This is a genomic window from Paenibacillus sp. MT124, assembly GCF_058792755.1.
Window position 1 is genome coordinate 2532919 of the sequence record NZ_CM179500.1, and the last position, 230686, is coordinate 2763604.

197 protein-coding genes (2 of these 197 running past the window's edge) are annotated in these 230686 nt (G+C 47.5%); 148 read left to right on the forward strand and 49 right to left on the reverse strand.

The genetic code is table 11. The features are described from left to right. The 14 genes from AC3RCI_RS11810 to AC3RCI_RS11875 form a co-directional block, all read left to right on the forward strand. Positions 1-302, forward strand: partial view of a phosphate/phosphite/phosphonate ABC transporter substrate-binding protein gene (locus tag AC3RCI_RS11810; RefSeq protein WP_246058076.1) — the 3' portion only. Its footprint begins 619 nt before the window's first position; only the last 302 of its 921 coding nucleotides appear in the window; the start codon falls outside the window, past its left edge; its stop codon occupies positions 300-302. Positions 303-334: 32 nt separating this feature from the next. Further along, positions 335-1102, forward strand: coding sequence for a phosphonate ABC transporter ATP-binding protein (phnC, locus tag AC3RCI_RS11815; RefSeq protein ID WP_127536172.1), 768 nt, complete (start codon positions 335-337; stop codon positions 1100-1102). A gap of 1 nt (position 1103) precedes the next feature. Then, complete coding sequence (gene phnE / locus AC3RCI_RS11820) at positions 1104-1895, forward strand: phosphonate ABC transporter, permease protein PhnE (protein ID WP_492529069.1); 792 nt, start codon at positions 1104-1106, stop codon at positions 1893-1895. After that, the gene (phnE, locus tag AC3RCI_RS11825) at positions 1892-2731 is read left to right on the forward strand and encodes a phosphonate ABC transporter, permease protein PhnE (protein WP_492529071.1); all 840 of its coding nucleotides are present in this window, start codon (positions 1892-1894) and stop codon (positions 2729-2731) included. Before phnE (AC3RCI_RS11820) ends, phnE (AC3RCI_RS11825) begins: the two co-directional genes overlap by 4 nt. Before the next feature lie 46 nt (positions 2732-2777). Further along, positions 2778-3782: a tyrosine-protein phosphatase gene (locus AC3RCI_RS11830; RefSeq protein WP_492529073.1), complete on the forward strand. Its 1005-nt coding sequence runs from the start codon at positions 2778-2780 to the stop codon at positions 3780-3782. Between the two features lie 156 nt (positions 3783-3938). After that, a complete protein-coding gene (locus AC3RCI_RS11835; RefSeq protein WP_492529075.1) occupies positions 3939-4592 on the forward strand; it encodes a GntR family transcriptional regulator in 654 nt (217 codons plus the stop codon). A 424-nt stretch (positions 4593-5016) separates the two neighbouring features. Then, positions 5017-5340 carry a hypothetical protein gene (locus tag AC3RCI_RS11840; RefSeq protein ID WP_492529077.1) on the forward strand — a complete coding sequence of 108 codons (324 nt, stop codon included), beginning with the start codon at positions 5017-5019 and terminating at the stop codon, positions 5338-5340. A 109-nt stretch (positions 5341-5449) separates the two neighbouring features. Continuing rightward, positions 5450-5998, forward strand: a complete 549-nt coding sequence (locus tag AC3RCI_RS11845; RefSeq protein ID WP_127536166.1) for a glutathione peroxidase — start codon at positions 5450-5452, stop codon at positions 5996-5998. A gap of 101 nt (positions 5999-6099) precedes the next feature. Beyond that, entirely contained in the window at positions 6100-6957 is an 858-nt protein-coding gene (locus AC3RCI_RS11850) for a helix-turn-helix transcriptional regulator (RefSeq protein WP_127536165.1), read from the forward strand. Between the two features lie 70 nt (positions 6958-7027). Then, positions 7028-7783: an acyl-[acyl-carrier-protein] thioesterase gene (locus AC3RCI_RS11855; protein WP_492529079.1), complete on the forward strand. Its 756-nt coding sequence runs from the start codon at positions 7028-7030 to the stop codon at positions 7781-7783. 110 nt (positions 7784-7893) lie between these two features. Further along, complete coding sequence (locus AC3RCI_RS11860; RefSeq protein WP_492529081.1) at positions 7894-8142, forward strand: YczO family protein; 249 nt, start codon at positions 7894-7896, stop codon at positions 8140-8142. Positions 8143-8266: 124 nt separating this feature from the next. After that, positions 8267-8869, forward strand: coding sequence for a nitroreductase family protein (locus tag AC3RCI_RS11865; protein WP_153978099.1), 603 nt, complete (start codon positions 8267-8269; stop codon positions 8867-8869). A gap of 104 nt (positions 8870-8973) precedes the next feature. Then, positions 8974-10605: an S-layer homology domain-containing protein gene (locus AC3RCI_RS11870; protein WP_492529083.1), complete on the forward strand. Its 1632-nt coding sequence runs from the start codon at positions 8974-8976 to the stop codon at positions 10603-10605. A 187-nt stretch (positions 10606-10792) separates the two neighbouring features. Then, positions 10793-11722 carry an NAD(P)/FAD-dependent oxidoreductase gene (locus tag AC3RCI_RS11875; RefSeq protein ID WP_492529085.1) on the forward strand — a complete coding sequence of 310 codons (930 nt, stop codon included), beginning with the start codon at positions 10793-10795 and terminating at the stop codon, positions 11720-11722. A 107-nt stretch (positions 11723-11829) separates the two neighbouring features. Here the strand turns inward: AC3RCI_RS11875 and AC3RCI_RS11880 are convergent, their stop codons facing one another. Further along, on the reverse strand, positions 11830-12021 hold the full coding sequence (locus tag AC3RCI_RS11880; protein ID WP_492529087.1) for a hypothetical protein: 192 nt from the start codon (positions 12019-12021) through the stop codon (positions 11830-11832). Between the two features lie 126 nt (positions 12022-12147). On the opposite strand from AC3RCI_RS11880, the gene AC3RCI_RS11885 reads away from it, so the two are divergent. The 7 genes from AC3RCI_RS11885 to AC3RCI_RS11915 all read left to right on the forward strand — a co-directional run bounded on the left by AC3RCI_RS11885 (position 12148) and on the right by AC3RCI_RS11915 (position 17210). After that, positions 12148-13590, forward strand: a complete 1443-nt coding sequence (locus tag AC3RCI_RS11885) for an FAD-binding oxidoreductase (protein WP_492529089.1) — start codon at positions 12148-12150, stop codon at positions 13588-13590. Beyond that, positions 13591-14133: an MFS transporter gene (locus AC3RCI_RS11890; RefSeq protein ID WP_492529091.1), complete on the forward strand. Its 543-nt coding sequence runs from the start codon at positions 13591-13593 to the stop codon at positions 14131-14133. Positions 14134-14227: 94 nt separating this feature from the next. Beyond that, on the forward strand, positions 14228-14572 hold the full coding sequence (locus AC3RCI_RS11895; protein WP_095287616.1) for a DUF3243 domain-containing protein: 345 nt from the start codon (positions 14228-14230) through the stop codon (positions 14570-14572). A gap of 198 nt (positions 14573-14770) precedes the next feature. Beyond that, positions 14771-15337 carry a hypothetical protein gene (locus AC3RCI_RS11900; RefSeq protein WP_492529093.1) on the forward strand — a complete coding sequence of 189 codons (567 nt, stop codon included), beginning with the start codon at positions 14771-14773 and terminating at the stop codon, positions 15335-15337. Between the two features lie 148 nt (positions 15338-15485). Beyond that, on the forward strand, positions 15486-16343 hold the full coding sequence (gene cyoE, locus AC3RCI_RS11905; protein ID WP_492474086.1) for a heme o synthase: 858 nt from the start codon (positions 15486-15488) through the stop codon (positions 16341-16343). Positions 16344-16481: 138 nt separating this feature from the next. Beyond that, complete coding sequence (locus AC3RCI_RS11910; protein ID WP_492529095.1) at positions 16482-16964, forward strand: tetratricopeptide repeat protein; 483 nt, start codon at positions 16482-16484, stop codon at positions 16962-16964. A gap of 42 nt (positions 16965-17006) precedes the next feature. Further along, a complete protein-coding gene (locus AC3RCI_RS11915; protein WP_492529096.1) occupies positions 17007-17210 on the forward strand; it encodes a hypothetical protein in 204 nt (67 codons plus the stop codon). A gap of 31 nt (positions 17211-17241) precedes the next feature. Here the strand turns inward: AC3RCI_RS11915 and AC3RCI_RS11920 are convergent, their stop codons facing one another. Further along, positions 17242-18117 carry a LysR family transcriptional regulator gene (locus tag AC3RCI_RS11920; RefSeq protein ID WP_492529097.1) on the reverse strand — a complete coding sequence of 292 codons (876 nt, stop codon included), beginning with the start codon at positions 18115-18117 and terminating at the stop codon, positions 17242-17244. Positions 18118-18281: 164 nt separating this feature from the next. Between AC3RCI_RS11920 and AC3RCI_RS11925 the strand changes: the two genes are divergently transcribed. The 3 genes from AC3RCI_RS11925 to AC3RCI_RS11935 all read left to right on the forward strand — a co-directional run bounded on the left by AC3RCI_RS11925 (position 18282) and on the right by AC3RCI_RS11935 (position 23201). Further along, positions 18282-19229 carry a DMT family transporter gene (locus AC3RCI_RS11925; protein WP_492529099.1) on the forward strand — a complete coding sequence of 316 codons (948 nt, stop codon included), beginning with the start codon at positions 18282-18284 and terminating at the stop codon, positions 19227-19229. 181 nt (positions 19230-19410) lie between these two features. Next, positions 19411-20451 (forward strand): substrate-binding domain-containing protein, encoded by a 1041-nt coding sequence (locus AC3RCI_RS11930; protein ID WP_492529882.1) that lies wholly within the window; start codon positions 19411-19413, stop codon positions 20449-20451. Positions 20452-20654: 203 nt separating this feature from the next. After that, positions 20655-23201, forward strand: a complete 2547-nt coding sequence (locus AC3RCI_RS11935; protein ID WP_492529101.1) for a beta-mannosidase — start codon at positions 20655-20657, stop codon at positions 23199-23201. Positions 23202-23316: 115 nt separating this feature from the next. Here the strand turns inward: AC3RCI_RS11935 and AC3RCI_RS11940 are convergent, their stop codons facing one another. Continuing rightward, positions 23317-25314: a beta-galactosidase gene (locus AC3RCI_RS11940; protein ID WP_492529103.1), complete on the reverse strand. Its 1998-nt coding sequence runs from the start codon at positions 25312-25314 to the stop codon at positions 23317-23319. Between the two features lie 309 nt (positions 25315-25623). On the opposite strand from AC3RCI_RS11940, the gene AC3RCI_RS11945 reads away from it, so the two are divergent. From AC3RCI_RS11945 to AC3RCI_RS11965, 5 genes are all read left to right on the forward strand, one after another. Next, complete coding sequence (locus AC3RCI_RS11945; protein WP_127536152.1) at positions 25624-26301, forward strand: SOS response-associated peptidase; 678 nt, start codon at positions 25624-25626, stop codon at positions 26299-26301. Between the two features lie 237 nt (positions 26302-26538). After that, a complete protein-coding gene (locus AC3RCI_RS11950; RefSeq protein ID WP_336779716.1) occupies positions 26539-27669 on the forward strand; it encodes an NADH-dependent flavin oxidoreductase in 1131 nt (376 codons plus the stop codon). A 145-nt stretch (positions 27670-27814) separates the two neighbouring features. After that, positions 27815-28582: a DeoR/GlpR family DNA-binding transcription regulator gene (locus AC3RCI_RS11955; protein WP_492529105.1), complete on the forward strand. Its 768-nt coding sequence runs from the start codon at positions 27815-27817 to the stop codon at positions 28580-28582. A gap of 203 nt (positions 28583-28785) precedes the next feature. Continuing rightward, on the forward strand, positions 28786-29244 hold the full coding sequence (locus AC3RCI_RS11960; RefSeq protein ID WP_336779718.1) for an OsmC family protein: 459 nt from the start codon (positions 28786-28788) through the stop codon (positions 29242-29244). A gap of 56 nt (positions 29245-29300) precedes the next feature. After that, positions 29301-29891, forward strand: a complete 591-nt coding sequence (locus tag AC3RCI_RS11965; protein ID WP_336779719.1) for a DUF2062 domain-containing protein — start codon at positions 29301-29303, stop codon at positions 29889-29891. Here AC3RCI_RS11965 and AC3RCI_RS11970 read toward each other — a convergent pair. After that, positions 29866-30798, reverse strand: coding sequence for an AEC family transporter (locus AC3RCI_RS11970; protein WP_492529107.1), 933 nt, complete (start codon positions 30796-30798; stop codon positions 29866-29868). The two genes, AC3RCI_RS11965 and AC3RCI_RS11970, sit on opposite strands and share 26 nt — an antisense overlap. Positions 30799-31022: 224 nt before the next feature. On the opposite strand from AC3RCI_RS11970, the gene AC3RCI_RS11975 reads away from it, so the two are divergent. From AC3RCI_RS11975 to AC3RCI_RS12035, 13 genes are all read left to right on the forward strand, one after another. After that, positions 31023-32105 carry a lactonase family protein gene (locus tag AC3RCI_RS11975; protein WP_492529109.1) on the forward strand — a complete coding sequence of 361 codons (1083 nt, stop codon included), beginning with the start codon at positions 31023-31025 and terminating at the stop codon, positions 32103-32105. Positions 32106-32459: 354 nt separating this feature from the next. Beyond that, a complete protein-coding gene (gene hxlA, locus AC3RCI_RS11980) occupies positions 32460-33092 on the forward strand; it encodes a 3-hexulose-6-phosphate synthase (protein ID WP_153978119.1) in 633 nt (210 codons plus the stop codon). Positions 33093-33097: 5 nt separating this feature from the next. Continuing rightward, positions 33098-33661: a 6-phospho-3-hexuloisomerase gene (gene hxlB / locus AC3RCI_RS11985; RefSeq protein ID WP_492529111.1), complete on the forward strand. Its 564-nt coding sequence runs from the start codon at positions 33098-33100 to the stop codon at positions 33659-33661. Positions 33662-33866: 205 nt separating this feature from the next. Next, entirely contained in the window at positions 33867-34226 is a 360-nt protein-coding gene (locus AC3RCI_RS11990) for a winged helix-turn-helix transcriptional regulator (RefSeq protein WP_095287596.1), read from the forward strand. Positions 34227-34406: 180 nt separating this feature from the next. Further along, a complete protein-coding gene (gene pepF / locus AC3RCI_RS11995) occupies positions 34407-36209 on the forward strand; it encodes an oligoendopeptidase F (protein WP_492529113.1) in 1803 nt (600 codons plus the stop codon). A gap of 108 nt (positions 36210-36317) precedes the next feature. Further along, entirely contained in the window at positions 36318-36833 is a 516-nt protein-coding gene (locus tag AC3RCI_RS12000; RefSeq protein ID WP_492529115.1) for a DUF2500 domain-containing protein, read from the forward strand. A 204-nt stretch (positions 36834-37037) separates the two neighbouring features. Continuing rightward, complete coding sequence (locus AC3RCI_RS12005) at positions 37038-38531, forward strand: rhamnulokinase (protein ID WP_492529117.1); 1494 nt, start codon at positions 37038-37040, stop codon at positions 38529-38531. A 2-nt stretch (positions 38532-38533) separates the two neighbouring features. Then, positions 38534-39295, forward strand: coding sequence for a DeoR/GlpR family DNA-binding transcription regulator (locus AC3RCI_RS12010; protein WP_492529119.1), 762 nt, complete (start codon positions 38534-38536; stop codon positions 39293-39295). A 92-nt stretch (positions 39296-39387) separates the two neighbouring features. After that, positions 39388-40116: a (Fe-S)-binding protein gene (locus tag AC3RCI_RS12015; protein ID WP_492529121.1), complete on the forward strand. Its 729-nt coding sequence runs from the start codon at positions 39388-39390 to the stop codon at positions 40114-40116. Then, complete coding sequence (locus AC3RCI_RS12020) at positions 40113-41630, forward strand: LutB/LldF family L-lactate oxidation iron-sulfur protein (RefSeq protein ID WP_154893494.1); 1518 nt, start codon at positions 40113-40115, stop codon at positions 41628-41630. The genes AC3RCI_RS12015 and AC3RCI_RS12020 overlap by 4 nt, the downstream gene beginning before the upstream one ends. Continuing rightward, positions 41620-42345 carry a LutC/YkgG family protein gene (locus AC3RCI_RS12025; RefSeq protein ID WP_492529123.1) on the forward strand — a complete coding sequence of 242 codons (726 nt, stop codon included), beginning with the start codon at positions 41620-41622 and terminating at the stop codon, positions 42343-42345. Before AC3RCI_RS12020 ends, AC3RCI_RS12025 begins: the two co-directional genes overlap by 11 nt. Before the next feature lie 237 nt (positions 42346-42582). Next, positions 42583-43152 carry a glutathione peroxidase gene (locus AC3RCI_RS12030; RefSeq protein WP_492529125.1) on the forward strand — a complete coding sequence of 190 codons (570 nt, stop codon included), beginning with the start codon at positions 42583-42585 and terminating at the stop codon, positions 43150-43152. A 352-nt stretch (positions 43153-43504) separates the two neighbouring features. Further along, positions 43505-46678: a bifunctional cytochrome P450/NADPH--P450 reductase gene (locus tag AC3RCI_RS12035; RefSeq protein ID WP_492529127.1), complete on the forward strand. Its 3174-nt coding sequence runs from the start codon at positions 43505-43507 to the stop codon at positions 46676-46678. Between the two features lie 186 nt (positions 46679-46864). Here AC3RCI_RS12035 and AC3RCI_RS12040 read toward each other — a convergent pair whose 3' ends face one another. Further along, positions 46865-47272, reverse strand: a complete 408-nt coding sequence (locus tag AC3RCI_RS12040) for a hypothetical protein (RefSeq protein WP_095358485.1) — start codon at positions 47270-47272, stop codon at positions 46865-46867. A 121-nt stretch (positions 47273-47393) separates the two neighbouring features. Between AC3RCI_RS12040 and AC3RCI_RS12045 the strand changes: the two genes are divergently transcribed. After that, complete coding sequence (locus AC3RCI_RS12045) at positions 47394-47738, forward strand: hypothetical protein (protein ID WP_492529130.1); 345 nt, start codon at positions 47394-47396, stop codon at positions 47736-47738. A gap of 125 nt (positions 47739-47863) precedes the next feature. On the opposite strand, the gene AC3RCI_RS12050 is transcribed toward AC3RCI_RS12045, so the two are convergent. From AC3RCI_RS12050 to AC3RCI_RS12080, 7 genes are all read right to left on the reverse strand, one after another. Continuing rightward, positions 47864-49510, reverse strand: a complete 1647-nt coding sequence (locus AC3RCI_RS12050) for an MGH1-like glycoside hydrolase domain-containing protein (protein WP_492529132.1) — start codon at positions 49508-49510, stop codon at positions 47864-47866. A gap of 32 nt (positions 49511-49542) precedes the next feature. After that, positions 49543-50859: an ABC transporter substrate-binding protein gene (locus AC3RCI_RS12055; RefSeq protein WP_492529134.1), complete on the reverse strand. Its 1317-nt coding sequence runs from the start codon at positions 50857-50859 to the stop codon at positions 49543-49545. A 42-nt stretch (positions 50860-50901) separates the two neighbouring features. Further along, positions 50902-51747, reverse strand: coding sequence for a carbohydrate ABC transporter permease (locus tag AC3RCI_RS12060; RefSeq protein WP_492529136.1), 846 nt, complete (start codon positions 51745-51747; stop codon positions 50902-50904). Next, the gene (locus tag AC3RCI_RS12065) at positions 51747-52661 is read right to left on the reverse strand and encodes a carbohydrate ABC transporter permease (protein WP_127536134.1); all 915 of its coding nucleotides are present in this window, start codon (positions 52659-52661) and stop codon (positions 51747-51749) included. The genes AC3RCI_RS12060 and AC3RCI_RS12065 overlap by 1 nt, the downstream gene beginning before the upstream one ends. Positions 52662-52787: 126 nt before the next feature. Then, positions 52788-54389 (reverse strand): response regulator, encoded by a 1602-nt coding sequence (locus AC3RCI_RS12070; RefSeq protein ID WP_492529138.1) that lies wholly within the window; start codon positions 54387-54389, stop codon positions 52788-52790. Then, positions 54367-56184, reverse strand: a complete 1818-nt coding sequence (locus tag AC3RCI_RS12075) for a cache domain-containing sensor histidine kinase (protein ID WP_492529140.1) — start codon at positions 56182-56184, stop codon at positions 54367-54369. Before AC3RCI_RS12075 ends, AC3RCI_RS12070 begins: the two co-directional genes overlap by 23 nt. 133 nt (positions 56185-56317) lie before the next feature. After that, a complete protein-coding gene (locus AC3RCI_RS12080) occupies positions 56318-57607 on the reverse strand; it encodes a Gfo/Idh/MocA family oxidoreductase (RefSeq protein WP_492474068.1) in 1290 nt (429 codons plus the stop codon). A 125-nt stretch (positions 57608-57732) separates the two neighbouring features. On the opposite strand from AC3RCI_RS12080, the gene AC3RCI_RS12085 reads away from it, so the two are divergent. Then, entirely contained in the window at positions 57733-58605 is an 873-nt protein-coding gene (locus tag AC3RCI_RS12085; protein WP_492529143.1) for an AraC family transcriptional regulator, read from the forward strand. A 135-nt stretch (positions 58606-58740) separates the two neighbouring features. On the opposite strand, the gene AC3RCI_RS12090 is transcribed toward AC3RCI_RS12085, so the two are convergent. Beyond that, positions 58741-59685, reverse strand: coding sequence for a glycosyl hydrolase (locus tag AC3RCI_RS12090; protein ID WP_492529145.1), 945 nt, complete (start codon positions 59683-59685; stop codon positions 58741-58743). Positions 59686-60060: 375 nt separating this feature from the next. Between AC3RCI_RS12090 and AC3RCI_RS12095 the strand changes: the two genes are divergently transcribed. The 10 genes from AC3RCI_RS12095 to AC3RCI_RS12140 all read left to right on the forward strand — a co-directional run bounded on the left by AC3RCI_RS12095 (position 60061) and on the right by AC3RCI_RS12140 (position 69292). Beyond that, positions 60061-60507, forward strand: coding sequence for a RidA family protein (locus tag AC3RCI_RS12095; RefSeq protein ID WP_492529147.1), 447 nt, complete (start codon positions 60061-60063; stop codon positions 60505-60507). Between the two features lie 6 nt (positions 60508-60513). Next, positions 60514-61104: a GNAT family N-acetyltransferase gene (locus AC3RCI_RS12100; RefSeq protein WP_492529149.1), complete on the forward strand. Its 591-nt coding sequence runs from the start codon at positions 60514-60516 to the stop codon at positions 61102-61104. A 17-nt stretch (positions 61105-61121) separates the two neighbouring features. Next, the gene (locus AC3RCI_RS12105) at positions 61122-61937 is read left to right on the forward strand and encodes an aminoglycoside phosphotransferase family protein (protein WP_492529151.1); all 816 of its coding nucleotides are present in this window, start codon (positions 61122-61124) and stop codon (positions 61935-61937) included. A 30-nt stretch (positions 61938-61967) separates the two neighbouring features. Next, the gene (locus AC3RCI_RS12110; RefSeq protein ID WP_492529153.1) at positions 61968-64148 is read left to right on the forward strand and encodes a class I SAM-dependent methyltransferase; all 2181 of its coding nucleotides are present in this window, start codon (positions 61968-61970) and stop codon (positions 64146-64148) included. Beyond that, complete coding sequence (locus tag AC3RCI_RS12115; RefSeq protein ID WP_492529155.1) at positions 64145-64738, forward strand: histidine phosphatase family protein; 594 nt, start codon at positions 64145-64147, stop codon at positions 64736-64738. The genes AC3RCI_RS12110 and AC3RCI_RS12115 overlap by 4 nt, the downstream gene beginning before the upstream one ends. Then, the gene (locus tag AC3RCI_RS12120; protein WP_492529157.1) at positions 64735-64917 is read left to right on the forward strand and encodes a hypothetical protein; all 183 of its coding nucleotides are present in this window, start codon (positions 64735-64737) and stop codon (positions 64915-64917) included. The genes AC3RCI_RS12115 and AC3RCI_RS12120 overlap by 4 nt, the downstream gene beginning before the upstream one ends. A 105-nt stretch (positions 64918-65022) precedes the next feature. Beyond that, positions 65023-65400, forward strand: a complete 378-nt coding sequence (locus tag AC3RCI_RS12125; protein WP_492529159.1) for an immunity protein PIM1 family protein — start codon at positions 65023-65025, stop codon at positions 65398-65400. A gap of 174 nt (positions 65401-65574) precedes the next feature. Beyond that, positions 65575-66582, forward strand: a complete 1008-nt coding sequence (locus tag AC3RCI_RS12130) for an ABC transporter substrate-binding protein (protein ID WP_492529161.1) — start codon at positions 65575-65577, stop codon at positions 66580-66582. Positions 66583-66697: 115 nt separating this feature from the next. Next, the gene (locus AC3RCI_RS12135) at positions 66698-68356 is read left to right on the forward strand and encodes an AraC family transcriptional regulator (RefSeq protein ID WP_492529163.1); all 1659 of its coding nucleotides are present in this window, start codon (positions 66698-66700) and stop codon (positions 68354-68356) included. A 24-nt stretch (positions 68357-68380) separates the two neighbouring features. Further along, positions 68381-69292 carry a GNAT family N-acetyltransferase gene (locus AC3RCI_RS12140; RefSeq protein ID WP_492529165.1) on the forward strand — a complete coding sequence of 304 codons (912 nt, stop codon included), beginning with the start codon at positions 68381-68383 and terminating at the stop codon, positions 69290-69292. A 104-nt stretch (positions 69293-69396) separates the two neighbouring features. On the opposite strand, the gene AC3RCI_RS12145 is transcribed toward AC3RCI_RS12140, so the two are convergent. After that, a complete protein-coding gene (locus AC3RCI_RS12145) occupies positions 69397-69774 on the reverse strand; it encodes a VOC family protein (protein WP_336779746.1) in 378 nt (125 codons plus the stop codon). Between the two features lie 251 nt (positions 69775-70025). Between AC3RCI_RS12145 and AC3RCI_RS12150 the strand changes: the two genes are divergently transcribed. The 7 genes from AC3RCI_RS12150 to infC all read left to right on the forward strand — a co-directional run bounded on the left by AC3RCI_RS12150 (position 70026) and on the right by infC (position 78512). Next, the gene (locus AC3RCI_RS12150; protein WP_492529167.1) at positions 70026-72140 is read left to right on the forward strand and encodes a putative PEP-binding protein; all 2115 of its coding nucleotides are present in this window, start codon (positions 70026-70028) and stop codon (positions 72138-72140) included. Positions 72141-72359: 219 nt separating this feature from the next. Further along, a complete protein-coding gene (locus AC3RCI_RS12155) occupies positions 72360-74297 on the forward strand; it encodes an LTA synthase family protein (protein ID WP_492529169.1) in 1938 nt (645 codons plus the stop codon). Between the two features lie 243 nt (positions 74298-74540). Further along, a complete protein-coding gene (locus AC3RCI_RS12160; RefSeq protein ID WP_336779749.1) occupies positions 74541-75548 on the forward strand; it encodes an LLM class flavin-dependent oxidoreductase in 1008 nt (335 codons plus the stop codon). A gap of 68 nt (positions 75549-75616) precedes the next feature. Further along, positions 75617-76390 (forward strand): metallophosphoesterase family protein, encoded by a 774-nt coding sequence (locus tag AC3RCI_RS12165; protein ID WP_492529172.1) that lies wholly within the window; start codon positions 75617-75619, stop codon positions 76388-76390. 107 nt (positions 76391-76497) lie between these two features. Beyond that, a complete protein-coding gene (locus AC3RCI_RS12170) occupies positions 76498-76821 on the forward strand; it encodes a (2Fe-2S) ferredoxin domain-containing protein (protein WP_095287567.1) in 324 nt (107 codons plus the stop codon). Positions 76822-76990: 169 nt separating this feature from the next. Continuing rightward, entirely contained in the window at positions 76991-77923 is a 933-nt protein-coding gene (locus AC3RCI_RS12175) for a manganese-dependent inorganic pyrophosphatase (protein WP_127536116.1), read from the forward strand. 97 nt (positions 77924-78020) lie between these two features. Beyond that, positions 78021-78512 carry a translation initiation factor IF-3 gene (gene infC, locus AC3RCI_RS12180; RefSeq protein ID WP_492529174.1) on the forward strand — a complete coding sequence of 164 codons (492 nt, stop codon included), beginning with the start codon at positions 78021-78023 and terminating at the stop codon, positions 78510-78512. 178 nt (positions 78513-78690) lie between these two features. On the opposite strand, the gene AC3RCI_RS12185 is transcribed toward infC, so the two are convergent. Continuing rightward, positions 78691-79515: a protein-glutamine gamma-glutamyltransferase gene (locus AC3RCI_RS12185; RefSeq protein WP_492529176.1), complete on the reverse strand. Its 825-nt coding sequence runs from the start codon at positions 79513-79515 to the stop codon at positions 78691-78693. 282 nt (positions 79516-79797) lie between these two features. On the opposite strand from AC3RCI_RS12185, the gene AC3RCI_RS12190 reads away from it, so the two are divergent. Continuing rightward, positions 79798-82536, forward strand: a complete 2739-nt coding sequence (locus tag AC3RCI_RS12190; RefSeq protein WP_492529178.1) for a PAS domain-containing hybrid sensor histidine kinase/response regulator — start codon at positions 79798-79800, stop codon at positions 82534-82536. Between the two features lie 103 nt (positions 82537-82639). On the opposite strand, the gene AC3RCI_RS12195 is transcribed toward AC3RCI_RS12190, so the two are convergent. Together AC3RCI_RS12195 and AC3RCI_RS12200 are read right to left on the reverse strand one after the other, a co-directional pair. Further along, on the reverse strand, positions 82640-82852 hold the full coding sequence (locus AC3RCI_RS12195) for a cation:proton antiporter regulatory subunit (RefSeq protein ID WP_492529180.1): 213 nt from the start codon (positions 82850-82852) through the stop codon (positions 82640-82642). A 133-nt stretch (positions 82853-82985) separates the two neighbouring features. Next, positions 82986-83726 (reverse strand): hypothetical protein, encoded by a 741-nt coding sequence (locus AC3RCI_RS12200; protein ID WP_492529182.1) that lies wholly within the window; start codon positions 83724-83726, stop codon positions 82986-82988. Between the two features lie 697 nt (positions 83727-84423). Here AC3RCI_RS12200 and AC3RCI_RS12205 point away from each other — a divergent pair. The 15 genes from AC3RCI_RS12205 to AC3RCI_RS12275 all read left to right on the forward strand — a co-directional run bounded on the left by AC3RCI_RS12205 (position 84424) and on the right by AC3RCI_RS12275 (position 104783). Then, positions 84424-86118 (forward strand): M3 family oligoendopeptidase, encoded by a 1695-nt coding sequence (locus AC3RCI_RS12205; RefSeq protein WP_492473334.1) that lies wholly within the window; start codon positions 84424-84426, stop codon positions 86116-86118. Positions 86119-86408: 290 nt separating this feature from the next. Further along, complete coding sequence (locus tag AC3RCI_RS12210) at positions 86409-87560, forward strand: iron-containing alcohol dehydrogenase (protein WP_492529184.1); 1152 nt, start codon at positions 86409-86411, stop codon at positions 87558-87560. A 551-nt stretch (positions 87561-88111) separates the two neighbouring features. Then, positions 88112-89281 (forward strand): glucose-1-phosphate adenylyltransferase, encoded by a 1170-nt coding sequence (locus AC3RCI_RS12215; RefSeq protein WP_492473332.1) that lies wholly within the window; start codon positions 88112-88114, stop codon positions 89279-89281. Positions 89282-89307: 26 nt separating this feature from the next. Continuing rightward, positions 89308-90411 (forward strand): glucose-1-phosphate adenylyltransferase subunit GlgD, encoded by a 1104-nt coding sequence (glgD, locus tag AC3RCI_RS12220; RefSeq protein WP_127536107.1) that lies wholly within the window; start codon positions 89308-89310, stop codon positions 90409-90411. A gap of 299 nt (positions 90412-90710) precedes the next feature. After that, positions 90711-93143 carry a glycogen/starch/alpha-glucan phosphorylase gene (locus AC3RCI_RS12225; protein ID WP_492529186.1) on the forward strand — a complete coding sequence of 811 codons (2433 nt, stop codon included), beginning with the start codon at positions 90711-90713 and terminating at the stop codon, positions 93141-93143. Positions 93144-93322: 179 nt separating this feature from the next. Beyond that, complete coding sequence (locus AC3RCI_RS12230) at positions 93323-94189, forward strand: AraC family transcriptional regulator (RefSeq protein ID WP_492529188.1); 867 nt, start codon at positions 93323-93325, stop codon at positions 94187-94189. Between the two features lie 42 nt (positions 94190-94231). Continuing rightward, on the forward strand, positions 94232-94681 hold the full coding sequence (locus AC3RCI_RS12235) for a VanZ family protein (protein WP_336779758.1): 450 nt from the start codon (positions 94232-94234) through the stop codon (positions 94679-94681). 165 nt (positions 94682-94846) lie between these two features. Beyond that, positions 94847-96574 carry a glycoside hydrolase family 13 protein gene (locus AC3RCI_RS12240; RefSeq protein WP_336779759.1) on the forward strand — a complete coding sequence of 576 codons (1728 nt, stop codon included), beginning with the start codon at positions 94847-94849 and terminating at the stop codon, positions 96572-96574. A gap of 129 nt (positions 96575-96703) precedes the next feature. After that, the gene (locus tag AC3RCI_RS12245; RefSeq protein WP_492529190.1) at positions 96704-97396 is read left to right on the forward strand and encodes a metal-dependent hydrolase; all 693 of its coding nucleotides are present in this window, start codon (positions 96704-96706) and stop codon (positions 97394-97396) included. Between the two features lie 289 nt (positions 97397-97685). Continuing rightward, positions 97686-99038 (forward strand): C4-dicarboxylate transporter DctA, encoded by a 1353-nt coding sequence (gene dctA / locus AC3RCI_RS12250; RefSeq protein WP_336779761.1) that lies wholly within the window; start codon positions 97686-97688, stop codon positions 99036-99038. 313 nt (positions 99039-99351) lie between these two features. Next, the gene (gene treC / locus AC3RCI_RS12255) at positions 99352-101073 is read left to right on the forward strand and encodes an alpha,alpha-phosphotrehalase (protein ID WP_492529192.1); all 1722 of its coding nucleotides are present in this window, start codon (positions 99352-99354) and stop codon (positions 101071-101073) included. Positions 101074-101102: 29 nt separating this feature from the next. Continuing rightward, on the forward strand, positions 101103-103118 hold the full coding sequence (gene treP / locus AC3RCI_RS12260; protein WP_492529194.1) for a PTS system trehalose-specific EIIBC component: 2016 nt from the start codon (positions 101103-101105) through the stop codon (positions 103116-103118). Between the two features lie 228 nt (positions 103119-103346). Further along, positions 103347-104198 carry a chemotaxis protein gene (locus tag AC3RCI_RS12265; protein ID WP_492529196.1) on the forward strand — a complete coding sequence of 284 codons (852 nt, stop codon included), beginning with the start codon at positions 103347-103349 and terminating at the stop codon, positions 104196-104198. A gap of 44 nt (positions 104199-104242) precedes the next feature. Beyond that, on the forward strand, positions 104243-104503 hold the full coding sequence (locus AC3RCI_RS12270; RefSeq protein WP_492529198.1) for a YkgJ family cysteine cluster protein: 261 nt from the start codon (positions 104243-104245) through the stop codon (positions 104501-104503). A gap of 76 nt (positions 104504-104579) precedes the next feature. After that, positions 104580-104783, forward strand: a complete 204-nt coding sequence (locus AC3RCI_RS12275) for a hypothetical protein (protein WP_336779765.1) — start codon at positions 104580-104582, stop codon at positions 104781-104783. A 111-nt stretch (positions 104784-104894) separates the two neighbouring features. Here the strand turns inward: AC3RCI_RS12275 and AC3RCI_RS12280 are convergent, their stop codons facing one another. From AC3RCI_RS12280 to AC3RCI_RS12290, 3 genes are all read right to left on the reverse strand, one after another. Then, positions 104895-106016 carry an AbrB family transcriptional regulator gene (locus tag AC3RCI_RS12280; protein ID WP_492473326.1) on the reverse strand — a complete coding sequence of 374 codons (1122 nt, stop codon included), beginning with the start codon at positions 106014-106016 and terminating at the stop codon, positions 104895-104897. A 163-nt stretch (positions 106017-106179) separates the two neighbouring features. Further along, positions 106180-107484, reverse strand: a complete 1305-nt coding sequence (locus AC3RCI_RS12285) for an MFS transporter (RefSeq protein ID WP_492529200.1) — start codon at positions 107482-107484, stop codon at positions 106180-106182. A gap of 99 nt (positions 107485-107583) precedes the next feature. Further along, complete coding sequence (locus AC3RCI_RS12290; protein WP_492473324.1) at positions 107584-108273, reverse strand: O-methyltransferase; 690 nt, start codon at positions 108271-108273, stop codon at positions 107584-107586. A 137-nt stretch (positions 108274-108410) separates the two neighbouring features. Between AC3RCI_RS12290 and AC3RCI_RS12295 the strand changes: the two genes are divergently transcribed. Further along, on the forward strand, positions 108411-109322 hold the full coding sequence (locus tag AC3RCI_RS12295; RefSeq protein WP_492529202.1) for a LysR family transcriptional regulator: 912 nt from the start codon (positions 108411-108413) through the stop codon (positions 109320-109322). Between the two features lie 91 nt (positions 109323-109413). Here the strand turns inward: AC3RCI_RS12295 and AC3RCI_RS12300 are convergent, their stop codons facing one another. Both AC3RCI_RS12300 and AC3RCI_RS12305 read right to left on the reverse strand, forming a co-directional pair. Beyond that, on the reverse strand, positions 109414-110130 hold the full coding sequence (locus AC3RCI_RS12300) for a YoaK family protein (RefSeq protein WP_492529204.1): 717 nt from the start codon (positions 110128-110130) through the stop codon (positions 109414-109416). Between the two features lie 92 nt (positions 110131-110222). Beyond that, a complete protein-coding gene (locus AC3RCI_RS12305) occupies positions 110223-111095 on the reverse strand; it encodes an alpha/beta hydrolase family protein (protein WP_492529206.1) in 873 nt (290 codons plus the stop codon). Between the two features lie 243 nt (positions 111096-111338). Here AC3RCI_RS12305 and AC3RCI_RS12310 point away from each other — a divergent pair, with 243 nt between their 5' ends. Together AC3RCI_RS12310 and AC3RCI_RS12315 are read left to right on the forward strand one after the other, a co-directional pair. Then, complete coding sequence (locus AC3RCI_RS12310) at positions 111339-112085, forward strand: GTP pyrophosphokinase (protein ID WP_095287774.1); 747 nt, start codon at positions 111339-111341, stop codon at positions 112083-112085. A gap of 43 nt (positions 112086-112128) precedes the next feature. After that, the gene (locus AC3RCI_RS12315; RefSeq protein ID WP_492529208.1) at positions 112129-113355 is read left to right on the forward strand and encodes a multidrug effflux MFS transporter; all 1227 of its coding nucleotides are present in this window, start codon (positions 112129-112131) and stop codon (positions 113353-113355) included. A gap of 63 nt (positions 113356-113418) precedes the next feature. On the opposite strand, the gene AC3RCI_RS12320 is transcribed toward AC3RCI_RS12315, so the two are convergent. Continuing rightward, the gene (locus AC3RCI_RS12320) at positions 113419-114015 is read right to left on the reverse strand and encodes a hypothetical protein (RefSeq protein WP_492529210.1); all 597 of its coding nucleotides are present in this window, start codon (positions 114013-114015) and stop codon (positions 113419-113421) included. Between the two features lie 250 nt (positions 114016-114265). Between AC3RCI_RS12320 and AC3RCI_RS12325 the strand changes: the two genes are divergently transcribed. From AC3RCI_RS12325 to AC3RCI_RS12340, 4 genes are all read left to right on the forward strand, one after another. After that, on the forward strand, positions 114266-115267 hold the full coding sequence (locus AC3RCI_RS12325; RefSeq protein ID WP_492529212.1) for an iron-hydroxamate ABC transporter substrate-binding protein: 1002 nt from the start codon (positions 114266-114268) through the stop codon (positions 115265-115267). Positions 115268-115432: 165 nt separating this feature from the next. After that, complete coding sequence (locus AC3RCI_RS12330; protein WP_492529884.1) at positions 115433-116053, forward strand: flavin reductase family protein; 621 nt, start codon at positions 115433-115435, stop codon at positions 116051-116053. Positions 116054-116311: 258 nt separating this feature from the next. Further along, positions 116312-118513: an MMPL family transporter gene (locus AC3RCI_RS12335; RefSeq protein WP_492529214.1), complete on the forward strand. Its 2202-nt coding sequence runs from the start codon at positions 116312-116314 to the stop codon at positions 118511-118513. Positions 118514-118798: 285 nt separating this feature from the next. Continuing rightward, entirely contained in the window at positions 118799-119818 is a 1020-nt protein-coding gene (locus AC3RCI_RS12340; RefSeq protein WP_492529216.1) for an alpha/beta hydrolase family protein, read from the forward strand. Between the two features lie 107 nt (positions 119819-119925). On the opposite strand, the gene mnhG is transcribed toward AC3RCI_RS12340, so the two are convergent. From mnhG to AC3RCI_RS12370, 6 genes are read right to left on the reverse strand one after another with little or no spacing between them, the layout of a single operon-like run. Next, positions 119926-120318, reverse strand: coding sequence for a monovalent cation/H(+) antiporter subunit G (mnhG, locus tag AC3RCI_RS12345; RefSeq protein ID WP_110822468.1), 393 nt, complete (start codon positions 120316-120318; stop codon positions 119926-119928). Beyond that, the gene (locus tag AC3RCI_RS12350) at positions 120302-120586 is read right to left on the reverse strand and encodes a Na(+)/H(+) antiporter subunit F1 (RefSeq protein ID WP_095287537.1); all 285 of its coding nucleotides are present in this window, start codon (positions 120584-120586) and stop codon (positions 120302-120304) included. Before AC3RCI_RS12350 ends, mnhG begins: the two co-directional genes overlap by 17 nt. Next, the gene (locus AC3RCI_RS12355) at positions 120586-121062 is read right to left on the reverse strand and encodes a Na+/H+ antiporter subunit E (RefSeq protein ID WP_239298569.1); all 477 of its coding nucleotides are present in this window, start codon (positions 121060-121062) and stop codon (positions 120586-120588) included. Before AC3RCI_RS12355 ends, AC3RCI_RS12350 begins: the two co-directional genes overlap by 1 nt. A gap of 6 nt (positions 121063-121068) precedes the next feature. Next, on the reverse strand, positions 121069-122547 hold the full coding sequence (locus AC3RCI_RS12360; RefSeq protein WP_336779776.1) for a Na+/H+ antiporter subunit D: 1479 nt from the start codon (positions 122545-122547) through the stop codon (positions 121069-121071). After that, on the reverse strand, positions 122540-122878 hold the full coding sequence (locus AC3RCI_RS12365; protein ID WP_095287534.1) for a Na(+)/H(+) antiporter subunit C: 339 nt from the start codon (positions 122876-122878) through the stop codon (positions 122540-122542). The genes AC3RCI_RS12360 and AC3RCI_RS12365 overlap by 8 nt, the downstream gene beginning before the upstream one ends. A gap of 1 nt (position 122879) precedes the next feature. After that, a complete protein-coding gene (locus tag AC3RCI_RS12370; RefSeq protein WP_492529218.1) occupies positions 122880-125831 on the reverse strand; it encodes a Na+/H+ antiporter subunit A in 2952 nt (983 codons plus the stop codon). Between the two features lie 308 nt (positions 125832-126139). Between AC3RCI_RS12370 and AC3RCI_RS12375 the strand changes: the two genes are divergently transcribed. Together AC3RCI_RS12375 and AC3RCI_RS12380 are read left to right on the forward strand one after the other, a co-directional pair. Then, positions 126140-127804: a sensor domain-containing diguanylate cyclase gene (locus AC3RCI_RS12375; protein WP_336779778.1), complete on the forward strand. Its 1665-nt coding sequence runs from the start codon at positions 126140-126142 to the stop codon at positions 127802-127804. Between the two features lie 27 nt (positions 127805-127831). Continuing rightward, positions 127832-128362, forward strand: coding sequence for a hypothetical protein (locus AC3RCI_RS12380; protein WP_336779779.1), 531 nt, complete (start codon positions 127832-127834; stop codon positions 128360-128362). Positions 128363-128439: 77 nt separating this feature from the next. On the opposite strand, the gene AC3RCI_RS12385 is transcribed toward AC3RCI_RS12380, so the two are convergent. Further along, complete coding sequence (locus AC3RCI_RS12385; RefSeq protein WP_336779780.1) at positions 128440-129564, reverse strand: GGDEF domain-containing protein; 1125 nt, start codon at positions 129562-129564, stop codon at positions 128440-128442. A 222-nt stretch (positions 129565-129786) separates the two neighbouring features. On the opposite strand from AC3RCI_RS12385, the gene AC3RCI_RS12390 reads away from it, so the two are divergent. The 7 genes from AC3RCI_RS12390 to AC3RCI_RS12420 all read left to right on the forward strand — a co-directional run bounded on the left by AC3RCI_RS12390 (position 129787) and on the right by AC3RCI_RS12420 (position 141630). Next, on the forward strand, positions 129787-136506 hold the full coding sequence (locus tag AC3RCI_RS12390) for a DUF7507 domain-containing protein (protein ID WP_336780230.1): 6720 nt from the start codon (positions 129787-129789) through the stop codon (positions 136504-136506). After that, positions 136503-138194: a hypothetical protein gene (locus tag AC3RCI_RS12395; RefSeq protein ID WP_492529220.1), complete on the forward strand. Its 1692-nt coding sequence runs from the start codon at positions 136503-136505 to the stop codon at positions 138192-138194. The genes AC3RCI_RS12390 and AC3RCI_RS12395 overlap by 4 nt, the downstream gene beginning before the upstream one ends. Before the next feature lie 156 nt (positions 138195-138350). Further along, on the forward strand, positions 138351-138608 hold the full coding sequence (locus AC3RCI_RS12400; protein WP_095287528.1) for a YolD-like family protein: 258 nt from the start codon (positions 138351-138353) through the stop codon (positions 138606-138608). A gap of 93 nt (positions 138609-138701) precedes the next feature. Then, positions 138702-138821, forward strand: a complete 120-nt coding sequence (locus AC3RCI_RS12405) for a hypothetical protein (protein ID WP_017688846.1) — start codon at positions 138702-138704, stop codon at positions 138819-138821. Between the two features lie 191 nt (positions 138822-139012). Continuing rightward, positions 139013-139516 (forward strand): ferritin-like domain-containing protein, encoded by a 504-nt coding sequence (locus AC3RCI_RS12410; protein ID WP_154893447.1) that lies wholly within the window; start codon positions 139013-139015, stop codon positions 139514-139516. Between the two features lie 395 nt (positions 139517-139911). Further along, on the forward strand, positions 139912-140652 hold the full coding sequence (locus tag AC3RCI_RS12415) for a polysaccharide deacetylase family protein (RefSeq protein ID WP_336779782.1): 741 nt from the start codon (positions 139912-139914) through the stop codon (positions 140650-140652). A 69-nt stretch (positions 140653-140721) separates the two neighbouring features. After that, on the forward strand, positions 140722-141630 hold the full coding sequence (locus AC3RCI_RS12420) for a hypothetical protein (RefSeq protein WP_336779783.1): 909 nt from the start codon (positions 140722-140724) through the stop codon (positions 141628-141630). An 85-nt stretch (positions 141631-141715) separates the two neighbouring features. On the opposite strand, the gene AC3RCI_RS12425 is transcribed toward AC3RCI_RS12420, so the two are convergent. The 3 genes from AC3RCI_RS12425 to desA all read right to left on the reverse strand — a co-directional run bounded on the left by AC3RCI_RS12425 (position 141716) and on the right by desA (position 144615). Further along, positions 141716-142315: a response regulator gene (locus tag AC3RCI_RS12425; protein WP_154893444.1), complete on the reverse strand. Its 600-nt coding sequence runs from the start codon at positions 142313-142315 to the stop codon at positions 141716-141718. Positions 142316-142317: 2 nt separating this feature from the next. Then, positions 142318-143460, reverse strand: coding sequence for a histidine kinase (locus AC3RCI_RS12430; protein WP_154893443.1), 1143 nt, complete (start codon positions 143458-143460; stop codon positions 142318-142320). 96 nt (positions 143461-143556) lie between these two features. Next, positions 143557-144615 carry a Delta(5) desaturase DesA gene (desA, locus tag AC3RCI_RS12435; RefSeq protein ID WP_127536077.1) on the reverse strand — a complete coding sequence of 353 codons (1059 nt, stop codon included), beginning with the start codon at positions 144613-144615 and terminating at the stop codon, positions 143557-143559. Between the two features lie 373 nt (positions 144616-144988). Here desA and AC3RCI_RS12440 point away from each other — a divergent pair, with 373 nt between their 5' ends. Then, on the forward strand, positions 144989-145828 hold the full coding sequence (locus AC3RCI_RS12440) for a YitT family protein (RefSeq protein WP_095287770.1): 840 nt from the start codon (positions 144989-144991) through the stop codon (positions 145826-145828). Positions 145829-146192: 364 nt separating this feature from the next. Here AC3RCI_RS12440 and AC3RCI_RS12445 read toward each other — a convergent pair whose 3' ends face one another. After that, positions 146193-146780 carry an AAA family ATPase gene (locus tag AC3RCI_RS12445; protein ID WP_154893441.1) on the reverse strand — a complete coding sequence of 196 codons (588 nt, stop codon included), beginning with the start codon at positions 146778-146780 and terminating at the stop codon, positions 146193-146195. Between the two features lie 154 nt (positions 146781-146934). Between AC3RCI_RS12445 and AC3RCI_RS12450 the strand changes: the two genes are divergently transcribed. Both AC3RCI_RS12450 and AC3RCI_RS12455 read left to right on the forward strand, forming a co-directional pair. After that, a complete protein-coding gene (locus AC3RCI_RS12450) occupies positions 146935-147270 on the forward strand; it encodes a PadR family transcriptional regulator (protein ID WP_127536073.1) in 336 nt (111 codons plus the stop codon). Then, positions 147267-148604 carry an FtsW/RodA/SpoVE family cell cycle protein gene (locus AC3RCI_RS12455; RefSeq protein WP_492529222.1) on the forward strand — a complete coding sequence of 446 codons (1338 nt, stop codon included), beginning with the start codon at positions 147267-147269 and terminating at the stop codon, positions 148602-148604. Before AC3RCI_RS12450 ends, AC3RCI_RS12455 begins: the two co-directional genes overlap by 4 nt. A gap of 46 nt (positions 148605-148650) precedes the next feature. Here the strand turns inward: AC3RCI_RS12455 and AC3RCI_RS12460 are convergent, their stop codons facing one another. Beyond that, positions 148651-150372, reverse strand: a complete 1722-nt coding sequence (locus tag AC3RCI_RS12460) for an ABC transporter substrate-binding protein (RefSeq protein WP_492529224.1) — start codon at positions 150370-150372, stop codon at positions 148651-148653. 136 nt (positions 150373-150508) lie between these two features. Between AC3RCI_RS12460 and AC3RCI_RS12465 the strand changes: the two genes are divergently transcribed. Both AC3RCI_RS12465 and yidC read left to right on the forward strand, forming a co-directional pair. Further along, the gene (locus tag AC3RCI_RS12465) at positions 150509-152134 is read left to right on the forward strand and encodes a DUF4153 domain-containing protein (protein WP_492529226.1); all 1626 of its coding nucleotides are present in this window, start codon (positions 150509-150511) and stop codon (positions 152132-152134) included. Between the two features lie 379 nt (positions 152135-152513). Next, entirely contained in the window at positions 152514-153383 is an 870-nt protein-coding gene (gene yidC / locus AC3RCI_RS12470) for a membrane protein insertase YidC (RefSeq protein ID WP_336779788.1), read from the forward strand. 122 nt (positions 153384-153505) lie between these two features. Here the strand turns inward: yidC and AC3RCI_RS12475 are convergent, their stop codons facing one another. Continuing rightward, positions 153506-154612, reverse strand: a complete 1107-nt coding sequence (locus AC3RCI_RS12475; protein ID WP_492529229.1) for a helix-turn-helix transcriptional regulator — start codon at positions 154610-154612, stop codon at positions 153506-153508. Positions 154613-154740: 128 nt separating this feature from the next. Here AC3RCI_RS12475 and AC3RCI_RS12480 point away from each other — a divergent pair, with 128 nt between their 5' ends. The 8 genes from AC3RCI_RS12480 to AC3RCI_RS12515 all read left to right on the forward strand — a co-directional run bounded on the left by AC3RCI_RS12480 (position 154741) and on the right by AC3RCI_RS12515 (position 162731). After that, positions 154741-155451, forward strand: a complete 711-nt coding sequence (locus tag AC3RCI_RS12480) for a class I SAM-dependent methyltransferase (RefSeq protein WP_492529230.1) — start codon at positions 154741-154743, stop codon at positions 155449-155451. Further along, positions 155435-156532 carry a saccharopine dehydrogenase family protein gene (locus AC3RCI_RS12485; protein ID WP_492529232.1) on the forward strand — a complete coding sequence of 366 codons (1098 nt, stop codon included), beginning with the start codon at positions 155435-155437 and terminating at the stop codon, positions 156530-156532. The genes AC3RCI_RS12480 and AC3RCI_RS12485 overlap by 17 nt, the downstream gene beginning before the upstream one ends. Positions 156533-156739: 207 nt before the next feature. Next, positions 156740-157033 carry a hypothetical protein gene (locus AC3RCI_RS12490; protein ID WP_127536068.1) on the forward strand — a complete coding sequence of 98 codons (294 nt, stop codon included), beginning with the start codon at positions 156740-156742 and terminating at the stop codon, positions 157031-157033. A 77-nt stretch (positions 157034-157110) separates the two neighbouring features. Further along, a complete protein-coding gene (locus AC3RCI_RS12495; RefSeq protein ID WP_492529234.1) occupies positions 157111-158403 on the forward strand; it encodes an amidohydrolase in 1293 nt (430 codons plus the stop codon). Positions 158404-158706: 303 nt separating this feature from the next. After that, positions 158707-160542, forward strand: coding sequence for a UbiD family decarboxylase (locus tag AC3RCI_RS12500; RefSeq protein WP_336779793.1), 1836 nt, complete (start codon positions 158707-158709; stop codon positions 160540-160542). A gap of 277 nt (positions 160543-160819) precedes the next feature. Beyond that, positions 160820-161923: an HD-GYP domain-containing protein gene (locus tag AC3RCI_RS12505; protein ID WP_492529236.1), complete on the forward strand. Its 1104-nt coding sequence runs from the start codon at positions 160820-160822 to the stop codon at positions 161921-161923. Between the two features lie 145 nt (positions 161924-162068). Next, a complete protein-coding gene (locus AC3RCI_RS12510; RefSeq protein ID WP_492529238.1) occupies positions 162069-162539 on the forward strand; it encodes an SRPBCC family protein in 471 nt (156 codons plus the stop codon). Positions 162540-162569: 30 nt separating this feature from the next. Then, entirely contained in the window at positions 162570-162731 is a 162-nt protein-coding gene (locus AC3RCI_RS12515) for a hypothetical protein (RefSeq protein ID WP_336779796.1), read from the forward strand. A 1-nt stretch (position 162732) separates the two neighbouring features. Here AC3RCI_RS12515 and AC3RCI_RS12520 read toward each other — a convergent pair whose 3' ends face one another. Beyond that, on the reverse strand, positions 162733-163983 hold the full coding sequence (locus AC3RCI_RS12520) for an MFS transporter (RefSeq protein ID WP_492529240.1): 1251 nt from the start codon (positions 163981-163983) through the stop codon (positions 162733-162735). Positions 163984-164210: 227 nt separating this feature from the next. Between AC3RCI_RS12520 and AC3RCI_RS12525 the strand changes: the two genes are divergently transcribed. The 4 genes from AC3RCI_RS12525 to AC3RCI_RS12540 all read left to right on the forward strand — a co-directional run bounded on the left by AC3RCI_RS12525 (position 164211) and on the right by AC3RCI_RS12540 (position 167359). Continuing rightward, a complete protein-coding gene (locus AC3RCI_RS12525) occupies positions 164211-164804 on the forward strand; it encodes a TetR/AcrR family transcriptional regulator (RefSeq protein WP_492529242.1) in 594 nt (197 codons plus the stop codon). Continuing rightward, positions 164801-165889 carry a hypothetical protein gene (locus AC3RCI_RS12530; protein ID WP_492529244.1) on the forward strand — a complete coding sequence of 363 codons (1089 nt, stop codon included), beginning with the start codon at positions 164801-164803 and terminating at the stop codon, positions 165887-165889. Before AC3RCI_RS12525 ends, AC3RCI_RS12530 begins: the two co-directional genes overlap by 4 nt. Before the next feature lie 116 nt (positions 165890-166005). Next, positions 166006-166263 carry a hypothetical protein gene (locus AC3RCI_RS12535; protein ID WP_492529246.1) on the forward strand — a complete coding sequence of 86 codons (258 nt, stop codon included), beginning with the start codon at positions 166006-166008 and terminating at the stop codon, positions 166261-166263. Between the two features lie 124 nt (positions 166264-166387). After that, positions 166388-167359: a D-2-hydroxyacid dehydrogenase family protein gene (locus AC3RCI_RS12540; protein WP_492529248.1), complete on the forward strand. Its 972-nt coding sequence runs from the start codon at positions 166388-166390 to the stop codon at positions 167357-167359. Positions 167360-167500: 141 nt separating this feature from the next. On the opposite strand, the gene AC3RCI_RS12545 is transcribed toward AC3RCI_RS12540, so the two are convergent. Then, positions 167501-168532: a LacI family DNA-binding transcriptional regulator gene (locus AC3RCI_RS12545; RefSeq protein WP_492529250.1), complete on the reverse strand. Its 1032-nt coding sequence runs from the start codon at positions 168530-168532 to the stop codon at positions 167501-167503. A gap of 351 nt (positions 168533-168883) precedes the next feature. On the opposite strand from AC3RCI_RS12545, the gene AC3RCI_RS12550 reads away from it, so the two are divergent. From AC3RCI_RS12550 to AC3RCI_RS12610, 13 genes are all read left to right on the forward strand, one after another. Beyond that, positions 168884-169933: a 2,3-butanediol dehydrogenase gene (locus AC3RCI_RS12550; RefSeq protein ID WP_127536058.1), complete on the forward strand. Its 1050-nt coding sequence runs from the start codon at positions 168884-168886 to the stop codon at positions 169931-169933. A gap of 216 nt (positions 169934-170149) precedes the next feature. Then, positions 170150-171463 (forward strand): hypothetical protein, encoded by a 1314-nt coding sequence (locus tag AC3RCI_RS12555; RefSeq protein WP_492473297.1) that lies wholly within the window; start codon positions 170150-170152, stop codon positions 171461-171463. A 258-nt stretch (positions 171464-171721) separates the two neighbouring features. Continuing rightward, positions 171722-172825, forward strand: coding sequence for an NADH:flavin oxidoreductase (locus tag AC3RCI_RS12560; protein WP_492529252.1), 1104 nt, complete (start codon positions 171722-171724; stop codon positions 172823-172825). Positions 172826-173216: 391 nt separating this feature from the next. After that, positions 173217-174563 carry a beta-N-acetylhexosaminidase gene (gene nagZ / locus AC3RCI_RS12565; RefSeq protein ID WP_492529254.1) on the forward strand — a complete coding sequence of 449 codons (1347 nt, stop codon included), beginning with the start codon at positions 173217-173219 and terminating at the stop codon, positions 174561-174563. A 78-nt stretch (positions 174564-174641) separates the two neighbouring features. After that, entirely contained in the window at positions 174642-175346 is a 705-nt protein-coding gene (locus AC3RCI_RS12570) for a response regulator transcription factor (RefSeq protein WP_127536055.1), read from the forward strand. Continuing rightward, on the forward strand, positions 175343-176326 hold the full coding sequence (locus AC3RCI_RS12575) for an ATP-binding protein (RefSeq protein WP_154893424.1): 984 nt from the start codon (positions 175343-175345) through the stop codon (positions 176324-176326). The genes AC3RCI_RS12570 and AC3RCI_RS12575 overlap by 4 nt, the downstream gene beginning before the upstream one ends. Positions 176327-176603: 277 nt before the next feature. Next, positions 176604-177374: an ABC transporter ATP-binding protein gene (locus AC3RCI_RS12580; protein WP_095358397.1), complete on the forward strand. Its 771-nt coding sequence runs from the start codon at positions 176604-176606 to the stop codon at positions 177372-177374. Further along, a complete protein-coding gene (locus AC3RCI_RS12585) occupies positions 177349-179310 on the forward strand; it encodes an ABC transporter permease (protein ID WP_492529256.1) in 1962 nt (653 codons plus the stop codon). The genes AC3RCI_RS12580 and AC3RCI_RS12585 overlap by 26 nt, the downstream gene beginning before the upstream one ends. A gap of 189 nt (positions 179311-179499) precedes the next feature. After that, positions 179500-180939, forward strand: a complete 1440-nt coding sequence (locus AC3RCI_RS12590; protein WP_492529258.1) for a 4-hydroxyphenylacetate 3-hydroxylase family protein — start codon at positions 179500-179502, stop codon at positions 180937-180939. A 187-nt stretch (positions 180940-181126) separates the two neighbouring features. Beyond that, positions 181127-181834 carry a response regulator transcription factor gene (locus AC3RCI_RS12595; RefSeq protein ID WP_127536051.1) on the forward strand — a complete coding sequence of 236 codons (708 nt, stop codon included), beginning with the start codon at positions 181127-181129 and terminating at the stop codon, positions 181832-181834. Further along, positions 181812-183251, forward strand: coding sequence for a sensor histidine kinase (locus tag AC3RCI_RS12600; RefSeq protein ID WP_492529260.1), 1440 nt, complete (start codon positions 181812-181814; stop codon positions 183249-183251). Before AC3RCI_RS12595 ends, AC3RCI_RS12600 begins: the two co-directional genes overlap by 23 nt. 93 nt (positions 183252-183344) lie before the next feature. Further along, positions 183345-184424, forward strand: a complete 1080-nt coding sequence (locus tag AC3RCI_RS12605; RefSeq protein ID WP_492529886.1) for an AI-2E family transporter — start codon at positions 183345-183347, stop codon at positions 184422-184424. A gap of 234 nt (positions 184425-184658) precedes the next feature. Beyond that, complete coding sequence (locus tag AC3RCI_RS12610; protein WP_095358391.1) at positions 184659-185057, forward strand: Asp23/Gls24 family envelope stress response protein; 399 nt, start codon at positions 184659-184661, stop codon at positions 185055-185057. Positions 185058-185151: 94 nt separating this feature from the next. Here the strand turns inward: AC3RCI_RS12610 and AC3RCI_RS12615 are convergent, their stop codons facing one another. After that, positions 185152-185994 (reverse strand): AraC family transcriptional regulator, encoded by an 843-nt coding sequence (locus AC3RCI_RS12615; protein ID WP_492529262.1) that lies wholly within the window; start codon positions 185992-185994, stop codon positions 185152-185154. A 198-nt stretch (positions 185995-186192) separates the two neighbouring features. Between AC3RCI_RS12615 and AC3RCI_RS12620 the strand changes: the two genes are divergently transcribed. The 3 genes from AC3RCI_RS12620 (at position 186193) to AC3RCI_RS12630 (ending at position 190275) form a co-directional block, all read left to right on the forward strand. Next, positions 186193-187197, forward strand: coding sequence for an aldo/keto reductase (locus AC3RCI_RS12620; protein ID WP_492529264.1), 1005 nt, complete (start codon positions 186193-186195; stop codon positions 187195-187197). A 250-nt stretch (positions 187198-187447) separates the two neighbouring features. After that, the gene (locus tag AC3RCI_RS12625; protein ID WP_492529888.1) at positions 187448-188989 is read left to right on the forward strand and encodes an acetate--CoA ligase; all 1542 of its coding nucleotides are present in this window, start codon (positions 187448-187450) and stop codon (positions 188987-188989) included. A gap of 41 nt (positions 188990-189030) precedes the next feature. Further along, complete coding sequence (locus tag AC3RCI_RS12630) at positions 189031-190275, forward strand: aminopeptidase (protein ID WP_095358388.1); 1245 nt, start codon at positions 189031-189033, stop codon at positions 190273-190275. A 77-nt stretch (positions 190276-190352) separates the two neighbouring features. Here the strand turns inward: AC3RCI_RS12630 and AC3RCI_RS12635 are convergent, their stop codons facing one another. The 3 genes from AC3RCI_RS12635 to AC3RCI_RS12645 form a co-directional block, all read right to left on the reverse strand. Beyond that, complete coding sequence (locus tag AC3RCI_RS12635) at positions 190353-190817, reverse strand: AraC family transcriptional regulator (RefSeq protein WP_492529266.1); 465 nt, start codon at positions 190815-190817, stop codon at positions 190353-190355. Positions 190818-190992: 175 nt separating this feature from the next. Then, positions 190993-192155, reverse strand: a protein-coding gene (locus AC3RCI_RS12640) for an IS3 family transposase (protein ID WP_492525466.1) whose coding sequence is annotated in 2 segments (ribosomal slippage) — positions 190993-191891 and positions 191891-192155 — 1164 coding nt in all. Because the reading frame shifts where the segments join, the coding sequence is not laid out codon by codon here. Between the two features lie 120 nt (positions 192156-192275). Beyond that, positions 192276-192908: a nitroreductase family protein gene (locus AC3RCI_RS12645; protein WP_127536044.1), complete on the reverse strand. Its 633-nt coding sequence runs from the start codon at positions 192906-192908 to the stop codon at positions 192276-192278. 131 nt (positions 192909-193039) lie between these two features. On the opposite strand from AC3RCI_RS12645, the gene AC3RCI_RS12650 reads away from it, so the two are divergent. Beyond that, positions 193040-193279, forward strand: a complete 240-nt coding sequence (locus AC3RCI_RS12650; RefSeq protein WP_127536043.1) for a hypothetical protein — start codon at positions 193040-193042, stop codon at positions 193277-193279. Between the two features lie 146 nt (positions 193280-193425). Here AC3RCI_RS12650 and AC3RCI_RS12655 read toward each other — a convergent pair whose 3' ends face one another. Together AC3RCI_RS12655 and AC3RCI_RS12660 are read right to left on the reverse strand one after the other, a co-directional pair. Continuing rightward, positions 193426-194202 (reverse strand): M15 family metallopeptidase, encoded by a 777-nt coding sequence (locus tag AC3RCI_RS12655; RefSeq protein WP_154893413.1) that lies wholly within the window; start codon positions 194200-194202, stop codon positions 193426-193428. Positions 194203-194467: 265 nt separating this feature from the next. Next, a complete protein-coding gene (locus AC3RCI_RS12660) occupies positions 194468-194830 on the reverse strand; it encodes an iron-sulfur cluster biosynthesis family protein (protein ID WP_492529268.1) in 363 nt (120 codons plus the stop codon). A gap of 220 nt (positions 194831-195050) precedes the next feature. Between AC3RCI_RS12660 and AC3RCI_RS12665 the strand changes: the two genes are divergently transcribed. From AC3RCI_RS12665 to AC3RCI_RS12680, 4 genes are read left to right on the forward strand one after another with little or no spacing between them, the layout of a single operon-like run. Further along, the gene (locus AC3RCI_RS12665; RefSeq protein WP_336779816.1) at positions 195051-196055 is read left to right on the forward strand and encodes an ABC transporter ATP-binding protein; all 1005 of its coding nucleotides are present in this window, start codon (positions 195051-195053) and stop codon (positions 196053-196055) included. After that, entirely contained in the window at positions 196048-197562 is a 1515-nt protein-coding gene (gene opuFB, locus AC3RCI_RS12670) for an osmoprotectant update ABC transporter permease/substrate-binding subunit OpuFB (protein ID WP_492529270.1), read from the forward strand. The genes AC3RCI_RS12665 and opuFB overlap by 8 nt, the downstream gene beginning before the upstream one ends. Positions 197563-197597: 35 nt before the next feature. Next, on the forward strand, positions 197598-198941 hold the full coding sequence (locus AC3RCI_RS12675; protein ID WP_492529272.1) for a dihydrolipoyl dehydrogenase family protein: 1344 nt from the start codon (positions 197598-197600) through the stop codon (positions 198939-198941). A 29-nt stretch (positions 198942-198970) separates the two neighbouring features. After that, complete coding sequence (locus AC3RCI_RS12680; protein WP_336779819.1) at positions 198971-199582, forward strand: DUF1349 domain-containing protein; 612 nt, start codon at positions 198971-198973, stop codon at positions 199580-199582. A gap of 176 nt (positions 199583-199758) precedes the next feature. Here AC3RCI_RS12680 and AC3RCI_RS12685 read toward each other — a convergent pair whose 3' ends face one another. Continuing rightward, positions 199759-200181: an SET domain-containing protein gene (locus tag AC3RCI_RS12685; protein ID WP_492529274.1), complete on the reverse strand. Its 423-nt coding sequence runs from the start codon at positions 200179-200181 to the stop codon at positions 199759-199761. Between the two features lie 160 nt (positions 200182-200341). Here AC3RCI_RS12685 and AC3RCI_RS12690 point away from each other — a divergent pair, with 160 nt between their 5' ends. The 5 genes from AC3RCI_RS12690 (at position 200342) to AC3RCI_RS12710 (ending at position 212409) form a co-directional block, all read left to right on the forward strand. Next, complete coding sequence (locus tag AC3RCI_RS12690; RefSeq protein ID WP_095287476.1) at positions 200342-201898, forward strand: ABC-F family ATP-binding cassette domain-containing protein; 1557 nt, start codon at positions 200342-200344, stop codon at positions 201896-201898. Between the two features lie 492 nt (positions 201899-202390). Beyond that, positions 202391-207589: an S-layer homology domain-containing protein gene (locus AC3RCI_RS12695; protein ID WP_492529276.1), complete on the forward strand. Its 5199-nt coding sequence runs from the start codon at positions 202391-202393 to the stop codon at positions 207587-207589. Positions 207590-207841: 252 nt separating this feature from the next. Continuing rightward, positions 207842-209677, forward strand: a complete 1836-nt coding sequence (locus AC3RCI_RS12700) for an assimilatory sulfite reductase (NADPH) flavoprotein subunit (protein ID WP_492473284.1) — start codon at positions 207842-207844, stop codon at positions 209675-209677. A gap of 50 nt (positions 209678-209727) precedes the next feature. Beyond that, on the forward strand, positions 209728-211449 hold the full coding sequence (gene cysI / locus AC3RCI_RS12705) for an assimilatory sulfite reductase (NADPH) hemoprotein subunit (RefSeq protein WP_127536033.1): 1722 nt from the start codon (positions 209728-209730) through the stop codon (positions 211447-211449). Positions 211450-211692: 243 nt separating this feature from the next. Then, positions 211693-212409, forward strand: coding sequence for a YebC/PmpR family DNA-binding transcriptional regulator (locus AC3RCI_RS12710; RefSeq protein WP_127536594.1), 717 nt, complete (start codon positions 211693-211695; stop codon positions 212407-212409). Between the two features lie 87 nt (positions 212410-212496). Here the strand turns inward: AC3RCI_RS12710 and AC3RCI_RS12715 are convergent, their stop codons facing one another. From AC3RCI_RS12715 to AC3RCI_RS12730, 4 genes are all read right to left on the reverse strand, one after another. After that, positions 212497-212982 carry a DMT family transporter gene (locus AC3RCI_RS12715; RefSeq protein ID WP_336780233.1) on the reverse strand — a complete coding sequence of 162 codons (486 nt, stop codon included), beginning with the start codon at positions 212980-212982 and terminating at the stop codon, positions 212497-212499. Positions 212983-212999: 17 nt separating this feature from the next. Next, the gene (locus AC3RCI_RS12720; RefSeq protein WP_336779833.1) at positions 213000-213698 is read right to left on the reverse strand and encodes a Crp/Fnr family transcriptional regulator; all 699 of its coding nucleotides are present in this window, start codon (positions 213696-213698) and stop codon (positions 213000-213002) included. A gap of 45 nt (positions 213699-213743) precedes the next feature. Next, on the reverse strand, positions 213744-214169 hold the full coding sequence (locus tag AC3RCI_RS12725) for a DMT family transporter (protein ID WP_336779834.1): 426 nt from the start codon (positions 214167-214169) through the stop codon (positions 213744-213746). 254 nt (positions 214170-214423) lie between these two features. After that, complete coding sequence (locus tag AC3RCI_RS12730; protein WP_336779835.1) at positions 214424-215221, reverse strand: Nif3-like dinuclear metal center hexameric protein; 798 nt, start codon at positions 215219-215221, stop codon at positions 214424-214426. Positions 215222-215640: 419 nt separating this feature from the next. On the opposite strand from AC3RCI_RS12730, the gene AC3RCI_RS12735 reads away from it, so the two are divergent. From AC3RCI_RS12735 to AC3RCI_RS12790, 12 genes are all read left to right on the forward strand, one after another. Continuing rightward, the gene (locus AC3RCI_RS12735) at positions 215641-216234 is read left to right on the forward strand and encodes a biliverdin-producing heme oxygenase (protein ID WP_492529278.1); all 594 of its coding nucleotides are present in this window, start codon (positions 215641-215643) and stop codon (positions 216232-216234) included. 93 nt (positions 216235-216327) lie between these two features. Then, positions 216328-218871, forward strand: a complete 2544-nt coding sequence (locus AC3RCI_RS12740) for a diguanylate cyclase domain-containing protein (protein ID WP_492529280.1) — start codon at positions 216328-216330, stop codon at positions 218869-218871. Positions 218872-219078: 207 nt separating this feature from the next. Further along, the gene (locus AC3RCI_RS12745; RefSeq protein ID WP_492529281.1) at positions 219079-220665 is read left to right on the forward strand and encodes a TerB N-terminal domain-containing protein; all 1587 of its coding nucleotides are present in this window, start codon (positions 219079-219081) and stop codon (positions 220663-220665) included. A gap of 7 nt (positions 220666-220672) precedes the next feature. Beyond that, positions 220673-222016, forward strand: coding sequence for an ATP-binding protein (locus tag AC3RCI_RS12750; RefSeq protein WP_492529283.1), 1344 nt, complete (start codon positions 220673-220675; stop codon positions 222014-222016). Further along, a complete protein-coding gene (locus AC3RCI_RS12755) occupies positions 222013-224220 on the forward strand; it encodes a DEAD/DEAH box helicase (protein WP_492529285.1) in 2208 nt (735 codons plus the stop codon). The genes AC3RCI_RS12750 and AC3RCI_RS12755 overlap by 4 nt, the downstream gene beginning before the upstream one ends. Before the next feature lie 339 nt (positions 224221-224559). Then, a complete protein-coding gene (locus AC3RCI_RS12760; protein ID WP_492529287.1) occupies positions 224560-225507 on the forward strand; it encodes an EamA family transporter in 948 nt (315 codons plus the stop codon). Between the two features lie 228 nt (positions 225508-225735). Further along, a complete protein-coding gene (locus AC3RCI_RS12765) occupies positions 225736-226161 on the forward strand; it encodes a cupredoxin domain-containing protein (protein ID WP_336779842.1) in 426 nt (141 codons plus the stop codon). Positions 226162-226258: 97 nt separating this feature from the next. Continuing rightward, the gene (locus tag AC3RCI_RS12770) at positions 226259-227275 is read left to right on the forward strand and encodes an SDR family oxidoreductase (protein WP_492529289.1); all 1017 of its coding nucleotides are present in this window, start codon (positions 226259-226261) and stop codon (positions 227273-227275) included. A 16-nt stretch (positions 227276-227291) separates the two neighbouring features. Beyond that, positions 227292-227945: a carboxylesterase family protein gene (locus AC3RCI_RS12775; RefSeq protein ID WP_492529291.1), complete on the forward strand. Its 654-nt coding sequence runs from the start codon at positions 227292-227294 to the stop codon at positions 227943-227945. 113 nt (positions 227946-228058) lie between these two features. Beyond that, on the forward strand, positions 228059-228769 hold the full coding sequence (gene treR, locus AC3RCI_RS12780) for a trehalose operon repressor (RefSeq protein WP_336780234.1): 711 nt from the start codon (positions 228059-228061) through the stop codon (positions 228767-228769). Between the two features lie 272 nt (positions 228770-229041). Continuing rightward, positions 229042-230022 (forward strand): glycoside hydrolase family 5 protein, encoded by a 981-nt coding sequence (locus AC3RCI_RS12785; RefSeq protein WP_127536021.1) that lies wholly within the window; start codon positions 229042-229044, stop codon positions 230020-230022. Positions 230023-230277: 255 nt separating this feature from the next. Then, on the forward strand, positions 230278-230686 hold the 5' end (the start) of the coding sequence (locus AC3RCI_RS12790) for a bifunctional aldolase/short-chain dehydrogenase (RefSeq protein WP_492529293.1). 1661 nt of this gene lie beyond the right edge of the window; only the first 409 of its 2070 coding nucleotides appear in the window; it begins with the start codon at positions 230278-230280; its stop codon lies off the right edge, out of view.

The following is a 230686-nucleotide window of genomic DNA, read 5'->3' on the forward strand; positions in this document are numbered from 1 at the left end:
CGTCAAGTCTCATGGTGCCGATGATGGCAGAATCAGGACTTATTAAAGAAGAAGATTTCCGCGTAATTGCCGAGTCGGATCCGATCGTCGGCGGTGCTCCACTGCTTTATCGTCAAGACTTGCCAGAAGAATTGGTTACACAGCTGCGTGAGCTCATGCTGGACTATGATACGAAAAATCCTAAATTCCTCGAAAGTGTAGGAGCAGCCCGTTTTGTAGAAGGCAGTGACAGTGATTTTGATCCAATCCGGGAAGTCGCCAAAGCACTGGATATGTCCCCAGAGGAACTGTTGAAGAAATAGAATTCAAACGTGAAAGATAAGGAGGAAATAACATGACACTTTTACAGGTGGAAGGGTTGTCCAAGGTATATCCCGACGGAACAAAAGCACTTGATAACTTGAACCTGACGATTAATGCCGGAGAATTCGTTGTCGTCATTGGACCGAGCGGCGCCGGGAAGAGCACCTTGCTGCGAAGCCTGAACCGAATGATCGAGCCGACAAACGGAAAGATCCAGTTTAAAGGCAGTGAAACTATGGGCATCAAGGGTAAGAAGCTTCGGGAACTCCGCCGTCATATGGGCATGATCTTTCAGGGGTATAATCTGGTCACACGGGTATCCGTTCTTAATAACGTGCTGCATGGACGATTAGGCTACATGAATCCGCTCAAAGGGGCACTGGGTCTCTACTCCAAAGCAGATACAGAAGCAGCCAAGGTCATGCTTCACCGTGTTGGTTTACATGAACAGATGTACAAGAGAGCAGATGAGCTCAGTGGAGGTCAGCAGCAGAGAGTAGGCATTGCACGTGCCCTTTCGCAGAAGCCGGATTTGATACTGGCGGATGAACCGATAGCCAGTCTCGACCCTGCTTCCTCGGAGACGATCATGCATTATCTGTATACGATCTGCAAAGAGGAAGGCATTGCCTGCCTGTGCAATCTGCATCAGGTGGATATCGCGAAGAAATATGCAACACGTATCATCGGCATTCATAAAGGGTCCAAGGTCTTTGACGGAACACCTGAAGAACTGACGGAAGATATGATCCGGCTCATTTACAACCAGACCAATCCCCAAGTGAAGGAGACAGCCTGACATGAATGCGGCTCAGTTGCAATCTGCCCGAAAAATGAAACGCATGCAGACGATATTGTTCTTTATCGTGCTGTTGGCTCTTATCATCTGGTCTTCCATCGGCGCAGAGTTTTCATTAGGAGCTTTATTCGCAGGGATAGGAGAGAGCTTCCGATTTATCTTTTTTGATTTTCTTCCACCTGATCTTTCTTCGCTTTCCCAGCTCATAGAACCTGCACTGCAGACCCTTTATATGAGTGTGGTAGCGATGGTCATCGGGTCGGTTGTAGCAGGAATGTTATCCTTTTTAGCCGCAGCCACGACAAGCCCGCACCCTTACCTTCAGGTATTTGTTCGTGCAGCTACATCGCTGTTTCGTAACATTCCGGTCATTATCTGGACGATACTGCTTGTTGCAGCGTTTGGACTTGGTGCTGTAGTTGGTACAATGTCGCTAATTTTGATCTCGATTGGGATGCTGACGCGTTCCTTTGCCGAGGTGCTTGAAGAGATTGATATGGGGCAGGTAGAGGCGGTTCGTGCTGCTGGTGGAAGTTATTTTCAAGTGTTGTCCCAAGCCGTATTTCCACAATTCCTTCCCGGGTTTATCGGCTGGAGCTTGTACAACTTCGAAATCAACGTACGCGCATCCACGATTGTAGGCATGGTTGGAGGCGGTGGCCTCGGCTTTATCCTGCAATCCAAACTGAAGTTGTTTCAGTATCAGGAAGCCAGCATGGCCGTGCTGCTTGTACTCGTTATCGTTCTTGTTGTGGAAACGATCACCAATCGCGTAAGGGAGCGAATCATATGAGTATGCAAATGAACGAAGTGAAGCCATCTTTTACGCTGTATACTTCCATGCCAGAGCCACCCAAGCCGAAGAGGAACAAGCTGTTAGTGATCGGTCTGCCGCTTATTGCTGTGCTTTTTGTGTTCAGTCTCGTTCAGCTGCAGTTCGACTATTCCAAGATTGCCCAAGGCTTTACGAAACTCGGTGGTTACATGGGAACCATGTTTCCACCTGATTTCTCAGCCTGGCGCCATGTCCTGCTCGCTGCTGTAGAGTCATTGCAAGTGGCCATTCTTGGATCGGTGCTGGGGATTGTCGTAGCGTTCTTTCTCTCCTTTTTGGCTGCAAGCAATTTGACGCCTCATCCGTTCGTTGCTTGGATCATTCGAAGTGCTGCTTCCTTGCTTCGTGCGATTCCTACCATCGTGTGGGCTCTCATCTTTATCGTGTCTGTTGGTCTCGGACCACTCCCCGGAGTGCTTGCGATTGCTGTATCTGCGGCAGGTATGCTTGTCAAAGTATTTGCCCAGTCCCTGGAGGAAATCGACAAGGGCGTACTCGAAGCGATGCAATCTACGGGTGCCAGCTGGCTGCAAATTGTCATGCAGGGTATTTTGCCTACGGTGAAGACAGCCTTTATTGCATGGTGCGTGCTGCAGCTGGAAGGCGGCATTGCCGAATCCACAATTCTCGGCGCGGTTGGAGCGGGAGGTATTGGCTACGAGATGACTCATGCCATGAAATCCTATAACTTTGCAGCAGCTTTATTTGTCGGGTTGGTCGTGTTCGCCATGGTATTCAGCGTGGAGTTTGTGGCAAACCGATACAAAATGAAGCTAAAAACACGTCAGAACTAATCCATTACATTCATAATGATGAATATTACTTTGAGGAGGAAGAACAATGTCAACATCTAATTCACTTTTAAAACAAGGCCCTACGGTTCAGGCTAAGTATAGCGAAAATAACGGGATAGCGTTAGCCTGGAATATGGCAGAGAGCATGGAGGTGGAGGCAGTTTACCATTCTGTTAGTCCGGAATTTATTGAATCCAGCAGCACGCTGCTAGATATACAGATTGATCCGGCAGGAGCGGTATTTACGAGAACGGTGTCTCCTGGCCGCAACTATTATCATGTGAAGTATACGAATGGGTCGGTGTCAACCATTAACGACCGCATGATCTACACGGATGGCGTAATTAATTTCCGGGATATGGGCGGTTACCTTACAGAAGATGGTCGTACGACCCGTTGGGGCATGCTGCTGCGATCTGCCGATCTGCATGAGCTTAGTGAGCAGGACCTGCAAACGGCATCCGCGCTAGGCATTGACTGGATTTGTGATCTGCGCAGCGATTTTGAAGTAGCCAGCCGTCCAAGCCCAGCCATTGGTCATGCGATCAACACGAATATTCCCTTTATGGCGGAAGCAAGTCCGGAGGAAATGCAGAAGATCGGACATGATCTGCATGCCGGCTACAAAGCCATGATATTAAATACGGAGAAATGTGCACTTATCCTAAATGAACTATTAAAAGAAGAGCGGGATACTTCCTTATTCCACTGTGCCGCGGGTAAAGACCGGACCGGAGTTGTATGTGCCTTGATTCTTCTCACCTTGGGTGTGCCGCGAGAAGTAGTTATTGAAGACTACGAGCTGACGAATCTCGCGGTGGACGGACTCATGCAGCGCTTCTTATCCGGAAACAACAAGGATTATCAGAAATATATGGATCAAATGCCTGAACTACAGGGAGTGATTCCGGAGATGATGAAAGCGGCCTTCATACAAGCTGCACTCGAAGCAATCGACGAGAACTACGGGACTTTCGAGCATTATCTTACAGATGGACTAGGCATTACTGCAGAGCAGAGGACAGCTCTTCAAAACAAATATCTGATTTAAAAAAATGGAGTCCAGACACTGGAATACAGTGCTGGACTCCTTCTTGCCTCCGTCTGGTTGCGCAACTTCTTCTAAGACTGGTAATATAGGGTGAAATGTGTAGATCACGTAAAAATTCAAATGAAGTCCTCATCAATGGGAGAAAGGGATTATGATATGAACAAAATATCGCTTGTCGATACAGCATACATGATGCTGCGTGAGCGAATGGTCTGCGGAGAATTAATGCCCGAAACCCTGCTATCCGAGAACGAATTGGCGGAGGAGTTCCAGATGAGCCGTACACCGATTCGTCATGCCATTGCTCGTCTTGAATCAGAAGGTTATGTAACTGCTCTCAAAAATCGCGGTGTCTTGGTTAAGGATGTCGGAGGGAAAGAATTTCTTGATCTAATCGAACAGATACAATCCATGCTTTTTTATTCTTTTGAAATGATGAAAAACCCGAACCGAGAGATCTATTTAAATCTGGAATCGCTCGCAGCTCATGTGGAGGTTCAGCGAACCGCCGAGAAAAGGAATGATTATCCTTTATATACCGAACATCATTTTCTTTTCATGCGGGAGATCGTTGAATCCTTGAATAATGGCGTCATGCTGAACACGTTTGATTCCTTTCGGGATAAACTCTACATGTATTCCATCGTCCGCTTCAAGCGAACTCCACATATCAAACACTACAGTGCAATCGGGATTAATCGGGATACGCTGCAAGCCTTATCCAGCAATGATTATAACGCAGCTCAAGAGGTTGTGTTATCTCTTATTCCTATTACCAGAGAGCGTATGCTTGCTACAGGTCAGTTTTAACTTTTTTTCTATGAAAATGGTATGGGTTATTTTCATATAGCAAATGCTTCAAAACTGAAAAAAAACGCTGCCTCAACGGGCAGCTTATTTTGATAGAGGAAGGTGAGGAAAATGACTGTTGCAGGTATACTCGGAACCATTCATAATCCGGAATTGAGAGAAAAATATAATTGTTCACTCGCCCTATACGAATCTCTTATAACTGAATTTGAGCCGGATATCATATGCGGAGAAGTACATCCGTTAAGCTGGCAGAAATACATCAAGGACCGCAATAATAAGGGATCATTGGGGAGAGCCGGCAAGCGAATATTGGGAGCTCATATTTCCATTATGTGAGGCAAACCAGATTGAATTTGTACCCATTGACTGGTTTGAACTAGATGTGTGGAATAATTTCGATCCATTTGGCGGTTACTCTGAAGTGGAACGTAAAGAGTTGGAGAAAAAAGACGATGAATGGTTTCTCAAACAAATGAGTACACATGCAGCTGGAGACATCCCCTTCAATTCGGTGGAGTTTGATGAGATGACCCGCCTGAAATATGAATGGTTAAAACAGATCAATCCAACAGCTCACAACATTCGCTGGGTCGTGCGTAATCAAATCATGATTCAGCGGGTGAAAAACATAATGGATTCGAATCCGAATAAGAGAATTCTGTGTATAGTAGGCGCCGATCATAATTATCTGTTCCAAGAGACACTTATCAAAGAACCGATCCAACTGCTCTATCCATTAAGGTAGTACTGAAATGATGATGTCCATACTTTTTTAATACAGCAGAGATCATTTCGTATATAATAGAGGACACGTATCATTCTACATACTACATAACAACGAGGTGCACCAATCTATGGCAACCATCTATGATTTTACAGTTACCAAAACTAGCGGAGAACGATTCCCGCTCTATCAATATGAAGGAAAGCCCGTGCTGATTGTGAATACGGCAAGCAAATGCAAATATACACATCAGTTTGATGATATCCAGAAGCTGTACGATAAGTATAAGGATCAAGGCCTTCAGGTTATCGGTTTTCCATGCAATCAATTTGCTGAACAGGAGCCCGGAAGCAGTGAAGAAGCGGCTTCGTTCTGCCAGATTAATTATGGTGTGAAATTCCCCATGTTCTCCAAAATGGACGTAAATGGCGACACGGCACATCCCCTATATGACTTTCTGAAAAAATCGGGACCTTTCGCCGGGTTTGACGAGTCTGATGTGCAAGCCAAACTGCTGAAGTTAATGGTCGCGGATAAGGCACCTGAATGGCTGCACGGTGATGCAATCAAGTGGAACTTCACGAAGTTTCTGATTAATGCCGAAGGGCAAGTAGTCAAACGCTTCGAGCCTGTGGATTCCATGGATGAAGTTCAGGCTAGCATTGAGCAGCTGTTGTAATTATAGAGATTTTGAAGAGGCCATGAGTTGAACCGTGAACAGCGGTACGTTCATGGCTTCTATGCTAGATAAGAAAACCTCTCCCATAGGGGGCGCTCAAAATGACACGTATGCATCAGTTTAATGCACCGCTGGAATACAGTTATCGTTCCACGCGCATTTTTTCCAGCGGGGCGTCAGACGGATTTCATTCTCATCCGCACTATGAGGTCTATTATTTTCATGCCGGAGAGTGCACCTATATTATAGGTGACCGTGTGTACAGCCTGGAACCTGGCGATCTGATTCTAATGCATGGGATGACGCTTCATCGGGCACATCCGGTACCTGGCGGCTTATATGAACGCACAACACTGCACTTTGATCCATCACTTATTCGCAGCAGCCTTCATCCAGATCGAATCAGCGAGGTACTTATGCCTTTTGATGAGCTCCGAAACTGCCGAATCAATCTGACGGGTGACATCCGTGCGGAATTTGAATCCCTGCTGCTGAACCTGGATCAGCTATCGGTCCATTCAGGCGAGTTCAGACAGGAACGAATGACAGTACGTTTGTGCGACCTGTTATATTTTGTGGCTGGCATTTGCCATGGGATCGTGGTGGATCATCGCCCTTCATCGGATAAGGAGCGTCATGTCCAGCACATCATGGGTTATGTGGATACGCATTATATGCAGGATATTGGTTTGGATGATCTGGCGAACGAGCTTCATTTATCCAAGCCTTACCTGGCGGGGTTGTTCAAAGAAATGACAGGCAGCACCATATTCAAATATTTGTATGACCGCCGTATTAATCAGGCCAAACTGTTATTTCAATTTCAACCGGATATTTCGGTTACTGAGGCAAGTAGGTTGTCGGGGTTTAAGCGTTTGTCACATTTCAGCCGCATATTCAAACAAAACGTGGGCTGTGCACCTGATCTATATCGTACTCGCTTACACAGGACCCAGTGATGGAATACGGCATGATATTTACCATTATCAATACACACAATTGGTTCGAACCGAAGGAGGTTTTAATGGAATGACAACGGAACTACCTTATGCATTTCAGTACAGAATTGGATCATCCGAATCGGACTATAAGTCATTATACAAGCCTTCCGCATTGCTGGAACATATGCAGCTTGCAGCAGACCGCGATCTGGCCCGGATGGGTATTACCGTATCGGAAATGCTGGATCAGGGGCTGGGCTGGATGTTAATCACAACGGATTTGACTATAATCCGCCAAGCTCGATTGGAGGAAGAAGTCAGTCTCCAGACCTGGCATAAAGGCAACAAAGGAGTCATGTGGCTGAGGGATTATGTTCTTACCGACACAGAGGGGAATCATATCGCGGAGGCACGGACTTCCTGGGCGCTTGTCGATTTGGAGAAACGAAAGCTCCTCAGACCAGCAGCACTGCCGTTTGAAGTAAAGTCACATCCCGAATTATCGCTGGGTGAACCCCCGGAGAAAGTGATGCTTCCATCAGGACTGGAGCCACAGGAAGATTATCGCCTGAACGTTCGATACAGCAGCACGGACAGCAACGGTCATATGAATAATGCGAGATATGCCGATGTGTGCTGTGACGCACTTACTGCTGAAGAACTTACTGCTCGTCTGACAGGCATGCAGATATCGTATCACCGGGAAATTCGAATGCAGGAAGAACTGGTTGTGGAACGAACAGAAGCGATAGATGGCGTTATATGGATTCGCGGACGATCAGGAGCAGATGCGCAGAATATTATTTTTGAAGCAAGATTAAGTTTTGAAGAGGTCGTTGCTTAATTATTGAGATTGAAGGCTGCCCAAATCCTCGGGGTGGTCTTTTTGCTGTGTTTAGAAGACATGCAGAAAAGGTAAAGAAAGGGTAATGAAACCAGAGGAGGCGTTTAAGAATGAAAAATCAAGTTCAGGGTCAGAATAAAGAACCGAATAAGGCACATGCGCACGATAATCCCGAACAATACCCGACGGAGAAGGAAAGTTTGCTTGACCAGTATGAAGAAGAGCAGACCGTGGACCCCATCCCCTTGGAGGACCTGAATATGGAACAGCAAGAAGAGAAAAATAAGGATCAGACCAAGAGCAATTCTTCGACTGAAGAGAAGTACCGTACGGATTATCGGGAGACCGATAAAGATTGATTTAGCATATTTGCATATTTAGTGAAAATAAAATAGTTTGTTGACTAATGTATGTTACTATATTATAGTTACTAATGTTAGTTTAAAAAATCTTGATATTAAACCAATGTGGAGGCGAATCGTTATGTCTAAATCTTTCTTTGACGCTTTGAAAAACAGAAGATCCTATTACGGAATCAGCAAAGAATCCACGATCTCGGATGCCAAAATTCAAGAAATCGTTGAGGAAGCCGTAAAGTATACGCCAACTTCTTTTAACTCACAAACTTCCCGTGCAGTGGTTTTGCTTGGTGAACAACATGACAAACTGTGGAACCACACTGAAGAAATTTTGCGTGAAGTGGTGGGGGATGCAGAAGCCTTCAAATCCACAGCTGAGAAAATGGCCGGATTCCGCAGCGGATACGGTACAATTTTGTTCTTCGAAGACAACAATGTGATTGCACAACTTCAACAGAACTTTGCAGCCTATGCGGATAATTTCCCGATCTGGGCTAATCAATCCAACGGCATGCTGCAGCTCGTGATCTGGACAGCATTGGAACAGGAAGGTCTTGGCGCTTCCCTGCAGCACTACAACCCACTGATTGATGAGAAAGTGAAACAAGAATGGAATATTCCAGAACACTGGAGACTGATCGCTCAAATGCCATTTGGTAAGCCAACAGCAACACCAGGCGAGAAAGAATTCCAACCGATTGAAGAGCGTGTTAAAGTACACAAATAAGAATTAAGCTTTAGGCAGATTTCCAACATTTAAACACATACGGCCTCGCTTCAATTTGATACGATGATGTAAGATCGTACTCCAATGAAGCGAGGCTTTTTGATGTGAACAATAGAATAAAGAAACATGCGGGTCGAAGAGTGGCAACAGTCTTGTTCGTTGCTCTATGTATACTTGGACTAGTACCAGTCTTCCCCATCTCGGTGGAAGCAGCAACGGCCAAACAGCAGTTCCAGGATATTAGCACCAGTTATGCGAAAGATGCGATAACTCATTTGGTGAACGAGGGTATTGCTGCCGGAACGTCAGAAACCAGGTTCGAACCCAAAAAGGCCGTGACACGAGCTGAATTTGCGACTTTTGCAGTTCGATTGCTCGGTTTGAAACCTGTTAAAAATAATATTAGTCCATACAATGATACCCGTACCACGGCATGGTATTATGGCAATGTCTCTGCAATGACCAATCTATCCATTCTGGAGGGGAAAGGGCAGGGAACGTTTCAACCGAACGCATCCATAACGAGAGAAGAGGCGGCTGCCCTGCTCGTGAGAATGCTGAAACAGACGTCCGGTTCTACAGGACTTTTGTCTACAACTTATGTTGATGCATCTGATATATCGGTATGGGCGAAGCCTTATGTACAGAAGGTATATCAGCTCGGACTGATGCGTGGAAGTGATGGTTTATTCCGACCGCAGGATCAGGTGACTCGCGAAGAAGCTGCCGTGATGCTGGATGCCATTTTACAAAAGAAAGAATGGTCGCAGCAGCTTAAGAATGCTGATTCCTTGGGAATACAACTGGGCTGGCAGTATAACTCCACTACAGCGGAATTCAAGAAGCAGGTTGAACAATCCAAGGTGAATACACTGGTTCCCAGGTGGTTCTTTCTAAACAGCAGCATGCAGATTACAGACCATACAGACTCTGCGCTGCTCACATGGGCATCGTCAACCAATCGGGAAGTTTGGCCTCTGCTTGGCAATCGTTCCGATGCTGCGATGACCCACCAGATGTTATCCAGTTCAGCCAACAGGACGTCGGTCATCACTCAAGTTACTGCTTATGTGAAGAAATACCAATTGGATGGTATTAATGTGGATTTTGAGAACGTATTGCCAGCGGATCGGGCAGGCATGACTGCTTTTGTGACGTCGCTTGCTGCTTCGCTGCATACGATTGGTGCTGTCGTTTCAGTGGATGTGTCTCCTGATCTGGGTACGGACTGGACCGAGGCATTTGATTATGCCAAGCTTGGCGCCGTGTCCGATTACATGGTCCTTATGGGATATGAGGAACATTGGAATGGAGATCCTATAGCCGGTTCGGTTGCCTCACTTCCTTGGGTAGAAAGAGCACTGGATACCATGCTTACAGACGTTGTACGTGCCAAAGTTATTTTGGCGCTTCCGCTCTACACCAGAGACTGGTCATCGGCTAGCCCGGCAACAGGTTCATGGGATATTACCCTTGCGGAGCAGGGAACTCGGGCACGTGCTGTGGGCTCTGTGAGACAGTGGAATGCAAGTTTGGAGCAATATGTTATTGGTTATTCGAATAACGGCTTGGCAAGATACATCTGGGCAGAGGAGAGCCGCTCCATAACTGCCAAAGTTAGAATGAGTACAGACCGGAAGATAGCGGGGCTGGCTTATTGGTATATGGGCGGGGAAACAGCAGATGTCTGGGATGCCATCTCCAACGCTTCTCGTTTTGAATCATATCAATTTTAATGTTAATCTTATGTAAGGAATAAGGGACCCAAATCGGACCGTGAACCATGCGGACGGTTTGGGTTATTTATTTTTTGTACAAGCTAGAGCTAGGACGTTTGAGTCTGATTGAGCGGTTTAATGTATAGAAGGATCGGAAGCGATCTACAGAGACCAAGACAAAAGGATGGACTGGAGGAGATGAAGGTTGCGAGAGTATGATTGCATCATTGTAGGTGGCGGACTCGCAGGACTTCAGGCTGCCATTCAGCTGGGACGTTACAGTTCGCATCAGGTGCTGGTGGTGGATGCTGGAGAAGGCAGGTCAACCTTGTGCCGAACCTATCATAATATTTTGGGATTTCCAGAGGGTATATCAGGTGAAGAATTAAGATCCAAAGGCAGAATGCAAGCTCAGAAGACCGGAGTTGCATTTGAAAAGGATCGTATTGTTAAAGCAGAACGAGTAGGAGAACAGATTCAATTAACGGGTTCCTCAGGCACCTTATATTCAGCAAGGACTGTGCTGCTGGCAACCGGGCTTAGTGACCGTTTCCCCGCGATTCCGGGACTCAGGCCAACACTGGGCAGATCAGTCTTCGTGTGTCCGGACTGTGATGGTTATGAAATTCAGGATCGTCGCACCATATTGCTGGGATCAGGAGAAGCTGGTGCCAATATGGCCATGATTCTGATCGAGCGTACCAATGATCTTCTGTATATCAACCATGAACAGAAACCAATCTCTGCTGAGCTTCACCGAAGCATGAAGGAGGCAGGTGTACGTTATCTTGAGGCTGCGGTCCAGGAAGTACAACAAACAGAGGACGGATATATTACAGGGGTACTGACCGAAGATGGGCAGATCTATGAATCAGAACGCGGATTTATTGCTTTTGGTGGCAACCGGGTACATTTCGAGCTGGCAGAGCAGCTCGGAGCCGTTATCGCTGATAATAAACATGTTGAAGCCGATCATCGCAGTTTGCAGGCTGCCCCGAATGTTTGGATTGCAGGGGATTTGGGACTTCATGCGGAGCAAGCTACGGTAGCGATGGGCGAAGGCTCTATAGCAGCTATCTGGATTCACAAGGAGTTACAGAAGATCAAAAACGAAAACAAGGTGAAGCAGTTGTAGGCACAAGCACGGTGCGACAAGCTTTACCTTTCATAGACATACGAAAAGTCCTCCAGCCTGTTTAGGTTGAAGGACTTTTTTGATTGAGCTGCAAATAGGTTTAGACTCTATTCGTTTGATTTATTTCGGTTGGTTGCTGCCGACTTGTCTTTGGGATGTCCAGAAATATTGTCCACGATATCTCCAATCGCATCCTCAATCATGTCTGTCGGGCCAGGATTGTCGGGATCAGGATGTAGGACAGTATTGACACCTGGCTCAAGATTTTTGTTTTTCTTTTCTTTTTTAGGTTCACTCATACGTATATCCTCCTTATTCAATCAGGTCTAGGGTGTTCCTTAACATCTCCAAACGTTGTAATGTATATGTAAACGATTAACCGCTGGAATGGGTTTGAAACGTTTTGGGTTGAAGGAGGTCGTTATGTGTTCAAAAAAATGGGTGTACTCCTGCTGCTCCTCGTTTTATGTATTTGGACGTATTGGAGAACGGGAGGAGAAGATCAGAATCCATATCTCATTACAGACTACAGTCGCCTACACCCGGTAAAAGTGGAACGAGTCGTGCAGGGTCATCAGGAACAGCAGCTTGTAGAGCTGCTGAAGGATGCAAGGGAGAATCATCTGACAGTCTCCATTGCAGGACAACGTCATAGTCAGGGCGGACATACCTATTACCGGGACGGCATCATTATTGATATGACTTCTTATAACCGTATACTGGACATTCAACCGGAAGCCAAAATGATAACCGTTCAGGCCGGAGCGACATGGGCGGATGTGCAGCGTGCAATCAATCCTTATGGCCTTTCGCTCAAAAATATGCAGTCTCAAAATATCTTTACGGTCGGAGGTTCGATTAGTGTGAATGCCCACGGGAGGGAGCTTCGCAACGGATCACTGATTCAGAGCGTGGAGTCCTTTCGTCTCCTGACTGCAGATGGGCAGATCCAGGAAGTGAGTCGTTCGTCCAATTCGGAATTATTTCCGTTGGTATTAGGCGGATATGGACTCTTTGGCCTGATTTTGGATGTGACGCTGACGTTGACGGACGATGAATTATATCAACTTAACGTAGACCGAATTCAGGCCGCAGCGTACCCAACGTATTTCCGTAACAATGTACTTGGCAATCCGGACATGCGGATGCATCTGGCCCGCATCTCACTTCAGCCGGGTGAAGGGTACTTTAGCGATATGTATGCTCTTAATTATGCTATGGATACGGGAGCCTCGCTTCAGGATTATAATAAAATGTCTGTACGTGAACCTGGCGTGCTGCCTGCCAAGATTCTATACAACCTTAATCGCGGAACGGTTTGGGGCAGAGAGTTGTTTTGGGAACTGCAGCAGCGATATTTCGATTCACAGGACGGAACGAGGATCAGTAGAAATAATGCGATGGCTTCTCCATCTGCGTTTATGGAATATCATCAGCCCGGCACTAACGACTTGCTGCAGGAGTATTTTATCCCTATGGATGCTTTTCCTGCTTTCGTTAAGGAGATGGGGGAGATTATTTCCCAAGAGAAACTCGATCTGCTGAACATAACCGTTCGTTATGTGCCACAAGACGATGAAGCAGTTCTATCCTATGCGACAGAGGACATGTTCGGTCTGGTATGCCTATTCCATGCCTCACTGTCGGACGAAGAACAGAGTAAGTTCAAGGCTAGTTTGCAGAAGATCATAGATTCAGTGATCCGCTTCAAAGGGACCTACTATCTGCCTTATGAGGCATATGCCACAGCAGATCAATTCAATCAGGCCTATGCTCACAAGGACGTTTTTTTTGCAGCGAAGGAACAGTACGATCCAGAGCATGTATTTATGAACTATTTTATGGAGCAACACGGAGGGGAACGGTAAATGAATATGAAGTGGTTGGTCCGTTCACAGAGCATGGTTACCCTTGCTTCGGGTATGATTTATCCTTATTATTTGTTGTTTCTTAAAAATCTCGGGAACAGCTTCTCCAAATATGGACTTGCCTTTGCTGTTTTTACAATCAGTTCAGCGGCTGCATCACAGTGGCTGGCCCCTCGACTGGACATGTATGCCAAGCGATGGCTCATGATGAGTTCGTTGGGCATGGCTGGAGCAATGATTGCTTTTCCGTGGATTACAAGCTACATATGGGTATTGCTGCTGCAGATAATCATGGGGCTCTGCAATGCCATGCAGCGAATGAGTGAACGGGTGCTGCTTGCAGACTATACGAAGCCAGGTAAAAGGGGCAAGCCGGTTGGCAATTATCATTTTTGGACGTCGGCAGCATCGGGATTTGCGGTAATTATCGGCGGACTGCTGATCGATTGGCTTACGATTGATGTTTTGTTTTATCTGAGTGCCCTGTTGTATGTTTGGGGAAGTATATCCATATGGCGATCAATTGATGCAGCAACCCGTTAATAGATGAAGTGTTAAAATAGCCTGATTAAACTCCAGCGAGACGTTTATATTATAGATGACAAGCCAAATCATTACGCTCAAGGAGGAATTTAAAATGAATGAGAGTAATCATGTAATTCATAAAGATGGTCAAGTGGCAACGGAGAAGGTTGAGAATGCAATTGACAAAATTGCACCAGAGGAAAGAGAGCAGATTCTGCAAAACTTCGATGCATTCAAAGAGTATTTGGGTAAACGGATTGCTATGGGAGAATCCATTGGCCTAGGTGAAGAGCAGATGGCGAAAATTGCCGAGAAGGTAGCAGATTATCTGGCAGCCAAAGAAGAGCCGCGTAATCGTGAAGAGAAGCTGCTGCAGGAGCTATGGAATGTTGGTAAGGAAGAGGAGCGACATATGCTGGCTCATATGCTGGTCCGTCTTGCACAGCACACTCATTAATAGCAAGAGAACCTTGGATGCGAGGCATTCAAGGTTCTTTTTATTGTAACTATTTTTCATCTCGCTGATACTTTTAAATGATTGTAAACAGGTATGATGATTTTAGTAAAAGTTGAAACGAATTTTCACATGACCGTTTGAAGCCAACGCCTTCCGGTTAAGGAATGAATAACGTTCATATAAGGAGAGATGCTGCCTATGAAGAACGCGACAAAACAATGGAAATTAAAAATACTTGGTACTGCTGCACTGTTGCTTGGTATCATTGTGCTTACTACATATTTGCTTACACCGGCAAATGCCGAGGAAAGTGTCGGTTCCTCACAGGCTTCTGCAAAAGAAGCTCAGGCAGCCAATTCCGAGATGTATACAGCCTATGTGGATGAGCTTCAGCAGGAGAATGGCAAACTCTATTTAATCGTGGATAGAATCGGATGGTATCAAGGAGAAGAAGCGGATAAAGTGTTCGATCAGCGTAACCCTGATTCGGGTATAGATGGAGCTCCGGATGGATACTATATTATCAACGACAGCAAGGAGCAGGACAAGATTGAAGTAAGCAGTAATGCCGAAGTGCTGATGCAGCTGTATGATCGCGACGGAACGGTACAGGGAACAAACATTCAATGGAATGAGCCAATATCGCTCAGCAAGTTCGAATCATTGTACGGGAACAAAAGCATTTTGGATTTATCCGCTTTTCCATATCATCTGACTGTTCAAGATGGTAAAGTTACGAAAATCGTTCAGCAATATATACCATAAAATGATGAGTATAGGCATTCCTCCTGTTCGACAGAACGGTGAGGGATGCTTTTTTGATTATGACAAAATGTTAAAGAAGATTGTAATTCATTGTAGGTACATGTATCATTATTGGAATGGTGTTTTTACATAGTTCAGGAGGCTTCTCATGCTTAAAGACATGATTGCATTAACGAAGCCCAGACTTCTGCGGCTCAATGTATTTGCGGTTGCGGTAGGATTCTGGGTTGCTTCAAAATGGGATATCTCGTGGTTATCCCTGCTGTTTGTCATTATTGGATCTACTCTGGTTATCGCATCGGCATGTGTCATCAACAATTACTGGGATCGAGAACTCGATCAGAAGATGGAGCGGACCAAAAAACGCATCGAGTATATCAACCATCTTCGTCCCGCCTTTGTGCTATGGTACGGTATTATTCTGGGTGTTGCCGGTTTCGCCGTGTTATACGTCTGGGTCAATCCGCTGTCAGGCTGGCTTTCCCTTCTTGGGTGGTTTGCTTATATCGTGATCTATACGATGTGGCTGAAGCGCAGCTCTACCTGGAGCACTTCTCTTGGCGGCATAGCCGGGGCGATGCCACCGGTCATTGGTTACTGTGCGGTGACCAATCAGATTGATATGGGAGCATGGTTGCTGTTTGCACTGTTATTTCTATGGCAGCCGCCACACTTCTGGTCGCTCGGTATTCGGCGGGTTGAGGAATATCGTGCAGCTGGGTTCCCGCTTTTGCCTGTTGTGAAGGGGATTAAACGGACCAAGTTTCAAATGGTCCCTTACGTGTTCCTACTGCTCCCTGCTGTATTTTTATTGTACTACTATGATTACGTTGGACTGGTTTTTCTGATCGTGTCGCTGCTAAGCAGTGTAGTCTGGTTCATCCATACCCTTAGCGGGTTGAAGACGCAGGATAACGAGAAATGGGCCAAAATCAACTTTTTGATTTCGGTTAACTATCTAATGCTAATCTTTATCTTGATGGTTGTGAACACGACCTGGAGGTAACTCATCAAAACGAACGCCTTATGGAACAATGTGTGGACAAGCTGATTGTCTTCATTAAGGACCAGAGGTGTTTTTTTGTTATAATTAACAGATGTTTCATATTGAAATGCCTAATTATTGGGAAAAGGATGTAGAGATATGGGTCAACTAGAGCAGGCAATACGGTTAAGACAGGAAGGCAAGACACAGGAAGCAATCGAGTTATTACATACCATGGCGGAGAAAGAACCGGGTAATGCGGACGTATGGTATCAATTGGCCTGGGCACATGATTCACTTGGATTGGAACGCCAAGCCGTACCGTATTATGAAACAGCGCTAAGCCAGGGATTAAAGGGGGAAGACAGAGCAGGAGCCATTCTGGGTCTCGGCAGTACATATCGGACTCTGGGTCAGTATGAGCAGGCTAAGAAGTGGTTGGAAACGGGAATGGAAGAATTTCCGGAACAGCGGGAATTCGAAGTCTTCTATGCCATGGTACTCTACAATACCGGGGAACATGCGGAAGCCATGAAAAGGCTGCTGGTACAGCTGGCGGATACATCGACAGATCCAGGAATACATGATTATCATAAGGCCATCCGCTTTTATTCGGATCAACTTGATCGCATCTGGGAGTAAAACATTTTTTAACTCAGCATTAATAAGAGGGGATGATATATCATGAGCACCAATAAAGAACTGGAACAAGTCAAGGAAAGAATGGACCGGCTTGAGGGGAAGCTGGATCATTTGGCAGTTCATCTTCAGGGGAATCGGCGTTCACCCGCTATTCGATTTCTGATTGGCTTTGCTGTGGTATTGGCAGTTCTTTTGGTACTCATGGTTTGTATTGGCATTGTACAATTTGTGAGTAATGCGAGTTAAGGGGAAGGGGAGGCACACTCCCCTATCCTGATTAAGGGGTATGAGCCAGCCATTCTTGTACAGCTTCAATAAAACGGCGGGTCGCTGGAGACAGATTGGCAAGAGAAGGGCAGGCTAACCCAATGGTACGGTAAGGGTCGCCGCTGAGTGGTACAAGTGCCAGTTCATTCGTATGCCCTTGTAATACCATCTCAGGCAGGAGACTGATCCCGAGTCCGTTTCGAACCATGGCCATGATGGCCTGATCTTCAGCAACTTCATAGACTACATTCAGCTTGGCGGCGTGCTGCCGAATAAAACGTTCAATCTCATTGTCACCACCCCAGCGGGGCAGGATAAAAGGCTGTTCCAGCAGCAATTCAAACGATACAGAAGTTTCATCTGCAAGTGGATGACCTAGGGGCAGGATGCACATCATCCTGTCTTTTTGCAATGGGATGGTCTCATAAGACATCGATTCGCCAAGGGATAAAAAGCCGAGATCAATAGCCCCGCCCGCCAGCCAGGCTTCGATTTCAGCATAGTCACCCTCCCACAGTTTGATCTCTATACCCGGATGCCGCAAGCGGAATTGCTTCAGTATTCCAGGCAGCCATTGAGTCGAGACGCTGGCAAATGTTCCAATGCGTACTGTACCGACCTCAGCTCCGCGAATCAGTGATATTTCCTGGTTCATGAGCTCGTTCCAACGCAAAATTTCACGCGTATAACCAAGAATCCGTTCCCCTTCAGCGGTAACCTTTACACCTGTTCGGCCTCGATTCAACAATGTAAATCCACAATCCGACTCCAGACTGGCAATGGCATGACTGATGGCAGACTGAGTAATATTCAGGGCCTCCGCAGCCTTTGTAAGGCTTCCGTAATCTACGACGGCATTCAGAATTTCATACTTGACCAATGACATAATTCAATCCGTTCCTTCCGGTGAGTAATGCATGAATTTATTTCATAAATACTATTATAAATATTCATTTTTATAATGGAAAGAGATCGTTTATACTTGCCAAGGCGAGTTGAATTTGTACGGACTCAACATAGAACAATACATAGAATGAAGGTTGAAGCAGAGTGGGTAGAATCATTGGAAAACAAGTTAATGTTTCAAGAAGGGCAGATCTGCAGATGCTGCTCGCAACCGTTATTTGGGGTTCCTCCTATTTATTCATGAAGTCAGGTCTGGAGTCCATGCAAGAACTCAATTTGGTCGCATTTCGCTTCAGTATCGCTTTTATTGCCGCAGCGGTTATTTTCCACCGGCGACTGTTCCGAATGGATCTGAAAACACTTGGGGCGGGTACCATTATGGGTACTGCATTATTTGCAGCTTTTGTACTGATTACTTATGGCGTACAGCGGACAACGACTTCGCAGGCAGGATTTCTAATTAGTTTGGCCGTAATCTTTGTGCCGATCCTAAGTACCATCTTACATAGACGCATGCCGGATACAAGGCTGATGATTAGCATTATTGTGGCTGTTGCCGGACTGGGTCTGCTCACACTCCAGCATGAGCTTAGCCTGCATACCGGTGATATCCTGTGTATTTTGGCTGCTTTAACGTATGCTATTTATATCATGATTGCTGGAAGGTATATTCCGAAACATGATCCATTAACGCTTGGCACCATTCAGCTGGGGGTTGCAGCGCTCTGGGGAATCGGGTCCACATTCCTGTTTGAGAGTCCGCGGTTGCCGGATAGCCCGGAATCGTGGGTGGCTATTCTCGGGCTCGGGGTACTGTGCAGTGGTATTGGATATATCCTCCAGACACTGGCTCAGCGTCATGCATCGCCTACCCGGACCAGTCTCATTTTCTCTCTTGAACCGCTGTTTGCGGCAGCCTTTGCTTTTAGCTTCCAGGGAGAGACATTAACGCTGCAAGGATATACGGGAGCCGCATTGATGCTGCTGGGTGTATTAATCACAGAAATTAAAACATTGGACGTCAGGTTTTGGCGCAGGAAGCGGGGCACTATACCTGCAGACCTTGGGGAGCAGGGAGCGTCCGGAATATAAAATGGGCATAAGACAAAAGAGTTCGAACATCTCTTACCAGAAGAGTGGACGAGCTCTTTTTTGGTATAAATTGCAATCCGTGTTGGCTAACAAAACAAACAAAATTATAACTTGTTTTGTTGGATTATGTTTTTTATGCTACACTAAATGTAAATTAAGGGAGAACGGGTGAGTGAGTAATATGGGCAAAAAAGTGACCATGCAGCAAATAGCCGATGCTGCGGGGGTGTCAAAATTCGCAGTCTCGCGTGCTTTGACGGGAAAACCAGGGGTGAGTGAACAAACCAGGGAAATGATTGTGAGAACGGCAGGTCAACTGGGGTATTTCAAAACGGAAACCAAGCGATATCCTGTTGAGCCACAGCCTGTACGCAGCAGCAAGCCAGGGCAGTCTGGCACGATTCTCATTTTGTTTCCCAATATTCGTTCCCAAAATCGCTCCTCACTGTACTGGGGACCTGTATTTGACGGTATTTCTGCCCGCCTTAACGAACAAGGGATGGATATATTAACATTAACCGAGCCATCTTCGGACCGGATGTTCTCGGTACTTAATCCTGAAGCAATTAGCGGCATTATAACCGTGGGTTCCATCTCCACCCCTATACTGCTTGAGATTTATAGGCTTCAAATTCCGCTCGTGATGGTGGATCATGAGGACCCGGCCATTCACGGAGATACCGTATTTACGGATAATATCAAATGTATGAAAGAACTGGTGCTGATGCTCGTAAGCAAGGGGTACAGACGATTCCAGTTTGCCGGCCAGCTTCCTGATGCAGCAAGCTTCAGAGAGCGATGGTTAGGATACCGAACGGTGCTTGAAGAAATGCAGCTACCAACATTGCAGCAGGCCGACTTGCTGGGACCGGATCTTAAGCTTATTCAGAAGGCAATAACCGAAATGCCGTTAGAACATATTCCAGAAGTCATCGTCTGCACCAATGATCATACGGCAGTAATCGTACTGCGTGCCTTGCAGAGTCGAGGCATAGCGGTGCCTGAGCGCTGTGCGGTGACCGGGTTTGATAATACGAGTGTAGATGAGCCTATTCTGGCCACGGTTCATATCAATAAGGAAAACCTTGGCATTAGAGCAGTGGATCAATTATTATGGCGTATGGAGCATCCTCATGAGCCGTATGAACGCAAGTTGATCTATTCCGATTTGGTTGTCCGGGATGAGTACAACGCCATTCGTGAGCAAGATCAAGGTGAATAGATGCTTATCGGATATGGGAGCAGACATGAGCAATGAACAGCTCATGTCTTTTTTTTGTTTTCCTATTTTGTTATTTAAGAAAAACGGATTGACGTTAAGTAGGTTATCATGTTAATTTTGTTTTGTAAGTTATTCGATAATTTAATAACAAAACCTAACAAATTGTTTCGCTTAAGACACTTCATCGATAAACGGAGGCTGTTATGAGTAAAATACAATCACAGATTTTTCAAAATTGGACGTTCAAGGCTTGTGAGGATCAAGAATGGTTGCCGGCTCAGGTGCCCGGCTGTGTGCATACGGATTTGCTGAAACTGGATAAGATTCCGGACCCGTTTTATGGAACGAACGAGAAAGAGATTCAGTGGATTGACAAGAAGGATTGGGAATACCGGACAGAGTTTGATATAAACGAGGATTTGTTGTCACAGGAACATTTGGAGATTGTGTTTGACGGTCTCGATACATATGCGGATGTATATGTGAATGACCAGCACGTATTATCCGCTGACAACATGTTCCGCGTGTGGAATGTGGATGTGAAGTCCATTGTGAAGGCCAGTGGCAACGTACTCCGAATTCGTTTTCGGTCACCGATCCAGGAAGATCTGCCCAAGCTTGAGAAGTTGGGTTATGCATTGCCTGCTTCCAATGATCAGTCCGATGTCGGTGGACTTGGTGATAAACGGGTTAGTATCTTTGCCCGGAAAGCACCATATCACTACGGTTGGGATTGGGGTCCCCGCTTCGTAACCAGTGGCATCTGGCGTGAAGCGCGTCTGGAAGGCTGGTCCGAAGTGAGAATCAATGATGTATTCATCTGGCAAAATGAAGTAACCGCTTCCGCTGCTTCGCTGACGGCCATCGTGGAGGTTGAAACGTTCAACCCGATTGAAACAATCATTCGTATTGGTACGGATGGTCAGACATGGGAACAGGCTGCTTCACTGCAGGCAGGCGTGCAAACGATCGAAATTCCGGTTTCGATTAACGAACCGAAGCTGTGGTGGAGCCGGGGATTGGGTGATCCGCATATGTACTCCTTTGTTACAGAAGTACTCAAGGGAGAACAGGTTTTGGCTGATTCGACGGTTAAGACAGGACTTCGATCTATACGCCTGGTGCGGGACAAGGATGAAGCTGGAGCTTCTTTCTACTTTGAGTTGAACGGTGTTGCCGTCTTTGCAAAAGGCGCTAATCACATTCCCAATGACAGCTTTATTACGGAGATTACGGCAGAGCGTTATCGGCATGAGATTGTCTCAGCAGCCGAGTCCAACATGAACATGCTGCGGGTCTGGGGCGGCGGTATTTATGAAGAAGATGTGTTCTATGAATTATGTGATGAGTACGGCTTACTGGTTTGGCAGGACTTTATGTTTGCATGCAGCATGTACCCGGGGGACGAAGCGTTCCTGAACAGCGTGAGACATGAAGCCATCGATAATGTTAAACGTTTGCGCAATCATCCAAGCATCGCACTGTGGTGCGGAAATAACGAAATCGACTCGGCTTGGGCTCATTACATTGAAGACGGTGGCTGGGGCTGGAAAAAGGATTATAATGCCGAACAGCGCGAGAAGATCTGGGCAGATTATGAAGCCATTTTCCATGAGCTACTTCCGGAAGTGGTTGAAGACTATGCGCCAGGTGTGGACTATTGGCCTTCTTCGCCACTCGTATCACTGACGGGTGATGAGAAGCAGCATGCTAATCCATCGACGTCGGAAGGGGATATTCACTACTGGGGCGTGTGGCACAGCGTTGAACCATTTGAAAACTACAACGTTTACGTTGGGCGTTTTATGAGCGAATATGGCTTCCAGTCGTTCCCGGAATACAAATCCGTTCGCAAATATGCGGAGGAAGAAGATCTGGCATTGGAATCCGAAGTGATGCTGGCACACCAGAAGAACGGTGCAGGTAACCGTCTGATCAAACAGTACATGGACATGTATATGCATGAACCGAAGGATTTCCCATCCTTCCTGTACATGAGTCAGGTGCTTCAGGCTGAAGCAATGAAAACAGCCATTGAAGCACATCGCCGCCGTAAACCGTACTGTATGGGAACACTCTACTGGCAGATGAATGATTGCTGGCCAGTCGCTTCCTGGGCAGGCATGGACTACTTCGGGAACTGGAAGGCCTTGCAGTATTATGCCAAACGCAGTTTCAGTGATGTACTGGTCTCCGTGGATGGTACGAAGGAAGATAGAACGGATGTTTACCTGATTTCGGATCAGCTGCAGCCGGTTGAGGGTCAATTGCAAGTGCAGCTCATAGGGTTCGATGGTACGGTATACCGGGAGGAAGAGCACACAGTGAGTCTGGAGTCGAATTCCGGCAAACAGGTCCTGACCCTAAACAACGCCGACTGGCTCCAAGGCCACGATGCGGCAGCAACCCTGTTGCGATTGGAACTGAAGCAGAAGGGTCACGCAGACATTGTACAGGAACACTATTTTGCACCGTCGAAGGATCTTGGCTTGAAGCAAGCAGCGATCCAGGTGACTGAAGTGCAGGAGTCCGATGGTTCATATTTGGTTCTGGAAAGTGACACACTGGCTAAACAGGTATGGATCTCTACAGAAGCTGAAGGCGTGTTCTCCGATAACTTCTTTGATCTAATTCCTGGCATTCCGGTGAAGGTCAAGTTCACGTCCAGAGAAGGATTACAGCATGCTGGTGCTGCCTCGAAAGCTGGTGCAATTGAGGTTCGTTCGATGGCTGATTTTATTAAACTGTAATTGTACGCATTATTTAATCGTTGAATAAACAAATGTGAAAGGCCCGGGTGCACATGTCGTGTACCCGAGCCTTTTTTTAGTTTCTCTATCTCACAATACGATTAAAGGATGTTTCTTATTTTTCAATTTCGAGGATTTCAAGATCATACCGGTCCAGTAGCAGCTGATCTGCCTTGACTGTGCCGTCCAGCGCACTCGTATAGGTAGCATCCAACTGGATGGAAACAGGCTCAGGACTTAAGTTCAGTATAAAACGAAATGATCCATTCGGACCCGTCCGGGTGGTGATCTGGACTCCGTCAGATAGAGCTTCAATTCCCGCAAGCTGGCGCTTGTCGCCAATCGTTCGCAGTAACTTGCGCAAATAGGCTTCTTCCGGTTGGGTGGCTATGTAATAGACCTCACCCTCACCCCACTGGTTACGTGTAACGGCTGCACTTTCGGCATAGAATTGATCGGCATATACAGCAACGGGGTGTGCTGTATCGAGTTCAAGCACATCTGCCCACTGGGATGCGGCATATTCATTGCCCTGATCATCCCGAATCATGATGGTGTCGCCGCCTACCGGATCATATTCGGTCACTCTCACACCGGAACAAGCGGACAACAAGCCCGGCAGCGGGGCCATCACACATACATTATGGTCATCCTTAACGCCGGAACGATGTGTAAGGATCAGGGTTCCTCCTGCAGTTGCAAATGCCTGAAGTCGCTCTGCGGTTGCCTCGTCCAGGAGGTACAGATGAGGAGCAATAATGATTTTATATCCATCCAGTGATGCGGAAGAGTGGATGACATCTGTACTGATTCCCAATTTGGTCAAGGCACGATGCCATACTTTTATATTTTCGTAGTAATTCAATCCCTCAGCCTGAGGTTGAATATGAAGAGCGTATAATTGCTCATGCGAATGCAGGATGGCAACTTCATTATCCAGAGTTGAACCTTGGAGACGCTCGCCGAGTCTGTTCACCTCCGAGCACAGCTGCTGGAATTCTTTAAACCGCCGGCCGGTCACATTACTGTGGTCGATTAGGCCATGCCAGAACTGCTCTGCTCCTACCGTAGCACTCCGCCAACGGAAATGCACAACCGCATCTGCTCCGCGGGCTATGGTCTGCCACGAGTAAGCACGCAGAAAACCCGGACGGGGTGCACGCCACATCGGAAACCAGCATCCTGGCGGTCCGCTTAGCTGTTCCATAATCCAGAAATTGCGGCGTTTGATGCCACGTGTCAGATCCAGAGACAGCGCCCCACTGTATGGTGCCGTTTCGGTTTTGTTTGGTGATGGATTCGGATAATAATCAAAAGAAGCGAAATCGAGCTCTGCTGCAATCTTATATTGATCCGCTTTCTGCGGATAACTATGGAAATTATGCGTAATCGCATGGTCTGGACAATTACGGCGAATGATGTCTACCTGAATCTGCTGAAAGGCGACGATGGAATCCGACTGAAAACGGGAATAGTCCAGCAAGAAAGAAGGATTCTGAAACGTAGATCCCCCATAGGGCGGTGTGATCTGTTCCCAATCACTGTATTCACCGCTCCACACCACAGTACCCCAGTGTTGATTGACTTGTTCCAGCGTCGAGTAACGTGCTTGAACCCATTCGCGAAAAGCATCCGCACAAGCGGGACACTGGCAATCCGTGAAGCTGAATTCATTGTCTGTTTGCCAGCCTACTACTCCAGGGTGCTTGGCATAACGTTCAGACAGTTTCTGCACGATGCGTGCACTGTATGTCCTCATGCTCGGACTATTATAGCAGCGGTGGCCACGAACCCCTTCGTGGTATCGTTGACCATTGGGAAGGATAGGCAGAATATCCGGACATTTCTCAGTGAGCCAGCGTGGAGGTGTCATGGTGGGGGTTCCAATGATGATCTCTAATCCGTGACTGTGCAGGATATCCAGGGCCTGATCAAGCCATTTCCAATCGAACTGCCCATCTGCAGGCTCCATACGGCTCCACGCAAATTCACCTACACGCACAAGGTGTACACCGCTTTCGGCCATCAAACGGGCATCCTGTTCCCATAACGCAGAGTCCCAATGCTCTGGATAATAATCGACGCCCATTTGAACGGGACGGTTGAATTCCATATGAATTAGCTCCTTTTACAATAAAAATGATTAACTGCACATGAAACTGCTGTGCCTGTATCAGACAATAGTAAGCAGCATCATCTTGCATACGTAATGTACTTCTAACTTATTGTATAATGGATGTTTTCAGCGGAGTATAACATCATGTTGTGATGATTAGTATGATCTTGTCATTTTCAAAAGTGTCTCGAATGTAACGTCTTGTACGCTTGGGTTGCGCATCCATAATTTGAATATTGCCATGCATAATTTCCCTTTAATAACAAACAATACATTCAAATTCACACAGGGAAGGAAGCGTTGAGCATGTGCAATCGTTTTTCATTAGCAGCTGATCTGGATGAAGTGAGGGACCATTTCAAGATTGAACGCGTGATGTATTACTACAAGAACCGGTATAACATTAGTCCGACGCAGCACACGCCGATCATTTTGCATCAGGACGGTGAACGGGTTTTGGACGAGTTTCGCTGGGGCTTTATTCCGTTCTGGGGGCGTGATGCCGTCAATGCCAACCTGATGACCGTGCATGAGAACCCATCCTACTACAAATTGGTGGAAACGAAACGATGCGTTATCCCATGTAACGGACTGTATTACTGGCGCAAGGAAGGCAAAAAAAGCTATGCGGTACGAGTGGTAATGCCGGATCGGGGATTGTTTGGTATCGCAGGGTTATATGAAATTTGGAAAGATACCCGCAAGCAGCCGCTTCGCACCTGCACGATGCTAATGACTGGTGCTAACATGGTAACCCGGGAATTCGGCAGTAAAATGCCTGCGATTCTCTCGGAAGATGAAATCAATACTTGGCTTGACCCGTCCAATACACGGGTGACGCAGCTGCTGCCTCTTCTCAAATCGTACAATACGACAGATATGAATCTGTACCCGGTGACACCGATGGTAGCTAACGATGAACATGATTGTTATGAATGTGTGGAAGAGATGGATCTGAAGCTCGCATATGTACGTAATTTCTAGATGCATTTCTGTGGATGGTGATCCATGGGGCGGAGTGTTGGATTTCACTTCGCCCTTTTTGCTGTGAGCTTGATGCGGCGTGATTGTGTTTAATAAATGAAGGAATCGAATCGTCCAAAAAGATTTGAAAATGAAAAGTTGAAATCTGGAGTAATAGTAACTATAATGGTTACAGTAATCGAAATACGTATTCATATATCTATTTAAAGAGATATTATAATCAGGAGGGAACCACGAATGAATCCAAAGTATAGCCAAATGTTTGAACAAGTTTCACTACCAAACGGCATTAGTCTCAAAAACCGGATCGTACTCGCTCCTATGACTCATATGTCCTCGAATCCCGACGGTACCGTCTCGGATGCTGAACTGGCTTATTATGCTCGTCGCACTGGCGGTGCAGGCATGTCCGTGACTGCCGTAACGTATGTTACACCGAACGGTATCGGATTTCCGGCGCAGTTTGCAGCCTATGACGATAGCTTCGTTCCGGGCCTGAAACGCCTCGCCGACACGATCAAGCAGCAAGGTTCCAAAGCAGTACTTCAGATCTTCCATGCCGGACGTCTCACTCCAGAACAAGCTGTACCCGCTGGTCAAGTGGTAGCACCAAGTGCAGTTGCCAGTGAACGTCCAGGATCTCCTCTACCGAGAGAACTCTCTGACGAAGAGATTACGTCCATCATCAACGATTTCGGTGAAGCGACACGTCGCGCCATTGAAGCCGGCTTCGACGGTGTAGAAATCCACGGTGCGAATGGTTACTTGATCCAGCAGTTCTTTTCTCCGCATTCCAACCGCCGGGAAGACCGCTGGGGTGGCAGCATTGAGAAACGCCTGACATTCCCGCTGGCTGTAGTGGATGAAGTGAATAAGGTTGTAGCGAAACATACCAAGCTTCCGTTTATTGTTGGATACCGTTTCTCTCCTGAAGAACCGGAAACACCAGGGTTGACTATGGAAGAGACTTACGCACTTATTGACGCACTGAAAGAAAAAAATCTGGATTACTTGCATGTATCTCTGAACGAGTTCTGGTCCAAACCACGCCGGGGCGAAGCAGATACCCGTTCCAGAATGGAATTTATCCTTGACCGTGTAGGCGGCAAATTGCCGGTTATTGGTGTAGGTGCAATCCATACGGCAGACGAGGCAGCGGAAGCTCTTCAAACTGGCGTGCCACTGCTTGCCATCGGACGTGAGTTGATTATTGAACCGGACTGGGTAGAAAAAATCGAGAGCGGACGAGAAGAGGATATCGAGACCGTTTTGACCAAAGCGGATCAGGAGCGTCTGGTTATCCCTGACGGATTGTGGAATGCCATCATTAACACGCCGGGCTGGTTCCCATTGGCAGACGATAAATAATACATCTCAGCAATTACGGAGGGAGCATAGGCTCCCTCTTTTTGCACGTTCTTCATCCCGATAAAATTCTCCTTCAGGTAGCACTGTGGTATGATGGGATGTACAGGATTCATCTTGGATATCAACGGTTTGGAGTGAAGAAATAATGCTCGTGGCTGAACGTTATGAGAAAATTGTGGAATGGGTGGATGCGCAGGGAAGCATGCGTGTAACCGAGCTTAGTGAGCGCTGCGGGGTGACAGAGGAGACGATTCGCCGCGATCTGGACAAGCTGGAGCAGGCTGGCAGGCTTAGAAGATCCCACGGCGGTGCGGTTAGCGTAAAATACAAAGAAGAAGGACAAGCGGAGATCCCTTATCCTGAACGGGCAATTACGCATGCTGAAGAAAAGCGCAGAATAGCTGAAGAAGCCATCAAAATGGTACAGCCAGGCGACCGGATTGCACTGGATGCAAGTACAACGGCATGGTATATGGCTGCAGGGCTGCCGAATATTCAGCTAACTGTATTGACCAACTCCATCAAGGTGGCCGCTGAACTGAGCAGCAAGGAACAGATCAGGGTTATTGCTACGGGAGGGCAGCTTGCTTCCAAGTCGTTATCTTTTGTAGGCCCGCTCGCTGAACGTTCACTGGATGCCTATCATGTGGACAAGGTGTTTCTGTCCTGCAAAGGGGTGCATTTGACCAAAGGCATCAGTGAATCGAACGAATTGCAGGCTTTGGTGAAACAGAAGATGATCAGTATTGCGGATGAAGTTACTTTGCTCGCCGATTCGAGCAAGTTCGATATACAGGCTTTTACGCGAGTAGCAGAACTCAGCAGTGTGACACAGGTTATTACCGATGTGGGGTTGAACGAAGAACTTGTTAGCGCACTGAACGAACAATCCATACCATGTAAACGAGTGTAATTATAGAAAAGTATAATCGAATATCTACACTTGAACGGAGAGGGCAGAAGAACTGGAAAAGCGGAGCGGTCGCATTTATCACCGGATTTCCCCTATAACAAGGGATTAAAAAATCTGGGGATAACAGCGATTGAAAGTTTTCTGACTTTGGAGTTCTCTTGTGTAGATTCAATTTTTTACTTTTCAAGAAAGGAATGAGTGAAATGAAACATCCTTTTCATCTGAAAGCCGTATGGAACGGCGGACGTAACAGTGAGGGCACAATTGATGCAGGAGGATTAAAATCGGTCATATCCATCCCACAGGAGATGGGGGGGCCAGGTACAGGAACCAATCCGGATGAAATGCTGCTGGGTGCAGCCTCTACCTGTTATCTGATTACCCTGGCAGCCATGCTGGAACGCTCGGATATTACACCGCATGAGCTGACACTGGAGTCGGAAGCAACGGTGGATGTCACCAATAATATTTTTACGTATGAACGAATCGTGCATCGACCACGCATAGTGCTTCAGTCTGATGCAACAGAGGCTGAGCTGACCAAAGCGGATCGACTTGCACATAAGGCCGAAGAGTCTTGTATGATAACAAGAGCGGTCGCAGGGAATGTAACCATCGAAACGCAGCCTGTCATTGTCACAGCTGATGTTAAAACAGTCTAAAAGAAATGAAGAGACGGCGCGAGCCGTCATTTGTGTAAAATAAGGGGAAGTTCGGTATGAATTCACAGAAAAGCAAAGCGAACCGATTCGCGCGTTTAACGCGTGCGTTGAAGCTGAATTTTCTTAAATTGTTACGTGCTCCCGGAGGAGCACATAAGGTTTCCACCGGATTCGCGATCGGTTTTGGTCTCGAATTGATCGTTATCTCCACGGCATCACTGATCTATCTCGTGTTTTACCCCATTGTGCGATTGTCTGGCGGTTCACTTCCGGCTGCCATTGTGGGCAATGTGATTGGAAAACTGACATTTCTGCCGATTTTGCTCATGCCGCTAGCCAAGCAGATTGGGTCATGGATATTGCCAGCGCACAGCATGGGACAGGGCCCCGTGCACGAGAGTGCCTTTATGGAGCTGTTTCGCGGCAACTGGTCTGCGCTCAGCGAATTATTGCTGGGTGGGCTTGATATCCTCGCAGGCATGTCTGTATTTGGCGTGATCCTGGGGTTCATTTCGTATTTTGTGGTCAAATTCTTCTATGTCAGAGCTCTCCGTCGTCGCCATGAACGAAGAATGGAGAAGCGCCGCCTAGCGGCGATGTCTCCTGGACCAGCACCAGTGCTTATCCGGAAGACATCACAATCATAACCGGCAGAATGACCATGGATGCTGCGGTTGTCCATAGAATGCAGCGGGATACAAATTGCGGTGAGGCATTGAATTGCTCAGCCAAAATAACGGCGTTTACTGCCGTTGGCATGGATGCCAGAATCAGCAGCACGCTAAATAAGGTGCCCTCAACCTGAAGTGCGGTCAGAATCAGGTAAGATAGTACCGGTGCAGCAGCGAGACGCACGACAAGTCCAGTCCAGAAAGCACGCCGTACGTTAGGCTGCCATGGCTCAGCGGAACCGCGTGGTCGTAACATCTGTGCACCCAATATGGCAAGCACGACCGGGGAATACCCCGCTGCAAGCATTGCGATGCCACCATCCAGAGCTTCAGGAAGACTGATGCTGGTGGACCGCAGAACGATTGCAATGAATGCGGCATAAATGGAAGGCATACGGAACACGGACAAAATGGCCTGTTTGACCGTGAATTCGGACCTGGCTGCAAAAAAGATCCCGACCGTATTCACAATAATCATCTGTCCGATCACATAGACCGAGGCCTTGTCCAATCCCAGTTGTCCAAAGGCAAGCAAAACGAGCGGGAGCCCGTAATTCACACAGTTTGTAAACGTGGAGACAAGGGTGAGTCCTGCTTTTTCGCTTGCACCCAGGTGGAAGATCCGGCTTAGTACTTCGGCCAGTGCCCATAACGCGATCAGATTAATAATGGAAAACCAGAACGTGCCTGTGACGTCCGTCCAGGTAATTTCGGCATGAAGCAGCGTATCAAAGATCAGCGCAGGGCTCAGAATATAGAGGGAGAAGGTTGACAGTGACCGGGTATCCCAATTTTTGAACCGTTTCAACAGAAGGCCTCCGATAACTGGCAGGGATATGGGCAAAAAAACATGATACAACGTAAGCAGAAATGATTGCAGCAACCGAATTCAGTCCTTTCAAGTCCTTTCATGATGAAAAACCTATCTAATCATAGCAGAAGTTGTCCTGGATCGTGAATGAATACCCACATGATATTTCTCCAATAACTTGCATGAGCCCCTGTATGTTGAGCGTGGGAAGGGCTGACGGATTGCTATTTTGATATGGCAGATTTATTATAGAAGAGATGCAGCTAGACTACATACACATAGAGGAGGAAACTGTAATGAGTGAATCAAAACGCTTGCTCGTATTGGTCGGCTCTTATGCCGAAGCGGAAAATGAGGGCATTTACGCATATGAATTGAATGAGGATACAGGCAGCTTAAGCAAGCTGGACGGCATCTCGGGTGTGAAAAATCCAACGTTTGTAAACGTTAATGCCGAAAACAACAAAGTGTATGCCATTGGGGAAGCTGTATCTCCAGAGGGAAGCAAAATGTCCGAAGCGGTTGCTCTGAACATTGATCCTTCCACAGGGAAACTATCCTTGCTTAATCGTAATGATTCCATCTCGGCTCCACCATGTCATATCCAGCGTGATCCTTCTGGACGTTACCTGATCCTTTCCAGCTATCACGGTGGACTGGTAGGTCTGCAATCGTTGACGGATAACGGTGAAGTCGGAGCGCTTTTGGACGAGAAAAAACATGAGGGTAAAGGCGCACATCCAGAGCGTCAGGACAAGCCTCATGTACACTCTGCTTTCTTCAGCCCGGATGGCAAATATATGATGGTACAGGATTTGGGTGCTGACAAGATTGCCATCTACACGATTGATGCTGACAACAATGAGCTTGTGCTGCATAGCGAAACAAAAACCCATGCAGGAGCAGGTCCGCGTCACTTGGCGTTCCATCCGAATGGCCAGTTCGCTTATGTGATTAACGAAGTGGATTCTTCCATTACGTCTTATCGTTATGATGCAGCAGCAGGTACGTTGACTGAAGTAATCACTGTGTCGACTTTGCCGGATGGCTATGAGGGCGCTGAAAATACAACGGCTGAAATTACCGTATCGAATGATGGTCGTTTTGTATACGGATCGAACCGTGGACATGACAGTATCGTTGTATTTGCAGCAGACGCTGAAACAGGACATTTGAAGCTGGTTGAGCACGTTTCTGCAGAAGGTGAACATCCACGTCACTTTGCATTGACACCGAACGGTAAATTGCTCATTGCAGCCAACCGTGATACCAACAACATCGTTACGTTCACTGTAGATCAAGAAAGCGGACGTCTGAAATACACAGGACATAGTACAGGTGCATCCAAGCCGGTATGTGTAAAACCCGTTTATTTCTAAACCGTATTGATCCAGTTGTACATGCATAGATACATGAAATACTGCCCTGCCTTATGGCAGGGTATTTTTATTGATGTAAGGAAGAGTTTTGTATTCGCTACTTCTCCTATAGAGTGTTCCTTAATTAATTCTGATTACTACACTTCGCATAACAACTAAATTTAATCAATAGTATCGTGTAGGTAACTACCTGACTTCAAAGTGCGTACTTCCTGAATGGAAAGTCAGGCCCTACAATGAATGAGTAGCCAAGATAAACATTGCATGCATCTGAAGAGGCTGATTGGTGCAGGCTAATTATTTAGAATCCTATACAGCAATAATCATACTTGAACAACAAAGGAGAAATGAATCATGAAATTGCAACTCGCACTCGATCTGGTAAATATCCCTGAAGGTATCGCTCTGGTTAAAGAAGTGGAACAATATATCGATATCGTTGAGATTGGTACACCAATCGTTATTAATGAAGGTTTGCACGCGGTAAAAGCGATGAAAGAAGCATTCCCTAATTTGCAAGTTCTTGCAGACCTCAAAATTATGGACGCTGGTGGATATGAAATCATGAAGGCAGCTGAAGCTGGTGCGGATCTGATCACTGTGCTTGGGGCAACCAATGACAGTACGATCAAAGGTGCAGTAGCAGAGGCGAAGAAACAAAACAAACAAGTTCTTGTGGACATGATCAACGTGCCTAACCTTGAACAACGTGCTCGTGAAGTTGATTCGCTTGGCGTAGATTACATCTGTGTACACACAGGGTATGACCTGCAAGCTGAGGGACAAAGCCCGTTCGAAGATCTGCAAACGATCAAAGCTGCTGTGAAAAACGCAAAAACGGCTGTAGCTGGCGGCATCAAGCTGGAAACATTGCCTGAAGTGATCAAAGCACAACCGGATCTGGTTATTGTGGGCGGCGGAATCACAGGACAAGAAGACAAAGCCAAGGTTGCGGCTGAAATGCAACGTCTCGTTCAACAAGGGTAAACGGAATGAGCAGCACACAATACGCAGCTGACATTCTGAAGGAGCTGGAACGTACACTAAGCCAGATCGACGATTCGGAGATGCAGGCAATGGCTGAGCATATTCTGAATGCAGAACAGATTTTTTTGGCAGGTGCCGGACGCTCCGGTTTGATGGGAAAGGCTTTTGCCATGAGATTGATGCAGATGGGGCTCCGGGTATTCGTTGTCGGGGAGACTGTCACACCGGGCATCAGTCCGAAGGATTTCCTTCTGTTATGCTCAGGTTCGGGAGAAACAGGCAGTCTGGCGGCGATGGCTCAAAAGGCCAGTAAAGCAGGCGCTCCTGTCGGTCTGATCACGATCAAGCCGGAGTCCACCATTGGTCAATTGGCCAGCACCGTCGTTCGTCTGCCTGCATCTGCAAAAGAGGACACTGCAACGTCAGGCGCAGCCGTTACAATCCAGCCGATGGGTTCGCTTTTTGAACAAGGATTGCTGCTTGCTATGGATGCTCTGGTACTCACGTTGATGGAAAAGAAAGAGATGACTGGGGCGGACATGTTTGGCCGTCACGCGAATCTGGAATAGAAGATCGCACATAGATCTTGAAGAAAACATAGGCAGGACCGGGCCCCTCATATAGAAGAGGGGAGCCGGTCCTTTCTGTCATGCTTTATACCGTGCTAGGTCACGTCTCCTATGCATTCGGGCCATGCTGTAGTAGAATTAAGAGAAGCTATATCGAATAATGTACCTATTGATATAAGAATGTAAGCTAAGGGGGCTCGGAGCCATGGCAGCCGAAGTCAAGGAACGGATAAATCTGAAAGAAATCAACTGTGAGAAAGAATTGACCCTTGCTGTTATTGGCGGCAAATGGAAACTTATTATATTGTGGCATCTGGGCCTGGAAGGAACCAAGCGATTCAGTGAATTGAAACGGTTGATCCCTCATATCACCCAAAAAATGCTGACGAACCAGCTTCGGGAGCTGGAGGAAGATCGGCTGATTGAGCGCAAGGTTTATGCAGAAGTCCCTCCTCGGGTAGAATACAGCTTGACGGACCATGGACATAGTCTGATGCCAGTCCTGCGAGCCATGTACGATTGGGGCAAAAATTACGGGGAAAATGTAATCTGGAAATCAGAATAAGTCAGAGTCAAATAACCTTAAGTCAACTAAACCGCCGAGGTATGGAATATTTCCACACCTTAGCGGTTTATTTTGATTCGGCTTGAACCAAAAGTCTCAATTTGGGAGATGTCAGGTATAAACGGTCGTAATATGATACGATGAGAGATATTGGAAATGCAAGGAGGAGGACATATACAGATGGAAAAAATACGTACACGCGACGAGGTAAGCCAGGAGTCGACATGGAATCTGACCGATTTGTTTGGGACTGATGCGGAGTGGGAGCAGGAACTCAGATCACTTCCTGAAGCAGCTGTCGATATTGAAACGTTCAAAGGACGTCTGGGCGAAGGTGCCGAACAGCTGCTGGCTTGTCTGGACGCTCGTGAAGCACTTCAGGAACGGATTGTGAAGACCGCATCCTACGCACGACTGAAACAATCAGAGGATAGTACCAATCCGGTAAACATTGAGAACTCGGCCAAAGCGGGAGATATCCTATCTTCTTTGTCGTCTTCCTTGTCTTTTGTCAATTCGGAAATTGCGGATCTTCCCGAGGGTACAGTGGAACGTTATATTGAAGAACTTCCCGGACTGGAGCCCTATGCTCGCAGTCTGAATCTTCTGCTTCAGGAAAAAGCACATCGTCTCTCGCCGGAGACGGAAAAGGTGCTGGCTTCCCTCGGTGAAGTATTGGATTCGCCATACCGGATCTACCTCCGCGGTAAACTGGCAGACATGACTTTCGACGATGCGCTGGATGGAGAAGACAATAACCGTCCACTGTCCTGGTCGTTCTATGAAAATAACTACGAAATGTCTTCCGATACCAAGCTGCGCCGTTCTGCTTATGCAGCCTTTAGCTCCAAGCTTAACGATTACAAAAATACTTTTGCCGAAGGTTATGCAACCGAAGTAAAGAAACAGGTTGTTTTATCCAGGCTTCGCGGTTACGACGACGTAACCGATATGCTGCTTAGCCCGCAGCAAGTTAGCAAAGAGATGTACAACAATATCCTGGATATCATTCAGCAGGAACTTGCACCGCATATGCGCAAACTTGCGGCTCTCAAGAAACGCGAGCTGGGGCTGGACAAGCTTATGTTCTGCGATCTCAAGGCTCCACTGGATCCTGAATTCAGTCCGGCCATTACATATGAGGAGGCCTGCACGCTCATCCGTGAAGCTCTTGCTGTGCTTGGACCCGAATACGGCGAGATTGTCGAGCGGGCATTCAGCGAACGTTGGGTGGATTACGCAGATAATGCCGGTAAGTCAACGGGGGCTTTCTGTTCATCCATTTACGGGGCACATTCGTATATCCTTATCTCATGGGCTAACAATATGCGCGGTGCGTTTACGCTCGCTCATGAAGTCGGACATGCTGGACATTTCATGCTTGCCGGACGCTATCAGCGGATCACCAATACAAGGCCTTCTCTATATTTCATTGAGGCACCATCTACCATGAATGAAATGCTGCTGGCTGATCATCTGTTAAAACGCTCTGACAATCCGAGAATGCGTCGGTGGGTAATCTTGCAATTACTTAACACGTATTACCATAACTTCGTAACCCATCTGCTTGAAGGTGAATTACAGCGCCAAGTATATGCACTTGCGACCAAGGATGAACCGATTACAGCCAAGCTGCTCAGTGAGCTGAAAGGAAACATTCTTTCCGCGTTCTGGGGTCCTGACCTGGTTGTAGATGAAGGGGCGAAGCTAACCTGGATGAGACAGCCTCATTACTATATGGGTCTGTACCCTTACACCTATGCAGCCGGTTTGACGGCATCGACTGCAGCTGCCGGACTGATACGCGAGGAAGGACAGCCTGCCGTGGATCGCTGGCTCGAAGCATTAAAAGCAGGAGGTAGTCTCGCACCTCAAGAGCTAATGAAACTTGCGGGTGTGGACATGTCCGGACCTGAGCCGATTCGTGCAGCCGTGGCGTATGTTGGCAGTCTGGTTGATGAACTTGAACGTCTGTATTCCTAATTAAGCTCATATAGTATACGGACAAGGCAAGTAAGGTTGTCCATGTGCACCGTCTCCTTGGCAAGGGGCGGTGCATCTTATTTTGGAGCCGGAAAGGAATGATGATGAATGACGACGATCAACATATCCTCATCGATGGGCAGATTAACCACAGACGGCTTCGGTGTATTTGACGACATGAATAGTGTGCCGGGATTTGAGGGCAATCAGGGAGGTTTTTTTTCGGGATTTAATGAGTTTGGGGCTATGAGTGCATTCGGATCGATATTTATTGGTGCTATATTTCTCATCATTGCATGTGTGATTGTGTACGCCATTATTTCAGGAGTTCGAACATGGTCTTCTAATAATGCAGCAACACTACTCACGCTGCACTGCACCATGGTGGCGAAGAGAACCCAAGTTACCGGAGGGAGCGGGGACAGCAGTGCTTCGACCTGGTACTATGCAACATTTCAACTGGATAATGGAGAGCGTGTGGAACTGAACGTCGGCGGAAGCAACTATGGCATGCTGGTGGAAAATGACCAAGGCATGCTGACATACCAGGGCACAAGGTTCAAGCATTTCGAGAGAGACGTGCAGCCTCAGTCCGGCGTAAGTAATGGCCGCTTTTATACGTAATCCAAACGGAATGCCAAACATAAGAACGACTTATCCATGGGATCAGGTCGTTTTTTTGTTGGGAAAGAACAAAACACAGGGTATTCAAACGCTTACAACAGTGATATACTCGTAAAATAAAGCAAAACAGTATAAAACAAAAACAAACAAACAATTAATCGCAGGTAAAAAGCAACATTTGTATAGAAAGGTTGGTGTAGAGCAGTGAGCGTGTTGGCATATGATTTGGGAGCTGGCAGCGGGAGGGCGCTGCTGGGTCATCTGGATGACCGGGGAATAACGGCCACCGAAGTTCATCGATTCAAGAATGAGCCGGTCAAAGCAGGCGAGCGAATGTACTGGGATATTCTGCGTTTGCATCATGAAGTGCTGCAAGGTCTGCACCTGGTCAAGCAGCAGGGAGAGCAGCCTGACAGTTTGGGGATCGACTCCTGGGGAGTTGACTTTGGACTTCTGGGCCACAATGGAGAATTGCTTGGTAACCCCTATCATTATCGTGATGGGCAGTTCAACGGCATGATGGAACAGGTTCGCAATGAGTTAACCTCCCAGCGGATCTTCGAGCGAACAGGCATTCAATTTCTAAGTTTTAATACCCTGTACCAGCTCGCAACCCTGCAGCGGAACGGTTCACCACTGCTGGGTGCAGCAGATCGTTTTCTTATGATTCCGGACCTGCTTCGGTACTTTTTGACTGGAGAAGCGGTGAATGAGTTTACCAATGCAACGACAACACAGCTCTACAACCCGGTGAGCGGGCAGTGGGACGGAGAATTACTTGCTCACATCGGGGTCTCGGATCAGCTGTTTGGTGAAGCGGTGATGCCGGGTACACGAGTAGGTCAACTCCGCAGCAGTATATCTGGTGAATTGGGGATATCATCAATTCCTGTTATTGCAGTAGCCGAACATGATACGGGTTCAGCAGTGGTCGCTATCCCGGCAACGGATCGTTCGTTTGCTTACTTGAGCTGTGGGACCTGGTCCTTGATGGGAACGGAGATCGATCATCCTGCCATTACTCCGGAAAGTTTGGCCCTGAATTTTACGAACGAAGGCGGAGCTGGCGGAACATTCCGTCTGCTGAAGAACATTATGGGACTCTGGATTTTGCAGGAGAGCATGCGTGAATGGGAGCGTCAGGGGAAGGGGATCAGTTACGCTGAATTATTAAAACAAGCTGAAGCGGCTCCTCCATTTGCAAGTTTGTTTGACCCTGATGACGATCTGTTTATGCCAGCAGGTGACATGACCATTCGGATTCGCCAGTATTGCCGAGATACGGGACAGCAGGAACCACAGGATCAAGGAGCTATTGCCAGATCCATCCTGGAGAGTCTTGCGCTGAAATACAGAAGAGTACTGGAATGGACGGAACAATTATCGGGTCAGTCTTTTAATGGATTGCACATGGTCGGCGGAGGCATCCAGAATCAATTGCTGTGCCAGTGGACGGCAAGCTCTATTGGCAGACCGGTATGGGCAGGGCCGGCAGAAGGCAGTGCAATTGGTAACATGGCTGTCCAATGGATTGCGAGCGGAGCGTTCAAGGACATTTGGGAGGCTCGAAGGGTCATTCGTGATTCGTTCCCGGTAACCGAGTATGAACCGAAAGACAGATCGATTTGGGAAGAGGCATACGGCAGATTTCTTAGGATAACGGACTCATCGAAATCACAGGCCGGAAGTGAGGTGTAACCATGCTGGCTGCCGAGCGGTATGATCGGATTGTCGAGATGGTTAATGAAAGCGGAAGCATGCGTGTGTCCGAGCTAAGTGATCGCTGTAGGGTAACCGAAGAGACCATTCGCCGCGATCTGGATCGGCTGGAGCAAGCCGGGCGATTAAAGCGCTCCCATGGGGGTGCTGTGAGCATCAAGGATGATCAGCCGGAGATCCCCTATCGCGTGAGGGAAACGACTCATGCGGAAGAGAAGAAGCGAATTGCTCAGGCAGCCATTGCCATGATTCGCCCCGGGGATCGAATACTCCTGGATGCCAGCACCACTGCAGGTTATATGGCTGCGAACATGCCGGATATTCCGCTGACGGTGTTAACGAACTCGATTCAGGTAGCGACCGAACTTAGCAGCAAGGACAAGATAGAGGTGATCTCTACCGGGGGACAATTGGCACAGCGTTCGCTATCGTTTGTCGGGCCGCTCGCCGAACGTTCACTGGAAACGTATCACGTTGATAAACTGTTCTTGTCCTGCAAGGGGGTCCATCTGGATGGTGGCGGAATTAGCGAATCCAATGAACTGCAAGCCAGGTTGAAACAAAAAATGGTCGGCATCTCCGACCAGGTTATTTTGCTCGCAGATGCCAGCAAGTTTGGTGTGCGAGCGTTCGCCAGGGTAACCGGACTGAATGCGGTTCATGCGGTCATACTCAATGAGCAACTGGACGGTGATCTCATGAAACGATTGAAGGACTATGACATCCAAATTACGACTGTATAAGCAAATGGGCATATAGTCTGCTCGTTCTGACTTTGATACTTAGCGTTAACTTCAATAGACCCACTACTAATTGATTATGGGAGCGTGTATTTATGAAGGTCTCCTTGTTCATTACCTGCCTCAGCGATGCCATCTACCCGCGTGTCGGAGAAGCGATGGTCAGACTGCTTGCCGCTCACGGCGTTCGGTTGGAATTTCCGCCTGTCCAAACCTGCTGCGGTCAGCCTTCTTATAATAGCGGGTATTGGGATGAGACGAGAGTGGCAGCCAAAACGATTCTGGAAGCGTTTGACGACAGCGATTTTGTAGTCTGTCCTTCGGGGTCTTGCACGTATATGATTCATCATTATCCCGAGCTGTTTGCGGATGATCCGGTATGGCTCGAAAAGGCGAAACGGCTGGAAGCGAAAGCCTATGAATTTACGCAATTTCTGGTGCAGGTGCTCGGGATAACGGATCTGGGAGCACATTTTCCTCACAAGGTTACGTACCATCCATCGTGCCATGGCAGCAGGCTGCTCGGAGTCAAAGACGAACCGATGGCGCTGTTGTCTGCAGTGAAAGGGCTGGAATTTGTACCGCTTCCTTATGGAGAGGATTGCTGCGGGTTCGGGGGAACGTTTGCTGTAAAAATGTCCGATATATCCGGCGCCATGGTTACCGAGAAAGTTGATCATATCAAAGAGACCGATGCCGAGGTGCTTGTTGGACTGGATATGGCGTGTCTCATGAATATCGCAGGCAATCTGCGTTACCGGAATGAACCGGTTCGTGTCATGCATTTGGCGGAATTACTGTATGAGGGGGTGCAATCAGGATGAGTCAGCCTGGTGTAATGGATGTGTCTGTCAAAAAGCGTGCGGAACTCGCGCTCAATGATGATTTTCTGCGCAAAGCCGTCAAGTTCACAACAGAACGTCTGCGGAACGGAAAGAAATCGGCTTCGGAGGAACACGGAAACTGGGATGAATGGCGGGAACGGGGACGCCAGATTCGACTGCACACGATCGCACATCTGGATTATTATCTAAATGAATTCGTCAACAACGCCCGTGCTAACGGTGTCCATATCCATTTTGCTGATACATCGGCCGAGGCAGCCGCAATTGCGCTCGATATAGCGGCCCACAATGAAGCTGCGTCCGTGGTCAAATCCAAATCGATGGTGTCGGAAGAAGTACATCTGAACCATGCGCTTGAATCTGCCGGCATTGAAGCTATTGAGACCGATTTGGGTGAATATATCATCCAGTTGGCAGGGGAAGCACCCTCACATATCGTTATTCCGGCGATTCACAAAAATCGTTATCAGATTGCGGAGTTATTATCAAAAGAAGCAGGGGAAACTCTCGAACCGGATACAACCGTGCTCGCCGGGTTTGTGCGTAAAAAGCTGCGTGAAAAATTTCTTGAGGCTGACATTGGCATGACGGGCTGTAACTTTGCCATTGCAGAGACAGGCTCCATGGTGTTGTTCGAGAATGAAGGCAACGCCCGTATGGTATCCACTGTACCGAAGACACAGATTACCTTGATGGGAATGGAGCGTATCATTCCATCCTGGACCGATCTTGAAGTGATGGCCACACTGCTGCCGCGTTCCGCTACAGGACAAAAATTGACCATGTATATGTCAGGCATCACCGGGCCGCGCCGAACAGCAGACGGGGATGGTCCCGATGAGATGCATATTATTATCGTGGATAATGGAAGATCCCTGCAGCTGGGTGATCCTGAATTTCAGGAACTGCTGAATTGCATACGCTGCGGAGCCTGTCTGAATGCTTGTCCGGTATACCGTCATATAGGCGGTCATGCCTATGGTGGAACCTACAGTGGGCCGATTGGAGCGGTGTTGACCCCAGCACTGAATGGGAATATAGACGAGTGGAACGACATTGCCAGTGCTTCGAGTTTATGCGGGGCCTGTTATGAGGCCTGTCCTGTCAAAATACCTTTACATGATATGCTCGTGTATTTACGCAGACGTAAGGTTGAAGAAGGCCACGGAAACAAGCTGGAGGGAGCAGGCATGAAGGGATTTGCCGCTGTGGTGTCCAGCTCCAAACGTTTCAGTGCGGCTATTCGTCTGGGCCAGCTTGGCCAGAAGGCTGTTGTGCGTAATGAAGGAATTTCGCTCAAGCTTGGTCCGCTCAAGGGCTGGAACACATACCGAGTTGCACCGAGCCTGGCCAAACGTTCATTCCGCCAGCAGTGGAGCAAGCTGGATCAGGAGCTGGATCAAGATCGAAAAGAAATGGATAGCAATGTCCGCAACCGGATGGAGCACATTTTGCGAGAACGGGAGCAAGGAGGCGGCAGGCATGAGCACTGAGCATCAGCAGTGGCTGAACCAATTGGAGAAGCGGTCGCGCGAGAAGCAGGAGAAGTTCATGAATGGTATTGCTTCCAAGTTAAGAAGGCCCCGTCAAAATCATGCGCCAACGCAGCCTTTTCGAGGTGCGCCGTCATTCTGGAATGAACTGGAATGGGATGAAGAGAAACGTATACAGGCATTTACCGATAACTTTGTGAGTGTTGGTGCCCACATTGTTCGGGTGAAGAATTTGGATGAAGCTTCCACTTTTATTACAACGAAAGCGAATGAACTGGGAGCAAAGTATGTGATTCGTCAGAACGAACAGGAACTAGATGAATTGCAGCTTGAAGCAGAGCTGCCGGACGTACAGATTTCCGTATGGAACAGCAGGCCGGATGAAAACTGGAAAGCTCGGGCTGCAGAGGCCGATATTGGCGTGGTCATGGCGGATTATGCGACTGCTTACACAGGTTCAGTTACGGTGCTGTCTTCACCAGAGAAGGGACGCGCTGTGAGTCTTCTGCCAACCGTATTAATCATTATCATTCCGGTAGAACGCCTGCATACCCGATTGGGCGAGACGCTGAATCGCTTTGATGAAGCAGGAAGAGAGAAACTTCCCGCTGGTATCCATTTTATTTCCGGCCCAAGTCGGTCTTCCGATATTGAAAATGACCTGACGATTGGTGTACACGGTCCGGGTGTAGTATACGGCCTGATTATGGGATAAGCGAACGTCTGAATCTTACAAATTTATCAATTATCTAATAACCCAGCACAGCAACTGTCCAATGGAGTAGATCCGTTCTCTTCTCAGGACAGTTGTTTTTTTGGCATACTTTCACAATGCATAATAGATAATAGCTATTAAATTAATATGTTTTATATATTTCAACTATAAGATGAACGCAGATATAATTTATGTAAAGAGCCTATTTTAGTCTACTTCTTATGGGAGGCGCTATATATGAATCCTATTTATTCTTATAAAGTTTCTTCAAAGGATGGACATATTGATGATTTATCAAGGTTTGAGGGAAAGGTACTGCTCATTGTCAACACTGCCAGCAAGTGCAGCTATTCCAGACAATTTTCGGAGCTGCAGCACCTCTATGACAAGTATGGCGAACAAGGCCTGGAAATTTTGGCTTTTCCCTGCAATCAGTACAATCATAAAGAACCAGGTAATAATGCAGAGATCACCCAATATTGCAAAAGCAATTTTCATGTGACCTTTCCGATGTTTGATAAGATCGAGGTTACCGGAACATCCATTCATCCTCTGTTTCGTCATCTGGTCGAAAAGGCTGCATTCCAGGGATATGATCTCGAAACGGAAGAAGGTCGGTGGATGGATCATTTTGTAAGGGAAAACCATCCTGCATTGTATTACGGGGACGGGATCAAGTGGAATTTCACCAAGTTTTTGATCCGAGCGGATGGCGAGGTTAGTGATCGCTATGAAACGACAGTTGAACCTTTGATGATGGAAACGAAAATCAGGGAACTGCTGAAGAAACGCCAGATTACATGGTGACGCTCCCGTGTAAAAATCAAGGGTGGAGAAGGCCTGAAACCGTTTCAGGCCAAGGGACCACCTAGTTCAAAGAGCAGGGGCGACCAGATGGTCCTATGACTTTGAGACTGTTGAAGATTGGAACTGGAAATGTTAGGGTAAAAGTAAGATAACGAAGCGCCTCATTTTTTTTACTCAAAATTGACCGATATACCAAATCGGTCAGTTGGTTCTATTGTGTTTTATCATGATCTTGAATCAAATGTGAGTACTTGTAGAAAATGATGGTATACCTATTTAGTCGAATGCTGAAGTTAACAGTGCCATTATTCATGATCAGTCAACCATATGAGTTGGAATAGGAGTGAAGAAGATGTCGTCAATGTCAGTACCCCAGCCCAAAACCTTTGGACCACTGGGTAACTTGCCACAATTAAACTTGGATGAACCGGTACAATCCCTGGTTAAGCTTGCTGAGGAATACGGACCGATCTTTCGAATGGAATACCCGGGACGGAGCGAGCTGTACATTTCGGGTCATAAGCTGGTTGCCGAGGTGACGGATGAATCCAAATTCGATAAGCGTGTATGGGCACCGCTTGCGAAAGTTCGTGCGTTTGCTGGAGATGGCTTATTTACAAGTTGGACGGATGAGCCCAATTGGAAAAAAGCACATAATGTGCTTCTGCCCAGCTTCAGTCAGCGTGCCATGCAGGGATATCATAATAAAATGATCGATCTGGCCGTGCAGCTTGTTCAGAAATGGTCTAGGCTGAATCCGGATGAAACGGTAAATGTACCCGATGATATGACACGTCTAACGCTGGATACGATCGGGTTATGCGGATTCAATTATCGGTTTAACAGCTTTTATCGGGAAGAACCTCACCCCTTTATTACAAGCATGGTTCGCGCTCTGGATGAATCCATGAGTTCGCTGCAGCGTCTCCGTCTTCAGGACAAATTGATGATTAGCAAAAAGAAACAATTTGAGCAGGATATCCGCTCCATGTTCGCGCTGGTCGATCATATTATCGCCGAGCGCAAAGAACAGCCTCAGGAGGGCGCAGACGATCTGTTATCCCATATGCTGAGCGGTAAGGACCCGGAGACGGGAGAAACACTGGATGACGAAAATATCCGCTACCAGATTATTACGTTTCTGATTGCAGGACATGAAACAACGAGCGGACTATTATCCTTTGCCATTTATTATTTGATGAAAAATCCGGATAAACTGGCTAAGGCGCAAGCCGAGGCTGACCAGATTTTGAAGGATCCGGTTCCAACGTATAATCAGGTTCGGAGTCTGAAATATATCCGTATGGCACTAAACGAAGCACTTCGTCTGTGGCCAACAGCCCCGGCGTTCTCCCTATATGCCAAAGAAGATACCGTGCTCGCCGGAGAGTATCCGTTGAAAAAAGGGGACAGCGTTAGTGTGCTCATTCCCAAGCTGCATCGTGACCGCGATGCCTGGGGTGACGATGTGGAAGAGTTCCGTCCGGAGCGATTTGAGGATCCAAGCAAGGTGCCGCACGATGCATATAAGCCTTTTGGTAACGGTCAGCGGGCATGTATTGGGCAGCAATTTGCACTTCAAGAGGCAACACTGGTGCTGGGCATGGTTTTGAAACATTTTGACTTCATTGATCATACGGATTATCAGTTGAAGGTGAAAGAAACCTTGACGCTCAAGCCGGACCATTTCACCATCCGTGTTCGTGCCCGTGGTGGGCAGCCTGTCATGGCTGTACCGGGTGTTGCGTTGGAAGAGCCAGCTCCTGCTGTCAAACGAAAAGAGCTGGATACGGCAAATGCCCATCATACCCCGATGCTGGTTCTGTACGGTTCCAACCTGGGTACTGCGGAAGGCATTGCACGTGAGATTGCAGATACTGCGCGATATCAGGGTTTTCGTAGCGAAGTAGAGGCACTGGACAATCGGGTAGGCAACCTGCCGAAGGAAGGTGTCGTCATTATTGTTAGTGCATCCTACAATGGTCAGCCGCCAAGCAACGCCAAGAATTTTGTGGAGTGGATTCAGCATGCAGATACCAATGCTTTTGAAGGCGTGCGCTTTGCTGTTCTTGGCTGTGGGGATCATAACTGGGCCAGCACGTATCAGCGTATTCCGCGTTTGATTGATGAACAGCTCTCTTCCAAGGGGGCAAGCCGGTTATCCCCACTTGGCGAAAGTGATGCCAGCGGAGATTTCGAGAAACAGGTTGAGGACTGGAGCGAACAATTGTGGCCGGATCTGGCACAAGCAATGGGATTGAAGCTGAACAGCAGCTCAGGCAGTGAGCGCAGCTCGTTGTCTGTGCAATTTGTCAGTGGGCATGCGGTGACGCCGCTTGCAGATACGTACGATGCCCATTCGGCTCACGTATTGGAGAATCGGGAGCTTCATGATGCTGGCAGCCTCCGCAGCACGCGTCATCTGGAGATTCAGCTGCCTGAAGGCATGACTTACAAGGAAGGCGATCATCTGGGGGTTCTCCCGCAAAATCCACCGGAACTCGTTGAGCGTGTACTCAAACGTTATGGTTTTACGGGTACGGAACACCTGGTTTTGGATGCATCTGGTCGAAGCGCTGCGCACCTGCCACTGCATCAGCCGGTTAATCTGGTTGACTTGCTCAGCCACAGCGTGGAATTGCAGGAGGCTGCAACACGTGCCCAGCTGAGAGAGCTGGCAGCCTACACCGTATGCCCGCCGCATAAGAAGGAGCTTGAAGCACTTCTGGACGAATCGGTATATATGGAAGAAGTGCGGGGTAAGCGGGTATCGATGCTGGATTATCTCGTCAAGTATGAGGCGTGCGAAATGCCGTTCGAACGCTTCCTCGAACTGCTGCCCTCACTCAAAGCGAGATATTACTCCATCTCAAGTTCGCCTCGGGTACAGCCAGAGCAGGCCAGTATTACGGTCAGTGTGGTTCGAGCGCCGGCTTGGAGCGGTCAAGGGGAGTACAAAGGTATAGCGTCCAATTATCTGGCAAACCTGAAACCGGGTGAAGAGGTGATCATGTTTATCCGAACGCCTGAATCCGGGTTTGAACTGCCATCTGATCCAGAAGTGCCGGTTATTATGGTGGGTCCAGGAACGGGAGTGGCCCCATTCCGTGGATTCCTGCAAGCAAGACGGGTTCTGAAGGAACAAGGACAGAGCGTGGGCGAAGCCCATTTGTACTTTGGATGCCGCAATCCGGAGCATGATTATTTGTATAAAAATGAGCTTGAAGCGGCACAGCAAGAAGGACTTGTCCAGCTTCACACTGCCTTTTCCAGAGTCGATGGACAGGATAAATGTTATGTTCAGCATCTGATGAGGGATGACGCCGAAAAACTGATTCCTCTGCTTGAGCAGGGCGGGCATCTGTATATTTGCGGAGACGGCAGCAAGATGGCTCCTGATGTGGAGGCAACACTCAAGCAGGCATACACCGACATTAGTGACAAGCCTATAGATGAGGCAGATGCATGGCTTGAACGCTTACAGCAGGAAGGTCGTTACGCCAAGGATGTATGGACAGGGCTATAATGAGATAACCCAAGTAGAGTCGAATACAGTGTTCATTACATGGATACGCTTCAATTGGTGAACTACGCGGTGAGACACAGAGAAATTCTGTGCTCACCGTTTTTGGCGTGAAGCGCTAAGCAGGCAAATCGATACAGGTTGCGTTATAATGAAATGGGCCGTATGGATTAGAGGGGACAGCGCCGATTAACGTGTCTGCTTTTTCTTTTTGATTGTTGGACGATGGATGGATTCGATCTGACTCAGGGGAAACAGGATGCGGGAAGGGAATTTGCCGGTTCCCTGCAGCTCCAGATAATCAAGTCCCACGCCAACCAGCCGGATATTTCGAAAGGCATTTTTGGACGGGAACACGGTGCGAATGCCTACTCGTACACCTCGGCGTGTCTGATGTGTATCAAACACACGGATGGACAACAGGCTGAGCGGAATAAACAATTGTCTATTTACTTTGATAAAATGGCGAGAATACACCCGTTTGATCCGGCCTGGTTCAAGTCCTGACCGCGGTGTATTGAGCTCGGCCAGATGTCCCTGCAGCTCCGCCAGACGCTGCTGCAGCGTTTTGCCTGTATGGAGATGATGCCACTTCATAAGTCATCCTCCGTTCTCCGTTTATACCTACTATATGAACGGATCAGGTCAGGTGGTGAGCAATTGCCTGCCCATGTTTTATCCTATTGGCCCATTATTTAAGATATAGGGAGTGATTCCAATGAACGTTGAACTGAATAAAGATTTGGTCAAGGATGCCCGCGGAAATTACTATATTGCGGTGCACAAGGAAGGGAAAGAGTTAACACTCGTCAATGCGTTTGTTGAGTCATCCTTTACCCCGGAATTAATATACAATGAAGAGTTTCGTAATCGACACAAGGAGAACGAGGGCGGGTTTGTAGGCAAAATTGCAATGGACCTGCTGCGGCATGACGTGGTCATGGGATTAAAAGAAATTGACCGCAAACTGCTGGATTTGTCGGAAGTAGAGCAGGAATACAATGTAAGTTTCATTGATACGATTGAGTTTTATCGCCATCCGTCGTGGCAGCGAAAAGCTTGAGTGAGTCTGTTTCTCTGTAGCATTATAAACCGGGAGAAATGGACACCCTCTCCTCGGTAATGGACATGCTTTGGATAAGCAAAGGCGCAGGTGCATGGAGACTTCTCTGCACTTGCGCCTTTTTACTATTGATAACTTGGATAGATCATGCCAATATCCCGGACGGTTTGCAAACCATCCCCAGTGAAGCACTGCATCTCATTTCCTTTAATTCGAATCGGAAGGGACTTCCCCTGATAAGTAAGCTCGCCCTCAATCGTTCGCACGCTCATTCCAATGATACTTTCCAGCCTTCCATCACGATCGGTGATCACCCGGATTCCAGCCGGAGCTTGAATATGAATGCTGCCTTTTCGATAGATCACCATTTGATCTGGGGTGTTCACCAGTTCAAACGGTTGCCCGTCAACCGTTCGGCTGTAGGCTGTACTCCCGGCAACTTCTTCGCCATGATCCATGGCTGGGGGAAGAAGTCCGGTAGACCACAGCTGGTCTGAACCGACAGGCATAATGCCGGATAACCTTTCCACAAAATCAAGTAGACACAGGATGGCTGGGGAGTAGGTATCCGTGAAGCCTTCTTCACCGGTCCATGGACTAAGGGTTTGAGCAAAACGCTTCGCTCTGGATAACGCAGCCAGAATCGGATTCAGCACCCATGTCAATTCCACATAGCGATGGTGATGTTCGAAGGCATGGGGAGCCCGAATGAGGCTCAGAAAATTAGACGGCCCACCCCAGCTGTTATAGGTGGATGAAGGGTCGAACCGGGGATCATCCATGGCTAGGGACGTAAAGGGATATCGGGCAAAAAACTTGCTTGTATTGAGCAGATATCTTTGCAGCAGCTGGTCGAACAAATGTTGATCACCCACCTCACAGGCCAGCACGCGCAGCAGCACATCCGATTGAACTCGAACAAACTTGTCATTGCGATCACGATCATAAAAGAACTGATCCTCTTCGTCATAACAGTAGCGAAAGAGGCTATCCAGACTGAATTCAGCTTTTGCTTTCCATTCCTGACCCGATTCGCCAAGTTCCTCTGCCATACGGGACAAATACATACGCTGGCAATAGATATTGGCGGTTAAATCCGGTGCCAGGAACGGCAATATCGGAGAATCCGGATGGTATGCACCGGGATCATTCTGGTAAGGCGTATCCGGCACATGCCAGAACCTGGGTGATAGATCATGTCCGGTGTCAAATGTACTGAAAGCCTCTACGCATCCGGTTCCCCGGGTATCCCGGTGCTGAGCAATCCATTCGTCATAACGTGTCATGGCAGTATACATCGTACTCAGGAAACTCCGGTCCTTACCGTGAAGCTGATAGTGATTCCATACACTTCGTGCAAGCGGAGTAACCAATTGAATCTGACGGAAGGAGGGGCCAGTCTCTGTCAGTTTGTAAGGCAGTAATCCATCCTCCCGCTGATGAGCTGAGAAGCTTAGATAGGTTGCTCGGGAAACGGAAGGAAGCAGGCGGGAAAGCAGTTCTGCGTTAATCGTGCCCGTGCTCTCCAGCCAGCAGCCGAGATAGATGCCTCCTTCCTGGAGAACAGGATCTCCGCTGCTCATGGGAACGATGCAGGCAAGGAGCTTCTCTACTGCTGCATAATAAGCCTGTTCCAGGCCTCCGCCCGAAGCGGCAAAACGGACTCCCGATTCCTGCCACTCTTGCAAGATAACTGCGTCTTTCGGCTTACTGGGCTGAACAAGGTTTGGAATGGACATCTGGCGCAGCCGGTTCAATAGTGCTTCTGCCATGTTCGCCTCCTAATGGGTTGTGGTGGTTATTGCTATTGGTTGGATTCGAAAATTCGGAGAGTACCGCTGTAGAAGCTGGATACCGCCTCCTCGACACTTTTTCGACCAAATCCAATTTCCTGGGTTGTCGTCTGAGCCAGCTTGGAGAATTCCGCAAAACCAGGAGGGTTATAACTTACGTCAAAAGGCTCCGTTTTGGTGGCTTCAGATACAAAATTGGTATAGTCATAAACGAGTTCTTCAACGGCTCCGGCTTCTTCCTGAAGAAGATTCCGATTGGTTTCCGTAACCGGGACGCCGCGGTCATTGCCAAGAATTCGGGCCGCATCCGGATCATTGATCCAGAAGTCCATCAGCATGGCAACCTCTTTGGGATGTTTGGTATTCGCATAGCCAGACAGTCCCTGACTGGATTCAAATACCACGCCAGTACCTTTGGGTCCGCGCGGAACCGGATGCAGGATGAGCGGATCCTCCGTCAGGCTCTGGAATGCAGCGAGCTGGTTGGACGGAAGCAGGGTCATGGCCGCTTTGCCTGTAATCAGCAGCGATTTGCTCGTGTCATCATGCGGATTGGAGACCTGCAATTCAGGTGTGACTGCACCACCGTCGGCCGATGCCTTTTCCCAGTATTGAAACCATTCGAGAATGTCCTCCTGTGCAAAACCCAACGTACCGTTGGTCATGTCATACAGCTGTTTGCCACGCTGCTTCAGGTAGATATCCATCCCGTCCACCGTAAAGTTATACGTTCCAAATATGCCATCGCCGAGCTTGTCAGAGAGCTCCTTGCTGATTGCGGCATAATCTTCCCAGGTCCAGTCCGCCTCAGGCAGAGGGATGCCAGCTTTATCGAACAACGCCTTGTTAATTACAATTCCACGTGCATTGGCACCGGCTGAAATATGCTGAAGCTTCCCGTCAAGACGACCGTATTCCACCATGGTGGTATCCATGCCGTCCAGGTTCAGTTCATTTCCGACATATGGATCGAGGTTGAGCAATACATCCTTTTTGGCATAATCGACCACATTGCCACCCAGGAAGAATACATCGGGTGCCGTTCCTGATGCCAGCTGTGTATTCAATTTGTCAAAATATCCGGAGGAAGGGGCGAATTCACCTACAATTTTGATGTCCGGATGTTTTTCCTGAAAGACTTGAAGAGCTTCGTTTGTAATGTCTGCCCGTTTCTGATCACCCCACCACATCATGCGCAGTTCGACCTGGCCGTTTGATTCGTTACCTTGATCCGTATTACCGCCAGCACCCGTATGATCCGTACCCGAGCAGGCTGTTGCAAATAGCAGGAGTGAGGCGGCCATTCCCATCATGAGTCGCTTAAACATCGTACATCCTCCTAACGAATATGGTGATTGCGAAAATAGAACTTACTTCAGACCGGTAGTAGCAATGCCTTCAAGAAAATAGCGTTGAAATACCAAAAAGATGATCGTTACAGGGAGCAGGGATAACGTGGACATGGCAAGCAATGCTCCCCAATCGGATTGTCCTGATGGATCAAACAGGGAACGTATGCCCAGCTGTACGGTGAACAGATCGATCTTGCTTAGGTAAATCATCTGGCTGAAAAAATCATCCCAGCTCCAGATAAAGGTGAAGATCGCCGTTGTGATCAATGCAGGTACAAGGAGAGGCACCACGATTCGGAAAAAAATCTGCGACTGTCCGCACCCGTCAATCGTTGCGCTCTCGTCGAGCTCCCGCGGAATACCGCGGATAAATTGCACCATAAGCAGAATGAAGAATGAGTCCTGTGCCAGCCATTTAGGCAAAATAAGCGGGAAATACGTATTGATCCACTGCAGCTCGTTATACAGAATATATTGAGGTACAAGCGTTACATGGTAAGGCAGCATAATCGTGACCAGCATGATGCTGAACCACAGCGTTTTTAACTTGAAGCGGAGTCTGGAAAAAGCATAGGCAGCGAGCGAACAGGAGATCACATTTCCCAGAACGCTCATGACCGAGATGAGTGCCGAATTGCCGAAGAATCGGCCGAAGGAAACGCCCTGTAATCCTTTCCAGCCATTCACGTAATGATCCAGTGTGAAGCTGGTTGGCATCAGACTGCTGTTCGTAAAGATTAGATGGTTAGGTTTGAACGAACTGAAGATCAGCCATAACACGGGGTACAGCATCAGCAGACCGAGGAGAATAATGACCGTGTGTCTCCCGGTTTGAATGAGCTTTCGTTTGAACGGCAAATGCATTACCTCCCCTCCTGATTGTCGCCATAGAATACCCAGAACCTGGATGTGAGAAAGACGATAGCTGTGAATATACCGATAATGACCAACATGATCCAGGCGAGTGCCGAGGCGTAACCCATATCAAAGAACGAGAAGCCTTTCAGATACAAATACAGGGTGTAGAACATGGTGGCATCAAGTGGGCCTCCGCGACCATCACCGATGACATATGCCGGAGTGAAGGCCTGGAAGGAATTGATCATGCTCATGATCAGGTTGAAAAAAATGACCGGTGACAGCATGGGCAGCGTGATACGGAAAAATTGACGCAGCTTGCTCGCACCGTCCACATCCGACGCTTCGTAAAGGTCGGCTGGAATCTGCTTCAGGCCAGCGAGGAAGATCACCATCGCCGAACCGAATTGCCACACGGATAAGGTCACGATGGTATAAATGACATAGTCGGGATGTGCAATCCAGGAAGGTCCCGCTATGCCGAACCAGTTCAGGAATTGATTGACGAGTCCGTTACCGTCAAAAATTTGGCGCCATACGATGGCGATGGCAACACTTCCTCCCAAAAGGGAAGGGATGTAATACACGGTTCGATAAATACCGAGGCCGCGAATGCCTTTGTTTAGCGCCATCGCTATCAGCAGCGCAAAGGCGAGGCGGAGCGGGACGGACAAGAATACATAAAAGAAGGTCAGTCCAAGCGATCTGCGAAATGTATCGTCTTCACTGAAGATTTGCACATAGTTGCTGAGCCCCGTCCACGTCGGCGGTGATAACAGATTGAATTTGGTCATGGATAAGTACAGCGATGCAGCCATTGGCCCTAGCGTTAGACAGAACAGTCCGATCAGCCAAGGCAAAAGGAACAAGTAGGCTGTCTTATTTTGCTGGCCATATAAGGGCGTGGACATTTTTTTCATGATTTGCCTCCCTTCAGGCTAAGAGTGGTTGAACATTCACAATTCCAATAACTGAATCCGCTTACATGATAAGCGGTGAACGTCCTGATAACCTCATCTTACCTGGGAGCCGACGCGGCCGGAATCTCATTTCTTCGGATTCTCATTAGTGATTTTTTCGGATTGAAGCACCCGGTACTCGGAAGGACTCATGTGGTGCACCTTTTTGAAGCGGGCGCTGAAATAGCTCGGGGAAGAGAAGCCTGTAAGCTCAGTGATATCCCATACACTCAATTGAGTTTTCTTCAGTAAGCGTGTTGCGTGTTTCATCCGGGTTTCCGTCAAATATTGAATAAATGAGATGCCTGCACCTTCCTTGAACATTTCAGAGAAATAGGAAGGGTGATAGTTAAATTGCTCTGCGATGGAGGTGAGCGTAATTTCCTGCATGTAGTTTTCATCGATATAACATTTCGCTGATTCGATCATGGTTGCTTCTGTGGTCTCGGATGGCTGCTGCCCGTCTACAAAATCCTCTGCCCATTGCATCAGCAGCCGTTCTGCTTGTTCGGGAGTCTCCAGCCACAGTACCCATTCAGGAGAGATCCAGCGAGATGGTGTGCCATAAGCATGTCGCATGAAGTCCATGGCGGCAGACTCCATCAGCAGTGAAATTTGCAATAGACAGCGGATTAGACGGGAAGTGGATCTGTGAAAGGCATCGTCCAGCTCTTTTCGAATCATGCTGCGAAAGGAATCCAGGTCCCCTCGGAGAAGACATCGTTGCAAGGCGCGGTTGATCTCCTCGGGAATCAGGGGACTGTGATCAGTTACCTCTGCTGTCTGAGCGTACCCAGACTGCCGTCCAGCCAGGTTCCATGCCAGCAGGGAGTGGACGTAGCCTTCCTTCCAGCGATCGAGTCCAGCCACCGTCAGCCCAATTCCAATCTGCACTTCCATTGTCAGATAGGACATGATCTGTTCGCGGAGTCTTTCCGCGAATTCATGCTGCATTCCGTCCAAGATCATGAAATGTATGATTCCAGGATGAGCTGTGTCCTGAAATACAAGTACAGTTCCCGTATAAGATTCAGCAATCTCGTGACAGATCATTTGGAATGGGAGATGCATGTCCTCCGGAATCCGGATTTCGGAAGCAGGAGCATGGTTTGTTTCCCGCAAACCTGCAGTCAGGAAGCAGACCTCGGAATGCTGCCATTCTTCCAGATGAAATAATCGGATTCGTTCAGGCAGTGAAGAAGGAGGGAGCTTGTTACCCTTGACGAGATCCATAATAAAGTGTGTTTTCATCTGTTGATAGTATTGGGACAGGCGCCATTGGATCCTTTCGGATTCATCCCGAGCCTTGCGTTTCTTATCCAGCTCCTCCTTGATTTTGATCAAAGCCGCTTTCAATTCTCCCCGGGTTACCGGCTTTAATAAGTAGTCCATGGCATGATTACGAACACCGGCTCTGGCATATTGGAAGTCCTCATATCCCGTGATGATCATGATTTCGATGGATGGATTGTGGGTTCTACAGATGTCGAGCAGCTGCACTCCATCCATAACCGGCATATTCATATCAGTCAGGAGCAGGTCATAGTGTCCTGAATGGAGCAACCGAGCGGCTTCCACTCCGTTTGCGGCCTCACCTGAGATGGCAAAGCCCATTCCACTCCAGTCGGCTTTCAGCTTCAGGCCTTCGCGGACCTCAATCTCATCATCAGCGATCAATACGTTGTACATGATTTTCCTCCTGTACGGGCAGAACCAGTTCAATACAAGTGCCCTGGGTATCCCCGTTCGTTATATGAATGGCAAAGAGGGAACCGTAATGCAGCCGGCACCGGGCAACTACGTTGCCAAGTCCAATATGCCAGCTTGAATGGCGAAGCATCGGTTCGAGTTGTGCTGTACCGGTCTCAGGATCCTGCACTCTGGAGATGATGTCCAGAGGCATCCCCGGACCATTGTCCTTAATCTGGAGGTGCAGGCGTTCCTTGTTCCTGCAGATTCGAATACGTACCCTAGCAGTCGTTTGATGTTGAAAACTGTATTTGACTGCATTCTCGATCAGCGGCTGCAGAATAAACTTGACCAAGACAAGGTGATCCAGTCTGCCCGATTCTTGGGTGGAAATATCGAGCTTGGGTCCGAAGCGGGTTTGAAGAATGGAGATGTAATGGCGGACGTAAGTAAGTTCCTCGGTCAGTGGCACACGATCATCATTCGTATGCATGGAGTACCTCATCATTTTCCCGAGATCCTCAATGACCTGCACAGTGTCGTCCGTTCGCCGCTGCATCGCAAGACTGCTGACCAGTTCCAGCGTGTTGAACATAAAATGCGGATTGATCTGCATGAGGAGAGCCTTATACTCCGCCTGCTGTCGAAGCAGCTTCAGCTCGAATTCATTCTGGATATGCTGCCTGAGGCGGATGATCATGTAGCGAAATGTAGATATCACATAACTAATCTCGCTCTTCACATTCTGGTCTGGGGGAAGCAGGGATTCGGCCTGATCAAACGAACCCCGCTGTACCTGTCTCATCGCCAGAACCAGGCGGGTTAAGGGCTTGGTTACGCCGTAGGACAGCCAGGCCGCAGCACACAGGGACACCAGGATTACGGCGATTGTCACCACAAATGTTGTCGTCTGGAGTTTGTGCAGAGAGGAATACATCTCTTTTTCCGGTGCCAGACCTACCAGCATCCAGCCTGTGCGCCCGAGTTTTTTGTATACCATCATGTCTCGCCCGCCCACATCATTGGTCAGATATTCAACGCCTGATTTTGGTGTGCGGTTTCGAATATGTTCGATGTCGGATAGAGTTCCGGTCCCAAGCTCATGTGCTTGTTGGGAGAGGAGGGGCCGGCCTTGTTCGTTTAGCAGAAAAATGGTGCTGTTCTTAGCCAGATGAATCCGGCTGAGGGGTTCGAGAAAATAGGACTCGCTTACATTGACCTTCATGACATTCCGTGCAGTAGCATGATGGAAGGTACCCAGAGGCATAAGCAGGCTGACCACCGGGTTGCCATGGTCCCTGACCCTTTCATGAACGTCGGTATGTGCAGCGAGCCACCTGTCACCGGATGTGAAGAAGTTCATATACCATGGTTCTTGCAAAAACGAAGGATCGCCCACGACCTGATTTTCGCCGCCAATCCGAAGCCCGTTCAGCCGATAGATGGACACATCGGAAATGCTGGTATAGCTGTTCGTTGCCTGCGTCAGAAAGCGGCTCATGGCGAGGTTAGCCAGCATTTTCTCTCCCTCGGACAGTTGTGGATCACTCATGGCATTATCCCAGTTTTTCGCCATATCGCTATTGAATACGAGAGAGGCTACATCATAAATTTGCATTTGTACCATATCGATGTAAGAGCCGTATTCCTCCATTTTCTCGAGAGCAGAGGACTCGATATAGGAACGGATTACAGCCCGGGATTCCGCAAACAACAGGAAGGAGAGCGTGCCGAACGAGAGGACGAACAGGACAAGAATTAAGGCAATTAATCGGCTTTTTAATGAAAAGAACATCCATTTCCCCCTTTAACTTCGTGATCATTCAATGTTTGCTTTTGGTTCTTCAAAAGAGATTGCAAATGGAAAAAAGACCGCGTAAATACGCAGCCTTGAATCATGACCGTTGTAGGATCAACTTTCCATCAAATTAAAACTGAACCAGGTTCTTAATGTGGACCGGCATCCCGGTTGAAATTGCACGATTGGCTGCAATACCTGTCAGGATCGATCTTGCTCCATCAATATGGTTGGCAGCACGGGCATACGGATCTTCTGCAGGCTCGCCGAACAGATCATTAAGCAGAACGGGGTCTCCACCGCCATGGCCGCCTTTTTTCTCTTCGACTTGCACTTCATATGGAGTATCGAACATGGGCAGCACACGAAGGGTTTTACCGATCAGGGCACCTTCCAGACTTTTGTCCCCGAGTGAATTGACATAGGACTGTTCAACGATGGACATCTCGATCCGGCCTTTGGTGCCGTTAATGGCTATACGGTATCCTTCCCACGGCTGATAGGCGACAAGCGAATACGTCAAAATGGCTTTGTTCTGATACTGGACGAGCACACCCATCGTATCCTCAATGTTAATGCCATCCCCGAATACGCTCTGATCGCGCTGGTAGCCGTCCTCGGGCTCCGCATCCAGATACATCGCTTTGAGGTGCGCATCCGAATCCAGATGGAGGGCAAACGGATCTTCCTGAGCGAGCGGATTGCCCGTTGCGCGGTTATAAAATTGGGTAACGCCTCGTTCTTCCGCATTCTCACGCCCATAATACATGAGATCGCCGAAGGCAAAGACCGTTTCGGGCTGGGAGCCAATCCAGAAATTGACGAGATCAAAATGATGGGTGGATTTATGAACGAGTAAGCCGCCGCTGTTACGTTTGTCGCGGTGCCAGCGACGGAAGTAGTCTGCACCGTGCCGGGTATTAAGCAGCCATTCAAAATGAACGGAGGTTACTTTACCGATGGTATCGTTCATGATTAGCTCACGAATCTTGGTATGATGGGGAGCATATCGGTAGTTGAAGGTAACGCGGATATTTCGCCCGGTTCGTTTGGCAGCATCGAGGATATCCTGGCATTTGTGCTCATCGATGGTCATGGGTTTCTCGGTCACGACGTCACATCCAAGCTCCATCGCCCGAATAATGTACTTGTGATGCGTACGGTCAACGCTGGTCACAATGACGGCATCGGGTTTCTCGTTCTCAATCATCTGGTCAAACTGGTCTGCTGTATAGGTAGGAACCTCATTGTATTGATATCGTTCTCTCAGCAGTTGATTCGCATAATTCATCCGCGTTTGATTAATATCACAAAAAGCTGCAAGCTCGGATTGTTCACGGAAATTTTTCGCTAGTGCTCCATAAAAAAATTCTGCACGGCCACCGGTGCCGACCAGTACATAGCGTTTTTTGCTACCCATATCTATCGCCTCCTTGAATATAGCTCTAGCCTATAACAAGGGAATACTTCTTTCGCCGCATTTTTTGCGTAATCGCTTTCAAACCCCGCTTATTTTGCTATAATCCTTGAAAAGGGGGCTGCTTCATGTCACAGCCGTTTCGAGCGGATTACCACGATTCTACCGGATTTTTGGATATTGAATATGATCGCAGAGTAGGTTATTATTCCATGACCGCGGATCATCTCCACGATCATTATGAGCTTTATTATCTTCTGAAGGGGGAACGCATCTATTTTATTAAAGACCGTTCCTACCATGTCAAAGCAGGGGATTTTGTATTCGTTGACCGAAATGCAGTACATAAGACGCTGGAAAGCGGAAGGCCTGATCATGAACGAATTGTGTTGTACCTCAAGCAGGAGCTTTTTGAAGAGATGCGTATTGCCCCTGCGTTGATGGAGGGATTAAAGGAGCCCTTTGAATGGGAAGTCCCGATGTTAAGGCTTTCATCACCTATTAGCGAAACGATAGAACGGATCATTCATGAAATGATTGATGAGATGATTCAGCCTAAGGCTGGAAGCAGCCTGCTGCTGCGCCACCGCTCCATTGAATTGCTATTAATTGCGTATCGTAATCAGGAACAGGGGAGGGTATATCCAGTCGAGAGCGAGCCAGTCCTTCATCCCAAGACGCAAGCCGTTGTTCGCTACCTGAATGATAATTATCGGAACCCTCTTACCCTGCCAGAAGTTGCGGCAGAATTTCGAATCAGTCCGCATTACCTCAGTCGATTGTTTAAACAAACCACGGGTTTTACCTTCATTGATTATTTGAATTTGCTTCGCGTGAAGGAAGCGCAGCGACTGCTGCGCGAGAGCGAGGATTCCATTACGGAGATCGCCTGGCGGGCAGGCTTCAGCAACTTTTCTCATTTTGGCAAAGTGTTCAAGCGAACCGTACAGATGTCTCCACGAACATACAGGCAGGGGGATGGGAAGTCGCGTCCATCATAATCGATGCAGCGATTACAGGATCATGCACTGATCATACAAAAGGACCTGATTAAGCCTGCAGCAGCAGGAACTTGTTCAGGTCTTTTCCGTATTTCTTCCCAATATAAAGGGTGCTTATCATCTACCTCATGTGGTTCAAACAGAAATATGACTCTCATCTGTCTCCGGACGAAGCTGGATTTGCAGGTCTTCATCCCGATTACAGACCATAACCCCATTCACAACATCCAGGCGTGCAGCTTGAATGGAGGAACGACGAGCAGGCTCACTGGCATGATCTACTCCTTCAATGCGATCAGGATGGGTGAAGTAGAAAATATAAGCTGCATCGTCCTGGACCACTACATCTGCATGCAAACCGATAACGCCATCGTCTTCACGTGTCCCCGGCTGATCGAGAATCATGCTGTTCCATACCCAATTCTCCAGATCATCCGATTGGTATACAGCCTGTCCTCTCCATTCATCCACAATCATCCAGTAGGTGTTATAAAAGCGGAAAACGTTGGGTCCTTCGTGGGCACGACCTGTAATGACAGGACCGATAACATCCCAGTGGTGAAGATCCGTGCTGTCTGCGGCATAGGTATGAGATCCATTTGCCTCATCTTTGTACCACATCCGAAAACGACCATCCGGCAGCGGGTAAATACAGGCATCAATGACGCGGTCCGAGCTGAGCTCCAGTTTGCCATGATATGTCCAGGTCAGCAGATCGGGGCTTGTGTAATGCAATATGTGGCGGTCATGATCCGGCCAGTCATGGGGCACGCCTTGAATATAACTGACATACATGTGATACGTGTTATCATGCCAGAAAATTTCCGGCGCCCAGAACGTATTATGTCCCCATTCATGTTCCAAACCGGTTAACGTACCACGATAGGTCCACGTCTGTCCTCCATCGGACGATGAGGCAACGCCGAGATCCGTCCCATGAACCCAGGCAAACTTCGGTCCTCCTGCGGTAGCTCTGCGGTTGGTGTAGATCATCCACCAGGTCTGTTCAGCGCGGTTCCATACAACGACCGGATCAGCGGCTCCATCGAAGATGGGATCACGAAATAAGGGTGCATTCAAGATAACGTCCTCCTTTGAGTAAACAGATCATTTCTGTACTTGTTTGTAACTATCGTAATAGAGATTGACAGGAATTACAATATAACGTTTTCAAAATATTTGAATTAATATTATAACTAATCCTGGGATAAAGGATTGCAACTTAGAAGCGTTTTTGGATGATCCAATGATCTGATAAACTACTATAAGTAGCGGGATTAGAGCATAACGTTACTTCATCAAAGTGACATTCATAGAAAACGAAAGGTTAGAGTTCATCATGTTCAAAGCGAATCATTGCTTAAGCGTAAGATCGAGCGTATATTAATGTTTATCCAAAATAGTAATATATTGATAGATTTGCGTTTGGATATCTGTCTCTTGGGAGGGGAAGCGATGATAGCAGCGAGATTGAATGAACTGGGGATTATTTTGCCTGAGGCAAGCGCTCCAGCTGCGAAGTATGCCAATGCAGTTATTGTGAATGGGTTAATGTATGTATCAGGGAAAGGTCCGGGTACGGTGGAGCGTGGCAAATTGGGAGAGAACTTCACGACCGAACAGGGATACGAATTTGCCCGCAATGCCGGGATTGAGGTGCTCGCTGTAGTCCAGGATGTGCTGGGTTCACTGGACCTGGTGAAACGTGTGGTCAAAGTCCAGGGTTTTGTTAATGCGTCGGCTTCCTATCAGGAACACCACAAGGTGTTGAACGGGTTTTCAGATCTAATGATGGATGTATTTGAGGAAAAGGGCGTGCATGCACGTTCGGTTTTTGGAGCCGTTTCTGTCCGGGATAACCTCCCCCTTATTGTGGACTCGATATTCCAGGTAGAGGAGTAGGACGATATGTCTAACATGGAACCAATAAATCCAATTATGATATCTTTTCCCGAGCGCTTCGACACAGCGCGTCTCACGATCCGAGCTCCGCAGTGGGAAGATGGCGCAGATGTCAACGAGGCTATTCGGGAGAGTGTTGAGCAGCTGCGGCCATGGCTGCCATTTGCCGAAAAGGTACCTTCGCTTGAGGAATCTGAAGCACATGTCCGCAAAGCCAGATTACAGTTTTTGGAGCGGACAGATCTCGTTCTTCATTTGCGAGATAAGCATACTGATGATTTTGTAGGCAGCAGCGGCCTGCATCGTATCGATTGGAATGCACGCTGCTTCGAGATCGGCTACTGGATCAGATCGTCGCGTGCAGGTGAAGGATTAATGACAGAAGCTGTACGGGGAATTGAACAATTTGCAATAACATATCTGAACGCTAACCGTCTGGAGATTCGCTGTGATTCTCGGAATGAACGCAGTGCCAAGGTTGCTGAGCGTGCAGGTTACACCCTGGAAGGCATACTGCGAAGTATGCGCCGGGACAGTACCGGTACCCTGGTTGATGTCATGGTATTTAGTAAAATCAGGGGCAAGGAATTGGAATAAACGCTGGAGGCTAAAGTATGAAGCTTATTGGTCAAGGTCGAACTGCGGACATCTACGCCTACGCTTCCGATCAAATTTTGAAGCTGTATCATCGTAACTTACCGCTTGAAGCCATCCAGAATGAATTCAGAATTACACAGCTGTTAAATGATAAGAAATTACCCGTGCCTCAGGCACGAAAAATTACGGTTGAAGGAGATCGTACAGGTATTGTATTTGAACGGATCGAAGGTAAGACGATATTCTCCATGATGTTCCACCAGTCTTCAAGCCTTCAAGAACTGGTACATCAGCTGGCTGCCTGTCATCAGGAGCTGCATGCCCAAAGTGATGATGAGAGAGTCCTGCCTTCACAGAAGCAGGTTTTGTCAGGGGCGATTCAGAGAACACAGCTACTGTCTGCAGAGGAAAAAGCCCGCATACTTGATTATCTGACCATTCTCCCTGAGCGAATACAGATCTGTCACGGTGATTATCATCCCGATAATGTCATGATGAACGAGAAGAAGAACGCCTACAATGTTATCGATTGGATGACAGGCATGTCGGGCGATCCTGCAGGAGATGTGGCACGCAGTTGGCTCATCTTAACGAGCGCATCGCTGCCGGAGGATGCTGATCCTGCGATACGATTGGGGTTTGAAAGGTCTCGTGATACGATAGTGGACGGATACATCAACCATTACTTGCATCTATCAGGCGTAACCTGGCAGGAGATCGAACGATGGATTCTGCCCGTTGCAGCTGCTCGCCTGGAAGAGAGTTTGCCGGGGAATGAAGCAGAAAGTGTGCTGAAACTTGTGGTGGATCGATTGAACCGTCTAGACAGATGAATTGAACTAAATAACGAGGTGAATGTCAACATGCTGCACTCATTAGAAGCCATACATTCGTATAGAACAGGCAACATCCCAGAGGATAAGCAGCAATTATGGCTGCAGCTGCTGGCGGCGGCCGAGCAGCCCCATATTAATCTTGAACGCATTTATTCCATGGCTGACCTTGAGGGAACCAATCCCGTTTTGGACTACGTCGAGCGGACCTTGCACGTCCTGGATCAACTGAACGTTTCCTTTTGGGTGCGAGAGGTCGTGGAGGAAGTACTGGTCTGGTCGGAGACAGCCAAGGCAGGTTCATTGCAGCAAAGGAAGGCATGGCAGCGCGCAGGGGTGAATCTGTTTGTACACAATAGGGGTTCTGCACAGTTATACAGGGAGTATGTTATTAATCGCAGTACAGGAAACATCGGTAGTGACGATCAAGCTGTGGTTGAGGTCAATGAGGAGAATCCAATTCAGAAGAATGAAGCTACACCAAGACAGGAAATGATCTATGCTCTCATTGGAACGCATGGACTGATTGGACAATACATACGCGGGGAGATACCTTTTGCCGAGAATGCTCCGCTGCATGCTTTTATCACTCATGGCTGGCTGACAGCTGAAGAATTGCACACGGTTCTGATGGCGCTCAACCAGTGCATCATTGCTGGTGTTGATCCGAAGCTATGGCGGCAGGTTAAAGCGGAAGTAGAGCGAATGGTTGGGTGGATTATCAGCGGACCGAATCATGCAGACTGGCCTTTGAAGGAACGTTTATCCCGGCTCCGAAGCTCGTCCATTCGCGAAGGCGAGGCCCTGGATGAGGCGTACGCTAAACTGCAATCAGAGCTTGATGTAGACAAAATGCTGGCTCCTCTGTCTCGTCGTACATTGTGGTATGTGGAATCCGCGCTGCAGGATTTTTCCCTGCAGGAAATGGTGAAAGTGTTCCTTCTTACCCTGCATAGTGAAGGCATGGTTCAAAGGGAATCGAATTCAGATGCTGTACGTCATATCAGTTTCGAACCGTTAATGAATACGATGTATTACGACTATAAAGGTGTCAAAAAGCTGAACATCTACAAAAAACGAATGATTGAAAAGTACCTTGAGCAATGGTCATGGAAGCAGATTGAAGAGGGAAAGACGGTCGTTTATCCGCATCTGACCCATCGCGTAGTACGTCAACCGGATCTGCCGGATACGGTTTTTGTGACCTTTGAGTTCTCGCCAGCGGCGGAGAAGCTGATTGCATTCTGTATTGAAGCCGAGAAATCGCCGCTATATGAGAAGGCTGTATTACTGCTCTTCGATTTGTTCGGACTGCGGCGTGATGCGTATGACCGGTTCCATAATGAAGAGACGTATTTGGCAGACATGAACAGCTCAGGGGATTATAAAAAACTGCTGCTGGACTACATCGTTGGCAAGCGTGTACTCGATATCGGTCCAGGTGGCGGAGTTCTGCTGGATCTTATTGAGCAGGAGAAGCCGGAAGTGGAGCCGATAGGAATTGATATTTCTGCCAATGTCATCGAAGCGCTGGAGCGCAAGAAACAGCGAGAAGGTCACCGCTGGCAGGTCATGAAGGGGGACGCCTTAAGGCTGGATCAATACGTACAGCCAGGCACGGTGGATACGGTAATCTTTTCGTCTATTCTGCATGAATTGTACTCCTATATAGAGCGGGATGGACGGAGATTTAACACGGATACGGTTGTCGCAGCACTTCAAAGTTCGTTTCATGTTCTGTCGCCGGGTGGAAGAATATTAATCCGTGATGGCATTATGACAGAACCTCAAGAGCAGAATAGACGGATTCGGTTTTTGGAGCCGGATGGTATGCAGTGGCTGGAACGATATGCTCAGGACTTCCAGGGCCGGAAGATTACGTTTGAACGTGTTGCTGAGAATGAGGCGGTTCTTAACATTAATGATGCCATGGAATTCCTGTATACGTATACGTGGGGCGAAGAAGCTTACGTTCATGAGATTCAGGAACAGTTCGGCATCTTTACGCCATCGGCTTACGAGAACTGTATTCGTGAAGCGCTTGGTGAGCAGGCAGAGATTATTAAGCTGGAGCATTTTCTTCAGGAAGGATATACCGAGGCACTTGAGGGACGTATTGTGTTCATGAAGGAAGACGGACAGCCTGCATCCTTGCCAGACAGTACTTGCCTCCTTGTGATTGAGAAGAAGAAGGGGCTGGCTGACGGATGAGTAAAGAGTCCAGAACCATCTTGTATTTTGTGCGGCATGCAGAATCCGCCTATGTGGAAGGACAGGAACGAGAACGAGGACTCACAGAGCGTGGGTGCCGAGATGCAGCGATTGTTGCAGAAGTTCTCAGTCAGGAGAAGATTCAATGGTATTACTCTAGTCCATATCGGAGAGCGGTTGATACCATTCAGGAACTGGCTGACAGATCGAGCGCCCCTGTGGTGATGGAGGAAGATTTGCGCGAACGTCAATTATCCGATGAACGTGTTAAGCATGACAATTTTCTTGAATCCAAACGGCGATTATACCTTGCGCCTTCCTTTGCATACCCTAGCGGAGAGTCGGGGGAGCAGGCAGGTGCACGAGCGGTAGCCGTAATTGAGCGAATTCTGGACACACACGCTGGACAAAAAGTAGTGATTGGCACACATGGAGATGTGATGACTCTTATATTCCAACACTATGATACGTCCTACGGTTATGAGTTCTGGAAGAGCACGACGATGCCGGATATCTATAAGCTGGAATTTAACATGGAGCATGAATTGGTACAGGTCACCCGTCTGTGGCAAAGGGGAGAGAACATATGAAAATCACGTTTAATCTGGATACTTACGTGGTGGACGAGCTGCATATCCCTAAGCTTCATGAGCATCTGTACTGCATATTTGATCTGGAGGGAACAGGAATTCACCCTGACCAAGAAAGCATAACCCAGTTCGGCGCAATGGAATACAAACGTGGAAAGGATCGCCACTCAACAGTATGAGAAGAGCGGGCTGGATCATTTTACAGCCGATCCGACCCGCAGCATACGAAGATTCAAAATACCTGAAATGTACAGCAGCATCACAGAAGATGGAGGGAATACCTAATGAATAGAAGAGAGGCGGAGAAGCTTCTTAAAGAACTTAATGAAGGCAGGCTCATTGCTAATGAGATGTTTCAAGGGCTGGATATCGATAGCTATCTGGACAAGCGCGATGATTCGGTTTTTGCAGATGAATGGATGACGGCATACCAGAGGTGGGTACAAGATGCTGATTCTATTGCTGAAGATGAACTGCTTCGTGCATCGAGGGAACAGGCATTCAAACAGACGCTGCACCATACAGGGCATCCCGAATTGGCTGGTTATGTGAGTGATGATATTGGCCTTATTGGGGCTGCAATGCTGCAGGGTGAGAGTGAGCATTCCTTCGTAGGTCAATTGCTTGAGAGTTACCATAACGGAAAACTGCCTCTGCTCTAGCAGGGGCAGGGGTGGCCTGTAGCTTTCGTTTGTATAAAAAAATGGATTCAAATGTGTATTGTGAGTGTGGTAAGGCATAAGGTACAATTCACCTTAGACATTAATTGAGAATGATAATCATTGTAGATGAGCATTCTCTTTAATACAGCTGATTACATAGGGGTGGAGAGTAGTATGGCAAGTTTTAGTAAAGGGATTAAAGGTTGGGGAATTACAGTTCTGGTCCTGGCAGTATTCATAGCGGGATGCAGTTCGAATTCGGGAGCAGCGGAGGAACAGGCTCAGTCGCCAGTAACGGAGAATACAACTGCTGGCAGCGGCAATTCTTCCGAGTCGAGCCAAGAAACAGAAACACGTGTGGTACAGGATGAATTCGGAGATGTAACGATTCCGGTGCATCCGAAGCGAATAGCCGGGATCTATGTGGAAGATTACCTGAAGGCTCTGGAAATCACACCTGTCGTACAATGGTATCACCCATCATGGGGAATACAGGATTATCTGAACCTGGATGTCCCACAATTTGATATATCCGGGAATATCGAAGCTCTTCTGCAATATGACCCGGATCTGATCATTGTGGATGGTGCCGCGGATGCAGAGAAATATGAAATGTATTCCAAAGTGGCACCGACATATCGTTTACCTGAGAGCACCTTGCAGGATTCCAAGCAGATGCTTGCCAAGATTGCCGATGTAGTAGGGGAACAGGAAAAAGGTGCGGAAGTGGCTGCGGCTTACGATGAGAAAATCAGTGATACCAAAGCCAAGCTTGCTGAAAGCGTTGGAGACGAGACAGTGGCGGTTGTCCGCCTTAATGTGGATGATAACAGCCTGGCGCTGTTCGGAGTGAAAAACCGCTATACCGGATTTATATATTCCGAACTTGGCTTGACACCCCATGCCCTGGCTGAAAGCATGGAAGCCTTTCAAGAGGTTCTGTCCGAGGAAGCGGTCCCGCAAATCGATGCAGATAGAATCATCATATTCCCTTCGGATGGAGATTGGTCTTCTCCGGAGAATCAGGAAGCTATCAAGGTATTGGATAGCAAGCTGTGGAATTCTCTGCCTGCCGTGAAAAACAATAAAGTGTACAAGATGGAGAGATCTCACTGGCAATCTGGGGCAATCACAGCAAACTCAATGAAAATGGATGATCTTCTGGAGAAAATGACGCCATAACGAACATCGATAGGGTAATGTATACAAGAAAGTTCTTCAACTAGGGTTGAAGAGCTTTCTTTTTTCGTTTAGACTAAATTAAATGATAACAATTCTCAATTAAGGACGATGACGAATGTCTCATACCATAGAACAGATTCTTCCCATGCCCTGGCTGTGTTCACTTCAGCAAATTCAATACGTTCAAAACTCCGTTTTGGAACCTTACAATGGTTTAGAATACACATCGTCGAAGGGCCATTCAATCGTTGTAGTAACCCAAGGACAGGGAGAACTGGTTTCGCAAGATGTCGTCTTCAAGTTAAAAAAAGGGACGATTCTTTTTTTCGCTTCCGGTATACCCGTCTTACCTCTGCAAACTCGAGATGGTTCAGAATCCAAGCTGCATTATTATAAGCTTGATCTGACCGCTGGTGAGACAAGCAAGATTGGATCCACCACTCCACTCGAAGAGACAAGTCCTGCTTTTCCGCAGTCTCAAGTCATCACGGAATCATCATCGCCTATTGAGCTGGCCTACACCCCCTGGAGCTCTTGTCTGGATATATTGGATCAACTGTTACAGCAGCAGGCGACAGAGGATTGGCTGAAACAATGGGACTGGCAGCTTCGTTTCCAGGAATGGTTTCGGATGCTGCTTCTGCAAAATGATTCGAGCAATGCTTCCATGGATTATCGAACTCGCTTACAACAATCCATTCGCTATATCCGTGATCATTATAACCAGCCCATTACGGTGGATGATCTGGCGGCAGGTACCCGGCTCACCAGGTCCAGTTATACCCGACAATTCAAGGAGATGACCGGCAAGCTTCCTCTGGATTATGTGAATTCGATTCGCTTGGAACGTTCCAAACAACTGCTGCAGCAGACAGATGATCGGCTGCACGATATTGCCCAAAGTGTCGGATTCAGTAACGAGTACTATTTTAGTCGTCGGTTTAAGCAATATGCAGGCATCTCACCGGGAGTATACAGACGTCATTATCGTCAGGACGTGCGAGTATTTGCACCGTACCTCGAAGATTTTGTATTAGCGCTAGGCGTGGAGCCCGTGCTTCAATACGCTCACCATTTGTGGGGCAAACAGCACTACTTGGGGATGGATAATGTTCCTGAATTCGATGTGACCCATCAGGATGCAATGTTTCAAGAGAACCATAAGCCGGACTTTATTATGCTGAGTGATGGCTATGAGCGGTGGAATCTGGCCCGTTTCGAACAGGTGGCGCCTACGTTTTATGTGAATCATAAGGGAGAGGACTGGCGCTCCATATTAAGATCAACAGCGGATGTATTGGGAAAAGGAGATCGGGTTAGGGACGTCGTAGGTTCGTATGAAGAAAAAGCACGTGAGGCCAACGCTCGACTAACACGATCTGCGCAAGGAAAGACGGTAGCTTTCTTGCGGATCTCTGCCACTGAAATTGTGTTGTACGGCGTACAGCAGGGTTATGTGGGACCTGTGATGTATCAGGATTTGGGGTTAACGCCACATCCTCTGGTGCAGCAATGGGCACTGAAAGAACGTAGAATTAGCATAAGCGTTGATCAATTGAAGCTATTGCAGGCGGATCATTTATTTATTACATTTGACTGTCTGGATTCTGCAGTGATTGGAGATGAACGGAAGCTGCTGAACAGCAGGGAATGGAGACAGCTTTCAGCAGTAAGAAACGGATGTGTATACGAAGTGGACTTTCTAACTTGGATGAATTACGGGGTTATCTCCCACGGGAAGAAAATCGATGATATCCTGCGTGTATTGGCTTAGACTACCTTTGGAAGGAGAGCAGTCATGGAACGTAATATTACTCAGAATATGGATAGGTCAGCGATCGCTAAAATTATTGCGGAGTTGAATCAGCACCATGAGCATCATATTGGGTATTGCGGCAAGGATGCGCTTGAAATTGAGCAGGCAATGATGGATGCTTTTGGTGATCAACCGGACCTATGGATTAGTACCCTGAATGAGAATGGGCATCTGACAGGAGTGCTTGGGATGGATATAGATACGGATACGGGGACTGCTGAATTGTGGGGGCCATTTATTGAGTGTGCTCCAGAGCAGTGGCAAGAATTAGCATCTTGTTTGTGGAAGCAGGGAATGAACAAATTAGCAGAAAACCGGATTCATATCCAGAAAGTTTACGGATTTTATAATGAACATCATGCGAATGCCATCACGTTCATGAAGGACAAGGGAGCTAAGCTCAAGAGCAGGCAGGTTATTTTGCATAATCGCTCATTGAATGAAGTAAGCCTGGACCAGGGTGAAAATAACAGGATTCAGACCATTACTCCAGATCAGTATCCATCTTTTATCCAGTTACATAATTCCACCTTTACCGGTACGTATTACGATGGTGAAACACTCATTCAGCGCTCAGACAAGCAGCATCATCATTTATACGTTCTGTCTGGCACGGAAGGGGAGATTCACGGATATGTCTACGCCGAGGCTGATCCGGAATTTGGTGAGGGTAGTATTGAATATATTGCGGTGAATCCGGATTACTTCAGGCAGGGACTGGGTTCGCTTTTACTGAACAAGGTGTTATATGAGCTCAATCAGAAGAGCCAAGTGAGTGAAATCCGCTTATGTGTAGATGAAATGAATTCTGGTGCACTATCGTTATACCGTAAAGCCGGCTTCGAAACGGAGCATGTGCTGGAGCTGTATCAATTAGATCATATGTATGAATAGCAGTTAAAAAGGCGGCTGACTCTTTGTCAGACGCCTTTATTGTGTAAATATGAAGAGTGGCAATCATAGCGCCCGCCTAAGTAGGGAGCACAGGGAGCACGAATCTACTCTCTTTCCATCACAGCGAAGTAGTTGTTTTCATCATCTGCAAAGTTAAAGACTCTTCCGCCCGGAATCGTAACCAGTTCACCTAACGTAACCTGCTTGCTGGCCAAATCCGCATAGAGCCCATCAAGATCTTTGGTGAAAAACATGAGCGAAGGTGTGCCCAGATTCAACTCGGGGGACATTTTGGCTACGAATTCCTTGTCGTGAAGGATAATGGTTGTCTCGGCACCTTCTTCAGGAGCAATTTCAACCCAGCGCATACCCTCGCCGTTGACTTCGGAGACCACGTGAAAGCCTGCTTTTTCTGTCCAAAATTGAAGGGCCTTGTCCTGATCGTTGACATACAACATGATTTGACCAACTTTGCTAAACAATGATACTCACTCCCCAGTTATCGTATTGTTCCAACCTTGAAATGATAGGATTCACCATTCTTAAGTTCATTCGTATGAGCCATTTTTATAATACCATAAAACTCTTTTGATCAACGTTTACATTCCGAGTACAAAATGCATACACAGATGTCCTTGACTGCGCGTTTGCATCATACCATTAACTAGAGGGTGATTCGCAACAACTGAATACCTCTAAGCATAGCCATGGAATGGCGGATGGGAGCGCTGTAATGACGACACGGGTAGTTCTGTTGGAAGAAGGCACGGCAGAGATGAAAGGACTATTGGGCAGTAAAGGAGCCGCGCTTGCGGAGTTATGCCAGGCGGGGTGGCCTGTTCCGGCAGGATTCACCATTACAACGGAACACTGTCACGAGTTCCTTAGCTGCTCAGAAACAACTTTTGCCGAAGGTTCCGAAGATCTGGCCAGGGCAGTCCGTCAGCTGGAACAGCATACGGGCACAGCCTTTGGTGATCAGGATGCTCCGCTTTTGCTTGCTGTGCAATCCAGTGACGTGCTTCCCCGGGATGCGAACTCCTTGGTGCTGCTAAGCGTAGGACTTAATGACATTACAGTAGAGGGACTTGCCCGGCGCATTAACAACCGCCCGTATGCACTCAACTGCTACCGGGTGCTGCTGCAGAATTATGGCTGGTTGGTTCATGGCATCCCGCTTGAGGTTTTTGATGAACGATTGGGAGATATCACGAGTTTGGATGAAACGAGACTGGAGTACGCTATTGCGCAGTATAAAGACGTCATTGAAGAACAGGGACATTCCGCTTTCCCTCAGGATGTGCAGCTTCAACTGCACAGGATCATCCAGGCATTCTCCCTTTCTGATCCAGGATTGCATAACCAAACCTTGAGCTCCACTTCGTTCGCCTATGGTATGCCCGTTTTGATTCAAGTGATGGTGAATGGAGAGTGCGGAGACCGCTGCGGAAGCGGTACAATCTACTCACGTCATCCGTTGACTGGGGCCCAAGGGATCTATGGCGAATACATGTCGTTTGCAGGCTCAGGGTATGACCTGGAGGAGCTGGAACAGATCAGGGATGCGGAACCAGAGCTGGTTGGCCAGCTGTCGCAAGCAAGTCGTGAGCTGGAGAGAGTGAACACCGCTGTTCAGGAAATTAAATTTGTCATTGAGTTGGGGAAGCTGTACCTTTTACAAGCACGGGATGCCCGTTTAAGTCCTGAAGCTGTGATCAGGACCATAGTGGATTTTGCAAATGAAGGACTGATAACCAGGGAAGAGGCACTGCTGCGTGTCGAGTCTTCTAACGTAATTCCCACATCTGAACTTCAGCAGTTGCTTGAATGGGCTGATGATGTGAAAAATATAACGGTACTCGCAAATGCAAGTCATCCTCGTGATGCGGCCATGGCCCGTACGTTTGGAGCCGACGGAATTGGCATCTGCCGAACCGATCATATGTTACTGTCTAGCTCGCGGATGCCTTATGTGCAAAAGATGGTGCTGGCTGAAACCAACGTTGAGCGCAAACGTGGTCTGGAACGGCTGCTGCCCATGCTGCAGTCTGATCTAGAGCAGATTTTCGAGGAAATGAACGGATTTCCGGTAACGATAAGACTATTCGATCCTCCATTATATGAACTTCTCCCGGGTTTGGATGAGTTGGTGGAACGTCAAGAAGGATTACAGGCAGGGCATGCAAGAGGACTTGATGTAAATCAGGAGGAGCTTAGTCGCATGGCCCGGCTTGTAGAGCGGCTGCACGAGCAGCATCCGATCAGCAGGCAGCTTGGGTGTCATCTTGGAACCGTTTTCCCGGAAATTTATGAAATGCAGGCAGAGGCCGTCTTTCGTGCAGCGCTCAAATGCATTCGCCAGGGATTGTGGGTTCGCCCCGAGATTCTCGTAACGTCGAGAGGACCAGGCAGTGAGCTGCAAGTAATCAGAGAACTGATTGATCAAGTGGCTGAACAGATCTTGGGGGAGGAGAGACGTCACTGCCATTACAGGGTAGGCTCGCTGATTGAAGGGGCTCAAATGGCACTGACCGTGGCACATACAGCCAGACAGGCTGATTTCCTGTCATTTGGAGCAGAGATTCTGCATCTGGATGGGGGAGAACAACTACTGGAACGCGCTGTCGTTCAGGCTCGGCTTCGTAAACCTCATTTGAGAGTAGGTCTCTGCGTGGAGGAACATGTTGACCTGAGTACATTTACCTACAGCCAGCGTATGGGAATGGATTACGTAAGCTGCCCACCTGAACAGGTGGCTTTCGCCAGAATTGCCGCTGCACAGGCCGTACTCATTGCACGGATGCAGAATAGTAACGTACAGGATGATGATATATCGACGACAGCTTGACCTATGGCAATTGGCATGAGTCAATGAATGTCTTCCAAATAGGTGAATTATAAATTATATTAGACGTTCTTGTCTTAATCACAACGGGGACCGGATGCTGCAAGATGCTGGTTACAGGAATTTGAGTCCGTTCATGGAATACAAATAGCAAAACTGTTATACTGAAATATGCGTTTTGTAAAACGAACGTAAAATTTCAGATAAGGGTTGAAAGCGACCATGTTAAATTCCAAAAACGAACGGACCTCCTCACGGACTTTATTTGCCGTCTTGTTTATCCTTATGCTGCTGAAGCTGTCGCTTTTGCGGTATTTCTTTTTCCAAGGGCTGTCCGGGATCGGTCTTGTGACGGATGCATTAGGAGCTCTGACTGTCGTCTGCATCCTGGATCTCATTGTGCCGAAACGCTGGAAGCGGATGGTGTACGGCGGGTTTAACCTGCTCTTTTCCCTCGTCCTGTTTGCGGCAACCCTGTATAACGTGCACTTCAGCTCCGTACCCACATATACGGCGCTCAGCGAGATCGGGCAGGTTGCACAGGTGCGAGGGAGTATTGGACCACTGATACGGCCTTCCCATTTTTTGTTCTTTGTTGACATCGTGCTTGCACTGCCGGTTTGGCTCGTTATGCGTCGTCGGCGGTCGGGTGTCAGAAACGGAAGTTACCGGGACAGCGGGTTACATTTCGGTAAAATGCGCAGAAGATACTGGGGCAAGCTGGGGGTAGCTCTTACGGCTGCATTCTGTATTGTGCTGTCAGGCAGTTTTATTGTCAAAGGCGAAACAATTGATAACGAACTGGTGCGAGCTGAGAATCTCGGATTTCTGAATTATCAAGTGTCGTCCGCGATATTGACCAGCAAAGAAAACGAAGCTATAGCGAATGGCAATATTAATGAAACGATTGACAAGATTAATCAACTGGTGAGCGAATATCCATATCAGGACAAAACTAACCAGGGATCAGCAATCAAAGCCAAATATTTTGGTGAGGCCAAAGGCAGCAATTTAATTGTACTGCAATTGGAATCCTTTCAGAATTTCCCGATTAACGCTTCCCTGGATGGTCAGGTATTGACACCGGTACTGAACGATTTAGCCAAAGAAAGCTATTATTTCTCTCATTTTTTCCAACAGATCGGTCAGGGAAATACCTCGGATGCCGAGTTTATGTCCAATACGTCAATCTATCCAACCGGGGTTGTTCCAATGTCAGCCGGATATAGCGACCGCGAGCTGCCAAGTCTACCGAAGCTGCTTCGCAATGAAGGCTACCAGTCAGAGACTTTCCACGTCAATGACGTGACGTTCTGGAATCGGAACAAGATGTATCCGGCCCTCGGTTTTGATCGATATTTCGATAAGCCGAGCTTCGAGAATGACCGCTTTAACGATTTTGGTCCTTCGGATGAGGAGTTATATCGTGTAGGTGTGGAAAAAATGGCTGCGCATCAAGCGGCAAATCAGCCGTTCTATGCCCAGTTCATTACCGCATCGAGCCACTCGCCGTTCACGGTTCCAGCGGATCGGGCGCGCATTACCATTCCTGCAACGATCACGAACACATTGCTTCACGATTATTTGCAGGCCATTAATTACACCGATTATGCAGTCGGTCAGCTCATTGATGAGTTGAAAGCAAACGGGCTATGGGAGAATACAACACTCGTTATCTATGGCGATCACTTCGGCTTGCCCGCAAATGACGAGATTACCGAACAGATTCAAGCGAGTCTGAATGTCCCATATGATGGCAAGGTGAGCCGGTTTAATATCCCACTATTGATTCACACGCCAAACCAGGTTAAAGGTCAATTGATTGAACAGCCTGGTGGTCAGCTCGATATTCTGCCTACAGTCATGAACCTAATGGGTGTTTCGTTAAAAGAAGAACAGTTCACTGCATTTGGGCATGACCTGCTGAATATGGACCACAATGCATTCGGTATACGGTATTACTTGCCGACAGGCTCGTTCGTCAACAATGACATTATGTTTATACCAGGTGCAGGTTTTGATGACGGGACAGCATATTCACTTAAAACCTATGAACCGGTTACCGATCTGGAGCCGTATCGCTCCGATTACGAGCATGTGCTCAGCCTCATGAGGCTATCTGACGAGTATGTGAAGCTGCTGCCCAAACGAGCACCATAATAGAACAAAAAGCTTTCATTCAAATAGGAAGTGCCACCAGCGGTTGCTGGTGGCACTTTTTGATTCAGTGTATAAGGAACCTGTATATTAAGGAAGAAAGAGGAACGTGTTTTAATTGCAATTCCACAGATAAGAATAAAGAGATTTTGAAACTGTAATCAATAATGTTACAATGAAGCGAGTGTGAATTTTGCACTAGAAAAATATGGCCAGCAACCCATTCGACGAGAGGAATGAATATAGATGAAACTTAGTGTACTCGAACATGGACATATCAATGAAGGACGCAGTGTGCAGGACACACTTCAGGAGACTGTGACGTTAGCGAAGCATGTCGATGAACTGGGGTACTCCAGGTTCTGGATGTCCGAGCATCATGGCGGCGGAGCATTGTCCTTCTCCAGTCCGGAGGTTATGATCGCTCATGTCGCAGCTCATACCGATCGGATTCGGGTTGGTTCCGGTGGTGTAATGCTGCCTCATTACAGCGCCTACAAAGTCGCGGAGAACTTCCGTCTGCTGGAGGCACTGCACCCTGGACGGATTGACCTCGGCATTGGCAGAGCGCCAGGCGGCATGCCGATTGCGAGCCGCGCTCTGAATGAGGGCAAGGCTTCCAATGTACAATTTTTCCCGCAGCAAATTGCTGACCTGGGCGGTTATTTCCACGAGCAGCTGCCAGAGGATCACCGTTTTGCATCCCTCGTAGCTGGACCATCTGTACCAACGGTACCTGAAGTATGGCTGCTGGGTTCCAGTTCGGAAGGTGCCCGGATTGCTGCAGCACAGGGGACATCCTATGCATTTGCACAGTTTTTCGGAACACCTGGCGGGGAAGAAGCGATGAAATATTATCGCAGACATTTCAAACCATCGATTCTGAATGACAAACCTCATTCCATGATTGCCGTAGCGGCCTTCTGTGCAGAGACGGAGGATGAAGCAGCGGAACTGGCCCGTAGTAATGAGCTGTTCTTTTTGCGCCTGGGCAGAGGATTAGAGCAGAGTTCATTTCCTTCGCTGGAAACTGTCCATAATTATCCTTATACAGCGATGGAAATGGAACAGATTCGCCAGCGCCGCTCCTTCTCCATTATTGGTACACCAGATCAGGTGAAGGACAAAATTACAGCTATGGCAGAACGTCATGAAGCAGACGAGGTCATAATTGCATCAGCTATTCATTCGTTTGATGCACGCCTGCGCTCTTTTGGCCTGATTGCTGAAGCTTTTGGTCTCAAGAAGGATTAGAGCCGGTTGAACGGGAATTTATATTCTAAAAGGTTGGAGTCCCGCCATGCGGGGCTTTAATTGTATTCTTGAGTAAGCAGAGAGGAGGAATTCACATTCGCAGATGTATCATAAGTGATATTCATGGCTGTTATGATGAATTCAATGCGCTGCTTCGTCAAGTGCATGTTGACCTCAATCAGGATGAACTGATTCTCCTTGGAGATTATGTGGACCGGGGACCGAAAAGTCGGCAGGTGGTTGAGCAGATTATGGAACTTAGGGAGAAGCATGGTGTAGTGGTGATCAAGGGTAATCATGATGCGATGATGGTCAAAGCTCTGATGAATGACGTGGAAGAGTATGATCTGCACTGGATTCGCAATGGCGGATTGCAGACACTGGGCAGTTATGTGGAGATTAATTTTGATGAGCAACAGATCGATTGGATTGCCTACACGGAAGCCAAGCAATGGATTCGCAGCCGATACGAGCATCACCTCCGTTTTCTGAGTGAACTCCCCCTTGTTCATGAAGTCCCCGGTTATATCTTTGTGCATGCCGGAATTAATCCGGATGTAAAGGACTGGCGCAGTCAGCCTGAACGGGACTTTATCTGGATTCGGGAGGCCTTTTACTCCAGGCCCACATCCATTCCGGATACGGTGGTATTCGGACACACACCAGTGAAAAACCTGCATGATTACGCAGATATCTGGTTTGATCCTAATGGTGACAAGATCGGCATAGATGGCGGATGTGCTTACGGTGAGCAATTGAACCTGCTTGAGATCGGTGAGGATGGCAGTTTACAGACGTTTCATGTGAAAAGGGGAGAGACTAGAGAAGGCTCGGCAGAATAATATTTGCATTGCTTATCCAGGTTCCGTATGCTACTTTATATTTTTATGAAAGATACTTCATTATCAATCAATACATATCATAGAAGTCGAGGGGAATGAACCGAGTTTTGGCTATTTATAATCTGGATCAACTTCAGCACCACATCCTGCTCTGCAACGGTGGAACTTGCATGCGGAACGAAGGAGAGGAAGTCACTCAGGCTGTACGGGATGAAATTCTGAAGCAGCAGGCCGGTGGATTTATTCATACAACACGAACACGCTGTAACGGGCGGTGTGACGATGCTTGCGTGACGATCGTGTATCCGCAGGGAGACTGGTATGGCAAAATGACCCCGGAATCTGGCCGGGCATTGGTACAGGCTCTCTGTGATGGAGAGAAGCTGGAGAGTCACTTGATTGCGAACGTGGCTCAAACGGCCTCCAAATAATACTGCAGGGTTCCTCCCATGTCCACTAAAGAGGCAGACCCTGAGAACGAATTTCAACCCATTCGCTGTTAAGGGTTTGGAATTAAGTCTTATTGACGCTATAATCAGTAAGGTATGATTTGAATTATGATATGATTATTCTAATCACAATTGACGGAGGGCTATAAATATGGAAAAAGCATTAATCTTTGGTCACAAAAATCCCGACACGGATACGATCTGTTCTGCAATTGCGTATGCGGATCTCAAAACTAAACTGGGACAGGACGTTGAAGCTGTGCGTCTTGGTGAAGTGAACGGTGAAACCCAGTTTGCACTGGATCATTTCAAGGTGGAAGCTCCACGCCTGATCAAAACGGCTGCGAACGAAGTAAACAAGGTTATTCTGGTCGATCACAATGAGCGTCAGCAAAGTGTAAGTGATATTGAGGAAGTGACTGTAGCTGAAGTTATTGACCATCACCGTATCGCTAACTTTGAAACAAGCCAGCCTCTGTATTTCCGTGCAGAACCAGTAGGTTGCACAGCAACCATTTTGAATAAAATGTACAAAGAAAACGGCGTTGAAATTAGCGCACCGATTGCAGGACTGATGTTGTCCGCGATCATTTCGGATTCCCTGTTGTTCAAATCCCCAACTTGCACAGAGCAGGATGTAGCAGCAGCACGTGAGCTGGCTGCCATTGCGGGTGTAGATGCTGACAGCTACGGTTTGGACATGCTGAAAGCCGGCGCGGATCTGAGCCAGAAAACAATTGCAGAACTGATCTCCCTGGATGCCAAAGAGTTTGCCATGGGACAAGCCAAAGTGGAAATTGCACAAGTAAACGCCGTTGACGTTAACGATGTGCTTGTGAAACAACCTGAACTTGAAGCAGCTATCGAAGCGATTATTTCAAGTAAGGGTCTGGATCTGTTCCTATTCGTAGTAACGGACATTCTGAATAATGATTCCGTTGCACTGGCTTACGGTCAATCTACCAAAGCGGTTGAACAAGCATACAATGTGACACTTTCCGATAGTAAGGCATTGCTGAAAGGCGTCGTATCTCGCAAATCGCAAATCGTCCCTGTTCTGACCGAAGCATTCAATAACCTGTAATTGAACCATCGGGCACGAACATAGCATTAGTCTGATCCAAGCCTGCTCTGATCTGTCATAGGTCAGGACGGGCTTTTGCCGTAAAGGAGGACAAACCATGATTAAGAACGAAAAGATCAAAGCATCCGAGGTTGAGCTGACTGGACTGAACGGCGAAGATCTCGGTATTATGTCCACAAAAGAAGCTTTGGCACTTGCCAAGCAGCATAAAGTGGATCTGGTATGCCTGTCCCTGATGACAAGCCCGCCACCCTGCAAACTCATCCGTGCCGGAGCAGCCATACAGGAAGCTCAGCAGGAGAAGAAAAAATCCGGCAAATCGCCGGACAAACGCAAGGTTAAGGAGATTCGTCTCAACTTGCAGATGGAAGACCATGACCGGGATACGAAACAAGCTCAGGCGGAACGTATCTTGAAAAAAGGTGACTCGGTTAAGCTGGTCATACAGGTTCACGGAAGCAAAGAAGGCGCTGCAGGTAAGGAGTGGGCTGAGCAGCTAAGCAAGTCGCTGGCTGAATATGGCACGAAAACAACAGGTATTCAGGTAAGTGGCAAGCAGGTTGTTGTCCAGTTGGACCCAAACACATAATAACAGGTTGATTTATGTGCCTGGCATGCGGAAGAATGTAAAGCCGTTAAGGTCTCCCAATAAGTTTATGCGAAGAAGCCCAATGAAAAGGCAGTGTATCTGTTTTCATTTGGGTTTTATTTATGTTGTGGTCAAAGTTTTTCTGTTCTTTGAATTCTCGTTAACCAAACGTTCAGCTTCATGTTCGGAGATACCGACTGCCGCCAATCCGTACATATAATTGTCCGGGTAACACAGGCGTACTTCCTGCAGGTGCGTTCAGATCACTATTTTCGGCAAATCGGGATAGATAATAAAAATCAGGATAAATCACATTATCCATCAAGTAGGCCGAAACTTGGCTTCCTGGAGTGCGGAATTGATTCAAAGTACGAATAATCTGTCCACCAGAGGCAATACCGATGCCATGACCATAATACAGATCTTCACGAAGCATGATCGTATTTTCCCCTTGCCACTCTGGCGTTTCGGAAGAGACATCCGGGTTTTTGAAATAAAGTACATCGCCGGGAAGTGCGTTATGGCTGCCGTTCTTCTCGGTTAAGCGCAGATCGCTGTCATAGTGCCAATCGAAGAGCAGTAAGTCCCGAAAGAGTGAATTGAAGGCCTCTTCACGAATACTTTCGAGCACCCCTCCGTACAGCACAATGACTGTTGCTGTTGCGCATTCAAATGCATATAGGGAACCATTCCTCCAAATGTCCCGAATGCCTTCGGCCGGAGTTACATTCGGTTTGAGTTCAAATCCTCCCTCATTGTTGAGATCCCAGTAAGCGGGATTACATCTTGATTTCTCAAATGAAGCAAAGCTCACCCCGCTGGCATTCAATCCCTCAGCTGCATGAACCAGAGAGGCGCGAAGCTTCCATTCGAATTGCAGATGATCCATGGTCTGATAGGAATATAGGGTCGGTCTGTTCTGAAGCTGCTGCAACCAATGCCATTCAAAAGCAGACCACTGAGAAGGTACCAAATCTAGCGGTTGATTCGCAACGATGATCATACATGACAACCTCCGTTTCGTTAGATGTTTGGGCTTGTGTGAACGGAACCTCACGCGTATCTTTTCATTTATATGTCGATTGGCACCCGGATTGTACTCTGTTTGAACAATCCCCGTGTAAAAGCGCACACAAAATGTCGATTCATGCAAAAGATTCAGTGGATATCGTTTAATCATTATCCTATTTGGGGTACTACTCTATAGATGAAGTTATGTACAGCACAGGCAGTTAATTACGAATAATATGGAATAGAAAATAATTTGAAAAAAGGAGGATAAGCGGTGTCGAATCCAATTACAGAGAGCCGCTCTCTGTTTGAGCAATTATACAAATATGCACCAATCGGCATTGCTGTTGCTTCGCATGTGAACGGACGTTGGCTCCAGCTGAATCCTGCGTTTTGTGAAATGCTGGGATTCAGTGAAGATGAGCTAATCGACTCACCGATTGTACATATGATCCATGATGGAGATCAGGAGATGGAGAGATTCAGGTCCAACTTCTGGGATATGACGAATGGGGTAAGCCAGATGTATGAGACGGAAGTCCGATTAAAGCATAAGAACGGTTCTCTTCTGTGGTCGAACATACGGGCCTGCATTGTTAGGGATGAGGAGAACAACAATCCTCTTTATTTGCTTGTACAGGCAGCGGATATCACGAAACAAAAGGAAGCGGAGCAGCACTTGATTGAACAGCGCAAACAATTGGAGGAGAGCACCCGAATCTCTCGCATACTCACAGAGTCTTCTCTCGATCTTATTGCCATACATTGCGCCGATCAGGAACGGACCTTCAAGTATGTTTCACCCGCCAGTCTTGGGATGCTGGGCTACAAGCCAGAAGAAATCGTGGGTCAATCAGGACTGTTCTGTATTCATCCGAGCGATATTCCAATCGTAGAGGCATATGTTTCAGGACAGATCCAAGGTCTGGCACCAGACCGTATTAACTACCGTCTGCTGCATAAGGATGGTTCTGTCGTGTGGGCAGATACGATAACTCACTATATCTATGACCAGGAAGGGAACCTGCAGGAGATGATTGCAGTGACCCGGGACATTACGGAGAGCAAAAAACAGGAGCAGAGTCTGCAGGAGTATCAGTCACTCTTTGACTGTAACCCGCTAGGCGTTGCATCCCTTGATCTGGAAGGAAATTTGCTGAAAGCGAATGCCGGCCAGGAACATTTGACGGGACATTCCAAGGAACAACTGCTCAGCCAATCCTTTGATCATTTGATTGATCCGGTGGATCTGGCCAAAACCCGCTATCATTTTGAAGAGTCTGTCAAAGGAAAGGCCCAGAGTTATGAGATTGGGCTGATTCATCAGGACGGACGCCGAATTGAAACCAGAGTCATCAATGTTCCCATTATCCTCGAGGATCGAGTCGTTGGCGTGTATGGAATTACAAGTGATATCACCGAGTCCAAAAAATATGTGGAGGAGATCGAGAATCTGAGCTACGAACGTGCCCTGATTCTGAATGCGATGTCTGAAGGCGTCATTGGACTGGACCAGAACGGGAAATTGATATTTGCCAACCCCGCTGCAGCCGAGATGATGGGATTCTGTCCAACAGAAATGAATGGTGTGCACTTCGAGCATATCATTCTGCAGATGCAAAACGAGGCCATACCTTATCCTTCCAATGAAACACCGATTGTAAAGGCTGTTCGTGAAGGCCGCAGCCTGCCTCGTTCGGAATCTGTTTTCTGGAGACAGGACGGCTCCAGTTTTCTTGCAGAATTCCAGCTGAAACCGATTATGGATCAAGGAAATACCCGCGGGGGTGTGCTGGTGTTCCGAGATATGACTTCGGTAAATGACATCATTCGTGCCAAGGAAGCAGCGGAACAGGCAGACCGTGCAAAATCCGAATTTCTTGCGATTATGAGTCATGAGCTGCGCACACCGCTGAATGGAATCATGGGTATGGCTAATCTGTTAAAGGAAACAGAGCTTGATGGAGAGCAATCCGGATTCGCCGAGATCATCATCGATAGTGGGGAATCGCTGCTCCATATTCTCAATGAAATACTCGATTTCAGCAAAATTGAGGCAGGTAAAATGGATCTGTCACGTGACGCAGTGGATATCCAGGAGATGCTGGCGGGTGTTGTGGAATTGTTTGCCCTGAAAGCGGCCGAAAAAAATATAGAGCTGTTTTGTGAAATGTCTGACCGGATTCCTGACCGTGTCAGAGGAGATGTGACCCGGATTCGTCAGATCCTGATCAATCTGGTGGGCAATGCAGTCAAATTTACGGAGAAGGGCAGCATTCAGATTCGTGTGGATGCTAATGTGGCGGACGATGGCGATCCGGACAAACTTCTGCTTTCTTTTGTCGTGAAAGATACGGGCATCGGCATCCCCGTGGACAAACAACATCAATTGTTCCAGTCCTTCTCCCAGCTTGATCCAGCCATTAATCGTAAATATGGTGGAACCGGTCTTGGACTTGCGATCAGCAAAAAGCTGGTTGAACTCATGAATGGTGCCATTGGGGTGAATAGTGAAATAGGCAAGGGAGCAGAGTTCCATTTTACACTTCAGCTTGAGAAGTGGCAGGACGAGTCCGGTGACGGAATGGAAGCTGCAGATGATACTTGGGAAGGTGATCAATCCCTACTGGCAGCCAATATTCGCATTTTAATAGCTGAGGATCAACCGGTGAACAGCCATCTGATGGAGGAGCTGCTCCGTAAGCTTGGCGGGGTCTGTGACATCGTTGAGAATGGAGAGGAAGCAGTGCGCGCACTGCAAAGGGAATCCTACGATATCGTATTCATGGATATTAAAATGCCTATCATGGACGGAATTGAAGCAACCTGCAAAATAAGACAAAGCCATCCCGAGATTCCGGTTATCGCAGCTATAACTGCATTTGCAGGGGCAAGTGATCGTGAAGCATGCCTGGAATGCGGAATGCAGGATTTTATCAGTAAACCGTTCAGTTCGTCCGAAATTACCCGTGTACTGCGCACTTGGGTACCTTATATCCGGGCTCATCGGTAAAATGCTGGATACCTGAAAGAGTGAGATGAAACCAAAAAACCTGCTCCCAGTTAAAGGGGCAGGTTTTTTTAGGTCTATAACCATAGTCCATGACCAAAAAGGATCAGAACCATCCTCCGATCAACCCGGAGAGGGTTACGCATTCATCATCTTCCAGTTCCGCAATCAATGTAAGTTCTTCCTGATCACTAGGATCAACAGAGAACAATTCGCGGCGTCCATCTTCGTGTTTAATAAGAACCAGTTGGTTGCCGCTTTTTGTATCAAACTGGTACTTAACTCCGATACCAGGCAGTGGGCATTCCCGGATATTCATGAAACCTGTCACCTCTTTAGCTATTCCATAATGTTAACCGTTCACACAGTACGGATGTATTCTACTATCCATAACACGGTTTGGCAAGTCAAACATCCAATTCTGCTCCAGTTTTCACATTAACCGGCTGAAGTTATCCTTTGCGGCGGCGTCTTGTCCGTTTGCGGCGGATGAAAAACCAGATGAGCAGGGAAGCCACGACAATTAAAGCGATGACTGCGGTAATGATAATGTTACGAATGTTGGGAACCTGTACCGTCAAATCCAGTGTATTCGAATTGAGGGGAGAAACGTGCCAGGTTAATGTCTTCCCCTGATCTTCAACCAGGTCCGCGTTGGAATCTTCAGCTTTGATGGGCAGACTCAATTTGAAATCGAAGTTCACATCTTTCAGCAGCAGATTTTTAAGGAAACTGGGCACCTTGTTGATCTGATCCTTAATCTCCCCATCAGGCATGGATTCCATCAGGTCAGCGGTAGCAGTAACATAGAATCTGGAAGTGAAGAAGCCTGGCTCCGTGGACTGATCGACCTGGATGCCTTTTGGAAGCTTGGACAGATCGAAGCTGGCGGCGGTATTGCTTTTCTCATAGTGGGTTGTTGCTGAGAGCTGCTTCCGTTCTCCGTCGTCCACGACCTCGGCTTGAAAGTTGTTTTTCTTCAGGGCTTCTTCGAGCATGGGCATCAGATTGTCCTGTCCAATCTTTCCGAGGGCGGATTCGGTTACGCCGAGGTTCAGTTCCAGATCGGTTGAACCATCCATGTTGACGGTCAGATGAGCTTCTCCATCGGCACATGCGGATAGAATAATCAGCATGAGGCTAAGCATAAATGTAAGAAATAGATGACGTAAGGGAATACGATTCGACGACATTGATTTCAACCTTTCTACGTAAGCGATTTGCATAAGTCCGTGCTCCAAGCTGCATTCAAGCCATTACTTATTAATCATAGATTTATAGTATACACCGGAAATATGACGGATGAAACTTCTGGCAGCTCATGCCGCCTGCAGGAGGTTCACTTTGAACTTTGGATGCCAATCCGAAGGTTGTGCAATAATAGTTTATGTTAAAATTAAAGATGTCGTATTTTTGTCAATGTTAGGACAATTCAAAAGGCGTTTCACCGTGTAAACTGTAAATAGTATGTTGATCAATCGGTTGCAGGGAGGGGTACATTCATGACATACATCATTATTCTAATTGCAGTAATGGTTGTGGGAATGATCGGAATGGGCTGGTTCTTTCAGATTCTTGACAAAGACAATAGCTAAACCATAAATGACATGGACATGAGACAAGCCATAAGCTTGCTTCGCGCGTTTGCGAGGCAGGTTTATTTGTTTTGGCAAGATGTTATCCTGTTGTTCTTTGCAATACGTTACTTACATATAAGCTTGTACCTTACATAAGCGCGTAATATATATAACGAAAGGTGTCGCACAATTTGACCGATGGACAAATATTTTTCGTAAAGATGGGATTTTTAGGCTGCTCTTTTGTATAATAGGGATTAGTCCAACTCGGGATATTTCCCGAAATATGCCTAACAGGAAAGGGTGTACATAAATGAAATTTAGTGAATATACGTATACACGTCCCGATCTGGAAAAAATCAAAACATCTTTCCGTGAGCTGTTGAAAGGTTTCGAAGCTGCGGCTACGGTGGATGAGCAAAGCGGATTTATGGATCAGATTAACGCATTGCGAAGTGATTTTGAGACTATGGCGCAACTGGTCTATATCCGTCACTCGATTGACACGAATGATACGTTCTACAAAGCTGAAAACGAATTTCTGGATGAAAGCTCCCCGATTATTCAAGAGTACATCACCGATTATTACCGGGCACTGGTGAATTCGAAATTCCGTGCAGAACTGGAGCAAAAATGGGGAACTCAGCTGTTTCAGCTGGCAGAACAGTCCTTGAAGACCTTCAGCCCGGACATTATCGAGGATCTTCAAAAAGAGAACAAGCTGTCCACGGAATACAATCAATTGATTGCTTCAGCAAAAATTCCGTTTGAAGGCGAAGAACGTACCTTGCCACAGCTGCATCCGTTTGAACTGTCTACAGATCGTTCCATGCGGGAACGCGCTTCGGAAGCAAGATATACGTTCATGGCTGAGCACGAAGCGGAATTTGACCGCATTTACGATGAGCTTGTAAAAGTACGTACGCAGATTGCCAAAAAATTAGGCTATCCATCCTATGTGGAACTTGGTTATGATCGCATGAATCGTACCGATTATAACGCGGAGATGGTTGCCAATTTCAGAGCGCAGGTTCGTGATTATATTGTGCCTGTAGCTACGAAGCTCAGAGAGCGTCAGCGCAGCCGGATCGATGTAGATACGCTCTATTTTTATGACCAGGGCTTCAGCTTCAAGACAGGCAACCCGACTCCTAAAGGGGATCCGGACTGGATTATTGAGAATGGTAAAAAAATGTACGCTGAGCTGTCCCCTGAGACGGATACGTTCTTCCAGATGATGACGGAGAACGAACTGATGGATTTGGTTAGTAAAAAGGGCAAGCAGGGCGGTGGATATTGCACCTTCCTGAATGATTATAAAGTACCGTTTATTTTCTCGAACTTTAACGGTACATCCGGGGATATCGATGTCCTGACACACGAAGCCGGTCACGCGTTCCAAGTGTATGAAAGCCGTCACTTTGAGGTGCCGGAATACAACTGGCCGACTTATGAATCGGCAGAGATTCATTCCATGAGCATGGAATTTTTCACATGGCCGTGGATGGAATTGTTCTTCAAGGAAGATACGGACAAATACAAGTTTGATCACCTGTCCTCCGGTTTGCTCTTTATTCCTTATGGCGTTGCCGTGGATGAATTCCAGCATTTCGTCTATGCCAACCCGGATGCAACACCGACTGAGCGTAAACAGGCATGGCGCAATATTGAGAAAACGTACCTGCCACACATCAACTACAAGGATAATGCCTATCTGGAGCAAGGTGGATTCTGGCATAAGCAGGGGCACATTTTCTCCTCGCCGTTCTATTACATCGATTACACGCTGGCTCAGATCTGTGCCTTCCAGTTCTGGAAACGCAGTAACGAGGATATGAAGTCTGCATGGGCCGACTATCTGACCCTGTGTAAAGCGGGAGGAAGCCTCTCCTTCACAGGATTGGTTGAACTGGCTGGTCTGAATTCCCCGTTTGAGGATGGCTGTGTCTCTTCTGTAATCGGTGATATTGAAGCATGGCTGGATGGGGTAGACGATAAAGCGCTGTAAGAAAGTTTTCTGCAAACAGATACCAATCGTTCCATACCATGTTGATGGTAAATGATAGGATGACAACATTCGTAAAAAGCGGCTTTGAAACCTCTGGGTTCAGGCCGTTTTTTTGCGTGCAGTTATAACTTGTGAAAGTAAAAAGGAAGGAGCGGGCGAAGGCCAAGGAAAGCACAAGGTGTATGAAAATGTAACATTTTTGCACTGAATGTGATTTATTTCACTATACCTGAAAACGGATTCAGTTACAATAAAGCCAGTAAATCAGGGGTTACAGGAGGCTGGTTCAGATGGCAACACATGCTTATTATGTTCCGCCCGTGAACTTGATGGGCAGGGGATGTTTACAGGAAGCAAGCAAGATGATTCAGGACATGGATATTCGCAAAGCACTGGTTGTCAGCGATCGGCAGCTGATTTCTTCCGGTGTAGCTGAGCAAGTACTGTCTATATTAAGAAAATCAGGGCTAGACTACGTGGTATATGATGAAGTACAACCAAATCCTACGTGTCAAAATGTGCATGATGGTCTCAAAGTGTATCAGGAACATGACTGTGATGCCATTATATCGATCGGCGGAGGTTCACCTCAGGACGCTGCGAAAGCCATCGGCATTGTCGCTACCAATGGTGGACATATTCGGGACTACGAAGGATTGCATCAATCGCATCATAAGTCTGTACCGCTTGTTGCGATCAATACGACTGCCGGTACATCGAGTGAGGTGACCATTAATTACGTGATTACGGATGAGGAACGCAAGGTGAAAATGGTAATGGTGGATCGAAACAGTCTGGTCTCTCTGTCAGTGAACGATCCGGAATTGATGCTCAGCAAGCCAGCCAGTCTGACAGCTGCAACAGGCATGGATGCTCTGACCCATGCGGTGGAAGCGATGGTGACGCCTGGCGGATTCACAGTGACCAGTGCGACAGCTGCAGCAGCGGTTGAACTGATTTTTGAGTATTTGCCACGAGCGGTCAGAGACGGGAGCGACCTTGAAGCCAGGGAGCACATGACCTATGCCTGCTTCTTGGGAGGAATGGCTTTTAATAATGCGGGTCTCGGCTATGTGCATGCCATGGCACATCAGCTTGGAGGTGTGTACGATCTGCCGCACGGCGTATGTAACGCCATGCTGCTCCCTTATGTGGAGGAGATGAACGCAAAGCATGTGCCCGGCAAATTCCGACATATCGCCAAAGCCATTGGCATGAATGTGAAGGATAAGAGTGATGAAGAGTGCTCCAGGTATGTCATTGACGCTATTCGCCAGCTCTCCAGGGAAGTGGGCATTCCCGAGAAATTGTCCGAGCTGGGCGTGTCGGATCCTGATCTCGAGCTGCTTACAGATAATGCGATAAAAGACGCCTGTGCCCCCGGTAATCCGTATCAGCCTTCGAGAGAAGAAGTGATGGAGCTTTTTCGCAAAATTATATAGATACGAGTACAACACGATGAACAGTATTTTTTCACAAACGATAAATGAGCTGGCGATGAGCCGGGCACAGTCCTGGCTTTTTGTCATGCCCCAAGGTGAGAATTACTTATTTTTCCATTTTAATCAATCGTACAAAAGCAAAAGGATTTTGAATCCCTACAGCGAATACAATAATCTAATCACAGCAGCATCAAAAAGGAGTGATGTCAGCCTGAACTTTTGTCTTACGTTATCAAGCAAGATTCCCCAGCCCGTTTCGTGTTTAATGTTAATTAGGGATAGTGGATTGCATTTCTCACGGGGTACATCTTAATTTCAATTCCACCAATCACCTCTGCACGGCAAGTCAAGGCTACTCTGTAATGATCATCCTACTCAGACATAACAATGAATTACGTTTCGCTACAGTCTCGGGCGAGATTGCGATATCAATGGATATGGTTTGTCTGTACAGCGTGCTCCTAATCATGACAACAGCGTCCAAACAACAGAATATGGATTATGGGCTCTGAAATGTACCAGAAAGAATGCGCGTGGAGGAGGCTGTAATGATGGCAAAAAAAGAAGTTGTAGCGATGCTGCTCGCAGGAGGGCAAGGCAAAAGGTTAAAAGGGTTGACCAAATCACTGGCGAAGCCGGCTGTATATTTTGGCGGGACATACCGGATTATTGATTTTCCTCTAAGCAACTGCTCCAATTCAGGCATTGATACGGTTGGTGTACTGACACAATACGAACCTCTGGTACTGCACTCCTACATCGGCATCGGCAGCGATTGGGATTTGGACCGCAAAAACGGCGGGGTATACGTTCTTCCTCCGCATGAGCGTGAAGACGGGAGTAACTGGTACCGAGGCACGGCAGATGCGATTTACCGCAACCTGAATTTTATTGAACAATTCGATCCAGAGCATGTACTTATCCTTTCAGGGGACCACATTTACAAAATGGATTATGAAAAAATGCTCAGGTATCACAAGGAAAAGGACGCGGATTGCACCATATCGGTTATTGATGTGCCGCTCGAAGAAGCCAGCCGGTTTGGGCTGCTTAACACCCACGATGATTACCGCATCTACGAATTCGAAGAAAAGCCTCCTGAACCCAAAAGCACACTTGCTTCCATGGGTATCTATCTCTTCAAGTGGGATGTACTGAAACGTTTCCTGATCCAGGACGAACAACAGGCATCCACCTCATACGACTTTGGCAAAGATATCATTCCCTTACTGCTTGAAAATGAAAAATCCTTATACGCTTATCCTTTTGAAGGCTATTGGAAAGACGTAGGTACCATCCGCAGTTTGTGGGAGTCCAACATGGATCTGCTGGATGAGGAAACACCACTCAACCTGAATGATCCCAATTGGCGCATTTACACCCGCAATCCGAATCAGCCGGCACAGTATATCTCACCTGCAGCCAAGGTACGGAATTGCATTATAAGTGAAGGCAGTATCGTACATGGAGAGGTTAACCACTCCATACTGTTCTACGGGGTGGAGGTTGGAGAGCACAGTTCCGTCATTGATTCTGTCGTCATGCCACGGGTGAAGATCGGGAAGAATGTGCACATTCACAGAGTGATCATTGCGGAAGGGCTGGTCATTCCGGATGGAGCCTACTTATCCCCTGCGCCTGAGGATGAAAGTGACGTATTGCTTGTGGACCATGAAGAATTGGAACGTCAGCTTCAACAGGGAATGGCAACTAAAGTCTAATCTGAGCCCAAAGGACGGTGCATGCGATGAAACCATTAATCGGTGTTATTAACCTTGATCATGAACTTGAGGAATTGAAGGAATTGACGTACTTTCGCTGCGGAGCCGCGGTCCCTTACGCTGGGCGTTACCGTCTAATTGATTTTGTATTATCCAATATGATGAATGCGGGCATAGAGAGTATTGGGGTGTTTGTTCGCCGCAAATACCGTTCGTTAATGGATCACTTGAGTGACGGCAAACCCTGGGATCTGGATCGCAAACATGGAGGCATGTTCATCTTGCCGCCGGACTGGAATGATCCAACGGATACGTCACAAGGGGATTTGCAGCATTTTCACAACAATCTCGATTTCTTTCACCGCGGTTCGGGTGAATATGTGGTTCATGCCGGCAGTCGGCATGTGACCAAGGTAGATCTGCAGGATGCCTATCAATATCATGTGAATAAGGGAGCAGACGTGACGCTGATTTGCAAAAGAGTGGACCAACTGCTGCCTGAGCACGATGCCTGTGTCAAAGTTGAACATGACGGGAACGGTAATGTGGTGGACATTCACCAAAGCGCCGATCACCCGAATATATATACAGAAATTTTCATCATGAAAAAGGAGTTGTTCCTGCGTCAGGTTCAGCGCTGCATTGATCATGGCGAGAGCCATTTCTTCCGTGATGTTATTCAGAAAAATCCGGATGGTTTAAATATTGCCGCATATGCTTATGAAGGCTACCATGCCGTGATTAATTCCATTGACAGTTATTATCGCAACAGTATGGAGCTGCTGAATACGGGGCTGTATGATCAACTTTTCAGAGAAGAACCCGTGCAGACCAAGATTAAATACGAGGCACCTGCGAAATACCTCGACACGGCCGAGGTCAAACATTCCCTGCTTGCCAATGGATGTATTGTGGGCGGAGAAGTGGAGAACAGCATTTTGTTCAGGGGTGTGCAGGTAGCGAAGGGAGCCAGAATTAAAGGCTCAATTATCATGCAGAAATGTTACATCGGTGAAGATGCGGTACTGGAGAATGTCATTCTGGACAAAGACGTGAAACTGACTGGTGGACAGACGCTCATAGGGGACCCGTCGAACCCGTATATCTTGGCGAAAAGTACTATTATCTAATACCTGCTGTTAACCGATATCATCTATAAATAAAATAAAAATTCTGAAGGATGGTTATACGCGAAATTGCCATGCTCAAGCAGGAAGAGCAGAAGTAGTGAAGGGGACGAAGTCGATTCTGGAGAAGCAAAGCGTTCGCATTTATCCCCAGATTTTCACCTTATTAAAAAGTTGAAAAAATCCAGGGATAACGGCGATCGGAAGAACGATTCGTAACCGGAACGGGCACTTGCTGGATTTGAGCAGTGAAGCGTATGAAATAAACCATCCTACAGAATTTCACCGGGAGGAACCTGCTTTTGTTTGACAACAAGGAAACATTCAAGAGTATATTTGGGCGGAATCTGGTCAGCAAATTGGGCAAACCACTTGAAGAAGCCACGAACGAAGACGTCTATCACGTTCTGGGCAGCATGATTCGCGAGTATGCGGGCCAGGACTGGGCAGCGTCGAATCAGGGATTCAAGCAGCGCCAGGATAAACAGGTATATTACTTCTCGCTGGAATTCCTGATTGGACGTCTGCTGGGCAACAATTTGTTGAACGTGAATGAACTGGAACTGGTTCGCGACAGTCTCGCCGAGCTGGGCTTCTCATTGGAGGACATTGAGGAACAGGAATCGGATGCCGGCCTGGGAAATGGCGGATTGGGCCGTTTGGCTGCGTGCTTTCTGGACTCGCTCGCATCCCTCGGGTACGCTGGCCATGGCTGTGGTATCCGGTACAAATACGGATTGTTTGAGCAAAAAATCATCGGTGGCAATCAGGTAGAGCTTCCGGACAACTGGCTCGATAAGGGCAATGAATGGGAAGTAAGACGCCCGGACAAAAAGGTCGAGGTTCAGTTCTGGGGCCGGGTAGAGGCCTACGAGCAGGACGGACATTATCATTTTGTGACCAAGGATGCGGAATCCGTCGTTGCGGTACCCTACGATATTCCGGTTCTTGGATACGGTCAGCCGCACGTGAATACGCTTCGCCTGTGGAGTGCTGAGCCGAAGAGGGAAACCTCGATGGATACCCCTTCGAACTATTATGGTTACCTGGATTACAGCCGGTCGGTGGAGTCGATTTCCGAGTTTCTATACCCGGACGATTCCCAGTATGAGGGCAAGCTGCTTCGCTTGAAACAGCAATACTTCATGTGCTCTGCTGGCGTGCAGAGTGCATTGCGTACGTTTAACAAGCTGGAACTCTCATATGACCGGTTACCAGACAAGGTGGCATTCCACATCAATGATACCCATCCGACGCTGGTCATTCCGGAATTGATGCGCATACTCATAGATGTGAAGGGTTATGGTTGGGATGAAGCATGGGATATTACAACGCGTACCGTCTCTTATACCAATCATACGACGCTGAGTGAGGCACTGGAGAAATGGCCGGTGTCCATGATCAGCAAGCTGCTGCCACGCATTTATATGATCATTGAAGAGATAAACAAGCGATTCTGCGGCATGCTTCTGGATCGTTATCCGGGAGAACAGGAGCGTATTCAGCATTTGGCTATCATTGCGAACGATCAGGTTCGTATGGCACATCTGGCGATTGTCGGCAGTCACAGCATTAATGGTGTCGCTGCATTGCATACCGAAATCTTGAAGGAGCGGGAGATGGCGCCGTTCTATGCCTTGTATCCAGAGCGTTTTAACAACAAAACGAACGGGATAACACATCGTCGCTGGTTAATGCATGCGAATCCCAAACTGTCCAATCTGATTACCGATACGATCGGTAGTGAATGGATGACAGAGCCAGGCAGATTGAATGAACTCGCCGAATTTGCAGACGACGCATCATTCCAGCAGCAGTTAAGGTCCATTAAACACGAAAATAAGGAACGGCTCGCGGCATACATTTTGGATCATACCGGAACGCCGGTTAATCCGGATTCCATTTTTGATGTACAGGTGAAAAGGCTGCATGGCTACAAGCGCCAGCTTCTGAACATTTTACATGTCATGCACCTGCATAACCGTCTTAAGAATGACTCGTCATTCGATATCGTTCCACGTACATTCATCTTTGGAGCGAAGGCTGCACCAAGTTATTATTTTGCGAAGAAAATCATCAAGCTGATCAATACGGTCGCGGATACCGTGAACAAGGATAAGGCGGTAAATGACCGGCTGAAGGTATTTTTCCTCGAAAACTATTCCGTCTCTCTGGCCGAAAAAATTATTCCGGCCGCGGACGTCAGTGAACAGATCTCCACTGCAGGGAAGGAAGCTTCAGGTACGGGCAATATGAAGTTTATGATGAACGGTGCGTTAACCATTGGTACGATGGATGGGGCTAATGTGGAAATGGCTGAGCAGGTTGGAGAAGAGAATATGTTTATCTTCGGTCTGCGAGCGGATGAAGTGCTGGATTATTGTCGTTCAGGCAGCTATCGTCCTAACGAAATTGTACAGCAGGATGAACGCATTCGCGAAGTGGTAGAACAGCTCGTTCATCCAGGACCGTTCTGTTGTCGGGAAGGCGAATTCTGGGATATCTATGATTCCTTGCTGGCACATGGAGATGAGTATTTTGTACTGCGTGACTTTGCTGCTTATGCCGATGCCCACGCGGCCATTGATAAGGCTTATCGGGATGTGCCCGGCTGGTCACATAAAACGATTCTGAATACGGCTCAATCCGGTATCTTCTCCAGTGACCGTACCATTAGCGAATATGCTACTGATATCTGGGGAATTCATCCGGTTTCGGGACACTGGAAAGGCTGAGGTAAATAAGTCAGAAGATGAAGTCCCCTTGATGCAAGGGGACTTTGTTGTGTTATTTTTATTGGAGAAGAGTTTAATACCGCACGCAATATCAAAAAAATAAACCTCCGTTAAGTGATAATAAAATCAAGGAGACAGCATTCATCTCCATTTCTATGAAGAAAGGGAAATTACTCGTTATGGATCATTACTCACAAATACAACGGGCTATTGGATATCTTGAAGAGCATTTGCAAGATGAATTCAACATGAGGGAGGCAGCGGCAGCCGCGGGTTTTTCCGCGTTTCATTTTCAGCGTTTATTCCAGGCGATCACCGGGTTTACCGTACTTGAATATGTGCGCAAGCGCAGACTGACAGAAGCAGCTCGGCAATTGCTAAGCTCGGCAGATGGCATCCTCCATGTGGCCTTGAAGTGGGGATATCATTCGCAGGAAGCTTTCACCAGAGCATTCACTGCCCATTGGGGGACGACACCGGCCCGCTTTCGCAAGCTGAATGAGCTGCCCGCTTCTGCAAAGATTCAGCAGAGTATTGACTTTAACGACTATCGTACCCGGCTGGGAGGAGAGTTTATTATGAACAAACCACGCCTTGTGACCATGGAGGCCATCCAAATCATAGGTTACGCTTACCACACGAATTTGAATAACGACCAGCACTATAACGAAATTCCGGGATTCTATCATGATTTTGGTTCAGAACAGAAATTTATGAATATCCCTGAACGAGCACGTCCTGATTTGGCCTATGGTGTCGCCTGTCAATTTGAGGATGATGGTGCATTCACATTTCTTGTTGGTGAGGAAACTTCATCTGACAAGGCACTACTTCAACCAGGTTATACAGCATTTGAGATCCCGGGGGGATTGTACGCCGAATTCACAGTGGATGGTTCCGGACAGGATATCCGCAAGATGATTTATGGCAGCTGGCTGCCCCAATCCAACTATGAACGCAGGGAAGGTCCTGATTTTGAGATAACCGATGTGTGGAAATCCACCCCTGAGCAGTTGGACATGAAGATCTATATTCCGGTAAAATAAGGGAGCCGCGCTGCGGTAATCATTCCCGGAGGATACTGGTACATGCAAATAGGTAGGGGAATATACAAGCCCTGGGTCGTGGTCTTGGTTGCCGTTTTTGCAATAGCATACATATGGATCATGGGGAATTTGTTATTTATCCATGGAAGGGTCTCAGGGGAGCGTTATCAGTACAATCTGGTTCCGCTTGAGACGATCGGACCCTTGTTAGTAGAGAGGGAAAGATACGGTACGGAGGCCTGGGTAAAAAACCTGTTCGGTAATATCGTATTGTTTATTCCACTGGGCATATGGATTCCCTGGTTGTTCCGTTCAAGCCGAACGGGGTTGAAATTTACACGGACCGTTATTTTGCTGCTGCTTGCCGTTGAATTGGCGCAACTGGTTTTACGTGTGGGTTCGTTTGACGTGGATGATATCATCCTCAATACCCTAGGTGCCTGGATCGGTTATACTGCATTCCGTCTGTTTGTACAGTTCATAAAGACATGAAGATCAGAATAGAAGTCTGCCACTCAGGCGGAATTCATTTTGGTCTTTTTTGTATGCTTCGGGATACGTTTGTGTTTATACAGACGGCATTTCGGATAAAACATATTAACGGGTTGTTCTGTACTTAAATGACCTATGCTCATGACAGATATCGGAATAATGCGAATGTGCGGACAAAAATTAGTGAAGAGCGGAAACGGGGTGATCCACATCGTGTGGTGGAAAGAGAGTGTTGTATATCAGATCTATCCCATCAGTTTCAAGGATTCGGATGGTGATGGTCACGGTGACTTGCAGGGCATTTATGAAAAGCTTGATTATTTGACGGATCTGGGGATCGACGTCATCTGGATCTGTCCCATTTATGAATCTCCCGGACATGATAACGGTTATGATATCAGCGATTACTATGCCATTATGCGCAAATTCGGCACGATGGAGGATTTTGACAGGTTACTCGCAGCGGCTCACAGCAGAGGGCTCAAAATCATGATGGATCTGGTGCTGAATCACACATCGGATGAGCATGCCTGGTTTGCCGAATCCCGCTCCTCCAAGGTCAATCCCAAACGGGATTATTACATATGGCGATCAGGTAAAAACGGTCAGGTTCCGAATAACTGGGAATCCTATTTCGGCGGGTCCGTGTGGAAGCATGATCCCGAAACGAACGAATACTATCTGCATTTATACTCCGAGCATCAGCCTGACCTGAATTGGAACAATCCACAAATGGCCGAGGAGATGTACGAAATGGTGCATTGGTGGCTGCAAAAAGGGGTGGACGGATTCCGTTTTGATGCGGTAGCCCATATTGCCAAGGCTGAAGGACTGCCCAGTGCACATAATCCTGACAATCTGCCGGTTGTCCCAGCATATCAGCTGTTCTCCAACCTGGAACAAGTACATTCCATATTGAACAAGTTAAACAACATGATTCTGAAGCCATATGGTCCCATGACCGTCGGAGAGACGTCAGGGCTGGGCCCGGAGCAGGCTCTTGCTTACGTGGGAACAGATCGCAACGAGCTGAATATGGTGTTTCAGTTTGAGCATATGTTTGTGGACGCCAAATCTTCGGGGATAGGGAAGTGGAATTACAGGGAGTGGAAGTTGACTGAACTGAAGGAAATCATGAGCCGCTGGCAGACTGTCCTGCACGGTAGAGGCTGGAATGCCAACTATATGGGCAATCATGATCAGCCGCGCCCGGTTTCCCGTTTCGGAGACGATGGCCGTTACAGGGTTCGGTCTGCCCAGATGCTGGCTACCTGGATGCTCACCCTTGAAGGAACGCCTTACATCTATCAGGGTGAGGAGATTGGTATGACGAACGTAGCATTTCCGAATATCGAGCAGTATCGAGACATTGAAACAATGAATTATTACAGGCATTATATCGCCCAAGGGCGGGACAAAAATGACATTATGAAGGCGATCTGGCTGAAAAGCCGGGATAACGCACGTACACCCATGCAATGGGATGACACGGAGCATGCAGGGTTTACGGAAGGCGAGCCATGGATTCAGGTCAACGATAACTACACAGAGATCAATGTGGCTTCTGCCGAAAATGATCCCGGATCCGTATTGCATTATTATCGCAAGCTAATTGCCCTTCGGAAGAAGAGCAAAGTGCTGATCTACGGTGAGTATGAACTGCTCTTGCCAGATGATCCGGACATCTATGCCTACACACGTACGCTGGATGACGAGAAGATGCTCATCATCCTTAATTTTCGAGGGCATGAACCGGAGATGCATTGGCCAGAAGGCTGGACAGAGGAACGTGCGAAGCTGGTCATCAGCAATGTGAAAAGACGGTATTCAACGGATGAAGGTACCATTCTGCTGCAACCCTATGAAGCCAGAGTCTACCGTTTGCAATCCTGAAGGCGACATTTTGCTTCCCGCAAACGGTTTGATTTATAATAAAGCAGGTAAATGCTATTAAGATGGATGTGAACGCAGCGGAACTTGAGAAATGAGGTTGCTCACATCCAATTGTCAGGAGGACTTAAAATGTTGAAAATGACGTACCATGGACACTCTAGCGTTCAATTGGGTATTGGGGAGAAGTCTTTAATTATCGATCCGTTCCTGCGCGGCAATGAACTGGCCGTGACCAAGCCGGAAGACATCAAAACCGATGCCGTTTTGCTGACGCATGCACATATGGATCATATTCTCGACGCCGAACCAATTGCCAAGGCAAATAATGCCAAAGTCGTCGCCATCGTGGAGCTGGCTACATACATGTCCTGGAAAGGTCTGGAAACCATTGGCATGAATATGGGCGGAACAGTAGATCTGGATTTTGCTCAGGCCAAAATGATTCAGGCGTTTCATACTTCGGGGATTGTGCTTGAAGAGGAACAGCGGATCATGTACGCAGGACTGCCTGCGGGATTTATCATTAACATAGGCGGTAAAACCATTCTGCATGCCGGAGATACAAGCTTGTTCGGCGATATGAAAATGATTGGTGACCGCCATCAGATTGACGTTGCTTTTCTGCCGATTGGCGGGCATTACACTATGGACCCTGAAGACGCACTGCAAGCTGCAGCATGGTTTAACGCAAAACTGACCATTCCTGTGCATTATGATACATTCCCGGTAATCCGTCAGGATTCTGAGAAGTTTGTACAGCAACTTGCTGCCAAAGGACTGAAAGGCCAAGTCCTTGCACCAGGCGAATCCATCACGCTTTAATTGAATTGAATGATTATTATGGTTAGCATGTAATGTCCCATTCCATAATCGTTTTTTTGTACATGAACACTATTTTATAAAATTTAAATATACGGCCAAAGGCGAATATCACGTTATGATAACTGACGTGATATTCGCTTTTTTTCGGTTTTAGGTTCAAAAAGTGGGCTTGAAGTTGGTACATATAACAAAAATATTCAATTTTCATTGTTGCAGGCTGGTTGGGGATGTTATAAAAAACTACACGTAAACAACGTTCCGAATGGAACGGAAAACAGGGGGAACGTTCATGTCATTTATGAAATCATTGTTTTTCCAAATTATTGTGGCGGTGATCATTGGGATAGGTGTAGGTATCTTGTGGCCTGATTTGGGCAGCTTACTGCAACCGCTTGGAACAGGCTTCATCAAATTGATTAAAATGATTATTGCACCTCTTATTTTTATGGTGATCGTTACAGGTATTGCCAAAATCGGTGATTTGAAGTCGGTCGGACGAATCGGACTCAAAGCGATTATATGGTTTGAAATTGCAACGACGATTGCTCTCGTCCTTGGTCTCGGTACAGCCAACCTGCTCCGTCCCGGTGCAAGCATGAATGTTGATCCTTCAACACTTGATGCAAGCGGCATTGAAGCCAAAACGAACGGATCCGAGCTGCCGCATGTGGTCGATTTTATCATGAACATCATTCCGACCAGTGTTGTGGACGCTTTCGCACAAAATGCATTATTGCAAGTACTACTTGTAGCTTGTCTGTTTGGAGTGGCGCTGGCGGCAACCGAGAACAAAGCAAAGGAAAATGTGCTCACATTGATTGAGAATATACTGGGAATTCTGTTCCGGATTATTGGGTACATCATGAAACTTGCTCCAATCGGTGCGTTTGGTGCTATGGCCTACACGGTTGGAGCGTATGGAGCCTCCACGCTATCCTCATTCGGGATGCTTATTATTGCCTGCTATGGAGCGGCGTTGTTGTTCTTGGTGATGCTTGCACTTGCGGCTTGGTGGATCACCGGTCTTAACTTTTTACAATTTGTAAAATATACCCGTTCTGAAGTCATGCTGGCGATTGGAACAGGTTCATCCGAAGTAGTTATGCCCCGTATGATGGATAAGCTAACGAAAGCGGGATGTGACCGAGCCGTCGTTGGTCTCGTTGTTCCGACAGGGTACTCGTTCAATCTGGATGGTGCTTCAATCTACCTTTCCCTTGCAACCGTATTTCTGGCTCAGGCGGTAGGCATCGACCTGACGCTCGGACAAGAGATCACGATTCTTCTTGTGCTGATGCTAAGCTCTAAGGGGATGGCTGGTGTTCCCGGTTCTGCCTTTCTTGCATTATCGGCCACTGCCGCTGCGCTCAATGCATTCCCGGTTGCTGCGGTTGCGCTGCTGCTTGGAGCAGATCGTTTCATGGACACGATGCGTGTCTTCACGAATCTGATGGGCAATTGCGTGGCCGCATTCGTCGTAGCCAAGTGGGAAGGCCTGCTGGATCAGAAGCGCATGCGCGCCGTTCTTTCCGGTGAGATCAGCGCTGCAGAACTGGAACGTGAAGAACAGGCCTCGCTATCATCAATGTCAGTAAGTAGGTCTGAACAAGGGAAAAGAGCCGTATCGCCCGAAATGCTTTAGAAAGGCTGGAGTCTTGATTCACGAGTATCCCCCCTTACAAGGAGAACCAACCATAAAGGCGTCTGTTTTTGCAGTGTGATCACTGCGAAAGCAGACGTTTATTTGCGTTCACCAATACATGTATCAGGGAGTTGCCAAACGCAAACCTGCAAATTTATGTTACAGAGCGATTATTAATGGGGAATGTGTAGAAGAGGAATATTCTAGGTATATTATAGTTTCAACTTGTATATACATGTTTACTTATGTAATATAGAAATGTAGTTAACTGAGATCTTGATCATGTGCAATACAACTTATTGGAGGCGTTAACATGAGTTCAAACGATACAACTTCCTCATCGTGGTGGAGAACCTCCACGGTGTATCAGGTATATCCCAAGAGCTTCAACGACACCACGGGTTCAGGTACCGGGGATATTCGGGGGCTGACCGAGAAGCTTGATTATTTGCAGCACCTCGGAATTGATATTGTGTGGCTGCAGCCGGTATATGTATCTCCGCAGAATGATAATGGTTACGACGTAGCGGACTATTACGAGATTAATCCGGACTTTGGTACGATGGAAGATTTTGATGAATTATTGAAGGGTCTGAAGGCTCGTGATATGAAACTGATGATCGATATTGTGGTGAACCACTCGTCAACCGAACATGAATGGTTCAAGCAAGCGCGTTCATCCAAGGATAATCCGTACCGGGATTATTACATTTGGAAAGATCCGGCGCCGGACGGCGGCGTACCAAACAACTGGCAGTCCAAATTCGGTGGACCTGCTTGGCAGTACGACGAGCAGACAGGGCAGTACTTCCTGACTTTGTTTGACAAAACCCAGGCCGATCTGAACTGGGAAAACGAACAGGTTCGCAAGGCGGTAAGGGACATGATCAAGTTTTGGGCAGAAAAGGGTGTAGATGGTTTCCGGATGGACGTTATTAACCTAATCTCCAAGGATCAGCGTTTTCCGAATGATGACGGCAGCGAAGGACCAGGCGATGGACGCAAATTCTATACGGACGGACCACGTGTTCATGAATATATCACCGAGATGTATGAGGAAGTATTCGGTCCCTACAACATGGTAACGGTTGGAGAGATGTCTTCCACAACACTGGAACATTGCATCCGCTACTCGAATCCGGCTTCCCGTGAATTTTCAATGACGTTCAATTTCCATCACCTGAAGGTGGATTATCCGAATGGGCAGAAGTGGGAATTGATGCCTTATGATTTTGAAGCGATGAAACGCTTGTTCAGTGAATGGCAGACAGGAATGCAGGCAGGTGGAGGCTGGAACGCACTCTTCCTTAACAATCATGATCAGCCGAGAGCGCTGTCCCGTTTCGCAGATGATGGGGACTACCGTGCCGAGAGTGCCAAAATGCTGGCAACAACCATTCACGGCATGCAGGGTACGCCTTATGTCTATCAAGGTGAAGAGATCGGAATGCCGAATCCCGTCTGGAATGACGTAAGCGAATTCCGTGACATTGAATCCACGAATATGTATCGTTTGCTTCAGGAAGAACGCGGAAAGTCAGCGGAAGAAGCCTTTGCCATCGTGAAAGAGCGCTCCCGAGACAACTCCCGTACGCCGATGCAATGGGATGGCAGCAAGAACGCCGGATTCACAACAGGTACACCTTGGATCAAAGTAGATGAACGTTATCCTTCGACAAACGTAGCTGAACAATTGGCTGATCCGAATTCGATCTATTATCACTATCGTAAGCTCATTGCACTGCGCAAACACGTCCCCGTATTGACAGACGGTCTGTATGAGCGTCTGGATGATGCACATCCCGAAGTATTCGCTTATGCCCGGACAAATGGCAATGAAACATTGATCGTTGTGTCCAACTTCAGCAAGAGAGAGGTATCCTTCTCACTCCCAGCAGCGGTCTGGAACGATCACGTATCCGGTAAAACGGCTAAACTGCTTATTGGCAACACAGAGGTGGAACCTGCTCTGGATCAGGTCATCACACTTAGTCCGTACGCTTCTTATATGTGGCTTGTACCACAACAGGACTAAATTACATTATCTAAATAGGAAGTGACAACATGGCAATCGATAGAAAACAGGTTGAGGAGATCGTACGGGCTGTCGGTGGAAAAGAAAACATCGAAGCTGCGACGCACTGTGTCACACGACTCCGGTTCGCCTTGTATGATGAGAGTAAAGTGGATACGGAAGGTCTGGACCAGAATGATCTGGTCAAAGGGCAATTTTCATCGCAAGGTCAATTCCAGGTTGTTATCGGACCTGGACTTGTCGATAAGGTATACGATGAGATGATCCAGATAACAGGCGGTGACCGTGCGTCCAAGGACGATGTGAAGGCAGCTGCCGGCAAAAAGCAAAATCCGATCCAACGCGCAATCAAAACGCTGTCAGACATTTTTATTCCGATCCTGCCTGCCATTATTACGGCAGGTCTCCTGCTCGGAATCAACAATATTTTGACAGGACCGGGCATATTTTTTGATGAACAATCGCTGGTTGATGTCTACCCGGCATGGAAGGACCTGGCGTCCATCATTAATACCATTGCAAGCACAGCCTTTACCTTCCTTCCTGCCTTAATTGGATGGGCAGCAGTAAAAAGATTCGGCGGAAGCCCGCTGCTGGGGATTGTGCTTGGGCTGATCCTGGTGCACCCTGATTTGCTGAGTGCCTACAGCTATGCGAATGCAGTAAATGAAGGCACCGTGCCGACCTGGAATCTCTTTGGCTGGCACATTGAGAAGATTGGTTATCAAGGCCAGGTTCTGCCGGTATTGGTTTCAGCTTACCTGCTGGCCAAAATTGAGATTTTCCTGAACAAAAGAGTGCATGACTCCGTCAAGCTGCTTGTCGTTGCCCCTATAACGTTACTTGTTACCGGATTCCTTGCATTTACCATCATTGGTCCCGTTACGTTCGCCATTGCGAATGCGATTACATCTGGCCTGATTTATATTTATGAATCCTATGCGGCCCTTGGTGGTCTAATCTATGGTGGTCTGTATGCATTGCTGGTTATTACCGGTATGCACCATACGTTCCTGGCGGTCGATGTACAATTGATTGGTAGTCAGGGAGGTACCTTCTTGTGGCCGATGCTGGCGCTGTCCAATATCGCCCAAGGCTCTGCAGCACTTGCGATGATGCTGGTTCTACGCGAACAGAAAATGCGCGGACTTGCGGCTACTTCATCCGTGTCAGCTTTCCTTGGTGTTACGGAGCCTGCCATCTTCGGGGTAAACATCCGTTATCGTTACCCGTTTATCTTCGGTATGGTAGGTTCAGCCATTGGTGGCGTTCTGTTGACCATGAATAATGTTCAGGCGACCTCCATCGGTGTAGGTGGGGTTCCGGGATTCCTGTCCATCTTCCCGAACAAATGGGGAGTGTTCTTCATCGGTATGGCGATTGTGCTCATCGTTCCATTCGTTCTGACGGTGATTTTTGGCAGAGCGAAGTTGAGAAAGCAAGATCGCAGCACTAACGCTGAAGCAGTAACCGGAAGCAAACCAACCGCAGTCTCTGCGAGCAATACAGCGGTTTCGGGTGAGGAAGCAGCCGCAGCCGAACGGACACGCACAAACGCACAAGTGGGAGACGAACCGGTGAACACGCTGGAAGTCATGGCCCCATTAACAGGAACAGCGGTTCCGCTGGAGCAGGTACCGGATCCGGCTTTTGCCGAGAAACAGATGGGTGAAGGGGTTGCCATCGAACCTTCTGGCAATCGGGTGGTTGCTCCGTTTGATGCCCAGGTTGCACATGTTATCAAAAGCAAACATGCGGTCATTCTGGAACATGCAAGCGGCTTGCAAATTTTGATCCATGTTGGGATCAACACGGTATCGCTGAAAGGCGAGGGCTTCAACATGCACGTCGAAGCTGGTGAACATGTAAGAGCGGGACAGACGCTGCTCGAATTTGATCGTAATGTCATTGAAGCTGCTGGACATCCGCTCATTACACCAATCATTATTCCGGATGGTCAGGATATGGTTGATCGGGTTGAAGTTACTACAGGTGACGTTTCATCCAATCGCAATGGTATACTAACCGTTCATCTGAAGGGATAATTACTCACCTTAGCTTATGACATTATTCACTTTCTTCTATTCAAGACGAACCAGTACAGGTCTGCGAGCCTGGAACTGGTTCGTTTTTCTTTGGGGTCATGATACACTATATATAACTAAAATTTGAAATAGACTATCGTTGATCTCCGCGTGTATGCATGTTACGGATGAATTATTCATATGGTTCTGAGGAGAGTTCCTAGTGCTAAGGACGATAGGAGGAGAGCCATGACTCGTGTAGCAGTGATGGTTATACATGGACTGGGTATGCAAAAGGATGATTATGCGGATAAACTGATTTCACATTTGCATAAGGAATTTGATCAAGTGATGGTCAAGCGTGGTGCAGCGGAGAAATATTTGGACATTGAGCCAGTCTTTTGGGCGGACGTCTTTGAAGAGAGGGAAGAAGCGCTGTTCCAACAGCTGGTAAGCTCTCATAGGTTGAATTATCAGGCGCTGCGCAGATTTGTCATTCACTATTTGGCGGATGCCGTCGCCTATCAGCCTGTTGAGCATCAAGGTCATAATTACGACGCTGTACACAGCACCCTCAACCGTGCCATGCATGCACTCGCACAGCGCAACGGTCCCGAAACTCCGCTCTGCGTGATTGCTCACAGTCTGGGTGCTGTCATTGCCAGCAATTTTTTCTATGATCTCCAGTTTCCATCGAGCCGCGTCCCATCGATCGTGGATGTGACCTCTGCATTGGAGCGGGGAGATACGTTAACCAATTTCTATTCGTTCGGAACGACGCTGCCACTTTGGAGTCTACGTTATCATGACTTTAGCAGTCCGATTCAGGTGCCATCCTCCATGGCTGCACAGCAGTACTTTCCCGGGCTTGAGGGGGAATGGGTTAATTTTTATGATCGGGACGATATTCTTGGATATCCCTTAAGGCCGATCGATCCGGCTTATGAAGCCGCGGTCAAGGAAGATATAGAGATTAACTCAGGTGGTTTGATTGGCAGTTGGAATCCGCTCAGTCATGGGGGATACTTCGCCAATAGTGCCATGAACCGCAGGATTGCTCAAGGACTGGCACGGACCTGGACTTGGGTGAATCGTGAATGACATCTATGTATATAGGATACGACAGTTGGAAGGGGGGAATTACTTTGGAATGCAGGACAGGCTGTGCGGCATGTTGTATCGCCATATCCATCTCTTCACCGATACCAGGCATGGAAGATGGTAAACCTGCAGGTGTACGGTGCGTACAACTGACAGCCGATAATCGATGCAGCATCTTTGGTCATCCGGATCGTCCGGCTGTTTGTAGTGGATTACAGGCTTCGGTTGATATGTGTGGAAATTCGGATCAGGAGGCTTTTAATATTCTGAACTGGTTGGAGGAAGAAACAAAACCCGGATTTTAACGCGAAGTTGTTTTATTGAAAAAGGGTAATTATACTTATTATGGAAGTTATATGAGTTGAGAGGAGCATGGGATTAATGCATCTGGTCAAACGATTTCTGGTCGTGACAGCGAATATGATCGCTGAACTGTGGATGGGATTCTATCGACGAAACTCGGACTTCTATGATAAGCAAACTTCTGGATCGAAAAGTAAAACGGGCTATTATGTTTTTGTAATTACTGCTGCAGTGGTTGCAGTAGGTGTGGTCAGCTGGATGTATAATCGTATGTACTCATAAGTGGCTAAGAAGAATGTACCCTGCACGAATCAAGCTCAACGTGTAAAATCAAACCAAAGAGTATCCATGGATAACAACCAAGGGATACTCTTTTTTTGGTGTGCTTGTCCCTCAGGATCTGGAGGAACGAACACGCTCTTCTTTTTTCTTCAGCATGTGTGTGAGAAGCAGCTTTAACACGGAGGATACAATGAAGAAAATAAAAAGGATCCGGAACAGCTGATACCCTGACACCACGGACAAGTTGGCATTGACTTCATGAGCCATGATACTCATCTGATCCATTCCACCTGGCGCCATGCTGAGCAGTGAGGTAGCGGCTGAAAGAGAGAACAGCTGCATGAGTACATAACTTAACCCAAGCGAGCTGGCAATAAGGAGAACACTGCTGAGCACAGCGAGGGTAATGGTCTGTGTTTTGCGCTGCAGATGCTGAGGCCTTAGCATGAGACCCACATGACTGCCAATCATCAGCTGCGAAATATTCAGCAAGGAGGAAGGCAAGGGTGATGTTTGCATGGTTGTAGTCAGATGTATGACACACATAACAATCATTGGCCCAAGCATAAACGCTGTAGGAAAACGAAGCTTACGAGCAACCCAGGCACCAGCTACACAGAGCGGACCATAGAGCAGGATCTCCGGAAAGAGATTCATCCATGACGCTGCCTGGGCCGCTTGCGGATCAGCTGCAGCGCCCGCCGCACCGCCAATCCATGGACTGAACACCAGGAAAGGCACACAGAACACAATCAAGATCAACCGAGTCACTTGCAGGAAGGTCACCAGCGTCAGATTAATGGACTTTATTTCTTCCGCAAGCGAAACCATTTGGGACAACCCGCCAGGAATACTTCCGACCAGGAGAGAAGGGAAGTCAAAATCAGTCAGCTTGGATGCGATGTATGCGGTTAACGTACATAATCCAATCAACAGCAGGGTCATGAGCAGCATCACGGGAAGCTGGTGGAGAATGCCCTGCAGTGCATCTGCTGTCAGTGACAACCCGATAGAATAACCGACGATCAGAATCCCATAATCCCGGATGGAGGTTGGCCATAGGAGCGGCAGTTTAACGACCTGAGACCCAAGCAGCATAAATACCATGGGGCCGAGCAGCCAGGGAATCGGGGTGTGGATGGCTGTGAACAGAAGTCCGCCGAGTACCGAGACGCACAGACTAAGAATGAACCGGAAAAAGGCGGAGGGACTGTGCTTATGCATCAGTTCCATCCGCTTGGTCTTTCTGCTGGATCAGGTTGTATCAGTAGTAAGTATGAGTCTGAATTAAGAGTATGAACCATGTGTGATCACTCCTGATGATAAAATACGTCCCTTCACAGTTTGCTATTTATGAACGAACTACGACATGTTAAGCGAACTTGCTACAGCTTGATTAGTTTAAGCGAACACGTGCTGAAGGTTTGGGTTCTTTAAACATCATATAGTACATCAGCGAGGAAATCACGTATAAACCGCCCGTTATACTAAACGTAATGGCGTATCCCCAGTACGTGCCGTATGTGGTTACGAGGTAGGATTGAACAGGTCCCATCGTTGCCCACCCAATCATAAATGCAGTTTGCATCAGCGAATTGGCGATTCCGCGACGCTTGTCGGAAACTCTGTCTACCAGAATGGCAGATTGAATCGGATTCGCTGCATTCATCAAAGCTTGTCTGAATAAAAAGCTGACCGAAGCAATGAAAAGTACGTTAGTGAAGCCGGTCAACAACAAAAATGGAAGGGAAAACACCTGAAATATGACTACAGCTCGGACACTTCCGACTTTGGCGGCAAGCGTTGGCCCGATCAGCATGGAGACGATTGTCATAATTTGTCCAAGCGAAATAAGTAAGCTCATCGCACTTAGCGAAACGGAAAACCGGTTGGTAAAATACAAATTCAGGTAAGGGACGACCAGCCCGGAACCGAACCCAATCAGTAATTGAGTAATAACAAACTGACCAATCAGTCGGGAGTCATTCTTTTTGTCCTGTAAATTCCCAGGCTGTTCGGTAGCAGACAGATTTTTATCCTCAGAGGCAACCACCGCAGGAACAGCACTAGTAGTGACAGTCTGTGCGGGAGTCTTATCATCGGATACAAACAGCATCGGAATAAATGCGGCCAAAGTTGCTGCCCCCCCAATGAACAACACGGTTTGCAGTCCAGTAACCTTGGCGATTCCCAGTGTGTGCAGAAGGTCGGCAAACACTCCGCCGCCTAGACTTCCAAGCACCTGTGAGGCGAGCACAAGGGAGGAGTAGTAGCTGAACATCTTCAACCGCTGACTCTTCTTCACATTTTCGGCCAGAAAAGGAATGGCCAGGACCTGAAAGACGCCTGCGAATAGCCCTGAAAATACAGCAAACCAGATCAGGCCGCTCGCCGAATAATCAAATGACCGGCCGATCAGGAAGATTCCGCTGAATAAAGCGCCTGCGATTAGCAGTCTCTTTCGGCTGAAACGATCACCACCAAGCCCGATAGGTACAAACATGATCGCTGTGGCTAACGATTGTATACTTACAATCTGGCCGTTCATTGTATCATTGTAGCCTAGACCCTGAATGTACAGATTGTACAAAACCGAGAACATGCCATTTCCGATCTGATACAGGATGCTTGCCAGAAAAAAGAGTTGAATATTTCGGGACCAACCCCGAATCTCAGCGTGAATCTGTCGTAAAACTCTCAAGTGTAATCCCCCAGTCGTACCAGTGCAGTGATTCCAGTGTAACAGGAAAGGGGGATTTGCGGAAGAATTGACCACTGTTTATTTTGTCATAAGGCTGAATTACGCAATGACACGAGCGATGACCAATCCATCATGCCCTTTGCTGCCTACCGTTTGCAGTGCAGTTGCTTCAAGACGAGGGTGATCGGCGATCAGCTTGAGGAATTGACGTACGCCCTGAACTCTCGGGTCCGTACTCTCTGCATGGATCACTTCGCCATCTCTGACGATGTTATCTCCGATAATCAGACTTCCCGGCCGGGACAGACGGAGCGCCCATCGGAGGTAATCGGGATTACTCGGTTTGTCTGCATCAATGAAGATCAGATCAAAAGGCTCCCTGTAGTCTTCTTGAACGTCAGGAAGGGTTGTTAATGCAGGTCCAATCCTCAGATCAACCTTGTCGATTAGCCCAGCCTGCACCAGATTGTTGCGTGCGATTTCCGCATGATGTGGATCAGCTTCAAGCGTTACGATTTTTCCGTGCTCAGGCAGTGCTCTTGCCATCCAGATCGTGCTGTAAGCACCCAGCGTACCTATTTCAAGCACACGTGCTGATCCGTGAATTTGAAGCAGGAGCTGAAGGAATTTCCCTTGGTTAGGAGCAACATCATGGGCTGGTAATCCGGCTTCCGTGTTCCTACGAAGCGTTTGTTCCAGCAGAGGATCCGAGGGAATAAGCAACTGATTCAAATAGTCGTCGACCTGACTCCAAGTGTGCTCAAGAGAAGAATAATCATTGTTTTTCATAAAGGTTTCTTCCTTTCCAAAACGATAGTTTGAATTTCATAATTCAAATATAATGATTACAAATGTATAAATAAAATATATATTATATATAAAATCATAAATTGAAGTTATATATTGTGGACATAGGAGTGACGTAAATGAATTTGCACGGACTACGATTGTTCCATGCCATTGTAAGATACGGTGGCGTTACCCGCGCCGCAGAAGAACTGAATATTAGCCAGCCTGCGGTCTCGTCACAGGTGAAGAAATTTGAACATGAACTGGGCATTCGTTTATTTGTTACAGAGGGTAGACGACTGGTTCTTACCGATGTGGGTGTGCAGTTAAAAGAATACGCAGAACGTCTGTTTTTGCTTGAACAGGATGTGGAGAACTTTGTGCAGGATATGCGGGAAGGGAAAAAAGGCATCATTCGATTAACGGCAACGTACTTGCCTTCTAATTTTTTGCTGCCTGGATGGATTGCGAAGTTCAAACAAACACACGAAGATGTGGAACTTGTGGTCAGTACCACCAATACCCGGATGGCCTTTGATCAACTGCTGCGATATGAGGCTGAGATTGCCGTATACGGTGGGAGCGGGGTTACACATCAAGGCGTACATTGGGATGAATTGTTTGAGGATGACATGTGGTTTGTCGTGCATCCAGCGCATCCGTATGCTGATCGGGAAGTGGACTTGGCCCAGATGGTAGCAGAACCCTTCATCATGCGTGAAGAAGGTAGTGCTACGCGTGAGCGGCTAATCTCACTATGCAGTATGAACAACGTGGCTGCCCCTCGCATTGCACTGCAGTTCAACGGGTTGAATGAAACGATTAGTGCGGTAAAGGCAGGTTACGGAGCCAATTTTATATCCTCATTGGTCGTGAAGGAAGATGTTCGTGAGGGCCGTCTTTCACGTGTTTATGTCCGAGGGATTCATCTGAAAAATAAGATTGCCGTGTGTACCCGAGCTGGTGAGGTGTTATCACCTGCAGCGCAGCATCTGGTACAGCTAATTCGGCAGGAGGCATCCCGGATAATCGGAGATGATATCCGATAAACGAATGGAGGATATCTGAAATGGAAACGAACACGACATGCCTCCCAGAATGATTTGTATGAAGATTGACATGGCATATCAAACCCGAATGTTAACGTTCTGCTGTAACACCTTGCTGATCATTAAACCGGTATAGGGCAAGCAAAGTCACGCCTCCAACCACGACAACAGGTATCCAGACAGCAATCATAGGAATGTTATGAAACATAAGTGCCGCGACAATGACACCAATCAGATAAATGATTACGGCAAACACCCGCAAGTATGAGTCAGTGGATAAAGCCTTCATCAATGAACCTATACTCGTGTGCCGGAGACGCTGCAGAATGCTTACGGCATCTTCAATGACTGCGGCAAGATTATTTGTCAGTACTGTGGTGGAGATCCCGGCGATGCCGATCCGCCGTGCAGCTGTAGTTTGCATTCCCATAGCAGCAGCCAGTATGGCGATTAACAGATAGGCAAGCTGTTCTGAATAAGGGCTGACCATGATGATCGCGAATATCAGGAGCAGGATGCTTTCGACAACAAAAACACGGGTTACACGGGATGACCATCCGTTTTTGGTCTGTTGGGAACCGATCATGCGTGCGGCAATGGCATTGCCGGCAATGAAGCCCGCCAGAGCAATAAGGGAACGCAGCACGATAAACTCCTGCGCACGGGCTATCGCAATTCCCAGCAGTACGATATTACCGGTCATATTCGCGGTAAGTACATGCCCCAGTCCCAGATATCCAATGACATCGACCATTCCGGCCGCTAGACATAGAAGCAGAAGTGAATACTTTTGCAGAGGTTGCTGCATGGTGAATCCGTCCTTTCAATAAATGCTCAACCCCTCAAGTATACAGCATCATCTCATAAAATAAAGACGGTACGTTCGCTTATGGTGTGGAACTAAGGTGAAGCAAGCCAATCAAACATGTTATTTACCGCGGCAGCATGGATATTGTCATGGAACCAGTGATTCTGTCCCCCATAGGCATGAAAGGTCACTTCGATTTCTCTTCGCTTCAACCAATGATACATACGGGTTCCATGACTATAGTTGACTTGAGTATCTTCTGTACCGTGCATGATCAACACTGGGCAGCGGAGCTTGGAGACGGCAGCCAGCGGAGAACGGGCAAGATAGGCTTCGGGAACAGCACGGGGCGATCCGCCCAGAATACGTTTCAATGTGCGTCTCAGGTCGGTTCGCTCTTGATATGTCCGTTCGACATCGGCAACACCGCTCCAAAGCACAAGTTTATGTACATGGTAGGGGCCTTCGTTGAAAAAGGTAGCTGTATGCACAGCATTGATGGCCCCGCGGGAGAATCCCATAAGCGAAATACGCGAAGAATCGGCATATGGAAGTGCTTGTACTAGCCGGTATGCGGCTCGCACGTCTTCAATATCATGTCCACCATACTCGTCCCGGCCTTCGCTACCCTCATTGCCGCGATAGGAGGGAGCGAACACGATGTAGCCTTTGTGTGCAAACTGCTCCACCCAGGCCGTTTTTACGCCGCCATAGCTGCCAAGGCCTCCGCGACAATAGATAAGAACAGGCCAACTTTCTTGCTTATGGTTATCGATTTGCGTTGGAGGATAACGACTTGCCAGCAGCCGGAATTTCACATCATGTAATAAGTCCGTGCTGCATGTTCCAATATGTTCCTTCGTCTCTTGCTTGTGGCAAGGAGAAGAGATTATACAGCCTTCGGGCAGATACATATACGCTTTAACCCGGAATTCATTAGAGGAATAGGTCACTTGATACAGCAAGAAAAATCAACCTCTTTCATGGTCAATAGGTGTGGATATGACAAGTTGTAGAACATGGAATACCATGTAGCATGTGTCAAAAATCTGATCCCATACCTCTCGTTCATGCTAACTGCTCACGTGACACAAATTCGTTTATTGGCTCCATATGTTTTATAATGAATCAGAGACAGGTGCGGGCCGCCTGAATTCTTATACCTGTAAATTACTCAAGTGCGCATAAAAGAAAGGAAGAAAACCATGATGAACGCTCCACATCCGATTGACCAATTCAAGAAATTCAAATACGAAATTACCAGATTCATGATGATTTATAAATTTGCTCTCGATCAGATGGAAACCAAAATTGAAGTTTTAAAGGAAGAGTTTCAGTCCTTGCATGATTACAGCCCAATTGAGCATACGAAATCCAGATTAAAGTCTCCTGAAAGCATCATGAATAAGATGTTTCGCAAAAATCATGAACTGACCTTCGAAAGTATCAAGAAAAATATCAAGGACATTGCCGGCGTTCGTATCACATGCTCCTTTATCTCGGACATCTATCGGATCAAGGATATGCTGTGCAATCAGAGTGATCTGCGTGTGCTAGAAGTGAAGGATTATATCCAGAATCCGAAGCCCAATGGATATCAAAGCTTGCACCTTTTGGTGGATGTACCTGTTTATATGTCCAATGGTGAAGAGCGTGCCTGTGTTGAGATTCAGATCCGTACCATTGCCATGGATTTCTGGGCGAGCCTTGAACATAAAATCTTTTATAAATACAATAAGGACGTTCCTGAACGTCTGACCAAGGAATTAAAAAGCGCAGCAGATTCCGCCAATGCCCTTGATCAACAGATGGAGAGGCTTCATCGGGAGATTCAAGAGATCAAGGATGCAGAGAATGAACGGGATGAGGAGGAGCTGCGCCGCATTATCATTAACAATCAGCAGTTTACACTGCCATCCAACCTGCTTCGTCTGCTTGGAGACGGAGAACACTAAGTAAACAGGAAACATCGTAAGGAAAGGAACAAGTTTAATCCCTATGAATAGTTCATCAGCATCCTTAAATCATCAATCATCCTCACGTGTGCGTATGGCCTTGATATTGGGGACACTGTCTGCCTTCGGTCCGTTGTCTCTGGATATGTATCTGCCCGCACTGCCTACACTGGCTGAGGATTTTAATTCCTCTCCTTCGTATGCACAGCTCAGTTTAACAGCCTGTATGGTCGGGCTTGCTGCAGGGCAGTTGTTGGCAGGTCCCCTTAGTGATGTACGAGGACGTCGTACGCCGCTTATTGCAGGACTTGTGCTATATACGATTGCTTCCATTCTATGTCTGGTGAGTCCGACAATGGGTTCTTTTGTTGTGCTGCGTTTTATTCAGGGGGCTGCGGGTGCAGCCGGAATTGTTATATCCCGGGCAGTGGTAAGAGATGTGTATTCGGGTCCGGAGTTAACCCGGTTCTTCTCCCTGCTGATGCTTATTAACGGGGTAGCGCCTATCGCAGCACCGATTATCGGTGGGCAGCTGCTCGCTTATACTTCATGGCGTGGTGTCTTTATCTTATTGAGTCTTATTGGGGTGCTTACGTTACTGGCCGTTATTTTTGGACTTGGAGAGACCCTGCCGTCCGAACGAAGATCCAGCGGAGGGTTGAAGCAGACTCTGGTCACATTCCGGCAGATCGCAGCGGACCGTCTGTTCATGGGATATGCATTGACTCAAGGATTTGTGGCAGCGGGAATGTTCGCGTACATATCGGGTTCACCATTTGTACTGCAAAAGATTTACGGCGTCTCTCCGCAGATGTTCAGTATCTGCTTCGCCGTTAATGGTCTCGGAATCATTCTGGCAAGCCAGATTGCCGGGAGATTGGCGGGTAAAGTGTCCGAAACGCGTTTGCTCTTGGCCGGCCTCGTTGCGGCTGCAGTAGGAGGCACATCTCTGCTCGTTGCCATCCTATTGGGAGGCAATCTGATCTCCATCCTGGTTCCGTTATTTCTTGTCGTTTCCAGTGTGGGTCTCGTCAACACGGCTTCCTTCGCGCTGGCCATGGCCAACCAGGAGAAGTCAGCTGGCAGTGCCTCTGCACTAATCGGGGTCATGACATTCCTGTTTGGCGGGATCGTAGCTCCGCTCGTCGGTTTGGGAGGAGAGGGAACCGCGGTACCAATGGGGATCGTTATCGCATGTGCCGACCTTGGGGCTTTACTGCTCTATCTGGTTATGGTCGGTAAGCGTGGGCACCGTCAGCAGACCCGTTAATCCTATATAAAATAGCTAAGCGCCCCATTCGAAGCTCTAAACTTCGGGTGGGGCGCTTGTGTGTTAGCAAAGAGCGAACAAGATTTGCGTATTGAGCAAAATGCCAGGGGTCAGGAACGGATAGAAGTAACCGACGACAAAACCAAAGATATTAGTGGCAGGCCACATGAGAAAGACGTCATTGTAGGTGAATACAAGGGACCAACGGTTGTAACAAAAGTTCTGCAGTACACGCTGATTCTGATCCCTTGGGGCGGTTACGCCTGTTTGGGCGAATTGCACAGCTTGGGTCAAATTCTGTGGTTGCTGCTGGATAAACAACGGCAGAAGCCCGGGGCTGCTTTTGATCAGATTGTAGAGAAATATCATCTCCGCTGGTGGCTGCCCAACCGGACGTGGATAGGCGCCTAACAGGGTAGGCAGATTGCCTTGCGACAACTGTGCGGGAACGCCTGGAACCGTACCTTGACCGCCTCCTGGAAAGAACGGTGGCTGTCCGCCAATGCTTCCACCTGGAAAGTATGGGGGAAAAGATCCCTGTCCTCCGGGAATTCCTTGGATGGGCTGCCCTCCCTGGCTGCCACCCGGGAATAATGGAGGAAACTGTACAGAGCGCTCTTCACCACCGTAACCTGCATAGGTATGATTGATGTAATCCATCTACGAACATCCTTCCTGTCGTCGTATTCTGAGAACATCATATGGCGGCATTCGCCCAAAGGTGAATGGATCACGAGCTATCGAACGTGGTAAAGGAAAAACCGGATTGACAACTCAGTTGATAACAATTATCATTGTCAATGGAAATGGACAAGTACATACAGGGATCATATACCGGAGAGTATAGGCCCTTTTTAAATTTTCCATACCAGCTCATATTGAGGTGTTCATCATGAAAGGGGATAATCACGTGTTGAAGAGGAATAAAAAAGGACTCATGCTGCTAATCGCGATTATGGTCATGTCATTGTGGCTGGCTGCATGCGGAACGAAGTCGGCAGATAATGGAACTGCAGCAGGAGAGACGAATACAACATCGGAGACGGAGACACAGACAGAAGCTCCAACAGAACGCACGGTAAAAGATGCACAGGGTCATGATGTGACGATTCCAGCCAATCCGCAGCGCATTATCGCTTCCTATCTAGAAGATCATCTGGTAACACTTGGCGTTAAGCCAGCTGCTCAGTGGTCAGCACGTGATGGCAGCAGTGTGCAGGATTATCTTCAAGGAACTCTGAATGGAGTCCCTACTATTGCAAGTGAACTTCCTTTTGAGGCTGTTGCCAGCTTCTCGCCGGACCTGATCATTATGGGTTCTGAAAGTACTGTAGAAGGGGAGAAGTACGAACAATACAATAAAATTGCCCCGACCTATGTACTTGGTGATGATGTGAACAAGGATTGGCGTCAGGCTCTTTTGAAAATAGGTGAGCTGTTGAATAAATCGGATGTAGCTCAAAAAGCGCTTGACGATTACGATGCAAAAGCAAAAGAAATTAAGGAAAAAGTGACTGCCGCAACAGGTGGTACGAAAACTGCAGCAGCACTCTGGCTCTTCAATAACAAGTTTTATGTGGTTAGTAACAATGTCTCCAGTGGTGAAGTTATGTACAATGAACTCGGACTGCAACAGCCTGAAGTTGTGAAGGAAATATCGGCAAAAGCAACTGGTAACTGGTCCGAGGTTTCCCTGGAAAGAATCGCAGATATGAATGCTGACTATCTCTTCCTGGTTAACAGTGATAAGGGAACAGGGGCAGAAGCGTTGAAAGACGCAGTGTGGCAAAGTATCCCTGCTGTGAAAAACGGAGAAGTATACGAGTTTGAGAGCACGAGCAGCTGGTTGTATAGTGGAGTACAAGCGAACACGCAAATTCTGGAAGATATTCAGAAAAGCATTGTTAAATAAATGAATGGCACATGATATGTGCTGCAAGTCATCGTACAACTCTCTGGTGTCCATAGGCATCAGGGAGTTTTTTGTTTTTTTAGTATAACCCGATATATACTTACGAAGTAACAGTGTCCGTATGGGAACCATCCGTTCCCGATTAAGAAAGGGGATAGGTCTATGATGTATACATTGAATCCAAATGATCTGACGAGCAGGGATAATTATAAATTGATGAGTGGTTCGGTAGTGCCGCGACCGATAGCTTTTGTCACAACCATTTCAGAGGACGGCAGCGTCGTGAATGCAGCTCCGTTTAGTTTCTTTAATGTCGTTAGCTCCGATCCGCCGTTGCTGTCCATTTCCATTAACCGTAAGGATGGAGTGATGAAAGATACCGCCCGCAATGCGATTGCAGGGCAAGAGCTAGTCGTACATATCTGTGACGAATCAATCGTTAACGAAATGAATGAGACAGCAGCACTGCTTGAACCACATGAGAGCGAGCTGGAGCGAACTAGCCTGACGACGGTACCAAGTTCAGTTGTGACGGTGCCCGGAATACAGGAAGCACTGATCCGCATGGAATGTCGTCTGTATCAGCATATTCCGGTGTCTAATGATGAAGGAAAACCTGTAACGGATCTGCTTCTCGTTCGCATCGTACAGTATCACTTTAATGAAAAAGTGTATGACCCCGCTCATCACTACATTTTGATGGATCACCTTAAACCCGTAAGCCGGCTTGCAGGCAATGATTACGCTAAACTTGGTGAGCGATTCACGGTAGTTCGGCCTGTATAAGGTCATTCACTTGGTCATTTACTTTTCATCTTTCCATATAGGATCCAAATGGCTGATTATCTAAATCGATTAATCAAGACGGATAACCTGTGCAAACGTACAGGTCTTGTCCGTCTTTCCTTGTTTGCTGAACATAAACTCATTCTGGCGCGAATAGACTTGTACTATTCTGGTGTGTTACTTGATTGTATTGTAGGCCCCTGCTAGCCATCATAGATGAAGAATGAAATGACAATCTGATAGAAGAGGAGCTTGGATATGGGTTATCGCAGCCTTGCTTACCTCATAGGCCGATATCCACGGTTCATCATGATCAGCTGGGTTTTTATTATCGGGGTATCCGCCGTATGGGCATGGAATCTGCCCGGTGTTGTTCAGGATCATGGGTTGAAACAGATTCATGGAGATGCACATCATATTGAGCGTATGCTCAAGGAAGACTTCGGAATCCCGGATGATCCGATTATTGTCGTTTATGAAAAGCAAACTGGCACCTCTCCAGCAGAATTTCGGAATTGGGTCAACAGACATTTACAGGAGGTAGCCAAGCTGCCCCATATTTCAACCATAATCTCTCCACTTGAGGCTGGAAGAAGCACAATGATGCGGGATGGCATGGCATATGCACTCCTGGATTTTAATGTACCGGCACACCGGATGAATGCTCCCACCGAGCAGCTTCGTTCCCTGAATACAGCAGATGATCAAGGAATTATTCGTTTAACCGGCAAGCCAGTAGTTCAGCAGGATGTGAATCAGTTGAGCTTTCGAGATCTGGAGCGTGCGGAAGTCGTTGGCTTACCGATTGCCTTGTTTATTCTGTGTTTTGCCTTTCGAGGTCTATATGCGGCCCTTGTTGCCGTAATTATGGGCGTCGTCGGTGTGATCACAGCCATGGGTATGACCTCACTCATGGGGCATTACGTGGAACTGTCGAATTTCGTTATTAATGTCATACCGATGGTGGGAATGGCGCTTAGCATCGATTTTGCGCTGATCATTCTAAGTAGATACAGGGATGAGATGCAGTTGTCTCCGCATGATCATGGGCAGAGTTCGTATGAGATTATCCAGAGGACACTGCGTACAGCCGGAAGGGCTGTTTTGTTTTCTGCTGCTTGTGTGCTGCTTGGCCTGTTGTCGCTGGTTTGGATCAGACTTCCCATGTTTCTGAGTGTCTCGCTTGGTGCCATGACGGTGCTGATGATATCCGTGTTAATCAATGTGACCTTGCTGCCAGCCATTCTTACCCTCTATGCTCAGCGGATTTTTAAACGAAAAAAACATTTTCCAATCAGTAAGCCGCCGCGTAAATCCTCCATATGGCTTCGATGGTTTGGCACAGTGATGAAACGACCGATACGGATGACCTTGTTGGGTACAGGTATTCTGCTGTTCTGCGTGCTTCCGGTTCAGCAGTTGGAGATGGCGATTCCGGACGCAACCTCATTGCCCGCAACCATAGAATCCAGACAAGCTGCAGAGAGGATGCAGCAGGTTTTCGCTCAAAAGGACATCGCTTCCGTTGACATCCTCATCGGAGGAACGGGAGAGAGGCTAACCCCATTACACTGGAATACGGCACTTCGAAAGGTAAGGGAGTTGCAAAAGGATGAGGATGTTCTTCAGATAGAATCCGTCTGGGGAATGGATCAGAAGTACAGGCCAGGACAGAACAGAACAACCTCGCAGATTGGAGGTGCGAGCAGCGAGCTGATCTTGCACGATTCGCTTCTCTCCTCGTACGTATCTGAGGATGCTATTCGTCTGGTGGCGATCATCAAGGGAGCTCCAGGATCAGAACAAGCTGCAAACTGGCTGAACATGATGAATGAACGGGACGCGCAACAAGGCGCTCAGGGGATACCTATTCGTTATGGCGGAGAAGCTGCTTCCCAAGTGGAGATTATGCAGGAAATTTTGGGACAGCTGCCCAAGGTGCTGGTTTTCGTAATCGTATCTAATTACATTGTATTGCTTATGGCATTTCGTTCGCTGCTGATTCCAATCAAAGCAATACTGATGAATATACTCAGCCTGACAGCTTCGTTTGGAGTCTTGGTGCTGGTCTTCAATCAGGGGCATCTGGGGATGGAGCCCTCGGCGATTGCCATCATGATTCCGGTGTTTATCGCTGGACTTGTCTTCGGTATTTCAATGGACTATGGCGTATTTATGCTCAGCCGGATACAGGAGATGTATCGTCTGACAGGAGATAGTGACCAGGCAGTCATGCAGGGACTCGCATCAACGGGTCGACTGATTACATCGGCTGCTGCCATTCTGCTTGCTGTGACTATACCTTTTGCCTTTGGAGATGTGGAAGGAGTGAAGCAGCTTGGCGTTGGCATTACTGCTGCGGTGCTCATTGATGTCACAGTCATTCGTTTGCTGCTCGTGCCAGCACTAATGAAGCTGATGGGGAAATGGAATTGGTGGCTCCCAGGACAAAAAACATAACGCTTTATGAACATGGTCTGATTACCAAGTGTGCAAAATGTTCCTACAATGTAGCCACCATATGATAAAGGGAGATTCCTGAAGTCTGCTTTGCAGGCTAAGGGATATCTCCTTTTTCATAAGAATAGCAGGGTTTTGGATTAATGCGGCATGAATATTAAATTCATAGGCCATGGGCTTGCACTATAATGTACTGGAAAATAGTCCGGATTCGATCCGTTTAGTTCATCAATTATGTTTTATTTCATATGGATTGATGCAGCGAATGAACAAGGAGGTACTTTAATGACTGTGATTGAATCATATCTGCAACAACAAACGACTGAGCGCGGACGTTATGCATATCAGGTAGGACAGCCTCTGGAACAGTGGAGTGAACAGCTGCGTTCGGGAATACGTGAACGAATTGGTGGTTTCCCGGTTGAGGATCCAGAGCTGCAAGCTGTCGTGCTGGAGCGTATTGCCTGCGATGGTTACGTAAGAGAACGCGTGGAAATAACGACCTTTGAAGGCTTGCGAATGCCAGTATACATATTGATTCCTAATGAGTTAAGTAACACAAATACACCTGTTCCTGCCATGATTGCCTGTCATGGCCATGGTTATGGGAGCCGGGAGATAAGCGGCATGGAGCCTGACGGCTCACCTCGAACCGCCGCACCGGGACTGCATAAGGATTTTGCCGTATCCCTGGTGCAGCGAGGGTTCATGGTTGCCGCTCCAGAATTGCTCGGATTCGGTGATCGAAGACTGGATGAGGATAAGGATGAACCGCCAGGAATTAGCTCCTGCACGAAGATTGCAGCCCATCTGCTCATGGCCGGACAGACACTGGCCGGACATCGTGTCTACGAGACGATGAGGGTGCTCGATTATTTGTCTACCCGCCCTGAAGTTGATGCAGAGAGGATTGGAATCATGGGCATCTCGGGTGGAGGGCTCGTTGCTGCCTTTACTGCTGCGCTGGATACAAGATTCCGGGCCACGGTCATCAGCGGATATGCCAGTACCTTTCAAGCAAGTATTCTGGACCGGAACCACTGTCTTGATAATTACATTCCAGGCATCTTGCGGGAAGCGGAGCTGCCGGATATTATCGGACTGATCGTGCCAAGACCATTATTCATTGAGGCAGGAAGTGAAGATCGGGTGTTTCCACAGGCTGCGGCAAGGGAAGCGTTCACAAGGTTACAGGAGATCTATACACAAGAGGGTGCACAAGATGTTCTGGGTGCAGACTTCTTCACAGGCGGGCACGAAATCAGTGGCGCCAAGGCGTATGATTGGCTGGATAGGTTTTTATAAAAAAACGCCTCACTGAACATGAAAAATAACCCCGTAGCTACACGCCTCTGGTGTGTAAGCTGCGGGGTTGCCTTTGATTTTTCTAATAGGAATTGAAGTGGTATTCATCATTCCATCATATCCTTGGCCTCATGGTTGACTTTTTTACCTTTGAGCAGCGGTTCAAGTTCATCCTGTACGCTCTGTTCCCAGAGTGGAACGTCTGTCCGGTATGCTGCGCGTGCATTCAAATGCCCGGCAACCGGAGCGGTAATAAAGACAAACACAATGCCAAGAAGTACGCGTGCACTGATGTAGTTATCGAAGTACCAGAAGAAGAAAAATGTTCCGATGAGTACGCAAAACACACCGAGTGTTGTACTTTTAGTCGCTGCATGCGCACGGAGGTAAACATCTGGCAATCGTATGAGTCCAAAGGCGCTAAGTGCACTCAGTAAAGCTCCGCACAGAACGATCAGACCGATAGCAATTTCAGCGGTTCCATTAACGATCTCCTTCATTTTTGAACACCGCCCCCCGTTCAATATAACGTGCGAATGCAACTGTACTTAGAAAAGCAAGAATACCAATCAGCAGAATGATATCCAGATAGGCCTGCGTATGAAGCATCATGGACAGCACTGCTACAATGGCGATGACGTTAATACCTATGGTATCCAGGGCCGTAATCCGGTCAGCCATGGAAGGACCGCGCAGCACACGGTACAAGCAACCCAGGATGGCCAAGGACAGTACAAGCAGGGATATAAATAACATTGAGGATAGCATTATCGCGTCACCTCCATAATGGCTTTTTCAAACGTATTTTTGATATCATCCCTCATTTTTTGTTCATCCTTGATATCCAGCGCATGAATGAACAGCTTCCGTTGATTCCCAGATATCTCAAGTGGTAACGATCCCGGTGTCAGCGAGATGAGCAGGCATAAAAAGGTAACCTCCCAGTCGGAGGATAATTGAGTCTGATAAGTGAATATGCCGGGACTAATTTCAAGCCTGGGCTTGATGATCTGACGAATGACCTCAATACTGGCTCGTATTAATTCCTTGAACAGCAGGTAGAGAAGCTTCATGATGGCCCAGACTCGAACGATATAGAAGCGCTGGGGGAAGAACCGCCGCATACTTCCGATTAACAGTAGACCGAGCAGGTAACCAATAAGAAAACCAACGCCATTCCAGGCATTGTTCAGAAACATCCATACAAAGGCAATGATCAGATTCAGTATGATCTGAAAGGCCATAAGCATCTACTCCTTCAATACTGCATCAATATAAAGATTGGGATGCAGTAGAATGTCGCCTGCTCGGGAGGTGAGCTGAAACATTCCTTCAGCCCCCAAGCCCATGACGATAATAAATATGAACAGGATGCCGGCAGGAATTAAGAGGCCGTTTACCGCGTAAGGCCGTCTAACGATACCTGCTGGCGGTTCGCCCCAGAAGGCCTGAATGAAAATGCGCAGGACCGAATAGAGCATCAGCAGGCTGGAAAGCACCGCAATTCCCGTAAGACCATACAGCCCTGCTTGCAAGCCGCCTTCGAAGAGCAGCAGCTTACCTGGGAAACCACTGAATGGAGGAATACCTGCCAGTGCAAGTGCGCTGATAAAGAACATCCATCCAAGCAGCGGATAACGATGGAGCAATCCACCCATGTTTTCCAGTTTGGATGTACCCGCAACGGCGATCAGGGCACCTCCCAGCAAAAAGAGCAGCGTTTTGATCAACATGTCATGCAGCATGTAGAAGAGCAGCCCTTCCAGAGCCTGACGACTTGCAGCGGCCATGCCGAAGGCCACAAATCCGACACCTGCAACCACGTTATAGACCAAAATTTTGTTCACGTCACGATAGGAGATCGCGCCAATAACCCCGAGAATCATGGTTGCGCCAGCCATCCAGCCGATGAGAGCATTGAAGAAATCCGGATCATGATAAAAAATGAGCGTGAATGTACGCACAATCGCATACAGCCCTACTTTGGTCAGCAATCCGGCGAACAAAGCCGTCACCACGGCAGGGGGAGCTGCATAGGAGCCGGACAGCCAGAAGAAAAGGAACAGGCCCGCCTTGATACTGAATACGATGAGAAAGAGGACAGCAATCAGCGTAATCACACCACTCTGTCCCACCTCGGCAATCCGATTGGACAAGTCCGCCATATTCAGCGTGCCTGTTATCGAATAGAGGAAGCCAATAGAGGCAACAAACAATGCGGATGATACGATGTTAATCAAGACATATTTGATCGTCTCTCGGAGTTGTCTTTCCGTTCCTCCCAGTACGATAAGTGCATAGGAAGAAATCAGCATCAGTTCAAAGCAGACAAAGAGGTTGAACAGGTCACCTGTCAGAAAAGAACCGTTCACGCCTGCAATCAGAAAATGAAAGAAGACGTAAAAATGATGTTCTTCCCGCTCTTGGTTTATGCTTCGAAAAGCATACAGCAGACATGCCAGAGCAATGATGGAAGCAGCCACAACGAGCAGGGCAGATACCATATCAGCTACAAGAACGATACCGTATGGCGGGGCCCAACCGCCCATATTAAGGGTCTGTACGCCTGAGCTCGCCACCTGTGTAATTAATACGGTTGATGCAGCAGCGGTCAATAGTGTCCCCATGACACTGACTATACGCTGCATACGGACTTTGCGGAAAAACAGAATGGTTATTACACCTGTAATTAGCGGCAGCAGCAAAGGCAAAACCACAAGATTATTCATATGGACGTCCCCTTACTTCTTCCATGTCGTCCGTTCTCAATTTTAGATAAGAGCGATAGGACAGAACAAAGAAGAAAGCAGTTAGCCCGAAATTGATGACAATGGAGGTCAAAATCAGCGCCTGGGGCAGCGGATCGACATAGCTTTCTGCCTTTTCTCCCAGCAAGGGAGGAGCACCTGTCTTAAGACGTGACATCGTGATCAGCAGCAGATGCACCCCATGCGTGAGGATGGACATGCCTAACACAATCCGGAGCAGGCTCCGTGACAAGATTAAAAAGACGGCGACGGCAAACAGTATGCCAACGGCAACGCACATCAATATTTCCATATCAGCGATCCTCCCCGATCTGTAGAATGATGGTCATGGTGACGCCAAGGACAGCGATATACACGCCGAGGTCGAACAGCATCGCAGTAGCAAGCTCGGTCTCTCCCAGCAAAGGAAGTTCGAAATAACCGAAGGTCTGGCTGAGGAAGGGAACCCCGAATAAGAAGGAACCGGCGCCCGTCAAAAGGGCAATGGCCAATCCGACAGCCGTCAACGTACGAAAATCGATCGGCAGCGCTTTGCGTACCGTATCCGTACTGAATGCAAGAGCAATCAAGACCAGTGCAGCAGCCGTGACCAATCCTCCGATGAAACCGCCGCCCGGATTATGATGTCCTGCGAAGAACAAATGCAGCGCAAACGTCAGAATGATAAAGACGACTACTTTGGTTGTCGTTTGCAGCAGCACATCGTTACTCTGTAAGGGAACAGTATCCCAAGTGGAGGAGCTGCGTTCCTGGTTTCCATATTTTTTCGTATTATCCGCTTCGTCATCCAGATTATCGTCATCTTTGCTTTCTTCTTTTTTGCGGAACTTCAATCGCGCTCCGAGATCCTTGGCTTCCAGGTTCAGATTGATCATGGAATAGATGGATAATGAAGCTACCCCCAGCACCATAATTTCCAGAATCGTATCAAAGCCGCGGAAGTCAACGAGCAGCACATTGACCACGTTTTTGCCGCCTGCAAGGTTATAGCTCTCCTGAATGAAGAAAGTGGAGATGCTCTCCAGGGAAGCTGTTCCGCTTGCGGCAAGGGCTACGAAGGTCATGACGATACCCACCGCAATAGCGACAATCATGTTCACGCTCAGATACCTGCGGCTGGAACGTCCGCGTTGAAGTTCAGGCAGATGGTAGAAGCACAGCAGGAACAGCGCAACCGACACGGTCTCCACAATCATCTGGGTCAAAGCGAGATCGGGTGCACGGAACAATACAAATAACAGCGTAACCAGATACCCGACAGCTCCAGTCATAATGACCGCAGAGAGTCTGTTTTTCGCAAAAGGAATGGAGACTGCAGCAGCAATCAGGGCGACAAGCAGCACCGCTTCATAGAATGAGAAGGGAGCATGCCCTTTGAAATTCCAGGTAATATTCTCGCCGGAGCGGAAAAAGGCATATCCAAGCAGTGCAACGGTGAACGAGAAGATGTATACCAGATAATTGCGGACAGATCCGTTCATGTAAGCTTCTGTCCATTTGCGAGCATAATGCTGCACATTATCCAGAATGACATGATACATATTGTTAATGGTCAGGCCCTGCGGGTAATGTTCATACACATTTCTCCAGCGAGGTAACAGTTTATACAACGTGATACCAAGAAGAATGACACCGATGGTCATGATTAATTCCGGTGTTATTCCGTGCCATAAGGAGAAGTGAACATCAAAATGCTCGTTTCCGTCCAGTAGCGCTGGAAGCACGGAGGCCATCGCCGGCTCAATAAGCGATCCAGCCAGCAGATCCGGGAAAAGTCCGAATGTAATGACAAGTACACCGAGGATTACCGGAGGAATCAGCATACCAACCGGAGCTTCATGCAGCTTCTCCGCCGGAAGCTCCGTGCGGCGGTTACCGAGGAACGTTTTGAACACGATGATCAGCGCATAGATTAAAGTAAATACACTGGCGAGCCAAGCGAGTACAGGCAATAGGATGCTCCACGAACCAAGTCCGAAGATACGCAGATGTGTCACTTCAACCATGGCTTGGAAGAACAGTTCTTTACTCAAGAAACCGTTGAAAGGCGGAATACCCGCCATGGCAAGTGCGCCCACTAGCGCTACAGTGAACGTGACAGGCATAAAGGAAGCCAGTCCTCCGAGCTTGCGAATATCGCGTGTCCCTGTTTCATGATCGACAATACCGACGACCATAAATAGTGCTGCCTTGAAGGTTGCGTGATTGAAAAGATGAAGCAGGGCAGCTGTAATTGCAACTGTATAGACGGCAGAAGACTCGCCATAACCGAAGTAGAGTGCTGCGGAGCCGATGCCAAGCAGGGACATGATTAATCCAAGCTGTGAGATCGTGGAATATGCAAGAATGGCCTTCAGGTCGTTCTTTTTCACAGCAAGGAATGATCCATAACATAAGGTCAGGAGACCTACGCCAGTGACCAGCCAAAACCAGGTTCCCTCTCCCCCAAAGATGGGCGTGAAGCGGGCTATAACGTACAAGCCAGCCTTAACCATTGTGGCCGAATGCAGGTATGCACTGACGGGTGTTGGAGCTTCCATCGCATCCGGCAGCCAGATGTGGAAGGGAAACTGCGCGGATTTGGTAAATGCCCCGATCAGGATCAGCACCAGTGCAGGCAAAAATAATGCACTATCCTGAATCTGTCCCCATTCCGTAATGGTTGCACGGATACTAAACGTTCCAGTCATCAAGTACATCATCATGAATCCCGCTAACATGGCGAACCCGCCAAACACGGTAATCAAAAACGACTTTTGTGCACCTGAAGTGGAAGCTTTGCGTTTGTAATGAAACGCGATCAGCAAGAAAGACGTGATACTTGTCAGTTCCCAGAATCCGTACAATACAATCATGTTATCGGACAGTACAACGCCCAGCATGGCCCCCATAAACATGAGCAAATATAGGTAGAAACGGCTCAAATCCTCTTTTTTGTCCATGTAGTAAATGGAGTAAAACACCACCAGGACCCCGATCCCGGTAATAAGTAGTGTTAACAGCAGACTTAAGCCATCCAGATATAGATTAAATCCAATGTCCAGAGACGGAATCCAGGGCACATAACCGGAGACCATATTCCGCTGAGACACGGCAGGAATGAGGCTTGCAAAATAACCGAACAACACCGCCGGAACAATAAGAACCGGCCACCCCATATGTATTCTACGGAAGAAGCGGTTCAGCATCGTAAGTAAAATCCCCATGGCGAAAGGGAAAATAACAGCAAGATGAAGCAGGCTCAATATTACACCCCCAATTTCTAGTTGAAGTTCTCTCTGTTCGACAAACATGCTGAATCATCATTTCATCATAGGATGATATGCTTGCTCTCTATATTCATAACCCAAGTATGTATATACAGAATCGTGACTATTCTTTGAATGGAAGAAACACGGCATTCCTGACGACTTAACTTAGCATCCACATGTATAATAAAAAAAGACATTGCTTCCGATATAAATGAAAACGAATAGGTGACATCCCGTGTGCCCTTTCCAGCATGTCTCGTGTTGAAAAAGCAAGATGGTTTCACCGATTATTGGAGGCCAACATGTCTTACAAACTCAGAACGATACTTACCATGACCTTCGCCGTGTTATCCTTGCTGGTAACGTTAACGATCGGTTATATTTTTAGTCAAAAATCAGCGGTCGCTGTAGAAACGGAAATTGGGCATTCTCTGACTAGCACCGCTTCCCAAACAGCAGACAAGCTGGATCGCTTCATGTGGGCGCGGTCCGGAGAACTGGATCTTCTTGGCCAGATGGCCGGGTTGGAAGACCGTTATGAACCTGCTGATATCCAGATGCTGCTGAATCAGCTACAGAATAGCTTTCCCTCATTCTCCTGGGTTGGATTCATGGATCCGAAGGGAAAAGTATTGGCTTCAACGGATGGCATATTGCGTGGTGAAAATTTGTCTGAACGACCTGTGTATCAGGAAGGCATCAAGGGTAAATTTATTGGAGACGTACATAACGCAGTACTTCTCGCCAAACTGCTTCCGAATCCTTCAGGTGAGCCGCTGCAATTTGTCGATATCAGCTTTCCCCTGAAGTATAAAAATGGTGAAGTTTCAGGCGTGCTTGCAGCACATCTAAGCTGGGCGTGGGCAAAAGAGGTGGAAAAGGGTGTCCTGGAGCCTCTGAAATATCAGGAAAAGGACATTGAAATGTTTATCGTGAGCAAAAGAGAGCACACGGTGCTGCTTGGTCCGGAGGAGTGGGTTGGTAAACCACTGGAGTTGTCCGAAATGAAGGCAGCGGAGATTAACAAGACAAGTTGGTCCATCGAGAAATGGGCTGACGGAAAGGAATATGTTACCGGACTCGCTTACAGCCAGGGACATCTGGATTATCCGGGTCTCGGATGGACTATTGTCGTTCGTCAGCTCAAATCAACGGCTTTTGCTTCCGTAACCGACATGTTATGGTTTAATGTCTGGTCGGGGCTTGCAGTTACCGTATTGTTTGCACTTATTGGCTGGTTGATTTCCCGGCGAATCTCCTTTCCAATTACACGCTTAACTCAAGTGGCAGACCGGCTGCGTGCAGGCGAGCAATTACAAATTCCCGAGAACAAAGGCATCAAGGAAATTGAAGTGCTATCCCGCTCGCTGAGCGACATGTTGACTTCGCTAACGAATAAAGATTCGGAACTGGTCGTCATGCAGAATTTGGCCCATTACGACCAACTGACAGGTTTGCCGAACCGGACAGCACTCGAAGTTTATCTGGAGGAATCACTTGAAACGGAGAGTACGGATCATACTTTGACTTTCCTCTATCTGGATTTGGATGGATTCAAAAGTGTGAACGATACCCTTGGGCACCAAACCGGAGACGTCCTGCTTCAAAAAGTGGCCCAGCGTTTGATGGCCCTAAGCCACGACAAGGGAATTACGGTTCGTTTGGGCGGCGATGAATTTCTCATTGTACTCCGTTCCATTGGGGCTAATCCAAAAGAAGAGGCGCGAGCATATGCGGATGAGATTATTCTGAGCTTGAATAAACCATTTATTATTGAATATGAGCGGATCCACATTGGATGCAGTATCGGTGGTGCCGAGTATCCGACAAACAGCGGCAATCCGAGTGAAATTATCCGTATGGCTGATGAAGCCTTGTATGAATCGAAGCGTTCGGGCAAGAATAAAATGACATTCTATGTGGATTTGAACAAGGATCAGGATGAGCAGGATACCCAAAACAAATAAGCATTTATAACGGACTGGAGGAATATCATGTCTGGAAATTATACATCGGTTCCGTACGGTTATGAACCGCCTGCAGCAAGCCGGAAAGGTACACTGATTTTCTACGATTCATTCGAGCATGTGACCGATGAACAACTTCAACATGCAGCAGTCACTTCAGATACGCGTGCATTTACACAGTTGGTACTTTATCCGCTGCATGAGAACACGGTTAAGCGCATGAGCAAGGATGGGGTACAGCCGTATTATAAGAGAGAGGACCGCTTGCATGAGTGGAAGCGAGATCATACGGAGTTCCGCATTAAGGTGGAGGGACTGGAAGGCAAGAGGAAGAAGTACACACCGATGGATTCGGCTCTGCGTCATCTGACTTCTGAATACCCGGCGCCTCATTTTCTGTACCTCACCTCTGAAATGGCGAATCTGTTTGCATCGTTCGACTCGTTCAAGGACTGGATTACGAAACTTCGTCTGCTTATTGATGGCCAGCCAGGTACGCTTCATCCCAAGTTGGAGCAATATGCCCATCGCTGGGAATGGGCCGAGCAAGGCGAATAGATTAGATATAAAAAAAGTTGTACTGCACAACCGAATTCGGTTTGCGGTACAACTTTTTTTGATGACTCTACTACTTACTAAACCTCAACAAGGTCAAGGGAAGTCACGGTTTTGTTTTTACCCGTCCGTTTGGCAGCGTATAGACAGGCATCCACCTCTTCAAACAGCTTTTCTTTGGTTAGCCGGGCATTGAAACTTTTGAGTCCCACACTGACGGTGATGGAATTCCCCTCCAGTTCCAAATGGCCCATCAGGGCTATTTTCTGACGAATCTGTTCCACGAGAGCGTAAGCCTGATCGAAGGACTGTTCGAACATAAGCAATGCGAATTCTTCACCGCCATAACGGGCTGCAATATCGCTTGAAGTGATGTTCTCCTGAATGACATGGGAAACTTTCTCCAGAATGATATCGCCCACCCGATGTCCATAGGTGTCATTGATTGATTTGAAATCATCAATATCAATGAGAGCCAAATGAAGGCTCATACCGCTCTTGGCATACTCATATGCTTTATCGTAATAGTCTTTGAATGAGCTCTGGTTATACAGATTGGTAAGCCCATCGGTTTTGGACTGCTTGGTCATAATGGCATTTCGTACAATCAGTTCCTGCTTGGCCAGCATGCTGTCCTTGAGATCATCCAATACCTCAACACCACTTGTGACAATGACCTGAGCTACATATGTACCGACAATGAGAAAGGCTGGGATGGAGACCATGTCAAAGGAAGTCAAATAGGAACGATAGCCTGAATCAAACAGAACCAAAACATAACCTGTTGTTTGCATCATACATGCCGTCCAGACCCGTTTTCTGCTAAAAAACAAAACCGACGTAAAGATGGGCAGCAGGCTGATCGCTTGAATAATTCGAATGTCATAATTGACATGAATGATCGTCCAGGCAACGACAGTACTGGCGGCCGACATGGCATAAAAGGAATAACTGCTGAAGCGGCGGTCGACCCAGCTGGCAATCATAATGGAAGCAATACTTGAGGCTGTGGGCCAAAATAAAACATAAATGATGAAATCCTCAGGCGTACGATCATAGTCCAGAAAGAGGAAACAGGCGATCTGAACGACGAAATGTGTGATTACGACAACCCAGTACGCATGGAGCATTTTTTTAATCCATTTGGAATGCTTGAATTCATATTCTGTTGGGATATGACTGTTATGTGTTGACAAACTCTTCATATATCACCGCTGACTGCATCATAATGGTACGACAGAATGACTCTCGTATTAGTTGATTATAAAACAGATTGTGCAAAACGCAAATGTTAATTAAATGGGTGAAAACAAAGTGACATAAACGTAGAACCTAAGCAGAAACTTTTCACAGGGACAAACAAATTCCGGATTGAACCTCATAGACTGATACAAGGCTCCGTTCTCATACGATGATTACAATCCTTGATGAAGGAGGTGATCTCCATTCCTCTTGTCGTTCGTTCAACCGTCAACGCTACGGGAGCAATTACGTTTACAGGCAATACCCTCGGTTTGAGTCGTTCCGATGCGGCAGGGGTGCCAGGAACACAGGACAGTATTGGGGCATTCACAACGACCAATACGGCCGCAAGTTTTGGGACATATCCACAGGGTACAACCAATTTATATCAGAACAACAGCTCAGCTGCCATACTTGTTCTTCCTCCGGGGAGTACAGTTTTTTACGCCGAGTTGATTTGGGGCGGAAGTTATATTAATGGCAACGTTAACTTAAGCTCTGCCATCAATAATCCGGTCACATTTATCACACCTGCAGGGACATCGAGTGTTACACCTGACCCGGCGACATACAATCAATTTGATCTGGGCAACGGCGCTGCCGGGTATGTGCGTTCGGCCAATGTTACGACACTTGTGCAAAATGGGGGAGCGGGTACATATATCACCGGAGCGGTTGTCGGAACGATCGTCATCAACAATGATGCCACGGCCAACCATGCAGGCTGGACGCTAGGAGTCATTTATCAAAATCCGAACCTGCCTTTCCGAAACATGTCACTGCGGGCCGGCGGAGTACTTGTCCAATCGACTTCCGCACCGGTAGTTACCACACTGACAGGATTTGCGACTCCGATCTCTGGTACGCTCGGGGGAAGAGCGCTGTTCAGTGCGCAGGAGGGTGATGCAAACCGGACCGGAGACCAGGCGTTATTTGGACCAACGTCGGCGACTTCGGTTGCCTTGTCGGGACCAAACAACCTGGCTGCCAACTTTTTCGCTTCCCAAATCAACGGAGACACCGGAGCACTTAACACGACAGGAACCTTCGGAACCCGGAACCAGATCAACGGTGCACCAGGCTCCAACATTTCTGGCGGACGACAGGGCTGGGACATAACCAATGTGGATGTGTCAGCCAGACTGATTAACAATCAATCTTCAGCCGTGTTGACATTAACAACATCGGGAGATGCATACATCGTCAACGGCAATGCCATTCAAGTCGATATTAACGCACCAAGAATTACCGTATCTAAGGGATCAACGGCCACTGGTGCGGTAGCAGGGGATAGCATTCTCTATACGGTTACCGTTGCCAACGCAGGTACGGCCAGCGCCGCCAGCGTGGTGCTATCGGACTCATTGCCTGCAGGACTTACTTTTATTCCAGGAAGCGTCACCGTTGCAGGTGTATCTCGTCCAACACTGGATATAACCGCAGGCGTTCCGCTGGGTTCATTAAACCTGTCCAGCAGTATTGTTGTAACCTACCGGGCGCTTATCGGACAGGATGCAAGCATTCTGCAGCTTGTGAATTCGGCCAATGCGGCTTTTACGTTTCAGAGTGTGGCAGGAGGTCCGACCATAACAGGTGTAATTCCCTCCAACAGCTCGACACTTCCTGTATATTCACCGAACCTGTCCATTGTGAAGTCTGGGAGTACCACCAATGCTACGGTCGGTGACACGGTAACATACACGCTTCAGGTGAACAACGGAGGGAATGTTGCGGCAAATGTCACATTGACAGATAACATCCCAAGTGGCAGTTCGTATGTAGCAGGCAGCTTCCGCCTGAACGGAAATGTTATTGCAGGTGCCAATCCGGCGACTGGTGTGAATTTGGGCAGCCTTGCTGCAGGCAGCGCGAATACCGTCACCTTTCAAGTGCTTGTCACAAGCTTGCCTACACCGCCAACCCTTGTGGATCAGGCTAACGCTTCATATTCGTTCAACTCTCCTGACGGACGAACCATATCGGGTACAGTAGCATCAAATACTCTAACGATTCCGGTGACTTTACCCAATGTAACCGCAGTTAAATCGGCTTCGGTCAGCGATGTAGCCGTAGGGGAGACATTCACCTATACCGTGGTGACCACGAACGGCGGTATTCAGCCGATTAACAATGTGATTCTTACGGATTCTCTTCCTGCAGGAACCATATTTGTTCCGGGGAGTGTGACCGTAAGGGGAACTGTCGTAGCATCGGCTAACCCGAACAGTGGTATCTCTATTGGAACACTGACTGCAGGGAGTTCTGCGACGGTGACGTTTCAGCTTACGGTTCAAGCCTTGCCTGCATCAGGCTCGCTGCTTAATCGGGCTTCTGTGTCCTATAGTTCAGGTGCATTTACAGGCATTTCCAACTCCAATTCGATTACAACCCCTGTGTACCAGCCGATCATCGCCATCAACAAGTCGGCGAGTCAAACGAATGCAACATTGGGAGATCAGCTAGCATATACACTGGTGGTGACAAACAGCGGAAACATAGCAGCCCAAGTTACGGTAACCGATACCATCCCGGCAGGACTGACGTTTGTTCCGAATTCGGTTACGGTGAATGGTACTGCACGTCCGGGAACCAGCCCCATAACCGGAATAACGCTGGGCAGTCTTTCGCCAGGAGCCACGGCAACGGTGGTGTTTCGCGCTACTCTCAATACACTGCCATCTCCGCCCACACTGGATAATCAGGGTACCGCAACTTATACGTACCAGCTTCCGAGTGGACGGAATCTCTCAGGGTCAAGTCAATCTAATATCGTTCGCATACCTGCGTCGGCCCCTAATATCTCGATTAGCAAAACGGTAAACACACCTGATGCGACAGTAGGCGACATCCTCACCTATACGGTCATTGCAACCAATGCAGGCATAAGTGCAGTCCAAAATCTCGTGATTTCAGATATACCTTCCGGCTCAGAATTTGTACCAGGCAGTGTCACCATTAATGGAACAGCTGCGGGGAGTGCAAGCCCCGTTTCAGGCATTGCTGTTGGAACCTTGAACAGCTCAAGCAGCGTAACTGTTACCTACCAGGCTAGAGTGGCTTCTGTTCCATCTACAGGTTCGGTTACCAACCGTGCAGGTGCAGCTTTTACGTCGGGCAGTTTTAATGGGGTTTCTACATCGATCTCAGTTAGTACACCTGTATTTCAGCCCGTCATCCAAGTGGTAAAATCGGCAAGCACAACGAATCTGACGGTAGGCGATACGTTTAATTACAGCATCCAAATCAACAATACAGGTAATATTGCAGCCACGGTTACCTTGACCGATCCCATTCCAGCCGGAGCTGTATTTAGTACGAATAGTGTCATTATCAACGGGGTGCCCACACCGGGTGTAAGTCCTGCAACAGGAATTAATCTGGGGTCGATCGCAGCTGGCTCAAGCGCAACGGTTACTTTTGTAGCAACGGTCACAAGTTTACCTGAATCAAGACAGCTGACTAACCAGGCGGTCGCATCATTCAATTACACTCTTCCAAGTGGAAGAACAATTGCCGGATTCTCGTCATCCAACACCATCACGATTCCCGTCTCTCTTCCCAATGTAACGATTGTTAACAGTGACAATGTAGAGTACGGCGTAGTCGGGGATGTCATCAGGTACACATCTGTTATTCGCAACAATGGAACAGTAGCCGTTAACAATGTGGTATATGTCAACCCTCTTCCTCCGAATACCCCATTTGTACCCGGAAGCGTCATTGTGAACGGGACTTCATTCCCGCTCTCCAATCCGACCGCCGGCATTCCAATCGGTACTTTGGCTCCAGGAGCTGAGGTTACCGTAACTTTTGAGGTGACGATTACTATGCCGATTCCTTCGCAGATTAACAATCAGTCGACGGTCAGCTTCACATCCGGTTCATTCTCAGGGTCATCATCGTCCAATACGACAGAGACTCCGGTCATTCAACCGCAGATTGCACTTGTCAAAACGGCCAATACCGTTAATGCGACTGTAGGTGATACGGTCGTATACACGGTGACTGTCAGCAACACAGGCAATTTGCAGGCAAATGTTACCGTCACAGATACCATTCCTGCTGCAACTTCTTTTGTAGCTAACAGTGTTGTGGTATCTGGTGTGCCGCAGCCTGGAGCGACGCCTGGAACAGGCATCCCGGTAGGCGTTGTAGCGGCGGGAGCGACAGCGGTTGTCACCTTCGCGGTTGTCGTGGATACCCTTCCGTCACCGCAGCAGCTCAGCAACTTTGCGACATCTTCCTTTACCTTTACACCGCCTGACGGACGAACCTTAACAGGAACAGCCACCTCGAATACGCTGACGTTCCCGGTTTCATCTCCAAACGTAGCTGTCGTTAAAAGCACAACTTCGACTGCGGCTGCTGTAGGCGACACCGTTACTTACTCCATTCTCGTAACGAACAGCGGTATAGCCCCCGTAAACAATATCCAATTGTCGGATCCGATTCCTGCAGGCGCATCCTTTGTCACAGGCAGTGTCACGGTGAACGGGGTGGCGCAACCCGCAGCCAATCCAGCAGGGGGGATATCGCTGGGTACACTTGCTCCGGGAGCCTCCGCAACGATTACTTTCAGTATCCGTGTCGACACGATTCCCCCAAGCGGCCAGTTGAGCAATCGGTCCACTGTGAGTTTTACTTCAGGGGCATTCTCAAGCACGACGTTTTCCAATACAGTGGTTACGTCGGTATTTCAGCCAATTCTCTCGGCACAAAAGACAGCAAGTACACAAAACGCTACGGTCGGAGATACGGTTAGCTATACGGTCACCGTTTCTAATACGGGCAACTATGGTGCCCAAATCAACTTGACGGACAATATCCCTGCGGGAACCATTCTCGTTCCGAACAGTGTCATTGTGAATGGTCAGCCGCTGCCTGCCGCGAATCCAGCCACAGGCATTTCGGCAGGGACTGTCGCTGCTGGTGCAACAACAACCATTACTTTTTCTGTGGTCGTTGATACCTTGCCATCTCCACAGCAGCTGGTGAATCAGGCTTCGGTGGCTCTTTCCTTCACCTTGCCTGACGGACGGACCATTACAGGTTCGGTGCTGTCCAACGTACTAACCATTTCGGTCTCAGCTCCGGACGTCGATGTGGTGAAATCGACGACGTCAACGGCGGTATCTGTCGGTGATATTGTGACGTACAGCGTCGCTGTAACGAATAACGGAATTGCGACGGTGAACAACGTAGTCTTCACGGATGCAGTACCGGCAAGCACTGTCCTCGCGCCAACCGGCGTATTTGTAGATGGTGTGCTCCGCCCGGGTGCCAATCCTTCCACCGGAATAACCATCGGTTCTATCGCACCTGGTGCTACCGTGACCGTTGTATTTAGTGTGCAGGTTACTTCGCTCCCGGCAAGTGCAGTTTTGAACAATCAGTCCACAGTCAGCTTTACTTCAGGCGTGTTCTCAGCCACAACATTTTCCAATACGGTTACAACGCCGGTGTACCAGCCGATCCTGACGGCGGTCAAGACGGGGGATCAGGCGATAGCCACGGTAGGAGATACCGTGGTGTACAGCATCGCCATCTCGAATGCTGGGAACTATGGGGCAGCCGTTACGTTGACCGATACGATCCCGGCCGGGACTGAGCTTGTACCGAATAGCGTTATAATCAATGGGGCATCAGCACCGGGGGCCGACCCCGCCTCAGGTATTCCGCTGGGCGTCGTTTCCACAACGACCATGGTCATGTTCTCGGTCGTCATTGTTACCCTTCCTTTGAGCCAGTCCATAACGAATCAGGCTTCCGCAACTTTTACGTATACACTGCCAGATGGAAGAACGCTGGGGGGCAGTCTAACATCCAATTCACTTAACATCCAGGTGTCTGCTCCGGATGTAAGTGTAACGAAGACCACAGCTGCGGTAGATGCGGTGGTCGGTGATACGATCGTATACGAAATGGTTGTAACCAACAACGGAATTGATCCCATTAACAATGTGGTACTGAGCGATCCGATCGATCCTGCCACAACATTTGTCACCGGAAGTGTTCTGGTGGATGGCGTACCGCGCGCCTCGGCTAATCCAGCTCTGGGAATCGCACTCGGCACAATTGCACCCGGCGCCTCAGTAGCAGTATCCTATGCCGTCCGTGTCAATTCACTTCCTGCTCCACCCGTTGTGAGCAGTCAATCATCCGTAAGCTTCACATCGGGTGTCTTCTCGGGTGCTTCTTACTCAAATACGGTAATCACACCGATCTATCAACCAATCATTGCCGTGACCAAGACAGCAAACACATCCAATGCGACAATCGGCGACACCATCGTGTACTCTTTCTCGATCAATAACAGCGGAAATTTGGCTGCCAATCTGACATTGACAGATGACATTCCGGATGGGGCTGTGCTTCTTCCGAACAGTGTCTTGATTGATGGTGTTCCACAGCCAGGTGCCAATCCGGAAGCCGGAATCGTGGTAGGTACCATACCACCAGGTGGATCTGTTAATGTGACCGTCACCCTGGAAGTTACCGTGGACACTTTACCGCAGAATCAGCAGCTAATCAATCAGGCCGTGGCCAATTATACGTTCAGTCCGCCGGATGGCCGTCAGTTAACGGGAACCGTATCCTCCAACGTTCTGGTTATTCCTGTTTCTTCACCGGATGTAGTCGTTGTCAAAAGTACAGACGCCATTGATGCTGTTGTCGGTGATGTCATTACCTATACGGTTGTTGTAACGAACGCGGGTATCCAGGTGGTCAACAATGTGGTGATGGTAGACCCTGTACCTGTAGGAACGGTGTTTGTGCCTGGAAGTGTTACGGTGGATGGAGTGCCACGGCCAACTGGTAACCCAAATACGGGAATAACGATCGGATCAATCGCTGCTGGTGCTTCGGTAACCGTTACATTCAGAGTAGAGGTCGTGGTGATATGAGCCAATCCTCCGGTCCGTTGTCCCACTGGCTACAGAATCAGTCACTGGTTCGATTCAGCTCGGGTACGACTGAACTGGAACAGGTGGCTTATTCCAACACCGTTGTTACACCATGGGTTGGACCCAAACTTGAAGTAAGAAAGGGCTGCAATGTGACTGTTGCTGCACTGGGGCAGTCACTAACTTATCAGATTGAGGTCAGGAATACGGGGAATCGAACAGCCACCGTTTCTGTGGTCGACCCGCTTTCGGAAGATACGTCACTCCTTCCGAACAGTGTACTTCGCGATGGTATTCCGTTACCAGGGGCATCACCCGAACTCGGGCTGCCTCCTGCGGAGGTGGCACCAGGAGCTATCCTGCGCTACCACTTTCAAGTTGCCATCGTGCGATTACCTCCGACATTAAAGGTGTTGAATCAGGCGCAGGTAAACTATGAATTTCTAACACCAGAAGGCAGGACGGTTACAGGCCGAGAATTTTCCAATACGGTTGAGGTCACTCTGGCCTCATCTTGTCTGGAGATAGCCCTTCAGTCGGACCATATCCCGACCTTCTCAGGGGATATTGTTTTGTACAGTGTTGTTGTGAGCAATCCGGGATTTCTGACAGCTGCAGGTGCCAAGGTGACCATCGCTTTGGCTCCTGGCCTTGTGTTTATTCCCGCAAGTGTTGTAATCAATGGAATGTTTGCCCCTCAGATGACCCCAGATTCAGGAATGGAAATCGGTGACATTGAGCCCGGAAGTACGGTTACCATTCAATATCGGGTACAGGTTGTTTCGGTAAGAGATGCTGAAAGCATTCCAACTCAGGCGGTGCTGGAGTATACTTCTGCAGGCAAGCAGGAGATTGTTTATTCGAACGAAGTTATACTTGAAGTCATCCAGCCTTTGATCTCGATTCAAAAGAGGGTACATCCAGTAGTTGCCTCAGTCAATGACACCATACGATATGACATTACCATAGCGAATGAAAGCAATTATGCGGTGGATGCCAAGGTGTCAGATTCATTGCCAGCCGGCATGACTTTTCTGGAAGGGAGTCTTAGCTGGAATGGAGTCAAGCGGCCCGGGGCCAATCCGGTCAAAGGCGTTAGCCTGGGAACATTGACAGCACGGTCTGTCATTAACATTCAATTTGAAGCCAAAATTATTGAACACGGGACTGTGGTGCCTGAATCATTCGAGCTGGTGAACCAGGCGCGTCTCTTGTATACGTATCGATTGCCTGATTCACGTACGGTGCAGCGCATGGCCGCTTCCAACGAAGCAACAGTCTACCTGAAGAGTCCTATGATTAAGGTCCACGTTGAAGTGAACCCCAATTTAGTCGAGCAGGGAGGATCTGTTATTTTTCAGGTCCGAGTCGAGAATACAGGCTCTCTGTCTGCTCGTGTACAGTTGACAGGCGTTCTTCCACCGGGAGCCAAATGGCGCGCTCAAGCGGAAGGTCAAGTTCAATGGAACATACCCGAATACTCTTCGCCAAGATATCTGCATCTGGGAGAACTGGCTCCGGGTGCGGAGAAAAACATCTCTTATGTAGCGCAGCTATCGCCAGAGGAGACGGGAACGCTGAATGGTTTCCTGACTGCCCTGTATACCTATGAACTCAATGGACAGAGAAGAAGCGGTGAAGCTCGGTCAAACGAGTACACGATTGTGATCGAATACCGCGATGAATAACGTCAATCAAATAACAGTGATGAATTGGGAAATTTGCTCCAAATGACTTCCATGACATTACACGAACGCAAATGAATGGTATACTAATTGAATATGCCCTCGGCAAACAACCCGTGGAATCGGGACGTCGGATTAGCTGTAGAGGAGGCCTCCACATTGGCAAAAGCAAAAGTTGCAAAAAGACCTACACGGGATGAATTTGAGCTGGAAGAGCTGGGGAATCAATTGGTTGAAGCGTATCATGAGCGTTCGGAAGTGCTGTTGACGGTATGGGGGAAAGAAGAGCAGGTGCAAGGGGTTATTGTTAAGCTGGATTCCCGTACTCGGCTGGTACATGTTGAACACACTGAAGAGGAGTTCATGGCAAAAGTACCTTTTCTCGATATCATGCGGGTGGAATCTCCCCGTTATTAAGAAGTGCAATTTTAAATAATAGGGCATTCGCCCGGTCAAACCCGCTCTTCCTGCATAAGATATCCCATACCTGTTGCAGAGGAGGTACGGTCAATGAGCGAAGTATTAGGTGGAGAAACAAGAGGCTACGGATACGGAGGTTTCACTTCTGTAGGTGCCATTCTGGTTCTGTTCATCCTGTTGGTTATCATCTCCAAAGCGTTCTTGGTATAATTCATTTCTCCAAATGAATGAAGAGAGCTCTGCCATTCCGGCAGAGCTTTCTTTTATTCTGATTCGCTGCATATCTCATATGAAGAACATAAATTCGTTCATTGGCCGATTAGGTAGATAATCCATGTCAGTCGAACGTTCATTATGATAGAATAGGACCATTCCTAGAGAAAGCATGAGGTGTGTCAAACATGAGTAAAGAGCTAACACAAGCATTGAACCAACAGATGAACTTTGAATTTTATTCTGCCCATGTATACCTCGCGATGGCAGCATACTGTTCCAGTGAAAGTCTGGACGGCTTCGCGAATTTCTTCATTGTACAGGCTGAAGAAGAACGATTCCATGGCATGAAAATATACAAGTTCCTGAATGATCGCGGACAACGCGCGACGCTGGAGGCTTTGCCGGAACCGAAAAATGAGTATACTTCCATGCTGGATGTGTTCGAGCACGGATATGCACATGAACAGCAAAACACGAAGAAATTCTACAACCTGGCCGACATTGCCCTGAATGAGCGCGAGCACGCCACGATGTATTTCCTGAAATGGTTCATTGATGAGCAGGTAGAAGAAGAAGCGTTGTTTGACAGCATCATTCAGAAGCTGCGCCGTATTGAAAAAGACAGCAATGCCTTCTACATGCTTGACGCTGAGTTCGGTAAACGTTCATTCACCGCTCCTGCAGAGTGATAGGAGTGCAAATTAGTCACACGTATTCCATGTTCATGGAGTATACCGTTCTACATATGAAAAGTCTGCCTTTGTGCAGGCTTTTTTTACTGTGTTTTTTAGTTCTAATGGATCTAAAAGGAACAACTTTTAACTTGAATCTATCAGATCATTCAAAATAGGTTAATGAAACATATGTCAAAAAAGATCTATCCTCACGGGCATGATTTTCACTGGAAATCTATCAATTTCGTTTTATTTCATTGGCTAATCTGACAAAAGTGTAACTCGAACGTAGCATTTGAAGCGAGAATGAGGCATGTCCTTTTTGTTAGTATTTAGATTATCGCCAAGGGATGCAATGAGAGATTCGAAGACACCCGGGGAAATACGAGACACAAGGGAGATTTATATTTATGTTACATATTCGCAAGTCATTTATTGCTGCACTCGCCATCTTACTTATGATTCCACTCCTGCTGCCTCAGTCAGCATCCGCGAAGCCAAGTGCTTCAAGCTCTGCTGGAGCAAAAGCGAATGCGAAGATCATATATCTTACGTTTGATGATGGGCCTACAGCCCATACAGGACAACTGCTGGATATCTTGGATCAGTATCATGCCAAAGCGACATTCTTTATGCTCGGACCGGAAATGAAGCAATTTCAAAAAGCAACGAAACGGATTGTTGCGGATGGGCATGGCTTGGGACTTCATGGTGTCACACACGTTCCTAGCAAGTTTTATCAATCGGCATATAGCGGCTTGAAGGAAATGCAGCAGGCGAATATGACGCTAAACAAAGTTGCTGGAGTGAAAACAAGTCTTGTTCGTACACCTTATGGCAGTAAGCCATATCTCAAATCATCTTACCGTAAAGTATTGCTTGCTCAGGGTGGATTCCACCTCTGGGATTGGAATGTGGACTCCGAAGATTGGAAATACAAGAAAGATCACCAAAAGGTCTACAACAGTGTAATGAAGCAGATCCACACGGTTCAAAAGAGCGGTACAACACCGGTTGTACTCATGCATGATCAGGAAGCGACATTAAAAGTACTTCCGCAATTGTTGAAAACATTGAAAGCAGAAGGATACCAATTCAAAGTATTGACCAAAAAAGTACAGCCGGTTAATTTCTGGAACGATAAACGTTAATCTAGTTAAACTCGAAGTAATAATGAAACATAATTCACTGGAAATAAAGACATCGAGGAGGCTAGCATCATGAAAAAGCAAAAACGTTGGGTCATCATTCCTGTTACCACTGCTGTGTTACTTGCGCTTGCAGGTTGTGGAGGGCAGGATGACAATACGTCACAGGCAAGCAATACGCCTACTTCGACTTCAGGAGAGCAAACTCAATCCGGGAGCGGTGGGGCGGATCTTGCGAACACTTCAGAAGGAAGCAATACGGCAGCAGGCTCGGCCAATAATGAAGATAGCTCAGAGGATACCAGCACATCCGCAGGTGAAACAACCGGAACACAAGGGCAATCCAGCATGAATGATGTCATTCAGGAAATTCGCAGCCAGTTGAAGATGAAGAATGCCGTGCTGCCGACTTCATTCGCCCTGGATAAAGGTAAACATCTGGCAGCAGCCATTCCTGTCAATTCGTCAGATGCTTTCAAAGTGAATTTCTATTCCGTAGATCAGTCCATTCCGGTCAATGATGCTTCTTTGACGTCTTCCACTAACGCACCTAATGTGCTCGCATCCTATGAAGTGAAGACTTATAAGGACCCGGATAGTTCAGGGATTTTCCCGGATACGGATCTGGACAACATTCCTGATGAAATGACCGTTGATCTTGGACATGGAATCAAAGGAATGGTCGAAGGTGCCGCAGGGAGTCAGTATCTAACCTGGAAGGAAGGCAGATGGACGCTGCAAATCCGATCGGTTTCCGAAGATAAGATGAACAATCCGGGAATTGCCAAGAAAATGGTCGAGTACCTGGAATCACATACACTGCCTGCTCCGAAGGACAAAGGCTTCGTAAACGTGGAGTATCCGAGTGGCGGGAAAACGGTGAATGTTACGATCTCATGGCAGGAAGGCAAGCAAATCCATCAGCTGCAAACGAACCAGGTGCCGAATAACGCATTAGGTATGGTTGCATCGGTCCAATAAATAGATGTAAATAAAATAGCTTGGCTGGGAGTGAAAGCTCCTGACCAAGCTATTATTTGTGTCGTAATGGGTTGAAGCGGTACTTTCATTTGAACCAGCCCTTTTCCTTGGAACGGGTGATGGCTTCAATCCGATTGCTTGCATTTAATTTGTTCAAAATGATGGATATATAGTTGCGGACCGTACCGGTTGTAATAAAGAGGTGTTTGGCAATTTCCTTCGTGTTCTTGCCATCAGCCATGAGGCCGAGAACGGCATTCTCTCGCTCCGTAAGCGGATTTTCCTCTACATAGGCCTCGTCCACCAGATCAGGGGCGAAGATCCGACGTCCGTTCATAACCTGGCGTATGGCTTCAGCCAATTCCTCGATTGGACTGTCCTTTAACAGGTAACCTCTAACTCCGCCTTTTAGTGCACGTTCGAAATACCCTGTTCGAGCAAAGGTCGTTAAGATAATGACTTTGCAGTTCGTTCCTTTCAGTTCCTCTGCAGCTTCCAGCCCACTTTTGATAGGCATTTCAATGTCCATTAGGCATATATCCGGTGTATGCTGCTGGACGAGTTCAAGCGCCTCCTGCCCGTTGCTTGCCCGGCCAACCACTTCCATGTCTTCTTCCAGATTAAGCAGGGAGGAGAGGGCACCCAGCATCATGCGTTGGTCTTCGGCGATGACGATTTTGATCATGTTTATTCCTCCTTGATTGGTTTGCGCACCAGCTTTGGTACCTGAATAATAAGCTGCGTCCCGTCTATGTTTGGTCCCGAGCGAATATCCAGACAACCATTAACAAATTCCAGTCGTTCCTTCATGCCAAGAATTCCTGTACCGCGGCGTTCTTTGTTATTACTGTGTTCCATTCCAATACCGTTGTCATGAACAGTCAATATGTTATCGGAAGGTGTCTCTTTCAGGCTGATAGTACATATTGTTGCCTGGCTATGCTTGACCACATTCGTAACGGCCTCTTTCAGACACATCCCCATCACATTTTCATTAAGCTGAGAGGTGTCCTGCAGCTTAGGGTTGCCATCCAGCTTGAACTCGATCGCAGCAGCCTTCAGGATCTGCTCGGCACGGTACAATTCATCAACCAGCTGTGTTCCGCGCATCGTAGTAACCATTTCCCTAACTTCCTTGAGTGCTGTGCTTGCCGTTTGACGCAAGTCGTTTAGCTCCGCCTCAGCCTGCTCGGGATTGACACGAAGCAGGCGTTTCGCCAGATCGGTCTTGAGTCCAATCAAGGAGAGTTTTTGTCCAAGTGTATCGTGCAGATCCCTGGCGATCCGCTGGCGTTCTTCCATTTTGACCAAATCATCCAGTCGTTTGTTAGCATTTTCCAGCTGACCCTCCAATTGCTCCCGTTTGTTTTTGTTATACGTGCTTACCGGGAGAAGAATGGATGCCATCAGACTGATGAATACAAATGGAAATTGACTAAGCAGCCTGGAGCTCTGAATGATAAATCCGTAATTTATGGTCAGAAAGCTGGCCGCCAAATTGACCGTATAGAGAGTAATGAAGCCGGCTTTGTTTTTAATATTCCCAATGAAAAAAGCTAGAAACAGGGAGAAATATGCATAATCATACGCGATCGTCATCGTTATGGAAATGGCAATCAACAGACCGATCCACATATATACCTGCCAGCCCTTGGTGATGAACGCAAGCAAATAACAAACGAAAAAGAGAAGAATGATCACGATTCCTGTCACCAAGGTCCACAGTTTTGAATACTGCGAAATATAATAGAAAGGAAGGATGAAAAAGACAAGCCATACGTACGGATTTAAACCTGTATTTTTATAAAAGAGCTGTGACCACTTTTGAATGGAATTCTCCTCCTTGAGCGTGATTCTTGTACTCCAACTTTAGCCTGACTGTAGCACGACTTCAGCCTGAATACAAGAAAACGAATCCGACAGAGTTTAAGGCTTCTCTGTCAGACCCGCTTGATTGGTTACGCGTATAGGTGGCTTGGCATAAGGCTTGCGGTATATCGATTTGATTTCCCTGAAGCTGATAAATCGTTTGGACTCCTCATCCCACAGGCGGAAGCGAAGGGCTGCCAAACTGGAACGAAGGGTAATTGTCGTTGCCTTTTGCAGCGGTGGTGTCGCATTATGTGCCTCTTCAAGGTAATAGTTCGGTACACGCGGACTCAGGTGATGAACATGGTGAAATCCAATATTACCGCTGATCCATTGCAGCAGCTTTGGCAGCTTGTAATACGAACTGCCTTCTACAGCAGCCTTAACGTAACTCCATTCATCCTCATGCTCGAAGTAGGTGTCTTCAAACTGATGCTGAACATAGAACAGCCAGATTCCGAAGAAGCCGGAGAAGAAGAAGACGGGTGCCTGCACCATAACAAAGGCCTGCCATCCGACCAACCAGGACATGAATGCATAAAGTGCGACGATCAATACCGTAGTCAGATGTGTGTTGATGCGTTCTTTGCGACGGGCAGCCTTGCGATTAAAACGATAAGCAATCAGGAATACATAGATTGGACCGAGTCCAAACATGACAAACGGATTACGATAGATACGATACCACAGCCGTCCCCAAGGAGATGCAGCCTTGTATTCTTCAACCGTCATGACCCAGATATCGCCTACTCCACGTTTGTCGAGATTGCTGCTGGTGGCATGGTGGATGGAATGCTCCGCTTTCCATTGTTGGTACGGAGTAAGGGTCAAGACGCCCGTAATGGTACCCAGAATGTCATTGGCGCGTTTGTTTTTGAAAAAGGAACCGTGACAGCAGTCATGAAAAATAATGAAGGTCCGAAGTACAAATCCGGATGCCACCAAGGCAATCGGGAAGGTTAGCCAATACGAAACGGATAAGCTGTAATAAGCGGCGGCCCACAACAAGAAGAGTGGAAGGATCGTATTTATGATTTGTCGGATACTTAATCGTAGATCATTTTTCTCGTAAGGGGTAACTTCTTTTTTCAGTGCCATTTCTTTTGCTCTGCTCATGAATGGTAGTCCTCCTTCAGTCGTTATAACCAAGCACGGCTATAACCCGCGTTTCCCTGATGTGTCTTGGAGGGAAGCGTTTTTACCATTGTAAAAGAATCGATGTCATACGGTAAGTCATAAACGTCAGCCATCTGTAATGATGAATATCAAGGATGGCACATGACGTTTGTCATGGTTGGTGTCCAATTCGCACTCAGGATTGAGCAGATCAGAAGGTGATTTCTGATTCCTTTGCACATTTCGTGCAACAATTTGTATTATGTATACAAATTTTGCTGGTGACATGGTAGAATCTATCATTGTGAGTGCACATGACAACTTATGAGCCTGATGGATAGGTTGATTTCTGAAGGATTGGAAGGAATACATGATGAAGAAACGATTAACGGATATTTTATTTATTATGGCGGGGGCTTTTTTATTTGCCCTCGCGGTGAATTTGTTCGTCATTCCAAATGATCTTGCTGAGGGTGGCGTTACGGGGATCACCATTATTTTGTATTATCTGTTCGAATGGTCGCCCGGTTTAATGAACTTGATTTTGAATGGGATTTTGTTAATTGTGGGTTACCGGTTTCTGGACAAGACCACGACGGTATATACCATTATTGCGGTGGTATTCAATTCCTTGTTCCTGCATCTGACGGAGAGTTGGACGATTGATTCGCATGAGCTGTGGATCAATACGATTTTTGGGGGATTATTTGCCGGTCTTGGGATTGGTTTAATTGTAAGAGTTGGCGGTACAACCGCGGGAACCGTCATCTTGGCGAGACTCGCCAATAAGTATCTGGATTGGAACATCAGCTATGGACTTCTATTTTTTGATCTGATCGTGGCGTTCTCCTCTTTCTTCATTATCGGGGCACAGGGACTTATGTGTACGATTGTCATGCTGTTTGTTGGAACCAAAACGATGGAATTTATCATAGAAGGGCTGAATCCGAAAAAGGCGGTTACCATCATCTCGACGAAGCAGGATGCGATTGCGAAGCAGGTCATCGAGAAAATGGATCGCGGTGTAACGGTTCTATCGGGCCATGGTTACTATACGAAAACACCGAAAGAAATTCTCTATATTGTCATTAGCAAACAGGAAGTTCCCATGTTGAAGAAGATTGTACGGGCTGAGGATGAGATCGCGTTTATCACGATTCACGATGTTCGTGACGTATTCGGTGAAGGGTTTATCGAACTGTCCAAAACATAATGTATATATGGAAGAAAACCGTGGTGAATGATGACCGCGGTTTTTTTTGTATCCCAAAAGCCCTTCTCCATCGAGAAGGGCTTAAGGCTTTCATTAATGATGAGTTCCTTTTCTGATTACACCATATTTAACAGTGACATGACAGTGCTTTTTAACCTTGGTGGGAACATATTTGATTTTAGTTACACAAGTTTTGGTAATCTTTTTGTAATAGCATTTCGTTACGGGTGGATGACATCTATGCTTCTTTCTGTTCATTGTGACCCCTCCTGACTAGTGATAGTTCATTCTATGTAAGGGTCATCATTTCGGAAACATATAAACGTCTAAAAGAGTATAAAAAGTTTACGAGAAATGTATGGCTCTAATTACCGTACATGTGTCTCTCAACTTCGGATAGAGCCACATTCACATCTTCCTCTGAATTATCAATATAAACGACGGAAGAAGCAGGCAGCGGCCAAGCTACTTGTTTACGGGCAAGGGAAGCGGTGAAGGTATCCCAGTTAGCCAGTTTATATTCATCAAGTGGAGATTGTCTTGCCACAATCCGCTTGTGATACAACTGTTCGTTCGCCAGATAAATGTAGGCTACGCGAACATCCGTATCCTCCAATGAACGACCGATTCGGCTGAGCTCTTGCTCAATCCAACCCGTTGTTTCGGTTTCTTTGGTAAACGGTCCGACGACCACGGTATCAATTCCTAATTGAACGTTATCCAGTGCCGCATCCATCGTTATGCGATATCCCAGATCTCGACATAGGCGTTTGTATTCAGGTGAATCCCGGTCAGATGGATCCAGTCCCTGAAGCGTCATGATTGCCTCGGCAGCGGGGCGGAGCAGGATATCCATATCGAAGAAGGCGGCCTTATATTTGCGGGAAAGGGCTTTGGCCAGGGTCGTTTTGCCGCTGCCGGCACCGCCGAGAAAGAAAATCAGTTTACTCATGAGAGTCACCCTCCTTAATAGAGCTATTTTATCACAAAGAAGATCGAAACGATGGATAGACAGAAAAGGAAGAATAAGGTAGTATAATACCTAGATTAACTATGCATAGGTTTCCGATGTAATAAATTGAATGACAGAAAGGAGGAGAATTCATATGAATGTAAACAAACAAATGATTAAAGGAAGTACAGAAACTCTAATTTTGACCTTATTGCACAATCAGCCACTTTACGGTTATGAATTGATTAAGGAACTTCACCGTCAATCGGAAGGTGTATTTAATTTGAAAGAAGGCACATTATATCCCATCCTCCATGCCATGGAGATTGAAGGTTGGGTGGAATCCTATTGGATGGAGGTAGATGGCCGAAAACGTAAATACTATTCCATTCGAGACAAGGGCGTGGAGGCTTTGCAGCACAAAAAAACCGAGTGGCTTTTATTCCGACGTGCTGTGGATCGTGTACTTGGGGAGGGAGGCTTAACATGACGGATCAACATGATAAGATTAAACGTTATCTGGACGAGATGTGCAGTCAAGTCAAAGCTCGTGAAGTACATACCGATCTGCGTGATGAATTGGGAAACCACATAAGAGAAATGATGTTGGATAAGGAACAGGAGGGCTTAACTCAGGAAGAAGCAGCCGAGTATGCCATAGAGCAAATGGGTGATCCCGCAGCAGTAGGCAAAAGCATGCATAGGCTGCATCGTCATCGGGTGCATTGGGGACTGATAATCGGATTGATCAGTTTAGCTATCGTTAGCCTGTTTTTGATGTGGATTTTTACAACCAATGTCACGGATGATAGGTTTCAGAACTTTTATAACATTCAAGTTGTTTACACTATCATAGGAATGTTATTTATGTCCTTCTTTATGTTCTTCGATTATCGCAAATGGAGAAAAGCCGCTTGGTGGATATATATCTTGCTTAATATCATGTTAATGATCAATCCGATGTTTTCTATAAGTATCAATGGTATATACAGATATTTTGGCGCACATGGATTCTATTTGGATCTGACTACTACTGCAATGTGGGTACTACCACTTGCCGTAGGTGCAATTATGATGGATAAGCTTCGTTCCCATTTTGGTGTGCAAACCATATTATCCTATATAGCGATGGTGGCGTTACCGGCAGCGCTGTTGTTTCAAATATCGGATTTGGTTCGCCTTGTGATGTTCGGGATCATTTCACTAGTATTATTTGGTTGGATCACGCGTAAATGGCTCTATACAGTCCTAGCCACAATGATAGGTGCAGGCATCGGGTTATTGTTACTGCTCACAACAGATTCATTCCATCGTTTGGAAAGATTCTCATTTGTGTTCAATCTTGATGATGACCCAATGGGAAATGGTTACTTCAACCACTCCATCATGGGCATCCTTCAATCAGCCGGATGGTGGGGTAATGGGCTCGACACACCATTTGACAGGTTTAAAACCAGTTACTTTGATTACCCAGGTGTGCTGCTCATTGATGTATTTGGCTGGGCAGCGGGAATAGGGTTATTGGGGGCTATCATTTGGTTTGTTGCAAGTATGGTGAAGACGCTTCCTCGCGTTCGGGATGACTTTGGTCGGATGATTATCGTCATTGTTACATCCATGTTTGCCCTGCAAATGGTTTATTCGCTGGCGATGACCACGGGGAGAGTTCCCATTCTCAGTGTGGTTTTTCCCTTCATAGGACACGGCAATCATCTCATCTTTGATCATGCCATGATGGGATTGCTACTTGGAGTGTATCGCCGCAAAGACACCGTTTCACTGAAGAACAATAAAAGCCGACCAACGACGACACCAATACAATGAGCAGATCTATTATCATGCAGACATTAATTGAATGGTAACTTGCCTTTCAATCTTCTAACACTGTACTTCCAGATGGAAACCAGATATGTCGCAAGTTGACCCAGCCTTGACTATTAAACGAAAGCCCGCGCACGGAAGGCAGATAGGCGGTTTCCACAGGTTTCTCAGATAAATGAAACATCAGATGGTGGTCCAGCAAAAACTGTTCAATCCGGTCAAGGCCTGTAATTCGATCTGTCATTAATGGTGACTCGATAACGGTTTGCAGCATCATCTGCACACGACATTGTGTGGGTTCATCCAGATGTTCCGACAGGGTTAGATAGAGGTCTGTTCTGCGTAATTCTTCATCCCGGTCCCGGATCAGGGAGAATAAAATGAGATCGGACTCCATCCGCAATGGACCTTTGAATTGTTCCATCGTTGCAATATGAATCTTGCAAGCATATCCGCATTGTTCCAGTTTGGCTGCTATCATAGCAGCATCCTTCCGATATTGTGGAATGGTAGCCAGCTGTAAGGGAATCGATTGATCCTTGACCAAGGGATTTTCAGAGGATTGGAACACGCCAGAAATACAATCATATAGATGAGTTCGAATAGCCGGATCGCTGAGCGGTCCGGTTTTTTGCGTGTTACAAGTGAGCAGCTTGTTCACCATGACGCCAGCACTGATTTGTATCCAGTCAGCACCCTTAGCGGCAGCCGGATTCGGAACAAGGTGGAAGAAAGGCGTTTCCGCTTCGCCATGTTCTCCCCACTCGGTCTCGGCGCTCCAAGGAATCTGCAGAATATCCACCCGGTCCAGATGGGCTCTTCCTTGAAAATAGGCCGGGAATGCTTCCAGTCTGCACAGGTGTTCATCCCATAACGTCACCTTGAAGGGGCCAGTTCCAACAGGCTTTGACATGGACTCTGGTTCAACTGACTTGTCATCGCCAGGCTTCATGGTACTGTCCGAAGGGACTATGACTGCGCGGCTTGTGCCTAGAAAGGACAGAAATAATTCATGCGGTGCTTTGAGTCGGAAAACTACGGTGAGCGAATTCAGGGCTTCGACAGACAGAATCTGTCTGCTCACATCGCGATACAATGTCCGTCGCTCGGTAGCCTGCAGCCTGGCAAACGTATGCACCACATCTCCTGCAGTCAATCGTCCTCCATTGTGAAACAAGACACCTTTGCGCAAATGAAAAAGCCAGGTTTTCCGATCTGGGCTAACATCCCAGGTGTGGGCAAGACATGGAACGATGTCTCCTTGCTCATTACGCTGAACCAGTCCATCAAACACATGACTGGTGACAAAGGACTCGGCAAGCAGATTAATATACAGCGGATCAAGAGCATGAAGCTGCTGCTGAAGTGGCAGCCTCAACGTATCAATTCGCTCGTTATGCTCTCCTGCTTCCGTATGATGGCCCGAGTAACCGAGCAGCCAGTGGTTTAAATGCTCCCGCATCATGGTTGAGGTGGAGAAGGCACGTACCTGTTCAGCGGCTTGATGCAATTCCCGGCGATTGAGGGCTTGCATCATATATTCTGCTGCGATCTGTTCGGCTGGTACGAGCAGCGTGAGTGTTGACCTGCGACCTCGGCCACGCTGAGAGATCCAGCGAATCCAATCGCAGGCCGCCATTTTTTTGACAATGGTAAGCGTATTTCGATGTGTGCAATCGAGCAGTTCTGCGAGCTCGGATAGAGTTGCTTCATGCTCGGTCATATCACCAAAGCGGGTATGAAGCAGCAAATACTGTTGATGCAGTTTCACGATTTCAAGCCTCCTCGGAAAAAGAGCTGGTGGTGCAACCGAACTAAAATAAGAAACTTTATCTCCTATAATTTCTCTTTATCTTCTTATTTTATCATCTAGAATAAAGTCTAGAAAGATAATGGAGGTTTTTCCCATGATTGACAAAATACTGGCTTCACCGAATCGCGCCTTGATTACGCTGTTGTCTGCCTTGATGCTGGCGGTCATTCATCAGTATTTGTTTTATGAAAGAGAGGTGGGCGTATCGTATCTGCTTTTTGTGCTTCTCTTTTATGCATTTACGTATGTGTTTGCGAGGGATCGAATCCGTACATTAACCCTGATTGACGCATGGATGGCTGCGGTCGTATTCATACTCGCGCTAACCTTTTTACTTTTTGACAATGAACTGCTGCGTGTTCTCAATTTTCTGTTCGTCCCCGGTTTGATTATTTTACATATGACTTATTTGGCTGGACGTAAGCGGAAGCAGTGGTGGGATCTCCGAATCATCGGTACCTCTCTGGATCATTTGCTGCCACAATCAATTCGCCACTGGGGGACCATCGCAGGCATTGTGGTAAAAGCAGGAGGACGTGGAATGGAGAAGTCCCAGAAAGCAGTTCTGGTCAAAGTTCTCATTGGACTGGCCGCATCCTTCCCGATCCTGATTGTGGTTGTTGCATTGCTGACTTCCGCAGATGGCGTATTCAATCAATATTTGTCCGGTTTTCCGGAATGGTTGAACCATCTGACTCTAACACCTGGATTTCCGAGAATCCTCTGGATTATCATAGGAGGCATTTTGCTGTTTAGTTATGTATGGGGATTCGTTCAACCTATGGATTACGAAGCCGAGAAGAGGGAGAACGCTCATTGGAAAAATGCAGCCTTGTTGTCACCTGCAGTAGTGCGGGTCTCCGATCATGGCTATGCAGGCCAGCAGAATACAGAAACCGAATCGAGCAAGACAGGTGAAGCCAAAGACCATGTACAAGCCATCCGTACCGGCAGGGAAACAGTGAAGCTGGATCCCATCATCGTGGGCACCATGCTGTTCGTTATGAACTGTGTGTATGTACTGTTTGTACTTGTACAGTTTTCCTACCTGTTTGGTGCAGGGAGTGGGCATCTTCCCTCTGACCTGTCTTACGCAGAATATGCCCGCAGTGGCTTTGCCGAACTTGTGCTGGTCACCAGTATTAACTTTCTCATTTTGATTGTTGCACTCCAATGTACAAGACCGAGTGGGAGAACAGCTTCGATTATTCATCAGGTGCTTCTGCTTATTCTTGTGGGCTGCACAGCCATCATGCTGTATTCTGCGTTTATGCGTCTCCATCTGTACGAACAGGCATACGGGTACACGTATATTCGATTCTTGGTACATGCCTTTATGATTTTTCTGGCATTGCTGCTTCTCATCGCCGGTTTACGCATCCGATATACCTCCATTCCACTGCTTCGCTGGTACATTGTACTGTCACTTACAGCTTATGCAGCCGTCAATTATGTGGGTATGGATAACCGGATCGCCGAGCTGAACGTGGAACGTTACCATAAGACCGGTAACATTGATGCAGCTTATCTGGCGAATTTGTCAGCGGATGCAATTCCGCAGTTAAGAAAGTTTGCGCAAGAGGAATTTCCGGCACTGAAGGATCATCTATTGGAGCGTGAAGCTTACATGAATGAGAGAGAAAACAGCAGTTCCTGGCCTTCTTATAACGTGGCAAGACATAGGGCTGCGAAGGAATTGTCCAAATTGAGAACAGAATAGCGATTCGTTATGACATTTGAGCTGTGAATTTATGCAAAACGGATATGTAAGTGTTATAATATAAAAATGAACCTATAAAGGGGGTGAATCCCTTGTTTGAACTTCAGGAGTTATTACCTTATTTATTCTCAATAGGGCTTATTTTCACCGTGAGCTATGCCTACATTGCCCATCTGCACTGTGGATTGACAGAGTACTGGATGGAAGGCGGAGGCGGAGACGGCGTTGAACCCGGACTCCCTACACTGACGCTCGATGGAAAGCATAGACCTGAAGATTTAACCAGGATGATCAGACGTAGAGAAGCACCGGATGAAGATGAGCCAGATTGTACATCCTCGTTGGACACATTGAAACCCAACCAACGAGGAGGATATATATGGAACATAAGACAAGCAAGGGATTCACTTTTACATCTGGCAAGGGACGGATCTATGGGCTGATAGCGATTTTATTTGCAGTCATGCTTTTGGCCGGATGCAGCAACAATGTTTCGGAGATTAACGCTTCAACACCTGGATTTTTCAATCACTATATTGTATTTCCACTGTCGTATCTGATTCAGCACATTGCAACCATCTTTGGTGGCAGTTACGGCGTCTCCATTATCGTGATTACTTTGGTCATTCGGCTTGCGCTGCTGCCTTTGATGATGCGGCAGGCCAAATCACAGCAGGGAACCCGAGTGATCATGAATGCCATGAAGCCCGAGATGGATGCACTTAAGAAAAAATACGAGGGCAAGAATGACGCAGCAGATCGTCAGAAGCTTTCCCAAGAGACGATGGAGCTGTACAAAAAGCATAATTTTAATCCACTGAATATCGGCTGCTTGCCGCTGCTGATTCAGCTGCCAATCCTTTCGGGAATATACACAGCGATTCGGCTAACGCCAGAGCTGTCTTCACATTCTTTTTTGTGGTTCAAACTCGGGGCACCCGATTATGTGCTTGCTGTTGTGGTTGCGGTTATCTACTTGATTCAGGCAAAAGTTTCACAGGCCAATATGGCACCTGAGCAGCGAAAACAGTTTGCAATCATGGGGTACATTTCACCGCTGATGATGGCCTTTTTCTCTCTGACAGCACCTGCAGCCATGCCGCTCTATTGGACGGTTGGCGGTTCATTCCTTGTCCTTCAGACGTTATTGTTCCGTAAACTGTATCCGGTGGAACATTCTCAGGAAACAGTAATCCTGCAGGAGAAGAAGATCAAACCAGCCAAAGGAACCAAACCCGCAAAATCATAGTTGTGACTTATCAACAAAAAACGCTATGAGAAGCGCAAGCTGGTTAGGTGTACTCAAGCGAATAGAACAAAAGAAGCGTAATCCTTAGATGGATTACGCTTCTTTTTTGTTCTCCGGCCTTCTTAAACGGCACGATCATCTTTAAGTTGGAAACGGGATACAAAATACCAAATGAGCTCCCGGCGTGAGTATACGCTTGTCTTGGCGAAAATGGATTTTAAATGATCCTGGACTGTATACGCGGATATATTCATCGCTGCAGCGATTTCTTTGGAAGAGTAGCTCCGGAGCACATAGCCCAGCAATTCCCGTTCACGCACAGATAAACCGTGACTCTCCGCAAGCAGGGGTAGCAAATCCTGCGGCATAGCCTGTTCAAGTCTGACGGCGATCTGATCCGGACCAGTCATCTGCTGCATGCTACTTGCATGCAGCACAAGATATCGACCATCCAGTAGCTGTATGCAGACTTTGGAAGGTGACTTTGCGGACAGCTCCGAAGATACAGCCGATGACAGCGTCTGGCTCAACAAATGAGAACTAACTGCGCGTACCGGACGAGGCAGAATGTCCGGGCCTACTGACTCAAGCCGCTGCAATTGGGTTAGCCAATATTGTGCTGAGTCATTGGATGACAATAACTGAAAGGTATCGGTTATCATTATAAGCCCCGGATCGGCTGGACTTCCTTGTTTGATCTCATCCATAAGTGACAGACTGATCCTTTTCAACATCCTGGCTATGGAAATGGTCCATTCTTCAATCCATTGCCCTTCCTCTTCCGAGAAGAAAGGCTGATCTGCCTTTCGATAGAGGGTGAGGTAACCCCAACACGTCTCGTCACAGATCAGGACTGCTCGAAGCTCATCCCTGAAACCAGCAGGCTGCAAGATCGAACGATATCGCAAACTTCGTTCGGGCATAGCATGGATGGATGCCTGTAGAAGGGCGATAGGCTTGTTGCTGCGAATCAAGTCTGCATATTTATGTACATCGTCTTCCGTATATTCGTTAATGAACAGCCGATCATGTATCGCTTCAATGCCGTCTTCTGTCACAGCACCGGTTGATAACAGGGTCTGTGGGTCCACTGTCGTAAAACAGTATGCATCATAGTGAACAACGGCTTGGATTGCTTTCAGTACGGCTTCCCTATAGGTGCGGGAGGTCCAGGATCCTTTTTCGAGAGACGTTATGGATGTTCTGCCTTGCTCTAATGCTGACTTCATGTAAGGTTTCTCCTCTCCCGCGGGGATATCCCATTGTTCTGGGATTGTAGGCTCATCGTACTCTTTTATAATGAAATTAGATGAATCAGGAGTCAAGTCTAACATCAATACAGAAGGAGTGTGGCACCATGAACGCGGATCACTCATCTTTGATGAGCTGGAAGACAGCAGATGAAAATCGTTATGAACAATCCATTTCCCTGAAGATCCCGGGATATTCTCATATGCATGATCTGATGGAGAGGCTGCTGGCTGCATCATTAACAGATAACAACGAATCTAAGATACTCATTGCCGGTGCCGGAGGAGGAAAAGAGATTACCTTGCTCGCTGATAGACACCCAGGGTGGACGTTCACCGGTGTGGATCCTTCCGGGCCCATGCTTCAGTTAGCGAAGCGAAGGGTTGCTGAAGCAGGAGCAGGTCCAAGAGTGAAACTGCAAGATATAACGGTGGAAGAATTGCCACTGGATGAGTTATACGACGGGGCGACAAGTATGCTGATGCTGCATTTTCTTCAGGGTATGGAGGCGAAGAGGAAATTTATGACCAGCCTCGCTGCGAGGCTTAGATCCCGAGCACCACTGGTTCTTGCCGCTGTTAACGCTGACCTGAATTCACCTGCCTATAAGGTCATGATGAATGCATGGAGGGACCACATGTTATGTGCGGGAGTAACACGGGAAGAATGGGATCGGTTTGCGGCATCCCTGGGAAGGGAGTCTAATCCGATCTCGTCCGAGCAGACCGTGGCGCTGCTCTCTGAATGTGGTTTTACTCATATTACACGCTATTTTGGAGCATTTTGGGTGGAGGGTTATTATGCAATTCGAATCTAATGTTAAGGCAAATAAAGAGCAGATCTGGGTCGTAGGCGGTTATGGCCAAGTAGGACGAATGATATGCACTCAGCTCGGGAAATTGTTCCCGGGTAAGGTGTGGGCGGCAGGAACTCGTATGAATCGAGCCGAGGAATTCAGTCGCTCTACAGGGGGAACTGTGAAGCCGCTGCAGCTGGATGTGAGGCAAGCTATCGATCCGGCCATGCTGGAATCAGTCAAGCTGGTTATCATGTGTGTGGACCAATCGGATACGCGGTTTGTGGAGGCATGCGCACAATCGGGAACGGATTATATGGATATATCGGCCAAGGTGGATTTTCTTGCTCAAGTGGAAACATTATATAAGAAAATGCAGCGCCATAAGGCTACAGCCATGCTTAGTGTGGGCCTGTCACCTGGCGTAACGAATCTGCTTGTACGTGAAGCTGCTGCTCAATTAAATCAGGTGGATGAAGTAGATATTACCGTCATGCTGGGACTGGGTGAGAAGCACGGAAAGGCAGCGGTGGAGTGGACGGTTGATCAGATGAACGCAACTTATACTGTGATGAAGGGTGGTAAGCCAACCGAGGTCCGGAGTTTCCAGGATGGTAAATGGATTGATTTTGGACCAGCGCTGGGACGCAGAAAGGCTTATCGGTTTAACTTCTCGGATCAACACGCGGTTGCCCGTACGCTCCATATTCCAACCGTGTCTACTCGCCTATGCCTGGATTCCCGCTTGATTACAAGATCCATGGCGATTTCAAAGAGAGCAGGGGTGTTCAGCTTACTGCGTTTCCCTTCCATCCGAAGCGGCACCGTCAAGGCATTTGGTCTCATTCCCGGCGGAGAGGAGATGTTTGCAGTCAAGGTGGATGCAGCCGGATGGAAGCAAGGCAAACCGGTTCGAGTAGAGCAGCTGCTAGTGGGTGAGCGCGAAGCTGATTCGACGGCAGCGGTGGCTGCAGCGGTTGCGGAACGAATGTACCGGACTGAACTGCCCCACGGCGTCTTCCATATTGAACAATGTCTCACTCTGCAAGATGTTCAGCATACGCTTCCATCACCGCTGAACGTCGTGACCGTTATCAAGTGAGCATTTGGCCTAGACCCATAAGCGACATCTAATCTTCAATATAGACAATGCTCTAATCACCTATATTATGTATCCACGTTGGAAGTGGAATCGAATGATGCAAACTACAGAACTCTCATCTTGGTCATCATTTAAGTTAATTATTTTGGCTGACCTCTCCAATCTGCTATGATGGAACCAGAATTATGACAAGAGCGGAGGGGAATCATGACCTGTATTGCAGTGCTGCCATACTATAAAGTCCAGAGGGAAGTGACCGGTCTCGCGCAAGAGATCAAGTCGAACGAACGATCCATGATCCTGTACTCGGACAGAATTGTAACGAAATATCGCGAGTTTCATATCAAGGATGTATTTGACATGTCCTTTCGAAGAATGGGCAATGAGGGGGGATTTTTCTACCTCCATACAAGCACCGGGGTGTATCCCTATATGGTGAAAATGGACCCCAAACCTTTCATCCAAAGTTATCGAAAGATCACGATGCAGAAATATTCATGATTTGACCTTTCCGTTACGTGAAGGCTTATCCTTTGGATCTGAGCTATTTACTTGAATCCAGAGGAGCTGTGAAACGAATGGGCATATTGATTCAGCAAGCGATGATTCTATCCATGAAAGACGGAGAGGCCCCCTTCCTGGGGGATATTCGTATTGAAGGAGACCGGATTGCCGAAATCTCGTATCACCTTGCCGCCAATCCGGGTGATGACATCATGAACGGAAAAAACATGCTTGCCATGCCGGGTCTGATTAATGCACATCAGCATTCCCCGATGAGTCTGCTTCGGGGGTTCTCGGATGATCTGAGGTTAATGGACTGGCTGGAACGCAAAATGCTGCCTGCTGAAGCACAAATGACGCCGGAAGACATCTATTGGGGAGCTCAGTTGTCCATGGCCGAGATGATTCGATCAGGTACCACCGCCTATGCAGATATGTATATCCACATGAATGAGATCGCTGAAGCTGTAACCAAAACGGGCATGCGTGCATCTCTCACGCGCGGAATGGTATTCATGGAGAATGACGGCGGCCGTAGGATGCAGGAAGCCATTGATCTCGTTCACCGCTGGTCAGGCAAGGCGGATGGAAGAATTACAACGATGTACGGGCCGCACTCGCCATACACCTGTCCCATGGAACCGTTAATGGAAGTCATTGCCCTGGCTGAAAAGCAAGATATCCCTCTTCATATCCATCTGGCCGAAACGAAGGAAGAAGTCGCGAAGATTCGTGAGCGTTACGGTATGACCCCAACGCAGTACCTTGAGGAAGCTGGCATGTTCGAGAATGCACATGTGCTGCTTGCCCATGGAGTGCACCTCAATCGAGGAGATATCGACAGGCTAAAAGGCATGCGTGGAGGCATAGCCCACAATCCGGTCAGCAATCTGAAGCTGGGTTGCGGTATTGCTCCCATCACGGACATGATTGCACAGGAGATCCAAGTCGGACTCGGAACAGATGGGGCCGGTAGTGCGACAACTGTCGACATGTTTGAAGAGATCAAAGCCGCAACATGGCTGCAAAAACTCGATTACGGAGATCCGACTCGCTTGCCGGCAAGGCAAGTGCTGCAGATGGCTACTCGGGGCAGCGCAGGTCTGCTTAAGCTTCAGGAGGATGTAGGTACGCTGGAGGCAGGGCGCAAGGCAGATCTGATTCTGATCAATCTGAAGAAGCCACATCTTCAGCCTATACACGAGCTGGAGTCTCTACTTGCATACAGCGTAAATGGTGCGGACGTAGACACGACGATTGTAAACGGACAGGTTCTGATGAGAGGAAGGAAGCTCTTAACGATCGATGAGGATGAACTTTATCGTGAGGTGAAAGTTAGGGCGAAGCGGATTGTTGAGGGAATTTAATATTCTCTTACGTATGAGGGATAAGGAGGCCAGCCTGGAACCGAGGTTCTTAGCTGGCCTTCTTGCTATACACAGAAGTGTAATTTCTGGATTCCCATCTTTAACCTTAGTCAGTGAGGATAATATATATTTTTTGTTTACTAGCAGATCATTTGATAAAATAGAAGAGACGTGAAGAGTGAGTCTTATAGAATGAAGTAGATTAGGACGTGGATTCAGGCGGTTGGTTCAAATTCTTGTTTGCGCGTCCATGTGAATATATGAACATAAATATATATTATATTAAAAGAATGGAGCCATCCCATGAAATATCGCAATATGGAAGATTGCATCAACGATCTGGAGCAGCATGGACATCTGATCCGGATTAAGGAAGAAGTAGACCCGAATCTGGAAATGGCCGCAATACATATGAAAGTGCACGAGGCGAAAGGCCCGGCGCTGTTGTTTGAAAATGTAAAAGGCTCGAAGTTCCAGGCGGTATCCAATCTGTTTGGCACACTCGAACGCTGCAAATTCATGTTCCGTAATACGCTCGAAGGCGTACAACGGGTCATGGCAGTACGGGACGATCCGATGAAGGCGCTCAAGACGCCTTTGCAGCACATCAGCACAGGTCTTGCTGCGTGGCAGGCGCTGCCCAAACAGAAGTCGATCAGTCTGCCCGTGTCGGCTCAGGAAATTCAAATCTCCGATCTGCCGCTGATTAAGCATTGGCCCATGGATGGGGGTGCCTTTGTAACGTTGCCGCAGGTTTATTCGGAGGACCCGGATAAACCGGGGATCATGAACTCCAATTTGGGTATGTACCGTGTCCAGCTGAGCGGCAATGATTATGCGATGAACAAGGAAATCGGGCTGCACTATCAGATTCATCGCGGGATCGGTATACATCAGGCGAAGGCTGTCAAAAAGGGAGAGCCGCTTAAAGTCAGTATCTTTATCGGTGGTCCTCCAGCTCATACCCTGTCTGCGGTGATGCCTTTGCCTGAAGGTCTGAGTGAACTGACCTTCGCCGGTCTGCTCGCTGGGCGTCGTTTCCGTTATAGCTACAAGGATGGATACTGTATTAGCAATGATGCTGATTTTGTCATTACTGGAGATATTTATCCAGGTGAAACAAAACCGGAAGGACCGTTTGGTGATCATCTGGGCTATTACAGTTTGACGCATGAGTTCCCGCTGATGAAAGTGCACAAAGTGTATGCGAAGCCTAATGCAATCTGGCCATTCACGGTAGTTGGTCGTCCTCCGCAGGAGGATACGGCATTTGGTGATCTAATCCATGAAATTACGGGCGATGCGATCAAACAGGAGATTCCGGGTGTCAAAGAAGTACATGCCGTAGACGCTGCTGGGGTGCACCCTCTGTTGTTTGCAATCGGAAGTGAGCGTTACACGCCATATCAGACGGTGAAGCAGCCAACGGAATTGTTGACCATTGCGAACCGTATTCTGGGTACGGGGCAGCTGAGTCTGGCCAAGTATCTGTTTATTACAGCTGAGGATCAGCAGCCGCTGGATACCCACCGTGAAGTGGAATTCCTGACCTATATTCTGGAGCGCATGAATTTGCAGCGGGATATCCATTTCCATACCAATACCACCATCGATACCCTGGATTACTCAGGAACCGGGTTAAATACCGGCAGTAAGGTTGTTTTTGCAGCCTACGGTGAGAAGCTTCGGGAGCTGTGCACAGAAGTGCCGGATACCTTGAAGAATATTCGTGGTTATACGAATGCGCAGCTGATTATGCCGGGGATCGTATCGATTCAGACGTCTGCTTTTACGAGTTATGAAGAGACGGCGCGGGAAATGCAGCAATTTACGGATATGCTGAAGGAGCAAGGGGGACTTGATTCCTGTCCATTGATCATTCTGTGCGATGACAGCTCTTTCCTGAGTGCGAGCCTCAGCAACTTCTTATGGGCTACATTTACGCGCAGCAATCCTTCTCACGACATGTATGGGGTAAACAGCAGCTATTCGCATAAGCACTGGGGCTGCGATCAGATGATTATTGATGCCCGGGTGAAGCCGCATCAGGCACCACCGCTTATACCTGATCCTGCGGTTGAGAAAAGCATCGAACGTTTATTCGTCAGTGGAGCCAGTCTGGCATCGGTCAAAATTTAGCTCTATAGGAAAGGGCCCAAACAGAAGTTTGGGCTCTTTATGATTTCTCCAATCCAAAGAAACGTAACATTTCATGTTCCGTATTCGGCAAAACCGGGATTATTTAAGAAATATGAATGAGAAGAAAGTCTTACACGTTCGTATTTCCTTTTGCGATTAAGGTCGTTTGAACTATGCAGAAAATCAAGAAAATGATCGATATAAAGAAGTATAGGTATTTTTGGGACCCAATCCATTGGGTACTGTTACTATAATGAATGTTCAGGGGGAATACCGATTGAGAATCCATATTATGAACCTGCAAGACGGAGACCGTCTGACTGCGGATACATTTAGCGATGCGGGGTTGCACATTCTCGGGAAAGGGACTGTAATCAAAAGTGAGGATATTTCCTTGCTCATGCAGCACCGTGTGGACTATGTAGATATTGAATCACGTGAAGAAGAAATAACAGAAGCTGAGTTTTTTGCCGCTGCAGCCAAATTTGCAGCCGGTTCGAGTATTGCAGCTGGTTCCGGCATTAAGGAAGAACCGCCTGAAGAGGAAATGAAATCCCAATTTACACAGACTGTACATAACTACCAAAATGCATTTCTTGAAGCACTTACTGTGGGTAAATTCAATGCTACCATGGTGGACGATGCACTGCAGCCAATGGTGGATGGACTGGACGAGCAAAAGGATGTCGTACATCTCCTGATGATGCTGGAACGTGATGATGTTAACAACTATACACACTCCATTCAGGTTGGATTGCTGTCCTTCTATATTGCCAGCTGGATGGGGTATTCCCAGAAGGAAAGCTATCAGATCAGCCGCGGCGGCTATCTGCATGATATAGGCAAGTGCAGAGTGTCCCATCGGATTCGTAACAAAGTGGAACCATTAACGGCGGATGAACAGCTTGAATTGCAGCGTCATACTATTTATGGCCATGATATCATCAAAAGTTCCATGACCGATGAGGCTACTGCGCTTGTAGCGCTTCAGCACCATGAACGTGAGGATGGCTCGGGGTATCCAATGCAAATGGATAAAAGTGAAATCCATCCTTATACGCAGATCGTGTCTGTGGCTGACGTATACATTGGTATGAGATCCGGCATTCACGGGGGCAGCAATCCGAACCTAATCAATAATCTGCGTGACATCTATGCGATGGGGTTTGGCAAGTTGAATGAAAAGCCGGTTCAGGCTCTGATGCAGCACCTTCTCCCGAACTTTATCGGCAAGCAAGTGCTTCTGAGCAATGGTGAAAAAGGGGTAATCATCATGAATAATACCTCGGACATCTTCAATCCGCTGGTCAAGGTCGAGTCCGAGCAGTATCGTGACTTGTCCAAAGAACGCAGCATTACCATTAAAGAACTGATTATTTAAGGTTATAAAAGTTTAGAGTACAAACAGGTCTCCTGCATAATGACAGGGGACCTGTTTTTGTGTGTCGGCTTTTGGTGCATTGTTCTCTAAGGAGAGCAAGCGTATACTGGGTACAAAATCCATTTTACCTGAGGAGCGATAAACCTTGATTGAAGTTGTAACCGAAATTACAATACGTGCTCCAATTGAAAAATGTTTTGATTATGCCCGGGATATTGATGTTCATACAAAGACGGTATGGAAACATACACGGGAACGAGCTGTTTCGGGCGTGACCTCCGGCAGAATAGGTGCCGGCGACACGGTGACGTTTCAAGCAACTCATTTTGGCATCAGGCAGAAACTCACTTCCTGTATCGTGCAATATGAACGTCCGCATGTGTTTGTCGATCAGATGGTAAAAGGGGCATTCCAGAGCATGCGCCACGAACATCATTTCAGCAGGATCGATGACCAAACCACTTGCATGAGGGACATGTTGAAATTTGAAGCACCACTTGGTTTGTTGGGAAGACTGGCTGAGCGGCTCGTCTTGAAGCATTATATGCATGCTTTTATCCAAAGCCGCAATACGAAGCTGAAAGCTATACTGGAACAGACGAACCAACAGGTCTGACGGCAAATTACTTGATAAGGAGTGATCGTGATGGGAAACGAATATTTTGTTGGTTGGGGCACCCTTGCGTTAATTAATGCCGGACTTGCTCAAGGGAAAAACAGAAGTGGGCTTAACTGGTTTCTGATCTCCCTCTTGTGTGGTCCGCTTGCAACGCTATTCATTGTTGTATGTTCTAAGTTAGAACAATAATTCAGTTTCCTTTATGTGCCGGAACACAAAAGGATTGGATCATATTCCGTTGTAAGTAACGGTCAATAGCCCAGAACAGGAATGCTGCTGCACTCACCGCTGCTCCCAGCCAGCATACGCCCGTCCATCCTGCCCAGGCAAACATCATAGTCGAAGCAATAGATCCGGTTGCACTGCCCGCCGAGTAAAATATCATGTATGCAGCAGTAAGACGGCTCTGTGCTTCAGGACGAACCTGATAGATCAGGCTCTGGTTGGTGACGTGGACTGCCTGTACAGCGAGGTCGAGAACGATGACACCAATGATCAGAAACCATAACGATTGATGAACGAAGCCGATCGGCAGCCAGGACAGGAGGAGAAGCAGAAGAGAGAATCCAGTTGTGTGCTGTCCAAGACCCCGATCAGCGAGTTTGCCAGCGCGGGCAGCAGCCAGTGCACCCGCGGCACCTGCCAAACCGAAAGCACCGATGGCTGTATGGGACAACGAGAATGGAGGTGCGCTAAGTGGAAGGACCATGGCAGTCCATAAAATGCTGAATGCAGTGAATATCAGCATGCCCAGCACGCCACGAATTCGAAGTATAGGCAGCTCCCGGTAGAGTTGTATTACCGAAATAAGCAATTGAGCATAATTTAATTTTGTTCGCTGAGGCTCATGCTTCGGCAGGAGAAGGAGCAGGGCGACTACGCCGAGCAAGGTTAGCGATGCGGAGAACAGGTAAACCGATCTCCAGCCGATCCAATCATTTAGGGTGCCCGCAACCGTTCGAGCGAGCAATATGCCAATCACGATTCCGCTAGTCACGAGGCCTACAATCCGTCCGCGTTCCGAAGGGGCAGCGAGTACTGCGGCAAAGGCAACGAGCGCTTGAGTATTAACAGCCAGTAATCCGACGAGTGCCATTGCTGTGAAAAAGATGGAACTAGAGGATGTGGTACCAACGACAAGCAGAGCCGCGACGGAGAAGAGCATCTGCACAATGATCAGTTTTCGCCTGTTAATCAGATCGCCGAGAGGAACAAGAAAAAACAGTCCGAGGGCGTAACAGACTTGGGTCACCGTAATGATTACGCCGATATGTGAGTGGGAGATCCGGAAATCCCTGGCCATGGCATCCAAAAGGGGTTGAGCATAATAAATGCTGGCTACGGAAAGTCCGCTGCACAGAGCGAAGAGGAGCGCAACGAGTCGGGACATGCCAGCATGAGCTTTTGAAGATGGATGTATCCGTTGAATCGGAGTATTCATGAGAGTCACCTTTCAAGAGTGGATTTTTGAATTTAATTTTTATACTGATCAGTACATAATAATTCTGAATTAACATACTGTATATATCATGCAAATGTCAATTGTGCATATTTTAAAGTAGATTTTTGTTATTGATTCAATGATTTAATGGAGGTATACAATTGACATCATGATGGATGATAGCTACGATATAATATATCGATTGGTACATAAAAAGGAGAAAGAATATGGTGAGACAACGGGAGTTTGATACTGATAAAGTGCTTGATGCAGCCATGCGCATATTTTGGGATAAAGGATTTGAAGCTACGTCATTGACTGACCTGACATCCGCAATGGGCATTCAGCGTCCCAGCTTGTATGCTGCCTTCGGGGACAAAAAAGAGTTATTTGAGACGGCGCTGCGCAGATATACCACTCTGCATGCCGCGCAAATTAGATCGAGGCTTCAGCAGGAAGGGTCTGTAAAACAGGCATTTCGTGCGCTGTTTGAGCACATTGGGGCTGAGGGGGATGTATCCAAGCCGAGCCACGGTTGTTTTTGTATTAATACGATGGTTGAACTGGCTCCGCACGATTCGAAATTCGCCGTTTTAACCCGGGAGCATCAGATGTATCTGGCAGTGATTTTTCGGGAGACGATCGAACGGGGGCAGCGGTCCGGAGAATTGTCCGGTGATCTGAATGCGAGTGCAGCTGCAAAATCTTTGGTTATTTCAATGATTGGACTTACTGTATTAATGAAATCGGGGCCAGACCGCTCGTTTGTAAAGCAAAGTATTGAGGCGGCGTTATGGATTATTGGAGGGGAATCGATATGATTCAGCCCACCGAAACATTGCTGGAATGGTTTCATTCGGGTCGTCCCCTGAATATGGGTGTGATTCAATCTTATTGCCGAGTTATTGCGAGGTATGGGGACCGGGAGGACGCAGCGGTTTTGCTCCAGTTATATTTGGAGCATTCGGAGGATTACCGATATGTACTGCTGCTGGAAGTCGTCATGCGTTGCGGTGATATGGAGCTTGCCCGGCAGCTTCATCAATGTAGTTTTGTGAATGGAAAGCTAAAAGAGGGGGTTCCCGGGGACGTTTTGCATGTCCTGGCTTACATGGGATATCCACTCAGCACCGAATATCTGGTGGATTGTGTAATGACAGATGATTGGTATTTGTCCAAAGATGCTTGTTTGGCCTTGCTGCACATGCCTTGTGAGGATCAACATCAGCGATTGAGAGATAAATTCGAACAAGTATACGGAAATGCTATTTTCCCGGAGATCCTCCCTGCATTATGTGCAAAATGGGCTCCTGCTGATAAGATGGTGCCGAGGCTTCTAGCATGGGGAGAACAGGCGTCAGTGGACTGCAATGGCGGGCTGGTGTGGGGTATTGCGATGTATGGAACATCCCAGAAGGAACAACTTCGAAATGTGTTATGGAACCCGAATTGGGAACTGTATGGTAATGGTACAGGCAGTCATTGGTGGGCCTACATGGCCATGCCCATGGTTGGATTAACATTCTCGGATTTGATCAGGGATCTGAAGGACGAAGCTGGTTTAGTTACATTTATAGATAAAGCGAGTAGTGTGCAGACTTCCCAAGCAGGCGTAACGAGAAGCCTGGCTGCGGAGCATCGGTTTCACGTATTCCACGACTTGCTGCAGATGAAACTCGAATCCGTCTCACACCCGCTTAGATATGTTAAACAGAGCCAAGAATCAATGTTGAACCTGTATCAGCAGCTGTTTAGCTGGAGTACACCACATGTAGATGATTCCATTTTAAGTGTGATCGCACAAGAACTCGGAATAGATCATGTGTTGGTCGAACGGTATAATCAATTGAGATCCAGGATGGAGCTAAATGTCAGCCATGAAATTGAACTGGATGCGTTGCGTTAAGAGTGGGGTGCACGTTAAACCCAGTATCGTAAATCGATAGGAAAATATTGATTATATGAGACGATATGTAAAGTGAAACGTAAATATAGTAACATCCAATTCCGAGGAGGAATTTCATGGTACTTACTACATATTGGCGATTGTATCTTACTATTTTTTATTTCATAGGTGTATCGATAACGACTCTTGGTGGAGTAGGCATCATAACATTCAGTCTCATCATGTTTGGAGTATTGGCTCTTGCCGCGATAGAAGCATCTCTTTTTACCAATGATCAGGGAAAATTAGATCGGTTTGTATACAAAGTCCGTGGATTATCAAAGGTCACGGTTGCGATTGTAATCACGGCGCTAATTTTTAAAATGTTAATATGAATTGAAGAGGCGGAACTGACTTCCGGCTCTTTTTTTATGTCTAAGGACATTGGGCAGATCGGTGTCGAATTGGTACAATACGGGTAGGTGTAGGATACAACGCATTCTGAAGGAGGGGTACATCTTGCAAACGAAATTACGTTGCGCCATATTGGACGATTACCAGAACGTCGCCCTGTCATTGGCTGATTGGAGTTCAGTCCAGGATCGGGTTGAGGTGCAGACCTTTAATCATTACATGGGCTCGGAAGAAAAGGTCATCCAGGAGCTGCAGGATGTGGATATCGTTATTCTGATGCGTGAGCGTACGCCGTTTCCTGAATCGGTCATATCCAGGCTTCCCAAGCTGAAGCTGCTGATTACAACAGGGATGCGAAATGCCTCGATTGATCTTAAGGCTGCGGAACGCCATGGAGTCAAGGTGTGTGGGACAGAGGGCAGCTCCAATCCACCGACGGAACTAACCTGGGCGCTTATCTTGGGACTGTCCAGGCAGCTGGTTACAGAAAATAATGCGCTGAAATCCAATCGCAATTGGCAGAGTACGGTCGGCATGGATTTGTACGGAAAGACGCTCGGGCTGCTCGGATTGGGCAAGATCGGTTCCCGGATGGCCGCGATTGCGAAGGCTTTTGGCATGAACGTCATGGCCTGGAGTCAGAATTTGACACCTGGACAAGCCGGAGAACAAGGCGTAATCTGGTGCGAAACAAAGGAAGAGCTGCTGGAGCAAAGTGATATCGTGTCGATTCATCTGGTGCTAAGTGAACGTACTCGTCATCTGATTGGACAGGCTGAATTCCAGCGGATGAAAAAGACAGCATTGCTGATCAATACATCCCGTGCGGGAATTGTGGATCAGGGGGCTATGGTAGAGGCATTGCAAAACGGTCTGATCGCCGGGGCAGGACTTGATGTCTTTGAACAGGAACCTTTGCCTGTTAATCATATCATGCGAACCTTGCCCAATGTGCTGGCAACACCGCATTTGGGTTATGTGACCCAAGGTAATTATGAAATCTATTATAATCATGCGGTAGAGAATATCGAGATGTTTCTAAAAGGAAGCCCGATTAGACAATTGATCGTGAAGTAATAACAAACCATGCCACAGTTCTCGTCACTTTTCATTAAATCGATACAGACAACAAAAAGGTGACCCTCAGGCCGTGATTAATGGCTGCGGGGACACCTTTTTTGCTTGTGATTCATCATTTCATCCATCCAGGATGAGCCATTAGGAACGTGGTGACGAGGGACGAATCATCGCTACGCTTGATTCGCGTACGATAAGTCTGGGTTCAAACTGGATATGCTCATACTCAGAAGTACTCATCTCGCGGATTCGTTTGAGCAGCAATTCTGTCGCCAGCCTGGCAACCTCTTCGCCCATAATGGAAACCGAGCTGATCTGCGGTGACGAGACGGTAGTCCATTGATTATTATCGACCCCAACCACGGCGACATCTTCGGGTACACGTACACCCAATTCTTTGAACCGGTTAACCAATCCGATGGCTACCATGTCATTGATCGCGTAGACTGCATCTGGCATATGGGTCAGTCCATGGAAGTAATCCGCAGCATTGGCACCGGTGTTCAGGGAGAAATCTTCACCGAAATAGACAAGTGAAATATCGACATGGGGCAGAGCTTGTTCATACGCACGGTAACGCTCTTCAATGATGTCCTTGGGGGCACCCGCATAGGCAATCCGCGTTCGTCCAATTTTAATCAGATGTTCCATCACAAGCTTTCCCTCAGGCTGAGATAGAGAGACGATATCTGCCTTCATGCCGGGTTCGAGCCTCTTGCCGTAGTTAATCATGGAGATGGGAAGGGGAGCCTTGTCGATCAAGCCTGGAAGCGTTTTGGGATAAGCGAGCGGCATGAATATGAGGCCGTCCACATGCAGCTTTTTAATGTTTCGAATGGTTTCCAGTTCTGTACGGGCATTTCCTGCCGTATTAATCTGTACCACGTGATAGCCGTGCTGTTTAGCTGTTTGTTCCACAGACCAGGAGATTTCTGGAATGATCGCATTTCGTATATCCGGAACAACCAGGGCAATTTGGTGGGTCTGGCGTATTTTAAGACTCTGAGCGGATGTGTTGGGAACAAAACCGAGCTCTTCAATGGCCTGCATGACCTTATCTCTGGTTTTGCTGCTGATACCTTCAGAGTTATTAATGGCTCTTGAGACGGTAGCAATGCCTACTCCCGCTAACTCCGCCACATCCTTGATGGTAACTTTTTGTTCTTTGCTCACGTTTGGGTAACCTCACTTCACCGGAAACGATTCCGACTCTATAGTAATTTCATGTTGAATTTATGTGTATACTCTGATTATAACACTTTTTGTAAGTCAATAGACTTTCCATGATCTATAACTGTAAGCAGGTTGTTAACTTATTCCATACGTTCTTAAGCATATAATCTGCACACCATTGGATACAGGCAATCACAGCAGGTTTTATCATGCTGCATGTAAAGGCAAAAAATTCATGAATTCGACTTATTTATGGGAAAATGTGTTTGACAGACTATCTAAACTATGACATATTTAACTACGGAAACGTTTCCGGTTATATTCAAACCTATGATCTGGGAGATGAAATTGATGAAAGCATTACGTTGGCATGGTGTTAAAGATTTACGTCTGGAAAATATCGATGAACCTAGCCCGGCACAAGGGAAAGTTAAAATAAAAGTGGAATGGTGCGGAATTTGCGGCAGTGACCTGCATGAATACACTGCAGGACCAATTTTCATTCCAGCTCAAGCACCGCATCCGCTAACAGGCGAACAAGCTCCTGTAGTGATGGGACACGAGTTCTCGGGACAAGTCGTTGAAGTGGGTGAAGGTGTTACCCGTTTTCAAGCAGGAGACCGTGTTGTCGTTGAACCTATCTATGCATGCGGACATTGTGAAGCCTGCAAACAGGGAAGATACAATCTGTGCGACCAGATGGGATTCCTCGGTCTCGCCGGAGGAGGCGGGGGTTTCTCTGAATACGTAACAGCTGAAGAGTATATGGTACACGCCATCCCTGACTCCATTTCCTACGAACAGGGAGCGCTCGTAGAACCTTCTGCGGTAGCGCTGCATGCCGTGCGTCAAAGCAAGCTGAAAGTAGGCGATACTGCAGCTGTATTTGGTGCGGGTCCAATCGGTTTGCTCGTTATTGAAGCATTGAAAGCTTCCGGCGCCTCCGACATCTATGTAGTAGAGCTATCTGAAGAACGCAAAGCGAAAGCCGAAGAGCTTGGCGCAATTGTGATTGATCCAACCCAGTACAATGTTGTGGAAGAGATTCATAGACGTACGCAAGGCGGCGTGAACGTTGCTTATGAAGTGACAGGTGTACCACCTGTGCTGCAGCAGGCGATCGACTCGACACGTATTGGTGGAGAGCTGATGATCGTCAGCATTTTTGAGCAAGCGGCTCCGATTCTGCCTAACTCTATCGTCATGAAAGAACGTACAGTGAACGGCATTATTGGTTATCGGGATGTATTCCCGGCTGTGATTAGTCTGATGGATAAAGGCTTCTTCCCGGCAGACAAGCTGGTGACCAAACGTATTTCGCTGGATGAAGTAGTCGATCAAGGGTTTGAAGCTCTTTTGAAAGAGAAAAATCAGGTGAAAATCCTGGTCAAAGCCGAGTAGCAGCAACTCAGAAATCTTTTCTTTTTAATAAAACGATGTCATTTTGGCAAAAAGAATACCTGCCAAGACAGCTCATCTTCGGATGAAGCTGTCTATTTTTGTTGAAAAGGGCGGAATGTATTGCATGCTTGTTCTGTTTTACATAATATAAAAAGATACAATTTGTATCGTTTATATGAAAAGGCATTCAATTTCAGAACGAAGGAGGAAGCGGGCATGCATAACAACACGAAATGGGCAGCTCTCATTTTGACCATCGTTGCAAGCGTGGGCTGGATGCTTACAGGGAGTGCCAAGCCCAAAAGCAGTGACAAGGCCGAGCGCAAGCCGACGGTTGAACGGGCCATGGCAAAGGTATCCAATGTACCCATCAATTCTGCGGATGTGACAAGCAAGATTGAGCTGCTTGGACGACCTTTTGCCAAAACGCCTTACGCCAATAATGTGTGGGATATGCAGTTATACAGAGACAAGATCTATTTGGGTCATGGCAACAGCAGCAATATGGGGGTAGCGCCGAACTCGGGTCCCATCCCGGTCATTTATTTCGATACAGCAACCTCATCGTTTAATAGGCAGGCAGTCAGCAACAGCAATCCTGGAATTGTCCCATCAACCAAAATGGTTGTGGATGAGGAGCAGATTGATATCTACAAGGTCCTGGACGACAAGCTCTATATTCCGGGAAATGATTCTGACGGAGAGCAATGGAGTTTCGGGAACTTTTATCGGCTGGATGGGGACGTATGGACAAAATACCGCAACCTTCCGCTTGGGGTACACGTTTATGACCTTGCTCTGTTTCAAGGCAAAATGTTTGCCGCTCTCGGAACAGAAGATAAACCAACGATTCTGATTTCACATGATATGGGCGTAAGCTGGCAGAAGTTTGCAAACATTAATACGTTCGGGCTAAGGGCATACACGCTGTTTGAGCTGGGGGGCAAGCTGTATGCATCCGGAATGATGTATCCTGCCAATAAAATCTGGAATGACAAAACCAATTTCCTGGAGATTAATGCGAATCTGGAGAAGAAAGACGTCGTAATCTACGGTAACAAAATCCTGCCGGGACTGACCTATCAGCAGGGCACGATTCCGTATAACAAGATTGGGAAAAATGTTAACTTTGATAACAAGTTAGTCTATATCGCTGGTGGCGTATTCAATGACGGTCAATTGCTTCCAAAATCCTTGAATGTCATGACAGCCATTAATCAGGCTAGGCGCGTGATTTTACCTGATGCCAAAGCTCTGCCAACAGACTTGCTTTTGCGCGACGGCAAAGTATATGTACTCACCTATACGTTCCAAAATAAAAATCTGTATATTAACCGGGTATACCAAACCACGGACCTGATCAATTGGCATGAAATTCTCCGGTTCAACCAGGACACGTATGCGAAGTCATTTGAAGAGCATGAAGGGGATTTCTACTTCGGTTTGGGCACGGATCCGGACGTCGTCTCACCTTCATCAGGCAAAATACTCAGAGTTCATCGCCACGACATTCCTGTGAATTCGGATTAAGAGGAACACACAGAAAGAGTATGGAGTATATACTATGATTCATATCTATTTTTGGTTATCATTTAAAATGAAAAAGACGTAAACACAGAGCGTACACGTACAGCAGCGTAATTATTGCCACTTGCTGCGGGGATGCTCTATTTTTTTTGTTACATAATAGATCATTTCATTAGCGAGTTTGAAAATAAAACTCACAAACTATAAAATGGAAAGGTAATTGGGTTCTGACATTCCACAAGATAAAGGAGCTATAAACAAATGAATGTACCTTCAGCGTTGTTTACACCCTTCACTTCAGACAAGCTTACATTGTCCAATCGGATCGTCATGGCACCCATGACTCGTGGTTTTTCTCCGGAGGGCGTACCCGGGCCGGAAGTTGCTGAATATTACAGACGCAGAGCAGCTGGCGGTGTGGGGCTCATTATCACGGAAGGGACAGGGATTAACCATCCTTCCTCTGTAAGCGGTGCGAGTATTCCGTTATTTCATGGTGATGAATCCCTCCAGGGCTGGTCAAATGTGGTTCAAGCCGTCCATGACGCGGGCGGTAAAATCATGCCTCAATTGTGGCATGTGGGCACAGCAAGGCGTACAGGTGATCTGCCTCATGCAGAAGCGGAGCCGGTTAGTCCGTCTGGCATCAGCATGGCAGGTGAAGAGAACAGGGAACCTTTAACCGAAGAAGAGATCCAAGGCCTGGTACAAGCGTTCGCACAAGCAGCTGCAGATGCGAAGCGGATCGGGTTCGATGGCATAGAATTGCATGGCGCTCACGGATACCTGATTGATCAGTTTTTCTGGGAGCATACCAATCGTCGTACAGACAAGTATGGCGGTGACTTGGTCAAACGCACACAATTCGCAGTCGAGGTCATTAAAGCGTGCCGCGAGGCGGTTGGACCGGATTTTCCGATCGTGCTTCGTTTTTCTCAATGGAAAATGGGCAATTATGATGCTCGCCTGGTGGATACCCCGGAACAGCTGGAGCAATTTCTTGCGCCGCTGGCTGCGGCGGGCGTAGATATCTTTCATTGCTCGACTCGTCGCTTCTGGCTGCCGGAATTCGAAGGATCTGAATTAAATCTTGCCGGTTGGACACAAAAATTAAGCGGGAAACCTGCGATATCCGTTGGGTCCGTTGGTCTGGAAGCCGAATTCGTGGACCGATCAACCGAGAATCAGGGAACAGGCGATGCTCACTTGGACCAATTGAATACGATGTTAGAGAACAAGGAGTTTGAACTGATCGCTCTGGGACGTGTACTGCTAAGCGATCCGGAGTGGCCTGCAAAAGTGCGTGAAGGACGGCAGTCCGAGATCATTCCATTTACAACTGAAGTGTTGAAAACATTGAATTAGTGAATAGTAGCTATTTATCAGCATTCTTCTGCCTTTTTTACCTACAAGGAAGACAAAAAATAAGCAATCCACAACAACCTTATGCCGCCGAAAGGCGGCTTTTTCAACCTGCTATAATGATAATTTCAACATATGAAAAATTCACAATAGAACACCATTTCTCGGCCGCAATTACGATCCCCGTTGGTCCATACAACGCCCACGCCCTTCGTTGAAAAATCATTAGAAACCATATTATAACGCTCAAATGCAAGCATTTTTTTGGCAAATCAGACCCGTATCTCACTCTTTTAATTAAAGCAGGTGATTTTGAAAAAATAGTTGCTTATGTTAATGTTATGCCTGAACATTACGGTACACATTCCAACATGAATTAGGAGGTTGACATTCCTTGTATGTACATAACGATTCTATAAAGAGTAAACGAAGACACTCGTTGCAAATGTTATTTCTGATTATTGCAGTCCTTATGCTCATTACCGCATGTGGAGAAACGCAAAAGCCCGGCTCCACAGCGAATTCCCCTACAGGCTCTACTACGGAACAACAAGCTGCACCGGAAGGCAGTGGTGATTCCGATGCGGAGGAAGCTGAAGAGAATAATGAGCAGAACAATGCTTCCCCTCAGGAAGAGGCAGATCCGGTTCAGGAGCAGCTGGACCAGCTCTCGCTGGATGAAAAGATTGGACAGATGATTTTGGCCGGGGTACAGGGGACTGCTCTGGATGACCAGGCCAAACAAATGATTGCGGACCAAAAGGTAGGAGGCATCATTTTTTATGGTAATAACGTGACGACTTTGCAGGGAACAGCGGATTTTGTGCAGTCCATCAAAGAAGCAAACCGTTCCAATCCGGTGCCAATCTTCATGAGTGTGGATCAGGAGGGTGGCAAAGTCAGCCGAATGCCGGATGAAGTGCAGAGTATCCCTTCCAATGGTAAAGTTGGAGCGACGAATGACGCCGAACTGGCAGAAACGATGGGTAAATTACTGGCAAGGCAGATCCAACTTGCAGGCTTTAATGTGGATTTTGCTCCGGTATTGGACGTCAACAGTAACCCGAACAATCCGGTGATTGGTGACCGTTCCTTTGGCAGTTCAGCTGAACTCGTGTCTCGTCTCGGCGTCGCTGAGATGAAAGGTCTGCGCAGCGAGGGAGTGATTCCGGTCGTGAAGCATTTTCCCGGTCATGGGGATACGTCGGTGGACTCCCATCTGGATCTTCCCGTGGTGAACAAAACAGAGAAGCAGCTGGCCGAGCTGGAGTGGATTCCGTTTCAGGCCGCGGTGAAAGAGCATGTGGAGGCTGTAATGGTGGCTCACATTTTATTCCCTAAGCTGGATCCTGATCATCCTGCTTCGTTATCGGATGTCATTATTGGTGAACATCTGCGGGGCAAATTCAATTACGACGGCGTTGTCATTACAGATGATCTCAGCATGGGTGCAATCGCCAAAAATTATAAACTGAATGAAGCTGCAATCGCGACCGTTCAGGCAGGCAGTGATATTTTGCTCGTGGCTCACAGCTATGAAAGTGCCAAAACGATATTTGATACATTGAAAAATGCGGTGAAGAATGGGGAAATCACCGAATCTCGAATTGATGAAAGCGTGTATCGTATTCTGGCACTGAAGCAGTCGTACAAGCTGTCTGATGAGCAGCAACCATCGGGTGACCTCAAGCAATTGAACGCAGACATTGTACAATGGCGCAAACAGGTTCATGCCGAGTAATCCATCCTGTGTTATGATTTTGGAATGAGAGAGAACATACTACATTTCATTATTACAGGTTAGGGGTGCGGCCCATTTATGTATACCATAATGATTGTCGAAGATGATCCGAAAATTGCAGGACTGCTGAAATCCCATATTGAACGATACGGGGACAGAGCCGTTCTTGTGGAAGATTTTGAGCGGGTGTTACAGCAATTTGAGCAGATCCAGCCACATGTTGTTCTTCTGGATATCAACTTGCCCAGCTATGACGGGTTCTACTGGTGTCGTCAGATCCGTACGATGTCCACATGTCCGATTTTGTTTATTTCCGCCCGGAGCGGCAAAATGGATCAGGTGATGGCGCTGGAGAACGGAGCGGATGATTATATAACGAAGCCGTTTGAACATGAAATCGTGATGGCCAAAATCAAAAGTCAGCTGCGACGTGTATATGGAGATTACGCAGCCCGTGACGAAGAACGCAAAGTCGAGCTGGAAGGATTGACAGTATACCTGGAAAGACTGGAGATTCAGCTCGGTGATCGCAAAGTGCAGCTGACGAAGAAGGAAACGATACTGCTGGAAACGCTCCTTCGTCGTAGTCCGAAGCTCGTGAGCAGGGAGACAATTCTGGAGAAACTGTGGGATGACTCCTTTGTAGACGACAATACACTCAGTGTCAATGTAACTCGTGTACGCAAGCGATTGGCCGAAATAGGCATAACAGACGCTTTGGAAACGGTGAGGGGTTCCGGTTATCGGTTAAACGCAAACTGGAATACGGCTTCACCATCATGAAGCTGTTTATGAGAGAACACCTTGCTTTAACTTGCTGGGTGGTCGTCATCTTGCTTACCGTCGTCGGCGTATTTTGGTATGACGGTTACGACCATGTGCTGACAGCTGTCTATGCCGTATCGCTGGGGTTATTTTTATATGCAGGTTACCTGACGTACCGTTATATGTCTCACAGGGCGTTCTATACCCGAATGACACAGCCCATGAATTCGCTTAATGAATTTGTCCCGCTCGAAGAGATGGTTCCCTTATCGGTAGCGCTGGAGAAGCTGCTGGATTCACAATATGGTCATTATCATGCCCATCTCCACCGTCTGGAGCAGCGCCAGCAGGAGTATCTCACATTTATGAATCAGTGGGTACACCAGATGAAGACACCTTTATCCGTGATTGAACTGACCGTGCAGGACCAGGAGGACGATGACCCACGTCTCAGGAGTATTCGGGAGGAAGCAGATCAGATGAGACGTGGATTGGAAACGGTGCTGTACGTAGCGCGTTTGGACACATTTGAACAGGACTTCAGTGTTGAACCGGTTACACTTAAGGCAGCAGGCGAAGAGGCCATTCATGAGCTGAAGCGTTTCTTCATTCGCAATCATGTCTATCCAGAGATTCAGATGGATGCTTCGCTAATTGTGCAATCGGACGCCAAATGGATTCGTTTTGTCATCGTGCAACTGCTCTCCAATGCCATCAAATACTCCTCTGGTAATGGACAGAAGATATACCTGCGTGCATATAAAGCAGAACGGTCCATTATTCTTGAAGTTCAAGATCAGGGTGCCGGTATTCCTAAGTCAGATCTGAACAGGGTGTTCCAGCCTTTCTTTACGGGAGAAAATGGTCGTCATTTCAAGGAGTCAACAGGTATGGGACTGTACATCGTGAAAGAGGTTCTGACCCGAATGAATCACCGGATCGATCTGGAATCAGTATATGGTGAAGGGACGACGGTCCGGATAACATTTAGTGTTTAGTGACTGTAAGATGGTTTTCTATATTGTTTTCCAAGAGGATGGTTCAAGAGAATCGACGTCTGTTACCCTGGGGTAATGACGTCTTTTTTGTTTAATAGAAGCAACCTTACAACTTTGTCATGCAAGTGAAAGGTTAAGCCATAGGAGATTAGCCGAAACTTCGGTAAACTGAAGTCAGAAGTCAGGGCATCAAGAGTGCCAGTGAATAACCAATGATTAAATAGACACGAGTTAGTTATGGTTGACTCATGTTCAACGTAAAAAAGGAGTGATACATATGGAAATATGCTCGGTTAAACAGATCAGCAAAATCTATAAAGGCATCGTCTCTTATGAAGCACTATCGGGGATTGACCTTAGCATCCAGGAAGGCGAATTTGTAGGGATCATGGGTCCATCCGGCAGCGGCAAAACGACACTGCTCAACATGATCTCGACGATCGATCATCCGACATCAGGAGAACTGCGCATTGCCGGGAAAAATCCGTTCGAGCTGAACCAGGATGAGCTTGCGCTGTTCCGGCGCAAAGAGCTGGGATTTGTATTTCAGTCGTTTAATCTGCTCAATACCCTTACGGTGAAGGAGAACATTGTGCTGCCGCTGACGCTCGACGGAACGCCGCTGGGGGAGATGAACGCTCGTGTGGATCGGCTAGCAAGCAAGCTGGGCATTGAAGGGATTTTGGACAAGCGGACTTATGAGATTTCGGGTGGACAGGCACAGAGAACGGCCATTGCCAGAGCACTAATCCACTCACCCAAGCTGATATTGGCGGATGAGCCAACAGGCAACCTGGACTCGAAGGCGGCACGTGATGTCATGGAGATGCTGGAGCTTCGCAATCAGGAGGATCAGGCGACGATGCTGCTGGTTACACATGATGCAGTTGCAGCGAGCTACTGCAGCCGGGTGGTCTTCATCAAGGATGGCAAACTCTATAATGAGATTCACTATGGCGATAACCGGGCGGCTTTTTATCAAAAGATAATTAATGTGTTATCCCTAATGGGAGGGTCAGGACATGAATTTTCGCCAGTTCGCCATTAACAATGTAGTTCGCAACAAACGGATTTATTTGGCTCATTTTCTGAGCAGTACATTTTCCGTCATGATATTTTTCACGTATGCACTGCTTCTGTTTCACCCGGATCTGAAGGATGGTTTGAGGGGATCAAGTGAAACGGTTACTATGCTTGCCAATCAGGGCTTTATGATTGCAGAGATCATTATTTTTATCTTTTCATTCCTGTTTTTGCTGTACTCGGTAGGTTCTTTTCTGAAAACACGCAAGAAGGAATTTGGTATCTTCCTGATCATTGGCATGACAAGCAAACAGATGAACCGGCTTCTGTTTATGGAGAACATGTGTATCGGGATCGCCGCCATTGCAGCGGGTATTGGACTGGGGATGATCTTCGGAAAACTGATCCTGCTCATCTGCGGTTCCCTGCTGGCTGTGGAGAACAGTCTTCGATTTTATTTTCCAGTAAAAGCAATCGCTCTGACAGCTGCCGCGTTCCTTGTTCTGTTTGCTGTCATTGCACTGTCTTCTTCGCTGCTTATCCGCAAGGGAACGCTGATTGATTTGGTGAAATCGGAGGAAAAGCCGAAACCGGAGCCGAAGGCATCACGCTTGCTCGCGTTTCTATCCGTGTTGTTGATTGGCGGTGGCTATGCAGGGGTGTTCACTTTTGTGTGGGTGACGTACTCATTCCCGCTGCTCCTGGGGAGTGTCATTATGGTTATCGCAGGTACATACCTGCTGTTCACGCAGCTCAGTGTGTATGTCATTCGGGCATTAAAACGAAATCAGCGTTTGTTTTTCCGTAAAACCAATGTACTGTTTCTTTCCGAGCTTACGTATCGCATGAAAGACAATGCTGTCATGTTTTTCATGGTAAGTGTCATCTCAGCCTCGGCATTTACCGGCATTGGCACCATGCTGGCGATCGCTGATCCAGGGTTGTCGTCGATGACGAACCCGTATGCATTCACTTACACGAATTCATGGGATACACCTGAGGCAGAGGGGGATATCAGGCAGATTGAGGAAACGCTTGTTGACCATGAGGTCCCCTATGTAAAAGGCAGCTACACCCAGCTGTATGAGAATAACACTGGCAGCAATATCATCAAATTGAGTGAATACAACTATCTGGCTAAGGCCCTTGGTTACGAAGAACGCACGTTGGATAAGGAAAATGGGGCCTTTATGACGCCATCGAATCTGACAGCACGCAAAGAGCTGCGTAAACAAGTAGAGCAGGGGTTCTCACCAACACAGGTCGATCTTGAAGTTGAAAATTATCATCAACAGGTTCAGCTGTCTCCTCCAGCTACCGAAATCGTTATCCCTGTTGATTTCAAAGTGGACATCTACGTCATTTCCGATGAATTGTTTGAAAAGATGAAGTCAGCGTACAATGAATTCCTAGACTTGAGTGAAGATTACTATTCCAATAAAATGACTCAATTTGTGGTGGAAGATTGGATGGGAACGCGGGCCTTCGCCCCTGACCTGGTTAATTCGATTGAAGATCGGCCGCGTACGAAAGGCTACTTCATGTTCAGTGCTCTCGTTGTGGACTGGCTGAATTCGAAACAAACCAATGGGATCATTTTGATCCTGAGCGGTCTGATCGGTATTGTCTTCTTTACCTTTGCGGCAAGCTTTACCTATTTTAGACTCTACGCGGATCTGGAAAGGGATGAAGCACAGTATCGCATGATTGGCAAGATGGGACTCAGTCGTCCTGAACTTCGTAAAATTGTAACTCAGCAGCTGCTGCTTATGTTTTTCCTGCCATTACTCATTGCTTTGATTCATAGTTCGGTAGCATTTGTGGCGCTGCAGCAGTTGGTCGATTTTTCGGTTATGGGATACAGCCTACGTATCTTCTTCGTTTTTGCCACCATGCAGATCCTGTTCTTTGCGCTTGTGCGCTGGCGGTATTTACGCCATATGTACTCCAAATTAATCTAACCGGCATGACCTAGGCAAACATCGGACGCTTCGTTCGGTGTTTGTTGACTTTTCTATACGCGACACAGTACTATTTCATTAGATACAAATTGTATCATTGTGTGTGTCATACATACCTTCAGCATGTGACAGTTATACTTTGAGATTGGTAGCCATAGCAGGCTTTTTGCCTGAGAGGGAGGATGGATCATGAGCATCACGATGTCTCGCGGACAAGCTTACATACACCGATTGAATGATGAGCGAAACATATGGCTGGATGGCAAGCGTGTCCGGGTAACCGAACATCCCGCCTTTCAGGGAACACTGCAGACCATTGAGAACTTGTTCGATTTGGTGGATGATCCGGATACACGAGAAACAGTGGCATATTGGGATGAACAGACGGGGAGTTATGTGCATCAGGCTTTTCGGGTGCCTCACGCTTCTCAAGATGTCATCAGTAGAGCGGCAGCATTTCGGCTCTGGTCGGATCGAACCTATGGAGTCATGAGCAGACTGTCGGATTATGCCCGCTCGCGTGTTGTCGGATGGTATGCCACACGTCAAGATATGGTGCGACACGATCCCATGTATGCAGATAAGATAGCAGCCTACTATCAGGAGGCCAAACGAAAAGATGCCTTCCTGACGATTGTCCAGCGTGACCCGCAGATCAACCGTTCTCTGCCTGTTGGGGAGGATGAAGATGCCATGCTGCGGATTGTGAAAACCAACTCGGAAGGGATTATTGTTCGTGGTGCCAAGATGGTGGCGACCGCAGCTCCTTATGCAGATGATATCATTGCGTATCCGATTCAGCGGATTCCGGGACATCTGCCGGAACTGGCACATATGGTGATTGTTCCTGTGGGAAGTCCGGGTTTACATCTGATCTGCCGTGAATCATTTGCCGCTCCGCAGTTGGATGCTGCTCATCCTCTCAGTGCCCGTTATGATGAGATGGATGCTGTATTATTTTTTGATGATGTATTGGTTCCCTGGGAGCGTGTACTGCTGCACAACAATCCGGAAGCCGTGTGGCAGGTTCGCTGTAACGCAGCCTCTTCCAGTCTGGCCTACCATCAGAGCATCATTCGACTGCACTCCAAGCTGGAATTTATCACCGCCGTCACGGCAGCCATTGCCCAGGAGATCGGTGTGGATTCATTCCTGAATGTACAAGAACAACTCGGAGAGATGATCAGCCAGATGCAGACCATTGAGGGCTTGATCGTTGCTTCTGAGGCCCAGGCACAGCCAGATGCGCATGGCAACTGGCTCCCGTCATTCAAATACATTGAGACAGCTCGTAATCTGGGCAGCCGATATTACCCGAGAGCGGTTGAAATTCTGAAAACCATTGCAGCTGGTGGACTGATTCAGATTCCGTCAGGCAGTTTCGATCTGGATGAAACGGTAGGACCATTGATGGCCAAATATCTTGGTGGAGTGACACTGCAAGCGCCAGAGAAAATCCGTCTGTTTCAGCTGGCTTGGGATCTGACCGGAAGTGCACTTGGGGCGAGGCACGATCTCTATGAGCGTTACTACGCAGGGGATCCGGTTCGCAACCGTGCCGGCCAGTATATACAATATGATAAGGAAAGTCTGAATAAAAAGGTTGAGCCTTGGCTCCACATGAAGTAGTCATCGAAGCTTCAGCAGCATTGTGCTCATGCATAGAATTACAAGCCCCGGCACATGCCAGGGCTTTTATTTAGGTTATCTTTAGATTTGATTTAGGTGGATTTAAGGGACGTGGTATATAGTAGTAAGATACATGTAAAAGAATACACAGCCAATGATTGAGGAATGAAGAAATGAGAGGAATAACATGAGATACACCGTATTGATTGCAGATGATGAACCAGAGATCGTGGAACTGCTTCAACTGTACCTTGAAAAGGACTATGACATCAGGACTGCCGCGAATGGAGCGGAGGCGCTGGAATGCATTCGTTCTGTACCGATCGATCTTGTCATTTTGGATATTATGATGCCTGTAATGGATGGACTTCAGTTAATCAAGCAAATCAGGGCAACCCATCATATGCCCGTCTTGTTTCTATCTGCCAAAAGCCAGGACCATGACAAGATTCTCGGACTTGGACTCGGTGCGGATGATTATATTTCGAAGCCGTTTAATCCGCTGGAGATTGTTGCTCGTGTAGAAGCTTTGTTAAGACGTGTGAATCAATTTGACGCCCATGAATCCGCAGCACCCCAGGAGACTAATCTTGTTCTCGGTGAACTTATGCTGGATCGTTCCAAATGTGTGCTTTTTCGATCTGGCAAGCCTGTAACCCTAACCTCCACGGAATACAAAATTGTGGATCTGCTGCTGGAGCAGCCTGGCCGGGTATTTACACGCAAGAAAATCTACGAGGCGGTATGGGGGGACTACTACGCGCATGAAGACAGCACCATCATGGTGCACATCAGCAACATTCGCGAGAAGATCGAACGCGACTCCAGACAACCTGAATATTTAAAAACGATAAGGGGACTCGGATACAAAATTGAAGCGCCAACGGAAAGCTAGAGAAAAGCGACTTTTGCAAACGTCCCTGACACTGGACTTCCTGCTGTTCAACTTCTTTTTGCTGCTGCTCGTCTTGATTGTCTATCTCATGGTTTCGCTGGATGTCGTGGATTTCCGCATTTCGGATCAGGTAGTTGATCCTGATCTGAACGTCGAGGCGCATGTCTACGCAGCTGAATTGAACAAGAGGCTTGAGGATGACTCTTCAAGCAAGGAAATACAGCGTCTGCTGGATAGCGGAGGATGGATCGAAATTCTGGATGCAGAGCGTTCGGTCATTCGCCAGATCGGTGTCAAGCAGGATGCATTTACATATTACAGTGAGTCGGAGTTGTATGCCGGACTGGAGAATCGAAGCGATAGTACATATTATTATTCCATTTCTCCCTACGCAGCAGAGAGAGATGCGAAGTATGTACTGCTGAAAATACCGCGTGATCTGGTGAGTATCCGCATGAATGAAAATCTGCTGATTACCAATCTGAAGCATCCTTTGTCATTTTACATCATGATCGGAGTTGGCTTCGTTCTGCTCCTCATATTCGTATACAGCTACTGGGTCGCACGTCGTATCAAAAAACCACTGAGTGTTTTATCACTGGGGCTTACACAGATGATTCAGGGAAATTACAGTACACGCTTGTCCATCTCGGCAGAGAAGGAATTTGTCCAGATCGGCGAGACGTTTAATTATATGGCAGATGTCATCGAGAATACCTCAGCAGAAAAGCGCTATGCGGAAGAGAGCAAACAGCGGCTGATTGTGGATCTGTCGCATGATCTGAAAACACCAATTACCTCCATACAGGGATATGCCCAGGCTCTAGTGGAGGGACGGGTAGAAAACCAGGAAAGGCAGCAGCGTTATCTAGGATATATCTATAACAAGTCCGTTCAGGTTGCTCGAATGATACAGAATATGCTCGAACTGCTCAAGGTGGACTCACCCGATTATCACATGCAGATCCAGAAGAGAGAGATCGGGGAATTCGTACGTGAAGTCATGGCAGATACCTATGGTGAGATTGAGCAGAAACAATTTGTACTTCATGTGCTGGTACCTGATCAGGAGATATACGCCAGATACGATCCTGAATTACTGTCACGGGTTATTCAAAACCTCATTACCAATGCGCTGTCCTACAATCCAAAGGGAACCGAGCTGCGGGTAGAATTGATTCCGCTGGGTACGCATGTAGTCATTGAGGTTGCAGACACAGGGGTCGGTATTCCCCAGGAACTGTGGAGCACCATTTTTGATCCATTTGTACGAGGAGATGAAGCACGAACTGGTACGGGCGGAACCGGACTTGGACTCGCAATTGCCCGGCGAAATACAGAGAAGATGGGCGGGCGATTGATCCTGTCCCAGCGAGGCAAGGAGACTACCGTGTTTACGATACAAATTCCAAACTGATACGTTGAATGTACATTTAAACGGGTAACGAAGAGGGCAGAAAAAACCTGTAGAAAAATCCCAAAAAGAAAAGATCATGTGGAGGGGAACATGTTGTTTAAAGCAAGTTCGTTTGTCCGGTTCAGCATCGCGCTGGCTCTGGTGCTCGTCAATATCTACCTGCTATCACGCGTCAGCTTTATCTTTCAGCCGCTTGTGACCATGCTTACGGTTATCACGGTGCCGATGATGCTGTCCGTATTCTTTTATTATCTGCTAAGGCCGCTCGTGAATTACATGGAACGGAAGAAGCTGAACCGAACACTCAGCATATTGCTGATCTATCTGGTCTTCGGTGTACTGCTTGTCCTGTTCATTGTGGGGTTATGGCCGTCCTTGCGTGAACAGCTGATCAATCTGGTGGATAATGCACCGAATTTAATTAACTCCCTCAGTGTACAGCTGAGAGAACTGGAGCAGAACGGAGCGATCAAGGCACTGTTCCCGGAGGGATCCACACCGTTTTCTCAGCTTACAGACTATATTAATAAAGGGTTCACCTTCGTGACCAACTATGTGAGTGGATTGTTCTCGCTCATTTCCAGCTTTGCGATCATTCTGTTTACGTTCCCGATCATCTTGTTCTACATGCTGAAACAGGGAGAGAAATTCGGCCGCAAACTGGTGCATATCGCACCAAAACGGTTCCAAAAAGACAGCCGTGAGGTTGTTCTTGAGATCGATCAGGCTCTCAGTGGCTTTATTGTCGGAAGAGTACTCGTGAACCTGGCACTTGGCGTACTGATGTATATCGGTTTTCTGATCATCGGTCTGCCGTATGCACTGCTGCTTACCGTCGTTGCGGTCATTATGAACTTTGTTCCATTTATCGGCGCTATTGTGTCGTCCATCCCCATTGTCATTATCGGTCTGATTCAGTCGCCATCGGTGGCGATCTGGTCGCTGATTATTATTCTGGTGGCCCAGCAAATTCAGGACAATCTGGTCGCTCCGTATGTGTTTGGCAAAAAGCTCGACATTCATCCGCTGACCACCATTATATTGGTGCTGGGTGCTGGGGATCTCGGCGGCATCATTGCCATCTTGATCATTATCCCTGTCTACATGATCGTTAAAATTATTCTCGTCAGGGTCTACCAGCTGTTCTTCAAGGAGAAATGGCAGAATGCCTGATTATAGGATTTAAAACGACTAGTCTGTTACACTCAGTCACTCCGATTGCAGTACCATCTTCCGATCGCAGTTATCCCCGAGTTTCTTTGATTCCCCTTATAAGGGGGAAACTCTGGTGATAAAGGCGAGCGCTTCGCTTCTCCAGATTGGTACTGCACTCTCCGTTAACGTGTAAAAATTTTATTTGCATTTTATATCTTAATCAATCAATTAACCATAGAAGGAGTGGGAAGCATGTCTGAAATCATCCCTAAAGAATATATCGAACCCGAGTACATCGAACCTCAAGCCGTCCGGATGGGCGCCATTCACATCTCTAATGATGTCGTATCCAAGATTGTGGGAATAGCAGCACAGGCCACCTCTGGTATCTCTTCCATGTCAGTAGGATTGACTGAGGGCATTGCGAAGAGTATCAGCGGCAAGAGTCTGCAGAAAGGTATTGACGTTGATGTAAAAGATGATCAGGCCTCCATCCAGCTGCGTATTAATGTGCAGTACGGGTTTAAGATGCATCAAGTATGCAAGGAGCTCCAGCACAATGTACAGCAGGCCGTGGAACAGATGACAGGCATTCTGGTCAATGAAATTAAAGTGCATGTCGTTGGTGTATCCATGCAGGAGCAAGTGTGACTGAGGTGGTCTCTTCCGGAAAATGAATGAATATTAGCGATGGACAGGTTATGCTGTCTGAGCTTTATGTAAGTAAAATAACAGCACCTTCCCGTTAACTGCTTAACCGGGAAGGTGCTGTTTTGTGTTTACGGTAATGGGTGGGGGCTTCGCCCATCACCTTTTTGAACATTTTGGAGAAGAGAAGCTGATCGGAATACCCGACAGAGCGGGAGATATCCCCAATGGTCAACCCGGTATCCAGAGTCAGTTCGGCAGCCTTGCGCATCCGGTAGTTGACCAAATAGGATTGAATGCTGGTGCCCATCCGGTCTTTGAATAAGGAGCACAGATAGCTGCGCTGCAAGCCGATATGAGAAGCAATGGATTGCACCGTGATCGGGTTCGCATAGTTCATCTCAACAAAGTCCATGACCTGGGTGACATACGTTTCCTTGGTGAACTCTTGCTCGGGTGGAAGGATGCCTTCGTTTGCATGATCGATCAGAATGGAGAAAAATTGATATAACCATCCGGTCATGCTAATCTCCCAACCTTTGTGTGTATTTCGGGAGCTAATCATGCGATGCAGACAGGAACGCATCTCATCGTCATTTTCCAGTTCGAAGATCGGATGCTGCTCCGACAGACAGGCCTGCTGTAATAGTGAAGGGGAGGCATTTCCTTGAAAAGCAACCCAGCTGTATTCCCACGGATCTTCCAGATCAGCCTTGTAGTGAACGACGGAATGGGGGACGATGAGAAAGCCCTGCCCTTTATGCAGTTCATAAGTTTTGCCTCCGACTTCAAAAGTACCCTTGCCATCCAAAATATAATGGATTTTGTAGTGATCCCGCATGGCTGGGCCAAAGTGGTGACCTGGTGTACAGGGTTCGGTTCCGTAATGAAGGAGCTGCAGATCCTGGAACGGATTGTTTTTGAACATATATGTAATCAAGGCATTCACTCCTGTGTAGTTCATTCTTGCATTTTAACATATTTTTAGTTAGAGGATATGAATTATAGATGTGATTTTATGAATAGACAACAAGTATTATTCCATATGGTTATAGCGATATGCCATATCGTTTTGGACCGAAACTGACTAAGATGAAAGGGTATTCACCCACTTTAACAAGAAATGAGAGAAAATGATATGCCTTATACTGCGAATGAACAGCGTTACGATGAGATGAAGTATGCACGTTCCGGCAAATCTGGAATCAGACTGCCGCAAATTGCGCTTGGCCTGTGGCAGAACTTTGGCGGAAACCGCACGCTGGATATTCAGGAAGAGATGATTCTGCGTTCATTTGATCTGGGGATTAACCATTTTGATCTGGCGAACAACTACGGACCACCTCCAGGATCTGCTGAGGAAAACTTTGGCGTATTGTTCAAAAAACATCTGCGTCCATACCGGGATGAACTTCTTATCTCGACGAAAGCAGGATATTACATGTGGAAAGGTCCCTATGGCGAATGGGGCTCCCGCAAAAACCTGATTGCCAGCCTGGATCAGAGCCTAGGACGGATGGGGCTTGAGTATGTGGACATTTTCTATCATCACCGTCCGGATCCGAATACACCGATGGAAGAAACGATGGCTGCGCTGGATCATATCGTAAGACAGGGCAAAGCGCTGTATGTCGGACTATCCAACTATGATGCAGAGCAGACGAGAGAAGCGGTCGCCATTCTGCGTAATCTGGGAACGCCTTGCCTCGTCCACCAACCGAATTATTCCATGCTTAACCGCTGGATCGAAGACGGATTACAGGATGTATTGGATGAGCAGGGCGTAGGCTCCATTGCATTCTGTCCTCTGGGGCGAGGTCAACTCACGAACAAATACGTGGACAAGATCAAGGAAGAACGTGCGAACCCGACAGGCAATATGAGAACAGAAGCCTATACAGATGAACGAATTGCCAAGTTTGAAGCCCTTCAGGCCGTTGCTGAGCGCAGAGAACAAACCATTTCCCAATTGGCGCTGAATTGGATACTCCGTGACAACCGCGTAACCTCTGCATTGATTGGCGCAAGCCGTGTTTCACAGATCGAAGAGAATGTTGCCGCGTTAAAGGCACCTGGCCTGACAACCGAAGAATTGAATGAGATTGAAGGCATTCTGAACGGGATTGGAAATTACGCTTGGTAAACTAAATGGAACGAAAATCGTTCGGAAATCACGAATAAAATCGCGAGAATAAACACAAGTCAGTTATAATGAGAGTTCATTATAATTGACCTGTGTTTATTTTTTTTCAAAAAGGTGTTCATATCATAGCACCTGGTCCTAGGATTTAGGGTATAATATATAGATGCTATACATTTGAAATATGAAGGAGAGGCTCCATTTGAATTTTGAACAGTGGATTTCGCCTGAAACCTATAACCTGACATCCGAGATGGAGAACCACCCGTCAGACCGGATTGCACTTAGATGGCTCAGCGATCAAAATGAATTGGAAGAGATTACGTACGGAGAGTTGTTTAAGCAGGCTAACCGTCTTGCCGGGGGCTTGCGTGATTTGGGCTTGGAAAAGGGAGATCGGGTGCTGGTCATGGTACCACGCCGCATCATTGCCTATGTCATTTATATCGCTTGTCTGAAACTAGGGATTGCCGTGATTCCTTCTTCCGAAATGCTGCGTGCCAAGGACTTGGAGTATCGCCTGCGGCATTCCGAGGCGCGAGCGGTCATTGTATGGTCCGAGACAACGGCTGAAGTGGAGAAAATGGATTCAGACCTGCCTGCACTGGCCCATCGCATCGTGGCATCACCATCTGGCGACAGCAGCGTTCCCGCTGATAGCTGGGTTAACGTACATCAGTTGATGGAAGGTCAGTCGGATGAGATGAATGCCGTAGAGACACACCGTGACGATATCGCCATTCTGGCCTACACTTCCGGCACAACCGGAAATCCAAAAGGCGTTGTACATAGCCACGGCTGGGGATATGCCCACCTGCGTATCGCTTCTACGTTATGGCTGGATATTCAGCCATCAGATATCGTATGGGCCACGGCCGCGCCGGGATGGCAAAAGTGGATCTGGAGCCCGTTCCTTTCCGTACTCGGAAGAGGAGCAACAGGTCTGGTTTATAACGGGTCATTCCAGCCTAAACGTTATCTGGAACTAATGCAGGAGCATGGCATCAACGTCCTGTGCTGCACCCCGACCGAGTACCGCCTTATGGCGAAAGCGGACGATCTTGGTCATTATGATCTGTCCAAACTGCGCAGCGCAGTTTCTGCAGGTGAACCACTTAATCAGGAAGTCATTGAGATCTTCCAGCGTCACTTCAACCTGACCATCCGTGATGGATACGGCCAGACTGAAAGTACATTGCTGATCGGCAGTCTGAAGGATGCTCCTGTACGGATCGGCTCCATGGGACAATCGATTACGCCGGGTCTGATCGAGATTATCAATGAAGAAGGGCAGCCTCAACCAGCAGGGGAAGTGGGGGATATCGCGGTTCATAAGGATATGCCGGCCTTGTTCCGCACGTACTATCAGGATGAGGGACGGAAGGAAGCGAGTCAGCGGGGGGATTATTTTGTAACCGGAGACCGCGCGCGCAAAGACGAAGACGGGTATTTCTGGTTTGAAGGCCGCAGTGACGATATTATCATCAGTTCGGGTTATACGATTGGACCGTTCGAGGTGGAAGAAGCACTTATGAAACATGCCAGTGTGAAGGAGTGCGCCGTTGTGGCCAGTCCGGATGAAATTCGGGGGAATGTGGTCAAAGCCTTTGTTGTACTAAGGGATGAGTCTCTGGCTTCACCAGAACTAATGCGTGAGCTGCAACATCACGTCAAGGAATGGACCGCACCTTACAAATATCCACGTAAGATTGAATTTGTAACCGATCTGCCGAAGACGAACTCCGGCAAAATCCGCCGAATTGAACTGCGTGAGCAAGAAAAGAGAAATGCGTAAAACATGAATTAATTCTATATGAACCAGGAGTGAATGGACCTATGAGTAATTTCGAGCAAACGTTTGAGCAATCGTTGGAACAATATGCAGAACTGGTGGTCAAAGTAGGCGTGAACATTCAAAAAGGACAGGATCTGCTTGTTACAGCTCCTATCGAAACGCTTGAGTTTACTCGCCTAATCGTTGCAAAGGCATATGCTGCCGGGGCCAAGTATGTACAGGTGGATTTTGAAGACGATCAAATTACACGTAGTCGTTTTCAGCAAGGTTCTGACGACAGCTTCGACTACTATCCGGCATGGAAAGGCGACATGATGGAGAGATTTGCAGAGGCTGGCGGCGCTACCTTAACGATCAAAGTACCGGACCCGGAACTGTATAACGGAATTGATTCCGACAAGGTTTCACGTGCTACGAAGGCGGCTGCCCAGGCACGCCGCGGTTATTCGAAATATACGCGGAACCATGAAATCAGCTGGTGCCTGATCAAGGCGCCGACCAAGGCATGGGCGAATAAGGTGTTTGCCGACATACCTGAGGAAGAGCGCATCAATGTGATGTGGGACACCATCTTCAAAATGAATCGTGTGGATGGCGGTGATGCCATCCAGAACTGGAGACAACATCTGGATACCCTGAACACGAAGAGTGATCAGCTGAATCAGAAAAATTATAAGAGCCTGCACTACCGCGCACCCGGAACGGACTTGAAAATTGAGCTGGTAGACAATCACATCTGGGGTGGCGGTGGAAGTGAGAACAAGGCGGGCGTGTATACTGTTGCGAATATGCCAACCGAAGAAGTATTCACCATGCCGAAGCGCAGCGGCGTTAATGGTTATGTCAGCAGTACGATGCCTCTGAACTTGAACGGACAGCTGGTAGATCAGATGAGAATTACATTTAAGGACGGACAGGTTGTGGCGTTCACAGCGGCTTCCGGTGAAGAACACCTGAAGAACTTGTTTGCTACGGATGAAGGAGCGCGTTATCTGGGTGAGGTGGCACTTGTGCCGCATGATTCACCTATCTCGAACCTGAATCGTATTTTCTATAATACCGGAATTGATGAGAATGCATCCTGCCATCTGGCTGTAGGCAGCGCATATCCGTTTAATATGAAGGATGGCACAACGATGTCCAACGAGGAATTGCTTAAACATGAGTGCAATGTGAGTTTGACTCACGTTGACTTCATGATTGGGTCGGCTGAACTGGATATTGACGGCGAACTGCAGGATGGAACAATTGAGCCAGTATTCCGCAAAGGCAACTGGGCATTTTAATATTTTTACAGAGTTGACTAGTGAAAAAGTGACTTCAATGATGAAGTCACTTTTTTTGTGCTGTTTAGCGGATTAGATTAGACCTGTTTCACAGGCACACATAGTTCACACTCATGCTGTTCAAGGAGATCCCATCGATATCGCTCCAGAACCGGTTGGTGATCTATGATATAACGGTTGTTTTGCATATAAGGGATTATTTCATTCCATGCTTGCTGAATACCTTCTGGCGTGTGGCTAACCTTGCAGATGAGATAGTTCCCGCCCTGGAGCTCTCCAATCTCAATGGTGTCATCTTCAGGGAGTTCAAGTTCATGGAGCACGATTGCGGCATCGTATCTGCAGTGGTGCGGTGGGGTTGTTGATGGGTTATCCTGAGGTATGCCATATAAAACGGCAGCTTCTGTGAGTAATCGTTTCTCGTTTGCCCACTGTTTTAACTGGTCCATTGCTTGGACGTTAGCAGAACCATAAGGACCAACCTGCCTTACATAAGCAATTCGGCATGCCGCCAGATGTTCCATAGACATTTCCATTTCCATATTCTATCTTCCCTTCCCAAAGGAATTCTCTTACTTGATGGATGTTAACATGGTATAAAAAAATTTGCATAACTCTTTTCGAAAAAGGAGAGTCGGAGCAGCTGATCTATGAAATGTAAAAAAGCCACGGAATGGTCATAACCCTGTCAAGTAGACAGTTCTAAAAAGACAAAATTTAAGCTGCGGCCGTTTCCCGGTATTCTACCGGGGAACGGTCGTTTAGTTTTTTCTGAAATCGGTTTTGGTTGTAAAACAGTATGTATTCACTCACTTGCTGCTCAACCTCTGCTTTGTTTGCCGCCTTATTCAAGTATATTTTCTCGGTCTTTAAATGAGAGAAAAAAGACTCAATACAAGCATTATCTAAGCAATTTCCACGCCTGGAATGACTGCCTAGCATGCCGAGCTGGTTCAGTTTACGGTTAAAGGGCTTCGAAGTATATTGAAATCCTTGATCCGAGTGTAGGATTACACCACTCAGATCCACGTGCTGACGGAGTCTATCCAGCGTTTCATGAACCAAAGCAAGGTCATTTCGTTCAGAAAGATGCCACGCTACAATCTCGTTATTGTATAAATCCTGAATAACAGAGAGATACACAAAGTGTTCTCCAGCACGAATATAGGTAATGTCCGTAACCAGCTTCGTTCGTGGTGTATCCGCCCGAAACTGACGCTCCAGCCGATTCGGGTTCACCACAGAGGCTTGTTTTCCAAAGAATCGACGCTTTTTTCGAATGACAGAACAGATGCCTAATTGTTTCATTAATCGGTACACCTTTTTGTGGTTGACTCGAAGGCCTTCCCGTCGTAAAGCTACGGTCATTCGAAGATAGCCAAAGTAAGGATGCACGCGATGGATGGCAAGCAAATGGGATTCTAGTTCATGTTCCTTATGTCTACGCTCTTTTGCTGCTGTTATGCTTTTTCTCCACTTGTAATAACCCGAGCGGGAAACCGCAGCTAACTTCAAGAGCCGAGCCAGACCATGGCGTGCTCTCAGGTCCTCAATGATTTGAAATCTGGCTGCTTTACTCGTCACTCCTTGTGTAGATTTGGATACTGCTTTTTTAAGTATTCAATTTCCGCCCGCAAATACGCCATCTCTTCTTCCATACTGGAAAACTTGGTTCTAGGGCGTCCCCGTTTGGGTGTAGCAGGTTCTAGACTCATTCCCTGTTTAGCTTTGGCTGCCCACACTTGTACCTGAGATTTATTTTGAATATCTAAACGTGTCGCTACTTCACGTATACTCATATGTTCTTCGTTGACCAGCCGAACTGCCTCCAATTTCAAATCCAAAGAGTACCGCCGGAATGTTTGACCTTTTTTAGCCATGAAAAAATCCCCTTCGTTTACATGATTAAGTTCATCTTAACAGATGTCTTTTTTCTCATGTCTACTAAAAGGGGATAATACCAGAACCGTGGCTTTTTTGGTTAATCTATTTGAATGATTTTACTCTGCATGCATTTTATTAAAGCTGACGTACTCGTTAATGGGTTTGCGATAGCCGCGTGGGCGTTGTTTGGCTTCTGACTTTTTACCGATCGTAATCATCATGACAGGAACGTAATGTTCGGGAACATCCAGACTGCTCTGCAGTTCATCGGCGTCAAAACCAATCATTGGACACGTATCCCATCCCATATCCTGTGCAATCAGCATCAGCTGCATCGCCGACAGGCTGGCATTACGAATGGCGTCTTCACGCTGAAATACACTTCCACGGGCTTCGTAGAAATCAAACACACTTTGGGACTCCTGCTCATATTCAAACGGATTGAGAACACCCAAATGCAGTAAACCTTCGTTAATCGTGCGGATGTGGTGGTGAGCCTTGATATCACCCAGAACAACGATGACAGCCGAGGCTGTTTTTACTTTGTATTGCTGTGAGGCTTCGTATGCTTTTTCTTTTTGGGCCGGGTCGGTCAAGACCAGGTAGTGGGTATGCTGAAGGTTAAAGGCTGATGGGGCAAATTTGTTTAACGCGAACATCTGCTGCAGATCGGCTTCCGGGATTTCGATACCTTCTTCAAAAATAACGGCGGATCTACGGCTTTTGACCAAGTTTTCCAGTGCACTCATGGTGGTTTACCTCGCTTATGTATAAAGTATAAATTGACTATAACACGCTTAGTTACTTTTGGTAAGTATTATTTTCGAATAAGACAAGACTAAAGGGCCATAACCTTAAATAAAAACAGTAGAGGTGAAACATGAGGACGTTCATCACCAGATTCAGGAGGGAGAGCTCCTATCACGAATTTAAGGTATATGTCATTCAATCCTCCACATTAAAGCGATTTTTGGTTATGGAAATCATCGTTGGCACGCTTGCCTACCATGCTGCATTTTATTTGTGTCATAATGCACTCCTGGCAGGAGCAGGCTCCTGGGCGGGAACCGAAGGTTTGAAACGACTGCCTCTGGCAGTCAAAAGAATGGTCAGTTTTTGATCATAAGAATGTTGCTGCAGAAACGTATGATGTCTTAACCATAAGCACAATGTAGTTATTGTGCAGAATGCAGGAGCAGAATGCCCCCTTCCGGGCTCCGGCTCCTGGTTCATTCATTTTTTCCTCAGTATACAGCAGCCTCTTCGTTATTTGGCGCGCTCCAGATATTGTTCAAGGGTCAGTTTCTGACTCGTGATTTCCCCTGCGATATAAACCCCGACGTAACGTACATGCCAAGGTTCATAGGAATAACCGGTCAGTTTCTCCTGATCCTTGCCGTAGCGGATAATAAATCCGTACTTGTGGGCATTGGCTTTCAGCCATTTGCCTTCTTTGGTGTTCCCGAAGCTCTGCTGCAGATCATAGCCGACGGATGCACTGGAGATATCCATGGCAAGCCCGGTTTGATGTTCACTTTGACCTGGGCGGGCACTTGTCTTATTGGCCACGGCTTCACCTTTGATACTTGCATTGCGTTCGAAAATCGATTTTTGTGTGGAGTAGGAACGGTAACCCGATACGGCTTTGATGTCAATGCCATCTTTTTTGGCTGCTGCAAACAGCTTTTCAATCGCGGTAGCAGCGACCTTGCGCATTTGTTTCTTCGGACTGGAACCGGAGAAGCTGAATGGAATGTTGGGTACAACCAAATCTTTTGGTGCATAGGTTGAAGGCAGATTTCTTTTTTTGTTCACGAGTACCACGGTGCTGGATAGATTCGTTACGGTTGCGAGACCGCTGCTGCTTGTTTTAATAGTGCGGCTTGGCGCGTTATCATGCAAAAATTGAGTGAAACTGGAGCTTGCAGCCGATGCGACTGGCGTCATGGATGGTCCAAAGGGCAATGTAGTGAAGGCAGTACCTGCTAAGACAGACCCTATGAGCAGCGTGGATACGATAGATTTACGTGTGAATGATTTCATGATGTTCCTCCTCGGGGTTGATGAATCTCTCGCATGCTGCATCCGATAGATTCCAGACATGCTTTTCTATATACCGAGTATACTAGAGGATTATATCAAGAGGTTCTCCAATTGTTTCCGAGTTGTAAACAAATCATGTGAGATTCATAGTTTCGGTCATTTGGCCAAAAGGAACACAAAAAAAGACTCTGCATTCAATGCAGAGCCTTTGCTTATCTGGATATTTAATGTTCAACGATTGTTTAAGAAAATGAACGGTTCTTGTTTACAGCATGCATGCATCAGGTGCACTGGATTTTCCCGCATTTACAGCTCGCATATCCCTAACCCGAACGTTGCTGCTAAGTACACCGGAATCACTGCTCAACGTGAAAGAAGGATAGTTTTCCTCCGTATCCAGCTTCATATGCTGTTCGAGATTTAATTGTTGTTTCGGATCAACATAGAATGGAACCAGGTTGGTCTCGATCTGCTCATCCAGTGCAGCAGGTTCATCAACAATCAAGAGGACCAGAATTCCGTTACAGCCACAGCCTTCAGTGTCATAGAACACTTTGAAGTAGCCAGGTTGGTCATTCAAGCTCTCAGTTAATCTCGCTGCAGCCAGATCTGTAATTTGAATATGCATAATGCTCACTCCTTATATATTGAAAATGGTCCTGAAATGTAAATGATAGAAAATTAAGGTCTCCTTTCATTATACCACCTTGCCCCAAAATCAAAGCAAATAAATTTCTACACGTCCGATGCGATATGAAGAAGGTCTTCGTCAAAGGTAATGATTATTGGGGTGTTCTTTTGGGGAAATAGATGAGAATGAAAGGTTAATAAAGGAGAGACGCGTACGGATGATTGAATTCGAAAATGTATCCAAGCAATACCCTGATGGGACCCAGGCTCTTCATCAGGTTAACCTCAAAATCAATAAAGGCGAGCTATTGGTCATGATTGGGCCTAGCGGCTGCGGCAAAACGACGATGCTCAAAATGATAAATCGCCTGATTGAACGAACGGATGGAACGATTCGTATCCAGGAGCGGCCAATCGATGAATTTAACATTCACGAATTACGCTGGAATATCGGGTATGTCCTGCAGCAGATCGCTTTGTTTCCGCACATGACGATTGCCGAAAATATCGCTGTTGTTCCTGAATTGAAAAAATGGAAGCCCGACCAGATTCATGAACGGGTTCATAACTTGCTGGATATGGTGGGATTAAACGGAGAGACCTACAGTGATCGCAAACCAGCAGAACTTTCGGGTGGACAGCAGCAAAGAATTGGCGTACTGCGGGCACTGGCAGCAGATCCCGAGATTATACTTATGGATGAACCGTTCAGTGCGCTCGACCCAATGAGCAGGGAGAAACTGCAGGACGATATTCTGGAGATTCAGCGTCAGATGAAGAAAACGATTGTGTTTGTTACGCATGACATACAAGAAGCCATGAAGCTGGGAGATCGAATATGTATTTTGAAGGATGGACAAGTACTTCAGGTGGGAACACCTGAAGAGCTGTTACAGAACCCCGCGGATGAATTTGTACGTCATTTTGTCGGAAGTCCTGGCACAGATGTGATTCAAGATCATAGCGTGCACTTGTCTTCTCATACTCAGTCAAAATTCAATCTTGAATCGATTATGACACCTATTGCACCAGGCCATGTTCCGAGGTCTGCCAAGACAGCGGTACCGATTTCTATGACATTGATGGATTTATTAGATGTCTTGGATGCATACGATACCTTGCTGGTTGAGAAGAATCATCAGATTGTAGGACAAGTGAGCAGGGCGGATGTGCTGAGGTACTGGTCTGGTCAGCTGCAAGAGCGGGGTGAGACCCATGAGTAAATTCTCAGAGGTATTTAATGAGCGCAAAGGACAGCTGTTAACCGCTCTTCTGGAACATGTCCAGATTTCATTTATCGCCCTGTTTCTCGCCGTTCTCATTGCAATTCCACTCGGCATTTATCTGACCCGAAAACCCAAAGTTGCTGAACCGATCATCGGTATTACGGCTATCCTGCAGACCATTCCATCACTTGCTCTTCTTGGGTTGCTCATTCCGCTGTTCGGTATCGGTACAGTACCGGCGATTATTGCACTAGTGGTGTATGCCCTGCTTCCGATACTCCGCAATACTTATACAGGGATAACCGAAGTGGACCCTTCCATGATTGAAGCCGCCAATGCGATGGGCATGAATAGTCGTCAGCGTTTGAGCAAAGTGGAGCTGCCGCTGGCAACGCCTGTCATTATGGCAGGGATTCGTACGGCAATGGTTCTTATCGTGGGTACCGCAACTCTAGCAGCATTAATTGGCGCAGGTGGTCTTGGTGATCTGATTTTGCTCGGGATAGATCGAAATGATACATCACTTATTATTTTAGGCGCGATACCGGCAGCATTACTGGCGATTTTGTTCGATGTCCTGCTTAGGCAGTTCCAACGGCTGTCTTTTCGAAAAACGGTGGGTACACTTGGTACACTGGCCTTGATCGCTATACTTGTGATAACCCTTCCGCTATTATTCCGCGGCGGACAGAAGGACCTGGTCATTGCGGGTAAGCTTGGTGCAGAGCCTGAGATTCTCATTAACATGTACAAGCTGCTGATTGAGGAGCATACAGATCTTACGGTTGAATTGAAACCTGGTTTGGGGAAGACTCCGTTTTTGTTCAATGCTCTACGATCCGGCGACATTGATATCTACCCCGAATTTACTGGTACAGCAATATCAGAATTCTTGAAGGAAACGGCTGTTAATACGGATCGCACGCAGGTTTACGAACAGGCAAGAGACGGAATGCTTAGCCAATTTGGTATGGTGCTCTTGAACCCGATGAATTACAACAACACATATACGCTAGCGGTCCCTCAGGAGGTTTCAGACCAATATAACCTGAAAACCATATCAGACCTCAAGTCTGTCCAGAAGCAGATTAAGGCTGGGTTCACACTGGAATTCTCGGACCGTGAGGACGGTTATCTGGGGATACAGAAGAAATATGGCATTCAGTTTCCTAATGTCGCCACAATGGAACCCAAACTTCGATATGCGGCTCTTCAGCGAGGTGATATTAATCTGGTTGATGCGTACTCCACGGACAGTGAGCTCAGGCAGTATAATCTCGTGGTGCTTGAAGATGATCAGGAGCTATTTCCGCCATATCAGGGAGCTCCGCTGCTGCGCAAGGAGACGGCAGATGCCTATCCGCAACTGATCGAGATACTGAATCAGCTGGCGGGACGCATTACAGATGATGAGATGCGTCAGATGAATTATGAGGTCAATGTGAATGGAGCCCGTCCGGAGCAGGTAGCGTCCGACTATTTACAGAAGGCGGGTTTACTATAATTTTCAATGGAGAGAGAGAACAGGAGGGACAATTCATGACACATGTATACGATTTAATCGCAATAGGAACCGGAAGTGCAGCGAATTCAGTTGTATCTCGCTGTGCTGAAGCTGGTTGGAAAATAGCCGTGATTGATGAGCGTGAATTTGGCGGAACTTGCGCGCTGCGAGGCTGCGATCCGAAGAAAGTATTAGCGGGAGCTGCTCAACTGATCGACTGGAATGAACGAATGCTGGGGAAGGGTGTTCAGGGAAGAACGACCATAAACTGGCCGGAACTTATGGCCTTCAAACGAACATTTACGGAGAGCATTCCGAGAGCCAGCGAGGATAAATTCAAACAGGCCGGCGTGGATACCTTCCATGGCAAGGCTTCTTTTGTAGATGAAGATCACATTCGTGTGGGAGATGAAGTGCTGCATGGAAAACATATTCTGATTGCAACAGGCGCGCAGCCTGCACCGCTCCCAATAGATGGCTCAGAGCATCTTCTTTACAGCGATGATTTTCTGGAACTGGATCAGCTTCCGAATCAACTGGTTTTGGTGGGCGGAGGTTACATTGCGTTTGAATTTGCCCACATCGCTGCAAGAGCAGGAAGCGAGGTACACATTATCCACCGCGGAGAACGGCCGCTGGAGCAGTTTGATCCGGAGCTTGTTGACTTGCTGGTTCGAAAATCGGAAGAGATCGGCATTCACGTTCATCTGAACGCGGAAGTGAAGTCCATTCGGAAACAGGGGGAGACCTTCGTGGTCAGTGGTACCCGGAACGGAGCCGATCATCAGTGGCATGGTGGAAGGGTCGTGCATGGAGCGGGACGTATCCCTAACGTGGATGGATTGGAACTGGAAAAGGGGAAGGTCAGTTATAGTGAGAGTGGTATTACCGTGAATGAGTATTTACAAAGCACCAGCAACCCCAAAGTATATGCAGCCGGCGACGTTGCTGCAACGAAGGGGCTTCCTCTAACGCCTTTGGCTGGTCAGGAATCACGGGCTGTCGCCATGAATCTGCTGAAGGGCAATCATGCTGAGCCGAGCTACAAAGTTATGCCGTCCATCGTGTTTACCGTACCATCTCTTGGCTCTGTTGGTCTTAGCGTGGATCAAGCGCAAGAGGAAGGCTACGAGGTGAAGGTAAATGACATGTCGCAATGGTATACTTATAAACGGACAAATGAGAAGCACGCCATGGCCAAAGTGGTGATCGACAACAACTCAGGACGGATTCTGGGAGCCCATGTACTGGGCAGCGAGACCGAAGAGCTGATTAACCTGTTTGCCATGGCCATTCAGTTTGAACTGACAGCTGATCAGTTAAGCACCATGAATTTTGCATATCCTACGGCTGCATCGGATTTGGGCTCATTAATTTGACGTTTTGACTATGGGAGGGTGTTGAAAACATGTCTGCAGCACAATTTCTGAGTACACCAGATGCCAAATGGACCACTGAACCGGTTGCAACCCGTACAGAGGGAGAACGTTTCATCGTGGAGGCACAGGAAGGCAGTGATTTTTGGGAGAACACGTTCTACGGATTCAGTCACCAAAATGGACATGCCCTTCTGTCGCCGTGGGACGGTAATAAAGCCGTCGAGATTACGTTTGATCTAAGCTCTTTTACTGAACTTTATGATCAGGCAGGTTTAATGCTCTGGCATAGTCGCGAACAATGGATCAAGGCTGGAGTAGAAGTGAACGATGGGGTCGTTCATGTCGGCGCTGTAGTAACGGATCACTTCTCGGACTGGTCGCTATCTCCCGTTCCGGAATGGGGTGGACGTAAGGTTACCATTCGAGCTTCTTACCACAACGAAGCGGTAGTCATTCGGGCGCGTACGGACGAACATCCTTGGCGAACCATTCGTGTGGCGCGTTTTGCCTATCCGGCGGACAAGCAGGCGGGTCCGTTTCTGTGTTCACCCAAGCGTGCAGGGTTTGAGGTGGCATTTACGAAGTGGAGAACAACGACACCTGACGAGGATTTGCACACCGATCCGCCGATACTGGATTGAGAACGGAAGCACCGTTGAACGTTTCTTTCCATGCCAAACAAGCAAGTCCTTCCTGTGTGGAAGGCTTGCTTGTTTACGTTCTGGAGAAGGGAGCAGACAGAATGTTCAGCAGGATTTCCGCGAGATGTGACGCTGCGATTATTCTGTCTTGTCTCTGGATTACTTTTTACACCAAATTACTTCGTTTCGTTGTTCTCACGATTCTCTTCGTTACGTTCTTCATAATCGTCCAGGAACCATAACGGGTCCATGTTGTCTTCTTCGCCATTGTAATTGATCAGGATCTCTTCGCCCGCTTTGATATCTGTATAAGCATAGAAGTCAAATGTATGGTTTTCAAAGTTGATATCATAGGTTGCGTTGGGCTCGTACGAATGATTGATCAAGCTGCCGTATCCCAGCAAAATGGCGGTGTGGTTGGCACCATACTCAAATACATAATCCTCCAGGATCGTTTTTTCGACATGTTCGTGGTCTTCGTTGGGATAAGGGACAACCGGGGCCTGATGGATCAATTGGCCTTTGGGAATATCCACTGTGGCAAAAACCCCTCGATTAAATTCGCCATCACCCAATTTGGATTGTTTTACTTCAATCATAATGTTCACCTGATGCTCGCTTGAGAGAGCTCCGTTCTATAGTAGTTTAAGGCCAAATTTTAACCGATTCATGCATATAAGGCAAATATGGCGTTGAGTTGTGCAGGTTATAACGATTATAATATACAGGAATGAAGTCTATATAGAAAAGGTGTCATGAATGAGCATATTAAATGTGGAAAAATTAAGTCACGGTTTTGGTGACCGTGCTATCTTTAACGACGTATCTTTCCGCCTGTTGAAAGGCGAGCACATTGGACTGATCGGGGCCAATGGTGAAGGTAAATCCACCTTCATGAACATTATTACTGGCAAGCTCCAGCCCGATGAGGGCAAAGTCGAGTGGTCCAAGCGCATGCGCGTGGGTTATCTCGATCAGCATGCTGTGCTGAACAAGGGACAATCCATTCGTGATATCCTGCGCAGTGCGTTCCAATACCTGTTCGACATGGAGCAGGAGATGAACGAGATGTATGGCAAGATGGGAGACGTTACTCCCGAGGAACTGGAGCAGCTGCTCGAGGATGTCGGAACCATCCAGGATACCCTGACCAACCAGGACTTTTATATGATTGATGCAAAAGTGGACGAGACTGCACGCGGTCTGGGTCTGACGGATATCGGTCTCGATAAGGACGTTAATGATCTGAGCGGTGGTCAACGGACCAAAGTGCTGCTCGCCAAGCTGTTGCTTGAAAAGCCGGATATTCTGCTCCTCGACGAGCCGACGAACTATCTGGATGAACAGCATATCGAATGGCTGAAGCGTTATTTGCAAGAGTATGAGAATGCATTTATTTTGATCTCGCATGATATTCCATTCCTGAACAGTGTCATTAACTTGATCTATCACATGGAAAATCAGGATCTGACCCGTTACGTGGGTGATTATGATCACTTCCAGGAAGTTTATGAAATGAAAAAGCAGCAGCTCGAATCGGCTTACAAGCGTCAGCAGCAGGAAATTGCCGATCTGAAGGATTTTGTTGCACGTAATAAGGCCAGTGTGGCGACACGCAACATGGCGATGTCCAGACAGAAGAAGCTCGACAAAATGGATGTGATTGAACTCGCCAAGGAGAAGCCGAAGCCACAGTTCAACTTCCGTGATGCCAGAACATCCGGCAAGCTTATTTTTGAAACCAAAGGGCTGGTGATCGGGTACAACGAGCCACTGTCCAGACCGCTGGATCTGCGTATGGAGCGTGGTCAGAAGATTGCACTCGTGGGTGCAAACGGAATCGGTAAAACCACCCTGATGCGCAGCATTTTGGGTGAAATTCCAGCCCTGGAAGGAACAGTTCAGCGCGGGGAGCATCTGGAGATCGGGTACTTCCAGCAGGAAATGAAGGATGCGAACTACAATACCTGTATCGAAGAGATCTGGCAGGAGTTTCCGTCCTATACACAATTCGAGGTTCGTGCTGCACTTGCAAAATGTGGACTGACCACGAAACACATTGAGAGTAAGGTTGCTGTGCTGAGTGGTGGAGAAAAGGCTAAAGTACGTCTGTGCAAACTGATCAACAACGAAACTAACCTGCTTGTACTCGATGAGCCGACGAACCATCTGGACGTGGATGCCAAGGATGAGCTGAAACGCGCGCTCAAAGCCTACAAAGGCAGCATTCTGTTGATTTCACACGAACCGGAATTCTATCGTGATGTTGTGACGGAAACATGGAACTGCGAATCGTGGACAACCAAAGTATTCTAAATTAATGTCTGTCGAAATAAAAAGGTGAGGCTTGTCGCAATCAGAGAATACATCCGTTCTGGCCCCGGTTACATGGTGCCAAATGAGCACAATTGCGAAACAAGCTCGAACCACTAATAAAGAACACGTATTTTGCTTGCGGAAGCAGGCAGGATGCGTGTTCTTTTGCGTGGTTCTGCGAAAAATGTTCGAGTGGTGATGCGGTTGACAGCGTCAATAAGGCGATAATATAATGCGAGAAAGCACTTACATTCTCATGACATAAGCAACCTGTTTCACTACTTAGGGCAAAGAAGACACGGTAATCCGTAATGGGATCATTGCACTTAGCAGGGGAGACAGGTCTTTTTTTGCCCTCCAATGAAACCGATTTCATTAAATGGAGGAGGTGAAACGCCTTACCGCACGCTGGATACACAGGTAATGCCGAATAACAGCACCGTGTGATCAGGACCATGCTTTCATTTTCCGAGGCAAAGGAGAGAATGGGTATTGGATAAAATCAGAAAGCCGCTCATATTCATGTTATCTGCTACGCTCGTGTTATCTTCCGGACCTTTGATGCTGCCAGGCAAGACATATGCTGATGCTTACAACATGTCTGGGACGCTGCTGCAGGACGATTTTTCTGATGGGGATTACTCGGCGTCACCCCCATGGAACGTAAGCTCAGGCCTATGGGAGGTAAGCTCAGATCCTACAGACGCATCGAACCAGACGCTTTTTCAGAGCGATACCGGGGAAGGCATCATCTCCACCGGCGATATCATGTCCGACATGACGGTGTCCATGCGCTTTTACACAGGAGATGGTCAGGGATATCCGGGAATGCTGCCGCGGTTTCAGGATAAGAGCAATTTTTATTATTTTCAAATGCAGGTTCCAGCCAATAAACTCGTCTTCTCCAAGCGGGTGAATGGAGCAGATACAACCTTAAAGTCGGTGGATTATTCTTTTGCCAAACATACATGGTATACCTTGAAAATAGTGCTGTCAGGACCTTCCATTCGCGGGTACATCGTCGAAAACGGAGCAAATCGGTTGGTATTCGATCTGATCGATACAACATACGGTGCGGGCAGCATCGGCATACGAAATCGCTGGCAATCCGTTCATGCAGATGACGTAATCATCGCCGAGCCGCCGCCAGGAAGCGATGCTGTGCTCTCAGCTGATAGGCAGACGTCATCCTCGGTCTCGCTGCAATGGACCGAGACAGTAGGTGCGACCAGCTATCGCCTGTATCGTTCCACCTCGCCTGAAGCGGGATATTCCCTGGTGGCGGATACCGAATCACTGGGTTATGTAGACGATGGTTTAATCACCGATACGGTCTATTATTACAAGCTCGCCTACGAATACGGGGGAATGACGGAGTCGTTATGGTCGGCACCGCTTGAGGTTCGGACAGCAGTTACCGCACCGCAGGCTCCAGGAGAATTGAAGGCTCTGGCCCTGAATACATCCAGTGTGAAATTGTCTTGGCCAGCTGTGGATAAGGCAACCGGATACCGTATCGTCCGTTCTGAGGCGGGCAGTGAGCAATATGAGCAGGTGTACGAAGGCCAGGCACTCACTTATACGGATCAAGGTCTTGCATCCGGTCAAGGCTACACCTATCGCGTAACGGCGTATAATGCCGCCGGAGAGTCCGAATACGCAGCTGCAGAGGTGACAACATACCTGATGGATTCCCCCGCTGAATTTACCGTTTCGGACGTGACCAGTACGTCGATTACCCTCGGGTGGAATGCACTGCCCGGTTCCGAAGTGATGTATTCCGTATCCAGGGCCACGAGTGCAGGCGGTACGTATCAGGAGGTCTATAGCGGCAGTGCTAACACGTTTAACGATAGCGGCCTGACGATGGGCACAGGATATTATTATATTCTTCAGGCAACTGTGGATGGCGTTCCTTCTCCTGCATCTGCACCGCTGAGTGCTGCCACAATTCGCACGAGCTTTACACCGGGCCAGTTATGGCTGGGTCTGGATGGCAAGCCTATCGATGCACATGGGGCTGGCTTTTTCTACGATGAGCAGACCGAAAAATACTACTGGTATGGGGAATATCATACGGGAGGATGGCCAGCCGTTGGCATCCGTGTGTATTCATCGACAGATCTGCTGAACTGGACGGATGAAGGCATGGCACTCACGATGATTCAATCCATGGATGATTTCGAAACGGATCCGTTAATTTCCGAATTGTACGCGGGACGTGAAGACAAGGTGGACATCTGGGCGGATATCCGCAGAGGGCGGATCATTGAACGACCAAAAGTCATCTATAACGACAAAACGAAAAAGTACGTCATGTGGGCTCATATGGATGGAGACAAGGATCCCTACAACGATAATGCTAATTACGGAAAGGCGCAGGCGGGTTATGCCATTAGCGATTCGCCTACAGGACCGTTCGTTTACCAGAAGAGCTATCGGATGGACAGAGCCCCGGAAGGGGAGAAAGATTACTTCCCAAGCGATCGGGGCATGGCGCGTGACATGACTTTGTTCAAGGACGAGGATGGTACCGGATATCTCATCTACTCCAGCGAGGAAAACCTGACACTGTATATCTCCAAACTGAACGAAGATTACAGTGATGTTACAGGCTGGCATAAGCAAGGTCTCACGGATGAGAAAGGCAATCCGGTGCGAGATGCTACGTATCAGGCGGAATACGGCGTTGATTACGTCAGAGTATTCCCGGGTGGACAACGCGAGGCACCCGCCATGTTTAAATATGAAGGCAAATATTACATTTTGACCTCCGGTGCATCAGGATGGTCCCCGAACGAAAACAAGGTAACTGTGGCGGATAACATTTTTGGTCCATGGTCCACGATGACGAATCCGTTTGTACGCACACTGCCAAGCGATCCCGATCCAGGCAAAGCCTTCGGCACGCAGACCACATCGGTCATCCCGGTTGACCCGGAAAAAGGAAAGTTCATTTACGTGGGGGATACGTGGAACGGGGGCAACTTCTCGAATGATGGTGCAAAATATGTGTTCTTACCGATTGAGTTCGGCATTGGATCTGACATCGCAATAAAATGGTATGACAGCTGGACACCGGATCTGCTGAATTCAATGGGCAAAGTGGACATCGCTGATCCGCTGCCTGAGGCCGTGCCTCTGGGGAAAGTGCCTTCTCTGCCAACAACGGTTAATGTGCGGGATGGAGGGTCGCTTGTGCCAACACCAGCAGTATGGACGGTGGATAACCGGGCGATGACTGCAGGGGATTTTGCCAAACCGGGACCAATTACGCTGCAGGTAACGACACCGGAGTACGGCAACAAGAAACAGGCGGTCCGCGTATATGTCATTCCGGAGAACGCGCTCTATTTCGTGAACAGTGGCGGCTACGAAACGGCTGATTACAAACTAATGGGTGAATATATGAAAGGTTCGCTTGCCAATCCGGGAACGGCTGACCAGCAGTATGCCCCGGCAGAAGGACGGAATTGGGGTTATGTTAGTGCTGATGCACTGCCATCCGGTTCAGTTGGCGGGGATATCTACTCCACCGTGCGCTATTTGAACGGTGGCAATGTGAGCAATTCACCCAAGGGCAGCGATCTCACCTACACCTTTGAAGTGCCGAATGGAACTTATGATGTGTACGCAGGATTTAACGATCCGTGGACCAATACGTCCCGCAGAGCAAACTTCCTGATTAACGGCAATAACATGGGGTCGGTGACGTATACGCCTGCTAATGTCAGAGCTCATACAGGTATTGCCGTTACGGAGAATAAGCTTGAACTGACGGTGCGCAATATGGCATCACAGGACCCGTTGATTAGCTGGATCGTGATCGCCAAGCCGGGTGCAGTCCCACCGATGGACAACACGGCTGGGCTGAATGCTGAAATAGCGGATGCAACGAGTACTACGCTTCGCTGGGATGCTCAGTTGGGTGCGGCAAGCTACAAGCTCTACCGTTCGAACAAGGAGCAGGGGGAGTATAATGTCGTTTACAGCGGTAGTCTGCGGGAATACATCGACAGCGGGCTGCGTCTTGGCACCGATTACTATTACAAAGTGGAGGCCTTTGACGCGTCGGGGCGTACCATTCATGGTTTATCTACTGCTTATCTAGTGCGTACCGCTGAAGAGATCGCTGCTGATGTGGCTGCACGCATTACAACCTTGGAGGAGCCTTCTGCAGGTGCCAAGCAGTTAAAACTGCCGGTCGTACCGCAAGGCTTTATAGTAAAGATCGCTGCAAGCTCGTTACCATCCGTCATTCAAATCGATGGAACAATCGTGCCGCCATCCAAGGAAACTGCGGTGACATTGGAACTGGAGGTTACTCGAGCCTCGGATGACAGCAGAGCCATGACCCAGCCGTTAACGGTTTACGTACCAGCGTATACGCCTTCCCCGGGCGGATCCGGCTCCGATGGTTCAGGTGGAAATTCTAACGGGGGCTCGAGCAATTCCGGAGGACAACCGGGGTCTGGTACTCCAACACCAGGGAATGCTTCGCAAAAACCTGAACCACAAAAAGACCGTTCCATCCTTGAGCTACAAGGGGTGGCAGATAAGGATGGGGTCGTGCAGACGAAAGTGGATGCTTCTGTAATCCAAGAAGCCTTCCAAGCTGCACCTCTTACAGGTACGGGTTTCCGTCAGGTCGAACTTCGGCAGAAGCCTGTCTCAGGGGCAAGCACTTATGAAGTGTCCTTGCCAGCCTCGTCATTGGCGGATCAAGGCGAATCGCGTGTGTTCCAGCTCGTTACGGAACTGGGAACACTAGAACTTCCTGCGACGCTGTCAACAGAAGACTTGGCAGGCCATGAACTGGCTAAGGTGCGATTCATCCGCATGGATCTGCCCAAAACAGTCGCCGATCAACTCGGAATGAAGCATGGAGTACGCCTTGAATTCGATTTGGATGGCGATGCTTGGCCAGAAAAACATGAGCTGAAGCTTCACCTGCCTTACCGAACGCTGCAAGGTGCAGAGCGAGATAGAATCGTTGCGTTCTCGTGGAATGCGAACCATGTGGCAGCCCCGTTGCCGCAAAGCCGTTACGATCAAGAGAAGAGGGAGGTAGCCTTCTCCGCAGCGTCGGCAGCAGGAAATTATGCAGCCGTATCTGTGCAGGCGGAATTCGCAGATATCGCGAATGTGCCATGGGCCAAGAATGCATTGGAGGCACTGGCTGTCCGCGGCGTCATCGATGCAACTGATAACGGCAGCGAACGTCAATTACATCCGAAACAGGAGATGACGCGCGGTCAATACGTGCAGTGGCTGACTACGGCACTCGGCTTGAATGGCGCGCCTGGCATTCCGTTCTCGGATGTAAGTTCTGATGCTTCGTACTACGAAGCAGTTAATGCCGCTCGCTCGCTTGGCATTACTGGCGGCACGGGAGATGGGCGCTTTAAGCCTGAAGACACCATCACCCGTCAGGAAATGATGACGCTAACGGCAAGAGCTCTGGAGGTAGCAGGGCTGGTTGAACTCGAAGCGGCTTCCACGGATAGCCTTGCTCGCTTCCGCGATGCTTCTGCAATCCGTTCATATGCCCGGGACAGTGTGGCCATTTTAGTGGATCTGGGTATCGTTAGCGGGTACAACGACGAGGTCAAGCCGCTTGCCGAAGCGACCCGTGCTGAATCGGCTGCGCTTGTGTACGCCATGATGGACAAATTGGTGTGGCCTAACTGACGAAAACAATATAATGAAGTAGAAGAAGAGAAGGCTACTAAGACCTGGATTGAAGGTCTTAGTAGCCTTTTTTGCATGACCATAAATGGAGTGAGTTCGTACAAATTGTTCCTTTATCAGCGAAACTGATAAATGTTATAAAATGATTGAAATTGACCCCCAACACCCGGTGTGTTAGGTTCTAGAGAGTAGAAATAAATTTGATCATTTTAGTAGGAATTAAAATTGAAGCAATGCGCGAGGTGGCAAATGGTGGAACTTCAAGTGACAAACAGCCCTTTTAATCAGGAACAGGTTGAGCTGCTCAACCGTCTTATTCCTACATTGAACGATTCACAAAAGACTTGGCTTAGCGGATATTTAACAGCTATTCAGGGGATCGCAGCAGTAGCGGCCGGAACAGGTGCAGCATCAAATGTACAAGCGGAAGCGGTATCGGCTGTCAGTGTACCCCCGGCTTCCCGGGAAGTAACGGTACTCTACGGATCACAAACAGGGAATTCCAGCGGATTATCCAAGAAGCTGGCTAAGAAATTGGAAGAGCAAGGTCTTCAGGTGACGTTATCATCAATGGGAGATTTCAAACCGAACGGACTGAAAAAAATTGAGAATCTGCTCATTGTTGTCAGTACTCATGGTGAAGGCGAGCCGCCGGATAATGCGATTCCGCTTCATGAGTTCCTGAACAGCAAACGCGCTCCGAAGCTTGATGGATTAAAATATTCCGTGCTGGCGCTGGGAGATACGTCGTATGAGTTCTTCTGCCAAACTGGCAAGGATTTCGACCAGCGTCTGCAGGAGCTTGGTGGTACTCCAATTGTTCCTCGTGTAGACTGTGACGTTGATTTTGACGAAGCGGCAGCGGAATGGATGAATGACGTTCTGGCCTCCCTTAGCAGTACGCCAGCGACTGCGGGCACTCTATCCAGCGAAGCTGTTGTCGCTGCCGTGAGTGGCGGGGAATCTAAATACAATCGGACCAATCCATTCAAGGCAGAAGTGCTGGAGAATCTTAATCTGAACGGCAGGGGATCAGATCGGGAGACTCGTCATATCGAATTGTCTCTGGAAGGTTCCAATCTGGATTACGAGCCGGGAGACAGCCTGGGCGTATTCCCGGAAAATCATCCTCGCCTGGTAGATGAGCTGATTGCAGCCATGGGATGGAATGCCGATGAACGTGTAACGGTGAACAAATCCGGTGAGCAGGTATCGGTATATGAAGCGTTGCTGCGCTATTTCGAAATTACCGCTGTGACCAAACCTGTGGTCCAGGAGCTTGCAAAACTAAGTCCCGACAGTGGACTTGCCGATTTGCTCGCAAATGATGCGGAGTTCCGCAATGTTATGAACAGCTGCGATCTGCTGGATCTGGTACAGGATTATAACCTGAAGGGCATACCGGCGGGAGAGTTTGTTGCCGTTCTTCGTAAAATCCCTGCACGTTTATATTCCATCGCCAGCAGTTCGAAGTCATTCCCGGATGAAGTACATCTTACGGTGCGTACGGTGCGTTACGAAGCGCGCGGAAGAGAGCGTTATGGAGTTTGTTCAGTTCATCTGGCAGAGCGGATTGAGGCAGGTGACAGCCTGCCCGTGTACATTCAGCATAATCCGAACTTCAAATTGCCGGAGAACCCGGATGCCCCAATCATCATGATTGGGCCTGGAACAGGAGTAGCCCCATTCAGATCGTTCCTGGGTGAGCGTGAAGAAACGGGAGCACAGGGCAAAACGTGGTTGTTTTACGGGGATCAACATTTCCTCACGGATTTCCTATATCAAACGGAATGGCAGCGCTGGCTCAAAGACGGCGTGCTCACCAAGATGGATGTGGCCTTCTCTCGGGATACGGAGCATAAGGTATATGTTCAGCATCGGATGCTGGAGAACAGCAAAGAGCTGTATCAATGGCTTCAGGAAGGCGCAGTCATCTATGTGTGCGGTGATGAGAAGAAAATGGCGCATGATGTTCATGGCGCACTTGCTACCATTCTTGAACAAGAGGGCGGTTTGACTTCTGAGCAGGCCTCGGAGTACCTGACTAGGTTGCAACAGGAAAAACGTTATCAGCGGGACGTGTATTAATTCGGAAATACCGGATGAAGGCACCCGCAGAGACGAGAGGAGAAAGCAGCATGGCTTATAATAACTTACTGAATCCGCAGCGCGCAAATAGTGATGTGGAAGATATAAAGATCAAAAGTGATTACTTGCGCGGCAGTCTCACTGAAACGCTGGCGGACCGCATTAGCGGTTCGATTCCGGAGGATGACAACCGGCTGATGAAGCATCACGGAAGCTATATGCAGGATGACCGTGATCTGCGCAACGAACGAAACAAGTCGAAGCTTGAGCCTGCTTACCAGTTCATGCTGCGTGTACGAGCTTCGGGCGGAATTGTAACTCCTGAGCAGTGGCTCATGATGGACCGAGTCGCCCATAAATATGCGAACGGAACCATTCGTTTGACTACACGTCAGTCTTTCCAGCTTCATGGTGTATTGAAATGGGACCTCAAAAACACGATTCGTGAAGTGAACGATTCCCTGCTGAGCACACTTGCGGCGTGTGGAGATGTGAACCGGAACGTGATGTGTAATCCGAACCCGAATCAGTCCGATGTGCACGCAGAAGTGTATGAGTGGGCTTGTCAGGTTAGTAACCACTTGGATCCGCGTACTCGGGCATATCATGAGTTGTGGCTGGACGGGGAGAAAGTGATCGATACCGGAGCGAGTGACGAGGAAGTGGAACCCATCTACGGCAAAGTATATCTGCCGCGGAAGTTCAAGATTGGGATTGCGGTCCCTCCATCGAATGATGTCGATGTATTTTCACAGGATCTCGGGTTTATCGCCATCGTCGAGAACGGCAAGCTGCAGGGATTCAACGTGTCGGTAGGCGGCGGAATGGGGATGTCGCATGGTGATCCGAAGACGTATCCACAAGTGTCCAAAGTCATCGGCTTCTGCACACCGGAGCAAATGATTGATGTTGCGGAGAAAACGGTCACGATTCAGCGGGACTATGGAGATCGTGCAGTACGGAAGCATGCACGCTTCAAATATACCATCGATGACCGCGGGCTCGCCTGGTTCGTGGAGGAATTGACAAACCGCCTGGGCTGGAGCTTGGAAGCAGCACGTGCTTACCATTTTGATCATAACGGAGATCGTTACGGCTGGGTCAAAGGCAGCAATGGCAGATGGCATTATACGTTGTTTATCCAAAACGGACGGGTAAAAGATATCGACGGCTATCCGCTTATGACGGGATTGCGCGAAATTGCCAAGATTCATAGTGGCGATTTCCGGCTGACAGCCAACCAAAACCTGATTATCGGGGACATCAGCAGTCAGAAGAAGAAAAAAATCGAAGCGCTGATTCAGCAGTATAATCTTACGGATGGTGCTCATTATTCTGCACTGCGTCGAAGCTCCATGGCGTGTGTAGCACTGCCTACCTGTGGTCTGGCCATGGCAGAGTCCGAGCGCTACCTGCCGTCCCTGATCGACAAGCTGGAACCAGTTCTGGATGAAGCAGGGCTGAGAGACGAAGAGATCGTCATTCGCATGACGGGATGCCCTAACGGGTGTGCACGTCCAATGCTCGCCGAGATTTCGTTTATTGGGAAGGCTCCGGGCAAATACAATATGTATCTGGGTGGCAGCTTTACGGGTCATCGTCTAAACAAGCTTTACAAAGAAAATATTGGTGAAGCAGAGATTCTGGATACGCTGACTCCAATGGTGCATCAGTATGCGAGAGAACGTCATGAAGGGGAACATTTCGGTGATTTTGTTATTCGTGCCGGTTATGTGCCTGAAGTGCTGGACGGCCAGCAGTTTCATGCCTGATTGAATTCGTTTGTTAGAAGAGCATTCCCTATGGGAGTGCTCTTCGTGCTAGATTCGTTTGATTGACCCGGTATTCGGCGAAAAGATTAATGAAAGGCCAGATGACGTTTCAGGCTGGATCTGAAGACCGTTTCCTATGAACATTACCATTATTTCGTCATACTGAACTTGTTGAAGCAGTCTCAACAAGATATAATAACTAGGTAGAATGCAGATTACATGTTGAAAGTGAGCGGAAACGATATGGGTCGTAAGTGGAATAATATTAAGGAAAAAAAAGCTTCAAAAGATGCCAATACAAGCCGGGTTTATGCCAAGTTCGGCGTTGAGATTTATGTAGCTGCCAAGAAGGGTGAACCAGACCCGGAGGCAAACCGCGCGCTGAAAGTCGTGCTGGAACGTGCGAAAACGTATAATGTACCAAAAGCGATTATTGATCGCGCGATGGAAAAAGCCAAAGGCAGCGGGGACGAGAACTATGAAGAGTTGCGTTATGAAGGCTTTGGACCGAATGGTGCGATGGTCATCGTGGATGCTCTCACCAACAATGTGAACCGGACAGCGCCTGAAGTTCGTTCCGCATTTAACAAAAACGGCGGGAACATGGGTGTCAGCGGTTCGGTTGCTTACATGTTTGATCCAACTGCGGTCATCGGCGTAGAAGGCAAAAACGCTGAAGAAGTGCTGGAAATCCTGCTCGAAGCAGACGTGGATGTGCGGGATATCGTGGATGAGGATGAAGCCGTGATTGTATACGCGGAGCCAGACCAATTCCATGCCGTACAGGAAGCTTTCAAAGCTGCTGGTGTTACCGAGTTCACTGTTGCCGAGCTGACCATGCTGGCACAAAACCATATTGAACTTCCCGAGGATGCACAGGCTCAATTTGAAAAACTGATTGATGCCCTGGAAGACCTTGAAGATGTTCAGCAAGTGTATCATAACGTAGAGTTTGTATAAGACTACTTGCATATGCTTGTGTCTATAAGAAAAAGAGTGTCCAATCCATCTTGCTGATGGCAGGACACTCTTTTTTTGCATGTGTAATTAAGAATCGGACCGCAGAGCAGGGCGAGGTTTCTCCGCTGTATTGCTTTTACTGCCGCCAAATTTGAATAGTACAATTCCTCCCACGATTACAAGCACCCCGAGCAGCTGATTCCAGGAGAAGGGGATCTTCTCCAGCCCAAGCCAACCCATTGAATCAAACAAGAGAGCAAAACTCAGCTGGGAGGTCAGGACAATGGATATGGCAAAGGTAGGCCCGAGCAGCTTCATTCCCTGAACGAGACAGAATACGACGCCTACCCCGATAGCACCACTAACCCAATACCATGGCTGCATATGCTGAAAGCTGAACGTGTTTTTGCCTTCTACCAGTATTGAAATCAGGAATGAGGCAAGAAATCCTGTGAAAAGAACCATGGTTGTCGTGGACCATGACCCGGTCTTTTCATTGACTTTACTATTAAAAACGGTTTGCAGACTGACGAGTGAACCTGCAAGTAATGCGAGCAAAATACCCGTAACAATCATTAGCTGTAATCTCCTTATTCATAGATGTTGTGACCTGCAATTTGACGCAAACCGGCTCGATCCTTGACCTGAATAAAACCTTGGTTGCGTTCAATGAACCCGTCTGTACATAGCTTCTGAATGACCCGGTTTAGATGCCGGTAGCTTGTGCCGATCAGATTGGCAATGTCCGTCAGATTGAATGAATCCAGCCCCTCATGTACGACGGTACCTGCCTCCTCGGTGGAGATGGACAGCAGGTAGCTGGCTAACCGTACCTCAACCGGGTACATCAGGTTGAAGCTTGAGAAGTTTGAATCGATGTAGAACTTATGAGAAATGATCTTTAGCAAAAATTTCAGCAAAGGGGCATAGTCGCCTGCATGTTCGGCCAGGTGCCGGTAGTGGATACGCAGCATGACGACAGGCGTGACAGCCTGCACGGTATTGATGATATGACTTTCCCGGACATACTCCACGTCTCCAACAACTTCAAGTGGGGTTTTGAAGCAGAGCACGAGTGTTTTGTCCTGGGCGGACGTCGTAAAAATCTTGATTTTGCCTTCTACCAGCACATATAAGTATTCGGATGCTTCACCCTGGCGGCAGATCAATTCACATTTTTCAAAATGACATACGGTCATCAATGGACGCAGGGGCTCGGGAAATACCGTTTCGAGCTGGTACTGCTTCAAGTAGTTTAACAATTGATTTTCATCATGGACTTCTTCCATAAAGTACTTCGCCCCCGACCTGTTCTTGTGCAAACTAAAAAGAAACTACAGTTTCATAATAATAACACCCGTAATCATGAGCGCTATGCCTAGAAATTGCGGCAGCTTCATCTTCTGCTTCACAACACCAAACCACCCGTTGCTGTCGACCAGGAAAGTCAGGAACAGCTGTGCAATCAGCAGGGCAGAGATCGTGAAGGTTACCCCAATTTGTTGAATGGCAGACACTTCACTGAAAATAATAACCGCACCGAAAGCTCCTCCGGCGAGATATAGCGGTTTGACTTGTTTTAATCCCTGAAGATTGACATCACGGGCAAACATCAGAATGATGGCTGCCAAGATAAAGCCGGTAAACTGTGTAATGGTGGCGGCTTGCCATGTACCCATGTCCGTACTAATCCGGGTGTTGGCCACACCTTGCAGCGTAATGCAGGCACCGCCGAGTAATGCAAAAATAATTCCTTTCATGCTGTACGCTCCTTATCACTGTGTTACTTCGACTTCTATTAAATGATAGAAGTGCCCCGATCGCCAAGGACAAATGTCCTGAACTCCAAAACCATAGCCATCAGCGTACAACATTGGAGCATAAAAATCCACATGTGAGCGAAGTGGAGGTCGTACAATCTAAACTTAATCAGTCAGAGAGCAACTAAGGATTTTTTGAAGAAAAATAAAAAGAAGCCCTCTTCGTCAGAGGGCAGCGATCAAGCCAAAATCAATTAAAGCACGTTATATACAGGCTGTTCTCCAACAAAAGTCACAGGCAATTCAGGATAGGCTTGATCTAGCTTCATGGCAAGGAGTTTCATCCCGGAAGACTCGCTTTCGGCGTGTCCGATCATAATAAGAGCCTGCTGCTTGCCTTGCTGTACAGCATCACGTATGTATTCCGGTGTTTCCCATTCGAAGCCCTCGCCTGCGATAATCAGGTTCAATCGTTCGTTATGCAGCAGGGGGATGGTTAGATTCCCATTACCGCGAAAACCAACCAAAACCGCTGCACGCTGGCAAGTCATCTCCAAGTTACCGGCAACGCGTACATATTCAATTTGAAGTGTTTGTTTGATATATTCTGCAATTTGTTGAACTGTCATACCCGTATCAAAGGAAAGAATATCTGCTTCCGGCTTCCTCTGCTCAAGGAAGGATGTCCATCCCAATGCTTGGACTAAACCTTCGGTGATGCCGTCGGGTTGAACTTGGTGAATGGAATCATGGCAGCGGTAAATGGCAATTCCGGCTTCATCAATGAGGTTGCGCTTTGTCTGATAGACAGGATCGTCGGTTAGCCAATCCGTATGACTATGGTGGTTATAGAAGGGGGGCTCATGGGCGATGATCAGATTGGCTCCCTGTTGAACCGCACGTTCAATGACCTGCTGAGTGGGCATGAATGCAACAACGATGCCCGAGACGAGTTGATCCATCGATCCGCTAATTAACTGATCCACCGTGTCATCCCGCAATTCTACATGAGCAGTCAAATGATCGATAATTTCTTGAACACGTACCTCCATGAATACGATACCTCCAGTGAAAGAATATATCCTCAGTGTATCATTTTGATGAAATCCCAGCATTAACCATTGTAACTTGCTGCTAAATAACGTGTGGTGTATTGCACTGCTAGATTGTCCAATGTTAAAAGCGGAAATAAATGAATGGTGGCTTCCGGCAAATACGATATTCGGGGTCTTTTCACCTCGTAATACAATGAGAATGGACTACAGATATGAGGGAGGACGTACATTAACAACTGTATAAAACGTTCCAAAGGTAACGGTACGGGGGACAAGTAGTTTTCTTCTGCGAGAAAAAGTATACTTACATAGAATCTTTATCTGGATTAATTAAGGCATCTTTTTAACATGCACTAAACATGCGGTTTTCGTTTGGTTTTAATCTTGATGAAGGAAGTAGAGAAAGGTGTGATTACATGACAGCCAGTACCATTATGGAACGTCTAAAGAGTGAGACTGCTCACTATCACAGACAAGTGGAACAGAACGACTATGCGAAGGCTATTATGAATCAAACCGTGAGCTTAGAAGAGTATAAGGAATATCTAGAGAAATTTTACGGTTTCTTAAAACCACTGGAAGAACTTGCTCTGCAGCAGCCGTTCTGGGAGAATACAGGACTTGATTACGGAATCCGGGGCAAAGCCATTTTGCTTGAAAACGACCTGCGTAATTTAGGTTCCAGTGATGACGATATCAAGCGGCTGCCAAGATGTGAGGAATTGCCGGATATATCTTCGCCTGCACGATTGTTCGGGTATCTGTACGTCATTGAAGGGTCTACTAACGGAGGGCAGATCATAACCAAACGTCTCTCTCAGTTTTTGCCGATTGAAGCGGGTCGCGGACTTGAATATTTCAACGCTTATGGTTCGGAAACCAGAACAAGATGGGCCGAATTCATGGCGCAGCTGGTTCAATTCGCTCACAGCGAGGAAGATCAAAATGAAATGGTTCATACTGCTTCGGAAACTTTCAGGCTGCTTGACCAATGGATAAATATTAAATGAAATATATAAACTTGTAATTAGCGAGTACTTGTAATGAAAGAATCCTTTTAAATTTATATATTGGAATATCATGAGAGGGGTTTTTTTCAGGCAATGGCCGAATCGAAGTCCAGGAAAGATAATAATAATCTGCTGAACCGTACGCTGCTTCATCAAGGTGTGTACACCAATGATCCTATAGATCTAAACAATTGCGATAAAGAACCGATTCATATACCCGGCTTCATTCAGCCTCATGGTGTGCTTTTGGCTGTGAATACCCAGAATGTCCCTACCATTGTTCAATGCAGTCAGAATACAGAAGAGCTTCTCGGCCTTGAAACCGATAAAGTGCTCGGTCTGCCTCTCGAAAATCTGATTGGCAGAGAAAGTCTTCACCAGATCCTTGCGCGCAGCTTTAGTGCTTCTGTAACCTCAGATCTGCAATATATGGATCTCACAATCAACATTGCTGGACATGATCAGGTGTTCACGTCGGTGAGCCATGAGAGCGAAGGTTTGCTCATACTGGAGATGGAGCCTACCAATGAGAGCAGAACGATGGAAGGTAATGATTTTGAGTGGATCTCACGCTTTTTTGGACGAATCAAGAGCACGGACAGCCGAATTGAGGCTAGTCAGATTGCAGCGGAGCAAGTGAAGGAAATGCTCGGTTACGACCGGGTCATGATTTACGAATTCGACGAGCAATGGAATGGTAAGGTCATTGCGGAAGCGCGTGAGGAACAGCTTGAACCATTTCTCGGACATCATTATCCGGCATCGGACATTCCTAAACAAGCGCGTGAATTGTATCTGCGGAACTGGCTGCGTACCATCGTTAACGTTAATTACCAGCCTGTTGAGATCACCCCTACACTGCAGCCTTTGACGGGTAAACCGCTCAATCTAAGTCTTTCGGTTCTGCGCAGTGTATCGCCACTGCATATTGAATATCTACAGAACATGGGCGTTGGGGCGACAGTAACGATTTCTCTGATTCATGACAATCAGCTGTGGGGCCTCATTACATGCCATCATTACTCGGCCAGATATGTCCCTCACCGTGTTCGCAACTTATGCAACTTCCTCGGTGCATTTTTCTCCAGTGAATTGTTCCAGCGTCAACAGCTGGATGAATATCAGGCAGAGATCAGGTCGCGGGAAGCTGCTTCCCGGATTTCGAGCATATTTATCGGGAATACCAGTCCTTCCAGAATTCTGGAAGAGCTTGAGAGCGAAGAGCAAACGTTACTTGGTCTCATGAGTGCTTCCGGGGCGGCCATCTGCTATCAGGATAAATTAATGTTATATGGCGATACACCGACACGTGAACAAGTACGTGAGCTTGCGGCTTGGCTTGCGAGTAAATCAGAGGACTACAGTTATCATACATCCAAGCTGAGTTTGGAGTACGGTCCTGCGTTAGCCTACAAGGAGAAAGTGTCTGGCGTAATTTATGTTGCAATTTCACCCGGGGAGCATCATTATATGATCTGGTTCCGGCCTGAAGTGATCCAGCTTGTTGATTGGGCTGGGGACCCGGCCAAAGCAGTTATAAAGACCGATGACGGTGTGCGTCTATCTCCGCGTAAATCGTTTGAAAAATGGCGAGAGGTTGTACAATCCACCTCCTATCCATGGACAACAAAAGAGCTGAATGTGCTGCCTTTGCTCAAAAGCATTGTACGGCGTCAAACGGAAAATCAGCTGGTTCAGGCCGAAGAGCAGGCACTGCAAAATGCACGTATTTTGCGGCAAAATGAACAACGCTATTTACAGCTGATGGAATTCTCACCTGTAGCCTTCTTTACGTTGACGGATGGCAAGATTATATACTGCAATAACAGGGCGGCAGAACTGCTCGGGTATGAAAACTCCAAGCTTCTGAACGGCATGGAATTCAGCCAATTCGTACCCGATAATGCAAGAACCGTCTTACAGCAGCATCTGGAGGAGTTGAAATTGGACGATACACGTCTGTACACAAATCAGTCCTATTTCACAACAGCTGCAGGAGTTTCCCTGCTCCTGGAGGTTACCCTTGCTTCGGTGACGCACGCAGGCAAACCTTCGGTCATGGTGGTCCTGAACAGTGGAGTATCCAACCACGAGCAGGAAGGTTATACGGAGACAACCAATCAGCTGCAAAACTATCTTAATACAGATCCATTAACGGAGATGCCTATTCAATCCATATTTAAATCTCAGCTTCAGGAAGATTGGGATGCGTGTTTGCAGGAAAAATGCAGCCTGGGATTGCTGATTATTGATATTGACGATTTCCGATCCTATAATGCTACCTACGGTCTTCAGGGCGGTGATCTTTGCCTGCAATGGATTGGCGAAGTGCTGGCTGTCGTGAGTGAGCAGAATGAAGCGCTGATCTCTCGCCTGCGCGGAGGAACGTTTATGCTGAAACTCAAGGGCACAACGTCCGAACAGGCTGACCAGCTTGCAGATGAGATCAGGCAGCATGTGCTTGCTCTTCAGATTCAGCGGGACCCATCAAGCCCGGATGAAGTCGTTACGGTCAGTGTGGGCGGTGCTGTCATGGTGCCTGAAGATAGTCTGTCCGTGTCTGATTTAATTGAAAAGGCAACGCAGGCTCTGCTTCAATCCAAGAGTGAAGGGAAAAATCGGATCACCATGGTATAATATCCCACAATGGATCGGAAATTCATTTGATCAAGACTGTTGATTAATTATAGGATGGCGTTTGAACTGGAGAACAGTTTGAGCGCCATTCTTTCTTTTTTTGAAAAATGCATTCTCATCGCCATTGTCACAGGACAAGTGCTATAATGAGGCATATGGATACACTTGTTCGTATTATGATTTATGGAGGAGGGTGAAACAGTTTTAATGAAAGACCATTCAAGACAGTTGGAATTTATGGAGATCGATCTGACCGAAGAGCCAGAAGCTTCGGCTGTTCCGGTGCCTGAACGTTCAACCATTCCCCACAGGCAATTTCATTCAAGCCGTGCTGGTGGCAGCATATTGTCTTCGGAGAAGCGATTCGTGGAAGAGGCGCGGCAGCTTGAAAAAATGGAGGGAGATCCTGCTCCGTTTGTTCCCTTTATGAGCTACTGGCCGACTTATGGTGTCATGAACGAGTCCCAGCGCGAGTGGTACTTGTACTGGAGGTCGGAAGTGAGGCAAGGACGTTTCCCGGATACAGATCTGTCCTACGTATTCGTTCATACGTATGAATTGATTAACGGAGTAGGGTGGAGAGATCCTCAAGCGGGTTTTGATCAACTGAAACAGTTATGGATACAATACCGTGCCCGGAATCCGCAGCTTGACGGTTATATGCAGGAATGGCTCGTGGATTACACGCTGGTTCATCAACTGGATATGCCGTTGTCCGAGATTCTGAACATTTCAAGTGGATATCTTCCCGCTGAGATACAGGATATGGAGATGCACCGGATTTTGCAGAATCGAATCTCCGACGTTTCGTTGAATCTGCTGCGGCGATATTATGACTATGACATCACGCTCAGCAAATTTTATAGGGATGGAGGCCAGGGAGTTCTGGAAGAGGTTATTCCCAAGGTTATGGTGCTCGTCGATTCCTATCTGCTGCGAACACGTCAGGCAGGGATCGCGGACCAGTTCATACAGGATAAACCGAGAACAACGGAGCGGGTTTTGTTTCGCAAAGCGGTATATGACGATACCCTTTATGGGAAAACGGTTCCCTTATCCTATGTTCCGGTTGGAGAGAATTCGGATTTTGTTCAATTGGTTACACGCGTCTTTCGATGTACCGAAAACAAGTGTCGGGAACTGCTCGGATTCAGAGGCCGATTGCGTGGAAAGACTCTGGAACCTGAACTCGCAGGCTTGATCGAACGATATTTGGACAAGGTATATGCCGCTAAACAAGATGCCGCCGAGAAACCAATCATTCGAATTGATGCGGAGAAACTGACGGCATTACAGCAGGAGAGTGAATACGTCCGCCAGGCTTTAACGATTGAGGAAGATGTGGAGCAGGTACAGGGAGCGGCTTCCTTCGAACAGCAGGCTGCCGTTGAGGGAGAAGCGAACCACACCGTGAAATACATGACCGAACTGTATAAGGATCACGCTCTCGAACCAGAGGCTGATGAGGCGTTAGCTGAACGTTCCCAAGCCGTCGCAACGAATAATACGCCAGTCCGATTACAGTGGGAGGAAGCGATTGCCGGGGAATTGGATGAAGAGTGGACCCACTTGGTGGACCAGCTTGCTCCTCAGCATGTGATGGCCATTCATGCTCTGCTCAGCGAGGACCCCGATACTGAACTGAACCTTGTGGCTGAACACTATGGAACAATGCCTGCACTTCTGCTTGATGAAATTAACGATCTGGCCATGGAAACGATTGGTGACCTGCTGATCGACAGTGACCGGATTGTTTCTGAATATATGAATGTATTTGAACATGTGAAGAGGTGAGAGGACAGTGACAGAACTAAAAATACCGAAACGGCTGACCACCGCGCTGGTGAATTCATTGACAGCGGGTGTTGTGCCGCGAATTGGACTGGAGCAGATTGCCGTCGGCCGCAAGCCTGAAGTAGACGCGATATTGCGTGATTTGGATAACATTGCCGAAGGCGGAGCAGCATTTAAACTAATTACAGGAAGATACGGCAGCGGGAAAAGCTTTCTTTTACAAATGATTCGCAACTATGCGATGGACCGGGAGTTCGTTGTAGCAGACGCAGACCTGTCCCCAGAGCGAAGATTGGTAGGTACCAAAGGTCAAGGACTTGCAACGTACCGAGAACTGATGACCCGTCTGTCCACGCGCACACGTCCGGATGGCGGAGCACTTGAACCGATCCTGCAAAAGTGGATTGCTGCCCTGCAGCAGCAAACGATGCAGAACCAGGGCTTGCGACCTGATGATCCGGCTCTGCCGTCCGAGGTGGAGAAGCAGATTTACGCGGTCACGAACGAAATGCAGAACCTGGTGCACGGCTTTGATTTTGCCAAAGTTCTTGCTTCGTACTGGAACGGATACAAGCTGGGAGATGATGATCGCAAACAGGCTGCGCTTCGCTGGCTCAGAGGGGAGTATGCCACCAAGACAGAAGCCAAAAAGGAACTTGCTGTCGGCGTGATCATCGATGATGACAACTGGTATGATTATTTCAAATTATGGTCGGAGTTTACGGCACGTATAGGTTATAAAGGATTGCTGCTCTTTATTGATGAAGCGGTGAATCTGTACAAAATCACAAATAGCATCTCTCGGCAGAGCAATTATGAGAAATTGCTGACCATGTTTAATGATACAATGCAGGGCAAGGCAGAGCACCTCGGCATCTTTGTTGGCGGTACGCCGCAATTTGTAGAGGATGAGAGACGCGGATTGTTTAGTTATGAGGCGCTTCGTTCCAGACTGATCGATGGTCGGTATGCAGCGAGAGAATATGCGAATTACACAGGACCTATTTTAAAGCTTGCGATGTTATCTCATGAAGAGATTCTCATCCTGTTGCAGAAGCTGCGTCAGATTCATGCCCTTCATTTTGGTTACCTTGCCAGCTTGACGGACGAAGATCTGGTTGATTTCATGCAAACGGCGGTGAACCGTCTCGGGGCGGATGAGCTGTTAACAACCCGTGAAGTTGTGCGAGATTTTATGGATGTACTGCATACGCTCCACCAGAATCCGGAAGTGACCTATGCCCAATTGCTTGGGGAGCGGGCAGCCGAGCCACAGGATGGCGGCAAAGGAACGTCAGCATCTTCTGCTCCGGATGAGATGGACGATTTTCTGGCGGAATTTGAATTATGAAGGACAATCCTTTTTACAGGCTGGCACCATTTGTCCAGGAATTTATTTATAAAAAAAGATGGGATTCGCTCCGCCCTGCACAGATTGAGGCTTGTCATATCTGCTTCGATACTCCGCATCATATGCTGATCGCGGCAGGAACGGCTTCAGGCAAGACGGAAGCAGCCTTTTTTCCTGCACTGACGGAGCTGTATGAACGTCCTTCCAAATCGGTGGGCATTCTGTACATCGGGCCACTTAAGGCACTGATTAATGATCAATTTGAGCGCCTGAAGGATCTGCTATCTGAGGGCAACATACCGGTGTGGCACTGGCACGGGGATGTGCCTCAAGCGGAAAAAACACGTTTGGTGCGTAATCCGTCCGGCGTGCTCCAGATTACACCGGAATCGCTGGAGGGTTTGCTCATGAACCGTCCCAATGCCATACCAGCCCTGTTTCATGATTTGCGGTACGTTATTATTGACGAGGTCCATGCATTCATGGGAGCAGATCGGGGCATTCAGGTATTGAGTGAATTGGCCCGGATTGAACGGATGGCTGGCTGCAGACCCCGCAGAGTTGGATTATCTGCGACGCTGAGTGATTATGAGGCAGCAACTTCATGGCTAGCAGCTGGAACGCAGGAAGGGGTAGATGTAGTGTCTTCTCCAGGCGGCCGCAAGCTGCGCTTGCGGGTGGAGCATTTCTCTTTTCCTGATGCCCGGGATGAGGAGCAGGCCGAACATCTGCACAACGCACGCAAAGCCTATTACGAGTTCATCTATGAGAGTACACATCGCAAAAAGGCGCTAATCTTCACCAACAGCCGAACGGATGCCGAAGTGACCATCCTTGAAATGAGAAGAGTCGCTGCACGGCGGGAAGAAAGGGATGTATTCCATGTACATCACGGAAGCATATCAGCCATGCTTCGCGAAGAGACGGAAGCGGCCCTGCGGACCGGGGTGGGTCCGGCAGTAGCTGCGGCTACGGTAACATTGGAACTTGGGATTGACCTCGGGGAATTGGAACGGGTTGTGCAGCTCGGTGCCCCTTACAGCGCTTCGAGTTTTGTCCAGCGTCTGGGAAGGTCAGGAAGACGGGATGACATGGCTTCGGAAATGTTATTCGTTTGTCCGGAAGAAGAGGATGAAGAAGCGCAGCTTCCAGCTCGCATGCCATGGACGCTGCTGCGTGCCATTGCAGTTATAGAGCTGTATGTGAAGACCAAATGGGTCGAACCGCTTGAGGCTCGCAAAATGCCAATGGGTGTTCTCTACCATCAGACGATGAGCATGCTGAAAAGTATGGGGGAGGCAGAGCCACGCGAACTCGCGTATGCCGTGCTGTCTCTTGCGCCGTTCAGTCAGATCCGGGCAGATCAGTACCAGACATTCTTAAATTATTTGATTGAAACCGATCATCTTCAGTGGACGGAAGAACAGACCTTAATCATTGGACTCACTGGCGAAAAAACGGTGAATAATTATCGATTTTACGCAGTTTTCAAAGATGATGAGGAACACAAGGTGCTGAATGGTTCAGAGGAAATCGGTTCGATTACGACAGTTCCACCGCCTGGCTATTGCTTCTCACTTGCAGGAAAGCTGTGGAAAGTGGAAGAAGTGGATCATAAACACAAAGCCGTATATGTGAAGGCGGCGAAAGGCAAAGTGGACACCCTATGGCTTGGAGCGGGGGGTGACATTCATACGCTGGTCATTCAGAAAATGCGTGAGGTTCTGTCGGATTCAGTGATCTATCCTTATCTGTCTCCACAAGCGGTGAATCGCTTGGAGCGTGCACGCCGGTTGGCACGGGAAAGCGGATTGCTGAAGCAGGTGGTTATTCCGGCTGGCGGTGATTCCCTGTACGTTCTCCCTTGGGTGGGAAGCAAATCGTTTCGAACACTGGAACGATTGATGAAGCATAATCTGTCCGATCGATTTGCGCTGCGTTCTGTCGTGCCCATGGAGCCTTATTATTTTGTCGTCTCTGGTAAAGTGGATGCACGAACACTTCTGGCAGAGATTATGAGCGAATGCCGAACCGTTGAGGATGCTTCAGGATTGTTGGCGGAAGACGAGGCCCCGTATCTAGGCAAATACGATGAATTTGTGGCACCTGCATTGATCAGGGAAGCCTTTGCCGTGGACGGCTTGGATCTGCAAGGTTTACAGGAGGGTTTGGAACAAACGCTGGCTTGGGAAACTCCTGAATGAGAAAATGCCCTGGATGATATCGTTCGATATCCCTAGCTGTCCAATTTCATTTTCAATGGAATGATGGGGTTGACACCATCTCACCTGCCATGTAATATATGAAAAGTCGTCACATACGTAACATCACAAAAGCATACTTCATTTCGTATAACCTCGCAGGCCAAAAGTGTACACAGGGCGAGGGTCTCTACGGGAAGCCTATACTTCCTAACTACGATGCCAGGAATTTCATTTATTCCTTGCTCGAAGTTAGGATTTTTGCGTTTGGATGGCAGGTTGTGACCTTGGCATGGATTAGACATGCGGACGTATTATCGATCATCAGGAGGTTTATTCATAATGAAGTACTATTTGTCCGTTCTCGCTGGAGCGATGAGCTATGGCATCTTGTCCACTATAGTTGTACTGGCATATGGTGAAGGATATCAACTCGGAGAGGTTGTTGGTTCACAGCTGGTGACGGGGTTCATCCTCTCCTGGTTGCTGGCTCTATACACGAAATTTAAAACAAAACGCAGATCAAAGACTAGCAAAACAGCAGCGACCAGTGTGTTTACGCGTCTGACATGGAAGCAGCGTCTACTGTTAATGGCTGCCGGAACGCCAACAGTTATAACAGGTTTGGTGTACTATCAGTCATTACGTTACATTCCCGCATCCCTCGCGATTATTCTCTTGTTCCAGTTTACCTGGATTAGCGTGTTGATTCAGGCGGTAAGCAAACGCCAACGTCCAGACAAAGTAACCTTCCTAACTCTGATTATTCTGTTCGGAGGTACACTCCTTGCTGCAGGTTTCCTGGAGCAGGGACTGAGCGAGTTTAACGGTCTGGGTATTGCACTCGGACTGATGGCGGCTGTGAGTTATTCACTGTTTGTGCTGTTTAGCGGCAAAGCTGTCCCGTCAGCACATCCTGCCTTTCGAAGCGCGTGGATGGTTACCGGCGGATTGGTTCTGCTCTGCATTCTGTTCCCGCCGACATTCCTGTTTAACGGACTGATCTGGAGCCAGCTGCTTGTGTTCGGATTACTGCTCGGTTTCTTCGGTGCTTTCATTCCGCCAGTGTTGTTCGCCATCGGGGTTCCTCATATTGGGGGCGATATGGCAGGCATTCTGGGTGCAGTAGAGCTTCCGGTTGCGGTGTTGTTATCTTCCATCGTACTTCATGAGCATGTCAGCGGACTGCAATGGCTTGGCGTTATTATCGTTCTGATCGGCGTTGCTCTGCCAGAGTTGTATAAGCTGAGGCTGAAACGGAGTCGAAGTGCTCCGCAGTATTCCTCTTAACTAACCCTAGTGAGCAGGGGATACGCAAGAGTTTTTATGGATATGAATATAAACATAGAGAAGCCTGAGCAATCAGGCTTTTTCTCATAAAATGAAGTTTTCAGTTGGATATACAACCCTCACTTGCTAAGTATGATCAGACATGGCCCATAGGAGCCATTTTCATCTGCAGCGGCTTAAGGTATGATATAGGCTGTACTTTTATTTCAGGAAAAGAGGCATGCTGATATGAATAGCTCGATCAAGAAAATGTGGCCGTGGCTTACGCTGGGCCTTGCTGTTATTGTATTACTCGGATCATTTCTCGTTTATTTCATGGGCAAGGATATGTCTCCCGGTGCAGGAAGTTCGGTAACAGCACAAGCGAAGACGTCTGAAGAATTGGAAGGATATGAAGTCATTGATGTGAATGTGAGTAATGACGGATTCGAGCCTGGGGTGATTGAGGTTAAAGCAGGAGTTCCCACCAAAATAAACTTTATTCTTACCCGTTCAGTTACCCATGTGAAATCGGTTGGTTCACAAGATCTGGGAATGGATTTGTACATGCAAAAAGGAGACAACTACTACATGGTTGATGAAAATTTGCAGCCTGGAGAATATGAAATTCACTGCGGCATGTACATGATATACGGAACAATTAAGGTCGTTTAAACGAGAGGAGCAGAGTCAGTGACAAGCTGGCTTTGCTCCTCTTTTGCATGCGTGCTATCATGGACTTGTGAGACATTTCATCTGGAGGTGGCCTAACATGAAAGCGCTATTTATTGGAGGAACGGGTACAATCAGTACGGCAATTACGCATCAGCTCGCCAGTCAGGGTTGTGAGCTTTACTTGATCAATCGCGGCAATCGTAATGATGATCTGCCCGCGGAAGTCAATGTGCTGCAGGCCGACATCAACGATGAAGAACGGGTGGCAGAACTTATTGCGGATCTTGAATTTGATGTCGTTGCAGACTTTATCGCTTTTGTCCCGTCACAGCTCGAAAGAGATTATCGTTTATTTAAAGACAAAACCAAACAGTTCATATTTATAAGCTCGGCATCAGCCTATCAGACACCACTTGCCGACTATCGCATTACGGAAGGTACACCATTATCCAATCCCTACTGGGAGTATTCACGCAATAAGATCGCTTGTGAAGACTATCTGATGAAGCAGTACCGGGAGCATGGTTTTCCGGTGACGATTGTACGTCCAAGCCATACGTATGGTGACCTGTCTGTGCCTCTTGGCGTGCATGGAGCCAAAGGAAGCTGGCAAGTTCTCAAGCGGATTCGTGAAGGCAAACCCGTAATCATTCACGGTGACGGCACATCGCTATGGACGATTACGCATAATAGTGATTTTGCCAAAGGTTTTATCGGTCTTATGGGGAATATCCATGCCATTGGTGAGTCTGTACATATTACCTCAGACGAGTCCGCGACGTGGAACCAAATCTATGAAATTATCGCAGGAGTACTTGGTGTCAAGCTGAATGCGGTTCATGTCCCTTCGGAATTTTTGGCTGCATGCAGTGATCAGGACCTTCGCGGCGGTTTGCTTGGAGATAAGGCCAACACGGTCGTATTCGACAATAGCAAACTCAAGAGGCTTGTACCTGAATTTGTAGCAACAACGAGAGCGGATCAGGGAATACGGAAAACGATACATTATATGCTGGATCATCCAGAGCTGCAAACCGAAGATCCTGAATTTGACGTTTGGTGTGACAAGGTGGTTGGAGCTCTGGACGAAGCGTTGAAGAAGATTAGAGAATAGAAGTGAGGGGACAGTCATGACCCAGACGGGGCATCGAATCGTCAAAGAAATAACCAAAACGTTGACATTGGACTATTGGCTGCACATTCCGGATACGGAAGACCAACCAGCAGATCAGAAGTGGCCTGTTATTCTGTTTCTTCACGGATCAGGCGAACGCGGCAGTGACTTGAATAAGGTGAAAGCGAACGGACTTCCGAACATTGTAGATCAGGACAAGAGCTTTCCGTTTATCGTCATATCACCTCAATGTCCGGAGGATGAATTCTGGGCAATGGAAAAGGAAGCTCTGCATGCCATTGTTGAACATGTTCTGAAGAACTATCCTGCAGATCCGAAGAGAGTATATCTAACCGGATTAAGCATGGGCGGTTACGGGGCGTGGCATCTGCCCATCGACTATCCCCATGTATTTGCTGCAATAGCCCCTGTGTGCGGGGGAATCGATCCATCCAGAGCAGAAGCCTTGCGTGATGTGCCGATCTGGGCATTTCACGGTGCCAAGGATGATGTTGTTCCTCTCTCGGAATCACAAGGAATTGTGGATGCACTTGAAGCGATAGAGGCAAACGTGAAGCTGACCGTCTATCCGGAAGGGAACCATAATGCTTGGGATGAGACATACAGCAATCCTGACCTGTATAAGTGGTTTCTGAGTCACTCCTTGTAAACATTTACTTATCAGCTATGCTGGTAGAACCACCGAGTGCATTAACCCTGCCAATAATGCTATAATAGGTTGCTAATATGATTAAAAAGGGTAATGAACTATGGTGATGAATGATGAATAACAAGTTTATTCGAATCTACGAAGATATCGCAGCTCATATTCGGACGGGAGAGATCGAGGCAGGTTCGCTTCTGCCATCGGAGCTTGATTTGTCCGAAAGCTATCAGACGTCCAGAGAGACGATACGCAAAGCACTGAAAATGCTGTATGAAGAAGGTTACATTCAGAAAATTCAGGGCAAGGGATCCATTGTACTGGATATCCGCAAGATTGATTTTCCCATTTCGGGACTGGTCAGCTTCAAGGAACTGGCCAAGAAAATGGGACAGCGGGCCAGAACGCATGTTGAGGAATTAGAGGAACTGAAGGTAGATCAGGCCTTGTTTAAAACCATTCATTTTGGGATGGGCGAACAAGTGTGGAAAATCGTGCGTGTAAGAAATGTGGATGGAGAACGTGTCATTCTGGACAAGGACTATATCAGTCAACGTCTTGTCCCGGGATTAACCAAAGAGATATGTAATGATTCCATTTATGAGTACATTGAGGATCAGCTTGGATTGTCCATTTCTTTTGCCAAGAAAGAGATCTTGGTGGAAGAGCCTACCGAAGAAGATCGAAGACTGATGGATCTGGAAGGCTTCCACAATGTGGTCGTTGTACGCAGTCAGGTCTACCTGGAGGATGCGAGTCCTTTTCAGTTCACGGAATCCCGGCACCGTCCGGACAAATTCAGGTTTGTTGATTTTGCAAGGCGTAAATAACTGTAATGGATCAATAGAAATGCCTGTCCGCTTCTTCATCATTGGACAGGTGTTTCTTTTTTTTTCCATAAAGAGTTAAGAATGAGTTGACTCGTAAGCGTTTTCATTTTATTATAATCTCATAACTTAAACGATAAAGTAAATTGTAAACAAAATATTTAAAATTATTCATTTTTATAACTTTCTTTATTAGTTGATAAATTTGATTTTAGTTAACCTGTTGCCTTGTGCAGGGTTAATTGAAATATAAAAAACTCAGGAGGTTATATGCCATGGCCAAGTTGCAAAAGGGTACAATCTTAACAGTCATTGCAGCACTGATGTTTGTCATTTTGGGGAGCGCGGCTCCCAAAGCCGCAGCAGCTTCAGGTTTTTACGTGAACGGAGGCAAATTGTACGATTCTACGGGTAAACCATTTTACATGAGGGGTATCAATCATGGGCACTCCTGGTTCAAAAATGATTTGAACACGGCGATCCCTGCGATTGCAAAAACGGGTGCCAATACGGTACGAATTGTTCTGTCGAACGGTACACAATACACCAAAGATGATCTGAATTCCGTAAAAAACATCATTAATGTCGTAAACGCAAACAAGATGATTGCTGTCCTTGAAGTACACGATGCCACAGGCAAAGATGACTACAATTCGTTGGATGCAGCGGTCAACTACTGGATCAGCATCAAGGAAGCGCTAATCGGGAAGGAAGATCGGGTTATTGTAAATATTGCAAACGAGTGGTACGGAACATGGAACGGCAGCGCCTGGGCTGACGGGTACAAAAAGGCTATTCCAAAATTAAGAGAAGCGGGTATTAAAAATACCTTGATTGTAGATGCAGCAGGCTGGGGTCAGTATCCTCAATCGATCGTCGATTACGGACAAAGCGTGTTCGCCGCGGATTCACAGAAAAATACGGTGTTTTCCATTCACATGTACGAGTATGCAGGCAAGGATGCGGCCACCGTCAAATCCAATATGGAAAATGTGCTGAACAAGGGGCTGGCGTTAATCATTGGGGAATTCGGAGGATATCACACCAATGGAGATGTCGATGAATATGCAATCATGAAATATGGTCAGGAAAAAGGGGTAGGATGGCTTGCATGGTCTTGGTACGGTAATAGCTCTGGACTAAACTATCTTGATTTGGCAACAGGACCTAACGGCAGCTTGACGAGCTATGGTAATACGGTTGTCAATGATACTTACGGGATTAAAAACACTTCCCAAAAAGCGGGAATCTTTTAAAATCTGTACGATTTTCAATCGATATTGTTCGGTAATGATGGTTGAAGTTTAAACTGCATGTTGAAACTCTATTGGTTTTTCACTGCATTCTTGACACTCTGACGCAGCGTCAGGGTGTCTTTTGATTAAAGACATTAGTAAGGATAACGATCTTTTGATTATTTCCGTTTATATTTAAAATCTTTTGTTTTCAAAACAAAACAAAGATGATAAACTCTGATTAGGAATAAAACAAACATTATCGGAGGGAAATGAATGGTACAGAGTTTATGGAATTCTTCACAGGCATCTGAGCAAACAACGGGACTTGAGCAGCTGGTTTACCGATCCAATCTGATTGGCGCAGACCGCAGTGTATGCAACATTTATGGTGGAAATACCTCTACCAAAACAACAGTGAAGGATTTTCGTGGGCGCGATGTAGAAGTCATGTACGTGAAAGGAAGCGGCTCCGACCTGGGCTCGATGCAAGCGAAGCATTTTACAGGCCTGGCTCTGGAAGACATTCGTCCCCTGATTGAACGTGAATCAATGACGGATGAAGAGATGGTTGAATATTTGGGTCATTGCATGATCGATTCCAAGCACCCGCGTGCCTCGATCGAGACATTGCTGCATGCCTTTCTTCCGTACAACCATGTGGACCACACGCATCCGGATGCGA

Coding starts and splice junctions, on each gene's coding strand:
- AC3RCI_RS12465 (WP_492529226.1), top strand. CDS start 150,509: ATGATTGACAAAATACTGGCTTCACCGAATCGCGCCTTGATTACGCTG.
- AC3RCI_RS11915 (WP_492529096.1), top strand. CDS start 17,007: ATGAGCACCAATAAAGAACTGGAACAAGTCAAGGAAAGAATGGACCGG.
- AC3RCI_RS12380 (WP_336779779.1), top strand. CDS start 127,832: ATGTCTGGAAATTATACATCGGTTCCGTACGGTTATGAACCGCCTGCA.
- AC3RCI_RS12200 (WP_492529182.1), bottom strand. CDS start 83,726: ATGTCGTCGAATCGTATTCCCTTACGTCATCTATTTCTTACATTTATG.
- AC3RCI_RS12765 (WP_336779842.1), top strand. CDS start 225,736: ATGAATAGCTCGATCAAGAAAATGTGGCCGTGGCTTACGCTGGGCCTT.
- AC3RCI_RS12175 (WP_127536116.1), top strand. CDS start 76,991: ATGGAAAAAGCATTAATCTTTGGTCACAAAAATCCCGACACGGATACG.
- AC3RCI_RS12040 (WP_095358485.1), bottom strand. CDS start 47,272: ATGAAGTGGCATCATCTCCATACAGGCAAAACGCTGCAGCAGCGTCTG.
- AC3RCI_RS12485 (WP_492529232.1), top strand. CDS start 155,435: ATGCAATTCGAATCTAATGTTAAGGCAAATAAAGAGCAGATCTGGGTC.
- AC3RCI_RS12495 (WP_492529234.1), top strand. CDS start 157,111: ATGGGCATATTGATTCAGCAAGCGATGATTCTATCCATGAAAGACGGA.
- AC3RCI_RS12125 (WP_492529159.1), top strand. CDS start 65,023: ATGAATAGAAGAGAGGCGGAGAAGCTTCTTAAAGAACTTAATGAAGGC.
- AC3RCI_RS12675 (WP_492529272.1), top strand. CDS start 197,598: ATGACACATGTATACGATTTAATCGCAATAGGAACCGGAAGTGCAGCG.
- AC3RCI_RS11955 (WP_492529105.1), top strand. CDS start 27,815: ATGCTCGTGGCTGAACGTTATGAGAAAATTGTGGAATGGGTGGATGCG.
- AC3RCI_RS11945 (WP_127536152.1), top strand. CDS start 25,624: ATGTGCAATCGTTTTTCATTAGCAGCTGATCTGGATGAAGTGAGGGAC.
- AC3RCI_RS12635 (WP_492529266.1), bottom strand. CDS start 190,817: ATGGAAATGGAAATGTCTATGGAACATCTGGCGGCATGCCGAATTGCT.
- AC3RCI_RS11940 (WP_492529103.1), bottom strand. CDS start 25,314: ATGGAATTCAACCGTCCCGTTCAAATGGGCGTCGATTATTATCCAGAG.
- AC3RCI_RS12710 (WP_127536594.1), top strand. CDS start 211,693: ATGGGTCGTAAGTGGAATAATATTAAGGAAAAAAAAGCTTCAAAAGAT.
- AC3RCI_RS12235 (WP_336779758.1), top strand. CDS start 94,232: ATGCAAATAGGTAGGGGAATATACAAGCCCTGGGTCGTGGTCTTGGTT.
- AC3RCI_RS12215 (WP_492473332.1), top strand. CDS start 88,112: ATGGCAAAAAAAGAAGTTGTAGCGATGCTGCTCGCAGGAGGGCAAGGC.
- AC3RCI_RS12535 (WP_492529246.1), top strand. CDS start 166,006: ATGGTACTTACTACATATTGGCGATTGTATCTTACTATTTTTTATTTC.
- AC3RCI_RS12195 (WP_492529180.1), bottom strand. CDS start 82,852: ATGAATATCCGGGAATGCCCACTGCCTGGTATCGGAGTTAAGTACCAG.
- dctA (WP_336779761.1), top strand. CDS start 97,686: ATGTCATTTATGAAATCATTGTTTTTCCAAATTATTGTGGCGGTGATC.
- AC3RCI_RS12665 (WP_336779816.1), top strand. CDS start 195,051: ATGATTGAATTCGAAAATGTATCCAAGCAATACCCTGATGGGACCCAG.
- phnE (WP_492529071.1), top strand. CDS start 1,892: ATGAGTATGCAAATGAACGAAGTGAAGCCATCTTTTACGCTGTATACT.
- AC3RCI_RS12690 (WP_095287476.1), top strand. CDS start 200,342: ATGAGCATATTAAATGTGGAAAAATTAAGTCACGGTTTTGGTGACCGT.
- AC3RCI_RS12570 (WP_127536055.1), top strand. CDS start 174,642: ATGTATACCATAATGATTGTCGAAGATGATCCGAAAATTGCAGGACTG.
- opuFB (WP_492529270.1), top strand. CDS start 196,048: ATGAGTAAATTCTCAGAGGTATTTAATGAGCGCAAAGGACAGCTGTTA.
- AC3RCI_RS12060 (WP_492529136.1), bottom strand. CDS start 51,747: ATGCATTTGCCGTTCAAACGAAAGCTCATTCAAACCGGGAGACACACG.
- AC3RCI_RS12740 (WP_492529280.1), top strand. CDS start 216,328: ATGGCCGAATCGAAGTCCAGGAAAGATAATAATAATCTGCTGAACCGT.
- hxlA (WP_153978119.1), top strand. CDS start 32,460: ATGAAATTGCAACTCGCACTCGATCTGGTAAATATCCCTGAAGGTATC.
- AC3RCI_RS12355 (WP_239298569.1), bottom strand. CDS start 121,062: ATGGCCTTTCAGATCATACTGAATCTGATCATTGCCTTTGTATGGATG.
- AC3RCI_RS12660 (WP_492529268.1), bottom strand. CDS start 194,830: ATGCATATTCAAATTACAGATCTGGCTGCAGCGAGATTAACTGAGAGC.
- AC3RCI_RS12520 (WP_492529240.1), bottom strand. CDS start 163,983: ATGAATACTCCGATTCAACGGATACATCCATCTTCAAAAGCTCATGCT.
- AC3RCI_RS12735 (WP_492529278.1), top strand. CDS start 215,641: ATGACAGCCAGTACCATTATGGAACGTCTAAAGAGTGAGACTGCTCAC.
- AC3RCI_RS12115 (WP_492529155.1), top strand. CDS start 64,145: ATGAGTAAAGAGTCCAGAACCATCTTGTATTTTGTGCGGCATGCAGAA.
- AC3RCI_RS12415 (WP_336779782.1), top strand. CDS start 139,912: ATGTTACATATTCGCAAGTCATTTATTGCTGCACTCGCCATCTTACTT.
- AC3RCI_RS12020 (WP_154893494.1), top strand. CDS start 40,113: ATGAGTCAGCCTGGTGTAATGGATGTGTCTGTCAAAAAGCGTGCGGAA.
- AC3RCI_RS12770 (WP_492529289.1), top strand. CDS start 226,259: ATGAAAGCGCTATTTATTGGAGGAACGGGTACAATCAGTACGGCAATT.
- AC3RCI_RS12100 (WP_492529149.1), top strand. CDS start 60,514: ATGTCTAACATGGAACCAATAAATCCAATTATGATATCTTTTCCCGAG.
- AC3RCI_RS12420 (WP_336779783.1), top strand. CDS start 140,722: ATGAAAAAGCAAAAACGTTGGGTCATCATTCCTGTTACCACTGCTGTG.
- AC3RCI_RS12155 (WP_492529169.1), top strand. CDS start 72,360: ATGTTAAATTCCAAAAACGAACGGACCTCCTCACGGACTTTATTTGCC.
- AC3RCI_RS12555 (WP_492473297.1), top strand. CDS start 170,150: ATGCATAACAACACGAAATGGGCAGCTCTCATTTTGACCATCGTTGCA.
- AC3RCI_RS12445 (WP_154893441.1), bottom strand. CDS start 146,780: ATGAGTAAACTGATTTTCTTTCTCGGCGGTGCCGGCAGCGGCAAAACG.
- AC3RCI_RS12310 (WP_095287774.1), top strand. CDS start 111,339: ATGAACGCTCCACATCCGATTGACCAATTCAAGAAATTCAAATACGAA.
- hxlB (WP_492529111.1), top strand. CDS start 33,098: ATGAGCAGCACACAATACGCAGCTGACATTCTGAAGGAGCTGGAACGT.
- AC3RCI_RS12575 (WP_154893424.1), top strand. CDS start 175,343: ATGAAGCTGTTTATGAGAGAACACCTTGCTTTAACTTGCTGGGTGGTC.
- AC3RCI_RS12630 (WP_095358388.1), top strand. CDS start 189,031: ATGAGTAATTTCGAGCAAACGTTTGAGCAATCGTTGGAACAATATGCA.
- AC3RCI_RS11900 (WP_492529093.1), top strand. CDS start 14,771: ATGAAGAACGCGACAAAACAATGGAAATTAAAAATACTTGGTACTGCT.
- AC3RCI_RS12120 (WP_492529157.1), top strand. CDS start 64,735: ATGAAAATCACGTTTAATCTGGATACTTACGTGGTGGACGAGCTGCAT.
- treC (WP_492529192.1), top strand. CDS start 99,352: ATGAGTTCAAACGATACAACTTCCTCATCGTGGTGGAGAACCTCCACG.
- AC3RCI_RS12360 (WP_336779776.1), bottom strand. CDS start 122,547: ATGAATAATCTTGTGGTTTTGCCTTTGCTGCTGCCGCTAATTACAGGT.
- AC3RCI_RS12015 (WP_492529121.1), top strand. CDS start 39,388: ATGAAGGTCTCCTTGTTCATTACCTGCCTCAGCGATGCCATCTACCCG.
- AC3RCI_RS11880 (WP_492529087.1), bottom strand. CDS start 12,021: ATGAGTGAACCTAAAAAAGAAAAGAAAAACAAAAATCTTGAGCCAGGT.
- AC3RCI_RS11950 (WP_336779716.1), top strand. CDS start 26,539: ATGAATCCAAAGTATAGCCAAATGTTTGAACAAGTTTCACTACCAAAC.
- AC3RCI_RS12110 (WP_492529153.1), top strand. CDS start 61,968: ATGCTGCACTCATTAGAAGCCATACATTCGTATAGAACAGGCAACATC.
- AC3RCI_RS12315 (WP_492529208.1), top strand. CDS start 112,129: ATGAATAGTTCATCAGCATCCTTAAATCATCAATCATCCTCACGTGTG.
- AC3RCI_RS12135 (WP_492529163.1), top strand. CDS start 66,698: ATGTCTCATACCATAGAACAGATTCTTCCCATGCCCTGGCTGTGTTCA.
- AC3RCI_RS11930 (WP_492529882.1), top strand. CDS start 19,411: ATGGGCAAAAAAGTGACCATGCAGCAAATAGCCGATGCTGCGGGGGTG.
- AC3RCI_RS12095 (WP_492529147.1), top strand. CDS start 60,061: ATGATAGCAGCGAGATTGAATGAACTGGGGATTATTTTGCCTGAGGCA.
- AC3RCI_RS12515 (WP_336779796.1), top strand. CDS start 162,570: ATGGGAAACGAATATTTTGTTGGTTGGGGCACCCTTGCGTTAATTAAT.
- AC3RCI_RS12330 (WP_492529884.1), top strand. CDS start 115,433: ATGTATACATTGAATCCAAATGATCTGACGAGCAGGGATAATTATAAA.
- AC3RCI_RS12730 (WP_336779835.1), bottom strand. CDS start 215,221: ATGGAGGTACGTGTTCAAGAAATTATCGATCATTTGACTGCTCATGTA.
- glgD (WP_127536107.1), top strand. CDS start 89,308: ATGAAACCATTAATCGGTGTTATTAACCTTGATCATGAACTTGAGGAA.
- AC3RCI_RS12055 (WP_492529134.1), bottom strand. CDS start 50,859: ATGTTTAAGCGACTCATGATGGGAATGGCCGCCTCACTCCTGCTATTT.
- AC3RCI_RS12025 (WP_492529123.1), top strand. CDS start 41,620: ATGAGCACTGAGCATCAGCAGTGGCTGAACCAATTGGAGAAGCGGTCG.
- AC3RCI_RS12480 (WP_492529230.1), top strand. CDS start 154,741: ATGAACGCGGATCACTCATCTTTGATGAGCTGGAAGACAGCAGATGAA.
- AC3RCI_RS12590 (WP_492529258.1), top strand. CDS start 179,500: ATGAGCATCACGATGTCTCGCGGACAAGCTTACATACACCGATTGAAT.
- AC3RCI_RS12130 (WP_492529161.1), top strand. CDS start 65,575: ATGGCAAGTTTTAGTAAAGGGATTAAAGGTTGGGGAATTACAGTTCTG.
- AC3RCI_RS12275 (WP_336779765.1), top strand. CDS start 104,580: ATGCATCTGGTCAAACGATTTCTGGTCGTGACAGCGAATATGATCGCT.
- AC3RCI_RS12185 (WP_492529176.1), bottom strand. CDS start 79,515: ATGATCATCGTTGCGAATCAACCGCTAGATTTGGTACCTTCTCAGTGG.
- AC3RCI_RS12280 (WP_492473326.1), bottom strand. CDS start 106,016: ATGGAACTGATGCATAAGCACAGTCCCTCCGCCTTTTTCCGGTTCATT.
- AC3RCI_RS12070 (WP_492529138.1), bottom strand. CDS start 54,389: ATGTACAACGTATTGATCGCTGATGATGAGATTGAGGTCCGCGAAGGC.
- AC3RCI_RS12720 (WP_336779833.1), bottom strand. CDS start 213,698: ATGGAAGAAGTCCATGATGAAAATCAATTGTTAAACTACTTGAAGCAG.
- treP (WP_492529194.1), top strand. CDS start 101,103: ATGGCAATCGATAGAAAACAGGTTGAGGAGATCGTACGGGCTGTCGGT.
- AC3RCI_RS12440 (WP_095287770.1), top strand. CDS start 144,989: ATGAAGAAACGATTAACGGATATTTTATTTATTATGGCGGGGGCTTTT.
- AC3RCI_RS11845 (WP_127536166.1), top strand. CDS start 5,450: ATGGCAACCATCTATGATTTTACAGTTACCAAAACTAGCGGAGAACGA.
- AC3RCI_RS12395 (WP_492529220.1), top strand. CDS start 136,503: ATGAGCCAATCCTCCGGTCCGTTGTCCCACTGGCTACAGAATCAGTCA.
- AC3RCI_RS12425 (WP_154893444.1), bottom strand. CDS start 142,315: ATGATCAAAATCGTCATCGCCGAAGACCAACGCATGATGCTGGGTGCC.
- desA (WP_127536077.1), bottom strand. CDS start 144,615: ATGAGCAGAGCAAAAGAAATGGCACTGAAAAAAGAAGTTACCCCTTAC.
- AC3RCI_RS12340 (WP_492529216.1), top strand. CDS start 118,799: ATGACTGTGATTGAATCATATCTGCAACAACAAACGACTGAGCGCGGA.
- AC3RCI_RS12610 (WP_095358391.1), top strand. CDS start 184,659: ATGTCTGAAATCATCCCTAAAGAATATATCGAACCCGAGTACATCGAA.
- cysI (WP_127536033.1), top strand. CDS start 209,728: ATGGCTTATAATAACTTACTGAATCCGCAGCGCGCAAATAGTGATGTG.
- AC3RCI_RS12655 (WP_154893413.1), bottom strand. CDS start 194,202: ATGAAATCATTCACACGTAAATCTATCGTATCCACGCTGCTCATAGGG.
- AC3RCI_RS11850 (WP_127536165.1), top strand. CDS start 6,100: ATGACACGTATGCATCAGTTTAATGCACCGCTGGAATACAGTTATCGT.
- phnE (WP_492529069.1), top strand. CDS start 1,104: ATGAATGCGGCTCAGTTGCAATCTGCCCGAAAAATGAAACGCATGCAG.
- AC3RCI_RS12010 (WP_492529119.1), top strand. CDS start 38,534: ATGCTGGCTGCCGAGCGGTATGATCGGATTGTCGAGATGGTTAATGAA.
- AC3RCI_RS12755 (WP_492529285.1), top strand. CDS start 222,013: ATGAAGGACAATCCTTTTTACAGGCTGGCACCATTTGTCCAGGAATTT.
- AC3RCI_RS12560 (WP_492529252.1), top strand. CDS start 171,722: ATGAATGTACCTTCAGCGTTGTTTACACCCTTCACTTCAGACAAGCTT.
- AC3RCI_RS12030 (WP_492529125.1), top strand. CDS start 42,583: ATGAATCCTATTTATTCTTATAAAGTTTCTTCAAAGGATGGACATATT.
- AC3RCI_RS12525 (WP_492529242.1), top strand. CDS start 164,211: ATGGTGAGACAACGGGAGTTTGATACTGATAAAGTGCTTGATGCAGCC.
- pepF (WP_492529113.1), top strand. CDS start 34,407: ATGGAAAAAATACGTACACGCGACGAGGTAAGCCAGGAGTCGACATGG.
- AC3RCI_RS12065 (WP_127536134.1), bottom strand. CDS start 52,661: ATGAAAAAAATGTCCACGCCCTTATATGGCCAGCAAAATAAGACAGCC.
- AC3RCI_RS12685 (WP_492529274.1), bottom strand. CDS start 200,181: ATGATTGAAGTAAAACAATCCAAATTGGGTGATGGCGAATTTAATCGA.
- AC3RCI_RS12450 (WP_127536073.1), top strand. CDS start 146,935: ATGAATGTAAACAAACAAATGATTAAAGGAAGTACAGAAACTCTAATT.
- AC3RCI_RS12045 (WP_492529130.1), top strand. CDS start 47,394: ATGAACGTTGAACTGAATAAAGATTTGGTCAAGGATGCCCGCGGAAAT.
- AC3RCI_RS12085 (WP_492529143.1), top strand. CDS start 57,733: ATGTCACAGCCGTTTCGAGCGGATTACCACGATTCTACCGGATTTTTG.
- AC3RCI_RS12490 (WP_127536068.1), top strand. CDS start 156,740: ATGACCTGTATTGCAGTGCTGCCATACTATAAAGTCCAGAGGGAAGTG.
- phnC (WP_127536172.1), top strand. CDS start 335: ATGACACTTTTACAGGTGGAAGGGTTGTCCAAGGTATATCCCGACGGA.
- AC3RCI_RS12595 (WP_127536051.1), top strand. CDS start 181,127: ATGAGATACACCGTATTGATTGCAGATGATGAACCAGAGATCGTGGAA.
- AC3RCI_RS12240 (WP_336779759.1), top strand. CDS start 94,847: ATGTGCGGACAAAAATTAGTGAAGAGCGGAAACGGGGTGATCCACATC.
- AC3RCI_RS12160 (WP_336779749.1), top strand. CDS start 74,541: ATGAAACTTAGTGTACTCGAACATGGACATATCAATGAAGGACGCAGT.
- AC3RCI_RS12050 (WP_492529132.1), bottom strand. CDS start 49,510: ATGGCAGAAGCACTATTGAACCGGCTGCGCCAGATGTCCATTCCAAAC.
- AC3RCI_RS12295 (WP_492529202.1), top strand. CDS start 108,411: ATGAATTTGCACGGACTACGATTGTTCCATGCCATTGTAAGATACGGT.
- AC3RCI_RS12385 (WP_336779780.1), bottom strand. CDS start 129,564: ATGAAGAGTTTGTCAACACATAACAGTCATATCCCAACAGAATATGAA.
- AC3RCI_RS11860 (WP_492529081.1), top strand. CDS start 7,894: ATGAAAAATCAAGTTCAGGGTCAGAATAAAGAACCGAATAAGGCACAT.
- AC3RCI_RS12405 (WP_017688846.1), top strand. CDS start 138,702: ATGAGCGAAGTATTAGGTGGAGAAACAAGAGGCTACGGATACGGAGGT.
- treR (WP_336780234.1), top strand. CDS start 228,059: ATGAATAACAAGTTTATTCGAATCTACGAAGATATCGCAGCTCATATT.
- cyoE (WP_492474086.1), top strand. CDS start 15,486: ATGCTTAAAGACATGATTGCATTAACGAAGCCCAGACTTCTGCGGCTC.
- AC3RCI_RS12580 (WP_095358397.1), top strand. CDS start 176,604: ATGGAAATATGCTCGGTTAAACAGATCAGCAAAATCTATAAAGGCATC.
- AC3RCI_RS12320 (WP_492529210.1), bottom strand. CDS start 114,015: ATGGATTACATCAATCATACCTATGCAGGTTACGGTGGTGAAGAGCGC.
- AC3RCI_RS11830 (WP_492529073.1), top strand. CDS start 2,778: ATGTCAACATCTAATTCACTTTTAAAACAAGGCCCTACGGTTCAGGCT.
- AC3RCI_RS12475 (WP_492529229.1), bottom strand. CDS start 154,612: ATGAAGTCAGCATTAGAGCAAGGCAGAACATCCATAACGTCTCTCGAA.
- AC3RCI_RS12775 (WP_492529291.1), top strand. CDS start 227,292: ATGACCCAGACGGGGCATCGAATCGTCAAAGAAATAACCAAAACGTTG.
- AC3RCI_RS12150 (WP_492529167.1), top strand. CDS start 70,026: ATGACGACACGGGTAGTTCTGTTGGAAGAAGGCACGGCAGAGATGAAA.
- AC3RCI_RS12230 (WP_492529188.1), top strand. CDS start 93,323: ATGGATCATTACTCACAAATACAACGGGCTATTGGATATCTTGAAGAG.
- AC3RCI_RS12350 (WP_095287537.1), bottom strand. CDS start 120,586: ATGCTATCCTCAATGTTATTTATATCCCTGCTTGTACTGTCCTTGGCC.
- AC3RCI_RS12375 (WP_336779778.1), top strand. CDS start 126,140: ATGTCTTACAAACTCAGAACGATACTTACCATGACCTTCGCCGTGTTA.
- AC3RCI_RS12365 (WP_095287534.1), bottom strand. CDS start 122,878: ATGGAAATATTGATGTGCGTTGCCGTTGGCATACTGTTTGCCGTCGCC.
- AC3RCI_RS11935 (WP_492529101.1), top strand. CDS start 20,655: ATGAGTAAAATACAATCACAGATTTTTCAAAATTGGACGTTCAAGGCT.
- AC3RCI_RS12335 (WP_492529214.1), top strand. CDS start 116,312: ATGGGTTATCGCAGCCTTGCTTACCTCATAGGCCGATATCCACGGTTC.
- AC3RCI_RS12680 (WP_336779819.1), top strand. CDS start 198,971: ATGTCTGCAGCACAATTTCTGAGTACACCAGATGCCAAATGGACCACT.
- AC3RCI_RS12785 (WP_127536021.1), top strand. CDS start 229,042: ATGGCCAAGTTGCAAAAGGGTACAATCTTAACAGTCATTGCAGCACTG.
- AC3RCI_RS11990 (WP_095287596.1), top strand. CDS start 33,867: ATGGCAGCCGAAGTCAAGGAACGGATAAATCTGAAAGAAATCAACTGT.
- AC3RCI_RS12290 (WP_492473324.1), bottom strand. CDS start 108,273: ATGAAAAACAATGATTATTCTTCTCTTGAGCACACTTGGAGTCAGGTC.
- AC3RCI_RS11895 (WP_095287616.1), top strand. CDS start 14,228: ATGAATGAGAGTAATCATGTAATTCATAAAGATGGTCAAGTGGCAACG.
- AC3RCI_RS12035 (WP_492529127.1), top strand. CDS start 43,505: ATGTCGTCAATGTCAGTACCCCAGCCCAAAACCTTTGGACCACTGGGT.
- AC3RCI_RS12625 (WP_492529888.1), top strand. CDS start 187,448: ATGGAGAACCACCCGTCAGACCGGATTGCACTTAGATGGCTCAGCGAT.
- AC3RCI_RS11975 (WP_492529109.1), top strand. CDS start 31,023: ATGAGTGAATCAAAACGCTTGCTCGTATTGGTCGGCTCTTATGCCGAA.
- AC3RCI_RS12210 (WP_492529184.1), top strand. CDS start 86,409: ATGGCAACACATGCTTATTATGTTCCGCCCGTGAACTTGATGGGCAGG.
- AC3RCI_RS11965 (WP_336779719.1), top strand. CDS start 29,301: ATGAATTCACAGAAAAGCAAAGCGAACCGATTCGCGCGTTTAACGCGT.
- AC3RCI_RS12620 (WP_492529264.1), top strand. CDS start 186,193: ATGCCTTATACTGCGAATGAACAGCGTTACGATGAGATGAAGTATGCA.
- AC3RCI_RS11920 (WP_492529097.1), bottom strand. CDS start 18,117: ATGTCATTGGTCAAGTATGAAATTCTGAATGCCGTCGTAGATTACGGA.
- AC3RCI_RS11910 (WP_492529095.1), top strand. CDS start 16,482: ATGGGTCAACTAGAGCAGGCAATACGGTTAAGACAGGAAGGCAAGACA.
- AC3RCI_RS12530 (WP_492529244.1), top strand. CDS start 164,801: ATGATTCAGCCCACCGAAACATTGCTGGAATGGTTTCATTCGGGTCGT.
- AC3RCI_RS12105 (WP_492529151.1), top strand. CDS start 61,122: ATGAAGCTTATTGGTCAAGGTCGAACTGCGGACATCTACGCCTACGCT.
- AC3RCI_RS12645 (WP_127536044.1), bottom strand. CDS start 192,908: ATGAGTGCACTGGAAAACTTGGTCAAAAGCCGTAGATCCGCCGTTATT.
- AC3RCI_RS11890 (WP_492529091.1), top strand. CDS start 13,591: ATGAATATGAAGTGGTTGGTCCGTTCACAGAGCATGGTTACCCTTGCT.
- AC3RCI_RS12760 (WP_492529287.1), top strand. CDS start 224,560: ATGAAGTACTATTTGTCCGTTCTCGCTGGAGCGATGAGCTATGGCATC.
- AC3RCI_RS12390 (WP_336780230.1), top strand. CDS start 129,787: ATGAAGGAGGTGATCTCCATTCCTCTTGTCGTTCGTTCAACCGTCAAC.
- AC3RCI_RS12725 (WP_336779834.1), bottom strand. CDS start 214,169: ATGAAAGGAATTATTTTTGCATTACTCGGCGGTGCCTGCATTACGCTG.
- AC3RCI_RS11960 (WP_336779718.1), top strand. CDS start 28,786: ATGAAACATCCTTTTCATCTGAAAGCCGTATGGAACGGCGGACGTAAC.
- AC3RCI_RS12550 (WP_127536058.1), top strand. CDS start 168,884: ATGAAAGCATTACGTTGGCATGGTGTTAAAGATTTACGTCTGGAAAAT.
- AC3RCI_RS12075 (WP_492529140.1), bottom strand. CDS start 56,184: ATGTTCTTTTCATTAAAAAGCCGATTAATTGCCTTAATTCTTGTCCTG.
- AC3RCI_RS12080 (WP_492474068.1), bottom strand. CDS start 57,607: ATGGGTAGCAAAAAACGCTATGTACTGGTCGGCACCGGTGGCCGTGCA.
- AC3RCI_RS12650 (WP_127536043.1), top strand. CDS start 193,040: ATGAGGACGTTCATCACCAGATTCAGGAGGGAGAGCTCCTATCACGAA.
- AC3RCI_RS11855 (WP_492529079.1), top strand. CDS start 7,028: ATGACAACGGAACTACCTTATGCATTTCAGTACAGAATTGGATCATCC.
- AC3RCI_RS11865 (WP_153978099.1), top strand. CDS start 8,267: ATGTCTAAATCTTTCTTTGACGCTTTGAAAAACAGAAGATCCTATTAC.
- AC3RCI_RS12745 (WP_492529281.1), top strand. CDS start 219,079: ATGAAAGACCATTCAAGACAGTTGGAATTTATGGAGATCGATCTGACC.
- AC3RCI_RS12410 (WP_154893447.1), top strand. CDS start 139,013: ATGAGTAAAGAGCTAACACAAGCATTGAACCAACAGATGAACTTTGAA.
- AC3RCI_RS12000 (WP_492529115.1), top strand. CDS start 36,318: ATGACGACGATCAACATATCCTCATCGATGGGCAGATTAACCACAGAC.
- mnhG (WP_110822468.1), bottom strand. CDS start 120,318: ATGAAGGAGATCGTTAATGGAACCGCTGAAATTGCTATCGGTCTGATC.
- AC3RCI_RS12265 (WP_492529196.1), top strand. CDS start 103,347: ATGACTCGTGTAGCAGTGATGGTTATACATGGACTGGGTATGCAAAAG.
- infC (WP_492529174.1), top strand. CDS start 78,021: ATGATTAAGAACGAAAAGATCAAAGCATCCGAGGTTGAGCTGACTGGA.
- AC3RCI_RS12140 (WP_492529165.1), top strand. CDS start 68,381: ATGGAACGTAATATTACTCAGAATATGGATAGGTCAGCGATCGCTAAA.
- AC3RCI_RS12585 (WP_492529256.1), top strand. CDS start 177,349: ATGAATTTTCGCCAGTTCGCCATTAACAATGTAGTTCGCAACAAACGG.
- yidC (WP_336779788.1), top strand. CDS start 152,514: ATGGAACATAAGACAAGCAAGGGATTCACTTTTACATCTGGCAAGGGA.
- AC3RCI_RS12500 (WP_336779793.1), top strand. CDS start 158,707: ATGAAATATCGCAATATGGAAGATTGCATCAACGATCTGGAGCAGCAT.
- AC3RCI_RS12300 (WP_492529204.1), bottom strand. CDS start 110,130: ATGCAGCAACCTCTGCAAAAGTATTCACTTCTGCTTCTATGTCTAGCG.
- AC3RCI_RS11835 (WP_492529075.1), top strand. CDS start 3,939: ATGAACAAAATATCGCTTGTCGATACAGCATACATGATGCTGCGTGAG.
- AC3RCI_RS12205 (WP_492473334.1), top strand. CDS start 84,424: ATGAAATTTAGTGAATATACGTATACACGTCCCGATCTGGAAAAAATC.
- AC3RCI_RS12455 (WP_492529222.1), top strand. CDS start 147,267: ATGACGGATCAACATGATAAGATTAAACGTTATCTGGACGAGATGTGC.
- AC3RCI_RS12245 (WP_492529190.1), top strand. CDS start 96,704: ATGTTGAAAATGACGTACCATGGACACTCTAGCGTTCAATTGGGTATT.